This is a genomic window from Nocardia sp. NBC_01503 (genome assembly GCF_036327755.1).
Lineage (GTDB): Bacteria > Actinomycetota > Actinomycetes > Mycobacteriales > Mycobacteriaceae > Nocardia.
This window is the reverse complement of record NZ_CP109596.1, coordinates 1,254,665-1,485,350: the sequence shown is the minus strand read 5'-3', so window position 1 is coordinate 1,485,350 and position 230,686 is coordinate 1,254,665. Positions and strand designations below refer to the sequence as shown.

The following is a 230,686-nucleotide window of genomic DNA, read 5'->3' as shown; positions in this document are numbered from 1 at the left end:
CGAGCCGCGCCCGGAGGAACCGCACGATGGTCCCGACCAGGATCACATCCCATTCACTCTTGGTGATGAGCACCCCGCCGCGCCGGTCCAGGTGCATGACGACCGCCCCGCATCGCTGACCCCGCACCTGCAAGATCGCTTCAACGAAATGAAGTCGCTGGCCACGGAGATCGCGAAGTCGCTGGGCGAACCCGCGCGCTACAGCGAATTGCCCGGCCTGCGAGACGATTTCGTGAAGGTACTGGATCAGACCGGTTTCTTCGATCACTCGGCGCTGCCGACTTCCTGGCGCCTGCTCACCGAGCACGACCCCGTTTTCCGGGACTACCTCGAAAAATGGGGAAACGACCTCATCAAGCTCGACCCCGAGCCGCAGACACCCAACCACCAGGAACCGTCGTCGGCCCACCCCTCCGCCGAGAATCCGCAGCACCCGAACAGCTCTCATCCGCAAGAGGATGCAGCCCACCCGGCCCACGACAACGCCAATCCTGCCGCCGAACCGCACCCCTTCCCCGCCAAGGAAACCGAGGCCGGTGCCTCCTTCCACCCCGACGACCCGGCAGTCGCAGACCTGGCCTCCCGAATCGCCAAGGACCCCAACCACTTCACCGCGGACGTCCACATCACCGAAGACGGCCACGCCCGCATAGGCGACCGCACCTACACCCCCGAGGAATTCGGAAACCTCCTCCGCCAAACCACCTGGGACGGCCGCACCCCCATCCGCCTCATAGGCTGCGACGCCGCCACCAACGGCTTCGCTGCCCGCCTCGCCCACCACCTCGGCACAGACGTCCTGGCCCCCACCAAACCAGCCTGGTCCGATCACCAGGGCCGCGTCTACACCAGCACCGCCGAAACTCACCCCGACGGCACCCGCCGCCCGCGCATCCCACCGGATGGAACGTGGGAAACCTTCCACCCCGACGGCACCAGAACCAAAGCGACAGAGGACGGTTTCGCGCCAGGTACCCGTGACGAGGACAAGCACATCCTCGATCCGGGTGACGCTCGGGACCGTGCTGAAGCTCATCTGCCCGAAACGCCCGAACGAATGGACGATTTTCGGGAACTTCGTGATGAGAACCGAGCCAAGCGGATCGAAGGGTTCGAGGCAGTTCAAGACATCACCCACCGCAATCCATCTGTTGATGGGGTGCGTCGTCCGTCGGATCGAACACTGACGACGGCTCGATACCGCTCCGATAGCACCCGCGCACCGAATGACTTCTTCAACTTCAGCGGTGTGACTCATGACTGGAACCCGGCGTCGGAAGCCCCGGCTCGGCCTCCGAAGGGGCAGCGGGTATTCGAGACGTCCCATGCGAGCGCCTTCGATCCAAAAACTGGCCGACTCAGCAGGGGTGAAGGATCCGATCGTGCGAACGATTCCGAACCGAAGTTGTTCGAAGATGTCGTGAGACATCAGTTGGCCGAGCATTCTGGTTTGTCGCGAGAGGTTGTGGACGACGTCCTGGCCGAGTCGATCCAGGAAGCAGATAGCAGCGCCAGAGCTGAGTACGCCGAGGTGAGAGACGCTTGGAAGAAGATCAACCAACTACTCATCGAGGACAATAAACAGGCGGCCAGAGAGGCTGCGCAGAGCGGAACGCCCTTCACTCCCCGCACAATCCGCGATTCCACGGTTCACGAGTTGGTAAACGACACTGGATTGTCGTGGGATGTCGTGGAACGGGTGATCGAGGACTCACATGAGGTGCACAAATCTGTCATGCCGGACATGCAGCCTGGAAGGGAGGCTCAAGAGCTGCGAACGAGAGCACGCATCGACCTGGCGATTGAGGAGCTCAATCGGAGGGCCGGTGCGGAAGCCGCTGAGAATGGGACGCCTTGCACTCCCTTCTCGTTGGCGGATGTCGCAGGTGACCTTCGGATGATGATCGATCTACCGTCCGCGCGGCGATCCGATATCCCGGAGGAGTTTCAGATCTGCGATTCGTGTATGAACCTCATTGACGTCTACCAGCGACTGTTCCCCAACATGCGCGTGGAGGCTCTCAACCTAGCCTTGGAAAGGTTGTATCCACTATGACTCGACCACAGGACGCAGCACACGAGCAGATTCGGAATATCTTCGAGGAGGCGATGGCGCAGGGGCTGAAGCGCGATTCTGTCAAAGGCGCATCGGACGATGAGATTACCCGGTTTGCGGCTGAGCAGAGGGTCACGAACGTACCCGCAGCGATCCGCGAGGTCTTTCGGCTCATCGGAGCTCGGCCTGGCTTGTGGTTCGACGGCACCGACTTTGGAGTCAATAGCGGTATTGATGCCGCAGTGAAGAGTCACCTCGCAACGAGAGAGCTTGTAGCGGTGGACGATGGAATTCGTGATGTGGCAGGGATGTTGGTGCTGTCGGCACATCAGGGATACGTCTATCAAGTTATCGACGGGGCCGACTTGGATAGCGACGATCCCCCGATCTGGGAGATCATGGACGGTGCTTTGACTCGTAGGTGGCCATCGACATCTGCGTGGTTTTCTGACATGGAACCTCTGGTCGAGAGCCTGAGGCGGGACCTGGAACGGTACGAGCGGAATGGTTGGGACCTTCCGCGCTGGTCGGAAAATATACTGCCGCGGACGGCGAAAAGTCCCCCTTCGCAGCACCCGCGAGAACGTGTTCGCGACATCATCGAACGTGTGTTTGTGGCCGGCCTGCGACGTGACTCAGTTGTCGGTGCATCGGAGAATGAGATCGACCGGTTCGCGGTCGGGCAGGCAGTTGAAAACGTGCCTGCGGCCGTACGTGAAGTCCTCTTGCTGATTGGGTCTGAACCGGGATTCTGGTTCTATCCAATGAGTTTCGGTGTCCATAGCGTTGACGGTGAGGTCAAATCCGGGCTTGTTACAGCTCTCCGGGAGATGCCCCATGATATACGTGACCCCGATGGTGCGCTGGTGCTCTCCGCGTACCCCGGGAATACTTACTATGCGATTGACGGCACGGACCTTCTCCTGGATGACCCAGCGGTCTGGGAAATTGGCGTCGCCGGGAAAACCAGACGGGTTCGCAAAGCCTGGGGCAGCGTGACCGGCTGGCTCGACGCAATGGCTCCTAATATTCCGAGAGCGAGACGAACCCTGGCAAGAACTCAGGAACAGGGCGGGCAGCTTCCGGCCTGGGCCGAGTGCATCGAACCGCAGCGCCAAAGTGGCTGATTACGGATGCATCGAATGCGTTGACCTCGTCGAGTAAATACCTATCGAAGACCATAGAACCAAGCGAGGCTGGAAGCGACCATGAGTCGAGATCAATCGCAAGAACGCTACGACGTTTGGACGCGACGGCAGGTTGCATACCTGCCAATCATGTTGGACGGCAACCTTGTTGGTTACCTCTGGGGTGGTCAGACGGGATCGGCGGCGGGGTCCTTCGCCCGCGCGGGGTCCGGCATCAGCCCCGTGAAGTTCTCGATTTTCTGGTCCGGCAAGCTGGAGGAGACCTATCAGCTTGGTCTGAAACCTGTTGAGGCCATCAGCTATTGGATCGGGAAGCCCGAAGATTCTCTGTGCGGTGGGATTCCGGCCGATGCCGTGCTCGGGGAGGCGCGGACTATTCAGGAGTTGGCGTTGCGGCTGAACCCGAATTCGCCGCTGGGGGAGGGGCCTTGGGTGCAGGACGGGGAGTATCCGAGCGGTGCGCCCGCGGATCGCTCCGAGGGTTGGGGCCCATTGGTCTCGGTTCCGACCCCGACGTATCCCGACGAAACAGCTTCGCCGGTTACCTACCTCCCGATCACGTGTGACGGTGAGGTGCGGGGCTACCTGTGGGTTTCGACGACTGATAACGCCGCCGGATACCTCCAGCGAACCGCCGCAGGCCGTGACGGAATGATCGCGAGCGGTCTTTGGCGCTCGCGTCTAGTTGATGCGTACGAGGCGCAAGTGCCGACCCCCGACCTCCTCGGCCATATCCGCGCGCAGCCCGAATCCAGCCCCAAGCTCTTCGGGATAATCGCCGACACGACTGCGGAACAGCACGCCGCCAGCCTCGCTGACCTTCGGCAGCTCGCCGAGGGCCACTGATCCTGCAGTCGGAATCGGATTGATGGACAACCACTTTCGTGTCTTCGTCTGCGGAGCGCTGCATATCGCGACTATTGCTGACTTTCCGACGGTTAAGGAACTGTCCCGAGGTCGCGGCGTATGAGGGCCGGGTAGAGCCGCCATCGCTCCCGGATGACTTCTAGCCGTACGAGGGGGTAACGACGATGAACTTCATGACGGACCTGGCCGAGCCACTGATCATGCGCGGTCTGGTAGCGGCAGAAGCTCTGCGAGGGTGCGGCGAGGAGGAAATCGTCGCGCTGATGAACGCGCAGGGGGTCACGGAGCTACCGCTGGCGTATCGGGAGTTCTTGGGATGCGCGGGCAGAGACCCGTACTGGCTCAGCCGCAACGACGAATGGGACTATGACTGGGTCGTGGAGGCCAAGGACCTTGCTCGCGAGATCGTGGTCGACGACTATGAGCGCGACTTCGAGCCCTTCGAGAATTCCTTTATCTTCCTGACTCATCACGGCTACATGTTCTATTACTTCCGCCCGGAGGATCTGGCAGCGCCGGACCCGAATTTCTGGATCTATCTGGGCGACAAGCCCGTTCGAGACAGCGGCCTTTCGTTTACGCAGTGGCTTCGCGGCTTGGCAGACTACCTGCCCACTGCGATCGAGCTGCGGCGAGAGGTGTCGGTGATTGAGAATCGGCAGAAGGACGACAGATGACAGAGGCATCTTCTCGGGCTATCGAGATTATTCAGGAGATTGTCGATACTCTGTCCGGTGCTCACCGTGACAATCTCCCGATGAATCTTGCTTTCAGGAAGATTGGACGCTTCGGCTCCGCCACCTCGTCCATCACGTTGGATGGCCGTCTCGAGGCGGTGTATCTGGCGGACAGCGTCTATCAGCTCCTGCTGGAGCTGAAGGAGGTGATGGCTCGACCGGGTGCTGGTACATGGATCAACTTCGAATTGCATATCTCACGTGACCTGAAGGCGGAGACGCGGTTCGGCTACAGCTCCGAAGTAGATTGGCCCGGTTCATGGCCCGCAGTGGAGGACTATCTCCTGGAACTGGATCGCTATCCGCGGGACTCGGAGAAGATCCCGGAATGGTGGACGGAGATAGTCAATAACCCACAGCCCCAGTGGGAACCGTCCGCAGAGTTCGTCGCGGAGATGGATAGACGATTCGGGAGGGGCCTGCCGACAGGTGAGTGGCAGCCGACGGTGAGGCATCCACGACAGCGTGATCGAAGCGCCGGGAACCGGGCAGTAGGTCAGTTCTCGACGGCCGGGGCGCGTGTCAGCGAACGTGTCAGTTCGGCGTCAGCTCGCTGTCAGCGTGCCCCGACAAAGTGTGTTCATCGAGCAAAACGATCCGAACCGGGTCGAAGCCAACAGCTTTCGAAGGAGCACGTCATGTCGATCAACCTCACCGCCCAGGACACCGCCACCCTGCGCACCGCCGCCTACGGCGCGGTTTCCCTCTACTCCGCCGCCAGTTCGAAGCCGCACAAGGTTTCCGCCACCGGCACCGTGGCGCTGTTGTCGGCGACCGGACCGGTGGGGCATGCCCTGTCGGCCAAGGCCCGTGACATCAAGCTGACGGGTAAGAATGTCGCCGAGTTGGCTGATCAGGTTCTTCCTGCATTGAGTGCCGCGGTTACCCTGCTCGCTGAGCAGGATCCGGCCGAGGCCGAGAACTTCCGCAGCACCGTTCTGGTCGCGATCGACACTGCCGCGGTGGAGGCCGATCAGTCCAGCCCTGCCGCTGCTGAGATGACCCGCAAGATCAGCGTGGCCCTGCACATCGCGTAATCGAGTGTGGTCAGACATCGGCCGCTCGTTCCCTGTCTATGGAACGAGCGGTCGATGCTATTTATCCGGCGAATTCGAAAATGGCTGGGCGCCCGATCTCATGACGATTACAAGATCGCGCCGTGCGGCTCCAGCAAGATCCTGTTTGTCCTGGTTATGTTATTAGCTGCGCCGATGACGGCGGAAGCCAATGGATGAAGATCAGTCACCGAATCGAGGAGTCTTGATGCCTTTCAGCCCCGTTCGAGCCGCCACTCTGATCGCCGCCAGCGTTATCACGACCGCTGGTCTCGCCATTCTCTCTCCCGTGGCGCAGGCGGCTCCCGGCGGCGGACAACCGGCGGGGCTGGACCTGGCCTACGAGTGCGACACCCTCAATGCAGTCGCGGTCGACGGAAAACCGAAGCATTACAAGCTGACCGGCTCGGGGAACTGCGAGGTGCACCGGCAGCTCCCGGAGAAGGGGACGGTCACGGCCGAGGGGCTCGACATCGGGCCCAAGAAGGGGGAGGCCTTCTGGACGTGCAAGGGGGCCGAGGTGTCGATCCCGGACAAGATCGCGTCGTCCGACTGTGTGGTCGGAGTGCCTCGCTGACGAGTAGCCGCAGTGATCCGCCAGGTAGGGCGGCGGCCTATCGCTGACGGACCGTGCACGTGCGACGGGCGGAAACCTGAGTTACTTACTGGTGCAGGCAATTTCGGATGAGAAGTTTCATTTTCGACGCCCGTGCTTGTGTGACCGTTCCCTATTGCGGGCGCCTCGATCGAGCGGCCCGCTCGGCGAGCATTCGGTCTGTTTCCGCGCGCCAGTGCTCGGCATTGCTACCATCCAGCTGCCCTGCGAATGCACGACGCGCAGCCTGCACGAGCTCCTCGGAGGCATTCGGGTGCGCCCGGGCAATCTCTGTCAACGCGGTCCGGGTGGGGCTGTCTAGGCCGGTCTCGGACCGTACACCGTGTCCTTCGAGAACCCGCGCCAACATACTCTCGAAGTTCAGCTCCAGCTGTTCCTTGCTGGGACGGCCATGCCGCATGTCCGTCTCCTTCTACGAGTTATCCCCGGGTTCCCTCGTGAGGGGGAACGGGTTCAGGTTGTCGTCGAATCCGGGCACGTTACTCATTTTGTCTCGGAGGCTGTCCGGGGCGTAGTCGTCGGAGCTACCAAGGCTGTCGAGATGATCCCACCTGAACTTGGCGAGGCGTTCTCGTTCCTCCGGCGACTTGGCGGCTTGTTCGGCCTCGGATTCGGCTCGAATACGTGCGAACACCTCAGGGTCCCAACCAGCCGGAGTCTGATCCGCGTTCCCCATCACGCTCCCCTCGACTTGATGACTTCCGGCTCATCCTATCGGCCGACCGCCTCAGGGCCACATCATCGCCCGTGCCCCCAGGGTGGGCGGTATATGAAATGCTGGGAGTCGGTTCAACTGAGAAGGGGGATGCGCGTGCGCGGTCGTCGAACCGAGGAGCAGTTGCGGGACAGCTTCGATTACATGCTGTCGCGCATCCTGTCGGGCGCTGGCTTCCTCAGCGGGTCGGGATTGGATGAGGAAACGATGAACGCTTTGGACGCGATTGTTCGTGCCCGCCCGGACGTCACCGACGAACTTGTCGAGGCTGCTCGCCGCGCATTCGCAGGGCAGTTGGACGGCAGTAATGCAGCGGGCTGGCGAGCGGAGAGGGATCGTGTGCTGGCCGAGCGTGAAGAGCGGTCGAAGCGCTCGCTGTAAAGGATATGTCCTGTGGCCTCTCGATAGGGTGGGTGTGGGAACGATCCGTTCGAACGACACGTTGACGTGAGAGGTGCTGTGGGGTGGCTGAACTGGGCAGCGAATGGATTCACCGACGGGCGGCCTTACTCGAGGAAGGCACTCGTCTCAGCGAGTTGTATCGTGCAGTCGGGTACACCGAAGAGGGCAAAGCAGCGATTTATCGGGTGATCGAACTGCGCAAGCAGTATGCGGAACTCATGCCTGGTATGCCGGTGTCACGATGCCCTTTCACGCGCGAAGCGGTGAGTTGGCCGATGGACACCGTCGATTTGGACGGCTGGTTCTGGGAATGGGACAAGCCCAGCCGCCGCCGTGTATCGAAGGTTCCACCGACCTGGTTGGCAATGGGCGGTGCCATGCGACTGTCGGAGCCCGTGACCCCGGCGCCTTTCGACTGTATGCCCGGACCTGGTGTGCCGTACGTGGTTCCGCGTCTGCTGGACCTTGCCGATACCCGCGCAGTCATCGCCGAGGTCCCCGTCGGCCGCCACACGGGTTGGGCCATAACATATTTCACCACCCGTCGACCAGATGGGCTTGCACTGGAAGACCTTTGGGGCGGAAAGACGTACGACCTCTACGATTCGCAGGGCAATTGGCGAGCCTGGAGCGAGTTTCCGCAGTCTCACATCGACTACAGCTTCGATCTTCGACCATGGCTCGAGTCCGGCAAATTGTCCTGGATCGCCCCCGGCGACGACTCGGCCGTGCTACGAGAAGGTGTGGCCGACTGTCCTTACATCGACCTCGAGGGCGATCGTCAAATGCAATTGATCTACGACGGCAACATAACCCGGTGGTAGATCCCAGCCGCGTCGAACGGTTGGCAAGCCCGGTGGTCAGTGGTTGTGGCGGCTGTCGGTTTCGGGGAGCACGCTACGGATGAGGGTGGCGACGTCACGGAGCCAGGCTTCCGCCGCGGCGTCGGAAGTGTCGTCGTCGAGTACCCAGTTACCATCGGCAGCGACCATCCACGACAGAGTGCCCGGCGGTTGGGTAGCGGCAAGCATCGCTTCGATAGCTTCTGCTTTGCGCTGTACTGTCTCTCGGTTCATCTGCGCCGTTTGGGCCAGATCCTCACGCAGTTCGTCCAAGCTGTCGCAATCGGCCACATAGCTACGCAGAAACTCGCGAACCTGATCGATCACGGGGGGCGGTGGCAGGTCTATCCGTGCGCGCAGCTGATCAGGAATCTCCATAGTGATCAGGGTAATCCTGCCGGGAACGCGGTGATGACCATGAACGTCGGCGGGCTGCCTGGAACCAGCTTCAGGCGCACGGTGGCATAACTGGTCTGAGCGTAATGCGCCGACCGTTGGCCAGCGCCGTACATACCTTCGTTGTAGAACCCTTCTCCGGTCCGGTGGCCCGCATCGAAGGTGGCCGAATGCTCGCCCGTAAGGGCGATATCGGTGCGGATGCTCTCCCAGTTGGCCTCGAGGTAATCATTGATCGTGCGGTTCATCGTTGACATATCCGACCAGCGATACGACCAGTTCTCGGGGCGGCCCCACGGCGGGTCGCCGTAGATCCGGCCCTCGATGGTCCGGTCGCCGGGTGGGGCATCGCCTCGGTTCAGCGGCACATCCGAGCTATGTCGTTCGACGGAGTGTGCGCCACTGGCTGCGTACGCCGCGTCGTTCTCGCTGATGTTCACCCGGGGCGGGTCCTCGCCCAGAGCGTTGTAGATGTCGATGATGTGGCGTAACTCGGCATCCGATGGCGTACTTCTATCCCTAGCGCTGTCGGGATCGATGCTGGGCTTGTCCTCCGGGTGAGTTCCCGGAGCGAATCCATCCTGACTGGCTTTGGTTTGTGTGCCGTCGGGATGGACGACTCTCCATTCGCCGTCGGGTGGGATCCGGGGGCGTCGATTGCCGTTGGAATCGAGTTCGGAGGTGCTCGTGTAGACCCTGCCTTGGCGGTCGGTCCAGGCGGGTTTCGTCGGGGCCAGGACGTCGGTGTCGAGATGGAAAGCGAGGCGGGCAGCTACTTCGTTGCTGGCGGCATCGCACCCGATCAAGCGGATTGGGGTGCTGCCGTCGTACCCGAGTTGGCGGAGGAGGCCGCCGAATTCCTCGGGAGTGTAGGTACGGTCACCGACGCGGATGTTGCCGTCTTCTGTGATGTGGACGTCGACGGTGACGTAGTCGGGGTCATTGGTGACCCGGCGGGCCAGTTCGGCGAGTTCAGGATCGTTGGGGTGGAAAGAGAGGCCGGCGTCGGTTCTTTCGGCGTTATGTTGTGGGGCCTCCGGCGCGGCTGGGGCGTCTGCCAGTTCGGAACGCTGTGGTTCGTCCCCATGTGGACGCTGCTTCTCGGCGGGGCCCGAATTCTCCTCGGTCGGCCGGTGATTCGGGTCGGTCCTCGAGACCTCCTTCAGCTGGCGGCCGAGTTCTGTTGCCGCTTCGGGGGATTCGGCTAGCGGAGGCCTTGTTTCGGTGGTCGGACGATCCTCCAGGGCGCGGAGGATGTCCGCCGGATGGGTGCCGTCTACGATTGCTGCTTCGACTTTCTGGCGGAGCGTTGCCAGTTGATGTTCAGGTCCGTCGATGCGGGCGAGGATCGGCTCGAATTCTCCTCCACGATCGATGAACAGCATCGGTTCGCGCCGACCCTCGACAATGAGGTCGATCGGCGTCTTGAACCCTTTGTTCACCAAAGCTCGGTAGGTGTCGGCGGCGAAATCGGGATGGTTCGTCAGTTCGTCGACGGAGTCACGCAGGCGCGCGATATCGGAGTCCAGTTGTTGGCGGCGGTCCGCTCCGTGACGTGCGCGGTCGTCAGTAGTGGCATCCGGATGTGATTCGTCGACATGGTTCCGGGTGACCTCATTGAGCGCTCGGAGCTGTTCCGCGTGCAGCATGTCCAGCTTGCCGTTGACATGCCACGGGATCATTTCCCGGTCGACGCCCGTGACATTCTTCTCGGCCCATTCGAGCAATGGTTGGTCGTGCGGACGGAACTGCACCAACGGTTCTCGGTCGTTGGGTGGAGCGTCGTGCTGATGCTTGTTGACGATGTCTTCGAAGTTGCGTGTTCTCTGGAATTCGCTGGCCGGTTCCCAGTACACGTGCGGGCCGTGCTGGATGCCGGCATCGAGTTGAACCAGTGCTTCTTCGTGGAATCTGAGTTCGTCTGCGGTGAGCCGAGTTCCATCGGCATGGCGGATATCGAACAGATCATGGTCACCGGTAATCGGTTGATACTTGCCTTTGAACAGACCCTCGACAATCCCGTCATCGGTGACTCTGTATCGCGCCCCGAGCCTCTGCATATGGTCCCGGTAGGCCTCGAAGTCTTTGTCTCGCTTCGCGAGCCGATCCCGCAGTTGCTCCATCCGCTCCGGGGAAACGGTGCCCTCCTCGGGAAGTTTCAGCCTTCCCGGTTCGAACCGCCCGACCAGCCCCTTGGCCCACTCCGGCGCACCCAGATCGACATCGTCCTGGTTGATGGTCTTGTCCTTGACGTCCATCGGTTTCGGCATCGCACCTTCTTGTAGATGCGGGACCGAATCGACATTCGTTGGACGGACCTCGATCAGTAGATCGTGGACCTCTGTGTACTCCTTGACTATCCGCTGGTTCTTCTCCGGAATTCCGTGTTCTTGCTGGATTTCCTGCGAGGTGAGCGGCATAGGCTCCGGCCGCGCTTCGGACTCATGCGTTGACTCCCGGGGATCGTCATTGTCGATCGTGGCGCGTTCGACCTGGTGATCCTCGGTCGGTCGTGGTTGTTCTTCGTCATTTCGAATCGGCGTTTCATCGGGGTGATCCGATGGGTTTGTATGGGGCTCGATGTGAGCCTCGGCGCGATCCTCCACGGGAGGCAACAGATGGTCGCGGTTCTGCACGACATACTGTGCGAGCGTGGAATCGTGGTCGTTGAACAACTGCCACGCGGTGACCTCGGCCTCTGGGTCCCGCAAGCCGAGCGTGTCGAAGAGTTCGCCGAATTTCGCTCGCAGTCCTGGTAATTCGGGTGCGCGTGCAGGATCGTGATAGGCCACGAAGACATCGTTGATCTCGGTCCGGACCTGTTCGAAACGATCCTTCAGATGCTGTGTCAGCGTCGGCGGCCGATCCGGGTCGACGTGGGGAGCAACATCCGGGTGGGCTTGTTCGGAATCCGGCAGGTTGAGCGAGAAGCCTTTGTGGGGCTCCTCGACCGGTTCCAGGGGGAAGGGCTCGTCCAGAATCGAGTCATGCAGGGTTGCTGGGGAAGCTGAAACTTCATCTTCCGACAGTCTTGTCGACTCGGTGACTTCTTCCCAAGTTATGTGAAGCGTTCCGTCGGCGCCCATCTCGCGGTCCAGCACACGGAACTGCCTCCCGTCCGGGATGAGAACCTCCGCTTCGCCACGCCTTTCCGGAGGCCGGAGGAACGAGATGTCTTTCCCGGTGGCCGACACGATGGTCAGCTTCACGTTCGGGTTCCACTTGAACTTGGTTTTCGAGGTCGATACGAAACCGGGGTCCTCGACTATCGCGCCTTGGCGGTTTTCGTACCAGAACTTCTCCAAATCCTTGGGCGAGAGCGTGATCGATCGTTTTACCGGGCCGACATGGTCGGGGAGTTTGTCCAGACCGGAGCGAATGAGATCGATTGTCTCCGGCGAAACAGCGCGCAGGTCTTCACCGAATCGCAAGTGGCGGTTGATCTCGTTGTAGTGAGGTCCCGCGTATTCGTCCAGGGCAAGGCGCTCGGCTTGTGGCAGTTGATCGCAGGCATCTTTGGCGGCTTGCTCTGTTGGTGTCAACCCCGGCTCGTCAGGTCGGTGACCGGGTTCGTCCGATACGGGATGGTGCCCGTCGGGCTCAGAGTGTGTTGGTACGCGGCTGGGAGTTTCTTCGGCTGAGGGAAGGAAGCTACGACCGTTGTCCACGACGTATTTGGCCAGCGCGGGGTCGTGTTCATGGAAAAGTTGCCACATGGGGGTGGCGGTATCGGGGTCCCGCAGGCGGAGTTCGTCGTATCGCTCGGCGAATTTCTGGTGGAGGTTCGCGAGCTCGTCAGCTCGAGTTGGATCGGCGGATGCACGAACGATTTCAGTGGCCTGCTCACGCAGGCTCTCGAAGCTGCCGCGGAGCTCCGGCGTCAGTTCTGTTGGGACAGTGGTGCGGTCCGGGAAAGCTTCCGGTTTCGAGGAGTCCGCCACTGGCTCACGGCCCGAGCGATCGGGATGTATGTTGGCGTTGTCCAGGAGGTGCTGATAGAGCACCTTGGCTGGTTCGCTGGCGGCTTCGCCGTTGATCTGGACATCGGCGAATGCCTCTGCCACTGCCTCCGGGGCATCGAATTTGCCGTGGTCGAAGCTGTAGCCGCTGAGCTGGTCGAGCCACTGCTCATACGCAGCCTTGTCCATACCGCCGCGGGTGGACTCGTAGTAGTTGTCCAGTGCGTCCAAAGCGGTCTCGGTGGCACGTAGCTGCCCCTCGACGTCGAGAACATGGCCGAACTCATGGACGAGCGACGAATAGATCGGGCGGTCGGTCGAACCCGGCACGAAATGGCCGTCCGCCACGAGTTCGGAGCTCTCACGGGCCATTACTTCGGGATTGAGGGCGGACGTCTCGTTCAGAATCAACGCTTCGGTGTGGACCCGGCCATCTGGGGAACGGTTCCAAGCGGTTGCGGCGTGATAGTCGTCCTGAAGCCGTTCGATGGAGATCTTGGGCAGCGTGACGCCCGGGTACTGGGACAGCATGTCATCGACGGCGCGGGCGAACTCACGCACAACCTCCGGATGCAGTTCCGGATTGTCGAAACCGTCCACCTCAATTCCCCAGCGACCGTGTACCTCGTCGGCGATCTCACGGGCGTTCATCGCCGACCAGCCATCGTCGAGGTCCGGCGCCCAGCCCCCTTCCACTGGATGAGGTTGTACCGGAAGGGTTTCAGCAGGGTGAGGCTCGGTAGGTTCTGGTTCGGGAGAACGTGATTTGCGCGGTTTGAGTGAGGGCTTGTCCGGATGCTGCTCGTTCTTCGGCGATACCCCGTCCGGTAGCCCCTTCTGCGTCGCCTCCCAGAACCGTTCGCTTACATTGCGTTTCAGTTCGGTATTGAGCGCCGCTTCCGCAGGGGCCATTTCGCGGTGCTCGTCCTTGGCCAACGCCTTGAAGTCGCGTTGCACCTCGTACAACCCGTGTTCGTAGTTCGCGACGGCGTCGATGTGGCTGAGGTGCAGTCGTAGTTCGGCGATGTGGCCGTTCTCCAGTTGGACTTTCATCTGCAGGTCGCGATAACCCGACGCCTGGGGTTGGTCGAAGCGGTCCTCGAATTCGACGATTCGGATCCGTGGATCGTTCTCGATCATCTCCAGGGCGCGGTAAGCGTCGGAGACGTGATCGAAGACGATCTTCGCGCCAACCAGATCCGTCAATCGGGAGACGTCGCCGTCATAACCCCGGATCTTGTCCCATGCCCGGGTCTCGTCCTTCGGCTGCTCCCGCCAGCCTGGTTTGCCCTCAGTCTCCGTCGCGATATCCCTGACGACGTTATTGAGCGCGTCTTGTGAGGGTCGCCAGACGTCGTACTGCTTCTGCAGGAATTCACGCTGATATTCAGGGTCGTCGACCCTGTTGTAATCGAATTCGGGTTGTCTGCGCGCGGACTCGGGGACATCGCTCGTCGCCTCCCGGATCTCGCGTGACATCGCTCGATCTTCCGGCGTCAGCGGCGTTGGCTCGATGTGAACCGGTTCTGCCAGAACTGATTCCGGTCCGCGCTCCGTGACCGCGTCAACAGCATCCCGCAGGACTGGCAGACCGTCTGGGTGGGTGAGCAGCGATGCCAGCGTTTTCGGGCGCTCTAGAAGTGAATGTTCCAAGTACTGGTTGTTGCGGAGCAACTCGGCCAGTTCCGGATGCTGAGGCAACAGGTCCCGGATGACAGTGCTCACTGGGGTGTCGACTGCGTCGACCGTTGTAGTGATGCCCAATTCGTCGGCGCGGTCCAGGGCCGCCATGACGTGAGGGTTGTTCAGATAATGGTCGACACCGGGTGCGGGCGATCCGTCATGCATGACCGGTTCGGGCGCCGACGCGGCGGGTGAATCGTGCGGTTTGCCCTGCGGTTCGAACGGGCTGGGGCTCGAGGACTTTCGGAAGCGCGGGTCGTGAACGGTGTCGTTGGGGAGATGCTCGAAACCGTCCGGAAAGCTGCCATGATCGCGGGCGCTGTCGAGAAGGTGCCAGTAAAGGACCTTGGCGGGCTCGGTGGCGGCTTCGCCGTGATACTCAACTTCGAGGAAGGCCTCGGCCAGAGCCTCGCTCGGTTCGAAGGTGCCGTTTTCCTCGAAGCTGTAGCCGCTGAGTTGATCCAGCCAATCTTTGAAGGCATCTGGATCCAATTCACCACGGGTGGATTCGAAATGGTCGGCCAACGCGTCATAGGCGGTTCGTTCGGCGTGCTCCTGCCCTTCGTTATCGAGGACGTGGCCGAATTCGTGTACCAGTGATGAATGGATCGGACGGTCGGCCGACCCCGGCACCAGGTGACCGTCGGCCTCGTCCTCGGCGATCTCGCGGATCATCCGGTCGATGTCGAGCGCGTAGCGCTCGTTCAGAATCACCTTCTCGGTGTACATACGACCCGAGGACGTAAAGCCCGGATCGGTTGCGGCGTAGACATCTGGTTCGTTGATCGGCTCGATCGCAACACCGCCCAGATCCACATCCGGGTAGCGAGTCAGCATGTCGTCGATGGCGCGGGCGAATTCGCGCGCCACCTCCGGATCGAGATGGGGATTGTCGAATCCCGACACGTCGATACCCCAGCGGTTCGCCAGTTCATCCGCGACCTGCTGACTGTCCAGGCGCGACCATTCGTCATCGGGTCGAGGCGACCAATCATGTTCGGACGGAACCGTTTCCGACGGGTCTGCCGCAGGTGTATGTGGATCATCCGGGAGACTGGGTTTCGGCTCTTCGTGGGCACGGGCCCCTGATCCGTCAGATGCACGGGGCTTTGATCCCCCGGAGGTCGAGGAGCGCGTGACGTCTGCAGCCCGCGGGGTACCTGCACCCGGTTTGGTGGATCCCGGATGTGTCGCGGGCTCGCCCAGCGTTGGCGTGAGGACGGGTGCGGGTAGGACATCGGCTTGGGCGGGGGAATCCTCGCCGAGATGTGTGTCGGGAACCGTGCCGTTGTTGTCTGGTTGCAGGTCGTCCGTGTGCTCGCGATCGTGCCGAACTGCTTCCACCGCAGGCTCTTTCGGCTCCCGGAGGTGCGCTGGGCCCTGCTGCTCGACTTCGGGGTGCAGCGCCTGGGTTGTCGAAGTGTCCGGCCGAGCCCTCTCGGTCGTGGATTCGAGCCGCGATCGGTCCGGGGTGGCTGGCTTGTTGGCGGGGTCGGTTCGATCCTCTGTTCGTCCCGGCGGCGTCTGCTCCTGTCCTGTTGCGGGCTCCGTTGTGGCAGAACGTGTTTGGGTATCGGCAGTAACCTCGGTAGGCCGGATCTCTCGGCCAACCGGCGCGGGCCTGTCCTGGGTGCCTGAGACAATATTGCCGCGATGGTCCGACGTGATCGCCGCCGCGCGAGCAGGAGCCTCGCCTGCTGGCTGCGCGGGTGCATTGGTGCGTGGAGCGGCTGGTTCCGCGGACTTGGGGGAGTTATCGCCTAGTTTCGCGCCCGCGTCGCTTGGGCGGACAGTGCTATCTCCGGCGGCAGGCGCGTTCGCTCTGACTTCGTTGCGCGGAGTGTCCCCAGAGGGAGCGGCACGTCCGCCATTGGCAGTGTCGACGGGTTGCCGGTTCAAAGGCTGATCAGTGTGTACGGACGTTTGAAGTTCCTGCTGCACAACGTGATTGGGCTGACCGCCCGCGACCTTGACATCCGCCGGCGAGGTGTGGCTGCTGCTGCCATCGGGGCCGTTCTTGGTGGCAGCAGCTACGTCGCTGTGTGCGGCGTCGCCGCGGCCACTGTGCAAGCCGTGGTTGGCGCCGCCGCCAGCGCCCATGGCCAGGCCACCGATCAGCAACTGCGAATGGAAGGTCTTGTCGACCTTGCTCCAGTCGCCGTGGCTGTTGTACAGCTGGGTGCCCAGCCCCGCTCCGTACATGCCGACAGCGCCGATACCGCCACCGATGCCACCGGCGATGGTTCCACCAAGGCGCGAGTTCAGTCGGGTGTCCTTCAAGGCGTTGCCCACGATTCCGTGGAATGGCGCACCGACGAGGCCACCCGCACCCCACTGCAGGCTGGTCTGAAACGTTTGCTTCAAGTCGAAGCCATCGTCGCGATGACCATTCATGATTTGGATGGCTTGTGTCCCGGCATCGAGTCCGGCACCCATCACACCGGTAACAATGCCAGCGCCGACGGCCTTGACAGCCGCCTGCGTGGCTCGAGTGGCCAGCGGTTGAACAGCCTTCTCGGCAAGCGGTGCGATCTCTCGTTCAAGGACTGGCACGGCGATTTCGCGAACCAACGGCTTTGCAAGCGCCTGCAGTCCCGCGCGTTCGCTGATCGCGGCGATCCTCGCCATCGCCGCCTTGCTGAAGGTGGCCAGAGACGCTCGTGCAGTAGCGAGAACACCCGGTATGAGTGCCTCGCCAAAGAGGGTGATGCTCAGCTGAACGATGGTGTAAAGCGTCAGGAGGGCGAAGACCTCTGACTGGATCTTCGTATATTCGATCTCTGTTGCGGTGGAGCGACTGTCGTGGCCGAGTTGGGTCAGGCTCTCCACAAGTTTTTGGATGGAGTGGTCTTGGCCGTCGAAGAGCGTTGCGAACTCTTGGGTTATCGCGGTGGCGCCTTCTCCGAGGTAGTACTGGGGCACCTGATCAGTGGCGGATCTGAGCTCCGGCTCGAGCTTTTCGAGTTCGGCAGCGGCCAACTTCCACGTGTCGCCCAGGTCGAACAGCGCATCCTGGTCACCCTTGGGATACACCGCAAAGAAGTTGAGTGCCGACATCAACCCATTTGGAAGATGATCCCCGGCCCATGTCCACCCGGACACAAATTATCCGATGATTCGGCGATCACGCTGCCAGGGCGTTTGCGGAACCAAGTCTCGAACTGACTGCGCGACCGGATTCATCGGCCTCCCCCTCCTGCAGTTGATTGCAAAAGCCCGGACTCCCAACCGGATTCGACAAACGTATACGCAACCCTACCCAGAGTGTCTCTACCGGTCCAATTTTCGGCCTGACCGGGCCTATCGACTGCCTCCGACCCAGGAGTAGCCGAAGGTTGGTTCGTCACCCGCGTCGCGCCGAGCAAATTCCTCTTCCCATACCTGGAAGGTCGTGCGGTAGAGGGCGGCGATCATACTTCGCTCCTCAGGACTGATTCGCCGTCGTTCCTGCTCGGCGTGTTCGAACATCTCCTTGATTTGCGCGTAGAGATCGAATACCGGGCCTGATCCGCGGAGGTACAGACTGCGCGCTTCTTCGGTCGCTTTGACGAACTGTTCCTCGTTCAGCGCGGAGAAGTCCAGATCGGTACCAGATCTCAGCACCGCGTCCATGTCCTCGTCCGATGCGGGTTCGAAAGCGCCCGTTCGAACATTCAGCTTCTGCCCGATCAGCTTGCCGTGCTCAGGCTCTTCGAGACGAATCGTGCCGTTGCGGAACCGAAAATAGGATGGCGACTCTTTGAGCCAATGCATGTGCCTGCCTTTCGGTATTCCGCTTAGTCGTGGTCCGGGCACATCATTCCATCGGCGTGCCTGGATTGACCACTCACCTGGCGCCGATCACCATTCGGTGGCAGCGATGTTGGATCGCCGGCGGGCTTGCGGGTCGTGCTCGAATTCCTCGACGTTGTCGAACTGCGGTGCCGTATCGATGTCAGCGGCCTTCCGTTCGGCAGCGTCGGGTGGCGCCATGGAGACTTCGGGCGGAGTGGGCACCATGGCCTGGATATCAGGCATAACGGGGAAGAATTCGGACAGCGACGGAACGCGAGCCTGTTCGGACTGTAGCGCGGCCAGGATCTCCTGCGACTTCTGCTGTACCTGCGCGGCAGCCTCCTGGGTGGCCTGGGTGACAGCGGCAGCGATCTCGGAGAACAGGAGATCACCTATGTCATCGGAGAATTCGGTCTTGATCACGACACCGTCGGCATTGACGGTGATCGTGACGCGTCGCCCGCCGGCATGCGCGGTCGCGGTGAGTCGGGCGCGTTCCTGTTGTGCCCGTGCAACGGACGCGAAGCTGCCCTCGACCAATTCGACCAGCTCAGCCAGCTGTGCCTTCGCAACCTCATTCGTCACAGCTGTCTCCCCGCACGGTGCAAGCCCGGCCCTACCCGAGCGCCTGTTCTTCCTGGCTACGAATCAGAAGCGGCTGGTGTTGGTGTCTTCCACGTTTTCGAACGATCTGGCACCATCGCGCAGTCCCTTCGAATACTTCTGGAGCAGGGCTGTTTTCGAAGCGAGGGTGTCCTGTAAGGCGGGATTGCGGGCGTTGTAGCCGCTGTTGCCGTCGGCGAATTTGTCACCGTACTCATCGTGCCCCCAGCAGCCATTATGAGCGTCTGCCGCAGCCTTTACCGTGTTCAGAATGCTGGTGATCGTGGCAGACACATCGTCGAGCCTGTCTGCTACGGACCGCATACCAGCGACTTCGACCTGTACTTTTGTCGCCACGTTGACCCCCGCTGTAGTCCTTCGGTAACTGCCGCCGATCATATACGCGGAGGAGTTGCGCACGCCAACGCAAAGGTGCGTCGAACGCATTGCTCTGCTGCCTATTTGGCGATCCCTGCCAGCATCAACTGATAGTAGCCAGCGTCCAGATCGAACTTATCACCGGCCAGAGATCGAGCCAGTAGCGCACGCGTCACGCTGCCGGTCTCAGCCGCCGCTACCAGGGCGGTGATCCATGAGGACGAACTCCCCTCGATCAGCTGTGCGAGCACGTCGAATACTGTATCGCTGCTCCAGATGCCGGGGAGCGCAGGACTTAGTTCGGCGGTGACCGGCGATTCACCGCAAAGCCATGCCTCACCGTCCCACCAATAGCAAAATGACAGCAATCCGTTCGCTGCACGGGGATTCAGCACGGGATCAGCAACCCAGTCGGGCGCGCCACGATACAGCTGCGGCATGGTGGCGCCGTCGTTGTAGGTGGCGTCGAGTCTCAGATCGCTCCATAAACCGCCCGAAAGGACCGCTCGTCCATGCGGTAGCAGATGCAGTGTGGACCCGCTGCGGGTCGATCCCTCGAACCAGCCGAGCGCAGTTGTGGTCCGGGGACCCAATGGCGAATCCGCGGCCACGAAGGCGGCGGCGATCACGGCCCAGCGGGCCCACAGCAAGGGCAGTGCGGGCAGATCGGTCTCAACCCGTGGCGTGAATGGGCCATCACCCGCCTCGGCATGTGCGGCAATGCCGGGCGTACGGGTCTGTCGGCCACCGTGGCCGACGTATGCGGCCAACCACATCGGTAGCCTTTTGCGCGGATAAGTCCGAAGATCCGCGAGATACGCCTGCGGGGGAAATAGTTGCTGGTCGGGGAAAGGCTCTGCCCCGTAGTCATATTCGATCTGTGTCGAACCCGCCCTGGTCGCGATCGCGAGAAACCGCCACCACGGACCATCGGCCGACTCGGCCGACCGATGACGAAGCTCTCGCAACAGCTCCACCATGCGCATTGACAGCCGTGCCGGCGCTGCACGCTTCGAGTCCGACACGATCACCTGTGCGGTCTCGTCGCTGACTGTCATGGCGACGGCCACATCCAGTCGATCCCATCCATCTGGCAGCTGCGCAAGAAGTTCGTCGGTGACCTGTTGGATCAGCCGATCCTGCTCTGCCGACCGATCCGACCTCGCCGGTCGACCCGGAACCAGGCCGATTCCCTCCGCAGCGGTGTTTCGCTCCAACCGAAATCCCACATCCGGCGATTCCTCCGTCGAATTATCCTGGCTCACACTGTCCCCGGTCTCCGAACCAATAGAGCTTCCAGCCTGTCCGAACCTAGCTCGATTGACCAATTGATAGGAAGTGCTCATGACTATTTGATCAACCGCGAGCTGGCTACGAAGCATGGACGCGCCGGCCGGTTGCATACCTGCCGATCACACTCGGAGACGCTCTTGCTGGTTACCTCAGGGTGCGAAGACGAGATCGGCAGCGGGGTCCTTCCGCGCGGAGTCCGGCATCAGCCCGGTGAGGTTTTCGATCTTCTGGTCCAGCAAGCTGGAAGAGATGTATCAACGTGGTCTGAAACCTGTTGAGGCGATTAGCTATTGGGTGGGAAAGCCTGAGGACGCTGAGTTCGGTGGGATTCCTGCCGGTGCTGAGCTCGGGGATGCGCGGGACTATTCAGGACTTGGCGTTGGCTGAATCCGGATGTGCCGCTGGGGGAGGGTCCCTGGATGCAAGATGGGGAGTGCCCGAGCGGTGCGCCCGCGGATCGCTCAGAGGGATGGGGTGCGCTGGATGCGGTTCCGACTTCGCCGTATCCCGAAGAAGCCACCTCTCCGGTCACCTTCCTTTCGGTCAGGTGTGACGGCGTTGTGATGGGCTACCTTCAGCGCCTCGCCGACAACGCCTGATACCAGCGACCTGCTGCGGGAGAGGCTGGAGCGCCCCGATGGCATTCATGGACAATCTGACCAAGCCGCTGGTTAATGCGCGGCCTGGTAGCGGCAGATGCTTGGAGGGGTGCAGCGAGGCGGAAATCGTCGCGCTGATGAGTGCGCAGGGGCCACAGAGCTAATGCAGTCGTATCGAGAGTTCTGGGATACGGGGCAGAGATCCCAACTGGCTCAGTCGGAACGACGTTTTCCGAGGTTCTGACCGATTGGTTCAAGACCTTCGTCGGCCTGGAGGGGCTGGCGGAGAGTCAATTCATCTGCGTCCTACCGACCAGGACCTACGCACACGCAGGCAACGTCAGCGAGTTCACGCTCCTACATTTCGATCAAGCCCAGACCGTCGGCCATATCGAGTACCCCACCGGCGCTCTCTACCTGCAGGAATACGCGTGGCAGTGTACGAGATGCTGGCCGGCCAGCTCCGTTCGGCGGCTCTGTCGAAAAGTGGATCCACCGAACTGATTCGGAGTCGCTCGGCCGAGTGGAAATGAGGAGTCGACACATGATCATGAGTGGCCCAAGTCCAGCTACAGCGGAAGCAATGGTGGCCAGTGTGTCGAGGTTCTCCTCGACAGCGACCGGATCGGTGTTCCCGACTCGAGGAACTGCGGTTTGGAGTTGTGGTTCTCCGGCGATCAATGGGACTTGCTTCCTCGCCAGCGATATCTGGCATTCATGACGACCGCCACCTATAAGGCGAGTCGGTTGGGTGTGATCTCGAACCCGAACGCCGACCTGCCGTAACTGGTGCGCGTGTGGGCAGTCCGGCCGTCGTGTGAAACTGGGCTCGACTGGTTCTGGTAGCGAGCGCGGGTTAGGGTCGAGCGAGTGTCTGAACGAGAGGGGGGTTCGTGCAGCGACCATCTGACCAGTGTGTGCCGCACCCAGAGCCGGTCTCGCCGAATCAGCCGACGCAGCAACCGGGTTCGAGTGCACCGATTGAATGTAGCTATTTGGCGGATTCGGGGACAGTGCCGCGGCTGAGCCGGGCGATGGAGTTGGCACGATGGCGGTCGCCGAGGGCTTGGGCGATTGTGGCCGCTATACCACTGGTGATCATGGCTCGGCACATCTTCGATTTGGTGAGCAGGGAAAGCCGTTCGGGTTCGGGGCTCTCCGGGGTAGTCGGTGTGTATCTCGTGCTACTGGTGCTGGCCGTTGTCGTCGTTGTGTTGGCCACGGGAGTTCGCTTGTTGCGGCGGAATCCGTTGGTTGCCTCTTATGCTGCTGCGGGGACTCGATTGTGGGTGCGGTATGGCAGCAACGCGATGGAAGTGCCACCGGCGACGGGGTACACGGTGGTGCCCTACAGCCAGATCAAGGACTTGGCGTTTATCGGCGGCGTAGCCTTCATCCGACCGAATGGCGGACCCGGTTTCGTATTGCCACGCGAACTGGTTCCTGAGTCGGGTCTTGTACTCATTCAGGCTGCTCATCCTCCGCGAAGCTCGCTGGTTCAACCCAGTGGCGCAAAATCCGCACCGGTGCCCCGTGACATGCGCGGACAAATAGTTCTTGTGACGTGTGCGGCTGTCGTTGTACTGGTCGTCTTCGCCGTTATTGCCGTGATCGATATGAAACCTGCAGGTAGCGAACATGGTTCGGTTCCAGCGACCGCAGCCGACGTACGCACCACGATCGCGGTCGGGTCTGAGCCGTACGGCTCTCTCGCTCTCGACTCGGATGCGAAGTCTCTGTATGTGGCAACACCTGGGGCAGAACAGAACTCGCCGGGCTCAGTGTTCGTGGTGGATATCGCCACCAACAGGGTGGCCGCCACAATCCCGCTGACCATGAACCCGAAATCCATTGCCGTCGACCCAGGTACCCACTCCGCCTACGTTTTGGGATCGGCCGGCGCGGATACCCAAGGCGGCGTCTTCACCGTAATCGATTGCTCTACCAACACGGTTACCGGCACCATTCCGTTAACTGGATCGATGCCCGCCGGGCTCCCCGCGATGGGTATCGCGATCGGCACCGACAAGCGCACAGCCTTCATAGTCAATCAGAGCAAGTCCATCGAATTAGTCGACCTCGCAACGAACAAGCAGATCAACTCTATCCCGCTACCCCTCGCGGCCACCTCCATCACGTTGGATCCCGCCGCTCGCAAATTGTTCGTTGTGGACACGGAGGGGATGATCGCGGTGATCGACCCCGTGGCGATGGCTGTCGTAGGAACTATTGACGGTCGGGGTCACGAAATCAGCTCGATAGCAGTTGATCCCGGGGCGAACATCCTGTACATCTCCAGTGGTCGGGAGGGAGCTATCAAGGTGGTTGACACCATAGCCCGAGTGGTCACCGCCACCCTGACTGTCCCGAATCCCGAGGCGCTGGCGGTAGATCCGACCACACACAACATCTATGCCTATACAAGCGGCGAGATTTCGGTGCTGCAGCGATGATGACTACTGGTCCAGTCAAAATTGCGAGAAGTCCGCTCAGCCTTCTGCGTGGTACGGTCGGGCCGTAGTGACGCCGGGGTGGGAACCGAGCGGTTGCAGAACCGTACAGTGAAATACAAATCGCTCGTGACGATTGCGGGCTAGATGATGAAAAAGCTACATTCGGGGAGCCGATTCAGTTGGGTGAAGACGCCAAGTCCTATTTGGACCTTGCCAATAAAGGAAAAGCCGGGCTACTCCGCTTTACTCCGGCAGTTGCGATTTCGGGGGTGAATTCATGTAATACTCTGCTCGGCCATTTACTGGATGTGCATTTCGGTATCGAGCAGAATATTGTTAATCTGACACCTTTTTCGGGACCGCCAGATCAGTTTCTTTCTGGAACGCTTCTGGCTCAGGAGTTCAATGATCTCGGCGGGAAAATTCGAGATAAACTCAAAGAGCATATTGACACGGTTACTGATATGGCGGAAACTTTTCGGGCCGCAGGCAAGGCTAAGGCAGAGGTCGAGCAGCAGTCGGCAGATGCTTTCAATAACCTGACTATTACTGATAAGCCAGGTGGTTCTTCAGTTGCTTATCCGGATCTGTCCACGATTGGTCCGCCCAAGAAGGATCCCGCGTCAACACCGGCGGGTCCGGGGACAAGTTCGACCGATTCGCATGCTGTGTCATGTGAAAACGCCGCTAGTAAGTCATGGGCGGACCTGTACCACCTGCGGACGAAGATAAATGCAGTCGGTCCAGCGCAAGCGGGCACCCATTGGACTTGGATGGCTGACGAGCTGAGTGCTGCATTTGGTGTATTCCGAAATGAAATTCACGGATTGCGAGGCGAATGGGAGGGGGAGTCTCATGAGGTCGCGCAGGCATCGATCAGTAAGTATGCCGATAATGTTGATCAGCAGCTTATTCCAATAATGAAGACGGTTGGGACAAATCTGACGAATTTGTCCGGCTGGTTGCTGGCGACTCGCGAAGCCATGCCCGATGTCGAATTTGACCTCGACATCGAGGGAGTCAAGATGGAGGGCGGGAAACTGGTGGTCGAGTTCGGCGACCAGAATAAGCAACGTGAGCATCTTCAAAAATATCAGGATGCGTTCAATAGGACATATGCGGTTGGCCTAAAAGAATACAACTCCTCTCTGGTGTCCGATTTTCCTTCCCCTGTCGGCCTGTTTGCGGCCGTGCAAGTGCCTCCGTCGGATCCTCCAAGCAGGGCCGGTAATCCAGCGTCACCCTCGACCGTCAATGCTGGCAGTCCGCAGACGCCGACGGCTACGGATCAGCCTGTGGTGCCGACTCAAACTGATCCAACTAAAAATAACCAAAATCCGAATAACAATGATCCGTCTAAAACGACGACCACCGATCAAACTTCACAAGTTACTTCGTTGATCTCGACGCTTGCGCAGCAAGGTACCGCGCTGGTGGAGTCGTTGGCCTCCACTGGTTCGTCTCTGATTCAGTCGCTTCAGAAGAGCACGACTGCGACCGATACCACGACCGCGGATCAACTGAAGCAGCAGCTTGCTGCTCTAACGAATCTGCAAACGGTCCCAACTGATCCCGGCTCGCCCGGTGGGTCGCCGAAATCGCCGGGTGGCGGAATCCCAACCTCCGCAGTACCCAAGGAGAACACCCCACAGAGCAAGCTGTTCCCACGCTCGACCGTTTCCGCGAAAGAGACCGATGAAACTGTGTCTAGTTCGCGTGCAGGGGTGGCAGCCGGTGCCAGTGCGACTGGCACCGGGACGACCGGCTCGACCGGCTCCGGCATGCCAATGGGTTCGGGCGCCCAGGCAGGTAGCCAGGGGGCAGGGAAGGAACATAAGCGGCCCGAATTCTTAAGGTCCGGAGGCAATCTCGACGAGGTGTTCGAAGAGCTTCCCGCAGCGGTACTGCCGGTGGCGGAGAAATGACACGTATCTGGCAGCTCGGAGACTTAGAGTTCGTAGTGCTGTGGGAACAGCTCAATAGTGACTACCTACCTTTCCCCTTCTCCTTCATGAGTAGGACGCCGCTATACGACGACTTCCTGCGCGAGAAGCGAGAGACAGCTGAGCGGGTCCGTACCAGGCTGAGTGGATCGTTCGACAGTGTTTTGGAATCTGTGGCGCAGCCGGATATTCGAATCATTGTCGATGCTTGGGACGGCCGAGATCCGCAGCGATCGGACGGTCGAATCAGAATTATGGCGACTCGCAAGGGGAGTCAAGGATTCCTCGTTACACAGCTGCCCGGTGAAACCTACATGCACAGTGGTGGATTCACTGTTGCAGAATGCGATCCATTGCGGCTGGCAGATGAGATCGTATCGGCATTGCCGGTTTCGAAGCCAGGTGACCACGCTGAAATTCCACTATCGCCACCAAGCGAGAAGCAAGACGACATCGACTATGAGTACGGTCGCTCACGTATTGGTGCGGGTCCCGAAGATCCGGTTGCTGACCGTTCAAGGAAGTTCTTGCACATCAGACCGACTCTTATCGGCACCATCGACGTAATCCAAGGATCGTCGGTATTCGGTCCGCGCGGGGTCACCAGACATCGGATGGAGTGGCGCGATCTGCAGGATTCGGGAAGATACGTGATCGGGCATGCAGCGCCGTGGAAGGCGGTTGCCGCAGACGAGAAGCGGTTCATCGGCATGATCAATGCTCGTATCGCCGAGGTGATTCGGGTGATCAAGGAGGAACGTCGATAAGAGGCAGCGCAGCGAAGCGCGTGCTGCCGCCGAACCGCCCGCCGCCCAGGCTATTTGGCCACCAAAGCCATGACCTTGTCCGCTGACCCCGGCTTCTTGCACTCCTCACGCACCCAGATCAGCGTCGGAAATGGCCCCGCACCACCGAGTTCCGGCTTCTCCTTGGTCAACTGCTGCATGAGCGCGATGCCCGTGTCATCGTCGGTGTCCTGGATGAAGAAGTCGTGGCAGGTCATTGTGGCGACGTTCTTGAAGCTTGCGGCGGTCGACGGGGCGACCTCCAGGGCGACTCCGATCGCCTGGGTCTCCTTGCCATTTCCCTTGCAGTTCATCTCTGCCCAGCTGATGCCGATGTCATCGCTGCCGAAGTTCTTCCAGTTCGGGTTCTCGGCAATGACCTGCCGGAGCAATGCCTGCTTGTCGGCGTTGCTCTTGGCCAGGAGAGCCGCGCATGTCGTTTTCGAGGCCTGGCCCAGTCCGGCGGCGCGATCCGGTGTTGTCATCGCGGCGCTGGAGTTGCTGTTCGTCGACGCGGTCGTCGCCGTGCCGGAGGTCGTGGAACCGCAGGCGGTCAGTGTCGCGATTGCGACAAAAGCCCCACAGGCTGCAAGAACAGAACGCTTCACTGTTGATCTCCCCACATCGAATTCCCCGTCGTACAGCCGTTTTTCGGGCCCCGACCGCAGCTGATCATGCCAGGACGCGGCGCGGGGAGCCGAGTTGAATGTCGGTGGAGATCGAAAACGTCGTATGGTATCTATACGATCACGAACTGGGAGGGAGTTCTGCATGACCGAGGCGGGGGCCGCGGGTGCTGAAGCGGCGGGGCCGGGGTGGGCCTCGGTCGCCATTGCGAATCCGTACGGGTCGATCAAGATGCGCGTGACCGAGCAGGGGATTCCCGTCGCTGTGAAGGTGGATGCGGCTGAGCTGCATCGGGATCCGACGCAGTTGGCGGCGGAGATGCTCCGGTTGTGTCAGCGCGCCGCGGCCCGGGCCGGTCTCGCCAAGCGCAAGCAGTTGGAGGAGGCCGGGATGAGTGCCGCGGGACTCGCGCACACCGGGCTGCCCACCGAGGCTGATGTCGCTCGGCAGGAGATTGTCGAGGAGCAGGACTACGATACTGAGCCGCAGAGTTGGCTTCGGACTGTGTGAGGAGGGGGACGCGTGGTCGGGTCTATGGATGAGCTCGAGGAACGGGTTCGTCGGCAGCTGTATCGGTTTCAGGATCTGGCGGAGCAGATGGCCGCTGTTCGGGGGCGCGAGACCTCCGAGGACGGCGCCGTGATGGCCGAGGTCGATGGGAACGGGGCGCTGCAGAATCTTCAGTTCAGCCACGCTGTTTCGCGGATGACACCGGACGAGTTCGAGCGGGTGGTGGTGACGACGTCGGCAGCGGCGGCGCGCGCGGCGTTCGAGCGACGGGCCGAGATAGTAAACCGATTCAACGAGGAGATGGCCGGGTAGACCGGTCCGTTAACGCAATCTTGAGCCAGAATTTGCGTTTTACTATCTGGCACAAGCAATTTCGTACTTGTACTGTCATTCAAGATCGATGTACCTGGGAGGGACCACCGATGACTGCCAATTACGTGAAGGCGGATTTCGAACCAATCTTGGCCTATGGCACTCAGCATGCGGGGATCGCGGCGCAGGTTGCGGGGGCGGCCGCGGCCGACTCGGTCAGCGCGCTCGCCTCGGCGGTGCCGATGTTCGGATTGATCGGCCAGGATTTCCTGCTGGCTTTCGCGGGGGCGCAGGGGTCGTACCTGTCGTCGGCGGCGGAAATCGCTGCCGTGCACGCGGAGACCGCGGTCAGTGCGGCGTCGGCCGTCGCGACCTACTCGACCACTGAGCTGGCTTCGGCGACGACCTTCCTCAGCAACCTGTGACCGAATCCGTCGGTGTAGTGACCACGACACCAAGCCCTACCGTGCTGGACGTCATTCGTACCAGTCCGGTCGGGGCGATGGTGGATACACCGGTGTCCGATGTGATCAGTGGACTGGGATTGCCGCAGCTGCCGCAACTTCCGGCGATCACATTGCCGGATCTGTCCGGGTTTCAGATGCCGACGTTGCCAACGATCGATCCGACGACGCTGATTCAGCCCGCGATCAGTCTGCTGTCCTCGATGGGCAGCGGTGCCGCGAGTATGGGCACCGAGCTGATCTCGATCTTCTCCTCGGTCAGCAAGGCGCTCAGCTCCGCGGTCAGTACGAGCTCGGCGGCGTCCGCCGCGGTCTCGAACAGCTGGCAGGGAGACGCGGCGAACTCCGCGCAGGTCCGGAGCAACGAGGTCGATTCGGTCAACCCGACGGTCAACGCGCAGGGCCAGCAGCTGAAGGTGATCCTGCTCAACGCCGAAGCGACCGTCGCGGAAGGGTATGCGGAGCTCTCCGCTCTCATCGCGCGATTCACCGCGGAGGTGATGGCGGGTATCGCCTTCCTGGTCACTCCGGCCGGGCTGCCCGCGTTGATCGCCATGGCTACGGACGCGCTGTCCGAGGCCGGGGTCATCACCGCCAAAACCCGTGCCCAACTTACCGTTCACACCGCCGAGGTGGCGGCGGCCGGAATCAAGATCCCGGTCCCCGGTGCGCCCAATGTCGCCGATGTGGCGTCGCTGGCGAACCAGGTCACCCAGGCCGTGCAGCCGTTCCTGAGCGTCGGCGGCACCGCCGTGCAGAAGGTTGTCGAAAAGGGCAGCGAGGTGGTGTCCGCCGGATCGACCGCGGCGAGCAGTATCGGCTCCGCCGGTCAATCCGTGGTCAGCGCGCTGACCACGAACACCAGCAAAGACACCACCACGACGAACAAAGACACGACCACCACCAACCAGGACACCACGACCACCGACGGCAAACCGGTCGACACCACCACGCTGAAGACCGACGACACCACCACCGGTGGCGGCGGAATTCCCGCGGGCATGCCGATCGGCTCCGGACTCAACAGCAGTCCGCTCAGCCCGTACTCCGGCAAGATGTCCGCCGGCGAGGGCCTGGGTTCCGGTTCACCGGTCTCACGCGTCAACAGCAATAACAACGAAACCCAAACCCGTTCCACCACAAGCATGCCCGGTGGCATGGGTACCGGCGCGGGCCTGGCCAACAAAGGCGAGACCGAATCGACCGGTGAGCGCACCGCGCTGGTCACCGGCGCACACGGCGACGAAGTGGTCGGCGTCATCGAAGGCGTATCGATTCCGGTGGTCGGCGCGGTCGAACCCGTCGACGAACCACCGGACAAAGCGCTCACGCTCTGAAAACGCAGGGGTAACAGGAGGATTGGCATGAGCACCAACGATTTCGAAGGCGTGCGTTTCGATGCGTCGAGCGCACTGCAGGCCGCCACACAGCTGGACGCGCTTGCCGATCGCCTCGCGAACGGTATGAGCGTCGAACAGGCGAAGCTGGAGATCGCCCCCGCCGGGGCCGATGAGGTCTCCGTGCGCGCCTCCCAGACGCTGAACTCGGTCGCCGCCTCGTTCCAGACCTCCGGTACCTCCGGGGTGGACGAGGTCCGCAAGCTGGCCGCCGCGCTGCGCGCGCAGGTCGGCCAGTTCGGACAGGTCGAGGAGCAGAGCGTCCTCGGCTTCGCGGTCTGAGGAGCGCCGTAGCCGATGCTGGAACCGACGATTCCCGGCTTCACGGGCCAGATCTGGGAAGCCAGACCGCCCGAGCAGCTGGCGCGCGATCTGGTGACGGGGGTGGGCGCGGTACCCGCCGCCGAAGCCGGGCTCGCGTGGGCGCGCCTGAGCGCCGGATTCGCCGCGGCCGCCATCGACTACGAGCGCATTCTCGAAAACCTCGACAGCGCATGGGAATCGGCGGGCAGTAAGCAGTTCATCGAACGCATTCGCGCCCTACGGGATTGGTTCGCGACCTCCGCCGCGGAGGCGGCGAAGAATTCCGCGCAGGCCGAATCCCATGCCGCCGCATACGAAATCGCGCGACTTGCCATGCCGGACGCCGACGATGTGGAGAAGCTCAAGCACCTGCGCGAAATGCTCGAACAGCTCGGTACCGCCATCGGCGCGCCCATGTTGGCCAAGCTCGCGCAGACCGACACCGACTCCGACACGGTGAAAGCCGTTGCGGCGCGGGTCATGCGCACTTACGAGGGTGCGACGGAGACCCTGGCGACCCCGTGGGAGCACGCGGCTCCGCCGGAGATCACCGCGGGTATGACCACGACCCAGAACGTGCCGCAGGCGGATCCGGAGACGGTCACCCCGGAGCTGCCGAGCATGCCCGGTATTCCGCTGGGGGCGCTGAACATTCCGCCCGTCATTACCGCGTTCCAGCCTCGCGCGGTGGCCGAGGTCAACGCCAACACCACACAAAAGGTTGTGGTGCAGCCGGTTACGGTGCAGCAGAGCGGCTCGGTGCCGATGTCTCCCGGCGCGGTGTCGCCGCAGGGGCAGGACGAGGGCGAGCACCACACCCGCTCCGGACTGGCGGTGCCGACCGGTGATGAAGAGCTCGGCCTCACCTCGGGTATGCAGGTCGCCCCGGCGGTGCTCGGCGGACTCGATCCCAATGCGCAGCAGCGTGTTCCCGATATCGCATTCAACGCGGGCAGCACCGGCTCGGAGAACGCGAACCCCGCGCCCGCGCCCGCTCCGACGGCGGAGGCATCGTCATGACGACCCTCACCAATGACAGTGTGATCGCACTCGCCGCCGAGCTCGGCGTACAGACCCTGCCGCTGGTGCTCTCCGTTGGCCCGCAACAGGATTCATACACCGAATGGAATCTGGGCCAGGAGCTCGCCCGCGCCGAGCTGCGCACCGCCCGGATCCTGGACAGCCGTGGAGACGTCGACCCTGACACCGCCACAGCGCTTTTCGTACTCGCCCAACCGGATTGTGAACTGGCCGCACGCATCTACACCGCCGACGGCCAGGTGCGAGTCTGTCTCGCCCGCCGCGCCGAGAACACCGTGGTGGCAATCCGTCGCGGCGACAGCCTGGACATCCGATCGATCTGGACGGACGGCCGAGGCGATTCGCTCGCGCGCCCGATACTCGACGCCCTCGGAGCGTTCCCGCCCGCGGAGGTAGCGAGCTTCAGCGCGCTGTCCACGGATCTGAGCGAACGCTTCGACAACGCAACAACTTCCGAGGACTTCGCGAGTGCGGTGTACAGCCTCGGCGTCGCCGATACCGACGCCACGGTGTACGGCCTCGCGCTCTCATCCACCCATGCCTACGCCGAAGTGGTGGCTTATGCCTACGCAGACGGCGTGACTGATCGATCGCCGGGGGCCGTCGTGGTGTATGACACCGCGCGGGGTCGCATTGTGGCCGCACCCGGGATCGCTCCGGATCAGCAGGTCTGGTCCACGTTGACACCGGGCACCGATCACCGTGTCGCGCAGGCGATCTCGGGTCTGGTCGAATCGTTGCCCGGGGGAAGGTGGCTGTCGTAATCCTCATGTGACCAGGCAGCTGATCCACTCCGAACGGGTGATGCGGAACCGCATTGTCCAAGCGTTTCATCGAACACACCGAAGAGGGAAACATCATGAGCGGCAATAGCGTTCAGTCAGAACACGATGTAGCCAGCAAGGCGCAGGGCCACATGGCCGACGTCGTCGCCTCCGTCAAGGCGATCCTGGCCAAGGTCACCGCCTCCGTCGACTCCTCGCGTTCCGGCTTCAAGGGCGTCGCTGCGGTGGCGTTCAACCAGGCCGCCGACGCCTGGGATGGGGAGAACAAGCGCCTCAACGACATCCTGAACTCCATCGAGCAGCAGGTTGGCACCGGTGTCGCGTCGTTCCGGCACTTGGACGCCGAGAACGAGGCTGGCTTCAAGACCCTCACCAACCTCTGATCGATCCATCAAGTTTCACCCGAATACCAGCTTTGGAGGACTGACATATGTCTGATGAAATGCTTTATGACCAGGCGACAATCACCACCCTGGTCGCCGACCTCAAGGAACAGTTCGGTCAGCTGACCATGGCCGGCCAGGACATGGAAGACGCGGCCAACAAGCTCGAGGCTGCGTGGGCGAACAACAGCGCGCTGGCCGGATTCCAGGGAGTGCACTCCAACTGGAAGAACGAGTACGCGGACTCGCTGCACACCCTCAACCAGGTCGCCATCGCGGTCGAGAACGCGATGCAGTCCGCCCTCGGCGCCGACAAGAAGATCGGCGACGGCTTCGGCGGTATCTGAGACCATCACGGTTTCTCCCAACAGCGCACCCCGCTGTCACGGCGGGGTGCGCTGTCGGGTGCCGGTCTCGGTAGTGTCCCGCATGTAGTTCTTGTTCCGACGGAGGTTCAGTGCCAGCCCAGTTGACCACTCGGGCCCAGGTCAATGGGTACCGGTTCCTGCTGCGTCGTCTCGACCACGCATTGATTCGCCGCGATGTACGCATGCTGCACGACCCCATGCGTGCACAGTTCCGGTCCCTGTTGTCCGGCGCGATTCTGGCGCTGCTCGTGGTCGCGGGTTGCACGATCATGGCCTTCATTCGGCCGCAGGGCTCGATCGGTGACGCGAACATCGTCGTGGGTAAGGACAGCGGCGCACTGTATGTCGTGGTGCGGGACAAGAACGACAAGACTAAGATGACGCTGCATCCGGCGCTGAATCTTGCTTCGGCTCGGTTGATTTCGGGTACCGCCGAATCTCCGAAGTCGGTGAAGGACGCCAAGCTGAACACCGTGCCGCGTGGTCCAATTCTCGGTATTCCAGGCGCCCCGGCGGCCCTGCCAGGGTCCAGTCAGGGTGATGGGTCCCAGTGGACGATCTGCGACACCGTGCAGTTGTCTGCCAGCGGCGGCGCAGCCTCGGCCACCGGGTCGAAGACAACCGTGATCGCGGGCGGCCTCGAATTGAATGCGCGGATCAAACAGGCCGACGCGGGTACCGCTCTATTGGTTCACAGCACGGACAAGTCCACCAAGACGGATAAGAATTACTTGATCTACGACGGCAAACGCGCCGAAGTGGACACCACGAACACCGTCATGGCGCGTTCGTTGAATCTCGCGGGGCAGCGGGCCAGGCCGATCACCACCGGTTTGGTGGGTGCGGCAATCGAAGTGCCGCCGCTGGTTTCGCCGACGATTCCACATGCGGGCGATCCCGGTCCGGGACGTCTCAATGGAATCCCGGTGGGCGGGGTCATCCGGGTCGCCTCACCGGGTAACTCGGCGAAATCCGAGCTGTATGTTGTGTTGTCCGAAGGTGTGCAACGTATTTCGGAGTTCACCGCCCAGGTAATCCGCAATACGAACTCGCAGGGTATGGACGACATCCGATCTGTGACTCCCGACCTGCTGGACGGGATTCTTCCCCCGGTGCATGTGCTACCCGTCGATGACTTCCCTGCAGTGGCACCGAAAATCATTACTGCGGAGGACAATCCGGTCGCCTGCATTACGTGGATGAAGTCCAAGGCCACCGATGTGAAGGACGCGGACGTCACCGAAGGCCCCAGCGACCGAGCCGCGACCTCACTACTTGTAGGTACACGTCTGCCGCTCGCGGATTCGGCGTCCCCGGTGACCATCTCGGGTGCCAATGGCAGCGCCGACGGCATCGACGAGGTGTACATCCCGCCGAGCACTGGCGAATTGGTGCGGACCACTGGAATGGAACCGGGTAGTCGTCGCCGCGACAGCCTCTTCTATGTCGCGGACAATGGAATCAGCTACGGATTACCTGATCTGACCACGGCCCAGGTGCTCGGTCTCGGCGGTACGCCCCGCCTGGCGCCGTGGGCGATTGTCGGCCAACTCGTTCCGGGTCCAATGCTCAGTACCACAGACGCTTTGACCAGCTACGATTCTCTGCCGACTCTCAGTAAATGAACCGGTGTGCAGCACTTTCCGGCCATGCACGCACCAGCTTGCCGCAACTGTGACGCATTGCATCGCGAATGGCTCTGCCGCACAGCCGATGTTAGATTGTCGCCGACCGTGCGGTCTGACCGCTGGGTTCGTCAGCTGAGTTCGGAATGCTCACGGGGGAGTCGTGGGCAAAGGGGGGTGTATGGGGTTCCGATTGAGTCGGCTCGCCGTCCTGGCTTCGGCTATGACGATCGTGGTTACGGCGGTGGCCTGCGGAAGTGACAGTCAGGCAGCGGATCACGACCAGACGCTCGATGTCGGTTCCTACTCGACCCAGCGGGCGGACAGCGCTTTCGACGATCAACCCAGCCGTGCGCGTGGCATCTTGGTGGAGTCACTTCGCCTGGGCGAGCGCATCGTATTCGGAAGCGATGTGGCACCGGAGTTCCAGGCTGGGCACGGCGGCAACGTCATCGCGACTGCCGGCGGTATCCGGAACAGCGACGGAGTCTTCGCACCGCCTCTTGCGCCGCACCATCCTCTGGCCGCCTATATCGCGGCTTCGGCGGAGACGCCGTATATAAGCGAATACCACAAGGGTTACACCCTTTCCGTGGCGCTCGTCGCCTTCCCCGATGAGCAGAGCGCCGCGGCTGCGGCGGTCGATATGAACCAGAACGACTTTGCGGCGAACGCCAAGAATCAGGCGGTCGGTATTCCCGATTACCCAGCAGCTCAGAGCCATTGGCGCCCCGGGGTGCCGAACCTGGGAAGCTGGTTGGCATGGAAGTCGGTCCTCATCGCGGTGTACGTGGAGGCACCCCAGGCGAACCTCGATCAGCTCACAGGTTTCGTTGCCCGCACCTACGAGCAACAGATACCCAAACTGGACGGGTACGTGCCCACCCCAGCCGACCAGCAGCCTATGTTGAAACTGGACCGGGACAAGCTGCTCAGTCGCCTCGTCTCAACCGGTAGTCAGGTCCTCGACCCCCGGCAATTCGCGGTGTACAGCCCGCGCGGGTATGCCGTGCTGGGCACCAGTCCGGCTGCCGACGCGCGGGACTATGACTCCAAGGGTGTCAAGGCCATCGCGGTGTCGGACAACAAGTATCTGTATCAGATGCGCGACGCCGATGCGGCACGCGATTTCACGGCCCATCTGACCGATGTGCCCACCGTGTCGAAATACATACCGATGCGTGGGGTTGCAGGTGCTCCGAGTATTGCGTGTTTCAAAGCTACGCAGCCGAATCCGACTGTTGCCGGCGCACGCCAGTTTCGCTGCCTGATTCCCTACGAACGGTTTGTCGCCGAGGTATTCAGCGATCAAGAGAGCGATGTGCGGCAGTTGGCCGCAGCTCAATATGCCGTGCTGAAAGGCAGCAAATGATCGCGTTCGAATCAGGCTGCCGGAGTGTGAGCTATGCGGGAGGGGACATATGAAGGGGCTGGGTTCCCAGGATCCGCGGCAGCTTGGACGCAACCGTATGGTGGCGGTGATCGGCCAGGGCGGTATGGGCCGGGTGCTGCTCGGAGAGTCGCCGACCGGAAAGCTGTTGGCAGTCAAGCAGATTCACCGACACCTTGCGGGCGACCCCGAGTTCCGTGCGAGATTTCAACGTGAGGTCGCGGCCAGCCGCCAAGTGGCCGGCGCGTACACCGCCGCAGTGGTCGACTGTGACACCGAATCCGAGAGTCCATGGCTGGCGAGCGAATACATCCCCGGCCCGTCGCTGAAAACGGTTGTGGAGGAGACCGGGCCGCTGTCGCTCGGTGGCTTGCGACTGCTGGCGGCGGGCCTGGCATCCGCGCTGATCGAGATTCATCGCACCGGCCTGATCCATCGAGATCTCAAGCCCGCCAACGTTCTCCTGGCTCCTGATGGACCGCGAGTCATCGACTTCGGTATCGCTCGTGGTACCGAGGGCGATTCGAAACTCACCGCTACCGGGTCGGTGATCGGTTCACCGGCATTCATGTCGCCTGAGCAGGCGCAGGGGCATCAACTCGCCCCAGCGGCCGACGTGTTCTCGGTTGGCGCGATCTTGGCCATGGCCGCATCCGGTGAGAGTCCGTTCGCTGGCACCGCCACACCGCAGGTGCTCTACAACGTCATCTACTCAGCGCCCGAAACCGCTCGAGTCCCGTCTCCGTTACGCGATCTTGTCGAGCGTTGCCTGGCGAAGGATCCTGAGCAACGTCCTACTCCTGAGCAAATACTCGATGCCGTTGGGCAAATCGAAGCCGAGCCGGTGTGGTCGGGTGCGGTCAGGGACGCGATCGCGGAGCATCGTTCCGACTCGGACTGGTGGGTGGAGACAACCGCGAAACACGCGCGATACGAGGCGCAGCTAGCCGGGCTACGAAGTATTCGTCGGCGCAATATTCGTATCCTCGCGGCAGCAGTCGGTTGTCTCGTGCTGTTCGTCGCCGCTGCGTTCGGGGCACACGATTGGGCGCTGCAGCAAGGGCAGGCCGCACCCGCCACCGATATGCCGGTGATTATGGGAGGAGAGCAGTGGCGGCAGTTGGATCTCTGCGCGCTGCTGGACAAGTCGGTGAACGGACCGATCGCGAAGCGAGATGGAGATTACGAAGCCGGTCACGCCGATGCTTGTTCGACCACCTTCAAGGATTCAGCGGGGACCTCGCGAGTAATCACCTTGACGATGGGCGGGTCGGTCTCGGAAACGCTTGACACCTGGACACCCAGCGGAGCTGTGACCGGATGGATGCCAATATACGGCAAGAATGTCTTCTGCGATCGGCGAGTTATCACACAGGATCATCCCGCTGTAGTAGTCGAGGTATCGATATCAGGTAAGAGCGACGGATGTGGTCTATCCGATCAGGTGATGACCGCGATTGTCACCCGGCTCGCGGCGAACCCGCCGCAACTGCAACTACCGGCGAACTCGATTCTCCGGCTGGATCCTTGTGCCTTGATGCAGAAGTCACTGATTTCAGAGGTGGTCGGGGCCGGTTCGGAGCGCACCGGCTACCCCTACCGATGCACACTCGCCGGTGTCGATGCCACACTCGACATGTCCTTCACCGAGACCGCGCGCCCGGATAAGGTCGGGGGCAGTACCCTGGCACAGCCGGTGCAGATTGACGGAGCGACGGTCTACCTCGAAGACAACGACGCGGCCTATCATTCCTGCTCACTGAAGTACTTGGCTCGTCCCACCCGCCAGGATCTGGCGGAGGTCGTATATATCTATGTCAACGATGAGAACGATCTCCCCGGTGCCTGCGACCGAGCCAAACGAGTGTTCTCGACTGTGCTGTCCCAGTTGCCGAAATGACGATTCGTCCACTCGCCCCGGGCGATCCGCAGCAAATCGGCCGATACCGAATCCTCGGTATTCTCGGTGCAGGTGGAATGGGCAGAGTTCTGCTGGGAGCCGGACCTGACGGTCGGCTGGTAGCGGTGAAGCAGGTCCACGCACACCTCCTCGACGAAATCGAGTATCGCGCCCGATTCCGACGGGAAGTGGCCGCATCCACCCGTGTCTCGGGTGCTTTCACCGCCCCCGTGATCGATTTCGACGTCGACTCGGCGACACCATGGTTGGCTTCGGTCTTCGTGGTCGGGATACCGCTGGATACGGCCGTCGAGCGGTACGGGCCCTTGCCACCTGCGGCCGTGCGAATGCTCGCGGCCGGACTGGCGTCGGCATTGCAGGCTATTCATCAGGCCGCCCTGATTCATCGAGATCTCAAGCCCGCCAACGTCCTACTGGCCACTGACGGCCCGCGGGTAATCGATTTCGGCATCGCGCAGGCGGCGGAGAATCCGGCCGGACTGACCGAAACCGGTTCGGTGCTGGGGTCTCCCGCCTACATGTCACCGGAACAAGCACTGTCAGGGCCGCTTTCGCCTGCGAGCGATATCTTCTCACTCGGGTCGCTGCTGGTAATGGCGGCAACCGGGCAGAGTCCGTTCGCGTCGCAAACTCTTGCGTACACGTTGTTCAACATTGTGCACGTCGAGCCTGATCTCACGCGGGTGCCCCCGGAACTCCAGGATCTGATCGCGCCTTGTCTGCGTAAGGATGCGGCCGCACGTCCGACGCCGGCCCAGATGTTGGACTATTTGGGTCATCCCACCGAACACGGGCGACCGTGGCCGGAGCCTGTGCACAACGATATCGACCGGTTGGGTACGGAACTTGCCGCGCTGGCGGCGAATCCGGAAGCGACGACCGTATTGCCCGGCGCTCGTCGCGGTCTACGTAGCGGCGACCGAGCCGCCGGGGTCGAGGCCAGGCCCGCGCGGACCGGGAGGCGTCTACTGCCGGTCCTGCTCGCAGTGCTGCTCGTGTTGGCGGTGACAGCGGGCGCAGCGTGGACCAGATGGGGCAATTCTGAACACTCGCAGGCCGCACCACTCCCGTTGTCGCTCACCGAGATGCGCGAAGCGGATTCCTGCGCATGGCTCCGTACAGCACTGGGGACTTCACTGCCTGCCGAAGTGGCGGCAGGGTGGCCGACGAATGTGCCGGAATGGTCGTTCCGTCCGAACTCGGCATGGGGTTGCCTTGCGATGGCGTCCAAAGACCACGCATTCGACTTCAATCCGGCCGCATACCTCTTCGGCTTCGCGCCGAAGGGTCCGGTCATCGATGGCCGGCCGGTGGTCGGGCGGGACAACACCACATCGTGCGATCGTGCACTACAGCCGGATGAAGCCCATCCGACCTGGGGCGTCACAGTCTCTGCGTGGAATGAGGATGAGTGTGGCCTAGCGGAGTACGTACTGACCCGGTTGGCGCAGGTGTCTGCTGTGCCTCGTATGGCCGATGCAGATCGTTCTCTGGCGCGGCTGGATCCGTGCGCACTGGTCGACCGTGACGCCCTCACGTCTTTGATCGGAACTCTTCCGGTAGCTCCCAAAGAGGCTTCGGCCCATTCCTGCGTTTGGGAGGGGTCCGCCGAGGTGGCGGTGAACTTGAGGCAGACCACGCCGCCGGACACGCCCGATCCGCAGATCGACCTGGGCAACGGTCGGGTGCTGCTGGCACCCAAGAGCAATGTGGCGGCTATCTGCACAAGGGAATACCCGTACCGCGACGCGGGGAACCAGCAGGAGCAGGTGGAGGTCAAGGTGCACGGCAATGATGACAATGACGCGCACTGTGCCGCAGCCGAATCCATAGCCAGGTCAGTGGTGGACAAGTTGCCGAAGTAGCTGGTGGTCGCACCCGCCTCAGCTTGATCGACGCCTACCGAACTGGTCAGATATGTCCGAATCTATAGTGCTTGGGTATCCCGTTGGGTGACTCCTCGGTGCCCGGCAATGGGTTTCGGCGCAGTACGCTTTTCTCGTGAAGGCCAGATAGACGCGATTATGAAGTTGCACAGGGTGTTTCGGTGCGGGGTGCTGGGGTTGACCGCTGTGTTGGGGGCGGTGGGGTGCGGGGAGGTATTGGCTGGTACGCCGGTTGCGGGGGAGGTTGATATTCGGGGGCTTGATGTGGGGGCCTACTCCGTGGATCCGGTGGATTTCCGGCGGGTGGCGGTGGGGGATGACGGGGTGGGGATGGAGTTGGCGATTGTGCGGTTGGCGGGAGCCGTGCCTACCGGGGCGGAGATTGAGCCGCGGTTGGGGAATGAGTTGGTGGGGAAGGCTATTCGGGGGAGTGGGGATGTGGATTCGCTGCTTCGGCCGATTGTCGAGCGCAATGGGATGATGTTCGGGTTCGGGATGGCTGCCACTGCCGTGCCGGATACGACCCGGGTGCGGGTTACCGTTTTGCAGTTTCCCGAGGCCGCGGCGGCTCGGACCGCCGCGATAGAGGCGGAGGCGGCGGGGTTCGGTTCCGCGCCGAAGGTTAGTTCGCCGGTGACGCTCGATTGGTATCCGGATGCGAAAGCGCATTGGCGGCAGGATGTTCCGGCACTGGACGCGGCCTTGGCGCGGGGGAACTATTTGATCGTTGTGAATGTCGCGCGACCGGAGCCGAATCTCACCGTGTTGCAGGAGCTCACCAAGCGGGCCATCGCGGCGCAATTGCCGCTACTGGACAAGCTGCCGCCGGTTTCGGTGCGGGATATGCGGCAGCAGGGGTACGACCCGCAGGATATGTTGCGGCGGTCGCTGCATGCGGGGGAGGACCTGGCGCCGAGCTTCGATCAGGAGGCGGTGTTCAACGCACGGGGGTACCGGCATGTGGCCGCGGATGCGGCGCTGTGGGGGCACCTGATCGAACTCGGTGGAATCGATGCTGTGGCGAGGATTTCCGCGGGTGGGCTGGTGGCGCGGGCGCGGGATGACAAGGCCGCGAGCGCCGTTCTGAACGAGCTACGGGCCGGGGTGAAGCAGTCCGATCCGCCGCCGGGTGTGCCGGAGGCATTCTGTGTCGAAACGGCGTCGGCCGCTGATCATTTCACCTGCACGGTGCGGTCGGGCCGCTACGTCGCGCAGGTGGCCAGCGCTCAGCTGCGGGATGCGCACCAGCGTGCGGCGGCGCAGTTCGCGGTATTGGTCAACAGCGCCTGGATGTAGCGGTGTGGATCCCGGCCGAAAGCATGCCGGGATGACGAGGGCTTTCGCGCCGATACGCGGTAGGCCGGCCGATACGCGGTGGGTCAGCGGGTTGCGCCGATGTAGTGCTGTTCGGTCGGCGTGGTGACCAGCTGCGCGGTGGTTCGGGTGGCCGGGGTGTGCACGGTGACGGTGTGCGGGGCGTTGGGGTGCTGCACGATCGTCACGTCGGCGTCGGGCTGGTAGTGCCGCGGTAGGTGCTCGTGCAGGGTGACCACGGTGGCCGAACCCGGTGGGGTGGTGGAGGGCACGCCGTCGAAGACGATGACCGTGGCCGCCGGATGCGGGGTGCGGGCGGTCATGGTGCTGTTGCGGGAGCTGTGCGTCACGGACGAGGCCAGTGAGAGCGCGTGTGCCGCACCGACATTGTTGACCATGCGCTGCCAAGCTCCGGGGCGCGCGGTGTGCACCACCGCGCCCGCGCCGAGGGCGATGGCGCGCAGGATGACCTGCTGGGCCAGGTGCAGATCCGAGATGATGTCGATGCGCCGCGAACCGTCACCGATGAGCGGTACCGCCACGCCACTGCCGGAGGCGTCCGCGCCGATCAGCTGACCGCAGCCCGCCGTCGGCACCGTGATATCGGCGAGCGCGCTCACCGGACCGCGGTGGGCGGCCGAGCGCAGCTCCTGCGCGCCGAACGCCAAAGTGTCGGTAAGCGCCCACAATTGGCGCTGGGGGAGCGGGCGGAGGCCGTCCACCGGGGCCTCGTCCACGGCCTGCGGAGTGTCGTAGCGGACGCGGGCGTCCACTTCGATGAACTCGTCCTTGCGGTCGCTGTCCGAGCTGGCGGCCGCGGCGGGGCGCAGGCGCACGGTGACCGTGGTCGCCAGGCTGCGGACCGACCAGACCGCCGCCAGGCCGTCGGCGGTGAACAGGCTCGGGTCGATCTGGAAGCTGGTGAGGTGAACGCCGTTGTGTTCGAGGGAGTTCGGGGTTTCGACGAACTCTTCGAGGGGGATACCGCGGGTCAATTCGCGGGTGGCGGCGGTCATTTCGGCGGTGGTCAGCACCGAGGCGGTAATGCCCCGCGCCGCAAGTCGATTCGCGACCCGGCGGGTGGCGACGATTGCCGCGCGCAGTGCGCCCTCGGGCCCGCCGCCGCGATTCTGTACGGCCTTGGAGTTGGCCAGCGGGTTCAATCGCAGCACCAGCCACACCGTGCGATGCGCGATGGCCGGTAGCGGGCCGAGGATCTCGTCGTACAGCCGTCCCAGCGGGGCGATACTCGCCGCGTATCCGGACAGTACGGCTTCGGTTCCGGCGGTGCGGGTTCCGGTGCTGATCACATCGGCCGAATCCAGTTCGACATCGTATTGCCGCAGGCACGAGGCGATTTCGGCCAACGGCAGCACCTGATCGGTGCTCAGCGATCCGCGCCGCAGCAGGGTCAACGTGTCCGGCGGGGTGTCGATGCGCAGCATGGTGGTGAGCAGCGTTCCGTCCCAGCGCAATCCGTAGCTGCCACCATCGGGCAGCGGGACGTCGAACTGCTTGGACTCCTCCACCGGGCGGCGACGCGCCTGCCGCCAGCGGTACGCCACCCAGCGGCCCAGCCGCATACCGATCGCCTTGCCGCCGACCGGCGCCAGACCGATGAGTACGGGCACTAGACCCGCCAAAAGCACTGCCCACCAAGGGGTTTTGAAAGCGACCGCCACCAGCGAGGCCACCACGCCGACCAACCCGACCGGGATGACCAGTCGCAGCGGCAGCACTCGGAACAGCCACAGATCGTCCGACCGCAGTTCCGCGTCGTTCACAGCGCCCAATCCCCGTTCACAGCACCAGCCAACTCGTTCACAGCCAAGCCCCCTCCGTGCGTAGACAAGCTAGTCGGCCGCTGACGACAGACCCAGCGAGCTCAGCAGCGTCTGCAGTGCCGCCTTCATATCCGGCGCCTCGATGCGCATGAGCACCGATTCGTCGATTTCGCTCAGATCGATGGATTCGTCATTGGCGAGCCGGAATTCGCGCTCCTCCTCGGCCGCCTCGATCAGGTTGCGGATGAAACGACCGTTACCGGCCACATCCACACCGCGGCGCGGTTGCCCGCTCTGATCGGTGCTCTCCAGGTGGTAAAGCTTCTGGCAAGTCATGACCAGCTGCTCCATCGCGCCGTCCGAGAGCTCCGAATCACGTTTGTGCGCGATGACCTGCCCGATCTCACCGAGCTCGGGCGCGGTGTAGGACGGGAATTGCAGGCGCTTGGCGAAGCGCGAGGCCAGACCGTCGTTGGCGGCCAGGAAGCGGTCGATCTCGCCGTCGTATCCGGCGATGATCACCACCAGGCGATCGCGATCGTTCTCCATGCGCGCCAGCAGTGTGTCCACCGCCTCGCGGCCGAAGGCGTCACCGCCCGAAAGACCTTGCTGGATAAGGGTGTACGCCTCATCGATGAACAGCACGCCGTCCATGGCGGTATCGATGAGCTTCTCGGTCTTGATGGCCGTCGAGCCCAGATGCTGGCCGACGAAGTCCGAGCGCTTGGTCTCCACGACCTTCTCGGTCTTGAGAATGCCCAGGCCGCAATAGATTTTGGCGACCACGCGCGCGATGGTGGTCTTACCGGTTCCGGGCGGGCCGGTGAAGGCCAGGTGCTGACCGCGCGCCGAACTCGAAAGCCCCTTCTCCGCACGGATTTTCGCCAGCTGGGCACTCGACTGCAATTTGGCGACCTGCGTCTTGACGGCGGTCAGGCCGATCTGCTTGTCCAGCTCCGCGCGCGCCTCGGCCAGGATCACCTTGGCGCGATCCTCGTTCTCGGCCTGCCGCTTCTCCTCCAGCGACGGCGCGGACGCCGGATCCCACTTGTCGGTGCGCGCCTCGATCACCTCCTTGGAGGTGACGGTGATGCGGTACGTCCGATCGCGCATGGCGGCGGTATTGGCGTCGAAATCCGGTGCCTGTGAATACACCTTCTCGAACAGCGCCTGCGCCTCATCGGCCTCGCCGGTCTCGCGCAGGCACAGGCCGCGGCAGAACATGGCGGCGGTGCGGGCGGCCGGAATCGGGCCCGCCTCGGCCTGTTCCATACGCCGGATCGCCTCACCGAACAGACCCAGCTGCGCGCAGGCTGTGCCCACCATCACATGTGCGCCAGCGGCCAGATAGGGATCTTCCCAGCCTTCGGAGCCCGCGAGCACGGTCATCACATCGGACCAGCGCTGGGTGTTGTAGTGCAGGATGCCGCGCACGTATTTGCTGACCCGGCCGTCGATTTCGAAGTCGGGTTCATTGGCGCGCGCCCGGCGATGCTGATCGAGTTCGTTGAGTACCGTCTCGGCCTCGTCGAACTGCTTGTCCGCGATCAGATGCGCGGCGTACGCGAGCCAGATTTCGGTGAAACTGGCCAGCGGGTAATCGATGTAGAGACCCGGCAGGAAACGTCCAGCAAGCACCCGGGGCGGTAGCCCCAACCGCCGCTGTTCCCGTCCCAGCGAGATGGTGCTGCACTTGTACAGGTTGTGCAGAACGTCCTTGGTTACCTCACCGGCTACCGCCCGGCCGAGCCAGGCGTCGCACATGGTGGGATCCCACTCGGTCGCGCGCTGAAAGGCCAGCTTCGCGTACTCGAGGTCCTTGTTGGACTCCTGTCCGTCGATGCTCAACCCCAGAGAGAGCACCCCCGCGTCGAAGGCGCGTTGTGCCTGGCGAGTGTCGATCATCCTAGTCGAACCCCGAATTCGTTGAACCTGGTTAGGCTTTCGTTCACAGTCCCCACCCGACCATGCGGATCGCACAGTTGCGGACAGTCGGATACATTATGGTTAACCGCCCTGGGCGGGCAACTGTTACGAGGGTGAGGGAGCAGTTCAGCAAGTGACCGCACAGTCGATCAGCGGCTTGGGCGCCGCTGAACCCGAATTGTGCCGAGTGTCCGTCATCGGGGGGAACACCCAGCTCGACGTCGGTCTACCGGCAAACGCACCGATCGCCGCCTTCATCGGCGATCTGGTCAGACTTATCGAATCTCGCGATCCGGATCCACTGGGCGGCGAAGAGGGGGGAACGCCGCTCCAGCCCCAGCATTGGACGCTGGCCAAGCTCGGCCGGGATATGATCGCGCCCAGCCAGACGCTCAATGACGCCGAGATCTACGACGGTGAACTGCTGGTCCTGCGGGCCGTCGCCGCCAAGGAAGCACCCGCGCTCTTCGACGATGTGATCGACGCGGTCTCGCGGCTCACCTCCGAGGAGTTCCGCGGCTGGTCGCCCGCCTCGGCGCGTTGGACCGGACTCGGCGCGGCCATTGTCGCGACGCTGTTCGCACTGCTGCTCGGCGCCGTATCGCGCGGTGCCGGAGACCAATTCGTCGCACCGGCCATGCTGCTCGGCGGCGCCGTCGCGGCGCTGGTGGCGGCCGTGATCGCCGAGCGCAAATACGCGGACGAGTTGACCGCGACCGTACTCACACTGCTGTTGTTGCTGCTCACCTTCGGTGGTGCGGCGCTGGCGGTGCCGCACGCGCTGGGCGCTCCACACGTACTGCTCGGTGCCAGTGCGACTCTGCTGGTCGCGGTGATCGGCTTCCGGCTGATCCGCACGGGTGCGGCCATCGTCTCCGCGGCCGTCACGCTCTCGATCTTCCTCGGCGGCGCTGCCGCGGTCCGCATGGGCTGGGACACCGCCATGCCGAAACTCGCTGCCGGAGTGCTGGTCGCGTCGATTCTGCTGCTCTCCGCGGTACCGCGACTGGCCGCCATGCTCGCCCGGCTTCCGGTCCCGCCGGTGCCGACCGCCGGTGCCGCCATCGATCCGGCCGATCATGAACCCCGGCCGACCATCGAGGGTATCGGCGCCATCGGCGCGACCGTCCTGCCCTCGGCGCACGGGCTCGGACTGCGCGCCCGCGTCGCCAATCAGTTCCAGACCGGCATGGTCGTCGGCGCGGCGCTCGGCGCGGCCTTCGGGGCGGTCGCAGCGGCCGATCCACTGGGATCCCCGCGCTGGCAGGGCATCGCGCTGGCCATCGTGGTCTCGATCATTCTGTGCCTGCGCGGGCGGGCCTTCGCCGACCTCACCCAGGCCACCGTCCTGATCGCCGGTGGCGGACTGACTTTCGTGACTCTGCTGGTGCTGCTGGCCCTGGCGGATGACGGTATGCCGCTGGTCTCGGCCGGACTGCTGCTCGCCTTCGCGGCGGCCGCCATCGTCTTCGGCGTGATCGGCCCGCACATCGAGGTGACTCCGGTGACCCGGCGCTTCAACGAGATCTTCGAATACGGTCTGATCGTATCGATCGTCCCGCTGGTGCTATGGCTCGCCGACGTCTACTCGATGGCGCGCAACATATGAGATCGCCGGGGGGCGGCTGGGCACGGATCGTCTGTGCCACAGCTGTTCTCGGTGCTGCGCTGCTGAGCCCGCCGGGGGTCGCGTCCGCCGAACTCACGCCGCCGAAGATCGACGACGGTGCGCTGGCGCAGGCGCAGGCGCTCAGCGGTAAGGCCGCGCCGCCCGATGTCACCGAGAAGCAGCACTTCTGCGCCGAGCTCTCGCTGACCGGCTCCGCCCAGAAGGACGAACCGCTCGCCCAGCGCGTGCTGAATCTGCCTGCCGCATGGCAATTCAGTAAGGGGGAGGGGGTCAAGGTCGCGGTGATCGACACCGGCGTGACCCGCCATCCGCGACTCGGTCCGGTCGAGGCGGGCGGCGATTACGTCTCCGCCGACAGTGACGGGACGGTCGACTGCGATGGGCACGGCACGCTGGTCGCCGGAATCATCGCCGCACGGCCGAGTCCGGATGACGCCTTCGTCGGGGTCGCGCCGGAGGCGGAGATTCTCTCCATCCGGCAGAACAGCGAAATGTACAAGGCCAAGGATCAGAACAACGGCGATCAGCCGGGCAAGGTGACCAGCGGCGGGTACGGCAATGTGCTCACCCTCGCCGCATCGGTGGTGCGCGCGGTGGATATGGGCGCGAAGGTCGTCAATCTCTCGCTCGCGGCCTGCTCCAGTCCGGGGGATTCCTCGGACGCGGCCATGGGCGCCGCCGCCAAGTACGCCTACGACCATGATGTCGTGGTGGTCGCCGCGGCCGGAAATGTGGACTCCGCCATCGGATGTGGCACCCAGAATGACGGAACCGGTTGGAGCGAGGTGAAAACCGTGTCCAGTCCGGCCTGGTTCAGCCCGTATGTGCTGAGCGTCGCCTCGGTCAACTCCGATGGCAATCCGTCGGATTTCTCGCTGCACGGCCCGTGGGTCGGGGTGGCCGCGATCGGGACCAAGATCACCTCACTGGATAGCAAGCCCGGCGGTACCGGACTGGTCAACACCAGCGGATACAACGACAAGAACGAAGCGCAGCCCATCAACGGCACCAGCTTCGCCGCGCCCTATGTCTCCGGACTGGCCGCGCTGTTGCGCGCGAGATTCCCGGATATGTCCGCGCAGGAGATCATGGACCGGATCACCCGCACCGCGCACGCGCCCGGTCCCGGCACCGGCCGTGACGACCGCATCGGCTACGGACTCATCGATCCGCTCGCGGCGCTCACCGCACAGTTGCCCGCGCAGCCGGTCGGCGTCGGCGCGGATACGCCGCACGCCTTCCCCGCCCCCGAAAAGCCCGCCGGGCCCGACGCTTTGCCGCGTCTGGTCGCCATCATCGGGTCCATCGTCTGTCTCGCCGCGCTGGGAATCGGTCTCGCACTGTCGATTCCATTCCGGCGCGCTCGCCGCGACGACGAGCTGCCCGACCTCGATTCGTAACGACCGGAGAAACACTCATGGCTACCGAAGGTTTCGTACGTCGTCCGCGCATCGCGCCGCCCCGCGCGCCCGGTGGTGAGATGGCGCTCACGCCGCCACCGGAGATCCCGCGCGCGGTCCCGGGCAACCTGCTCAGCAAGCTGATGCCGGTGGTCATGGTGGTCGCCATGATCGGCATGATCGCCATGATGGCGATGATGGGGCGGTCCATCCTGACCAACCCCATGATGATGATGTTCCCGATGATGATGATCATGTCGATGGCGGGCATGTTCATGGGGCAGCGCGGCGGCAACAAGAGCGCCGGTGAACTCAATGAGGAACGCAAGGACTACTTCCGCTATCTCGACCAGACCCGGCGTGAGGTGCGGCGCACCGCGCTGAAGCAGCTGGAGACCCTGGTCTGGAGTCATCCCGAGCCCGCCGATCTGCACTCGGTCGTCGGCACCCGGCGCATGTGGGAGCGCCGGCCCAATGACCCGGACTTCGGGCATGTGCGGGTCGGGATCGGAACCCACCGGCTCGCAGCCAAACTCGCGCGACCCGAGACCGGGCCGCTGGAGGACTTGGAGCCGGTGTCGACGGTGGCGCTGCGGCGGTTCGTGCGTACGCACTCGGTGGTGCATCAGCTGCCGACCGCGGTGTCATTGCGGGCCTTCCCGGCGATCAATGTCGAGGGACCGGTCGAGGATGCGCGGAAGCTGGTGTGGGGCATGCTCATCGAGCTGTGCGCCTTCCACGGGCCCGACCATGTGGCCGTCGCCATCGTCTGCGCCGACCCGGACGCACCGGCCTGGGCGTGGGCGAAATGGCTTCCACAGCTACAGCATCCGAGCCAGCGCGACGGTATGGGCGCGGCGCGCATGATCTACACCTCGCTCGGCGAGTTCGAGACCGCGCTCGCGGACGATCTGCTCGAGCGCGGTCGCTTCATGCGCAATCCGCAACCGACCCAGGGGCGACTGCACTTCGTCGTCATTGTCGACGACGGATATGTGAGCGGTAGTGAGCGGCTGATCAGCGAATCGGGTTTGGACGCGGTTACCGTCATCGACCTGAGCGCCGCGGAGAACAGCCTCGCGGCTCGGCGTGGTCTGCAGCTGGTGGCCTCCGGTGGCGATGTCTTCGCCAAGAGCGCCGCGGGCACCGAGAAGTTCGCCACCGCCGATGTGGTGACACTCGCGGAGGCCGAGGCGTTCTCGCGCAGCCTCGCTCGCTTCCGGGTCGCGACCGCGGCGCAGATCGTCAGCCTCGGCGACAATACGAGCACCGCGGACCCGGGCCTGATGGCGCTGCTCAAGATTCCGGACGCGGCGCAGATCGATCCGGCCAAGGTGTGGCGGCCGCGCTACGGTCGCGAACGACTGCGGGTGCCGATCGGCATCACCCCCGACGGCACGCCCGTCGAGATCGATATCAAGGAATCCGCCGAGAACGGTATGGGACCGCACGGGCTGTGCATCGGCGCCACCGGTTCGGGTAAGTCGGAATTCCTTCGGACGCTGCTGCTTTCGATGGTGGCCACGCACTCGCCCGATCAGCTGAACCTGGTGCTGGTCGACTTCAAGGGTGGTGCGACCTTCCTCGGTATGGATCCGCTGCCGCATGTCGCGGCGGTCATCACCAACCTGGAAGAGGAGCTCTCGCTCGTCGACCGTATGCGCGACGCGCTCGCCGGCGAGATGAACCGGCGACAGGAATTGCTGCGCACCGCGGGCAATTTCGCCAATGTGACGGATTACGAGAAGGCGCGCGCCGCCGGTGTGCCGCTGGATCCGTTGCCCGCGCTGTTCGTGGTCATCGACGAGTTCTCCGAATTGCTCTCGCAGAAACCGGATTTCGCGGATTTGTTCGTCATGATCGGCCGACTCGGCCGATCACTGCATGTGCATCTGCTGCTCGCCTCGCAGCGCCTGGAAGAGAACAAGATGCGCGGGCTGGACTCGCACCTGTCCTATCGGATCGGACTGCGTACGTTCTCCGCCAATGAATCTCGCGCCGTGCTCGGTATCACCGACGCCTACCACCTGCCGGGTGTCCCCGGCTCCGGTTACCTCAAGAGCGACGCCTCGGACCCGCTGCGGTTCAACGCCACCTATGTGTCCGGACCGTATGTCGCGCCGCGGGCCACCCGGCAGTTGGACGGCCGGGCGGTCGCCGAGGCCCCGCCGCGCGAATTCACCGCCGGGCCGGTGGAGATGCTCGCGCTGCCCGAGCCGGAGAATCCGCTCGACCCGCTCGATCTGCTGCCGCCGCCCCCGCCCGCCGACGAGGGCATTCCCGATACGCTGCTCCAGGTCGTGGTGAAACGCCTTACCGGACACGGCCGTCCGGCACACGAGGTGTGGTTGCCGCCGCTCGAGGAGTCGCCGACGGTCGATATGCTGCTGCCCGATCCCGAGTGGAGCTCGCCCGTCAACCGGCACGGACAGCTGTGGATGCCGATCGGCATCATCGACAAGCCGTACGAGCAGCGGCGCGATGTGCTCACCATCAGTTTGGCTGGCGCACAAGGCAATGTGGCGGTCGTCGGCGGCAAGCTGGCCGGTAAATCCACCGCGCTGCGCACCATCATCATGTCCGCCGCGGCGACCCATACGCCCGAGCAGTTGCAGTTCTACTGCATCGACCTCGGTGGCGGCAGCCTCGGCAGTATGTCCGGGCTACCGCATGTGGGCTCGGTCGCCAGCAAGCTCGACGTGGATCGATTGCGGCGCACCATCGCCGAGCTCATCACCCTGCTGCAGCAGCGCGAGGAGCGGTTCGCGGCGCTGGGCATCGAATCCATGGCCGAGTTCCGGCGGCGCAAGCATGCTGCGCTCACATCTGGTGCGATGGATGATCCGATTCTGCAGGACAAGTTCGGTGACGTATTCCTGGTCATCGACGGCTGGCAGGTCTTCCGCGAGGACTTCGACACCCTGGAGCCCCAGGTCGGAGCCCTTGCCGCACAGGGCCTTTCGTACGGCATCCACGTGATTCTGAGTGCCAACCGGTGGGCCGAGATCCGGCCCGCCATGAAGGATATGATCGGCACCCGCATCGAGCTGCGCCTCGGTGACCCGTCGGACTCGGAGATGGGCCGCCGGGTCGCGGTCAACGTACCGGTCAACCAGCCCGGCCGCGGCCTCACCGCCGACCCGCTGCACCTGCTGATCGCGTTGCCGCGCTTGGACTCCGATACCGATCCGGCCACCCTGCCCGAGGGCGTCGGCGCGGCCAAGGAGCAGATGACCGCGCTGTACGGCGACCGCCGCGCACCCGATGTTCGTATGCTGCCCTTGAACATTCCGCGCGATCAGGTGCTTCGACTGGCACACGCGCACGGTATCCAGCCCAGTGCCACCAAGATCGTCGTCGGTATCGGCGAGGCCGAATTGGCGCCGCTGGTACTGGATTTCGCGGCCGATCCGCACCTGATGATCTTCGCCGATGTGGAGTGCGGTAAGACCACCGCGCTGCGCAATATCATCCACGGCATCGCGGAGAACTCCAATGCCGAACAGGCCCGTGTCATCCTCATCGACTACCGCCGCACCCTGCTGGGCGCGCTGGAAGGCGATCAGCTGGCCGGATATTCGACCTCCTCGCAGACCTGCGGACCGATGATCCAGGAGGTCGTCAACTACCTCTCCAAGCGCATCCCCGGCTCCGACATCACCCCGCAGCAGCTGCGCGAACGCAGCTGGTGGAGCGGTCCGGAGATCTACATCGTCATCGACGACTACGATATGGTCGCCACCGGCGGCATGATGAATCCCCTTGCACCCCTTGTCGAATACCTCCCGCAGGCGCGCGATATCGGTATGCACGTCATCGTCACCCGCCGCATGGGCGGCGTCTCTCGAGCCCTCTACGACGGCGTCCTGGGCGCCATGAAGAATATGTCGGTGGACGCCCTGCTCATGTCCGGACCGCGCGATGAAGGCAAACTCATCGGCGATATCCGCCCGATGAAGCTGCCTCCGGGCCGAGGCATCCTCGCCTCCCGCAGCCGAGGCCAGGAGATGATTCAAATAGCCGACCTGCCAGGACTGTAATTGCCCGGCGGTCAGGCGCTGCGGCTCGACCTCTCGGGTGCGGGAGGAAACGCGATGCTGGTCGGTGGCGCGGACGCCGACCAGTACACCGCGCTGCGCGATCTGATCACCGCGATCACGGCCGTGCACACGCCCGAACAGGCGCAGTTCTACTGCCTCGACTTCGGACGCCGCCTGGCCGAGCTCGCCGTACTGCCGCATGTGGGCTCGATCGCGCACGGGCGGGACGATGAACGGGTGCGCCGCATAGTCTTCGAACTCGCCGCGCTACTGCGCCGGCGCCGGGAGAACTTCGCCCGGTTGGGTATCCGGGATATCGCCGAATTCCGGGAGTGGCAGCACAACGTCCGAACGGCGGGTGCGATCGGTGATCCGGTGCTGCGCGACGGGTTCGGTGATGTCTTCCTCGTGGTGGACCACTGGCTGGTGCTGACCGAGGAGCACAGCGAACTCGAGCACATCGTCAATGAGCTGGCGGGGGAGGGGCTTTCGTATGGCATCCACCTCATCCTGACGGCCTCCAAATGGTCCCAGGTCCGCCCCTCGCTACGGGAGTCGATCCGGACCCGGATCGATCTGTGGCCGGAGGATCCCGCCGCTCGGGGCATCCGTCGGCCTGTCACGGTCGAGCCGCTGCTCGCCGCTGTCGTATCGCATGCGGGCAGTGACTATCGCGCACCCGAAATTCCGGTGCTGCCAACCGATCTCACCCGAGAGCAGGTGCTGGTACAGGCCGCGGCGGCCGGTATCGAGCAGGGCCCCACCCGGGTCGTGCTCGGAGTCTCTGAATTCGAATTGCAGCCGTGGACAATGGATTTCGACGAAGACCCGCATTTGATGGTGTTCGGTGAGAGGGAGTGCGGGAAGACCACACTGCTGCGCAGTCTGATTCGCGGCATCACCGAGAGCTCCACACCGCGCCGGGCACGCATCCTCGCCATCGACCCCTGCCGGACCCTGCTGGGTGCCGTCCCGGATGATTATCTGGCCGGATACGCGACCGTGCACGAATCCAGCGTGACCCTGGTCCAGGATCTGGCCGACCATCTGGCCGAGCGCCTGCCCGACCCCGATCTCACCCCGCGACAGATTCGGGAACGGGACTGGTGGACCGGCCCGGAGATCTATCTACTCGTCGACGACTATGAGCGAGTAACCCGCGCGGGCTCCGCGAACCCGCTCACCCCGCTCATCGAGTTGCTGTCGCAGGCAGAGCATCTCGGGTTCCACCTGATCCTCGCCCGCCCCGTATCCGGCGCATACCTCGCCTTCGACGCCGACCCCGTGCTGGCGGACCTGCGCGCCCAGGGCGCGGCCGCCCTGCTCATGTCCGGCTCCCGCGACGAAGGCCGATTCATCGCGGGTGTCCGTCCCAGATTCCTGCCGCCGGGGCGCGGCAGTCTCATCACTCGCACCGGCGGTCCGGACCTGATTCAGGTGGCTGCCTAGCCCGCGTGCAGTCGCGGGGCCGCGAGGGGGAGGGGATCGGGGAGTCCGCGGGTGGAAACCCAGCTGGCGGTGGGACGTTCGAAGAGCGCACCCGACGGGCCGGTGGCCTCGGGGCCGGCGAAGCGGGCCTGGCGGAAGCCGGCCCGGACGTAGTAGTTGTGCAGGCCCTCGTTGGTGGTCCAGGCGTCGAGCCGGACCCAGTCCCGATTGCTTTGGGCGGCAAGGTGTGCCGCGTGTTCGAGGAGGGCGTGGCCGATGCGGTGACCGGCGAAGCGGAGGTCCACGATCATGTAGTGGACGATGACCGCTTCGGCGATCTCGCCGGGGGACCACAGGCCGTCATCGGCGCGGTCGTTCACGGTGATGGTTCCGGCGGGCTCACCATCGATCTCGGCCATCCACGTTTCGCCGTTGTCGATGGCGCGGGCCACCGATCGGACGAAGGTCTCGATGGGCAGGCCACGTCCGGCCCGGGTCCACTGATCGCTACCGCGGGCTGCGAGCCAGCTGGTGCGTTGGAGCCGGAACCGGGTGATGGTTCCTATGTCGGTGGGCCGGGCCGGGCGTAGATGCGGGGTCATGGCGAGCCGGGTAGCAGCGAGCTCTCGAAGGAGTGTGAGTTGGCGGGAGGCGGTGGGGCGCCGAGTGTTTTGCGAATGATGTCCGTACCTGGGTCGTCGCCCAACTCGTAAGCCAGGCGGTTGCGGGCCGCCGTGGAACGATGGCGGGTAACGCGTGTGATGCGTTCGTGGTTCGCGCCTATGCGCAGGTGATCCAGCAGGATGGTGCCTGGACCGACGCCGAGCACGGCGGCCTCCTCAGCGGTGGCCGGGCGCGCGACGACGGTATCCCGATGCGCGGTTTCGGCGAAACCACGCTCGGCGAGTCGGCGTGTCGTACCCTCCGGGATGTCATACGGATGGTCGATTCCGGTGGCCTCGGCGAGATCGCGCGGATAGAAGCTCACCTCCCACGACCACGGCTCGTTGTCCAGATACTGCATGACCGTGCGGGACACCACCCACGAATCCCGTTGCACCCCAAGCCAATGCGCGACTTCCGGACTGGCCGGTTCCATCCGTGCGCTGAACTGCTTGGACGGCTCACGACCCGCGGCCCGCGCGATCTCCACGAAGATATCGTTCACCGCACGCGGACGGTCGGGCCGAATATGGTTGGTGACAACCGATTCCAGCACCTCCTGGCTGCGCACTATCGTGCCCCTGGAAGTTGCTGTGTACACCAAATTTTCGGCAACCAGGAGCTGAATCGCGTTGCGAGCGGTGGTGATCGAGACCTGCATCTGGTCCGCCAGCTCGTTATGGCTGGGTAGTCGATCGCCCGGCCTCCACTTGCCAGCGCGGATCTCCTCGCGGAGGAGGTCTGCGATCCGTTGGTATCTCGGACCGTCCGCCATCTCGCTCCTCGGTTGTTGCTTCAAGGCCCCGAAGTCTACTCCGGGTGCCGAATCGCCGTGTAAGGCTTGACAGGCACATTCTGAGGTTTATTGTAATGAACGTCCTGAATGCGGTGTTGTTCGACGATGAACGCGAGGCAACGTGGCAGGTTCGGAGACATCAAATACGGTCGTTGTGGCTTTGCCCGACATGTCCGATCAGTACGCGGACATGGACGCGCATGCCCTGACGCACGGCCTATTGCCGACCTCCGACCTACTTTTGCGCGCCTGCCGCGGTCACCGTGTGATCGGCGGACCCCTGCTGTGGTTCGCCCATGATCTCGCGGTGCTGCACGAGCGGCGCATAGTGGGCCGTGGCGGTACCGGGGCCGAGACCGACCCCACCGCCATAATCGAAAACAAGCGTCGCCGAATCGAATTGGTGATGGCCATTGACGACTGGATCGTGCGGTCGGTTCCCCAGCATCGCCTGGGCGCGACCCTGCACACCGAAACCGTCGGGTCGGTCATCGATCGGTTGGCGGAGGCGTCCGTCCGCGCGCACCACGCGCTGATGACCCTCGACGCCAATGACGAGATGCTGCACGGCGCTTGGCACCATCTAGCCGAATTGTCCGATGCCTACGACGATCTCGTGCGAGATGTGCTCGCCGGGCGGCGGCGACTGCCGGCCTGGTAGGCGCGCACCGGTGGTCCGGGCCCGAGGGCGGCCCGGACCGCATCCGGTGGCTTAATTCGACTGGGGCAGTTCGGCTATGAGGGCGACCGGTATCGATCGCGCTGTGCCGCCGTGGGCTTCGCGCTGCCCCTGCGCGCCGGGCAGTCGTGCTGTCAGACCAGACTGCGCTGCGCCACGATCGCGGCGGCTACCCGCTGGCCCATCCGGACCGCGCCGTCCACGTGCTGGAAGCCGTGGCCCGCCAGATCCGAACAGGCGAAGTGCATCGGACCGACCGGATCGCGGTGATCGTGGCCGTAGCGGGTCATACCGCCGAGGTCGAAGCTGACGCCGTACGCGCCGCGCGTCCATTCCTCGGTGCCCCAGTCGGATTCGTAGTAGACCACCGGGTCGGCGGCCTCCGGACCGAGGTAGCGGACCAGGCAGTCCAGGGCGGCCCGCTTGCGCTCATCCGGGCCCATCGCGAAGTAGGCATCGGCCTGCTCGTGGGCGATGAAGCCGACCATCGCGCCGTTGTCCACACCGTGATTGGTGTTGTCGTAGACCTCCGAGACCATGTCGGTATCGCTGAAACCGGTTCCGGACAGGCCCTTTTCACGCCAGAACGGGGTCTCGTACACCGCGTGCACCTTGACCACGAAACCGAAGGACATGTGCTGGTACATCTGATGGCGGCGGCGCGGCAGCGGCGGATCGAAGCTGATGCCCGCGTACAGGTTCGGCGGTACGGCCAGCACCACACGACCCGCGCGCACCTCGAGATCGCCATCGGCGAGGACGGTCACGCCCGCATCGGACCACTGGATCTTGCGCACCGGCGCGTTCAGGTGCACATCGGCACCCAGCGAGGCGGCCAGGCGCTGCGAAACCTGTTGCATACCACCGATAACGCGCTTGTCGAGCATGAAGGTATCGGTGGCGAGCGCGGTGTAGGAGCCCTGCGCGGCGGCCATATGCAGCGCCTGCAGGGTGGAGAAGGTGTGCGCTGGCTTGGTCAGCATGGCGCCCGCGACGAAGAACGAGACGGTCTCACGCGCGTACTCGTTATCGGACTGGCGCTCCAGCCAGATGCTGAATGGAATCGAATCCAGTTCCGCCGCTTGCGGATGCGTCCAGGGGGCCTCCGCGCCGACCTCGGCCGCGAGCGTATCCAGCAGCGCGATGAGGCGGTCGATCTCGGCGGCGGTCTCGGCGGGGGCGGGGAAGACATCACCGGTGAACTGCTGCCGGGTGCCGTCCGCGGCCAGGTATACCGATTCGCCGTCGCGGTAGCGGGAGAAGGTCGACAGTCCGAGCTCTTCGACCAGCGCGAGCGCGGCCGTGTGGTGCGGGGACAGCCACTGGCCGCCGACCTCGATCATGGCCCCGTCGAACTCGCCGGTCCAGGTGCGGCCGCCGACCCGATCACGGGCCTCCAGCACCGCCACCGACAGGCCGGACTTGCGCAGTTCCGCGGCGGCGGTCAGGCCGGACGGTCCAGCACCCACGATCACGACGTCACGAGTGATGACAGCCACGAGAGCTCCTTACCGATAATTCGGAAATCTTCGGATAACCCGAAGGTTGCTATTTCAGTATGTGCGCGCGGTCACGATCATGCTCGCGCCTATTCGGTGAACCGGCCCGCCCCTCATTCGCCGGATCGGCGTGTACGGGCCGGATCATGCCCATGACCTGTACGCAGGTCAGCGAGCCGGAAGCGGCTCGTGCTGGGTAATGCAGTGGATACCGCCGCCGCGCGCGAAGATCTCCCGCGCGTCGACCGTCACAATGCTGCGGCCGGGATACACCCGGGCCATGATCTCGGCGGCCTCGGCATCGTTGGCATCGTCGAAGCCGCAGAGAATGACCGCGTTATCGCAGACGTAGTGATTGATGTAGCTGAAGTCCACGAAACCCTCCTCATCCCGCAGCGTGCGCGGAGCGGGCACCGGAACAACATCGAAAGGCTCTCCGGTGCAGGAGATTTCGGTCTCGAACTGCTTCATGAGTGCGCGGCTCAGCTCGTAATCGGGATGCTCCGGATCGCGCTGATCATGCACCAGCACCACACCCGGTGACGGCAGCGCGGCCACGATATCGGCATGCCCGCGGGTGCCGAAACGCTGCGAATCCCGCCACAACCCGCGTGGTAGCCAGATCGCGGTATCGATACCGATGGTGCGGCGCAGTTCGGCCTCGACCTCGGACTTGGTCAGTCCCGGATTGCGGAACGGATCCAATTGCACGGTCTCGGTGAGGATGACCGTGCCCGCACCATCGACCTGGATGCCGCCGCCCTCGTTCACCAGCGGTGAATCGATCACCGGCACCCCGGCCGCCTCGGCGACCACCCGGCCGATCTTGCTGTCGCTATCCCAGCGGGCCCAATCCTGTTGGCCCCAACCATTGAAAACCCAGTCCACCGCGGCGACCGAGCCGTCGGCGGCGCGCACGAAGGTCGGTCCGATATCGCGCATCCAGGCGTCATCCAGCGGTGCTTCGAGGATATCGACGGCACCGGACAGGATGCGCTTGGCATCGCGGACGTCGGCCGGGTCGACCACCATGGTCACCGGTTCGAATTCGGCCACCGCGTGCGCCACCGCGGTCCACGCCGCCCGCGCCTCATTGGTCGCGTCCTGGGTCGCGGTGATCTCCGAACCGGCGGGCGGGAACGCCATCCAGGTGCGGCGATGCGGCACATGCTCGGCGGGCATCCGCCACCCCGTCATCCCGGCATGCTTTTGGCCGGGATCCACAGCCGCTCCGTCGCCGACACTCATCACGCCCGCCCGAACGGATGCTCGCGATCGACCGGTTCGGTCAACCGGCCGTAGGTATCCGGGCGACGTGTCGCCAGGAACGGGAAGAGCGTCAGCCAATCCTTGCGCTGATCCAGATCCAGATCCGCCACCAGCACCGCCGACTCGTCACGCGGAGCCCGCACCAGCACCCGGCCGTACGGATCGGAGATGAAAGACGAACCGTAGAAGGTGATTTCGCCTTCATTGCCGTACCGGTTGGGCACGATCATGAAGGTGCCCGCGGTGATTCCATTGCCGACGATCACGTGCTGCCACAGCGGCTGGGTGTCGAACTCCGGATGGCCGGGCTCGGAACCGATGGCGGTCGGATAGACGATCATGTCGGCCCCGGCGAGCGAGTACATCCGCGCGACCTCCGGGAACCATTCGTCCCAGCAGGTCGGCATACCGATGCGCACATCACCGAGATCGGCGTGACCGTGCGGCCGGTACGCCTCCTCGGTGGCCGGGCCCGCCCGGAAGTAGGTGTCCTCGTAATAGCCCTCGGTCACCGGGATGTGCAATTTGCGGGTACGGCCGACCAGTTCACCGGTGGGGGACACCAGGATCGCGGTATTGAAGCCCAGACCGTCGCCCTGATCGGCCTGCTCATACAGCGAGGCGTGCACGAAGACGCCGTGCTCGATCGCCGCCTTGGCCGCGAAGGTGAAGGTGGGCCCGGTGGCCGGATCCTCGGCCTCCGCACCGGGATTCGCGCCACCGCGCTCGAAGGCCGGGTACTTGCTGAAGGTCACCTCGGGCAGGAAGACCGCCTTCGCGCCCAGTTCGGCGGCGCGGGCGATGCCCTCGTTCACCTCGGCGCGCATGGCCTCGCCGTCGGCCTGCCAGCGATGCTGCACCAGCGCGACGCGCAGCGGCTCGCGCACCGGGGCATCGACCCGCGCGTGCGAGACGGGCGGCTCGAAACAGGTGATGACGTTCATGACTACTCCGGCTCTCGATTCTCGAAGTTGACTGGGGGAGTGCGGTATTCGCTACAGCGAGCTCAAATGCGGTGCCTCGGGCACCGGCATGGGATCACCGGAGATCGCCTTCGGCAGTGTCCGGCCGCGGAAGTACTCCGGCTGCCGCCAGCGCTGCACCAGCATCAGCACCGCGCCCAGCGCCAGAATCCCGAAGCCCAGATAGAACACCAGACCGATTCCGAAAATCGAAGCGCCACTGCCGACCTCGGGCTTGAGGCTCTCCCGCACCGAGATCACGAAGACCACCAGCAGCATGGCGCCGCCCAAGAGCGGGAACAGCAGTTTGAAGACGAAGTCGCGGGCCGAGGAGAACCAGTGCTCGCGGAAGTACCAGACCGCCGCGAAAGCCGTGATGCCGTAGTACCAGCAGATCATGATGCCCAGTGCGGCAATGGTATCGAGCAGCACATGCTCGGACAGCAGCGCGGTGATCGTGTAGAAGGCACCCGCTACGACGGCGGCGACGGCGGTGCTGAAACGCGGCACCTGATAGGTCGGATGCACCGTGGCGAACCGCTCGGGCAGTGCCTTGAAGGTGCCCATGGCGAGCATGGCGCGGGCGGCGGGCAGGAAGGTGGCCTGCAGGCTCGCGATGGCCGAGACCAGTACCGCCAGGAACAGCAGCAGCTCACCCGCACCGCCCATGACCGGCCTGGCCAGTGCGCCGAAGACATTGTTGGTGGTATCCGGGCTGCTCAGCCCGATACCGGTATCGCCGACTCCGGCGAACCACATGAGCGCCACGGCCAGCAGCAGATACGTGCACAGCACCGTCAGGATCGACAGCAATCCCGCGCGGCCCGGAGTGCGCTTGGGATCCTTGCACTCCTCGCCGAGCGTCAGCGCGGTATCCCAGCCCCAGTACATGAAGACCGAACCGATCAGACCGATCGCGAACGCGCCCAAGGTGAGTCCGGTGCAGGGATTGAACCAGTCGATATCGAAGCTCAGACCGGACGGGGCGTCACCGGTCATGGCCTTGGCCAATGCGATACCGGCGAACAGCAACAGCACCACCAGCTGGAAGCCGACCAGTACATACTGCGCGCGCTCACTCGAGCTGATCCCGCGACTGGCCGCCCATCCGGCCGCGGCCAGGAACGCCAGCGTGGTCACGATATTGATGAGCTTGCTATCGCCAAGCGTGGCAATGGATTCCGAATGCACCAGCCGCCCGACGAACAGATAGAAGAACTCCGCCCCCACCGCCGCGATATTGGCCAGCACGATGACAACGGCGATCACCGAACCCCAACCGGCCATCCAGCCGACATACGGGCCGAGCGAGCGGGCGGACCAGGTGAAAGAGGCTCCGCAGTCCGGGGTTTCGGCGCTGAATTCCCGATAGGCGTAGGCGGCCAGGAACATCGGAATGAACCCGGCGATCAACAGCGCGGGCGTCTTCAAGCCGACCGCGGCGACGATCAGGCCCATACTGGCGGTGGTGGTGTAGGCGGGTGCGATGGACGCGATACTCAGGATTGCGCCTGCGAAAGTGCCGACCTTGTTGGTGGCCAGGCCCTTACCGCTTGCGGCAATATGGGCACTGTCGCTGGCGGCACCGCCGGCGGCATCGTTGGTATCACGCGACGGCATTGTCGCCTCGGAAGCATTCTGCACGAGCATCCAAGCTCCTCGTACTGGGTCTGGCGGTACCGCGAAAGCACCCACCTCGCCGGTGGAGAACCGCTGTCCGGCGGCAGTGCCGGAGAGCGGGGTGGCACCGAATCCGGCACAGGGGCCGGGGTGCCGATGACGTCAACGGGTCAGCGCGACGTATTTGGTGTCGAGGTACTCGTGAATCCCTTCGGACCCACCCTCACTGCCCAGACCGGACTGCTTGACGCCGCCGAACGGGGCCGCCGGATCGGAGATGACACCGCGATTCACGCCGACCATGCCGGCATCCAGGGCGCTCGAAACACGCAGGGCGCGGTCCAGATCCGCGGTGTAGAAGTAAGCGGCCAGACCGTATTCGGTGTCATTGGCCGCGGCCACGACGTCCTCCTCGGTGTCGAAGCCGTAGATGGCGGCGACGGGTCCGAAGATCTCCTCGCGATGCATGCGGGCGGTACGCGGCACCTCGTCGAGCACGGTCGGCTGGAAGAACCAGCCCGGCCCGTCGATCGCCTTACCGCCGGTGCGGATGACGGCACCGGCCGCGACGGCGTCCTCCACCAGGGCGGCGACGCTATCGCGCTGACGCTCATTGATGAGCGGACCGGTGTCCACGCCCGGCTCGTGGCCGGGGCCGACGCGCAGTGCGCCGATCTTCTCGGCGAGGCGGGAGGCGAATTCCGCGCGGATCGAATTGTGCACGTAGATGCGGTTCGCCGCGGTGCACGCCTCACCGCCATTGCGCATCTTGGCCGCCATGGCACCGGCGAGCGCCTGCTCCAGATCGGCGTCCTCGAACACGATGAAGGGGGCATTGCCACCCAACTCCATGGAGGTGCGCAGCACATTGTCGGCGGCCTGGCGCAGCAGCAGCTTGCCCACGCGGGTCGACCCGGTGAAGGTGACCTTGCGCAGTCGCGGATCGGCGAGCAGCGGCGCGGTAATCGCGGCGGCATCGCTACCCGGGACCACTGAGAGCACGCCCTCGGGGAGACCGGCCTCGGCGAAAATCCGCGCCAGGGCCAGCATGGTGAGCGGGGTGTCCTCGGCGGGCTTCACAATGACCGTGCAGCCCGCGGCCAGCGCGGGGCCGATCTTGCGAGAACCCATGGCCAGCGGGAAGTTCCACGGTGTGATGGCCAGCACCGGGCCGACCGGCTGCTGGGTGACCAGAATGCGGCCGGTCCCGGCGGGGGAGTCGGTGTAGCGGCCGCCGATGCGCACCGCCTCCTCGCTGAACCAGCGCAGGAATTCGCCGCCGTAGGCGACCTCACCGCGGGCCTCGGCCAGGGTCTTGCCCATCTCCAAGGTCATCAGGAGAGCGATCTCCTCGGTGCGATCGATCAAGATCTCCCAGGCGCGGCGCAGAATCGCCGAGCGCTCACGCGGAGCGGTTGCGGCCCAGGTGGATTGGACGCGGCTGGCCGAGTCCAGGGCGCGCAGGGCATCCGCGCCGGTGCCGTCGGCGACCTCGGTGAGAACCTCACCGGTCGCCGGATTGCGCACTGCGAAGGTGGTTTCGGCGGGTTCGGATTTGCCGTCGATCCACACACCGGTGGGGATGAGGCCGCTGATCCGGTCGTACTCCAACATTGTTCTCCCTGACCGTTATTCAGCCGCGAGATCGCTGACGGCGGTGCAGAGCACCGTCAGCGCCTCGTCGAGTAGCTCATCGCTGATCACCAGCGGGGGCAGCAGGCGGATGACATTGCCGAAGGTGCCGCAGGTCAGGGTGATCACACCCTGCTCCAGGCAGCGCTTGGCAATGGCGGCCGTCAGCGCGGCATCGGGCTCGGTGGTGCCGGGGCGGACGAATTCGAGGGCCAGCATCGCGCCCCGGCCGCGGACATCACCGATGGCCGGAACACGCTGTGCCAGTTCATTGAAACGGGCCAGCGCGACCTCGCCGATATGGCGGGCGCGGGCGGGCAGGTCATGCTCGCGAATGGCGTCGATGGCGGCGAGCGCGGCGGCGCAGGCCACCGGATTGCCACCGTAGGTGCCGCCCAGACCGCCCGCGTGCACGGCGTCCAGGAGGTCGGCGCGGCCGGTGATGGCGCTCAGTGGCATACCGCCGGCGATCCCCTTGGCCATCGTGATGATGTCCGGGACAACGCCTTCGGCCTCGCAGGCGAACCAGTCGCCGGTGCGGGCGAAACCGGTCTGCACCTCATCGGCGATGAACACGACGCCATTGGCGCGCGCCCACTCGACCAGGGTCGGCAGGAATCCCGCGGCGGGAACGATGAATCCGCCCTCGCCCTGGATCGGCTCGATGATGATCGCCGCCACCGAATCCGCGCCGATCTGCTTCTCGATGCGCGAAATCGCCTCGCGGGCAGCGGCTACGCCGTCCAGGCCGCCGTCGCGGAACGGGTAGGACATGGGCATGCGGTACACCTCGGGCGCGAACGGGCCGAAATGCGCCTTGTACGGCATGGACTTCGCGGTCAGCGCCATGGTCAGGTTGGTGCGACCGTGGTACGCGTGATCGAAGGCGACCACCGCGCTGCGGTCGGTGGCCAGGCGCGCCACCTTGATGGCGTTCTCCACGGCCTCGGCGCCGGAGTTGAAGAGCACGCTGCGCTTCTCGTGATCGCCGGGGGTGAGCGCGGCCAGCTGCTCGCAGACCGCGATATACGCCTCGTACGGGGTCACCATGAAACAGGTGTGCGCGAAACGCTCAATCTGTTCCTGTACCGCCGCAACCACTTTCGGATGCGAGGCGCCGACATTGGTGACCGCGATACCGGCGGCCAGATCGATGAGGGAGTTACCGTCCACATCCACGATGACGCCGCCATCGGCGTCCGCGGCGTACACCGGCGCGGTCGAACCCACACCCGCGGCGACGGCGGCCTTGCGCCGCGCGGCCAGCTCCTGCGAGCGCGGGCCCGGCAGGGCGGTGTTCAGCACCCGCTGCTGCGGGAGCCGGTAGCTGATCTCGGTCATTGAGAATCCTTCTGCGGAAAAGGGTTTAGGGACGGTGCTCAGTCGTGCGCGCTCATGACGTGCTTGATGCGGGTGTAGTCCTCCACGCCGTACGCGGAGAGATCCTTGCCGTAGCCCGAACGCTTGAAACCACCGTGCGGCATCTCCGCCACCAGCGGGATATGGCAGTTCACCCACACCGCGCCGAAGTCCAGTGCGGCCGAAACACGCTGCACCACACCGTGATCGCGAGTCCACACACTCGAGGCCAGGCCGTAGTCGACATCATTGGCGAGCTGGATGGCCTGCGCCTCGTCGGTGAAGGACTGCACGGTGATCACCGGGCCGAAGGTCTCCTCCCGCACTATCGGATCGTCCTGGCGGACACCGGTGACAATGGTCGGCGCGAGATAGAAACCCTTGTCGCCCACTCGACTACCGCCGGTCGCGATGGTGGCGTGCGGTGGCAGCGCCGCGAGCTTGCCGGTCACCGACTCGAAGTGACGGACGTTGTTGAGCGGGCCGTACGCGGCCTCGGTATCGTCCGGCAGGCCGGGCCGCACGGTCTGGGCCTTCTTCACCAGGGCCGCGACCAGCTCATCGTGCACCGATTCGTGCACCAGCACGCGGGTGGCGGCGGTGCAGTCCTGACCGGCATTGAAGAACGCCGCATCACCGATGCGGTCGGCGGCGGTCGCCAGATCGGCATCACCGAAGACCACCACCGGGGCATTGCCACCCAGCTCCAGATGCGCCCGCTTGACCTGTTCGGCCGCCGCGGTCGCCACCGCGATGCCCGCGCGCACCGAACCGGTGATGGCCACCATGTCCAGGCGCGGATGGCTCACCAGGGCAGCGCCACTCGCGGCGGTACCGAGCACGACATTGAGGACACCGTCCGGGAGGATGCCCCGCGTCAGCTCCGCCAGCACGAGGGTGCTGCCCGGGGTGGTGTCACTCGGCTTGAGCACCACGGTGTTTCCGGTCGCCAGCGCCGGGCCGATCTTCCAGATGGCCATCATGAACGGGTAGTTCCAGGGGGTCACCTGACCGATGACGCCGACCGGTTCGCGGCGCACGTACGAGGTGAAACCCGTCATGTACTCGCCCGCCGACTTGCCCTCGAGCATGCGCGCCGCACCGGCGAAGAAGCGCAGGTGATCGGCTCCGGCGGCCACCTCCTCGGCGGCGACCAGATGCTTGGGCTGACCGGTATCGCGGCACTGCGCCTCGACGATCGCCTCGGAGTTGGCCTCGATGGCATCGGCCAGCCGCAACAGGGCGGCCTGACGCTGACTCGGGGTGCTCGCCTGCCATGCCGGGAACGCGCGGGCGGCGGCGGCGACGGCGGCCTCGATATCGGCCGGGCCGGAGATCGGGCTGCGGCCGGTGACCGATTCGTCCACCGGGCTGATCAGTTCGAACGACTCCGAGGCGGTCGCGGCTACGAACCGGCCGTCGATGTAGTTGCGAAGCATGTCAGTCATGTGTGCCCGATCTCGTTGGTGGGGAGTGCTGTGCTGTTGCCAGCCAGTGTGCTGTGCGACACACCCCCGCGTCACCCGCCGGATCGGCGTACGGGCAGAATCGGGTTTCGACAATCTGTCCAGTTTGCTATGGGAGCGCTGTGAACGCGGGAATTCCGGTTCGATGGGTACTGTCCCAACCCGAGCTCGGGCTCGTGCTCAAAGGGGGCGGTACGGGGCTGGGACGCTCCATCACGCTCTCCCTGACCTCCGAACTCACCGATGCCCAGCAGTGGCTCTCCGGCGGCGAGCTGGTGCTCACCACCGGGATGGGGTTGCCGCTCAGTCGCGCGGATCGACTGCGATACCTCGAAGACCTGGATCGGGCCGGGGTCGCCGGAGTTGGATTCGGGGTCGGGCTCTCGCACGAAACCGTGCCCGAGGATCTGGTCGAGACCGCCGATCGGCTGGGGCTGCCCCTGTTCGAGGTACCGCTGCCGACACCCTTCGGCGCGATCACCAAGAAGGTCATGCAGCGGCTCGCCGAACAGGAGTACGAGAAGGTGCTGCGCGCCTCCCGTGCCCAGCCGCGCATGACCCGCGCCGCCATTCAGGGGCCGCGCGCGGTGATCAAGGAGCTGTCCGCCGCGCTCTCGGCCACCGTGCTGGTGGTCGGTGCGGACGGGGCGGTCTCCGAGGCGCATCCGCGGCAGCCCGCCGCCGAGATCATCGAGCGGATCGGTGAATTCCTCGCCACCCGCGGTGATGGGGCCGGTAGTGGGGTGCTTCAGCTGCCATCCGGGCAATACATTGTGCTGCAAGCTATTACGGCGGGTCAGACCGTGCACGGGCACCTCACGGTGGTCACCGCGACCGCGCTCAGCTCGGTCGATCAGGTGCTGCTGGGGCATGCCAGTTCACTGCTCGCGCTCGACTTCGAGAAACCCGCGCGACTGCGAATCGCACAGAACCGGTTGAACTCCCAGGCCATGACCATGCTGCTGGAGGAACCCGGTGATCCCGACATCATGTGGCAGCACCTGGCCACGGCCGCCGATCGCACCGGGCGCATTCGCGCGCTCGTACTGTGGTGCGCCAACCCGGCCGATGCCACCCGGGCACTGGAAACCGTCGACACCCAGCTGCATCCGATGAACCGCCAGCTCTTCGCGCACCTGGCGGGGGACCGGGCAGCCATCCTGCTGCCGGGCTCGGATACCGATGAGACCGCCGAAAAACTCCTGGCCGGGATATCCGCCGAAGTACGCGCCACCATGCGGGCCGGACTCAGCGCCCCGCATCCGTTGCGCCGCTTCAATGCCGCCATCGAGCACGCCGAATTGGCCTCCTCCGCAGCACTACCCGGCGCGCGCCCACTCGAGCTGGCAGCTCTCGCGGGCCACGCCCTGCTGGCATTCCCCGAAGCCCAGCGCGTCCTGAGCGCGGTCTCCGAAGCCATGCTGCAACCACTGGTCGACTACGACGACCGGCACGGCACCGATCTGATCGCCTCGCTGCGCGCCTATCTCGAAGCGCACGGCCAATGGGAAACCGCCGCAACGGCACTCGGAGTCCACCGGCACACCCTGCGCAGCCGAATCGCCAAGATCGAATCCGTCCTCGGCGTGCAATTGGACCAAGCCCTGGTGCGTGCGGAACTCCTGCTGGCCGTCATCGCCCGCCGCTGAAACGACCGGCGGGCGATTACAGACCGCCGCCCGCCTTCGCGGCCGGTGATCCCGGACAAGAAGAGCGCCGGGATAACGGGGGATGTAGCACCCCCACCTCAGTAGCAGGCCACCTCGTGAATCGGAAGCAGGTCTCTGCCGCGTCCTTTCGGGCATGGCCCACCTCGTCGTCCCGGCGTGCGTTTGGCCGGGATCCACACACTCTGTGGCGCAACGGAATCGGGCGGAAGTCCGGTCGGGGTGTAATTCCGCGCTAGTGCTCTCCGGGGAGGGCGGCCGTGGCCAGTTCGGCGTTCACTACGCAGAGGCGGGCGATATCGACTGTGCCGGAGCGGCGCAGGCGGGCGACCAGTTCGACCAGGCGCAGGGCGGCGGGGGTGGATTTCCAGCCGATCACGTGCTCGCGGGCCGAATCGCCGGGGGACGCCTCGGCCAGGACGGCGGCCACCAGTGTGTGCCAACGCGATTGGAGTTCATCGGCCAGGACCGCGGCGGCGAGGGTTTCCCAGTGATCGGAGGTGCGGGTGGTGGCGAAAGTTGTTGCCAGCCAGTCCAGGCCGATCAGTTCGCCGAGTTCGCGATAGGTCTGGGCGACCAGGGGCACCGGCAGGTCGGTGCGGCGGGCCGTATCGCTCAGGGGCAGGGCCTGGGAGAGCAGGCGCAGGTTGGCCAGATCCCGGCCCGAGTGGCCGGCCGGGCGGGGCAGGACCGCGATCAATTCGCCGACAAGTGTTGCGTGGCGGTCGATCTCGGCGGACCAGGAATCGGCGGCGCGATGCGTCAGCAACCAGGCGGTGGCCTGCTCCACCGCATCCTGAATGCCCTTGAGCACACCCATGCGGACCTGTGGGGAGACGCCGGGCATGGCCAGCGCCTCACGCCACCAGCGGTCGACATCCAGGACCTCGTCGACCACGGTGCAGGCCAGCACGATCTGCGGGGTGCCCGCGCCGAGCCGCTCCTCCAGACGGTGGATCATGCCGGGGCCGACCCGGTTGATCACCTGGTTCGCCGCGGCCACCGCGACGATCTCCCGGGCCACCGGATGCTCGTGCAGCAGGCGGTCACCCAGCAGGGTGCGAATCTTCTCGGGGAAGTAGCCTGCCAGGGTTCCGGCGACGACCGGATCGGTGAGTGCGTCCGAGGCCAGCAGTTCCTCGCGGACAAGGTTTTTGGCCGTGGCGAGCAGTACCGCGATCTCCGGTCGCACCAGACCCTTGCCCGCGCGGCGGCGGGCCGCGAGCTCCGCCGTAGTGGGCAGGAATTCGGCGATGCGATCTAGATCGGTGGCCTGCTCCAGGTTTTCGATCAGGCGGCCGTGCCGGTCGATGAGGAACGGTGCGTGCGCCTCGGCCAGGCTGATGGCCAGCGCCTGCCGATCGCAGTCGGCGAGCACCGCGCGCGCCACGGCATCGGCATTGGCGGCGAGTAGCTCATTGCGCTCGACGACCGTCGAAAAGCCCTCCGCCACAGCGGCATCCAGGGCGATCTTGAGATTGACCTCGCGGTCGGAGGTGGCCACGCCCGCGGCATTGTCGATGAAGTCGGCGTTCACCTTGCCGCCCGCGACGGCGAACTCGATACGCGCCTGCTGGGTCAGGCCCAGATTGCCGCCCTCGCCGACCACACGGCAGCGCAGCTGATCGGCGGTGATGCGCACCTCGTCATTGGAGGGGTCCGCGACCTCGGAGTCGAGTTCGGTCCGCGCCCGGACGTAGGTGCCGATACCGCCGTTGAAGAGCAGGTCCACCTCGGCGCCCAACATGGCCCGAATCAGTTCGGGGGCGGGCAGTTCCGTGGCGGTGACGCCCAGGCGCTCGCGCACCTGCGGGGAGAGCGGCACCGACTTGGCGGTACGCGGCCAGACGCCGCCGCCCTCGGAGATGAGGGCGCGATCGTAATCGGCCCAGCTGCTGCGCTCCAGCGCGGCCAGACGGGTGCGTTCCTTATGCGAGAGCACCGGGTCCGGATCGGGATCCAGGAAGATATGCCGGTGATCGAAGGCGGCCACCAGGCGGATGCGATCGGTCTCCAACATGCCATTGCCGAAGACATCACCGGACATATCGCCGATACCGGAGACCGTGAAGGGCTGCACGTCCGGATCGATACCCAGTTCGGCGAAGTGCTGGCGAATCGAACGCCACGCACCACGCGCGGTAATGCCCAGCGCCTTGTGGTCGTAGCCGGTCGACCCGCCCGAGGCGAAGGCGTCACCCAGCCAGAAGCCGCGGGCCACCGCAATGGAATTCGCCAGATCCGAGAAGCGGGCGGTGCCCTTGTCGGCGGCCACCACCAGGTAGGAATCCGGGTCGTCGTAGACCACGGTGCGCGGCGGGGTCGTAATGACGCCCTCGGCGATATTGTCGGTGACATCCAGCAGGCCGCCGATGAACGCCGCATACGCGTACTCGACCGACTCCGGATCGGTGACGCCGCCGCGCACCACGAACGCGCCCTTCGCGCCCATGGGGACGATGACCGAATTCTTCACCGTCTGGGTCTTCATCAGACCCAGTACCTCGGTGCGGAAGTCATCCACGCGATCCGACCAGCGCAGGCCGCCGCGGGCGATCACGCCACTGCGCACATGACTGCCCTCGACGCGGGTCGAATGTACGAAGATCTCGCGATACGGGGTGATCGGGGCGGACAGGGAGAGCCGTGCCGGATCGATTTTGAACGCGGCGACCGCGCGGCCCGGCTGAAACCAGTTGGTGCGCAACACTGCCGAGCAGAATGTGTACAGGCCGCGCAGCAACTGATCCTCGGGCAGCGTGGTCGCGGCCTCCAGGCGGCGACGAACCTCCGCGTCGGCGGTATCGACCAGCTCGGTGCGATCGGTATGCGCCGGATCGAAGCGGGCATGGAACAGCTCCACGAACGCGCGCACGAAATCCGAATGCGCGGTGAGGATTTCGGCGATCGTCGGACCGCCTAGACGCAGACCCGCCTGTCGCAGATAGCGGCAGGCCGCGCGCACCAGCACCACATCGCGCCACGGCAGGGCGGCCGAGGCGGTCAAACCGGTGAAACCGTCGATCTCGAACTCACCCTCGGCGGCGGCTCCGAAGGCCTCGGCCAGCAGTCGCGCCATCGCCTCGGTGAGCTCGAAAGCGGTGGGGCGGAACGTGAATCGGTGTTCGGCCCGCACGCTATCGGAATCCACCTCATGGGTGGTGACGTGTAGACCCAGTGCGGAAAAGATCTCGATCAGCTCGGTCAGCGACGCCGTGGCGCCCTGCCAGACCAGCCTTGCGCCGGGCGGCTGCGAACCAGGATCGAATTCGAGCCGCGGCGCGGCCTCCATCCGATCCTCGTCCAGCATGCCGACGGCTGCTCCGAGATGCATCTGACTCAACTCCCTGCGCGTGACCTTATGGTGTCGCAGTTAATCTGCCGCAAAGAGACGCAGGACACAGTGGACGAACCGGAGCAGCGCGCGGTGCGTGCCGCGCCGTTTCGTCCATGCGGCGACCGGGACCAGGGCCGACGTCAGCCGCGATAGCGGCGGTGATCGGTGGCGAAATCGTCGGCCACGGTGGCCGCCAACTCCACATACGCGCGCTTGGTGTCCTTCTGCAGGCGGTTCAGATCTATCTCCGCACCCTCACCGAGATGCGAGTCGTACGGGATGATGTGCACCGCGCGGCAACGCGACAGGAAGTAGTCACGGAGCTGATTGATGCCGACGGTCGCCGCACCCGGGCGCGGCAGATTGATCACCACCACCGCGTTGCGGACCAGATGATCGTGCCCGTGCAGGGACAGCCAATCCAGCGTGGCCGCGGCACTGCGCGCACCGTCGATCGCCGACGACGAGATCAGCACCAGCGAATGCGCGAGATCGAGTACGCCCGCCATGGCCGAATGCATAAGTCCCGTACCGCAATCGGTCAGGATGATGTTGTAGAAGCGCTGCAGAATCCGCGCCACACTGCGGTACTCGTCCTCGCTGAAAGCCTCCGAGGCAGCTGGATCACGTTCGCTCGCAAGCACTTCCAGTCGGCTACCCGCCTGTGAGGTATGCCTGCGCACATCCGAATACCGCTGAATGCTCGGATCGAGCAGCAGATCCCGCACCGTCGAGCGCGTCTGCAACGGCACCCGCTGCGAGAGCGTCCCGAAGTCCGGATTCGCATCCACCGCGATCACCCGGTCCCCGCGAATCGACGAGAAGATCGACCCCAACCCCATGGTGGTCGTGGTCTTGCCGACCCCGCCCTTCAGCGACAACACCGCGATCCGGTAGTCACCGCGCACGGGCTGCCGAATCCGGGCCACCAACTCCTGCAGTCGCCGCTCCTCGGCCGACATCCCCGGATTGATCGCCCCGCCCGAAACATGGTGTACAGCTCGCCGCCACCCCGACCCCGGCGCCTTCTTGGCCCGCCGCAACGGCACATCATCCAGCGAAGGCAAGGGCTGCCCCTGCCGACCCACCCCGAACTGCAAAGGCGCGGAAGGCGGCACATACCCACCCGCCTGCCCCTGCCCGTAGGCGCCGGGCTGCTGCCCTGCCCCGTACCCGCCGGGCTGCTGACCCTGCCCATGCAAGTGAGGCTGCTGTCCTTCGCCATAAGGACCAGCCTGCTGCCCCGTCCCGTAAGGACCGGGCTGCTGGCCTTGACCAGGTACGCCGGGCTGCTGGCCTTGACCAGGTACGCCGGGCTGTTGGCCTTGACCAGGTACGCCGGGCTGTTGGCCTTGACCAGGTACGCCGGGCTGTTGGCCTTGACCGTCTACGGCGTGCTGCTGCCCCTGTTCCGGGCCGTTCGCATGTCCATGGCCGCTCGCCTGCGACTGCCCATCGGTACCGGGCTGCTGCCCGTATCCGCCGAGTGGGTAAGGCCCGGATCCCGGCTGAACACCCTGCGCCGCACCTGAATCAGCCCGCCCCGCACCAAGATCCGGCTGCCCCGCCGTTCGGGGATCGCCACCGGTGCTCCCGGTCTGCGGCGCGCCCCACGTCGGCTGCCCCGGTGTGTCAGCGGATGGTCCCCGATTCACTCCCGGAATCTGGTCAGCGACCGACCCTGGCCCACCCGTCTGTGTCCTGGCCGCATCCCAATTCGGCTGTCCCGCAGCATGACCCGGGTGGCCTGCCGTTCGGGGATCGGCATCGGTGCTTCCGGTCTGCGGCGTGCCCCACGTCGGCTGCCCCGGTGTGTCAGCGGATGGTCCCCGATTCACTCCCGGAATCTGGTCAGCGACCGACCCTGGCCCACCATTGCTCGTCGCGGCGGCAGGTGAAGCGCTCTCGCCCAGCTGCCCCGCCGGTCCGCCCGAACTCGCTGCGCCATTGCCGTTTTCGCCCAGCGCGGGATTCTGCTGCCAGGTGTTCGGCCCGGACATCAGTGGGTTGGGAGCCCAGTTGGCCCCCGGAACCCGGGTCGACCCCAACGGCGATCGAGCCGCTTCACCTTGCTGCGGCGCGGCCGAACCGTCCTGGTGGGGCGAGGACTGTCCACCCTGGTGGGGTGCGACCGAGTCGCCCTGCTCGGGTGCGGCCGGAGCGCCCTGCTGTGGCGAGGGTTGAGCGTTCTGGTGCGGGGCGCCGGGGGTGCCTTGGCTCGGCGGAACGGGAGCGTCATCGCGCGGTGTGGCGGGCGAACCCTGCTGGGGTGCGTACGGACTCTGGTTCCAAGCGGCCATTCCCGGACTGCCAGGTGCGGTGATCGGGAAGCTGCCGGTGTGCGCTCCCTGATGCCCGGGTCCATGCGGACCGGATGCGCCACCGTGCGGCGCGGGACCCTGGCCTGCCGGTGTGGATGCCTGTGGATTGGGCGCGGTGCCGTACTTCGCGGGTGCCGGTGCGCTCGGTGCTGACGCGGACCCCTGGGTCGCTGACGCGGAACCGCGCGGGTCGGACGCGGGGCCCTGCGGACCGTTCGCGGTGCCGTAGGGCGCGGGAGCGTGCGCGGCCGGACTCTGCGACGGCGGTGCCAGCCACTGACGGCCGTCGCTCGGCGGCGCGGCCGGAGGCGAGCCCTGCCCGCCGCGCGGCCCGTAGGGGCTGCCCTGGGAATTGAGCTGTGCGGGAACAGGTCCCGGCCGCTGTGGCAGCGGAACGTCAATCGCTCGATGGCGACCGGTATTGGTTCCCAGGTCGCCGTCCACCGGCAATTCCCCGGTCGTACCCGCCGCGCTGGGCTGCGCGGCCGAGGTCGAATCGGGAGTGCTGCCCGTCGGAGCTGGGGGAACGTCATTCACGGAGCCGAGGCTCGGATCGGGCAATCCGCCCGGCGCGGTATTGGGGGCCTGTGCGCCCGTCGCCGATCCTGCACCGGCGGAGGGGCTTTCACCCGTCGCGGGCGAAAGCGGTACGCGGACGGTCATCTCGACAGAGTCGTCCGAAGCGGCGCCCGCGGAACCGCCCGCTCCGGCATTCGAGTCAGCCTGCCCCGCAGGCGCACTCGCTGAAGCTCCGCGCGGTGGGGCGAGAATTTCGTCGACGGTCGTTCCGGGCAACGGGAACTCGGGCGGCACAGCGCCACCCGGACCGGACGCGTTCCCCTTGCCTTCCGGCCCCTGCGCCGGAGACGGCGGCAGATCGGGAACGCCCGGCGGCGGTGTCACCGAACCGGCGGCACCCGTGTCATTCTCCGCGGCCTGTCCGGGCGCATCCGGAAGCGCGGGCCGCCGCACCTTCGGCGATGAACCCTGCTGTGGTGCAAGTGGATTCGGCTGCGCCGACGCGGACTCACTCGGCGACGGCGGCAGTGGCGAGTGCAGGCGCGGGTCCCCGACCTGCCCCTGCGCACCCCGCGGCGGAGCGTCCGGCAGCGCCCGCGACTGCGGAGCCGCGCCAGCTGTGCTCTGCGGTGCGGTTTGTGGGCTCGACTGCGGCGGATCCGGCAGCCGCCTGGCCTCGGGCGACGCGTTCGGCGAATCCGGAAGCGGGCGCTGCGCAACAGGATCCGGCCGGACCTCCGGGGAGGGCGAATCCGGAATGTGTGGCTTCGGCGGCGCACTCGCGCCCGCTGCGGGCGGAACCGATGCGCTGTAGCGCGTCGTGGCGTCCTGGCCCTGCGCGGTGGGGTTCGGCTGTGGCGCATCGGGAATGGACGGAACGCCCGGCGGCGGCGTGAGCGGTCCGGAGGCTGGGGCCTGGGTGCGGGGCCCTGGCTGCGCTCCCTGCTGCATGTCTTCCAGCCGCACACCCTGCTGTGTGGGCTGCGCGCCTTGGGACGGTGCGCTGTAGCGCGTCGTCGCGTCTTGGCCCTGCGCGGTGGGGTTCGGCTGTGGCGCATCGGGAATGGACGGAACGCCCGGCGGCGGCGTGAGGGGTGCTGAGGTCGGCCCCTGGGTACGAGGGCTCGGTTGCGCTCCCTGCGCGCCTTGCGGCTGTGCGCCTCGAGTCGGGACGTTGGGGAGCGGTGTGTGGGGAGCCGGAGGCAGCGGCGTTGAGGGGCGCGGTTGCCCGAAGGACGGTTGGGGGGTGCCGCGGTGTGCGTCGGGGGCGGGCGGGTTGGTGAAACGTGCGGCGGCGGAGGGCTGTTCGCTACCCGTGCCGGGGGACGGGGGCAGGTCTGGGCGCGCGCGCAGGTCGCCGGTGGGCGCGGGGGACTGCGGAATTCGCGGCGCACCGGTGGTCGAGTGCGGACCCTGCTGAACCCCGGGGCCGGAGGGAGCTCGCTGCGCATCGGGAGTAGCGGGGGCTCGCTGCGCATCGGGAGTGGCTGGGCTCCGCTGCGCGTCGGGAGTCGACGGAGCTCGCTGGGCGTCGGGCGCTGCGGGGGCTCGCTGCGGGGCGGGAGCTCGCTGCGATTCCGGGGAAGGGAGTTCGGGGGTGATGGGGGGTGCGGGGACGTCGCCGGAGGTGGACCAGGGCTGGCGGGTGGGGGCGGGGTCCTGGTCCGGGGTGGCGTCTTTGCGGGATTTGCGGCGGCCGAAGAGGCGGCGGGGGGACTTTTCCTCGGGGATGAGGTCGTCGTGGGGGAGGTTCTCCACGGGGGCCTCGTAGCCGGATTGGGAGACGTCGCTCTCGGACAGCCATGGCGGGAGCATGGGGAGGCCGTCGTTGTTGCGGCTCACATCAACCCCCGTGTGCTTGAGCGGTCTGGTAGGACAGGCCGTAGTTTAGCGATCTTCCCCTGCGCCGCGCTCGGGCCTCGGAGAGCTCGCACCCACCCAGCTTGGCGGTTACGTACCCATCCGGTTCGACGGTAACCGTACCCATCCGGCGCGGCGGCGGATTCCCGCCCGGCCCGCGCATCCCCGGGCCGGAGCGTGTTCCAGCCCACTACGAACAGGGCGTATTTGGTCGCATCTGGGGAAACGGGTAAGCTTGGTCGGCGGTGCACCTACCTGCTGGCTGTGGCATGTCCACGGCTGCGTCAAGGAAGTATTGCACCGGGTCCACTGGAGTGCACCACTTAACTACAGAGACCGATTAAGACGTGATGAGCTCGAACCAACCAGGTTCAGCCTGAAACGGGATCGCGGAGGATATGGCGAAGAAGGAAGGGGCCATCGAGGTCGAGGGCCGGGTCATCGAACCATTGCCCAATGCGATGTTCCGGATTGAGCTGGAGAACGGTCATAAGGTTCTCGCGCACATCAGCGGCAAGATGCGGCAGCACTACATCCGTATTCTGCCCGAGGATCGCGTCGTCGTGGAGCTTTCGCCCTACGACTTGACCCGTGGTCGGATCGTCTACCGCTACAAGTGATTTCCCTCGGGGGACGCTAGATTTCCGGAGCCTCGTGCTCCGGGTCTTCCCCGGCCATTTCCGGCCGGGGAAAAACTGTGTTCACGGCCAGTGAGCACACGGAACCAGATTGGATCTGACGTGAAGGTCAACCCCAGCGTCAAGCCGATCTGCGAGAAGTGCAAGGTGATCCGCCGTCACGGTCGGGTCATGGTGATCTGCGAGAACCTGCGCCACAAGCAGCGTCAGGGCTGATCTCGGCCCAGTGCCGGATCGCCGGAGGCAACTCCGGTCGCTCACCAGCCAAGCACCGAACGCGATTCGGATTGGCAGAGACACAAGAAGTAACTCCCAGCGCCAGTCGCCGTTGTCGAGCCCTGTAGAGGGCGGATGGCGGCCTACCCCCGGTACGGAGGCCGGGGCCCCACTCGCGGGGACGGTCAGGGAGCAGACCTCCGCAACCATTAAGGAAATGCCACATGGCACGTCTTATGGGCGTTGATCTCCCGCGCGAAAAGCGCATGGAGATCGCGCTGACTTACATCTTCGGCATTGGTCGCACCCGCGCCAAGGAGATCCTGGAAGCCACCGGTGTCTCCGGTGACATCCGTTCCAAGGACCTCACCGATGAGCAGGTCACGGTTCTACGTGACTACATCGAAAGCTCCGCTCTGAAGGTGGAAGGCGACCTGCGCCGCGAGGTTCAGGCCGACATCCGTCGCAAGATCGAGATCGGCTGCTACCAGGGTCTGCGCCACCGTCGTGGCCTGCCTGTGCGTGGCCAGCGGACCAAGACCAACGCCCGCACGCGCAAGGGTCCGAAGAAGACCGTCGCCGGCAAGAAGAAGTAGGGATAGCGCATGCCTCCGAAGAGCCGGACCTCGGGTCCGAAGAAGACTCAGAAGTCGCGTCGCCGGGATAAGAAGAACGTCCCGCACGGCCACGCGCACATCAAGAGCACGTTCAACAACACCATCGTGTCGATCACCGACCCGGCCGGAAACGTCATCTCTTGGGCGTCCTCGGGCCACGTCGGCTTCAAGGGTTCGCGTAAGTCGACCCCGTTCGCCGCGCAGCTTGCCGCCGAGAACGCTGCCCGCAAGGCGCAGGAGCACGGCGTCAAGAAGGTCGACGTGTTCGTGAAGGGCCCGGGTTCGGGCCGCGAGACCGCGATCCGTTCGCTCCAGGCCGCGGGCCTGGAGGTCGGCACGATCTCCGATGTCACCCCGCAGCCGCACAACGGCTGCCGTCCGCCCAAGCGGCGTCGCGTCTAAGCGGGAAGGAAAAGGTAGAGAATCATGGCTCGCTATACAGGCCCCATCACCCGCAAGTCGCGTCGTCTCCGTGTTGACCTCGTTGGAGGCGACCAGGCGTTCGAGCGTCGTCCTTACCCGCCCGGCCAGCACGGCCGCGCGCGGATCAAGGAATCCGAGTACCTCATGCAGCTGCAGGAGAAGCAGAAGGCTCGCTTCTCGTACGGCGTCATGGAGAAGCAGTTCCGCCGCTACTACGAAGAGGCGAACCGCCAGAAGGGTAAGACCGGCGACAACCTGCTGCGTCTGCTCGAGACCCGTCTGGACAACGTCGTGTACCGCGCCGGTCTGGCCCGTACCCGTCGTCAGGCTCGTCAGCTCGTCAGCCACGGCCACCTCGTGGTCAACGGCGTGAAGGTCGACGTCCCCAGCTACCAGGTTTCCCAGTACGACATCATCGATGTCAAGGAGAAGTCGCTGGGCACCCTGCCTTTCCAGGTTGCGCGCGAAACCGTTGGTGACCGCCCGGTTCCGGGTTGGCTCCAGGTCGTTCCCGGCCGTCTTCGCATTCTGGTGCACCAGCTCCCCGAGCGTGCGCAGATCGATGTTCCGCTGCAGGAACAGCTGATCGTCGAGTTCTACTCGAAGTAATAGGGGCGCTAACGCGCCGCTGGTGGATGACCACAACGTGGGGGCTTCGCCCCCACACCCCCGGCAGGGGGGATCGGGGGCCTAGCCCTCGAAAACCCCCAAAGGTGTTGTGGTACTTCACATTTTCCAGTCGTGAGCGTCAAATAGCGGACGCTCGAAGGAGGAGAAATCCATGCTGATTTCACAGCGACCGACACTGACCGAAGAGGTTGTGTCCGAGAACCGGTCGCGGTTCACCATCGAACCGCTGGAGCCGGGTTTCGGTTACACCCTCGGTAACTCGCTGCGCCGCACGCTGCTGTCCTCGATCCCGGGGGCCGCCGTTACGAGCATTCGTATCGACGGCGTGCTGCACGAGTTCACCACGGTTCCGGGCGTGAAGGAAGATGTCACCGACATCATCCTGAACCTCAAGGGCCTGGTTGTCTCGTCCGAAGAGGACGAGCCGGTCACCATGTACGTCCGCAAGCAGGGCCCGGGCACCGTCACCGGTGGGGATATCGTTCCCCCGGCCGGCGTGACCGTGCACAACCCGGACATGCACATCGCGACCCTGAACGACAAGGGCAAGCTGGAGATCGAGCTCGTTGTCGAGCGCGGTCGCGGCTACGTTCCTGCCGTGCAGAACAAGGCGTCGGGTGCGGAAATCGGCCGGATCCCGGTGGATTCGATCTACTCGCCGGTTCTGAAGGTGACCTACAAGGTCGAGGCGACTCGTGTCGAGCAGCGCACCGACTTCGACCGGCTCATCCTGGATGTCGAGACCAAGAACTCGATCTCCGCTCGGGATGCGCTGGCGTCGGCGGGTAAGACCCTGGTCGAACTGTTCGGTCTCGCTCGCGAGCTGAACGTCGAGGCCGAGGGCATCGAGATCGGCCCGAGCCCGGCCGAGGCGGACCACATCGCCTCGTTCGGTCTGCCGATCGAGGACCTCGATCTGACCGTGCGGTCGTACAACTGCCTCAAGCGCGAGGGAGTGCACACCGTCGGCGAGCTGGTCGCCCGCACCGAATCGGATCTGCTGGATATCCGTAACTTCGGCCAGAAGTCCATCGACGAGGTCAAGGTCAAGCTGCATTCGCTTGGTCTGTCCCTCAAGGACTCCCCGGCCTCCTTCGATCCGTCCTCCGTCGTCGGTTACGACGCGGCGAGCGGCACCTGGAGCGACAGCGGTTCGTTCAGCGACACCGACAGCGGCGAGCAGGACTACGCCGAGACCGAACAGCTTTAGGCCGGATGGGGCGGGCGCCCCGACGGTCTTAGACACAGGAGATTCCAATGCCCAAGCCCAAGAAGGGTGCTCGCTTCGGCGGGTCGGCGTCGCACCAGAAGGCGATCTTCGCCAACCTGGCGACGGCGCTCTTCGAGCACGGTCGCATCACGACCACCGAGTCCAAGGCCAAGGCGCTGCGCCCCTACGCCGAGAAGCTTGTCACCAAGGCGAAGGCCGGCACCCTTGCCGACCGTCGCGAGGTGATGAAGGTGATCCGCTCCAAGGACGTCGTGCACTCCCTGTTCGCGGAGATCGGCCCGTCGTTCGAGGGTCGTGAGGGTGGCTACACCCGCATCATCAAGACCATCCCCCGCAAGGGTGACAACGCTCCGATGGCGATCATCGAGCTGGTCCGCGAGAAGACCGTGACCAACGAGGCCGATCGTGCCCGTCGTGTCGCCGCTTCGCAGAAGGCCACCGAGGCTCCGGCCGAGGAGACCAAGGTCGAAGAGGCCGAGGTCGTCGCCGAGGCTCCGGCCGAGGCCGCTGCCGAGGAGAAGAAGGAAGACTAGTCTTCCCGACTCATTCCATGAGGAAGCCCGCCGTCCCCTCCGGGTCGGCGGGCTTCCTTCATGTTAACCAGGAGATCGCTGTGACCGTGGACGATCAGGCGCCGGAGCCGATTTCGGTTCGGGTACGGCTCGACATCAGCTATGACGGCACCGACTTCACCGGCTGGGCCCGCCAGCCCGGGCTGCGCACCGTGCAGGGCGTACTGGAGGAGGCGCTGAGCAAGGTGCGGCGCGAGCCCATCGCGCTGACCGTGGCCGGGCGCACCGACGCCGGTGTGCACGCGCAGGGCCAGGTCGCGCACTTCGATACGCACGGTGAGGTGGACGCGCCGCGGCTGGTGCACCGGCTGGCACGGTTCCTGCCGAAAGATGTGCGGGTCAAGGATGTTCGGCTCGCTCCGCCGGAGTTCGATGCCCGCTTCTCCGCCATTCGAAGGCATTACGCGTATCGCCTGACCACCGCCCCGTACGGCGCCGAGCCGTTGCAGGCCCGGCATATCGTGCCGTGTCGCCCGGGGGTGGATTTGGAGGCCATGGCGGCCGCATCCCGAAAGCTGTTGGGACTGCATGATTTCGCGGCCTTCTGTCGCCGTCGCGAAGGCGCGACCACCATTCGGGAGCTGCAGCGTTTCGACTGGGAGCGCGAGGGGGAGCTGCTCACCGCGTATGTCTCCGCGGACGCCTTCTGCTGGTCCATGGTGCGCAGTCTGGTCGGTGCGGTGCTCTCGGTCGGCGAGGGTCGCCGGACGCCGGAGTGGGTCGGCGCTTTGCTGAACGAACGGGAGCGCGCCAGTGCGGTGACGGTCGCCCCGGCGCATGGTTTGAGTCTTATCGCGGTGGACTATCCGGACGATTCGGACTTGGCCGCACGCAATGCGGAGACTCGCGAAATGCGCACTGTGCCCGATTCTTCCGGTTGCTGCGGCGATTGAGCCCTATCTCGTTCGAATTCTCCTATCGCGGAGCATGATTGGAGAATTCGCCGGATTTCGAGGAACCGGGGGACTGATCGATGCGTATCGGCATCGATTCCGGATCTCACCGTGAATCCTCAACTCCGCCGTGAGGATTCGTTCTGCAAGTTGCATGTCGACCGGGTGACGGTCCCTGCCGGCGCGGCGCAGTGGATCAGACACACCGGCGAAATCGGACGTTCGGTCCGAAAGTTGGAATATGTGAAGGGATTTCGACTTTCACTCCGCCCAAGAGTGCGACAATCGGCCAATGAGCGGCGGCTTGGAACCCGCAGTGGTGGAGGTGCGGTCCATGCCCGAGGTCACCGAACAGGAGACCTTCGAGCAGTGGGAGGCCGCGGTGGCGCAGGCATATGTGCCACTGGTGGTGACGCCGGTGCGATCCGGCGACTTTCGGGCCCGAATAGTGCAGTCCCGGTTCGACGATATGGATGTCTCGACCGTCACCGCGAGCGGTCAGCACATCACCCGCATCCCCCGGCTGATCCACGAACCGGAGGAACCGATCCTGTTCGCCACCGTGACCACACACGGGCGCGGCTGGTTGTCCCAGGACGGTCGCGTCGGTGAGATGGCCGACGGCGGTCTCATGCTCTACGTGAGTTCGCGGCCCTTCACCGCGCACTTCGATCAGAACTGGGGCGTGGTGGCGGTGCAGGTGCCGCTGTCGCAGGTGGTGGGTGCCTCCGGGGTCGCCTCGGATCGGTTGCCGACGGCGGTGCGCTTTCCGCCGGAGGGTGCGGCCGGAATCGTGGGCCGATTCTTCTGCGGGCTGGCGCAATTGCAGTACACCGCGCCGGAGCAGGCGGCGGTGCTGGCCCGGCACGGCACCGGTTTGCTGGCCTCGGTGGTGCAGTTGGCGGCGGGCCATGTGCCGCATGAGGAACCGGGGCAGGTGCTCACCAAACAGCAGGCGCTGGCATACATCCAGCAGCATTACGCCGATCCCGGACTCACGGTGGATCGGGTGGCCGCGGCCTGCGCGGTCTCGCGGCGCACGCTGTATCGCCTGTTCGAGGATGGTGAGGACGGGCTGGCGGTGCTGCTGCGGCGCATGCGGATCGAGCGCGCGCTCGCACTGATCCGGACAGATCCGACCAGGCCGCTGCTCTCCATCGCGCGGGCCGCCGGATTCGTCTCCGAACGGCAGTTCTATCGGGCCTTCAAACGCGAAATCGGAATGACACCGGGCGAATTCCGCACCGTACACGCATGATTCGCTATGCGGTTCGCGAATCGTGTCCCCCGGCCCGGCGCATCGTGCGCGCGGTGGTGTCAAACCCGCCTGACGTCAATAGTCAGTGAGTTGGCACGGCAGGGCAGTCACACCGTGGCAACCCGTGTGAATACTGGTGGGGCGCTGGGTTCGCGCCGCTCACGGCTTCGGCACGGTCGTCGATGAAGCCGATGTGCCTGGTCGAGTGATGCGGGCACGCCGTCCGGTCGTTGTCGAGCCGCCGACGACCGGACCGGCGTACTGCCCGGAATTATCTGGTAACTGGTCCGTTTCGCCGGGTTCAAACAGGTTCAATACATGTTTGCTGGAGTCCGGGGGATGGGATGATGCTGGAGTGGGAAACGCGGCAACCGCCAGCACCGAGGTCTGTTCGAGCTCGGATACTTCGGCGCGCCAGGCGTTCGAGCAGTGGGAGGCCATCGTCTCCGACGCCGTGCTGCCCTCATCCATCGAGCCGCTGGCCTCCGGTCACTGGCATGGAAAAGTGAGCACCACGCAGTTCGATCGCTCCAGTTTCACCCTCATGTCCGCCAGCGCGCAGCGCGTTATGCGCACCCGGCGGCAGATCGAACAGGCCAGCGCCGAGTTCCTGCTGGTGAATATTGTTGTGGAGGGCTCGAACTGGACCGAGCAGAACGGCCGGGTGGCCGATAGCCCCGCCGGTTCCATCGTCTTCTTCGACAGCGCCCGTCCGCTGGACAGTCGCACCACCGATAACGCGGTCTCGGCCATCGTGCGCGCACCCATGCACCTGGTGCTCGAGCACGCCGGTCTGGTGCGCGATGAACTGCCACTCGCCACGCCGATGCCCACCACCGGTGCGCTCGGCGTGGTGGCCAGCTTCTTCCGCGGTCTGGCCGAGTTGCCGCCCGATGAGACCACCCAGGCCGCAACGGTTCTGGATTCGGAGATCGCGGGCATGCTCTCCTCCGCGGTGCTGCTGGCCACCGGGCGCAGCTCACCCGCCCCCTCGGATTCGCTGTATACGCGTCAGCAGGTGCTGGCCTATCTTCGTAAGCGCTATACCGATCCGGAGCTCACGGTGGACGAGGTGGCACATGCCTGCCTGGTCTCGCGACGCACGCTGTATCGCCTCTGTGAGGGCTTCGGCGGCCCGGCGGCGCTGGTTCGCCGGATGCGGGTGGAGCATGCCCGGCGACTGCTGCGCGCCGATATGAACCGTCCACTGGCCGCGGTGGCGGCGGCCTCCGGATTCGCCACCGACCGGCACTTCTATCGCGCCTTCCGCGATGAGACCGGGCAGACGCCCGGCCAATTCCGCGCCAAATTGGACCCAGGCACACCGCGTCGGTAGCTCGGCACGGGATGTCGCTGCACCCGGCAGCCGTTCGGCGAAGGGTGATGGCACAGATCATCCCGATTGTGTCGAAGGGAGCCGAGGTGCCGACGAAGGTGCGGGTAGCAGCCGTCCAAGCCGAACCGCGGTGGCTGGATCTGCGTGCGGGCGTCCAGCAGGCAATCGAGCTCATCGAGGCGGCGGCCGCCGGCGGCGCGCAGCTGGTCGCGTTCCCGGAGACCTTCCTGCCCGGTTATCCGTGGTGGCTGTGGCTGGATTCGGTGAGCTGGGGGCAGGGCTTCTTCGCGCGCTACCGCACCAACTCATTGACCGTGGGGCGCACCGAGTTTCGGCGGATCGCCGATGCCGCGCGCCGGCATCGCATCCATGTGGTGCTCGGCTTCAGCGAGCGCTGTGGGAGTTCGCTGTACATGTCGCAGTGCCTCATCGACGATCGGGGTGTCCTGGCGGGGGTGCGGCGCAAGCCGGAGCTGACCCCGTTGGAGCACAGGATCTTTCGCGCCGGTGAGATCACCGAACCGTATGTCTTCCGCACCGATATCGGCCGCATCGGCGTTCAAGGCGGCTCCGAGCAACTGCATCTGCCCGCGCGCCGGGAGCTGGAGCGCACCGGTGCACAGGTGCATATCGTTTCCTGGCCCGGATTCATCATCGCCCGGGATGTGGATTGGGGTGTGCGCGTGAACAATGCGGCCACGCTCTGGTACGCGGTGGTCGGTAATCTGAATGTGATCGCGGCCTGTTCGGTGATGGATGTGGCGGGTAGTGAGAGTCGGCGTGGCGGTGTGGAACCGGCCAAACAGCTGGTGCGCGGCCCCGGTGGACATTCGCGCATTTACGCGCCGGGTGGTGCGGAGTTGGCGAGTCCGCTGCCCGGGCACGAACAGGGAATCCTGTACGCGGACTTGGAGTTGGACCTGAGTTGCGAGTCCGCTGCTTAGCGCTTTCTCCGAGCAGAGGTGGCGCGTTCCGTCAATCCAGGGCCGCAGTGATTTTCGGCTATTGGCCGTGCGTTGGTGAATCTGACACACTGCCCGGTATTCGGTCGGGTAGAGGCCGTCGATGGTTGTCGAGGGATGGGGAGTGGAGCGGTTCGAGGAAGTCAATCGGGTCGAGGTGCGATCCGGATCGGAAGCGACGGCGATGGAGGCTTTCGAGCGCTGGGAAGCGCATGTGAGTGCGGCCTATGTGCCACTTGCGGTTTCACCGACGCCGAGTGGGCTGTTTCGCGGCCATATCGAGCATGCGCGATATGGCGACATGGATCTCACGGTGGTCGGTTCGACACCACAACAGATCCATCGCACCGGCCGGTTGATTGCGCGTACCGAGGACGAGTTCCTTCTCGCAAGCATTCCGCTTTCCGGTAGTGCGCGACTGCGTCAGGACGATCGAGTAGCGGAAGTCGCGCCCGGCGGGATCGTGTTCTACGACACTTCGCGGCCATACGAGTGGGAATTCGGCGAGGAGTGGGAGCAGGTCGTTCTGCAGGTTCCGCTGAGCAAGCTACGCGAGCGCTACGGCATCATCGACTCGGAAGTGCCTACCGCGAAACACTTTTCGAGTGAAAGCGCGCCCGGTGTGGTCGCGCAATTCTTCCGAGGTGTTGCGGGATTACGTCGCAATGATCCCGGTGGTGCGGCGCTGCTGGCCGAACCCGGGATGGATCTGCTGGCAGCGGCGGTGGTGGCGGCCTCGGGCGGGGTGCCGCGGGACCAGTCCGCCGATGCGTTGAATCGGCAGCGGGTGTTGAGCTTCATGCGTGACAACTGCGCGGATCCGGACCTCGGAGTTGATCGAATCGCCGAAGGTTGCCGAATGTCTCGGCGTACGCTCTATCGGGTGTTCAGCGAGTTCGAGGGGGGTCCGGGAGCGGTGTTGCGGCGCATGCGAATCGAACGTTCCTGCGAGTTGTTGCGCACCGCACCGCAGTTGCCGCTGTCCGCGGTTGCGAAGGCCTCGGGTTTCCTCACCGAGCGCAGCTTCTATCGTTCCTTCCGCACGGAAATGGGCACGACGCCCGGCGCATTCCGTACATTGCCTTGAACTGTTTATTGCTATAAACACCGCAGTGGCATGAACAGTCCGTAAAGCGGCACACTCGGCCATGGTGTGCGCTGTTGTCATTGGCAAGAGTCGAATTCCATGAGGGAAATGGGATGAGGCGAACGGTGCGAGTGGCGGCGATCCAGGCCGAGCCGAAATGGCTTCGGTTATCGGAGGGAGCCGAGCAGGTTGTCGAACTGATCGGTCACGCCGCCGCCGCGGGGGCTCGCCTGGTCGCATTCCCCGAGACCTTTCTACCTGGATTTCCCTGGTGGCGCTGGGTTGATTCCAATCAGTGGAACGCGGAATACTCCACCCGCTGCCGGGAGAATTCGATGACCCGCGATGGCGCCGAAATGCGCCGAATCACCGCCGCCGCAAGGGATCACGGGGTGCAAGTGGTTCTCGGCTTCGGGGAACGGCAGGATCGCCGAATCTATATGGCACAGGCCGTAATCGACGAGAATGGCGACATCGTCTCGGTGCGCCGCAAGGCCGGGCTGAACAGTATCGAACGCAAGGTATTCGCCTCCGGCACGCCGAATCTCCCGACCGTGCAGCACGGTGTCATCGGCAAGGTGGGTGCGCTGTCCGGGCAGGAGAATCAGCGTCCGCTGCTCACCCGGGCATTGCGCGCCGATGAGGAGCAGATTCATATCGCGGCGTGGCCGGGTCATCCGGAAGGTGATGTACCGGGACCGGATTCGGCACCCACCGTCAGTCGTATGTACGCCCTGGAGGCGCACGCGTATGTGGTGGCGCCGTGCGCGGTGGTCGGCTCCGCGGCCTGGGATCGGCGCGCGCCGCAGACCCGGCGCAGCACCGGTCAGGCGCGCATCTACGGTGCGAGCGGTACGGATATCGTCACGCCGCTCACCGAGGGCGTGGAGGGCATTCTGTACGCCGATCTGGAGGTCGGTTCGGTGGCTCCGGACCGGCGCGAGGTGGATCTGGCACCGCGGCATCGGGCGCGGCGGGGGCAGCAGGCCGCGCGGACCGCACCGCCGCGGCGGCTGGGCGCGGACCGCTGGGCGGTGCCTCTCATTCGCGGAACGGGTCCGGACGGAATGGCCGCCTGCTGAAGGGCGTGGGTGCGATCCGGCATCGGGGTCTGCGGCACCAGAGCGGGAGGATGTCCCACCCTTATGGTGCGGGTACCATAACCCTATGGGCTTGAAGAAGACGACGGTTATGGTCGACGAGGCGGACCTCGCGTTGGTGAAGTTGGCCGCCGCGCGCGAAGGGCGACCGGAGTCCGAGTATTTTCGGGAAGCTTTTCATCTGGCCGCGATGCGCACTCGTCGATGGGATGAGGCGTTGGATATCCCTGTTCTCGACTACGGGCATGCGGTGACGGCGGATGAGATCGACAGCGCTGTGCGAGAAGCGATCGCCGACACCGAATCTGATGCTGGATGATCGTGATTGGCGACACCTCGGGTCTGGTCGCCGCTTTCAACTCCGCGGATCCCGAGCATGTCGGTGCGCGCGCCGCGCTGCAGCAGGCTGCACTGATCATCGTCTCACCACTCGTTTTGCTGGAAGTCGAGCACATCACCACCCGAAATATCAATCGTCAAGCCGCTTACGCGGTCAACGATTGGTTGCTGGCGCACGAGCGCACCGGACGCATCGAGGTACCTGTGGTCTCGGCCGATCTGTTGCGGATCGCTCGCAAGGTGCAGAACAAGTACCTGGCTCTGTGTCTGGATCTCACCGACGCCACTAATGTCTCGTTGGCCGAACGGTACGAAACCGTGGAGGTGTTGACGCTCGACCGGCGCGATTTTCGCGCAGTCGCTCCACTCACCGGTCAAACCGCGTTCCGCCTATTGCCCGATGATCTCTAGCCGGTGTGGCGCCCAGCCTCTCCATGCCGGGATGATGAAGGCGACCTCATGGTGCGGGTCGGCGGATGTGGTACGCCGGATGCGGCTCGATCATGCGCGAAACCTGCTGTGTGCGCCCGGTTTCCGCTCACCGGCGACGATCGCCGGGGTGTCCGGGTTCGCCGATGAGCGGAATTTCTACCGGGTCTTCCGGCAGGAGATGGGTATGACCCTGGAGTTCTGGGCCGAGTCGGTGTAGCTCAGGAGCGGACCAGGCGCGCGATGGCGTCGGTGGCTTCCTTGATCTTGGCCTCGGCCTCGGGGCCGCCCGCGATGGCGGCATCGACGACACAGTGGCTGATGTGATCCTCGAGCAGGCCCATGGCGACCGCCTGTAGGGCCTTGGTCATGGCCGAGACCTGGGTGAGGATATCGATGCAGTACTTCTCCTCCTCGACCATGCGCTGCAGGCCGCGGGATTGGCCTTCGATACGGCGCAGGCGCTTGAGGTAGTCGTCCTTGGCGGTGATGTAGCCGTGCGAGGCGTGATCGTGGCAGGACTCATCGGTCCCGGTCACGGCGGCGGATTCGGTTGTGGCGGTCTGTTCGCTGGTCACCGACGATTTCCTCACTCCCGGCATCAATACCCCCCTAGGGTACATGTTCCGGTCCGGTGGCACCACTCGCGCACGCATACGCGAGAATCTGGGCCATGAGTTCGGATCCTCGGGCCACGCTGGCCATTATCGGCGGCAGCGGGTTCTACGACTTCTTCGGTGACGATGCCACCACGGTGGAGCTCGAGACGCCCTACGGTGCTCCGAGCGCGCCCATCACGATCGGACAGGTCCAGGGGCGATCGGTCGCCTTCCTGCCCCGGCACGGGCGTAAGCACGAGTACTCGCCGCACACCGTGCCCTATCGCGCCAATATGTGGGCGCTGCGCAGCCTCGGTGTGCGCCGGATCTTCGGACCCTGTGCGGTCGGCAGCCTGCGCGCCGACTGGGGGCCGGGCACCGTGGCCGTACCGGACCAGCTGGTGGATCGCACCTCCGGGCGCGAGCAGACCTTCTATGACGCCGGCGGCGTGCACGTCTCCTTCGCCGATCCGTACTGCGGTGAGCTGCGTAGCGCCGCCATCGCGGCGGCGGGCACCGAACTGCCGATGCGGGATCACGGCACCATGGTCGTGGTGCAGGGGCCGCGCTTCTCCACCCGCGCGGAGAGCCAGTGGTTCGCCGGGCTCGGCTGGGAGCTGGTCAATATGACCGGGCATCCAGAGGCCGTCCTCGCCCGGGAGCTCGAAATGTGCTACTCCGCAATCGCTCTCGTCACCGACCTGGACGCGGGTGTCGAGTCCGGACACGGTGTCAGCGCGGTCGACGTCTTCGCCGAATTCGAGCGCAATCTGGTGCCGTTCAAGGCGCTCGTCGGTCGCGCCATCGCCAATGTCGAGGGTGAGGACACCTGCGATGTCTGCCGCGTGCTGACCGGTACCGGCGTGCAGCTGCCCTTCGAACTGCCGTAGTCGGCTGCCGCATCCGGCGTCGGGCGTTCAGTCCCCGAGCCGCGCGGCTATGGCGAAGCCCCAGCTCACCGGCCCGGTCCGCATCCGCGGCCCGGGCCGCACCCTTGCCGCCGGGCGCACCCCCGGCGGCCGTCGCCTAGGCTGGAAGCCATGAGCGAAGGCGGACCGCAGGCCGACCGGACGCGAGTTCTGCTGACCGGGGCGGCAGGCTATATCGGCTCCCATGTGTATCGCGCGCTACTGGCCGCCGGGCACGAGGTGATCGCCGTCGACAATCTTCTGGACTCGGTCCACGGCATCAATCCGACTGCCCCCGAAGGCGTTTCCCGCGTCGATATTCGCAATCCCGAAGCGCTCGAGCCGCTGCTGCGCGGTGTGGACGTGGTTTGCCACCTGGCCGCCGCGGTTCCCGTGCCGGACCTGCCGGGCACCACTCCGGGCCGGTGGGTGCCGCCGCGACCGGTATCCGGCCGGGCCGATAAACCGGACGGACCGGACCGGCCGGATGCCGCCAGGGAGCCGGATGCGATGACGGAAGCGGGGGATGGCGATCGGCCGGCCGGATACGGTGCCTTGCGCGCCGCGGGCGGTGTGGAACCCTGTGGGTGCGTACAGACTTCGGCTGGACGGCGCGAGGATGTCGGGCATGGGGCCGGGCCCTGTGTACGCGGACCGGCCGATGGTGGACGGGAATCGGCGCGGTCCGGGCCCCTGGAGATGCAGCGGGCGGCGGTGTACGCCACGCACAATGACGCCGGGACCGCGGTGTTGCTGGCGGCCATGGAGCGGGCGGGCGTACGGCGGCTGGTACTGGCCTCCTCGGTCGCGGTGTACGGCGAGGGCCGGTATCGGGCGGGACGGCAGGGACCGTTCTTTCCGGGATTGCGGCGGCGGGCGGACCTGGATCGGGGACTGTTCGATCATCGCGCACCGCGCACCGGGGACCTGCTGACCTGGGAATCACTCGGCGAGGACGCGCCGCTGCGACCCCGGAGCGCTTATGCGGCAAGCAAAGTCGCGCAGGAGCATTACGCGCTCGCCTGGGTGGCCAGCACCGGATCGGCGGCGACCGTGTTGCGATACCACCATGTCTACGGTGCCCCGGTCGACGACGGGCGCACAGTGCGATCGGCGGAAGCCGGTGTGGTGTCGCGCTTCCGGGCCGATCTGCTGGCCGGGCGACCGCCCCGGGTGTTCGAAGACGGCGGGCAAGTAAGGGATTTCGTGCATGTGCGCGATGTCGCCGCGGCCACGGTGGCCGCGGTGCAGCGGCGGCTCGCCGGATTCGTACCGCTGAATATCGCCTCGGGGCAGCCGCTCACGCTGTGGGAGGTGGCCGCCATAATGGCCAAGGCGCTGGACGGGCCCACGCCGGTGGTGACCGGGCAGTACCGGATCACCGATATCCGGCATCTGGTCGCGAATCCCGAACGTGCCAGGCACGCACTGGAATTCAGCGCGCGTACCGGTCCGGGAGCGGGACTGTCCGGCTACGCCACTACATCGGCTGGGCGCTAGTGCCCTGGAGGGTTCATGCGGAACCCACCCGTCGGTTCGGCGCGCTTTCGGTCGGAGAGCATTCGATTGGCATAGGTACGCCGGTGTGCGTCGCGGCCGAGCACATGCCGGGATGACGGGGTGTGGTGCGCGGGTGGCGGGGATGTGGCGCGGCCTTTCCGGAATCGTGGTGGACGCGGCTTAGGCTCGGCGGGTGAGCACTCCACTGCGGCTAGAGGTAATCGTTGCCAGTGTGCGCCCGGAGCGGTTCGCACCGGTGGTCGCGGACTGGTTTCTGCGGGCGGCGCGGGCGGACGGGCAATTCGAGGTGGGCGTCATCGATCTGATCGATACGCCGCTGCCGTTGGATCTGGGTGTGACGCCGGAGTCGCGGGCCTACTGCGAAAGGATCGCCGCCGCAGACGCTTTCGCGGTGGTGACCTCGGAGTACAACCACGGATATCCGGCCTCGCTGAAGACCGCGCTCGATACCGCGAAGCGGGAGTGGCGGGCCAAGCCGATCGGATTCGTGAGTTATGGCGGGTTGTCGGGCGGGCTGCGTGCCGTCGAGCAACTCCGCCAAGTCGTGGCCGAAATCCATATGGTTTCCATTCGGGAGACCGTGAGCTTCCATGAAGCCAAGCGGAAATTCGATGCCGCCGGGGAGACTCGGGACGGCGCGGCGATCGACGCGGCGGCGCGCCTACTGCGCCAACTCGGCTGGTGGGGAAGGACTTTGCGCGATGCCCGCGCGACGGACCCCTACCCCGGCTGACCGCGTGGTCGCGGCGTGCGGCGGTAGCCCGGCAGCCCGGTCGGCCGCGTAGTCGCGACACGGCCACCGAACCGGCCGACCGCGTATGACCGATGAGGAGGGGGCCGGTCCAGCCGCGCTGACCCGGCACACGGCCGCTGAACCGGCCGACCGCGTACGGCCGATCGGCTCGGTCAGCCGGGCTGACCGGCCATGGCGGTGGCGGCGCGGGGCTGGCCGATGTAGGTGGATTCGCGGGGGATGGAGACCAGGTTCAACTCGACGTGGGTGGTGCCGGTGCGCAGGGTGACGCGATTGCCCGCCGCGCTCGGTTGCACGATGGACAGGTCAGGTCGCGCGCCGGGCCAGCCCAGCGGGTCACCGGCCAGGTAGATGGTGGTGATTCCGGCATGTGGGGCGGGTGCGAGGACGCCGTCCACCAGTACCGCGGTGAACCCGGAGTCCGATTCGTGGGTATCGGCGGCCAGGGTCAGTCGCTCCGGGTTGCCGATGGTGGTGATGAGCTGCTCCCACACCTGCGGGCGTTCGGTGCGCAGCAGCACGCGTTCGCCCACCGCCAGTGCGCGGAATACCAGCTGCTGTGCCAAATACAGTTCACCGGCGACGTAAACGCTCGAAATGCCCTGTCCCACCACGCGGACGGCGACGCCATTGCCCTCATCATCGGAGCCGACCAGCTGTCCGCAGCCCGCCGAAGGCAATTCGACGGCGGTGATATCGGCGATCGCACGCTCCTCGGTGGGGATGGTGTCGTCCATTCCCGGTGCCGCGAGCGGCAATTGCGCGAGCAGGCCCTCGCGGTGCCGTCCGTTCATGGAGATCATGTGTGGCTGCAGTTGATCCTCGGGCAGTTCCCGGGCCGTGAGCCGCCAGGCCGCACCGATATGCACCGTCTCCGCCGAGCTGCCCGGTCGCAGCCGCACCGCCACGGTGGTGCCGCGCGAGGCCGGAACCCACAGGCGCGCAAGCTGTTCGGAGTCGAGTCGGCTGGGCGGTACCGCCGCTCCGATATTGACGCTGTTGCCGAGTTCGGCGTAGCGCCAGTGCTGGGTGAGTTCGCGTGGGTCGACCCCGGCGGTGATTTGCAGTGTCGCCTTGGTGATTTCGGGTGCGGTGAGAATTCGCGCCGCGCAACCGGCGTCCTCCAGGGTGCGCAGGACGCGCTGGGTGGCGATGGTGACCGCCCGGCACGCGCCGTGCAGTCCGCCGCCGCGCCGATCGGCGGCATCCGGGCAGCGCAGCGGATCGAAGGCGATGGCCAGCCAGACCGTGCGGTGCGCCGTGGCGGGCAGTGGGCCGATCAGGGATTCGTAGATGGCCCCGGCGGGTGTACCGGAGCGGCTGCGGTGACCGTGCGAGACGATATCGATACCGGCGAGCAGAATATCGTGCTGGCCAAGGCTTTTCGCGAGTTCGGGCAGTGGCAGCAGATGTGCCGATTGTACGGTGCTGCGGCCGAGCCGGGTGAGTCCGCCCCTGGGTGGGAGTACCTCGACCACGGCGACCACGCGGCTGCCGTCGCGGAAGAGTCCGAGGGAGCGGCCATCGGGCGCGTGGAAGTCGATGAGGTCGGCTACGGGTCGGGGGCGGCGGGCGCGGAAGCGCATTCGGGTGCCGATCCACTCGGAAACTGGTCGTTTGCCAATTGGCAACAAAAAGACCAGTCCGAATGCTATGGCCACACCCAGCGCCACCCGGAACGGCACTCCGCACACCACCGCGACGAACAGTGCGACCACCGCGGCCGACTGCGCGACCAGCAGGTTCGGTATGCCCGTTCGGGCCATCGTCTGCCCCCAATTGCCGGACCCGGCGGTGCGAAATTCGTGGCCGAGTGCGAATGCGGATTCCCGGGAACTGTACTGTGTGCGGCGAACGCAATCACTGGTCGGGGGAGTTTTATGCCTTCAAAACCGACGACGCGATGGCAGGTCAGCGGCTATCGCTTCCTGGTTCGCCGCATGGAACACGCCCTGGTCCGCAGGGACGTGCGAATGCTGCACGACCCGATGCGCTCGCAGTCCCGGGCATTCAGCGTCGGACTCATCCTGGCGTGTGTCGCACTGGCGGGTTGCGGGGTGCTTGCTCTACTGCGACCGCAGGACAAGATCGGGTCGAACAAGATCCTCATCGGCAAGGACACCGGGGCCGTCTACGTGGTCATCGACAATGTGGTGCATCCGGCGCTGAATCTGTCCTCGGCGCGGCTGGCGGCGGGGGAGGCGGCCAAACCGGCGACGGTGAAGGAGTCCGAGCTCGGCAAGAAGCCGCGCGGACAGCTCATCGGCATTCCGGGCGCACCCGCCACCCTGAACTTCGAATCCGCGAGCAATGGCCGCGGTTGGACCGTCTGCGATGTGCTGGCCAATGACGGCAGCCGGACACTCACCACGTCGGTGCTCGCCGGTGACCCGGAGCTGGGGGAGAAGGCCGCGGCGCTGGAGTCCGGGAAGGCGCTGCTGGTGCAGGGGCGCGACCACACCTATCTGATCTACGACAATCACCGCGCGCAGGTGGATATGAACGATCGCGCGGTGGTGGACGCCCTCGATATTCGCGGGCATACCCCGCGGCCCATCAGCGAGGGCCTGCTCGACGCGATTCCCGAGGTGCTGCCGATCGTGCCCCCGCAGATCGCGAATGCCGGTGCCGCGCCGAACTATTCGATCGGTGACCATCGGATCGCGGATGTGGTGCAGGTGCGCACCGACAGCCGGAACTATGTGGTGCTGGCCGATGGATTACAGCCGGTGTCGCCGTTGACGGCCGATATCGTGCGCAATGCGTATCGGTCCACGGCCGCCGATGATCACATCGCGCAGGCGGATCGCACCGGCGCACCGGTCTCCTCGGCGCTGCCGGTCTCGGACTATCCCGATAAGGCGCCCGGCATTGTGGAGGGCAAGGATCAACCCGTCGACTGCCTGGCCTGGCAGCCGGTCGGCGCCGCCGACAAGGCGGACGGCAGCAAGCATGCGGACCTGACGGTGCTCACCGGCCACGCCGTGCCGATCCCGGATCGTGCCCGGCTGGTGCCGCTCGCCCAGGCCGATGGCAATGGGCCGGAAGTGGATTCGTATTACATGAAGCCCGGTGCGGGCGCGTATGTACAGACCACCGGGCTGGAGCCGGACAGTCAGCGGCGGGACAGCCTGTTCTTCATCTCCGATTACGGTGTGCGCTACGGCATCAGGGATCTCGAGGCCGCGAAAGCGCTCGGTATGGACCCGGAGTCGGTTCGACCCGAACCTGCGCCCTGGCCGATCGTCGGACTGCTGGCCGCCGGGCCGACGCTGAGTCGGGAGGCGGCCATGGTGGCGCATGACGGGGTCGCACCCGATCCGAATCCGGCGGGGGAACCGGTCAAATCGCAGAACTGAGTTGGTGTGTGGATCCCGGCCACAAGCATGCCGGGATGACGGGGAAGTCAGTCGTCGGAGTGCATTCCGAACCTGCGGCGCAGGGGGAATGACGCCAGGAAGCCCAAAACCAGGAGTAGACCGACGATTCCGGTGCCGATGAGCGCCACATCGCGGGCGGTGTTGTCGGGCGCTTCGGGCTCGGCGGGGAGCGGGAGTTGCTTATCCCTGGCGGCGCTGGGTTGTTTGGGCGGGAGATCCTTGGGCACCTCGGCGGTGAGGGCGGCGACGGGATCGACAGCGCCGTAACCGATATAGGGATTCCAACCCTCGCCGGGCGCGTGCGCGGTGGCCTCGATGCGCTCGATGACCTCGTGGGCGGGCATATCCGGGAAGCGTGAACGCAGCAGTGCCGCAACGCCGGAGACGTACGGCGCCGCGAAACTCGTTCCGCTGTACCGGTTCACCTGACCCTGATTGGTGAATTTCGCCGTGGTGAGCCCCGGTCCGCGCGGATCCAGGGAGATGACATCCTCACCCGGTGCGGCCACACCGACCCACGGCCCGGGAACCGTGAATTTGGACGGCTGGCCGAAGGCGTCGATGGAGCCCACCGAGAGTACGTACTCGTCCCACCAGGCCGGGGCCACATACGAGGTGATGCGGTTCCAGAGATCGGCGTTCGGATGCAGCGGGTCGATACCGGGATTGCTCGCCTTACAGGTGTCGGTATTGCCCGCCGAGGTGACTATGACGACGTCCTTCTCCACCGCCGCGTACCGCACCGCCGCGCCGAGCATGCCCATCTCGGTGCTCTCGGGTTCCTTTGTGGGACAGGCCACCAGGGAGATATTGATGACGCGCGCCCCGGCATCGGCGGCGCGCCGGATGGCCGAGGCGAGTGCGGAGATCTTGCCGTAGCCGTCCGGGAAATCGTCCGGGCCTTTGTCTCGGCTCGCACCCTCGACCTGATAGAGGGCGCTGGTCTGTCGGATGGTCATGATCCGCGCCTCCGGGGCGACACCCGCGAAGCCCTGGCCCGGTTCCTGTTCCGCGGCAATGAGTCCGGCGACGATCGTGCCGTGCGCATCGCAGTCCTCGGTGCCGCCACCGGAATTGGCGACGTAGTCCCCGCCGGGAATGAGGCCGGGCAGGCGGGGATGCGGCGAAACGCCCGTGTCGATGACCGCCACCAATTGTCCTGCGCCGCGGGAGAATCGCCAGGCGTGCTCCAGGTCCAGGGCACGCTGGGTCGGTGGAATCGTCGGGCCGTCCCCGCCCGCCTGGGTACTGACGCACGGGGAGTTGGCGGGATGCTCGGTCTTGCTCGGCGGGGCCGCGGGTCCACCCGGCGGCAACAGTCCGGGATTGATGGCGGGTGGCCGATCCGCCCGTGCCGCACCGGGTTCCACGCCCGGGCCGAATGACGCCAGCGCGGCCAAGGCGCTGCCCGCGGCGATGACACGCAGACCCTTGGCCCGGAAACCGTTGGTGGTCACCGCGCTATCCGTGCCCGCCGTATGATATCGCCGGGGCTGCCGAACTGTCCGGTGCGTGTACGACCGTCATGCTTCACAATCCGCGGACCAGTGAGTAGAGGTCCGTCACCCAGAATGCCAGCGGTACCACGGCGGCCACGAAAGCGTATTCGAGGAGTTCGACCGCCCGGCGCATAGGCGGGGTGGCCTGCTGGCGCGGGACGATGATGCCCAGCACCAGCGCCGACACCAACAGCACCAGGGCCGCGCCGAAGATGGTGAGCGGCTGGCTGATCAGGAATGCCGCGCCGCCCAGCAGGATCAGCAGGATGGCTGAACCACCGGCGATGAGCACCACGGCCTGCTCGGCGCCCGCGTAGGTGCGGCTGCGGAACATGAGTACGGCCGCGCAGACCAGGGCGAGGGCCAGACCGGGCCAGTACACGCTGTCGGCGTTCGGATCGGTCGCGGCGAGCGCGCCCGCGACCACCACGAGCGTGGTGGCGGCGACCAAGCCGGCCAGATATTCGCGTGCCCGTTCGGATTTGGTGCGCAGCGCGTCCAGGCTCGGCAGGGCGCGGTGGTCGTCCGGATCGTCCTCGGTGGGGTCGATCGGGGTACCCGGTGCGGGCACCGGCGGCAGCGGCAGTTTGGCCAGCAGCATGGAAAGCCTTGGGGCCAGTGACAATCCGGCCAGGCCGAGCGCGGCCGCGCCCGCGCCGATGGCCTTGGTCGGCAGGTGCGTGAGCAGCCCCACCAGGGTCGCCGGGATGAGATACACCGAGAGGGTGGTCGCGCCGATGAACAGTCCCGGGCCGACACCGCTCACCCGCCAGGCGAGAATGGCTGTCGCACCGGCCAATACGGCTCCGAGTAGCAGATTGGCCCAGCCGTGGTGATCGGGCACGAACAGCATGCCCGCGCTGAACGCGGCGGGTAAAGAACAGCCGCCGAGCACGAGAGCGCTCGCGGTATCGCCGTATATGCGGCCGAGCACCATGCTCGCCACCACCAGCAGTAGCGCCACGAAGAGCGCGACGGTGCCACTCACCCAGCCGGGCACCGCATCCGGTGCGGCCAGCAGACCGAGACAGCCGGTCAGCATGGTCAGCACCGCGAGCACCGAACCGGTCAGGCGCGCGGTACGGGGCGTCCAGCCGCGGAAGTGGTCGGCGTCGGCAATGGCGACGTTGTACATGATGTCGTCGAAGAGCGGGGTGGGCGCGGTGTGCTCGGCGCTCTCCAGCATGAGCAGCTCACCATCGCGCACACCCTGTTCGGCCAGGCTCAGCGAATTGGAGAGCGGCGGCTGCCCGATCCGGGCCAGCACCCACTCGTGTGCTTCGAACTGTTCGCCGTCATTGTCGAAGTCATTGGCGAGGCTGTGCTGGGCGACCATATCGACCACGCTGGGAATGACCAGGGCGACCGGCACATCCAGTGGAATGGCCATATCGACCTGGGTGTGCTTGGCGAGCAGGGTGACGCGGGCCAGATCCGGCGCGCGGACCAGTCCGCGAGCGTCGTCGATATGTGTCACGCTGGCGCCCCCAAACGGTTCGGTGCGATACCCGGTCCGCATAAATGCTGACCAGACTGTACGGCATCGAGGTCGCTGGCCGTACACTGAGCCCGCAATCCTGACCTTCGATGGGGGCCTCAGCACGCGATGAGCACCGTCCGTTTCCAGCGCCGTCCACGCCGGGAGATTCCGCGCTCACCGGGCGGCGAGGTGACGCTGCAGCCGCCGCCGGAGATTCCACGCAACATTCCAGCGAACCTTTTCGGCAAGCTCATGCCGGTGGTCATGGGCGTCGGCATGCTGGGCATGGTCGCGCTCATGTTCACCTCGGGCAGCGGTATCGCCAGCAATCCGATGAGCCTGATGTTCCCGATGATGATGGTCTTCTCCATGATCGGGATGTACGCGGGTCAAGGTGGTAAAGGGCAGAAGGCCGCCGAGGCGAACGAGGATCGTAAGGACTATCTGCGCTACCTGGATCAGGTGCGCCGCGATGTCGAGGAGACCGCCGGGCAGCAGCGGGCCGCGGTCGAGTGGAGTCATCCCGAACCCGGGCTCATCTGGATGCTCGCGGGTACCACTCGCATGTGGGAGCGACGCCCCGGCGACAAGGATTTCTGCCATGCCCGCATCGGCCTCGGCAGTCAGCGCCTGGCCACCCGGCTGGTGGCCCCGGAGACCGGTCCGGTGGAGGAGCTGGAGCCGATAGCTGCGGTATCGCTGAGGCGCTTCGTCAGGACCCATTCGACGGTCCCGGACCTGCCCACCGCGCTCGCCGTGAAGGGCTTCGCCAGCGTGCAGCTCACCGGGGACCGGGCACAGGCCCGCGAGATGACGCGGGCAATGCTACTGCAGCTGGCCATGTTCCACGGCCCGGATCAGGTACTTATAGCGGTCGTCTGTGGACCCGACACCGCTCGCGAATGGGAATGGGCGAAATGGCTGCCGCACACCCAGCATCCGGATTCCCAGGACGGCGTCGGCAGCGAGCGCATGGTGTACGGATCGATTCGAGAGGCGCACGCCGGACTGGCTCCGCTGCTCCACAACCGGGTGCGGTATTCGCGCAATCAGCCGCCGAATCCGAATCTGGTGCAGATCGTGCTGGTGGTTGACGGCGGACTGCTGGAATCCGAGGAAGATCCCCTGCGGGAGAACGGATTCGAAGGCGTCACCGTGGTCGACCTGAGCGGCTACGCGCCGCGATTGGCCGCCTCGCGCGGGATTCAGATGCTGGTGGAGAACGGTGAGTGCGCCGGGCGCGGGCCGTCCGGGGTCATGGAGCGGTTCGCGGTCATCGATCGGATCACCGCGCGCGAGGCCGAACAGGCGGCGCGACGGCTCGCACCGTACCGGGCCGCGGTACAGCGGGCCGGGGAATCGAGTGGTGAAGAGGGCGAGGTCATTTCGAGCTGGTCGCAGCTGCTCGGACTCGGCGATATCGGCACCTTCAATCCCGAGAGCGCCTGGCAGCCGCGGTACGGGCGCGAACGCCTGCGGGTGCCGTTCGGTGTCGGCGCGGACGGGCTGCCGGTGGTGCTCGACATCAAGGAGGCCGCCGAGGGCGGTATGGGGCCGCACGGACTGTGTATCGGTGCGACCGGCTCGGGTAAATCGGAGTTCCTTCGGACCCTGGTGCTTTCGCTCATTGCCACGCACTCGCCGGATCAGCTCAATTTCGTGCTGGTGGACTTCAAGGGTGGTGCGACCTTCCTCGGATTGGAGGGAGTCGCGCATGTGGCGGCCATTATCACCAACCTGGAGGAAGAGGCCGATCTCGTCGAGCGTATGCGCGACGCGCTCGCCGGTGAGATGAACCGCAGACAGGAAGTACTGCGCGCGGCGGGCAATTTCGCCAATGTCTCCGAGTACGAGAAGGCGCGCGCGGCGGGGGCGGATCTCGATCCCATGCCCGCGCTCTTCGTGGTGCTGGACGAATTCTCCGAATTGCTCTCCCAGCACCCGGATTTCGCTGAACTCTTCACCATGATCGGGCGGCTGGGACGGTCACTGCATGTGCATCTGCTGCTGGCGTCACAGCGGTTGGAGGAGGGGCGGCTCAAGGGGCTGGAGAGCCATCTCTCCTATCGGATCGGATTGAAAACGTTCTCCGCCAATGAATCCCGGCAGGTCTTGGGTGTTCCGGACGCCTACAACCTGCCCGGTAATCCGGGTGGCGGATACCTCAAGTCCGACTCCGGGGAGATCGTGCGCTTCCAATCCGCGTACGTATCCGGGCCGTATGTCGGTGTCGGGTCGCACCGGGAACTCGCCGAGGACGCCGTCGACGGCGATATCGATGTCATCGCACGACCTTTCACCGCCACCCATGTGGATTTCCGTGCGCAGGACCGGATTCCGCTGCCGGTGCAGCTCGGCGAGGTGGAGCAGCCGCCGGAGGCCGACCAGGTCTCCAATCTGCAGATGCTGGTGTCCCGGGTGCGCGAGCACGGGCGTGCGGCGCACGAAATCTGGCTGCCGCCACTGGATGACGCGCCCACGCTGGATCAGCTGGTACCGCGCTCGGTGCTCACGGGGGATTGGAATCCCATTGCCACCCTGCGCGCGCCCATCGGCATTGTGGACCGACCCTATGACCAGCGGCGCGATCCGATGGTCGTGGACCTGTCCGGATCGCGCGGCAATGTCGCGGTGGTCGGCGGTCCGCAGTCGGGCAAATCGACGGCCTTGCGGTCGCTGGTCATGGGAATGTCGTTGACGCACACCGCCGAACAGGCGCAGTTCTATCTGCTCGACTTCGGTGGCGGCACGCTCGTCGGCCTGGAAGGGCTGCCGCACGTCGGCACCGTCGCCAGCCGGATGGAGGGGGACAAGGTACGGCGCACGGTCGCCGAAATGGTGACCATCGTGCGGCAGCGGGAGGCGCGATTCCGGCAACTCGGCATCGAATCCATGGCTGAATTCCGGAGATTGCGATCCCTGGAGCCGGGGACCGGCTCGGCCGCGCAGGGGGCACAGGAGGATCCGTTCGGGGACGCCTTCCTGGTGATCGACGGGTACGGCACCTTCCGGCAGGAGTTCGAGGCCCTGGAGCAGACGGTCATGAACCTTGCGGTGCAAGGACTTTCGTACGGTGTGCACGTGGTGATCTCGCTGGCGCGCTGGCCGGAGGCGCGGCCCGCGCTCAAGGACCAGATCGGTACGCGGATCGAACTGCGGCTCGGTGACCCGATGGACTCGGATCTGGGGCGTAAGTTCGCGGCACTGGTTCCGCAGGGGCGGCCCGGTCGCGGTATGACCGCGGATCTGCTGCATATGCTCACCGCGCTGCCGCGCGCGGACGGTGACCCGAATCCGACGACACTGGGAATCGGTGTGGCACATGCTGTTTCAGAGATCTCCGAGCGGACGCCCGGACGCCACGCACCGCGCGTGCGCATGCTGCCCGAGCGGCTGCCGCGGGAAGAACTGCTCGCGCTGGCGGGGGCCGAATCGGTCGATCCGAGTCAGCCCACGCTGCGGTTCCCGATCGGTATCAACGAATCCGAGCTGGCCCCGGTGTATCTGGACTTCGCGACCAGCCCGCACTTCGTGGTCATCGGTGATTCGGAGAGCGGTAAGACCACGCTGCTGCGCTCGATGGTCCAGTCGATCTGCGCGAACAACACCCCTGATCAGGCTCGCATCATCATGGGCGACTATCGGCGCACCATGCTCGGCACCGTTCCGGACGGGTATCTGGCCGGATACGGTTCCACCGCACCGCAATTCACCCGGCAGATGAGCGACCTCGCAGCCTACGTCACCCAGCGCATGCCCGGCCCGGATGTCACGCCCCAGCAGCTGCGGGACCGCTCCTGGTGGAAGGGGCCCGAGCTGTACGTCATCGTCGACGATTACGACCTGGTCGCCACCGCCAGCGGCAATCCCCTGCACGCACTCGTCGATCACCTCGCGCACGCCCGCGACCTCGGATTCCATCTGATCATCGCGAGGCGCTCCGGTGGTGCGGGCCGGGCGCTCTACGAGGCCACGATGAACCGCATGAAGGAACTCAACTCGGCGGCGCTGATCATGAGTGCCAGCCGCGAGGAGGGCATCCTCTTCGGCAACACCCGGCCGTCGCTCATGCCTCCGGGCCGCGGTACCTACGTCACACGCTCCGGCGAGGACCTCATCCAATTGGGTTGGCTGCCACCCGCCTGAGGTGTGTATCCCGGCCGAAAGCTTGCCGGGACGACGGGGGACTGTCCCGGGCCGACGCCCTCGGACGGACGGGCGGCCACGTCCCCAACCCCTATTCCGCAAAGCGCTCCCCGGCAATACTGCCGGGGAGCGCCTTGGGTTTGTTCTGGTGAACTCGACTCAGAACAGGCCCGCGAGGGCGATGTCCTTGGCCTGGAGTTCGGCATTGCCGGTGCGGACCAGGGTGCCCGCACCCGAGAGGGTGGTATTGAGCTGGGCCACGTGGGTGTTCCACATGCGCTGCATATCGGCGAAGGCCTCGTTGGTCGAGCCCTTCCAATTGTTGGTGACGAACTCCTCCACGCTGCGGTGGAAGGCTTCGAGCTGGTCGCGAATGTGCTCGGCACGGCGGATGACGGAGTTGGCGCCGTCGGCGACGCCTTCGAAGTGGGCGGAGATGACCTGGCCGTTGGCTGCTGCCATTGTGGTGTCCTTTGTCGTCAGGAGAGGGTGAGGGCCGGACCGGGCGCTAGACCGGGGGCAGATCGAGGCTGGAGACCTGCGCGTTGATCTGCGACTTGTAGTCCTGGTCGTGGTCTTCGTACTGCGAGCCGACCTTGATCAGATTCTCGGCGGTCTGCATCAACTTGTCGTTGAGCTTGTCGGCCTGGAAGTAGTACCGCTCCATGAAGGCGTTGAAGGCGTCCCGCGCCCCACCCTGCCAGTTCGAGCCGACCGTCATATTGTCCTCATCGCGCTTGAGATCGGCGATGGCGTGCATGAGCATGTCGTGGGTCTTCTTGAACTCCTGGGCCTTGGCCTGGATGAGCTCATTACTGGCTTCGAATGCACCGGCCACGGTGCCTCCTTTCGAGTATGTACAGCACACTGCGCGGGCTGGGAGACCTCTACAACCTGATTAGACGGAAGTCACGACCCGGCGGTTCCACCCCTGTTACAGCAATTCGCCAGCACACTACCCAAGGATTGGTCTCTCTGACCAGTGCGTACGTCACACGGGGGTTACCAAGTGCTGTTCGCCAATAATGCGTACTGGGCGTTCGCCCGCTGATGTACATCGCTCAACTGGTCGCCCTCCACGGTCGCCATGTACCGGCCGTATGTCACCGCGCACCGGTAGCGCTTCGTGGAGTAATCGTCCTTTATGGGACTTTCTCCGCATTTGGCATTCGGCAGTGCCGTAGGCGCGTCCGCCGCATCGGGATAGGTCTGGTCGAGAATCACCCCGGCGAGTGCGATCGCCGCCCGCTCATCGCGGGTGCGATAGAGCATCGACCTGTTCGACATATCCATGCTGAGGGCGAAACGGTCCATACCGTTGTCCTTCATGATGCGCGTCCAATGTCCCTGATCCGCTATCTGATTCAGGAATCCGCGCGTTTCGGAGACGAACTGACTGCTGATATCCGGCATTCCGATGCCATTGGGGTTCAAGGTGCGCCGCATCATGCCGTCCGGGTCGTACGGCAGCCGCAGCGCGCCCTCCTTGCTCAACGGCGGCAACCCGTCCAGTAGGGCCAGCTGGACGTCGTACACCCGCTCGCTGAGCGCGGTCAGCTGCGCGGTATCGGGGCTGTTCACACCCACCATCAGGTTGACCACGTAGCTGCCGTGTGCCAGCGTGGAACCCATGGTGGGCACGTCCGGCCGCCAATGCGCGTGTGCCGCCGGGTATTTCGTGAGGGTGAGGGGTTGATTGACATCGGCGGCGAAAGCGAAATCCGCCGCGTCCAATTCCGCCGCCGCCTTGGTGGCCGCCGCCCCATCGGGGAACTGGATGACGGTCAGCGCGGTGAAGGTGATGTTCTCGGGGATCTTTCCGTTCTTACCGCGCGGCTTCTCCGCGTTACTGGCGGAGACGCCGAACAGCATGCCATTCGCATCCAATACCGGTAGCGCGGTTTTGGCGAGATTGGTGCCGCCATCGGAATGCAGGAAGGCCTTCATCCCGGTGCCATAACCCAGCTTCGCATCGATCTCCGGGCCGGTCGCCACATGATCGGCGAGTCGCATGGCCGCCAGATTCAGTCCCATTCCCAGATCCGGGTAATAGGTGTAGCGCTCTTCGAGCGGGGCCGTGGAGTATTTGCCGACATCCAGTGTCCGCACGTCGATTTCAGCCGGTTGTGCGGTGCCACCGATACCGGATCCGCAACCGGCCGCCGTGAATAGGGCGAGCAGCAGCGCGGCTCCGCGAATTCCCCTGGTACGCATTACCGTTACCCCCGTTTCAGTGCGCATTGACCAGAATGGCGTATTGCGCGGCAATCCGCTGCTGTGCGTCCAATAATTGATTCGCCGACACCTCGGCAGCGAAGCGGCCGTAGGAGACGTAGCAGTAGTGGCTGATCGCGCCGAAGGCAGGTCCGGTGTATTTGCGGCACTTGGCATTCGGCAGATTGGGTGGCGAGGCCACCGGCCGGAACAGGCGCGAGGTCGCGCTGTGCGCCTCGACGATCTTGGCGGCTCCGGCCGCATCACGGGCCCGGTAGATGTAATTGCCCTTCCATGCCACCCGGTCCACGCCCGCCTCGTCGAAGAGCTTTTCCTCGTCCGCGCCCTGTACGACCTGGAGTCCGCCGTGCCGGTCGTAGACGCCCGGTATCCCTGCCTGCGCCGAGTCGGCGAGCACGGTGGGCAGTGCGCGGGCCAGGACGCCGTCCGGGTCCACCGGGATATCCATCAGCTTGTCCTGGGGTGTGGCCGGGAATTTCGCGATGGCGGGCGGTATGACATCCAGGCTGCGCTGCACGCGGGTGACCAGTTTCGGCAGATCCCGTTCCTTGATCTCGCCCATGACGCTGTCGTATACGTAGGTGAGAATCACGAATCTGCCGGTGGCGTACCAGGATCGGAGCGGGCCGCCGTCCTTCGGCTCGGCTAGTGCGTAGGCCGCCGGATACTTGTCGATCGGCACCCGTTGCGCGCCGGGCGTGCTGTCGAAGTCGGCTTGACCGAGCGCGGGTGCGGCCGCCGCCGCGGACTGCTCATCGGTGAAGAGCAGGACCAGATTCTCCAACTCGTAGGCGAGACTGATCTTTTCGTCGGATTTACCGCTGGTGACGAAGCCGCTCATGAATCCCGGTGCGGCCGCCCGCAATACGGCCGGATCGGTGTCGAGCCGATTGTGTATGGCGGCCGATCCGAAATCGATGAAGGTGCGGACGGTTACGCTCATCGTCTGCGCGGGATACTTCACCTCCGGATCGACCTCCGACGGCAGCGGTATGTAGCCGGCCAGCCGCAGCGCCTCCATCAACTTCGCGTGTTCGATACTGACCGGCTTGTCGTAGAACTTGGGCTGGGTGGTCTGATTGCCCACATCGAGGCTGGCCAGATCCACCACTGGATCGGCCGGTGCGGTCGCGGAATCCGATCCGCACGCGGCGGTCAGTGCGACCGCCACCGTCAGCGCGGCGGTTAGCGCCGTGCGGCATAGCCTTCCCATATTTCCCCTCCCCAGCCCGTCTCCGGGCTCTCCTTACTTGATTCGGTTGTGCAGCACCGGAACCAATTTGTTCAGCAGAATCTGTTCCGATTCCGGCGACCAATCGCGCATGGCGGCGACCGCTGCCGGATCGTCCAGCGGTATCACGATGGCGCGCGAGCTGGTGATCGGACCGGGCAGTCCCAGTAGGCCACCGCCCCCGGCCTTCTCATCACTGCGGACCGCGACGATATAGGAATCGTCGGTAACCGTCAGGTCGCTGTAGCCGTACGCCGGGCGTGGTGAGGGCTCGTCGCCCTTGGGCTGGTACTGCACGTTGTAGACGAAGCCGAGTGCCTCGATGAACTTCGCCTGTTCGGTTCCGGCGAGATAGATGGAGTACTTGCTGGAGACCGATTGCTGGTTGGCGACATCGACCAGGGTGATGGTCTTGCCCTCGAAGGCCGGATTATCGCCGCGTGCCTCGGGGATCGACGGCGGGCCGTTGTTCGCGGTGCTGGTGACGGCGGCAGCGGTCGGTGTGGAAGGCGTGTCGGAGTGGTTGCCGCGCAGGACCGCGGCGCTGATACCGACCGCCAGCGCCACCACGACACCCGCCGCTGCCAACCCGAGATAGCGGCCCCGGTGGCGCCTATCACCCCCGTTCGGATCGGAAGAGGTTGTGCGACTTGTTATCTCACCCGCGGCACCGAGTATGGCGGGCGAGGCGACCTGAAGCGGGTAGGTCGGCGAGGTGGTGGTGGACACCGGATTGAATCCGGGCGTCAGCGCATTGGCCGCCGCATCGGTGAATTCCCTTGAGCTGCCGTAGCGTTCGGCCGGGTTCTTGGCCAGGCCGCGCGCGAAGACGTGATCCAGCGCCACGGGTAGCTGCGGATTCACCTCCGTCGCACGCGGTGGCGGTTCGTGCAGATGCCCCATCATGACCAGCGCGGGTTGTGTTCCCGGATAGGGGTTTCGGCCGGTCACCAGCTTGAAGAAGGAGCACGCCAGGCTGTAGATATCGGCGCGATGATCGAGCGGCTCACCGGAGAGCTGCTCGGGTGGGGCGTAGGCGATGGTGGCGACGAAACTGCCGGTCTGGGTGAGTTCGGTGGTGTCGTCGGTGGATTTGGCGACACCGAAATCGGCCAGCAGCGCGCGCTCGTCCTCACCGTCGGCGCTGGAGAGCAGGAAATTCGCGGGTTTGATATCGCGGTGCAGCAGGCCTTTTCGATGCGCGTAGTCCAGGCCGCGCCCGACCTGGGTGACAATGCTCAGTGCGCGCAGCGGATTCATGGCCGCGGGATCGTTCTTCAGCTCGGCGGAGGCGTCGGTACCGGGCACGTACTGCATGGCGATCCACAGCTGACCGTTCTCCTCGCCGCGATTGTGCACCGCGACGATATTCGGATGATCGAGTCCGGCAACCAGATTCGCCTCGCGTTCGAAGCGCCGACGGAACTCCTGATCGCGGGACAGATCCGCGGAGAGCACCTTGAGCGCGTCCATACGCGGCAGGCTCGGATGCTTGGCGAGGTAGACCGTGCCCATTCCGCCGGAGCCCAGGACCCGCTCGATCCGGTAGCCGCCGACGATGGTGCCCGGACTCATCGCCATGGCTGGATCTCCCCCTGATCTTGGTGCACTACTGCAAGCGGAGCTTACTTGCGCGCGTCGCTCGAGCGCGCGGTCGGCTACAGGCTGTTGGCCAGCAGGGCGTACTGTGCCGCCGCCTTCTGTCGCACATCGGGCTCGTCATCGCTGCTCACGATGCCGATATAGCGCTTGTACGTCACATAGCAGCGGTTCTTGAACTCGCTGCTGCTATCGCCCTTGCTGTTCAGTTGGACGCATTTCGCACCGGGCACGTCATTGGGGGCGGGAACGCTGTCGTAGTGGTCGGTCTCATCGGCGAGCAGGGCGGTCATGAGCGATTGCGCGCCCGCGTCGTCGCGGGTGCGAATCAGCCAGGCCGAGCCGACGGTGGCCAGGGCGTCCGCACCGCTGTCGGTGACGGCCTGGCTGACCTTGGCCTCGTTATTGGCATTGTGGATGATCTTGGTGCCGCCGTAGACGGCGAACTCCTTGGGATCGGGGGCGCCCGAGCCGCGCTCTTTGATCACCGCGCGCGCCAGCAGATTGTTCGGATCCACCTTGAGCGCGGTCAGATTGGCTTCGGGGGTGGGGGTGAACTTGTCCAGCAGCGGCACCTGCGCGTCGAAGGATTTGCGCACCCAATCCAGCAGATCCTTCTCCTCGGCCTTGGGGCGCTCGATGAAGAGTGAGATCACGTACTGCTTATACGGCAGGAACGCGCCGATGGTCGGAACCCCCGGCCGCCAATGGATATAGGCGTTCGGGTACTGGCCGAGCGTGAGCTTCTTGTTCAGATCCGGGGCCACCCCGAAGTCGGCGTCCTCGAGTTCGCGCGCGGCGGTCGCGGCGGTCTTGTCATCGGCGAAGCGCAGCACCATATCGGTGACGCTGGTGGCCCCGGTCTGATTGGGGCCGTCCGCCCGGTCCGCGCCGCTGGCGGCGAAGGCGGTGATCAGATGATTGCGGTCCAGCACCGACTGCGAGGTCGCGGCCAGGCCGATCTTGGTGGCGTCCGCGTTATCGGTGGTGGCCCGCCCGCCGCCGCCGTAGATCAGGGTGGAGTCGATCTTGACACTCGGCACCACGGCCTCCGACATCCGGAAGCCTTCCAGCAGTGCGCCATTGGTGCCCGCGCCCTGCGAATAGGTGTGCCGGTCGACCGGATAGCCGCCCACCTCCAGCTTGCGGACATCGAGCTCACCGGGGGTCGCGGTGCCGCTGACACTGCAGGCGGTCAGTAGCAGGGCGGTGAGCGAAACACATGCGGCGAAGAGTGGTCTACGTGAATTCCGAACCATGTCAGGTCCTCGTTCCTCCCGTACGGTGCATCCAAAGTAACCGACCGCACGCGCCCCCGGGCGGGGTCGAAGATCGCCGGACCCGGTGCGATGCCGTCAACCGCTCATCGCGAGATGGCGGCCCGGACGCAACGCGGAGCGGCAACGTAACCTGGTCGGTGTGCTGAACATCCCGCGCCGCGCGTACACCGGGGGCCGGTTCCATTGATGGATCGGCAGGTCGAGGTTGTCGCGGGCCCGCACGTGGTCATTCGGGCGGCGGGAGCGGTAATCCTGGTCGCACATCGCGAACGCGGAGCGTTGAACGCGGATGCGCGCGCCGCCGTCGCGGGGCGGGCGCTCGCCGACCTGGTCCTGGAGACCACCGAACAGGCGCCCGACGGACCGGGGCGGCTCATCGCCCGCCAGGCCACCCGCTGGCTCATGAAAGAGGCCGAGCGCATCTCGCCCGGCGTACCGATCGAATTCGGCATCCTCTCCGCCGCCGATACCGGCGGCGTCGCCATCTTCCTGCACGGTTCGGTCACCGCGGTGCTGTCGGGCCGGACCGTCGAGTACTACCGCGGCAGTGACGCCGCCTTCACCGTGGACCGCGTCGCGGCCCATCCGGAGGTCGCCGCGGCCTTGTTCGCCGAGGACGCGAAGCGGCGCGTACCCGAGCTACCCGAGCGCGGAATCGGCTCCCTCGCATCGGGAATCGCGCTGGCGGGCGGTGCGATCGTCTGGTTCGAGGGCGAACCGGCGCACACCTGGGTGCCGCGTCGGTTCACCCCGGGCGCGTGGACGCCGCAGCTCGATGACGATCAGCCGACCCAGGCCGAGGTACCCCCGCCGACCGCGGCCTTCGATCCGGAGCCGGAACGAATTCCACTGGACCCCAACCTGACTCCCACCCGCACCTCCAACCGGATACCCGTCGGGCTGGACCTCGATTTCGATTCGGCGTCCGAATCCGACTCCGCCACGGCCGGTTACGACCCGCAGCGGGAATCGCACTCGACCGGGCCGGGTTACGGGTCGCCGGTCGGGCCCGGTCCGGGGGACGGCGCGGATGGTTACGACCCGCATCACGCGCCGACCGAGATGGGCGGGACCAATCCCGCGCCGAAGCCGGATCCGAGTCTGCAGCGGCGGTTGGAGGCGACGGCGAAGGCGACCGCGCTCACCTTCAAGGTGCTCGGATTCAAGTGCGCGCGTGCGCATCCCAGTGATCCGCGGTCGGCGTTCTGTTCGGTATGCGGGATGCCGGTGGATCAGACCCAGCAGGTCGCCGAGGTGATTCGGCCACCGTTGGGAATGCTGATTCTCGACGACGGGATGACGTACATGCTGGCCGCCGACGCGGTCGTGGGGCGTGATCCGGAGCAGTCCGAGGCGGCGCGAGCGGGGCTGGTGCCGTTGAAGATCGACGATTCCTCCGGTGGCATGTCGCGGGCGCACGCGGAGATCCGGCTGATCAATTGGGATGTCACCGTGGTGGATCGGGGCTCGACCAACGGCACCCGGGTGCGGCTGCCGGGATATCGGGATTGGGTTCGGCTGCAAGCGAATCAGCCGATGATCCTGATCCCGGGTGCGGAGATCATGCTGGGTAACCGGGTACTGCGCTTGGAGCCGGTCGCGCCGCCGCCGTTCGGGTAGCGGGGTGTGGATCCCGGCCACAAGCATGCCGGGATGACGAAGGCCACGCCGGGATGACGAAGGGCTGCTCAGGAATACCGGGAGGTGCAGGTGTTCTGGTTGCCCAGGACGCCCGCGCGGAAGGCGTCCACCCGGGAGAACCCGCTGGGGACGGTTTTACCGTCGGTATCGCTGGCGGCGAGGCCGTCGGTGAGCAGGCCCGAGACGGCTTCATCGAGGTCACCGGGGGAGAGGCTGATATTGCCGTTGGCCTTGGATCGATTGGGGTCGGCCAGTTTTCCGGTGATCACACCGGCCAGGCAGGCGGCGCGCAGACCGGTCTTCGCGCCCTTGAGGGCTTGTCCGGCGCTCTGCTGGACGGCCAGCGCATAGCGCGAGATGAATACCACGTAGGCGGTGAAGTCGCCGGTTACCTTGACCGGCAACCCATCCTGTTCGTCGGTGTTGGGTACGCCGCGGTCGTGCAGGGCGGGCAGATCGGTGCCGATGGTGTTGTCGGACGGGCAGTAGGTGACCGGTTCGGTGTCCTTACTATTGGCGCAGTTCAGTTTCGCGCCGTCGAAGCTGTACTTGGGCTCCTTCTTGATCGGCATGATGTCGGCCATCGCCTTGGCGAGTTCGTCGAGATTGCTCCGGTCCACATCGGATTGGCCATTGGTGCTGTCATTGCCGAAGGACTGCGGCAGATTTCCGCGCCGCCGGTCGATCTCCTTGGTGTCGATACCCTTGCAGCCCTTACCGCCGTCGGTGAAGCCGATCTGCACCGCGGTGACGCGCTCGAACGCCGATCCGTGCACGCTGCCCGGATCGCTGGGATTGTCGTCACGAATGGCTACGGTCGCGGCCAGCACGGCGTTCAATCCATCGGAGGTATTGATGGTGAAATGCTTCGACTTGCCCTCTGCCACATTGCGAATGAACGCCCCGGCGAAGCAGTCGGCCTGCTGCTCCTTGACCAGGGTCGGGGTCTTGCGGCTGACGATATTGGCCATGGTCTGAATGGCGTGCCCGTATTCATGGGCGAGCACCATGACCACCGCCATCTTGCCGAAGGTCTCCTGCACGGTCGGCAGCAGCACGGTGCGATCCCAGCCGATGGATCCGTCGAGGCTGCAGTAGGCGGCATTGACCAGCCGGTAGGTGGACTCCTCGCAGAACTGCACCGCTTGTGAGCGCGGCGATTTCGCACTCCAGGACAGGAATTTGTCGACCGGTTCGAACGCGCCGTCGAACTCGTGCGGATACTCGGCCTGCCAATAGCTCTGGATGTCCTCGATGGCGTTGAGGACGAGCTTGTCGATCTCCCCGCCGTCGGAGTTCGAGGCGGTGAGCGTGGAATCCGGTGCGCCCGTGCGCGGCCCGTTGGGGCCGCTGGTGGTGGGTAGTCCGGCGACCTTGAACGGATCGTCGTAGATCGAGACCGCGCGCCCGGGCACATCCCGGGTACAGCCGCTCAACAGCACCGCGAGGAGAGTGAGAACGGCCAAGGCCACCGTCGCCCGGCGTGCGCGCATCCCCACGTCTACTCCCTCACCTGCGGGCCGTTTCCTCCCCGGAACCGGGCTCCGCGGGTATCGCACCCGCTCCGAGCCTCACGCATATTATCCGCCGAACGGCCTGTTCGTTGTTCGGGTTACTCGGGCCCGGAATCGGTTGCGATCCGGCCGGAGCACCGGATTCGCGCTGTTGATCCGGGCCGACACAGACCGGTCGGTCTTGGTCGGCTTACTCCTGCGGCTCTGAGCGGCGCAGACGGTAGTATCCGGGCCATGTCTTCACCGGGGGCGCAGCAGATCACCGTGCGTCATGAAGGAACCGATCGGGTCTTCGACGCGAGCCAGCAGATCACCATGGGGCGGGCGCCGGAGGTCACGCTGTTCGTCGACAGCCCCCTGGTCTCGCGGGTACATGCCACGCTGGCGTGGCGGGGTAACGGGTGGGTGCTCGCCGACAACGGCAGTACCAATGGGGTTTTCGTGGACGCGCGGCGACTGAGCCAGCCGATCCCGATCGACCGGCCCATGCAGGTGCGCCTGGGCGATGCCATCACCGGGCCACTGCTGCATCTGATTCCGCGCGTGGGCATGCAGCAGATGCCGCCGTCGGTACCGCCGCAGCAGCGCCGGATGCCGCCGCAGAACTTCCAGCAGCCGCCGAATCAGCAGCCGAGCCCGCAGCAGAATCGGCCGCCGACACCGGCGCAGCAGCCGGTGCAGCGTCCGCCCGCGCAGGGGCAGCAGCCGATCAATTACGTGCGGCCGCCGCGCTCGGGACAGCAACCCGTGCAGGGCAATCCGTCGCACGGCATTCCTTCCCAGGCGATGCCTTCGCAGGGGATGCCGTCGCAGGGCGTTCCCGCGCACGCCCAACCGCCCAAGTCCGCGCAGCCGCCGCGCTCGTCGCAGCCGCAGTCCCAGGGCATGCCCGCGCACGCGCAGCAGTCGGCACCGCAACCGGTGCAGTCGTCCATGCCGCTGCATCCGGATGTCCCCGACAACATCAATATGACCGCCAAGGCCAGCGTCGCCGCCGCACCCCCCGTGCGCGCCCGCTCCGCCTCCGGCCCGGCCGCGCGCGCCGACCGGATTCCGCAGGGCGGCTTGCATATCGGTCGTACCAGCGATAACCAGATCGTCGTCAACGATCCATTGGCCTCGCGCCGCCATGCCCGCCTGCTCTCCGATCGCGGCAATCTCGCCATCGAGGATCTGGGCTCGGCCAACGGCACCTTCGTCAACGGCCGCCGGGAACAGCGCGCGGTACTGCGCGACCGCGACATCATCACCATCGGCAATGTCGACTTCGAGGTGCAGCAGGGCACGCTGGTGCGTCGCGAGCGCCCGGCCGCCGAACAGGGCCTGCATGTGCACGGCGTCGGCTTCACCGTCGAGGGCAACAAGCAACTGCTCGTCGATGTGAATATGGCCGCCGGACGCGGCACGCTCACCGCGCTCATCGGACCCTCGGGCGCCGGTAAGTCGACACTGTCGAAACTCATTGCGGGAACGACACAACCGTCCGCGGGTGTGGTCACCTTCGAGGGGCGCGGCCTGCACGCCGAGTACGAGGCGCTGCGCTCCCGCATCGGCATGGTGCCGCAGGACGATGTGCTGCACCGGCAGCTCACCGTCAAACAGGCGCTCGGATTCGCCGCGCAACTGCGCCTGCCCCCCGACACCAGCAAGGCGGATCGGCAGCGCGTCATCGACGGTGTGCTGGCGGAGCTTTCGCTCACCCAGCACGCGGACACCCGGGTGGATCGACTCTCCGGCGGTCAGCGCAAGCGCGCCTCGGTGGCCATGGAGCTGCTCACCGGTCCGTCGTTGCTGATCCTGGACGAGCCCACCTCCGGTCTCGATCCGGCGCTGGACCGACAGGTCATGACCATGCTGCGCGAGCTCGCCGATGCCGGGCGCACCGTCATCGTCGTCACACATTCGGTTGCCTGCCTTGACATGTGCGATCAGGTGCTACTGCTCGCACCCGGTGGCAAGACCGCCTTCGCCGGACACCCCGGCAGTGTGCGCGACTTCCTCGGCACCAGCGACTGGGCGGAGATCTTCACCCGCGTCGCCGCCGACCCGGACCGCGCCTTCGCCAATTTCCGCTCCCGCCAAGCCTTTGCGCCGCCGCCCCAGGCCGTACAACCGGTGGAGAAGGCCAAGCCGCCGAAATCCAGTCCGCTCAAACAGTTCTCGACGCTCTCGCGCAGACAGCTGCGGGTGATCCTGGCCGATCGCGGATATCTGGCCTTCCTGCTGATACTCCCGTTCGTGCTGGGCGGGCTCTCCCTGGTGGTGCCGGGTAAGAACGGCTTCCAGAAGGGCGGCTTCACCCAGATGCCGGACGGGTCGTTCGTCATGACCGGCGGCAGCGAGGCACAACAGCTGCTGGTGGTGCTGATCCTCGGCGCCTGCTTCATGGGATCCACGCTCACCGTGCGTGATCTGGTCGGCGAGCGCGCCATCTACTATCGCGAGCGCGCGGTCGGATTGCGCTCCGGCGCCTACCTGATGTCCAAGGTGGTGGTGTTCAGCATTGCCGCGCTGCTGCAGGCGGGCGTCATGATGGGCATCGTGCTCGCGGGTAAGAAGCGGCCCGGACCGGGCGCGGTGCTCTCCGCGGGCAGTGCCGAGCTGTACATCGACATCGCGCTGACCGCGGTCACCTGTGTGGTCGTCGGCCTGCTGCTCTCCACCCTCGCCAAATCCAACGAGCAGGTGATGCCGCTGCTGGTGGTCATCATCATGTGCCAGCTGGTGATGGCGGGCGGCATGATCCCGGTCACCGGCCGTGTTGTGCTGGAACAGGTTTCGTGGCTGTTCCCGGCCCGCTGGGGTTACGCCGCCGGCGCCTCGACGGTGAATATCCGGGAACTGTTCCCGAGTGCGCAGGCGGACGCGCTGTGGAAGCACGCCGCGAATATCTGGTACCTCGACGCCGGCATGCTGCTGGTGCTCACCGTGGTGTTGTCGCTGCTCACCTGGTCGCGACTGCGCCTGAAGAAGTCCGCGTCATGACCGAAAGCGTCATGACCGGCCGAAAGAGCGCCGAGTGAACGGGGAGTCGCGCGCTTCCTCCGGCGAACAGGCACACTGATGGCTGTGACAGCTCGAGTTGGGGCAGTGCATCTCGGCTGGGACGTGGTGTCCGTGGCCGCCGGTGGCGGCGGCGCGTCGATCCGTCCCGTCCAGGTCGAAGGCACCTACACACCGCCCGCATATCTCCTCGCGGACGCGTCCGGTCGGTTGCACACCGCGGGCGTGGACCGGCGACCCGACGTCGGCATCGCCATCTCCGATGTGCGTGACATCCTGGGCCACCCGCAGATCGTGGTGGCGGGCGCGACCTGGCCCGCCGACCTGGTCTTCCGGGCGCGTATGCACAATCCGCTGGCCTCGGTCACCGAACATCTGGGCGGGCCGCCCGATGTGCTGGCCGTACCGTTCCCGGACGAATGGCCCGACCCCAAGGTCGACGAGTTCATCCGGCTGGTCGAACAGCTCGGCGTGGTCGCCGAGGCGCTGCCGGAATCGGTGGCGCTCTCCGGATACATCCGGGCGCTCGGACTGGTGCGCTCGCCGGGCCGCGGACCCGCGGTCGGAGCCACCGGCGTCTACTCCGACGGACGCGACTGCCTGGTCGTGGCCGTACACGGGGATGACGAGGAGCCCACCGAATCGGTGAGCGTTCCCATCACCGCCGAGGCGCTGCACTCCGCGCGCGCCGCCGACAATGTGGTGATCGAGGTGATGGCCGCCGCCCGCGGCATCAACGCCGACACCTCCACCGTGCTGCTGGCCGGGAACGTCTGCTTCAACGACGCACTGCGACTGGCCTTCCAGAACCATCTCGGACATCGCTTCCACGTCGCCGACCATCCGATGCACGCGCTGGTGCTCGGGGCAACGCACCTGCTGGTCAACGACAGCGAGCTGAGTGCCGAGGCGATGGCCGCGCGCTCGGAAACCCAAATCCCGCAACCGGGTTCGGCCATGCCCCGGCATGCCGAACACGGTGGACGGGGCGGACCCTCGACGGGGGAGCACCCTAGGCACGGGCAGCAGGCCGGGGCACCGGCGCAGCCCGGTACGCCCCCGCAGCCCGGCACACCCGCGAAGTCCGGCATCCCCGCGGCCGAACCACCCGTCGATGGTGTGGAAGCGCGGCCGGTCGATCAGGGTCCGCGAAAGGTTGTGCAGCCGAGTGACTCCGGTCCGGCGCGCACCGAATCCGCACGCCCGGCAGGACCTTCCACCGGACCGCTACCGCAGACCGGTGTGAAGCCGCCGACGAGTCCGCTGCCCGCATCGGGCACCCTGCCCTCGGCCAATCCGGTCCCGGCCGCCGCGCAGGGCGCACAGCCCGGCGCGGATGCCGGTGAGACGCGGCGGATCACGGCCGAGGACGCGGCGCGGATTCCGACCGCCTCGCGCGGCGGACTGCCGCCGGGTCTGGCCGGTGTCGGCGGTCGATTCACCCGGCCGCCGGGCACCCCCGCCGATGATCAGATGACCTCGGTCATGGGCCGCGGACCGCAGCCCGGCCAGGAGGGCCACGGCCAGCCCGGGCAGCAATGGCCGTCCGGCTCCGGAAATCAGCCGAATCCGGCTGCCGGACAACCGTATCCAGCTGGTGGTCAGCAGTATTCGACCGGGCAGCAGCAATACCCGGGCGGGCAACAGCCCGCGACCGGTGGCCAGCAGTCCGGTGGACAGGCGAATCCGAGTGCGGCTCAGCCGAATCCGCCGGTGGTGCAGTACGGCCCGGGTTACGGTCCGCAGGGCCAGTCCGGTTACGGTCAGCAGGGTGCGCCGCAGCAGGGTTACGGCCAGTCCGGACAGGGCAATTACGGCCAGCAGGGCAGCGGATACGGGCCGGGCGGATACGGCGGGCAGGGTGCGAACTTTGCCGGTCCTTCCGGAAACGCTCCTGGTCAGGCCGGTGCGATGTACGGTGGGTCGATGCCGCAGAGTGGGTCGCGTCAGTCGAATCCGCAGATGCCGGAAGATAGTGCCGGTCAGTCTGATTCGGAATCGGGCGAGGGTGAGCACAAGCGCAAGAACAAGCTGTGGAACAAGATGAAGGGCAAGCGTTTCGGCGCCCCCATCATCATCGGCATGGCCGCGCTCGGCGCGATGGGTATGCACTCCGACAGTGAGCCCATCGACCTGTCCGCGCTGACGACCAACCTCACCGTCGGCGATGTGCTCGACACCCATCTGATCGATCAGGTGTGTGCCATCACCCCCTCGGCCTCCATCACCCCCCGGCCGGGCGTCTCCGGCATCGACGATCCCCAACACCTGGATTGCCTGACCCTGGGCATCGACACCCTCCGCTACACCGTCCCCGGACCGGTCCGCGGCGGAGACCCCGGCCCGCCCGTGCAGATCTGACATCCATTCAGGCGCCCGAAGGGTCCTGAAGGTCGCGGCCCGTCCCGCTCCTGGACTGAGCGGAGGGAGGGCAGAAGCGGGACTTCCGGGGCCGCGACCCCGCCCGGCGCGCAGCGGCGGGCAGAAGGTACAGTGGCTCGTTGGCGTTCGGTACAGCCGGGTTTGTCCTGGCTGTCACACGGGTCCCGGGTCTCCACCAGCCGCCGGGGTCACTCGACCGAACACCTGGCTGGCACCACATACGACAGACAGGGAACGACTGTGCCTACGTACAGCCCGAAGGCGGGTGACGTGACCCGTAAGTGGTACGTCATCGACGCCACTGACGTAGTGCTCGGCCGTCTCTCCGTCGCAGCTGCCAACCTGCTGCGCGGTAAGACCAAGCCGACCTACGCTCCGCACGTCGATGGTGGCGACTTCGTCATCATCATCAACGCTGACAAGGTTGCCATCTCCGGCAACAAGCGTGAGAACAAGTTCATCCACACCCACTCCGGGCACCCGGGCGGTCTCAAGTCCCGCTCCGTCGGCCAGATCATGGACACCCGCCCCGACCGTCTGGTCGAGAAGGCTGTCAAGGGCATGATCCCGAAGAACAAGCTGGGTAACAGCATCGGCGGCAAGCTGAAGGTCTACGCAGGCCCGAACCACCCGCACGCCGCTCAGCAGCCCATTCCCTTCGAGATCAAGCAGGTTGCCCAGTGACCGCTCCTGAGGAATTCAACGACGACGAATTCGTCGTGGAAGACACCACCGTCGAGGTTGTCGAGGAGGGTGACGGCTACGAGGCCGAGTACACCTCCGAGGAGACCTTCGCCCCGGTGCTGATCGACCGTCCGATCCAGACCGTCGGCCGCCGCAAGGAGGCCGTGGTCCGCGTGCGCATGGTGCCGGGTACCGGCAACTTCGTGCTCAACGGTCGCACCATCGAGAACTACTTCCCGAACAAGGTGCACCAGCAGCTCGTCAAGTCGCCGCTGGTGACCGTCGAGCGTGTCGAGTCCTTCGACATCTACGCCCGCCTCGTCGGCGGCGGCCCGTCCGGTCAGGCCGGCGCGCTGCGCCTGGCGATCGCCCGCGCCCTGATCGAGGTCACCCCGGAGGATCGCCCCGCCCTCAAGCGTGCCGGCTTCCTGACTCGTGACCCGCGTGCCACCGAGCGTAAGAAGTACGGCCTCAAGAAGGCCCGTAAGGCGCCTCAGTACTCGAAGCGCTGATTTTTGCGCCGTCGAGCTTGCGCCGTGCCCGCCCCTTTTCCGGGTCGGGCACGGTACGGTTTACACGGCAACCTGTACGAGAGCAGGCCCCCCGCAACGGTTTTCGGATCGCTGGGGTGCCTGCTCTCGTGCTGTATCTACCGACCAGGGGTGAGGTAATGGGACGTTTGTTCGGCACCGACGGAGTCCGCGGGCTCGCCAATGACTCGCTGAGTCCGGAACTGGCGCTTGCCGTTTCCGCCGCCGCGGCGCAGGTTTTGAGCCGAGGCAAGAAGCGCGCTTTGGCTGTCGTCGGACGTGACCCACGCGCGAGCGGCGAAATGCTGGAAGCGGCCGTCACCGCCGGGCTGACCGCCGCGGGCGTGGACGTGCTCTCGGTCGGCGTACTGCCCACCCCCGCCGTCGCCTATCTGACCGGCGTCTACGACGCGTGCCTGGGCGTGATGATCTCCGCCTCGCACAACCCCATGCCCGATAACGGCATCAAGATCTTCGCGGCCGGTGGCCACAAACTCGACGACGCCATCGAGGACCGCATCGAAGCCCTCATCGCCGCGGGCGGGTACAACCGTCCGACCGGCGGCGCCATCGGACGCGTGCTCGGCAAGCCCGGCCAGCTCTTCGGCGCGACCGATCAGTACAGCCTGGAAGGCACCCACGAACGCTATGTGGAGCACCTGGTCGAGGCCACCGGGCGCGATCTGAGCGGACTCACCGTGGTGGTCGACTGCGCGCACGGCGCGGCCTCCGAGGTCGGACCCGCCGCACTGCGCGAGGCCGGTGCGACCGTTATCGCCATCAATGCCGACCCTGACGGCTTGAACATCAATGACGGTTGCGGCTCAACGCATTTGGAGCAGATTCAGCGCGCCGTTCGCGAACACGGCGGCGATCTCGGGCTGGCCCTGGACGGCGACGCGGACCGCTGCCTGGCCGTCGATGCCGAGGGCAATGTGGTCGACGGTGACGCCATCATGGCGGTGATCGCGCTCGCCATGCGCGACTCCGGTGAGCTCGCCGAGAACACTCTCGTCGCGACCGTCATGAGCAATCTCGGCCTGCACATCGCCATGCGCGATGCCGGAATCGCCATGCGCACCACCGCCGTCGGCGACCGCTACGTGCTGGAGGAGTTGCGTCGCAGCGGCCTCAACCTGGGCGGCGAACAATCCGGCCATGTCGTGCTGCCGCGGTTCGGCACCACCGGTGACGGCGTCCTCACCGGGTTGAAGCTGATGGCCCGCATGGCCGAAACCGGCCGCACCCTGGCCGATCTCGCCGCCGTGGTGCAGACCGTCCCGCAGGTGCTCATCAACGTGCACGTCTCCGACAAGGCCGCAGTGGCAGTCGCCCCCGAGGTCCTGGACGCCGTGGCCGAAGGCGAACGCCTCCTCGGCGATACCGGCCGAATCCTGCTCCGCCCCAGCGGCACCGAACAATTGGTGCGCGTCATGGTGGAGGCCACCGACTCCGGCCAGGCCCAGCGGCTGGCCGAAGACCTCGCGAAGCTGGTCTCCGCGGTCTGAGCCTTCCCGGGCTACTCCTCGGTGAGGTTGCCCGCCTCGAGGTGCCAGCGGCGGGTGGCTCGCACATTGTCGAGCATGCGGCGGTCGTGGGTTACCAGCAGGACTGTGCCGGTGAAGGATTCGACCGCCTGCTCCAGCTGTTCGATGGCGGCCAGGTCGAGATGGTTGGTGGGCTCGTCGAGCACCAGCAGGTTGACGCCTCGGGCCTGGAGCAGGGCCAGGGCCGCGCGGGTGCGCTCGCCCGGTGAGAGAGTGTCGTTGGGGCGCAGCACATGTGGGCCGCGCAGACCGAATTTGGCGAGCAGGGTGCGGACCTCGGCCTCGGGCCAATCCGGAATCTCCGCGCTGAAAGTGTCGGCGAGGGTGCCGGTTCCGCGGAACAGGCCGCGCGCCTGATCGACCTCGCCGATCGCGACGCCGGAGCCGAGGGCGGCGGATCCGGTGTCCGGCTGGGCCTTTCCGAGCAGCAGGGACAGCAGGGTGGATTTACCCGCGCCGTTGGCCCCGGTCAGGACTATGCGGTCACCGTAGTCGACCTGCACGGTGATCGGACCGAGGGTGAATTCGCCGCGCGTGACAGCAGCATTCGAGAGGGTCGCCACCACCGAACCGCTGCGGGGCGCGGCGGCGATGACCATGCGCAGTTCCCACTCCTTGCGCGGCTCCTCCACCGCATCGAGGCGTTCGATGCGCCGCACGGTCTGCTTGACCTTCGACGCCTGCTTCTCGGTAGCCTCGGCACGGGCTTTGCGGCCCATCTTGTCCGAGTCCTGTTTGCTCTTGCGGCGGGCGTTGCGGACGCCGTGCTCCATCCAATTGCGTTGCATGCCCGCGCGCGCCTCGAGTCCGGCCTTGGTGTCGGCGAACTCGTCATAGGCTTCGCGCGCGTGCCGGCGGGCGATCTCGCGCTCCTCCAGATACGACTCGTAACCGCCGTCGTAACTGCCCACCTGCTGCTGCGCCAGATCCAGCTCGACAATGCGATTCACGGTGCGCGCCAAGAACTCTCGATCATGGCTGATCACCATGAGCGGTTCGCGGACGCCGGTGACGAACTGTTCGAGGCGGTCCAGGCCGTTCAGATCGAGGTCGTTGGTCGGCTCGTCCAGCAGCAGAATGTCGAAGCGGGACAACAGCACCGAGGCCAGACCGGCACGGGCCGCCTGACCGCCGGAGAGCACGGTCATGAGGGTCTCCAGACCGTGCGGGAGGCTCTCGGTCAGACCGAGATCGGCCGAGACCTCCTCGGCGCGCTGCTCCAGATCCGCGCCGCCGAGTGCGAGCCAGCGCTCCAGGGCGGGGGAGAACTCGTCGTCGCCACCCTCGGCGAGGCGTTCGGCGGCCGCGTCCATGACGCGCTGGGCCGCACCGACACCGGTGCGGCGGCGCAGGAACTCCAGCACCGTCTCGCCTTCGACGCGCTCCGGCTCCTGCGCGAGATAGCCGACGGTGGCATCGGGCGGGCTGAGCGTGATCTCGCCTTCCGGGGCGTTCCCGTCGGCGAGCATGCGCAGCAGGGTGGACTTTCCTGCGCCGTTCACCCCGACCAGGCCGATCACATCGCCGGGGGCCAGCACGAGATCGAGGTCTTCGAAGAGGGTGCGTTCGCCGTGTCCGGCGGCGAGTCCGCGCGCATGCAGAGTGGTGCTCACCTGCGCGATTCTGCCCTGTTCGGGGTTACACCCTGACCCCGCCCCTACCGAAGTTCAGGGTCGGAATGGGTCGGGGGACCGATGTGCGATGCGGCTCGAGTACGGAAACTGGAGCTATGACTACACCGACCACCAAGCGTCTCACCCGTTCCAGCCAGGACAAGTGGATTGCCGGAGTCTGCGGCGGGCTCGCCGAATACTTCGGTATCAGTGCCGGACTCGTCCGGTTCCTGTTCGTACTCTCCTGCCTGCTGCCGGGGCCGCAGTTCGTGCTGTACCTGATTCTGTGGGTGGTGATTCCGAAGCGTTGACGGTGGGTGCGCTCTCGGCGAGTTGTCCACAGTTGAGAGTTATCCACAATCGGTATGAACGTGCTGCGTGGCCGATGCGCGGATGACAGGATGGTAGCTACGTCATCGCGGAGGAGCGCATATGGTCACATCGGGTGGTCTGCCGGGACTTGATCTGCCGAATCTCGACTCGCACACCGAACTCGGTGCGCTCGGGGCCATCGAGCTACAACACCCCACCCAGGACATCGACGGCGACGGCCTACTCGACACCGTGACCACCAGCGGCGATAACACCATGCACGTGTGGACGGATCTGGATCACGACGGTTACGCCGACCATGTCACCGTCGTGGACAGCGGGGGCGACTACTCCGCCTGGGAATTCCACCACCATCCGGACGGGTCCACCGAGTGGATTCGCACAGACGAAGGCCGCCTGGGCAAATAGCCGAACCGGGGGGTTCGACGAGGGGGATCGATGCCTGGATTCGACGTGCTCGGCGTAGACCTCGACGCCCTGCACAACACCATCGGCACACTGCGCACCTGCGCCGACGCACTGCGGCAGCAATCCCACCGCATTACCGAGCACCCCTTCGGAGCCGGTAGTGCGGGCCGCGACTACTCGGCGCAAGGCGCGGCCGTCCAGGCGGGCCTGGAGCGCATCGCCTCCTGCCTGCACAACTGGAGCATCGCCACCGCGGCCACCGCCGACGTATTCGCCCACGCCGCAACCGAATACGAACGCCTCGACCGTGAACACGCCGACCGGCTCACGGCGGTGCACCCATGACCTTCGACTCCGCGGGCAAATCGATAGACCAGATCCTGGATTACGGCGCGGCCGGACTGGAGTACTGGGAACACTTCCTGCCCCTGTACGTCAAGGCATTCAGCGTGCACCGCGATATCGACCTCACCGCCCTGCAAGCCGCCTACGACGAGCAGCGCGGTACCGATCTGGCCGGACTCGCCACCGCCCGCACGGAATTGGCGTCAGCCCTCGACGAAGCCGAGTCGCAGTGGACCGCCCTGCACGCGGCGGCCCAATCCCTCCCCGGCATCTGGACCGGCGGCACCGGCGGCGAAGCCCAATCCCTGCTCATCACCCAATTGCGCCGCGCCAGAGAAGATCTCGACATGGCCCGCACCGCCGCCACCGCACTCGCCGACTTGATCGACCCCCTGCACGCCGCGGCCGTCACCAAGGCCGAACAAACCCTGGCCCTGATCGAGAAAATCCCGGGCGGCGCAAGAGAACTCACCATCGACGGCAAGTCTCCAGCCGAGGTGGAAGCCCTCCTCGGCCAAGACGTGGAAGCAGGGCGCGACCACCCCGCCTCCTGGCTCACCACCACCTTCGAACCCGAGATCGAACACGCCCTGGACACCTTCGAGGCCACCTGCGAAACCGCCGACGCCGCCTTCGAATCCCAGTACGCCACCGCGACAAAAGCCCTCGCCCAAATCCTCGACCTGCCCTACCCGCGCCCCGTGGAGCTTTCCCTCCCCAGCTTCACAACCGACCCCACCCCCGGTTCGGAATCGGTTCCCGCACAGCCGCATCGCGACAACACCCCGCCCGGCCCCGACTCGGGTGGTCCCGACTCGGGTGGATCCACAGTTTCCGCACCTTCGATCCGTGAATCTGTCCCGTCCCGGACTCAACCCCAAGTGGTGCCCGAAGCCAACCTGGATTCCGCGCCGGTCTCCTCGACGCGACCTCAACAATCGTTCACCGCGCCATCCGACAGCACCTCGCAACCCCAATCTGTCCCCGCTACTTCATCCGATGTGGTCGCACCGAGCCCGCCACCCGCCACCCCAACCGATCCCACCGCCGCAAGCGACCCCGCGACCGCCAGCGATCTGACCGCGGCGACAGCTCCGACCGGCCAAGCCCCCCAATCCGATTCGACCACCAGCCCCCTCTCCGCCTTGGCCGACCTCCTCAAATCCCTCCTCTCCAGCCTCGACCTCTCCAGCCTCGACCTCTCCGGTCTGACCGACCTGCTGCACCCCTCAACCGATCCGGCTGAACCCGACGACCCGGATACTTCGGCCGACCCCGCCCACCCCCACTCGGACGCGCCCACCGACAAGGGCACATCAGCGCAACCCACTCCACCACAACCGGATACCGACCCCGGAGAAACGACACCACCAGGGTGCTCAACCCCGCCGGGCGCGAATAGTGAAGTCCCACAAAATGGATGCCCGCCCGCTCCGAGTGGTGACTCGCCGTCGCCTGATCCCGGCACCCCGCTACCCGCGAGTCAGTGCGCGCCCCAACCGCCGCAATGCCCAGCGCCGCCCGATGCCAACCCGGCTCCGCCGGGAAATGGCCGAGCCCCGCAAGGGGAATGCCTCCCCGCACCCGACGGTGCCGCAACCGATCCGGTCCCCGGTGGCGAAGTCCCCGTACCCACCGACGGTGCGACCTCGCCGACCCCTGACGGCACTGCCCTGCCACCCGATAGTGCTGGTCTTCCAGCCGATGGGACCGGTCCACCACCCGACGGCAACGGCCCAACGCCCGGTGGTGATCAGATCTCACCGGGCAAGGACGACCCACCGCTGGTGGAAGGTCCTGCGCCGGAGGCCAATCCGCCACTCGACAACCATGGCGACGCCGCCGTCGAAATCCCCGACTCCGGGGTCGAAATCCCGGACCCTCCGCCGAATGCGGTCGAATGACCGCCGACCCGGCGCGCCTCGGCGACTACTTCCGAAGTGCCTGGACCAGTTGGAGGATAGGGAGTTTCTGAGGTTCGGCGGGTTCTTCCTCGATGGCCTCGGGGTCGACTATTTCGGTGTGGGGGATGAGGGCTTCGGGGTCGGCGAAGGGTTTGTACTTCTTGTCGCCGAGGAGGGTGTAGTTGAGGAAGCCGACCAGGAGGGCTCGGGTGAGGCGTTCGGTTTTGGGTTCATGCTTGCCCGCGCCGAGAGCGGCCAGGGCGCGGCGGCCCTCGACCATGCCGTTGTGCGTGGCCTTGTCCACCGCGCGCAGGGTGGCCGGGCCACCCCAGGCGGCGGCCAGGGGAATGGCATTGGAGCTGACCGAATCGAGGTCGGCGGCACCGGCCAGGATCAGTGCGGGGGTGTCGATTCCGGGGGCCAGAGCCTCACCGGATGGAGCGGTGGGAGAGGGATAGAGGGCGGCGACGGCCGCCACCTCACGCTGCGAGGCGGCGATGATCGCCGCACCCGCGCCCATGCCGTGCCCGGCCAGCGCCAGCCTGTCCGGGTGCACGCTGATATCGCCCGAACCCAGCCGCACCCCGGTGCAGATATCCAGGGTGGTTACCAGATCCGTCGCGAGGTTCAGATGCGAAGGGATCGGCCCGCGTTCGGTATCCGGCGCCGCCGCCACATAGCCCCATGAGGCCACATGCTCGAGCAGTCGCCGGTAGTTCGCCGCACCGGCCAGCCAGCCATGACCGAACGCCACCGCGGGTAGGTTCAGCCCCTTCTCGGGCGTGTAGACCACGCCCGGCTGCCCGGCTATGCCGAGGTTGCCGCGCAGCACCGAATGCGGGCCGCGGGCGGTCAAACTGCTCAGGAGCGATTTCACAGACGCCGACACGACAGTGAACTTATCCGATCGCCGCGTGCTTGGGGCGTTTCGCCCGGTCCCGCGCGCATCCGGATTCGCAGACCGCTCCGGTCTCGGTAGGCTGGTGCCCCATGTGCGGAATCGTGGGGTACGTCGGGTACAGGGATGCCCTCGGCGTGGTGGTTGACGCGTTGCGCCGCATGGAATATCGCGGCTACGACTCCGCCGGAGTCGCCATTCTCGACGGTAAGGGCGGGCTCGCCGTCGAACGAAAAGCGGGACGCCTCGCCAATCTGGAGGCCGAACTCGCCGTCACCGGAGTCGGCCGATGCGTCGGCACCACCGGTATGGGCCACACCCGCTGGGCCACGCACGGCGCGCCCACCGACCGCAACGCGCACCCGCATCGGGATGCGAGCGAACGGGTCGCGGTGGTGCACAACGGCATCATCGAGAACTTCGCGCCGCTGCGCCGCGAACTCGAGGACGCCGGAGTCGAACTCGGCAGCGATACCGACACCGAGGTCACCGTGCACCTGGTGGCGCGGGCCTACGCCGAAGGCGCGACCGCCGGAGACTTCATCGCCTCCGCACTCGCCGTGGTGCGCCGCCTCGAAGGCGCGTTCACCCTGGTCTTCGCGCACGCCGACCACCCCGGCACCATCATCGCCGCACGCCGCAATACCCCGCTCGTGATCGGCGTCGGTCAGGGCGAGATGTTCATCGCCTCCGATGTTACCGCCTTCATCGAACACACCCGGGAAGCCGTTGAGCTCGGCCAGGATCAGGCCGTCGTCATCACCACCGATACCTACGCGGTCACCGATTTCGACGGCAATACCGAAGGAGTGCGGACCCGCCCCTTCACCATCGACTGGGATCTGGCCGCCGCCGAGAAGGGCGGCCACGACTACTTCATGCTCAAGGAGATCGAGGAGCAGCCCGCCGGAGTCGCCGACACGCTGATCGGACACTTCCTCGACGGCCGCATCGTCCTGGACGAACAGCGCCTCACCGATCAGGAACTGCGCGAATTCGACAAGGTGTTCGTGGTCGCCTGCGGCAGTTCGTATCACGCGGGGCTACTCGCCAAATACGCCATCGAACACTGGACCCGGCTGCCCGTCGAGGTCGAACTGGCCAGCGAATTCCGTTACCGCGACCCGGTTCTGGACCGCTCCACCCTGGTCGTGGCCATCTCGCAGTCCGGTGAAACCGCCGACACGCTCGAAGCGGTGCGGCACGCCAAGGATCAGAAGGCGCGCGTCCTGGCCATCTGCAATACCAATGGCGCGCAGATTCCCCGTGAATCCGATGCCGTGCTCTACACCCGCACCGGACCGGAGATCGGCGTCGCCTCCACCAAGGCGTTCCTGGCGCAGATCACCGCCAACTACCTGGTCGGTCTGGCGCTCGCGCAGGCCCGCGGCACCAAATATCCGGACGAGGTCGCGCGGGAGTTCGCCGAACTCGAGGGCATGCCGAAACTCGTTTCCCGCGTACTGGAGTCGGGTGATCAGGTGCGTGCGCTCGCCCGCGAACTCGCGCACGTCTCCACTGTGCTGTTCCTGGGCCGGCATGTCGGTTACCCCGTCGCCCTCGAAGGCGCTTTGAAGCTCAAGGAATTGGCGTACATCCACGCCGAGGGCTTCGCGGCGGGCGAACTCAAACACGGTCCGATCGCGCTCATCGAAGAGGGTCTCCCGGTCTTCGTGGTCATGCCCTCCCCGAAGAGCCGCGCCATCCTGCACTCGAAGCTGCTCAGCAATATCCGCGAAATCCAGGCCCGCGGCGCCCGCACCATCGTGATCGCCGAGGAGGGTGACGACACCGTCCGCCCCTTCGCCGACCATCTCATCGAAATCCCCGCCGCCCCAACCCTTTTCCAGCCCCTGCTGGCAACTGTCCCGCTGCAGATCTTCGCCGCCGAAGTAGCCCAGGCCCGCGGCTACGACGTCGACAAACCGCGCAACCTCGCCAAGTCCGTCACCGTCGAGTAGCGCGCTACCCGATCGCCCGGGCGGGTTTCACTCGACGGTGACCGTGCCCTTCATATCCGGGTGCAGCGGGCACAGGTAGCGATAGGTGCCCGGGGTGGTGAAGGTGAAGCTCCACTCGCCCTTGTGGATGATCGGGCTGTTGATGCCGAGCGCGATATCGCCGATGCCCTGCACCGCGTGCGGGGCCTTGTCGGAGAACTTCCAGGTGACCTTGTCGCCCGCTTTGACGGTGATGGCGGCCGGGGAGAACTTCATATCCGCGACATCGACGGTCACATCGGCGGGCTGGCGCGGACCGGACGGCACGGCGGCCGAGCTGGAGGCGGCGACGGTGGTGGTGGGTGCGGCCGTTTCGGCGGAATCCGAACCGCATCCGCCGGTGACCAGAGCCCCCGCGACAACGGTCACGAGCAGCAGGGCACGGGCGGACGAGTGGCGGCGGATAGGCATGGCAGCCAGCGTAACCCCCACCATTTGCGCGCAATTCGCAGGTGGTCACCCGCCCGGAATCCAGGCCGTCCCCGCGGGCGTCAGGTGGAGATCCACACCCGGCGCACCGCAACCTCGCTCGGTGGATCCCGCCCGAAAGCGTGCCGGGATGACGAAGGCGGCGATTTCACGGTGGGCCGCGCGGGCGTCCGGTGCTCGCGACCGCGGGGCGTAGTCTGCATTGGTCGTAGACAGGTGGGGTGCGGCTCCTCGGAAGAACCTTCGAAAACTCGCTGTCGCGGGAGGCGAACGATGCACGATTCGGCATTGCGCGGGTACTACTCGGCCGATGAGGTGCGCGCGGCGGAGGCCGAGCTGTTCACCCGTGTTCCGGAGGGAATGCCCATGCGGCGGGCGGCTTTCGGGCTGGCCGAGGTGGTGGTGCGGGAACTGCGTGAACGCACCGGGGGCGTGGCCGGGCGGGCGGTGACGCTGCTGGTCGGGTCCGGGGACAATGGTGGCGACGCGCTGTGGGCCGGATCGTTGCTGCGGCGGCGGGGTGTGGCGGTGGATGCCGTGCTGTTCTCGCCCGACCGGGCGCATCCGGCCGGACTCGCGGCCCTGCGTAAGACGGGCGGACGCGTCCACACCGATGCGTCCGGTGCGCATGCGCGCCGCGCGCTGACCGGTGCGCCGGTGCCGGGGGACACCGCTGGTGAGCTGGTGCGCGCAGAGACCGCCGGTGGGCCCAGGCGCGGAGGTGCCGCCGGTGCGCGTGTCCGCGCCGGAGCGGGACCCGACCTCGTCGTCGACGGGATCGTCGGCATCTCCGGGCGGGGACCGCTACGGCCCCAAGCCGCGAAACTCGTTGCCGAGGTGCGGGTTCCGATCATCGCGGTCGATCTTCCCAGCGGTGTGGATCCGGACACCGGAGCGGTGACCGGTCCGGCGGTGCGAGCCGCTGTCACCGTGACCTTCGGTGCGCACAAGCCGGTGCACGCGCTGGCCGCACCCTACTGCGGGCGAATCGAATTGGTGCCCATCGGGTTACGGCTGCCCGAGCCGAATCTCGCTGCGCTGGAGGTGGAGTCGATCGGTGCCGGATGGCCGGTCCCGCATGCGACCGACGACAAGTACACCCAGGGTGTCACCGGGGTCTGCGCGGGGAGCGCCACCTATCCGGGCGCGGCGATTCTCTGCACCGGGGGTGCGGTGGCCGCCACCTCCGGCATGGTTCGCTACACCGGGACCGGTGCGGCACAGGTGCTCGAGCACTTCCCGGAAATCATTGCGTCCCCGACGATTTCGGAGACCGGACGGGTGCAATCCTGGGTGTTCGGCCCGGGTGCGGGCACCGACTCCGGGGCCCACGACCGTCTTGCCCAAATTCTCGCCACCGATCTTCCCGTCGTCGTGGACGCGGACGGTCTCACGCTCCTGGCGGCAGACCCCGGCCTGCTCACCGGGCGCACGGCCCCGACCGTCCTCACCCCGCACGCCGGTGAATTCGCCCGCCTGACCGGAGCCGATCCGGCCCCCGATCGTGTTGCCGCCGTACGTAAACTCGCCGATTCCTGGCAGGTGACCGTCCTGTTGAAGGGCCGCGCCACGCTCATCGCCACCCCCGGCCGCCCGGTGCTGGTGAACGAGGCGGGCGGCTCCTGGGCCGCCACCGCGGGCTCGGGCGACGTCCTCTCCGGCATTCTCGCCGCCCTGCTGGCGGCGGGCCGGGATCCGGCCTGGTCGGCCGCCGCCGCGGCCCGCGTACACGCCCTGGCCGCCAACCTGGCCGCACACGCGAGTTCCGCTGCGGGCGCACCCATCTCGGCCACACCCCTGCAACAGCACATTCGCGCGGCCATCGGCACCCTGCGCGAACTCTCCACCCGCTGACCGGACCCCTGGATCATCCGGCTGTACGCGCCCAGCTCGAACAATGCCGGTGCTACCGGCCGGAGTGCGCACGGCGAGCGGGGGTCGCAGCTGATCCCCGGTTCCGTGTTGATCGCGGGCCGCATCCGCGACCCGGACGACCGCGGGCTCACTCGGCATTACCAACCGCGGCGTGCAGGGCGGCCCGGCCCGCCGCGACAATCGGATGCTCCGCGGCCCCACGGCGGTACGCCAGGCGGGTGCGTCGCCGAGTAGGCAACGGGGTCAACGTGACTCCCTCCGGCACCGACAGCGCGCCCAGATCGGGGACGAGCGCCACACCTTGACCGGCGGCGACCAGGGCGAGCACCGCGCCGAAATCATCCGCGTGATGGCGGATGCGCGGTGAGAATCCGGCCGCTCGGCAGGCGCGCACGGTCATGGTGTGGCAGAGCGTGCCCGGGGTGCCTGCGATCCACGGCGAATCGCGTTGTACCGCAAGAGGTTCGGGATCGGGGGCGGATGAGTCTGTCGCGGCGGGAACGCCGGACGCGTGCGCGACCGTGGTCGCCGGGACCGGGGCGGCCAGGTGGATCGTCTCGGTCAGCAGCGGTTCGCTGTCGAGTCCGGGTTCGGGATCCATCGGGACGTAGTCGTACTCCTGTACCAGGGCGATATCGAGGGTCTCGGCGCGCAGTGCGGCGGGCGCGGCTGCTGGATCCAGTTCTGTCACAAGCAGTTCCAGGTGCGGGTGGGCGCGACTGAGGCTGACCAGGGCGGGCGAGAGGATGGTGCGCACCGCCGTCGGGAAGGCGCCGATGCGCAGCGCGCCGGTGAGTTCGTTTCGCGCCGTGGCCAATTCGGCGGTCGCGTGGGTGAGGGTCGCCAGCATGGTCTCGGTGTGCTCGACCAGGCGCAGCGCCGCCGGGGTGAGGGTGACGCTGCGGCCGGTGCGCTCCAGCAGCGGTACGCCGGTCTCCCGCTCCAGTGCGGTGAGCTGCTGTGACACGGCGGAGGGCGTGTACGACAGCGCCTCGGCGACGGCCGCGATCGTCCTACGGTGTGCGAGCTCCCGAAGCAGGCGCAGACGGCGCAGATCCAGCATCAGCCCAGCTTATGCTTGCCCGAAGAAACATGAAATAGACGTGACGGTCCACATCGACCACGCTGAAGCCATGACACTCACAGGGTTGTTCGTCCCGCTGATCACCCCGTTCACCGCGACCGGCGATATCGCCGCCACGGCACTGGAGGGCCTCGCGCACGAGGTCCTCGATGCGGGCGCGACCGGTTTGGTCGCCCTCGGTACCACCGGTGAACCGGACATGCTCAGCGCGGATGAGCGCCGCCGCGTCGTGGATATCTGCGCGCAGGTCTGCGCCGAACGCCGGGCTCCGCTGATCGCCGCCGCCGGATCGAATGTCACCGCCGCCTCGGTGCGAGCACTCGCCGAACTCGATCCGCGCGTCACGGCCGCGCTCACGGTCGTGCCGTACTACCTGCGCCCCTCCGAAGCCGGTGTCGTCGAACACTTCCGGCAGCTCGCCGCCGCCAGCCCGGTCCCACTGGTGGTCTATCACATCCCGTATCGCACCGGCCGCCCGCTCGGAGCCGAAACCCTGTGTCGCATAGCCGAATTGCCGAATGTCGCGGGCTTCAAATACACCGCGGGCGGTATCGACGACGAGACGATCGCCTTCATGAGCCGCGCCGCCGCGGACACCGCGGTGCTGGCCGGTGACGACCTCCACGCCGCGCCACTGCTCGCCCTCGGCGCCACCGGAGCCATTCTGGCCTGCGCGAATATCGCGCCCGCCGCCTACGCCGAACTCATCGCCGCCTGGCGGACCGGACCCATCGACCGCGCCCGCCGGATCGGCAACACCCTGGCTCCGCTCGCCTCGGCTCTGTTCGCCGAACCCAATCCGACTGTTCTCAAGGGTGTGCTGGCCGCGCAGGGCCGCATCCCCACCCCGGATGTCCGTCTTCCGCTGCTCCCGGCAAACGAGTCATCGGTCACCGCGGCACTGGCCGCACTCGAGGCAACCTACGCCCCACACCTCGCCTGACCCGGGTGTGACCGCTGTCGCGTGGCCGGAGATGGCAGGATCGGGGGCGTGAACAACCCCGATCCGCAGGTGGAGACCGTCGTCGACCTCGAGGCCATCGCCCACAACGTGCGCATTCTGGTCGAGCACGCCGGTGACGCGGCGGTCATGGTGGTCGTGAAGGCGGACGGGTACAACCACGGCGCGGTCGAGGTCGCAAAGGCCGCTCTCGCGGCGGGTGCGCGCGAACTCGGCGTCACCACCGTCGAGGAGGCGGTGAAGCTGCGCAGGGCAGGCATCACCGCGCCGATTCTGTGCTGGCTCAACACCTCCGACACCGATTACGTCCGCGCCATCGCCGCCGATATCGAGATCGCGGTCTCCTCGGTGGCGCATCTCGAGGCGGTGGCGCGGGCCGCGCGCGAGCTGAATCGAATGGCGATCCTCACGCTCAAGGTCGATACCGGGCTCAATCGCAACGGCGTCTCACAGACCGAATACCCGCGGGTGCTGAGCCTGCTGCGGGAACTCGTGGCGGCGGGAACCGTCCGCTTCCGCGCCATCTTCTCGCATCTCGCACAGGCGGATGCACCGCATCACCCCTCCATCGATCTGCAGCGCGACCGCTTCCTGGAGTGCGTTGCCGAGGCGAAAGAGCAGGGGCTGCAACCGGAATTGGTCCACCTGTCCAACTCCGCCGCCGCCCTCACCCGCCCGGACCTGGCCTTCGATATGGTCCGCCCCGGCATCGCCGTCTACGGACTCTCCCCGATCCCGGAGATCTCCGACTTCGGCCTGCGCCCGGCCATGACCTTCCGCGCCCGCGTCGCCCTGGTGAAACAGGTCGCCGCCGGTGAAGGCGTCTCCTACGGGCACGAGTGGATCGCCCCACACGACACCACCGTCGCCCTCATCCCCGCCGGATACGCCGACGGAGTGCCGCGCGTCCTCGGCGGCCGCTTCGATGTCTGGCTCGGCGGCGCCCGCAGACCCAATAGAGGCCGCATCTGCATGGATCAACTGGTGGTCGACCTCGGCGACAATGCCGCCGGAGTACGCGAAGGCGATACCGCCATCCTCTTCGGCGGCGCGCCCGGCGCCCCGCATCCGCAGGAGTGGGCCGACACCGCCGGCACCATCCACTACGAAATCGTCTGTGCCCCACGCGGTCGCGTCGTCCGCACCCATATCGGCGGTGCCCGATGAGCGCGCACGGTATGCGCACGCTGCCCACCGTCGAGGACACCGAGGCCCTCGGCCGCGAACTCGCCGCTCAGCTGCAACCCGGTGATCTGGTCATCCTGGACGGTCCGCTGGGTGCGGGCAAAACCGCGCTCACCCGCGGAATCGCGGCCGGTCTCGGCGTCGAGGGCCGGGTCAGCTCACCGACCTTCATCATCGCCCGCCAGCATCGCGCGGGCAGTGACCCGAGCTCCATCGCGCTCGTGCACGTCGACGCCTACCGCCTCGGCGGCGACCTCGACGAACTCGACGCCCTCGACCTCGACACCGATCTGCACGATGCGGTGGTCGTCGTCGAATGGGGTCTCGGTGTTGTCGAACACCTCGCCGACCGCCACCTGCGCGTGCTGCTGCGCCGCGAATTCGACTCCGACATCCGCACCGCCGAATGGGAGTGGGTGTCGGCCAACTAGGGCACGGGTACACACGGGGTCGAGTGGCCGCGACCACCCGGTATCGTTAGGGCAATCATGCTTGTATTGGCTGTCGACACCTCGACCCCTGCCGTGACGGCGGGACTGGTGGAACTGGAACCGGCGGACGAGGGGAAAACCGCACCTCGCATCACCACGCTCACCTCCAAGGTGACCGTGGACGCACGCGCGCACAATGAGGTGCTGACCCCGCAGATCCTGGCCTGCCTCGCCGAATCCGGCCGCACCAGAGCCGAGATCGACGCCGTGGTCACCGGAATCGGTCCCGGACCGTTCACCGGACTGCGCGTCGGCATGGCCACCGCCGCCGCCTTCGGTGACGCGCTCGGTGTGCCCGTGTACGGCGTATGCAGCCTCGACGCCATCGCCGCCGATACCGAGAGCTACCTGAAAACCCCGGCCGAACCGGTCGAACTGCTCGTCGTCACCGATGCCCGCCGCCGCGAGGTGTACTGGGCGCGCTACCGCGCCGAGGGCCGGATCGAAGGCCCCGAGGTGAGCAAGCCCGCCGACCTCGACCCGGGCTCGGCGACCGTCATCGCCGGATCCGCCTCGCACGTCGACTACTTCGACCTGCCGGTCCTGCCGGTCGAAACACCGTCGCCGTCCGGTCTGGTGCGCATCGCCGCCCGCGACATGCTCGCCGGCGTCACCCCCGAACCGCTGGTCCCGCTCTATCTGCGCCGCCCCGACGCGGTCGAACGCAGCTATGCGCAGGTGGGCCGATGACCATCCGCATCGAACCGATGCGGCCCGCCGATGCCGTGCGCTGCGCCGAACTCGAACAGGTGCTCTTCCCGGAGGACGACCCCTGGCATGAGGTGTCGTTCCTCTCCGAATTGGCCGCCTCCCACAATCGGTACATCACCGCGCGCGACGAGAACGGCCGCATGATGGGCTACGCCGGAATCGCCCTGCTGGGCACCGACGATCAGCCCGAAGCCGAGATCCACACCATCGGCGTCGACCCGGAGCTGCATCGCGGCGGCGTCGGCACCCACCTGCTGATCGCCATGCTCGCCGAGGCCGGACGCCGCGGCGGACCCGTCTTCCTCGAGGTCCGCACCGACAACACCCCCGCCATCGCCATGTACGAGAAGCACGGCTTCCACATCATCGGCCTGCGGAAGAACTACTACCAGCCCAGCGGAGCGGACGCGTACACCATGCGCAAGCCCGCCATGGCCGGGTACACCCAGGACGCCGGGTTCCCGGAGGACACAGAGGTCTTGTCATGATCGTCATGGGTATCGAAAGCTCCTGCGACGAAACGGGAGTCGGCATCGTGCGCCGATTGCCCGACGGCAGTTGCGAATTGCTCGCCGACGAGGTCGCCTCCAGCGTCGACCAGCATGCGCGATTCGGTGGCGTGGTACCCGAAATCGCTTCGCGCGCACACCTCGAGGCGATCGTGCCCGCCATGCGCCGGGCCCTGGCCGCCGCCGATATCGAGAAGCCGGATGCGCTCGCCGTCACCATCGGACCCGGACTCGCGGGCGCGCTGCTGGTCGGCGTGGCGGCGGCGAAAGCCTATGCGGCAGCGTGGGATATCCCGTTCTACGCGCTCAACCACCTGGGCGGACACGTCGCCGTCGACACCCTCGAACACGGGCCGATGCCGCCGGCGGTGGCGCTGCTGGTCTCCGGCGGACATACGCATCTGCTGCAGGTCACCGATCTGTCCCGGCCGATCGTCGAACTCGGCAGCACCGTCGACGACGCCGCGGGTGAAGCCTTCGACAAGGTGGCACGCCTGCTCGGCCTCGGCTATCCCGGCGGACCGGTGCTCGATGCCATTGCCGCCGAAGGCGATCCGCACGCCATCGCGTTCCCACGCGGTATGACCGGACCCCGCGACCCGCGCTACGACTTCTCCTTCTCCGGGCTGAAGACCGCGGTGGCCCGCTATGTCGAGGCCGCCCAGCGGGACGGGCGCGAACTCCCCATCCCTGATATCGCCGCCTCCTTCCAGGAAGCGGTCGCAGACGTGCTCACCATGAAGGCCGTCCGCGCCGTACAGGACATCGGTTCGGACACCCTGGTGCTGGGTGGCGGCGCGACCGCCAACTCGCGAATCCGCTCCATGGCGCAAGAGCGTTGCGCCGCGGCCGGAATCACCCTGCGCGTCCCCAAACCCCGCCTCTGCACCGATAACGGCGTCATGATCGCCACCCTCGGCGCGCATGTGATCGCGGGCGGCGCGACCCCTTCCGCCCTCACCGTTGCCACCGATCCGGGCCTGCCCGTCTCCACCAGCCAACTCTGACCGACCACCGGCCCCCGCCCATCCCGGCGCAGTACCTCTCGTCATCCCGGCGCGCTTTTGGCCGGGATCCACACCGGCAGAGGTAGAACCCGACCGAAAACCTGTCGGGATGACGGGGTGCGGGCCGGGGCGCATGCCGCTCAACCGTGCATCCACCATGGCCACGGCGCGGTTGACAGCACCGACAGTGCCAGGCTGGCCGCCGCCGTCAATCCGAGCAGCGCGTTCTTGATTCGCATGCACACTCCCGTCACTCCGGGGCCGATCCCCGCAGCGACGCTATCGGTGCCCGAATTCGGCCTCCAGCCAATGCTTCCCGCGCCCCGAGAAACCGGGGGACCCGGAACATGACTCAGCCGTCCGGAGCGTCATCGCTGCGATGGCGGCTGTTTCGGAGCGCGGCTGACTAATCGGTGGGGCGGACCAGCGTCGTGGTGGTGCCACTCGATGAGCCGGAGTTGTTGCGGGGCAGCCCCGGAGTGCTGGAGCCGGGCGGAGTGGAGCCCGGGGTGCTCGGTTCGATGGGGTCGGTGGGCGGCAGGGTGGTACCCAGCAGCGGACCCAGCAGGCGAGGCAGATCGGACGGGAACGGAATCTGCGGTAGGCCCGGATCGGGCCGCAGCGGCGGCTGGTTGATCGTGGTCAACGGCGTCGACGGCGCGCCGCTGGGCGCAGTGCCCTGCTGACCCGCGGACGGGGTGGTGGCGGGTGTGCTGTGGTGCGAGGGGTTCTGGTTGATCGTGGTGTTCGCACCGGAGGTGGGGCCGCTCGGCGGCGTGGTGGGGACGACCGGCTGCTGTGTGCCGGTGGTGGGCGGCGAATAGTTGGTGCCCTGTGGTTCGGGGACGAGCTCCTTGACGCCGTAGCCGATGATCAACCCGACCACGACGATCGCCCCGGCGAGCGTGCCCGCCAGCTTGGTGAAGGTGCCGATCGGCGCCTCGGATCCCCGGCTGATCACCGGGAAGGCGGTCGGAGCGGCCGAATCCGCCACCAGCGCCGCGCCTTTGGCGATCGCCGCCTCCGGCTCCGGCACGGTCAGCACCGGCACATCGAGCTGACGCTCCAGCGTGGCCAGCACCGCGGGCGTATTCGCGCCCCCGCCGATGACCGCGACCACCTCCGGGAACTTCGGCGCGCGCGCGAAGACGGCGCGCGCGAAGACCGCCAGCTCCCGCAGGAGATCCGAGACCAACTCGTCGAAGTCCACCCGGGTGAGCTTGATCGGCTGCCCGGCCACATGGTCGATGGTCACCGCGGGCGCGATGGAGAGATGTTCCTTGGCCGCGCGCGAACGATTGAGCAGCATGCCCCGATTCGGGCGGGTGCCGCGCCGGGCCAGATGGCAGTCCAGCAGATGCTGCAGGATCAGTTCGTCGACGGCATTACCGCTCACCGTCGCGGTGCGCTCGGAGCGCAGTACGGTGTCGTCGGCGTGATCGGCCACGGTGACCGTGGTACCGGTGGCTCCGAGATCGAGCACCGCCACCGTCTGGTAGCGATCCAGCAGTCCGGTATGTCGCAGAAAGGCCAGTGCCGCCGTGCTTTCCGGAATGAGCCGCACATCGCGGCGTTGCCGGCCGATGGCGGAGCGGATGATCTGGGCCTGTTCCCGATCCCGGTAGGCGACCGCGATGTCACCGGGTGGTCCCGGTGCCGAATCATGGTGTGCGGCGGCCGCGATCGCTGCCGGATGCATGCCGAGGGGATGCACGGTATCGCGGGAGATCTGGGTGGTCATCAACTCGATGGAGGAGGCCACCAGATCGCCGAGATCGCTATGGGCGGTATCCGCGGTGACGACTCGATAGTCGAAGTTCTGTAGACCGTTCGGGGTGGTGGCGACCGTCGCCGAGCACACCACCTCACTCCCGGCGGAGATGCCGAGGGATGTTCGCATGTTCACCTCCCTTCGAGCGGATGGTCCTGGTACAGACGACCATCTCGAACGGACTCTGGAACCGTCGTGTGATTGACGGACGATTCCGAGCTACGGATCCGGCGGGGCCCTTGTCCGATGGGGCGTCGGGACCAGCCAGCGATCACTTGCGGTAAGGCTCTCGTCTCAGCTCTGTGCGGAGTGCTCCCGCGCAGTGGGGTGAAGCAACGGTGGAACTGGAAGCAACTGTGTAACTGTTCGACCCGTGACGTGACGCGCTTGATGCGGCCTGCCACGCAGCCGTCGTCAATGGTGTCACAATCCGTTATCCGAACGTTACAGATTTTCGTATTTCTTTGGAAGCCCTCAGATTCATCGGCCGTTCCTCTCGGCGTGTCGTATTACCGCAGGGTCGCGGCCCGGCCCGCTTCTGGACTGAGTGGAGCGGGGGAGCGCAGCGGAGGAGCGGAGGGAGGGAAGAAGCGGGATTGCAGGGCCGCGACCCCGCCGGAGCGAAGCGGAGGCAATTTGGCACCTCCCCACCTTGAGCGCTGGCACTCCCGTGTATAGAGTGCTAGGTGGCACTGGGTCATGGTCCCGGCACCCGCGACGACGGGGCTTGTGCGCAGCGTCAGCAACGTGACCGAAACCGTGAGCTCGGGGAACCGCCCCGGGCGCGAAGACCCCTGAAAGTGGAGGGCTCAACGTGGCGAGCGTGAACATCAAGCCGCTCGAGGACAAGATCCTCGTCCAGGCCAACGAGGCCGAGACGACGACCGCCTCCGGCCTGGTCATCCCCGACACGGCGAAGGAGAAGCCCCAGGAGGGCACCGTCATCGCCGTCGGCCCCGGCCGCTGGGACGAAGATGGCGAGAAGCGGATTCCGCTGGACGTCAAGGAAGGCGACGTCGTCATCTACAGCAAGTACGGCGGCACCGAGATCAAGTACGCCGGTGGCGAATACCTGATCCTGTCGGCGCGCGACCTGCTGGCAGTCGTCACCAAGTAGAACGACTCTCCGGGACCCTTCGAGGGGCTCCGCCCTTCGAAACCTCGGACACTCCGCCCCGCGTCGTCGCTTGCAGAAGCCTTCGGCCGGGGCGGAATGCGTTCACTCCCAACCCACTTCAGGAGCAGGTACACACATGCCAAAGCAGATCGAGTTCGACGAGAAGGCTCGCCGGGCTATGGAACGCGGCGTCGACAAGCTCGCCGACGCCGTCAAGGTCACCCTGGGCCCGCGCGGCCGGCACGTGGTGCTGGCCAAGTCGTTCGGCGGCCCGACCGTCACCAATGACGGCGTGACCATCGCCCGCGATATCGATCTCGAGGACCCGTTCGAGAACCTCGGCGCGCAGCTCGTCAAGAGCGTCGCCACCAAGACCAACGATGTCGCCGGTGACGGCACCACCACCGCCACCGTGCTGGCCCAGGCGCTCATCAAGGGCGGCCTGAAGAACATCGCCGCGGGCGCGAACCCGATGACCCTGGGCAAGGGCATGAACAAGGCGGCCGACGCGGTCACCGCCGCCCTGCAGGCCATGGCCACCCCGGTCGACGGCGAGAAGGCCATCGCCCAGGTCGCCACCGTCTCCTCGCGCGATGAGGAGATCGGCGCGCTGGTCGGCAAGGCGCTCACCACCGTCGGCAAGGACGGCGTGGTCACCATCGAGGAGTCGTCCAGCACCCAGACCGAGCTGGCGATCACCGAGGGCGTGCAGTTCGACAAGGGCTACCAGTCCCCGTACTTCGTCACCGATCCGGAGACTCAGCAGGCCGTCCTCGAGGATGCGCTGATCCTGCTGAACCGCGAGAAGATCAGCTCCCTGCCGGACCTGCTGCCGCTGCTCGAGAAGATCGCCGAGTCGAACAAGCCGGTCCTGATCATCGCCGAGGACATCGAGGGCGAGGCGCTCTCCACCCTGGTGGTCAACGCGATCCGCAAGACCCTCAAGGCCGTTGCCGTGAAGGCCCCGTTCTTCGGTGACCGTCGCAAGGCGTTCCTGGACGATCTGGCCATCGTCACCGGCGGCACCGTGATCAACCCGGATCTGGGCATCACGCTGCGCGAGGCGGGCCTCGAGGTGCTGGGCAAGGCCCGTCGCGTCGTGGTCACCAAGGACGAGACCACCATCGTCGAGGGCGCCGGCACCGCCGATGCCATCGCGGCGCGGGTTTCGCAGCTGCGCAAGGAGATCGAGAACACCGACTCCGACTGGGATCGCGAGAAGCTGGAAGAGCGGCTGGCCAAGCTGGCCGGTGGCGTCGCGGTGATCAAGGTCGGCGCGGCCACCGAGACCGAGCTCAAGGAGCGCAAGTACCGCGTCGAGGACGCGGTGTCCTCCGCCAAGGCCGCGGTCGCCGAGGGCATCGTCCCCGGCGGCGGCACCGCCCTGGTGCAGGCCGCGGCGCAGCTGGCCGATCTGAAGGCGTCCCTCTCGGGCGATGAGGCGGTCGGCGTCGAGGTCGTGCGCGCGGCCCTGCTGGCCCCGCTGTTCTGGATCGCCAGCAATGCCGGCGTCGACGGCGCGGTCGTGGTCTCCAAGGTCACCGATGGCAAGGACGGCTTCAACGCCGCCACCCTGACCTACGGCGACCTGGTCTCCGAGGGTGTCATCGATCCGGTCAAGGTGACCCGTTCCGCGGTCGAGAACGCCATCTCGGTCGCCCGCATGGTCCTCACCACCGAGTCCGCCATCGTGGAGAAGCCGGTCGAAGAGGCCGAGCACAGCCACCACGGCCACTCGCACTGAAAGTGACCGTCGCCCAGCGCGATTGAGCCACTGACGTAACAAGGCCCCCGGACATGAATTGTGTCCGGGGGCCTTGGCATAGCCCCTCCACTCCGCGCACGAAGTGCTGCGGCGCAGGAAATCGCAGGAAATACGCTGCGCGGCCCGCGATTCGCGGGCGGCACGGATCGCGTGTCGCCGGTCCGAATGCGCCAGGGGCGTGCTCGCGCCAATCGGGTCGCTCGCGGCGGCAGTGTGGTGTTTCAGCGCCGAGGCGATTGGTCCGGGGGCGGTGCCGCCGCGCAGGACGCGCGGTCGCGCTGGGGCGGGTGCGACGCCATGGGCCCCGGACTGGGGAGTCCGGGGCCCATGGGAGTCGGTGCGCGGCAGGACTCGTCGGCCGGGTATGGACCGGTCGGGCGTCCTGCTCGGGGGAGCCGAGGGGGCTAGTCGCGGATCGCGCGGGGACGGCCGTTGCCGGGGTACAGCGCGTTGCGATTGTGGTGAATTGCGGTGGGTGGCGCCTGGTCTGCTGCTACGGCTGCGAGAAGGCGGTCGCGGAGTGCGGGCGGGGGCGGTGTGGCCGCCACGGTCGCCAGCAGGGCGAGGGCCTCTCGGGTGTGCTGCACTTCCTGGGTGAAGTCCGCGCGCAGTACCGGATCGTCGGTATCCAATATTTCCCGCACCGCGCGCTGATCTTCGTCGCCGATCGATCCCAGCGCGACAGTGTGCGCGAGATCGATCTGGCTTTCGTTCATCTCACGTCACTCCCAAACTTTTCTTGAGTCGTGTCAGTCCGTCCCGGATACGGGACTTAACGGTAGGTAACCCTACGCCGAGATAGGCTGCGACCTCGGCATATGTACGTCCGCCGAAGTAGGCGAGCGAGATGGCTTCGCGTTGGGTCTCGGTCAGAGTCGCCAGACCCGCCAGCACCGCCTGCTGTTCGAGCCGTCGACCCACTTCTTCGGTGACTTCATCGAATTCGTTACCGAGGGTGCTGGTTCCATAGGCGACCTCGCGCTGCGCATGCGCCTGTTCGGCACGTACGCGATCCACCGCGCGGCGATGAGCCAGTGTCATGAGCCAGGTGACAGCGGAGCCCTTGGCCGGATCGAAATTGGCCGCGGTGCGCCAGATTTGGAGGTACACCTCCTGGGTGGTCTCCTCCGCGTAACCAGGATCGTGTAGCACCCGTAGAACCAGGCCGAAGACCCGAGCGCAGGTGCGGTCGTAGAGCTCGGCGAATGCCGGCTCGTCGGACTGCCCGCAGCGTTGGAGAAGTGCGGCTAGTTCGAGGCTTTCGGCTGCGCGTGCCGTCATCGCAGAGTCGGCCGGTGTGGCCGTGCGAGCGTTCCTGGAACTCTGGAACGAGTCGCCCTCTGCGGCCGGCGGCCGCGCTGTCACAACGCTCCGTTCTGTGTCATCGGCCACGAGGGTAGCCGGTCGCTATAACCTCCTCTCGGGTGGGGGTATCGGCTAAAGCGACTGTCGCGCAGCGGTTTTCCGTTTTGTACCGACTCGCCCAAACCTGTCTTCTTGCACGACACGCTGTGACACGCCGGAGCTTGTAGGAATCGCCGAAGCATTGCCAGTCTCAACCGACTCCCGCCGCGGCAGTGGCCGGTTGTTTGCTAGGCATTCGGCGCGCCGCGCCGCGCGGATGGGAAGTTTTCTGAAGTCACACCGGTCGTGGTCAGCGGTAACGAGGTGGTGCGCCTCGCCCGCACCGCTGGTACTCAGCTGTCACAGGAGTGCTCACACGGCCGCCGCAGCCGTGTGCGCGGAAGCGTCGCCGAATATTCAGGCGACCGCCCGGCGGCGGTTCCGGCGGGCGTGCATCTCACGCTCGGTCTCGGACATTCCACCCCAGATGCCATAGGGCTCGCTGACCTTCAGCGCGTGCGAACGGCACTGCAGCAGGACGGGGCAGGCACGGCAGACTTCCTTGGCGCGCATCTCGCGCTGGGCTCGCGCCCGGCCGCGTTCGCCATCCGGATGGAAGAACACCGATGAATCCTGTCCGCGGCAGGATCCGCGCATTTGCCAGTCCCATACATCGGCGTTCGGACCAGGGAGGTGGGTCGGCATGGGCATGGTGAACTCCTCTTGGTGCGAGCTCGTCGGCATTGTCGAGCGGTGCTGGTGAGCAAACAGTGGGCCGCATCACCGGGTTCCGGCGATCGCAGTCCGAAGGCTCCGTAATTTCACACGGCGCCGACGGCGGCGATGTCGTACGTTAGGTCGGAGAATGAATTCGAGTCAATAGTCCGTTCCATCCCGATTCAAATACCAGCGCATTAGAGAATTAACATCTTTGCTATTTACAAAGTGGGCCGCCTGAGGTGATACTGATCGGTTGCCCAGCAGTGATCGAGTGCTGCGATAGCCGATCCGACTTGTTGAAATGCCTGGTAGGGCACACTTTTCGAGCGAGAATCCGAGCAATCCCGGCTATGCCTGCATCGCGATCAGCGTGATCTCAACCATTGCGCTCGCCGTCGTGAGTGGGCCTCAGATGGCCGGATCGAGGCGCTCAGGTTAATAACGCGAAACGCCATACGAATTCCTTACGGGCGTGCTAGGCGATAGCGAGCACAGATTTACCGAGTGGAAACACAAAGACATTGGCGAATGCTGAAAGGTTGCTGCATTTCTATGCTATGGCGGCCGACATCCACCCCGGCGGCACTGGTTACAGTGCGGCGGTGCCTGTGCTCGAAGTGAACTCACTCCTGGTCGATACCGCCTTCGGCGCCACCCCCGGCCGCGCTGCTACCGGATTGCCCGCCGCGCGCACCGCCACCGAGAGTTGGCTGCGCGCAGTCTCACTCAGCGGTATCGGGCATTACGCCGCCGCGCGGGTCGAGCTACGCCACGCCCGCGTGTCGGCCACCGATCCGGTACTGCGCTCACTCACGCACAGCCTCGAGGGCTCACTGCTGCGCCAGCTGGGCTGGCATGCCCGCGCCGCCGTCGCCGACGGCCGTGCCGCCGCCCTGGTGCTGCCCGCCACCCCCGCCTCCGGGCGTGCCGCGGGCATCCCGGAAGTGACGCGGATCACCACGGACTCGAATATCGCTCGCGCCGAGGCGGTTTGCGACGCGTTGACGGGCCTGGCCGCCGACGCTCTCGGCACCGCGCGCCCGGAGCTTGCCGCCAGGCTGCTGAACCGTTGCCGCAACCATCTCGAACAGCATCTGGCCGATCCGGAAACCGTTTGGCGACAGCGCATTCGCCTGCACTGGGTGTCTGCCGAGACCGCGCTGTGTGCTCCCGGGGCCGGTTTGATCTTCGCGCCCGAACCCAACGGTCCTGTTCCAGGCGCCGCCGTCACCTCGTCGACGGCCACGGATCCGGCCCTCGCACATGCCGAGACCGCCCTCGCGCTGGCGGAGAACTCACCCTCGAAACGGCATCTGGTCAAATCCCGGCTATTGGTCGCGGCCGCCAGTGCCGCGCACGGTGACCTGGACAGATCCCGTGCGCTCGCAGCCGAAGTGGCCGCCGAGACAGCCGAATTCGAGCTGCTGCCGCTGCGCTGGGCCTGCGCCATGCTGCGCTCGGGGATCGATCCCGAATCCGGCGGTGCGGCCGAGGCGTTCGAGTGTGAACGTTTGCTGGCTTGTCGCGGAGGGCGATTGCGTTCGGCGAGCGACACTCTCGGGCAGCCCTGAGTGGTCTCGGGGAGGTCCCTGAGTCCTCCCCGAGACTGACCCCGTAACGGCTGGCTTGAATGAGCCAGCCGCTATTGTTGGACCGTTCCGCCCCTCCGCGGAAGCACCGGCCTTCCAGCCACGGTGCCACTCGTAACGCCAGGAACAGCTCTGACGATGAACAACACGGGTGAGGAGTTGGACCCAGCCGTCGTCGCTGCCGCCGCGCAGGGCGACCGGTCTGCTCTAGCCCAGGTACTCGAGAGCATCCGCCCCCTTGTGGTGCGGTATTGCCGTGCGCGTATCGGGTCGGCCGAACGCGGCCAACTCTCCGCGGACGACGTCGCGCAGGAGGTTTGTCTGGCCGTCATGACAGCTCTGCCGCGTTATCAGGATCAGGGCAGACCGTTCATGGCTTTCGTGTACGGCATCGCCTCCCACAAAGTCGCCGACGCTCATCGCAACGCCGCCCGTAACAAAGCGGATGCCATGGCCGAAGTACCGGATGTCATATCCACCGACCAGGGGCCGGAACAGCGGGCTCTCGAATCGGAGACGAGCCGGCAGATGAATTCTCTGCTGGCCACGCTTCCGGAGAAGCATCGAGAGATCCTCATCCTGCGCTTGGTCATGGGTTTGTCAGCCGAAGAAACCGCAGTCGCCGTGGGCAGTACGGCGGGTGCTATACGAGTCGCCCAGCATCGGGCACTCGCGAAACTCAAGTCTCAAGTGGCGAGGGCAGGTGAAATGTATGGCTAGGGATGGCGAGCGCGGTCGGGGCGACTGGAAGCGGCTTGGATCGCAAGACAGCGGTCCCTACGCCGAGGCGTCCGGTGACACCGGGCCGGTGGACATTGCGGCGGTTCGTCGCGACGACGCGCTGATCGATGCCATCTCCGGCGACGGTCCCGTGCAGACGGGCACCACGGAGGAGTATCAGCTCGCGGCGTTGCTCGCGAACTGGCGCGCCGAGATTCTGGACGAGCCGATGCCGGCCGGTCCGGATCTGGACACCATCGTCGCCGCGGTCAATCAGGAGATCGGTGCCCGGCAGGCGCAGATCGGCGCGCAGGCGAGTGGGCGACTACGGCTACTGCGCCCCATCATGGGGTCCGCGGCCGCGCTGGCGTTGATCTTCGGCGGCCTGACGGCGTTCTCGTACAACGCGAACCCCGGTGATCCGCTGTGGCGGGTCAAGGAGGTCGTGTTCAGCGAGCAGGCGCAGAGCACGGTGGTCTCGCGTGCCGACAGTGACATGGCCCAGGCTCAGGAGCTCATCAATCAGGGGCGTCCGGAGCAGGCCAAGGCATTGCTGGAGCGCGCCTCGGCGAATGTCAGCCAGGTCAACGACAACGACAAGAAGGACGATCTGCAGGATCGCTGGCAGCAGGTGCTGACCTCGCTGGCGAAGGTCGCTCCCGGGCTCGCCACGTCGTTGATGCCGACGCCGCCGGTGCAGGTTCCGGTCACGAGTCAAGTGCCGGTGACAACCCTTCCGGGTGCCACGCTGCCGCCGACCACCGTGCCGGGAACCAGTGGCGGTGACAGCACCGTGCCGACCTACGATCCGCGCGGTCTGGACTCCACTCAGCCGGGGACCGGGCCGACCACGCTGCCCAATACCCAGCCGGGCACCGTGCCGCCGACCCAGCCCGCCACGGGTGAACCGTCACAGCCGCAGACGGTGCCGCCGACCGCCGGGCCGACCACCATCGCGGAGCCCCCGACCGGGGCTCCGCCGGCCACCGTTCCGCCGGTAACCCAACCGCCGGTGGAGAACCACCCCGGCACGGTGGTGCCGACGGCGAATCCGGTTGTCCCGACGCTGGTTCCGACCATCCCGTCGGTGCCGCTGCCTGGAGCGCCCAGGTGATGACGGGGAGCTGCCGAGTGAGCCGGAAAGAGCTACAGGCATAAATAAACGGCCGACCCCGCTGGTGTCGGCTTTTTCGTACCCGCTGTGAGTTTGTACCGAAAAAGGGCCCGCGTTCTCGGAACGCGGGCCCGCTTTCGGTTCTAGATGTCGAACCCGTCGAAACCGTCGCCGTGCAGCGCCTCGTTCATCGAGGCATCGGCATAGCCGCGACAGTAATCCCAGGTGACGTACGCCTCGGGGGTCGGGTCGTAGGCGGGCTCATGGGGGCGCACCGTGCCATCCACCAGTAGCTGGAGGAGGTTGGCGCGCAACATATCCCAATCGTGGTAGTGGTCCTGTCGGCAGTCCTCGCAGCTGACCACGAGTCCGCGGATACCGCGGTGGGCCAGCAACGCCTCATATACCGCGAGGTCGGCGAGATCCTCCTCGACCGCTAGGCGCTCGTGAGGATCCAGCGGTTCCCCCGGCTCGATGGCATCGAGCGCGGCCGACGGGTCGGAGGGATCTCCGGCGAATGGATCCGGCGGCAAGCCAGGTGGTAGATGGTCACGCACAGTCCCACGGTACGCAGAAAGAGGGTGCTTGCGCCAGCGCTGTTGAGTATTTGCCCTCACTTTGCGGTCCGGCCGAGGAGTGGCATACGACACATGACCAAAAAGCCCGACTTCGCGCCCACCCCATTCCCGGACCGAGCGGACCGGGAGAGCGCGGTGGACGTGCGCAGTGCGAAAGAAGCGGGCCACAGAGCCATGAACCGCCGAAACCCAGCCGAGGCATATCAACCGCCGTCGTTCGCGGCCCGCCCCCGTTTCTGGACCGAGCGGAGCGGGGGAGCGCAGCGGAGGAGCGGAGGGAGGGAAGAACCGGGGTCACAGGGCCGCGAACCGCCGGAGCGCAGCGGAGGCGGGAAAGACACCGACCGCCGGAGCGCGGCGGAGGCAAATTAAACAGAGCTTGGCAGCCGGATACCATGGTTGACCAAAGGCCGGGTGGTGAACGCCGGCATTGTCATTCATCCAGTCGTCCGCCGGGATCCGGGTCGGGGGACTGTGCCGAGCTCCAGGAGGGGTCGATCCGATGAGCAGTCCCGTTACGGGCGAACGAAACGCCGGCCGCCCTCATACGGGTGGCGACGATCCGAACAAGATCGCAATGCTCGGCCTCACCTTCGATGATGTGCTGCTGTTGCCTGCCGCCTCGGATCTGATTCCGAGTGCGGTCGACACCTCCAGCCGTCTCACGCGGGATATCTCACTGCGCACGCCGCTGGTGAGCTCCGCCATGGATACCGTCACCGAGGCGCGGATGGCCATCGCCATGGCGCGCGCGGGCGGTATGGGTGTGCTGCACCGCAACCTGTCGGTGGAGGCGCAGGCCGCGCAGGCCGAGACCGTCAAGCGGTCCGAGGCGGGCATGGTGACCGATCCGGTGACCTGTCGGCCGACCGATACGCTCGGCGAGGTCGACGCCATGTGCGCGCGCTACCGCATCTCCGGTCTTCCGGTGGTGGATGAGGCGGGCCAGCTGGTCGGCATCATCACCAATCGCGATATGCGCTTCGAGGTGGATCAGAACCGCCCGGTCGCCGAGATCATGACCAAGGCCCCGCTGATCACCGCGCAGGAGGGTGTCACCGCCGAGGCCGCGCTGGGTCTGCTGCGCCGCCACAAGGTGGAGAAGCTGCCCATCGTGGACGGCAATGGCAAGCTGCGCGGGCTGATCACCGTCAAGGACTTCGTCAAGACCGAGCAGTACCCGAACGCCACCAAGGACCGTGACGGCCGCCTGCTGGTGGGTGCCGCGGTCGGTGTCGGTGAGGATGCCTGGGCGCGCGCCATGACCCTGGCCGATGTGGGCGTCGATGTGCTCGTGGTGGATACCGCGCACGGGCATCAGGCGGGCGTGCTGCAGATGGTCGCCAAGGTCAAGGCCGAGGTCGGCGATCGCGTGCAGATCATCGGCGGCAATGTCGCGACTCGCGCCGGTGCGCTGGCGCTGGTCGAGGCGGGCGTGGACGCGGTCAAGGTCGGTGTCGGCCCGGGCTCCATCTGCACCACCCGTGTGGTCGCGGGTGTCGGTGCGCCGCAGATCACCGCGATTCTCGAGGCGACCGCCGCGTGCCGGCCGCACGGTGTGCCGGTCATCGCCGACGGCGGTGTGCAGTACTCCGGCGATATCGCCAAGGCGATCGCCGCGGGCGCGTCGACCGTCATGCTGGGTTCGCTGCTGGCGGGTACCGCCGAATCCCCGGGCGATCTGATCCTGGTGGGCGGCAAGCAGTTCAAGAGCTACCGCGGTATGGGTTCGCTCGGCGCCATGCAGAGTCGCGGTGAGGCCAAGTCGTACTCCAAGGACCGCTACTTCCAGGACGATGTGCTGTCGGAGAAGAAGCTGGTGCCCGAGGGCATCGAGGGCCGGGTGCCGTTCCGCGGTCCGCTGGACCAGGTGATCCACCAGCTGGTGGGTGGCGTCCGCGCGGCCATGGGTTACACCGGCGCGCAGACCATTCCGGATCTGCAGGCGGCGCAGTTCGTGCAGATCACGGCGGCGGGCCTGAAGGAGTCGCACCCGCACGACATCACCATGACCGTCGAAGCCCCGAACTACACAACCCGCGCCTGAGATCCCTTCGCGGCCCGCGCTTTCGGTGCGGGCCGCGAACCATGCCGCCACCCGGGCGGCGCTTCAGGCCACAGAGAGGATTGAACTGTCATGCGCGATATGGTCGAGATCGGCATGGGCCGGACCGCCCGTCGCACCTATGAGCTGGACGATATCGATATCGTGCCGTCCCGGCGGACGCGGTCGTCCAAGCAGGTGTCCGTGGCATGGCAGCTCGACGCCTACCGCTTCGAGATCCCCTTCCTGGCGCATCCGACCGATGCGCTGGTGTCGCCGCGCTTCGCCATCGAGCTCGGCAAGGCCGGTGGGCTCGGTGTGATCAACGGTGAGGGGCTGTGGGCTCGGCACGCCGATGTCGAGGCCAAGATCCAGCAGCTCGCCGAGGTGGCCGAGAAGGAGGGCACCGAGGCCGCGGTGCAGCTGCTGCAGCAGTTGCACGCCGCGCCGATGCAGCCCGAACTGCTCGCCGCCGCGGTGGCCGAGGTGCGTGCCGCCGGTGTGACCACCGCGGTGCGGGTCAGCCCGCAGAACGCGCGGGCGCTGACCCCGAGCCTGGTGCAGGCCGGAATCGACCTGCTTGTGGTGCACGGCACCATCATCTCCGCCGAGCATGTCGGCAGTGCTATCTCGAGCGACCCGCAAGCGATCGCGAGCGATGGTGAACCGCTGAACCTCAAGACCTTCATCGCCGAATTGGATGTGCCCGTGGTGGCCGGTGGCGTGAGCGATCACCGCACCGCACTGCATCTGATGCGCACCGGTGCCGCCGGTGTGATCGTCGGGTACGGCTCGCTGCAGGGCGCGACCACCACCAATGAGGTGCTGGGCATTCGGGTTCCGATGGCCACCGCCATCGCCGATGCCGCCGCCGCGCGCCGCGATTACCTGGATGAGACCGGTGGCCGGTACGTGCATGTCATCGCCGACGGCGAGACGTTGACCTCCGGTCATATCGCCAAGGCCATCGCCTGCGGTGCGGACGCGGTCATGCTCGGCGTGCCGCTGTCCCTCGCGCAGGAGGCTCCGGGTGCGGGTTGGTACTGGCCGTCCGCCGCCGCGCACCCCTCGGTGCCGCGTGGCGCGGTGCTGCCGTACGCCATCGACGACGAGCGCGTGCCGCTCGCCCAGGTTCTCGACGGCCCGTCCAATGATCCGTACGGTTCGCTGAATCTCGTTGGCGGCCTTCGCCGTGCGATGGCCAAGACCGGTTACTCGGATCTCAAGGAGTTCCAGAAGGTCGGCCTCAACATTCGTGCTTGAGCAGCCGCGCCGCTGAGGAGCTTTCGAAGCAATGGCTTCACCTCGCATCCCGCGAGGTGAAGCCATTCGTCATCCCGGCGCGTTTTCGGCCGGGATCCACTGAAACTCGTTGGAGCACGGCCGATGTGGATCCCAGCCGAATGCATGCCGGGATCACGAGGGTTGTCAGCCGGGATATCGGGTCGCCGCGCGCACCGAATTCTGTTTCTACCGTTCGGGTTTGCGCAGGGCCGGGAACTCTCCGGTGCGGACGCGCGGGGAGGTGACCGCGCGGGGGAGGACGTTTTCGCGGAGGAAGTCCTGGATCGCGGTGTTCACCGAGACCGGGTGGGTCATGCTGACGGTTTGGCGGGCGCCCTCGATTTCGAGGTAGCGGGCGTCGGGGAGGCGGTCGGCCAGTTCGCGGGCGTGCGCGCGTGGGACACCGGAGCGGGTGGGGTGGATAACCAAAGTGGGGCAGGTGATTTCGGCTAGTCGGTCGAGGAGGCAGTCGCGGCTCAGCAATGCGCCCGCGGCGACCTCGGTGGCGTGCGCGTCGCGGGTGAGCCAGCGCCGGATCCAGACCGACCTATGCCATTCGTCCTCGCCGATGAGGGAGTGCGCGAGATGAACGGCGAGTGCGGGGCGGACCGCGTCCTCATGCCATTTATCCAGGAAGCGACGGGCATTGCCGAGTTCGGCGCCGGTGGGCTCATGCGCCTCGGTGCTGATCAGGACCAGGGCCGAGACGCGTTCGGGGGCAAGTAGCGCGGTGCGCAGCGCGATGAAGCCGCCCTGCGAAATCCCGCCCAGCACAGCCTTTTCCACGCCTAGCTGATCCAGCACGGTGAGCGCGTCGCGGGCGCAGGTCCAGTACGTGAACGGCAGCCCCTCATCGCGAGTGTCGCCGTGTCCGCGGGCATCCCATGTGACCAACCGGAACTCCGGTGTCAACGCCGCCTTTTGCGACGTGAACATTGTTCTGTCCATGAGGAATTCGTGCCCCAGTAGCAGTACCGGCCCCTCGCCCCCGCTGTCCTCGTAGTGGATCTCGGCATCGATCGCACGGGCGAATGGCACGAGGTACACGATAGCCAGAACCTCTGACAGATTCCGCCTCTCCGTGAATTTCGCACACGGCTCAGGTGCCGTTGACGGTTGGGGGCGCGTGGTGCGGTTGGGAAGAGCCTCCCGCATCGGTGGGGCTCCCACCCGCTGTGTGGTCTGTGTCGCTCTTTAGACTGTTTCGGTGGCAGATACCCAGCGACCAGTCCTTGTTGTCGACTTCGGTGCGCAGTACGCGCAGTTGATCGCGCGCCGGGTGCGCGAGGCGAGCGTGTACTCCGAGGTGGTGCCGCATACCGCCACTGTCGAGGAGATCGCCGAGCGCAAGCCGCTCGCCGTGATTCTCTCGGGCGGGCCGTCCAGTGTGTACGCCGAGGGGGCGCCGCAGCTGGACCCGCGACTCTTCGATCTGGACATTCCGGTGTTCGGTATCTGCTACGGCTTCCAGGCCATGGCGCAGGCGCTCGGTGGCACGGTCGCGCACACCGGGACTCGGGAGTACGGGCGCACCGAGTTGAGTGTGGACGGCGGTGTACTGCACGGCGGTCTGCCGACTCGGCAGCCGGTGTGGATGAGCCACGGTGACGCGGTCACCGATGCCCCCGCCGGGTTCGAGGTGACCGGTACCTCCGCGGGTGCGCCGGTCGCGGCCTTCGAGAATCTGGAGCGTCGCCTGGCCGGTGTCCAGTACCACCCGGAGGTGCTGCACTCGCCGCACGGCCAGCAGATTCTGAGCCGCTTCCTGCACGAGATCGCCGGTATCCCGGCGGCGTGGACGGCCTCCAATATCGCCGACGCGCTGGTCAAGCAGGTGCGCGAGCAGGTCGGTGACGGGCATGCCATCTGCGGTCTCTCCGGTGGTGTCGACTCCGCGGTCGCGGCCGCGCTGGTGCAGCGCGCCATCGGCGACAAGCTGACCTGCGTCTTCGTCGATCACGGTCTGCTGCGCGCGGGTGAGCGCGAGCAGGTGCAGCGTGATTTCGTCGCCGCGACCGGGGCCAAGCTGGTCACCGTCGACGCGGTGGACAAGTTCCTGGGTGAGCTGAAGGGCGTCACCGATCCGGAGGAGAAACGCAAGATCATCGGCCGGGAGTTCATCCGGTCGTTCGAGGACGCGGTCTCCGAGGTGGTGAAAGCGGAAGGCGAGACTGCGCCCGATGGGCGCTCCGCAGGCTCCGCGCCGAAGGTGGAGTACCTCGTGCAGGGCACGCTGTACCCCGATGTGGTCGAATCCGGCGGCGGCACCGGCACCGCGAATATCAAGAGCCATCACAATGTCGGCGGCCTGCCGGACGATCTCGAGTTCGATCTGGTCGAGCCACTGCGCCTGCTGTTCAAGGACGAGGTCCGCGCGGTCGGCCGCGAACTCGGCCTGCCCGAGGAGATCGTTGCCCGCCAGCCCTTCCCGGGCCCGGGTCTGGCCATCCGCATCATCGGTGAGGTGACGCGGGATCGCCTGGACCTGCTGCGTCAGGCCGATGCCATTGCGCGCGAAGAACTTACGGCAGCCGGTCTGGACAAGCAGATCTGGCAGTGCCCGGTCGTGCTGCTCGCGGATGTGCGCAGTGTCGGCGTGCAGGGTGACGGCCGCACCTACGGTCATCCGATCGTGCTGCGACCGGTCTCCAGCGAGGACGCCATGACCGCCGACTGGACCCGCCTCCCCTACGAGGCCCTGGAGCGCATCTCCACCCGCATCACCAATGAGGTGGCGGAGGTCAACCGCGTGGTTCTGGACGTGACGAGCAAGCCGCCGGGCACCATCGAATGGGAGTGAGCTGTGCCGCCTCCCCGGGACTTCGGCGCGCGGCTCGGGTGCCGTTGACGGCTGGGGACGCGTAGGAGCGTTTGGTCGCCGAAGCTATTTCGGGGGTACCCGGGGAGTTACCCGGCCCTTACGAATTCAGTTATCACCGGGGATACGAAGGCCCCCCCGCCTTTCGGCGGGGGGGCCTTCGGCCTTTCGGGAGGGCAGTCCCGGAAGGCGGGTGCGCTGCTCCGGCGAGGTGGGGCAGCGCAGGGACTAGTCTCTCTTCTTCCTGGGGGACAGAACAAGCACGATTCCGACAACAATCGCGGCGATCACGACGATCCAGCCGAGGGACAGGCCCTCGGAGACCGGCCAGGAGCTGGGGCCGATGAAGGCCCAGATGCTCACGCCCAGGCCGAGCAGGCCCGCCAGCAGCAGCGAGAACGAGGGACGACGATTCTTCTGCTCAGCCACGCTGCACCTCCGCATTACCCATCTGCACATCGACGGTCAGATTCAGGACCGGACCCGTTGCCGGACCGGACATTCCGCTCACACAATTCGAATCACCCAGGCGCACCGTGCAGGTGGTGTGCACCCGCAGATTCGGCGGCAGGATCACCCGGGCATCGCCCATGCGGACAGATACCGTGGTGGCGTGATCCTCGGTGAGTGCCAGTTTGCTCAGGTCGAGGGTCGCCGAGCCCATGGAGACGTGGTATTCGGGCAGTAGTTCGGTGCCCGCCGCGGCGCTCCAGGTGCGGTCACCCATCGCGCCCTGATCGAATTGGATCGGGCCGATGAGCGAGGACAGGATGACGAATCCGGCCAGCGGGGCGAGCAGCACCATGAGGCCGTAGCCGCGGCGCAGGAACGCGCCGATGATCAGGCCGAGGGCGAGCACCGCCAGCGCGGCCGCGCCGATCCGGCTCGGGGTCATCCACTCCACGCCCGCCGCTGCCGCCGAACCGGCCGCCGCCGCGGCCAGCAGGGAGAGGCCGATGACGACCGGTGTGAGCCGGGAGCGCGGCTTGCGCTCGGGGGTCTGTACCACCGGAGTCACCTGCGCCGGAACGGGTTCGGGCAGATCCCAGGCCAGCGGTGCCACCGCGAACGGATCCCAGCCGGGAGGCGTCGGGCCGAAATCGGGGGAGATCGGCGCGGGACCGTAGGCGAAGGAGGGGCGTTCGCTCATTGCCGGAATACGGTGCAGGGCGGACTCTTCGCGCTCCGCGGGCATGGCATCGGGGGTCTTCTCCACCACGGCGCCGTTGCTCGCTGGGGTATCGGACTGTTCCGAGTCCGATACCGGTGCCTTCGGTGCCGGGTTCTTGTGCAGTACCACGGTGCCGGTGTCGGAGACCGCATCGGTCGGCGGAGTCTGCTGTGCCGCAGTGTCTTCGGTGCCGACGGCGGCGTTCTGTTTGCGCAGCACGACGGTCTCGGCCTCGTTCGCGATCGGGTCGGCCTCCGGAACGGGCTGGGTGGCAAGGACTTCCGTGGGAGCCTCGGCGGCCTGCTGCTGGTTCGGGTCCGGTACATAGCTGTCGGGGAGTTTGGTGTACGGCCCGTAGCCTTCGAAAGGTGCTGTGGTGCCCGGGTATCCGGTCCAGAATGGCGAGTTGGCGCCGGGGAAGCCGCCGAGTGCGGCCTCGCCCGGCTGCTCCAGATAGCCGATCGGCGGTTCGGGTTGGCGCTGATGCAGCAACCACCAGCCGGCCAGCATGAGTCCGAAGCTCACCACACCGGATCCGCCGAGTCCGACGCCGACGGGGCCCATGGTGCTCACGGCGATCCCCAATGCCACCAGCAGCACAATGGTCTTGGACGAGGTCTGCGAGCTCTGGCCCTTGCCGAACAGCGATTCGGCCGCCGAGGACTGGTCACCGGCCTGGTTGAGCAGCAGCCAGCCGAGCAGGTAGAGCACGATGCCCGCCCCGCCGAAGAGCGCCGAGACCACGAACGCGACGCGGATCAGCACCGGGTCCACGTTGTAGCGGCGGCCGAATCCGGCGGCGACGCCCGCGATCGGGCCGTGCTGGGGCAGTCGCAGCGGGCGGGTCTGCCACATATCCTGAATTTGTTCCGCGAACCCGGCACGCCCGGTGCCCCTGGACCAGTCGCTCGTTCTCGTCATGACTCCATCGTGGTTGCGAGCCGGGTCCGGGCGCATCGGGGAAGACCCTGAATGTGCACCTGAACTTGCCTGTCAGGGACGGGAAATGGGCAGAGCGTGATCAGGTCGCCGTAGACCGCGCCGCTACCGCTGTCACCGTCGGAGTTGGCGGTGCTGATGGTGTAGGGCCGCAGGCTGAACTGCCCACCGCAGCCGCGACTCGCCACGCGAGCCGGCCATGATCATTGAGCGGCGATCTCCACGGCTGTTGCGGGGTGGCGGTGAATCGGCTGTGCGGGCGGTCAGTCGCAGGGCGGTCGATAGGGCAGCTGTGGCAGGTAGCGTTGCCAGAGTTCGGGGGTCCAGAGTTTGCCGGTGATCGCGCACACGCGGTCGACGGCGGTTTGTTCGGTCAAGTCCCACAGGCGGATCGCGCCACCCTCGCCGACGCCGATGAGGTGGTGGTCGTTCGGCGGGAAGGCCAGGGTCCAGGGAATGGATCCGGGTTCGATGAGCGGTGCGCCGATCCGGCGCGGGTGTGCGCGGTCGGCGAACTCCCAGAGTTGGACCGAGCCGTCGGCGCTCGAGGTGGCCATGGTGCGCCCGTCGCTGCTGAAGACCAGCGAGATCAGCATTTGTGAGTGCGCCGCGATGGGTTCGCCGAGCGCGGTGATTCGGGTCGGATCGCTGAGGTCCCACAGGCGGATCGTCTGCTGGGTGATGGTGATCATGGTGCGCTGGTCGGGGGAGAAGCGGATGCTCCGCAGGAACTGGTCACCGGCGGTCCGCAGTGGTTCGCCTTGTTTGCGTGGGTGGTCCGGATCGGTGATGTCCCAGCGGGTCACGGCCAGGTCCAACTTGGTGGCCCCACCCAGCTGTTGCTCCGTGATCAGGGTTTTGCCGTCGGCGCCGAAGTAGACGTCGGTGGCCGCGGCCGATTCCAGATCCAGTGCCGTGCCGAAGGCCCTCGGGCGGGTGTGGTCGGACAGGTCCCAGAGCCGGACCTTGTCATCACTGCCGACGGTGGCCAGGGTCCGCCAGTCGGGGCTGAACCGGAACGATTGTGTTTGATCGCCCGGTACCTGCCACTGCGTCCGCACCGTGATGTGCGCCGGATCGGACAGGTCCAGAAACCGCAGTGGTGCGGTGCGGTTCGGGTCGATGAGCAGCAGGGTGCGTCCGTCGGGGGACAGGTCGGTGCCGTATAGGCCGGGCGGCGATCGATATTCTCCGATTTGCTTGGGCGCGTTGTGGTCCCGTGTATCCCAGACGATGATGCGGCCGTCGCTGGACTGGGTCGTCATGCGGTCGCCACCGGCATCGAAGTGTGGCGTGGACATATCCGCGGCGTGCCCGCTGAGTACCGAGGGTGGCAGCGACCAGGTCAGGATTTCACCACCGACCCCGGCGGCCAGCAGGTTTCGCCCATCGGCGGTGAAGGCGAACCCCAATGGTTGACCGGTGCAGGGGTATTCGGTCTCGCGCACACGGCAGATGGCGTTGCTCACCGAGAGTTCACCCGTAATCAGCGCCGGGACTTCGGGTTCGGTGACATTCCACAGCGAGATTTCCTTCAGGCCGGAGATCGCCAGGGTGCGCCCGTCCGGGCTGTAGGCCAGGGCGGCGATGCCGGTGCTGTCGGTGGCGATCGGCATACCGGCCTGCCGCGGTTTCGCGGGGTCGGCGATATTCCAGAGCTGGACGAAGCCCTTGCTGCCCAGCGAGGTCGAGTCCCCGCCGTAGGTGGCGACGGCCAGGGTGCGGCCGTCGGGGCTGAAAACCGGGTCGCTGATGGCGATTTCGCCCGGCTCGAGTCGATCGACGATGACCCGCGTCGTCATATCGTCGCCGAGGCTCAGTAGTTCGATGGCTTCGGTGAACGAATTGCCGTCGGTATCCCGTCCGACGGCCAGCATGCGCCCGTCCGGGCTGACGGCGAGGTGCGGGGTCGGCGGATTCGCCGCCGGGCTGTGGAATTCGTAGGACGGACCCGATATCGGGGTCGCGGGATCGTTCAGATTCCAGAGCGCCAGGTGTTGCGGGGTGACCAGGACGAGGGCGCGGCCCGCGCCGCCCGCGAATCGTATATCCACCACGTCCTTATCCGGTGGCGGCAGCACCGAGAGCTGGCGTGGGACAGCGGGATCGCGCATATCCCAGATCCGGATCTGCCGATCCTGTTCGGTGGCCAGCAGCGCGCCGTCCGGGCTGACGGCAATGAAATCGGCATTGTCGAGCGGCTGGCCCAGCGGCAGCGGATGGTGCGGGTCGGTGATATCCCATCGGCGCACCCCGCCTGCCCAGCTGAGCGTGGTGAGTACCTTGCCGGACCGATATCGCAACTGCCAGATACCGTCCCGATGCCCCGGATTCGAGGTGACCAGCGGCATGTCCTGGGTGCGCAGCAGCCGCGTGCGGACCTCCTCGTCATTCGGGCGCAGTTGGCGCGCGACCAGATACAGCTGTGCGGCCAGGGATGGATCCGAACTCCGCAGGCGATCGGCCTCGGCCAGTACGGCGGCGAAGGTCTTGTCCTCGCGCTGTTGGCCGACCAGGCGGGTCTGGGTGTAGGCGGCGAAGCCCAGGACCAGCAGGGCGACCCCGAGCACTGCGAGAATGGCCTTGGTGCGCGAGGACCGCCGACGGGTGCGAGTGCGAGCGGCGCTCGCGGCGGCCAGGAACTCCCCGGCCAGCGGGCCGACCGGCGGCGGATCCACATGTTCGAGGGCGTTCCGCAGTCGGGTGCCGCGATAGAGCAGCGAGGAATCGCGTTCCTGCGCGGCCCATTCCGCCGCATCGGTCTCGATACGCTGGCGGACCAGGTAGCCGACGCGGTCCTCGTCTATCCAGGTGCGCAGGCGGGGCCAAGCGGTCAGGACGATTTCGTGGGTGAGAGTGACCGCGTCCGCGTCGAGGGTGATGAGGCGGGTGCGGGACAGCAATTCCAATGCGGCCGTGGCGTCTTCGGGATGCACCGCACGGCGGAGCAGGTCCGTGCGCTGGGCGGTGCGGCGGGTGTCGCGGGAGTCCTGGGCGACGGTGACCAGGCCGAGCAGGATTTCCCGGGCCGCGGTCTGCTGCGCCGAAGTCAGTTCGTTCCAGGCGTATTCGGCGGTTTCGGCGACCGAGCCGACCACGCCGCCCGCCCGGCGGTAACCGGTAATGGTGAGGCGGCGGCCCTCGCGATGCTGCCAGGTGGCGGCCATGACGTGCGAGAGCAGCGGAAGTGCGCCCGGATCGTAGCTCTGGCGGCCGTGATGGTCGCCGGCACCGCATAATTCGTTGCTCACCAGATCTTCGAGGCCGGGTTCGAGATCCAGGCCCACCGCGCGGGCCGGGCCCGAGATCGCCTGCGCCAGTTCGTCCATGCGCATCGGGCCGAGTAGGTAGCTGCGCTGTTCCAGAGTCTGCTGGAGGATCGGGTAGTTGAGGCAGTGCGCGTAGAAGTCCGCGCGCACGGCGATCACCACCGCGATCGGATCGTCCGCGCGGGTGGCGCAGCCGTGCAGGGCCTCGAGGAAGTTCTCGCGCTCGCGTTCGCTGCCGCAGGTGGTGAACACCTCCTCGAACTGGTCGATGATCAGCAGTCGGCGCGGGCCCTCGGCGCGCGGGGCGAGGGCCGATTCGATTCGCTCGGTAATGGTGGGCGATTCGGCTTGCCCGGCGGACGATCCGGTGTGTGCGGTGGGTGATTCCACTTGGGTGGTGGATGTTCGGGCGGGGGTTGCGGCCGGTTCGGCTTCCGGATCGGTGAGCGCCTCGGTCAGTGCGGTGAGCGGATGTGCGCCGGGGGTGAGAGCTGTTGTCTCCCAGTCGGTGAGGGCCGGTGTCAGGCCCGCCGCCAGTAGTGAGGATTTACCCGCGCCGGAGGCTCCGACCAGCGAGACGGGGCCGGTGGCCTCGCGAATCAGGTCGGCGAGTTCGGTGGTGGCGCGGGTGCGTCCGAAGAACAGGTCGCTGTTACCGCTGCCGTAGGAGATCAGTCCCGGGTAGGGACAGGCGGATTCGGTGTCGGTCTCCGGGTTCCAGGTGGTGGCGGCATGCCAAAGTTTCTGCCACTCGCGGGGTTCCGCGGTTTCGCGGGGGAGCGGGGTGCCCGCCTTGCGGGCCAGGTCGATGAGGGTGAGTACCACCGGGAGCAGGGATTCGAAGCGGGCCGGGACATTTCGACCCGCTTTCCAATCGCTGATGCGCTGGGCGGACGCGCCGCCCGGGCGGGTGCCCTGGGCGGCGCGCATACGGGTTTCGGCGGCGGTGGCCACCCGGCGCAGGGTCGGATTGCCGGCCGCCTCATAGAGTTCGGTGAAGCGCTGGGTGAAAAGCGCTCGTGGGGAACGGTTCTGCGCAACCGCTGCGCCGTTGCCCACGCCCACACCGGTATTCGATCTCTCCCCGCCCACAGCTGGCCAATGTAGCCGGGTGAACTTCACAGCACCACCGCATCGCCCATGACCCAGTCCGCGGCGTCGACCTCGGGCGAGGTGGCCTCGATAATGGTGTACGCCTGCACGGTCAGCGGTCCGCCGCAGCCCTCGACGGTGAGCTTGTAGTCACGGTTGACGATGTAGCCGGTGCCGCCGGCGGGAATCTGCTTCTCGCCGAGTTTCACATCGGTGATGGTGCCGGGCGCGATGGTCATATCGAAGCCGATGCTGCCGCCGATCGTCGGGGTGATGTCGGCGTCGGCGTGCGGTGTGACGCCGAGGGTGTCCGCGCTGACGCCGACCGAGACCGAGGCGTCCGCGCCGACGGAGCCCTCCACGGAGAACTGCACATCCAGGTCGACGGCGCAGGCGAAGAAGTATCCGGTGCGGATCTTTCCGCCGCCGCCCTCGATCCGGCCGTAGGAGGTGTTGTCCAGGTACACCTCCCGACTGGTCGGCATTCCGTTCAGGGGTGCGACCGGCCGGGCCGCATTGTCCTGATGTCCGACGGTGATCGTCATACCGTTCGGTGCCACGGTGGTCTTCTCGTGTGGTGCCAGTGCTCCGGCGTGCGCGTCCCCCGCGCCGAAGACGAGTCCGGCCGCGGTGAGTGCGGCGGCGATGGCGGCCTTGGTGATCATGCTGGTTCCTCCCCGAAACCGGATGCGTCGCTGCGATAGCGATCGCGACGCCGGATCTGTCGATCGATCCGGCGGGCCGTATCGGCCCTGTTCAAAAGGTATGAACGGGAAGGGGTTCGATCGGAGGGGGTTTCCGGTTCCGGTCTGGTGAAACGACAGGTGAGAGGGTGTTTCGCCGATTCTCCGGTCCGGTCGGCCGGAGCGCGGGCGCGGATCGGCCGGTTGTCCGGTCCGGACGGGGTCGGGACCGGAGTCGCCGGCGTGGTCGCCGCTGCGTTCCGATAGTCGCCCAGTTCAGCCCAGCTTTCCCGGCCGGACCGGACAAACCGTCGTCTCAGGGCCGGAATCGGGGTGTTTCCTGATGTCGCATGTCAGAGGCGCGTGCCAGTATCGAAGGCATGTATCCGGCCGCACCCCTGTTCGACCCTGCCCGCGGGGCGTTCGATCCCGCGCGCGGGTCCCTCGACGCGGGCGGTGGCACGCAGCCGCCGAAACTGGTGCGGCGTACCGGTGGCCGGGTGGTCGGCGGTGTGGCGGGCGGGGTCGCCGATCATCTCGGTATCGATGTGCTCAAGGTGCGCATCGCGTTCGTGCTGCTGTCCGGTCTGCTCGGGGCGGGGGTGGTCGCCTACGGCATGCTGTGGATCTTCACGCCCGGCGGGGCGGACGAGGTGCGGCCGTCCTCCTCGGAGCGGCGGCAGGCGGTCGGCCTGGTGCTGCTGGGTTTGGCGCTCTCCGTTGGTATGTCGTGGTTGTTCAGCGGGACCGCCGCGCATGTGATCGGCCCGATCATCGTGGTCGCCATCGGCGCGGCGCTGGTGTGGCGCGAATTCGACGCGGACGGACCGAGATCGGGCATCGGACTACCCGCGCGCCCGTCGGTGGTCACCTGGGCGCGCATTGTCGGCGGTGCCACGCTGATCGTGGTCGGGCTGGGCGTGGTGGTGCTGGCGCGGGTCAACTGGAGCTCGATGGGTTCGGCGCTGCTGGCGGTGGCGGTGACGCTGATCGGGGCCGGACTGCTCACGGTGCCGCTGTGGCTGCGTATGGTGCGGGCGCTCAATGATGAACGGGCGGCGCGTATTCGCAATGACGAGCGCGAGGAGATCGCCTCGCATCTGCACGATTCGGTGCTGCAGACCCTCGCCCTGATCCAGCGGCAGGCGGAGGATCCGCACGAGGTGGTGCGGTTGGCGCGCAGTCAGGAGCGTGAGCTGCGCAAGTGGTTGTTCGACGACGCCGGACCGGCCGAGTCGAGTCTGGCCGCGGCGCTGCGCACCATCGCCGGTGAGGTGGAGGATCAGCACGGGGTGAAGGTGACGCCGGTGACGGTCGGCGATGTCTCCATGGATGTGGACGACAGCGGAATCGGCCTGCCCAAGGAGCATTTCACCGCGGTGCTGGGTGCGTCGCGGGAGGCGCTGGTGAATGCGGCCAAACATGCCGAGGTGCCCGCCATCGATCTGTTCGCCGAGGTGGAACCGCATCAGGTGAGTGTGTTCGTGCGCGATCGCGGTAAGGGTTTCGATGTGAACGCGGTGGAATCCGATCGTCAGGGTCTGACGCGCTCCATTCGCGCCCGCATCGAGCGGCGCGGCGGCAAGGTGGAGATCCTGTCCACCCCGGGGCGCGGGACCGAGGTGCGAATCATCATGCCGCGCAAGGATGGTGCGGACGAGCGCATAGTGGTGCAGCAGGAGAATCACGAAGGTGACGGAGCTACCGCCGAATGAGGAGATGTTGTTGAGCGTCCGGGTCTTTCTGGTCGATGATCACGCGGTGTTCCGGTCCGGGGTGCGGGCCGAGTTGAGTCGCGAATCGGATATGGAGGTGGTCGGCGAGGCCGGTGGGGTGGCCGAGGCCATTGCCGGAATCAAGGCCACCACACCGGATGTGGTGCTGCTCGATGTGCATATGCCCGACGGGGGTGGCGTGGCGGTGCTCCAGGGCATCGAGACGGGGCCGGTGTGCTTGGCGCTCAGCGTCTCCGATGCCGCCGAGGATGTGATCGCGGTGATTCGCGCGGGTGCGCGCGGCTATGTCACCAAGACCATCTCGGGACCCGAGCTGGCGGACGGCATTCGCCGGGTATCGGGCGGTGATGCCGTATTCAGCCCGCGCCTGGCCGGCTTCGTGCTCGACTCGTTCACCGGTAAGTCCCCGGTCCCCGAACCGCCCCTGGATCCCGAACTCGATTCGCTGACCCCGCGTGAGCTCGAGGTGCTGCGCCTGCTCGCGCGCGGCTACACCTACCGAGAGATCGCCGAGAACCTCTTCATCTCGGTGAAGACGGTGGAGACCCACGCCTCGAACGTGCTGCGAAAGACCCAGCAGTCCAACCGAAACGCCCTGACTCGCTGGGCCCATCGCCGCCGAATCGACTGAGCAGCGTAAGGCGACAACTGATTTCATGCGGTCCGGTAACTCGCCGGGTACGTCCGAAATCGGTTCGGCGTCCCACCGCTACTACGCGTTCCCGACGGTTGACGGCACCTGGCTGTGCGCCGAAGTCTCGGGGAGGCGGCTAGAGCGCTACGAGTATCACGATGATGATCAGTAGGCCGATGAGCAGGCCGATCGCCACGGCGAGCGGTCCGGCGTTGGGGCCGAGTTTGGCGAAGTCGAACGAGGTGGACTTCGACTTCGGTTGCGGCGCAGCGGCCGCCGCGGCATTGTTGCGCTGCGGCCGGGGCAGCGGGCTGGAGTTCGGGCTGCGCAGTCCGGCGGCGGAGTTGCGTGCCGCCCAGGCCGGAATGGTGCCGTCATCGGTGCGGACGGGCGCGCCGAGAATATAGGGCGCGGTACCGGGACCGAATGCGGCGGTGAGGATTTCATTGCGCGCCTCGACCATGGTGGGCCGGCGCTGCGGTGCGGGCTCCATCATGTGCAGCAGCACGCTGGTGAGCGGTCCGCTGCGCTGCGGCGGAATGATCTGCGCCATGGCGGCGCGCTCCACGATCACATCGCTGTCCTCGTGGAAGCCGTAGGGCGGCTGGCCTTCGATGGCGGTGTACAGCGTTGCGCCGAGCGAGAATACGTCGCTGGCGGCGCTGGGCTGGGTGCCGCGCGCGACCTCCGGCGGCAGGTAGGCGGGGGTACCGGTGATGACGTCGCCGGGATCGTCGGAGGCGTCGCCCGCACCGCTGGAGATACCGAAGTCGCTGAGCTTGACCATGCCGACCTCGTCCCCGCGATCGGCGACGAGAATATTGCCGGGCTTGATATCGCGGTGCACGATGCCGGCCGAGTGCGCGGTGGCGAGCGCGTCGGCGACCTGCGCGCCGATCTGCGCGACCTCGATGGGCGGGAGCGCGTTGGCCAGCGAAAGTGCCTTGGCCACACTGCGAGAGGGCAGATACTCCATGACCAGCCAGGGTTCACCGGCCTCGAGCACCACGTCGTAGACGGCGATGGCGTGCTCATGCGAGAGCTTGGCCGCGACCCGGCCCTCGTGCATGATGCGCTGACGCACCTCGCGCGCCTCGTCCTCGCTGAGTCCGGCGGTGGTGAGCACCTGTTTGATGGCGACATCCCGGTGCAGCAGGCGGTCGGTGGCCAGCCATACCGCACCCATGCCACCGCCACCGAGCTTGGATTGCAGGCGGTAGCGACCGGCCACGAGGTAATCGGGGCCGACGATGGGACGGGCGCGTTCGGTCACGGGTGCAGGGTAGCGGAAAACCATCCTGACTGGCCTGCTTCGAAGCTCGAGGTTTGCGCCACTGTCTCTTGACGCGCGCCGACACTCGAGTTCTACTGTGCATGAATCGAACATATATTCGATTATGATAGGTAGCTGGATCGGTGCTGTCTCGTCGGGCTCGGACATCGGTTGGGAGAGGTGGTCGATAGATGGGTGCGGCGGAGGCGAAACAGGCGCAGCTCGCGGAGTTGCGGCGGCGGATGGCGGCGATTCCGGCGCGCGGTGCGGAGACGGCCGCGCGCAGACCCGCGGCGGTGGGGGCGCCGCCCTCGCCGCGCCCCCTGGTGACAGGTGCGCCACCGGGGGTGCGGGAGCGGTCGGACGGTGCGTTGCGCGGGCTTGGGGAAGACACGCGAGCGCTCACCGAATCGCTGCGGCGGGAGGCGCTGCCGGTGCCCCCGGTCCTCGAAAACCTTTTGCCCGAAGGCGGTTTGGCGAAGGGTTCGGTGGTGCTGTACAGCGGCGCGCACTCATTGCTCTCGGGTTTGCTGGCCTCGGTGACGGGTTCCGGCGGGTATGCCGCGGTGGTGGGTATGCCCCGGCTCGGCTTGCTGGCCGCGGCGGAGATGGGGGCTCGATTGGATCGATTGGCGGTCGTCGCCGACCCCGGTTCCGACCCACTGGAGGTTGCCTCAGTTTTGCTGGATGGTCTGGATTTGGTTGTGCTGGGCCTGAATGGGGCTGCGGTGCCCATGTCACGCACCCGGGTGCTCACCGCGAAGGCGCGTAGTAAGGGCGCCACGCTGGTGGTGACCGGTGGTTCCTGGGCGGGTCCGGTGCTGCGGATCGATACCGAGGTCACCGGGTACTCCGGGTTGGGCCGCGGGTGCGGCCGGTTGCGCACCGTCCTGCTGAATGTCTCGGTGCGCAGTCGCTCCGCGCAGCCGCGCACCGGGCATCTCACGCTCTGCCCGAGCAATGGCCGGGTCGAGTGGGTGGCTACGAATCAGGCCGTGGCCGCGAATCACGGTGCGGCCGAACCGCTCACCGCCGCCCACCATGCCGTTTCCTGACCGTCCGCTGTGAAGACGCGGCGGGTATTGGCGCTGTGGTGCCTGGACTGGCCCGCCATGGCCGCGGCCGCCGAGGCGGGTGCGCCGGTGACACGGCCGGTGGCGGTGCTCTCGGCGAATCGGGTGGTGGCGTGTTCGGCGACGGCGCGGGCGGAGGGGATCCGGCGCGGGCTGACCAAGCGGGAGGCGCAGGGGCGCTGCCCGGAATTGCTGGTGGCGCAGGAGGATCCGGATCGGGACGCACGACTCTTCGAACCGGTGGTGGCGGCCGTGGACGCGACGGTGCCCGGGGTGGAGGTGCTGCGCCCCGGACTGCTGGTGCTGTCCGCGCGCGGTGCGGCGCGGTTCTTCGGATCGGAGGAGCTCGCCGCCGAGCGACTGGTGGACGCGGTAGCGGCGGTCGGCGTGGAATGCCAGATCGGTATCGCCGACGAGTTGTCCACCGCCGTGCTGGCGGCCCGCCGCGCGGCCATTGTCCCGCCCGGTAGGGGCGCGGAATTCCTTGCGCCGCTGCCGGTCTCGGAACTGTCGGTGGAGCCCGCGCTGGCTCCACCGCAGCGAGCCGAGCTGGTGGACCTGCTGCACCGCCTGGGGTTGCGGCGTATCGGTGACTTCGCCGCCCTGACCTCGGCGGAGGTCTCCTCCCGCTTCGGCTCGGATGCCATTGCCGCGCACCGCTGTTCCCGCGCCGAACCCGAGCGTCCGCCGTCGGCGCAGACCCCCGCTCCCGATCTCACCGTCGAATACCGTTGCGACCCACCGATAGAGCGGGTGGACGCGGCGGCCTTCGCCGGTCGTCTGCTCGCCACCCGACTGCACGAGGCCCTGGCCGCGGCATCGGTGGCCTGCACCCGCCTGGAGATTCACGCGGAAACCGAATCCGGCGAACACTTCTCGCGTATCTGGCGCTGCGCCGAACCCCTCACCCCCGACAGCACCGCCGACCGGGTGCGCTGGCAACTCGACGGCTGGCTCACCCGCCGTTCCCTGGACCGCGCCCGTCGTGCGCGACGGGATACCACCGGCGCACCGGATGTTCCGGAGTGGGATGACGCCCCGAACGATCCGATCACCGTGCTGCGACTGGAGCCGATCGAGGTGGTCTCGGCCGGTGCGCTGCAGCTGGGCCTGTGGGGCGGCGTCGGTGCGGACGAGGAGCGCGCCCGCCGCGCGCTGGTCCGGGTCCAGGGCCTGCTCGGCGGTGATGCCGTACGGCTCGGCGTACTCAGCGGTGGTCGCGGTCCCGCCGAGCGCGTCACCCTGGTCCCGCTCGGTGAGGAGCCGGTCCCCGCCGCCGATCCGGCCCGGCCCTGGCCGGGCCGTCTCCCCGAACCCGCCCCCACCGTGGTGTGGGCCTCCCGCCCGGAGGTCCGCCTGGAGGCCGCCGACGGCACCCCGGTCTGGGTCACCGACCGCGGCCTCTTCACCGCCGATCCGGCCAACCTGCACTGGGGTCGCCGCTCCTGGACCCTCATCGGCTGGGCGGGACCGTGGCCCCTGGACGACCGCTGGTGGACCCACCAGCAGGGCTTCGCCGCTCGCGCCCAGGTACTGCTCGATACCGATCACCGCGCCCTGCTCCTACTCGGCTACGACCGCACCTGGCACGTCGAGGGCCTCTACGAGTGATCCCCTACCGCGCCCGCGCCCGGTAGGCGGCGTCGATGGCGCCGCCCAGCACCAGCGGCCTGTCCGTGGCTGCTGGGTGCGGCGGTGGCCGGGACACCGGTACCCGATGGCGGACGAAGCTCCTGTCCCGCCGGGGACGCCTGTCCTCGGTAACCCTGTCACCCCGGCATGTTCCCGGCCGGAATCCGCACCTGTAGCGCCGCAACATGTCTCGATGAATCGCAGGTCGGAGGCGTGCCGGGGTGACGAGGTAGTGGGGCGGTCCGGCTGCCGGAGGTCTCGGGCGCGCGGTTATGGCGATGCGCACAACCTGCGGCGGGGGCCGGGGTGGGTCCGTACGCTGGTTGATCGTGGAGTTGACGGTTGCGCGCGAGGCGTTCGGGGACGTGCTGATCGCCTACCGGGATTCCGGGGCGGAGGCTGCCACGGATGCCGTGCCGGTGCTGCTGGTGCACGGTATGGGCGGGGACGGGCATACCTGGGATCGGTTCGCGGCGCGGCTGGTGCGGCACGGGCGCCGGGTGATCATCCCGGATCTGCGGGGGCATGGGCGCAGCGCGCATACCGATTCGTACCGCTTTCCCGAGTTCGGGGCGGATGTGGTGCGACTGTGTGATCGGCTCGGACTGGATCGGGTGGATCTGATCGGGCATTCGCTGGGCGGCTATGCGGTGTCCTGGGCGGCGATGGAGCGACCGGAGCTGGTGCGCCGCTTGGTGATCGAGGAACAGCCGCTACCGCTGCGCTCGGGGGATGAGCAGGTGACCTTCACCCGGCGGCTGCCGTCGGTGCCGGAGCTGTGGCATGCCACCAGCAGTCTGCTGCGGCATCCGCGGGCGGTGCTGGCCTTCGATCGGTCCATGACCGGTATCGCGCTGGAGCAGTTCCGCAAACCGTATCCGGAGTGGTGGGAGGGGCTGGCCGATATTTCCGCGCCGACGCTGTTCCTGCGCGGTGGGCCGGGCGGGATGGTGGATCCGGTCAAGCTGGAGTCGATGGCGGCCGCCGTACCGGAGTGTACGGTGCGGGCGTTCGGCTGCGGGCACAGTATTCACCGCGATCGGTATCACGAGTTCGAGGCCGCGGTGCTGCCGTTCCTGGGGCACTGACGACATCTTCCGAGCAATCGGACATATTGCGTTTTCCGGGCACCGAACACCGGCGGTTCGGGCGGAATCTACAGTTAGACGGTGTCCGCACTCGAGCGTCCTACCCTGTTCTTCACCGATGAGCAGTCGTTTCGGGACTGGCTGGCGGCCAATCACGCCGCCGTGGACGGTATTTGGTTGAAATTTGCCAAGAAGGGCTCCGGCTACCTCGCGCTGGAACACTCCGCCGCACTGCGTCAGGCGCTGTGCTTCGGCTGGATCGACGGACAGGCGCGGCCGCTGGACGAGGAGTTCTATCTCGTCGGATTCACCCCGCGCCGCCGTCGCAGCCCCTGGTCACAGCGCAATCAGGGCTTGGTCGCCGAACTGATCGAACAGGGCCTCATGCATCCGGCCGGGCAGGCCGAGATCGACCGCGCCAAGGCGGACGGCCGCTGGGAGAACGCCTCCGGTCGCGAGCTGCCGGAGGATTTCCTCGCCGCGCTGGCCCGGCATCCGGAGGCGGCGGCCTTCTTCGAAACCCTGCCCATGCAATCGCGGATCGCCGTCGGCTACCACCTGGGCAGCGCCGTCCGCCCGGAGACCCGGGCGCGCCGACTGGAGCAGTTGATTCGCAAACTCGCCGACGGACAGCCGCTATGACCTTCGAGGGCCTGTCGTGTTCGGCTGCCGCACTGGAGGTTCCGCTCCCCGGCAGCGCGACGCGGATCACCGGCTGGCTGTGCGTCGAACAACCCGGCGCGTGGGGACGCGATGTGATCGGCGATGAGGTGCTGGGTCCGGAGATCACCGCCGATCTGGCCGCCCGCACCAAGGCCGCGCAGGTGCGGCCGACGCTCATCCGGCGACCCGGGCGCAATGAATTCAACGGTGTGCGAACGGTTCTCATCGCCAGTTCACGACCACAAGGGTCCTGGTGCGAGCGCTTCGAGATCACCGATCTCAAAGAACTGCTGGACCTGGATCTGCATCTGTTGAACGGTCCCGCACCGGGAATCGGTGTGCGCGTGGATGATCCGCTGATCCTGGTGTGCGCGCACGGTAAACGCGACCAGTGCTGTGCGCTGCTCGGCCGCCCCATTGCCGCGACCCTGGCCGAGCGGTACCCCGATCGGGTGTGGGAGTGCTCGCACACCGGCGGGCACCGCTTCGCGCCCGCGGTGATCCAGCTGCCCTCCGGCCTGACCTACGGTCGCCTGCGGGCGGATTCGGCGCTGGCGATGGTCGCCGCCGCCGATCGGGGTGAGGTCTCGCTGACCGGTTTCCGCGGTCGCGGCTGTTATACCCCGGTCGAGCAGGTGGCGGAGGTCGCGGTCCGCCAGTTGATCAGCGATGAGATCTATACGGCAGCTGCCGTCCAACCGGCCGCCGGTGACTCCGACGCGGCGGTACGCGTGGACGATCTCACCGTCGAACCCACCGAAATCGACAGTGCCACCGCGAAAGAGCCCGCCACCTGCGCGGGCGCGGCCACCGTCACCCATCGTGACGGCCGCCGCTGGCTGGTCACCGCCCGCACCGTCGCCTACGCCCCGCGCCAGGCCAGCTGTGGGGCCGGGCCCAAACCCGCCACCGCCGTGGTCGCGGATCAGGTCCGGCCGCTGGACTGAGCGCTACCGCGGGGTGAGCGCGTCACGCAGTGCGGAATCCACCGGCGGGCGGGTTATGCCTTTCCTCCGCCAGCACACCGGTGTGGCGTCGGCCGCCGGGGCTCCGCCGAGCATTTCGGGGCTCGGCGGAGCGGATGTCCGTGATCACACCATGCCGGGGACTCCGGGCAGGCCGAAGGTGTGGTCACCGAACATGACGTAGGCGCGTTCGGCGTCATTGGTGGCGTGCACGCGGGCGGCGTGCGCGTCCCGCCAGAAGCGCTGCAGCGGAGTGCCTTTCACCAGTGCGGTGGCGCCCGAGGCGGCGAAGAGCTGATCGATGGCGCCGACCGAGCGCTGGGTGGCGCGGACCTGGTCGCGGCGGGCGGCCATGCGCAGATCCATCGGGATGTCCTGACCGGCCAGCACCAGTTCCCATTCGGCCTGCAGATTGCCCACGAGCTGACGCCAGGCGGCGTCGATATCGCTGGCGGCCTCGGCCACCCGCACCTTGATGAACGGGTCGTCCTTGGCGTTCTCACCGAGGAAGGCCGCGCGCACCCGCTTGCCCTGATGTTCGACGAACGCGGCGTACGCGCCCTGCGCCATACCCACCACGGGGGCGGAGATGGTGGTGGGCATGATGGTGCCCCATGGCATCCGGTACAGCGGTTCGGTATTGACTTTCGCACCGGGGGCAGCGAATTCGTTCATGACCAGGAACGACAGGAACCGGTGTTCGGGTACGAACACATCCTCCACCACGATGGTGTTGGAGCCGGTTCCGGACAAGCCGATCACATTCCAGGTCTCGTCGATGGTGTACTCGGCGCGCGGAATCAGGAAGGTGCCGAAGTCGGCCGGATTGCCGTCGATCATCACCAGACCGCCGACGAAGGCCCAGTCCGCGTGCGCGCTGCCGGAGGAGAAGGCCCAGGAGCCCTTGACGATATAGCCGCCCTCGACCTTGGTGCCCGACCCCATCGGCGCGTACGAGGAGCTGATCCGCACCTCGGTGTCCGCGCCCCAGACATCCTGCTGCGCCTGCTGATCGAAGAGCGCGAGATGCCAATTGTGCACGCCCACAATGCTGGCCACCCAGCCGGTGGAGGAGCAGGCGCTCGCGAGCAGGCGGACGCAGTCGTACAGGACCACGGGCTCGGCCGCGTACCCGCCCCATTGGATGGGTTGCATGAGCTTGAAGAATCCGGTGTCCTGCAGCGCCTTGATGCTGGCTTCGGAGACCTGGCCCTGATCCTCGGTCTCCTGCGCGCGTTCGCGCAGCTCCGGTAGCAGTGCCTGGATCTTCTCGACCACTTCGTGCGTCACGTGAGTTGCCCCCACCTTCGATTAAACAGAAACCAACGTGTTTTCGATCGTGACGTTAGCGTGTCCGTCGCATCTGCGCGCGCGGAAGTGTGCCGATGACAACGCCTTCCACGCTTCAGGGTCCGGAAGGCGTTGTCGGGGAATTGATTCGGAGTTTTCGGGTTGCCGTGGGTTTACCAGTGCGTGCCGGGCACCAGTCGCGCGGCACGGCGCAGTGCGGTCCGGGTTACGCGCAGTGCGGGCGGGGTCGAACGCTGATGGCGTTGTGGCACCACGATATCCACCGCCTCGGTCTCCGGCTCGACGACCGTTTCGCCCTTGGCCGCGGGCGAATCCGGGATGGCCCGGTAGTAGCGGTGCAGCACCCGCTCCTTGATGCCGGGCGCGATGAGGGTGCCGTATTCGGCGATGGTCCCCAGTGGTACATCGATGCGGCGCGGGCGTTCGCTGAGCGCGCGCACAATGGTCGCGGCCGCCCACTCCGGTGACTGGGTGGAGGCGCCCTGATCGCCGCTCGGCGTAATCATCGGGGTGCGCACCAGGGGCATGTGGATGGTGGTGAAAGTGATGTTGTCGGAGAACATTTCGGCCGCGGTCACCTCGGCGAACTTATCCAGTGCGGCCTTGCTCGCCAGGTAGGCGGCGAAGCGCGGCGTGGCGACCTGGACGCCCGCGCTGGAGATGTTCACGATGTGCCCGAACTTGCGCTCGCGCATCTGCGGCAGCAGGGCCAGGGTCATGCGCACCGCGCCGAAGTAGTTGACCGCCATGGTCCGTTCGAAATCGTGCATGCGATCGGTGGAGCGGTGCACGGCGCGGCGGATGGAGCGGCCGGCATTGTTGACCAGCATGTCGACATGGCCGTGCTGCGCCAGGATGAGCGTGATCACGGCGTCCACCGAATCGGCGTCGGTGACATCGCACTGGTAACCGTGCGCCTGGCCGCCCGCGGCCTTGATCTCGTCGACCACGGCGGCGAGCTCCTCGCCGCGGCGCGCGAGTAGGAGTACGACCGCGCCCTTGTCGGCGGCGGCCACGGCTGCCGAGCGGCCGATGCCGGAGGACGCGCCGGTAATGACAATGTGCTTGCCGGTCAGGTCGCGGCGGGCGCGCCGACGGGCCAGGTAACCCGAGGTATCGGTCATCACTGCTCCCTTGCAGATCGAAGTGTCTAGAACTTACTCCAAAGTAAGTTCCGGTGCCAGGAGTGGGCGGTGAATCCCCGTGCGCGCCGGGGGTGGCTTTTTATAGACCGTTCGGTCGGATCTCCTATACTGCCGAGAAAGATCGAATGTATGTTCGATTCACCGTGTCGATCGAGGTGAAGGAGGGGTCGTGGGCTGGCATAACGGTCCGCCTACCTGGGCGGAGCTGGAGCGCGTGCTCTCCGGCCGCCCCGACCCCGCCCGGCGCGTCGAGGGCGACGGCGGCGACAGTCCCGCCTGGTCCCGCAAACGTGAGAAGTACGAGGCCGGGGCTCTCGCCCGCGTCGAAGGCCCCACCGTCCCCTACGCGGAGCTGCACACCCACTCCGCCTACAGCTTCCTCGACGGCGCGAGTCCTCCCGAGGAGTTGGTCGAGGAGGCGGTCCGACTCGGACTCGAGGCGCTCGCCCTCACCGACCACGACGGCTTCTACGGCGTGGTGCGCTTCGCCGAAGCCGCCCGCGAATGGGGTATGCCCACCGTCTTCGGCGCGGAGCTCTCCCTCGGCACCGCCGCCCGCGCGAGTGCGCACCTGGCGCCGCGAGGCGTGCGGGGACGAGGCAGGCGCGGGGATTCCGACCCGGTCGCCGAGACGTTCGCCGAGGTTACGGGCCGAACCGGCGGCAGTGGTAAGAGCGGAGCCGTCGCGGGGCGGAGTGCAGGGGCCGGCGGTAGCCGAATCGGCAAGGGCGCGAGCGCTTTCGGTGAAGGCGCGTGGTTGGATTCCGCCCCGCGCACCGGTGCGCCGGATCCGGTCGGGCCGCATCTGCTCATCCTGGCACGCGGGCAGGAGGGGTATCGCCGGTTGTCGCGGGAGATGGCGGCGGCGCATATGGCGGCGGGGGAGAAGGGGATTCTGCGGTACGACCTGGATCGGCTGACCGCGGCGGCGGGCGGGCATTGGCATGTGCTCACCGGGTGCCGGAAAGGGACTGTGCGACAGGCGCTTACGCAGGGCGATGCGGCGGCCGAGGGTGCGCTGCGGGAATTGGTCGAGCGGTTCGGGCACGAACATGTGAGTGTGGAGCTGACCCACCATGGGATTCCGGAGGACGATGAGCGCAACACGCGGCTCATCGCGCTCGCGGATCGGCTCGGATTGCCGGTATTGGCAACCACCGGAGCACATTTCGCCGCACCACCGCAGCGGCGGCGGGCCATGGCCCTGGCCGCCGTTCGCGCGCGCTCCAGTCTGGACGAGATGGCGGGCTGGCTGCCGCCGACCGGTGGGGCGCATCTGCGCTCCGGGGCCGAGATGGCGCGATTGTTCGCCGCGCATCCGCGCGCGGTCGCCAATGCCGCCGCACTGGCCCGGGAGTGCGCCTTCGATCTGCGGTTGATCGCACCGCAGTTGCCGCCGTTCGATGTACCCGAAGGGTATGACGAGGACTCCTGGCTGCGCGAGCTCACCATGCGCGGCGCGGCGCGCCGCTACGGACCGCGCGCGGGTAATCCGAAGGCGTATCAGCAGCTCGACCATGAGCTGGAAGTGATTGCGCGGCTGAAGTTTCCGGGTTACTTCCTGGTGGTGCACGATATCGTCAGCTTCTGTCACACCAACGACATTCTGTGTCAGGGGCGGGGTTCGGCCGCGAATTCGGCGGTCTGCTACGCCATCGGCATCACTAATGTGGATCCGGTCGCGAACAAACTGCTGTTCGAGCGGTTCCTGTCGCCGGAGCGGGACGGCCCGCCCGATATCGATGTGGATATCGAATCGGATCGGCGGGAGGAGGCGATCCAGCACGTCTACACCAGGTACGGGCGCGAATACGCCGCGCAGGTCGCCAATGTGATCACCTACCGTGGCCGCTCCGCGGTGCGCGATGCCGCACGCGCACTGGGATTCTCACCCGGACAGCAGGACGCGTGGAGTAAACAGGTGAGCCGCTGGACCGGTGTCGCCGAGGAGGAGCACACCGATATACCGGCCGATGTGCTCGGGCTGGCCGGTGAATTGGAGGGCCTGCCGAGACATTTGGGTATCCACTCGGGTGGCATGGTGATCTGTGATCGGCCCATCGCCGATGTCTGTCCTACCGAATGGGCGCGTATGCCCGGCCGCAGCGTCCTGCAATGGGATAAAGACGACTGTGCCGCAGCGGGTTTGGTGAAGTTCGATCTGCTCGGGCTCGGCATGCTGTCCGCCCTGCACTACATGATCGATCTGGTGCGCGAGCACAAGGGTGAGGTCGTGGAGCTGCATCGCCTGGATCTGACCGAATCCGCGGTGTACGACATGTTGTGCCGCGCCGATTCGGTCGGCGTCTTCCAGGTCGAATCCCGCGCGCAGATGGCGACGCTGCCGCGATTGCGCCCGCGCAACTTCTACGACCTGGTGGTGGAGGTGGCGCTGATCCGCCCCGGACCCATTCAGGGCGGGTCGGTGCACCCCTATATCCGCCGCCGCAACGGCCGCGAAGCGGTCACCTATGACCATCCGGCACTGGAGAATTCGCTCGAACGCACCCTCGGCATTCCGCTGTTCCAGGAGCAGCTCATGCAGATGGCGGTGGATATCGCCGGTTTCACCGCCGCCGAGGCCGATCAGCTGCGCCGCGCCATGGGCTCCAAACGCTCCCCGGAGAAGATGGAGCGGCTGCGCGCCCGCTTCTACACCGGTATGCGTGAGCTGCACGGTATCACCGGTGAAATCGCCGACCGCATCTACGAGAAGGTGTACGCCTTCGCGAATTTCGGCTTCCCGGAGAGTCATTCGCAGAGTTTCGCGTCGCTGGTGTTCTACTCCTCCTGGTTCAAACTGCATCATCCGGCGGCGTTCTGCGCGGGGCTGCTGCGCGCCCAGCCGATGGGTTTCTACTCGCCGCAATCGCTGGTGGCCGATGCCCGGCGGCACGGGGTGGTGGTGCGCGGCCCGGATATCAATCACAGTCTGGCGGAGGCGACCCTGGAGGGGCGGGGCCTGCGCATCCGATTGGGGCTGGCCTCGGTGCGCGGTATCGGTACGGAGTTGGCCGAGCAGATCGTCACCGCCCGTGCCGCCGGTCCGTACACCTCCTTCCTGGATCTCACCGGCCGGGTGGAGTTGACTGTGCCGCAAGCGGAGTCACTCGCCACCGCGGGGGCGATCGGCAGTCTCGGCGGTACCCGCCGCGAGGCGCTGTGGGCGGCCGGAGCCGCTGCGGGCGAACGCCCCGACCGCCTCCCCGGTATGGGCGCGGCCGTGGACGCCCCCGCCCTGCCCGGTATGAGCGCCCTGGAATTGGCCGCCGCCGACGTCTGGGCCACCGGCGTCTCTCCCGGCAGCTACCCCACCGAATTCCTCCGCAACCGACTCGACGCCCTGGGCGTGATCCCCGCCGCCCACCTACTCGGAATCCGGGATGGCACAAGGGTTCTGGTGGGCGGCGCGGTCACTCATCGGCAACGTCCAGCCACCGCCGCGGGCGTAACCTTCCTCAACCTGGAAGATGAAACCGGCATGGTCAACGTCGTCTGCTCGGTGGGCCTCTGGGCCCGCTACCGCCGTCTCGCCCAATCCGCCCCCGCCCTGCTCATCCGAGGCCGAGTCCAGAACGCCGAAGGCGCGGTCACCGTCGTAGCCGACCACCTCCAGCGCATGAATCTCCGCATCGAGGGTCGCTCCCGCGACTTCCGTTGACCACGGGACAATTCACCCACACCGAATTCGAGAGGAGTCCGCCACATGCCCACCGTGGTCCGAGCCACCATCAAACCCAACAGCAAAAAGGGCCCCCTGGTGGAAACCCTCGAAGACGGCACCCTCCAGCTCTACGTCCGCGCCCCCGCCCAGGAGGGCAAAGCCAACAAGGCCGCCATAGCACTCCTGGCCACCCACCTCGGTGTCCCGAAGTCCTCGATCACCCTCACCGCCGGAGCCACCTCCCGCTTCAAACGCTTCGAGATCGACGACTGATTCGGTTCAGAATTCGAGCTCAGTCCAGGGGATGTGGATCGGGAACGGGAAATCGAACGCGATGCCCGCGGAGTCGGCCGGTGTCCACTCTCCGGTGATCAGGTAGTTCGTGGTCCGAAGCGGGTGAACCCCGTCGGGCAATGGCCCCGGCTCGGTCTCGAGACCGAAAACGCGCACCATCGCGATGGCGCTGGTTTCCGCGGCCAGAGTGACCTCCCAGTACCAGGGGATTCCAGCGCTCGCGTAGCGGCCTCGTTTGGCGTCCATATCGGATTGCTTATTCGAGGGCGAGAGGACTTCGCCGACCACGGAGGCATCGGTGGCGCGCACATCCTGGTAGGGGGATTCGAGGCAGCGGTGGACGAGGAAATCTGGCGTGAGAAAATCGGATTTACCGGTGGGATGCAGAAAGACGTTGGTCTCCGTCGTAGCGCGCCAACAGTTTTCGGGCTGGTGTATCGAGGCGTCACGTGCGCACTTGCGCAGTCCGCTCCACAGCAGATTCGTGAACGTTTGGTGTTCGGACGGTCCGCGCCGTAGCCAGACCACCCGTCCGTCCCACAACTCGATCTGTTCCGCGATCTCTTCCGGAAGTCGCCCGAGCTCCTCCCAGGTCATGTACTCGGGGAGCTCGGGTTGTGTATACGGAAGTGCCACGTCGTCAGGATAATTCGGCATACCCGCAGCCTCCGGGGCTTTTCGAAGCTAGGACGGTTTCATCCCCATTGTCGCGTGTCTCGGCCGTTGACACACGGTTCGAGCGGTCGCATGTCCCTACACCGCGCCCGGGAAGCCCTGTTGCCGCCAGGCTTCGTAGACGGCTACGGCGGCGGCGTTGGAGAGGTTCATGGAGCGGCGGCCGGGGAGCATGGGGATGCGGAGTTGTTCGGTGATCCGAGAGTCGGCCAAGACCTCATCCGGAAGGCCGGTGGGCTCGGGGCCGAAGAGCAGGACGTCGCCGTCGTGATACTCGATGTCGGTATTGCGGGTGGTGGCGGCGGCGGTGAAGGCGAAGACGCGCTCGGGTTTGATGGAATCCCATGCGGCGCTGAGATGCTCGTGCACCGTGACCGAGGCCAGGTCGTGGTAGTCCAACCCGGCTCTGCGTAGTTTGGGCTCGGATAGGTCGAAGCCGAGGGGTTCGATCAGGTGTAGCTCGCAGCCGGTTCCGGCGGCCAGGCGGATGGCATTGCCGGTATTGGGCGGGATGCGGGGGGAGAAGAACACCAAATGGAACACGCCCCTCAGCATTCCAGAGGATGACAACCGTACTGTTCGCAGCCCGGGTAGGCGGCGTGCCGGGTGGGCGCGCGGAATCGGCGGGCCGCAGCGCACCGGGGGCGGTTAAGCTCTGCTGCGTGAGTCCAGCCCATGCCGCCCCTTCGGGTCCCACCAGCCGGTTCGGTCAGTCTGTGCGTGACAATCTGCCGATGGTGCTGATCGGCGCCGTACTGGTGGTGGCGGTGGTGTTCCTGGCGTGGGATCGCTGGCGGCGCGGGACGTTCTTCTTCGGCGGCGCGGCGCTGCTGGCGGCGGCCTTCCGGATGCTGCTGCCCACGGAGAGGGTGGGCTTGCTGGCGGTGCGCAGCAAGCCCTTCGATGTGGGGTGGTTGACGGTGATGGGGAGCGTGATCATCGTGCTGGCGGCGACCATCAACAGCCTGGGCGTCACCTAGCCGATTCAGGCGGTGGTCAGGCGGCGTCCGAGTTCGCGGCGCAGGATCTCCTGGTCGGGTAGGCGGTGTAATACGCGCAGCACGGCGGGGCGAAGTTCGCGCTGTTCCTCATCGGAGAGCAACGCGACCAGATCGCGCAGATCCATGTCATCGAAGGCTGCTGTCATGCTGCATACCTTACGGCGGCGCACCGGAACAGTCACGGAATCGGCGTGTCGGTTACCGAGGTGTCATCGCCGTGAAACCGTCAGTGCGTCAAGATAATTCGTACGAAACAGGCAGGACTCATGGTGTGCCCGCGGTCATCGCGACCGCGGGCAGCCATACGAGGTTCAGCCGCGCGCCGCGCGCGCCAGCTCCATGGTCTCGGCCATGAGCTTGCTGACCGCTTCGGTCTCGGTCAGGAAGCCGTCATGCCCGTCTCGTGAGTGCACGATCTCCAGGCCCTTACAGCCGGGCAGCAGATCGGCCAGCTCCTGCTGATTGCGCAGCGGATACAGCCGATCGGAGTCCACGCCCCCGACCACGACCGGCACCGGAGTGCTGGCCAGCGCGGCCTCCACGCCGCCGCGCCCGCGGCCGACGTCGTACCGGTTCAGCGCCTCGGTGAGCAGCACGTAGGTGCCCGGATCGAAGCGTGAGATGAGCTTGTCGGCCTGATACTCCAGATAACTCTGCACCGCGTAACGCCCACCCTCCCAGGGGTTTTCGTCACCCTGAGCGTGGTTCTCGAAGCGGTGGTCGAGCTCGGCCTCGGCGCGGTAGGTCAGGTGCGCCATGCGGCGGGCCAGTCCCATGCCGGTCATCGGGGCGCGCCCGGTGCCGTAGTAGTTGCCGCCCTGCCAGTCCGGATCGGACTTGATGATGGCGATCTGCGTGGTCTGCTGGCCCAGCTGATCGGCGGTGGCGCGGGCGCTGGCGGCGAGTACGAGCGCGGCCCCGACCCGTTCGGGATAGCCGATCATCCACTCGAGCACCCGCATGCCGCCCATGGATCCGCCGACGATCGCGGCTAGTCGATCAATGCCGAGCCGATCGAAGAACTGCGCCTCCGCGGTCACCTGATCGCGAATGGTGTACTCGGGAAACCGTCCGCCCCAAGGCTTTCCATCCGGTGCCAGGGAGGACGGCCCGGTGCTGCCCTTACAGCCGCCGAGCACGTTCACCGCGATGACGCACCATTCGCGGGTGTCGACCGACTTACCCGGTCCGATGGTCCCGTCCCACCAGCCGGGGGAGTCGTGGTGCACATCGGCGGGGCCGACCACATGCGAGTCACCGGTCAGCGCATGCTCCACCAGCACCACATTGTCGGCGTTCGCCGATAGTTCGCCCCAACGCTGTACGGCCAGCGTCACATCGGGGATGACGGCGCCGCTCTCCAGCACCACATCCCCGATGGCAATGCTGCCGAGCGTCCCGTCCGGCGGCGGTAGTAGTGCCGCCGCCGTCGGAACGGTCGTGCCCGAGTCGGTGTTCGTGGTCAACTCGCGACCGCCGTCAGTCCGGCGCGCAGGTCGGCCAGGATGTCGTCGATACCCTCGATGCCCACGGCCAACCGCACCAGACCAGGGGTGACGCCGGAGGCGAGCTGCTCCTGCGGGGTCAGCTGGGAGTGGGTGGTGGAGGCCGGGTGGATCACGAGCGAACGCACATCCCCGATGTTAGCGACATGGCTGTGCAGCACCAGAGCGTCCACGAACTTCTTGCCCGCATCGACGCCGCCGGCCAGTTCGAAGGAGACGATCGCGCCGACGCCCTTGGGTGCCAGTTGTTTGCCGCGCTCGAACCACGGTGAATCGGAGAGTCCGGCGTAGTAGACCTTGTCGATGCCCGGCTGCTGGGTCAGGAACTCCGCCACGGCCTGGGCGTTGGACACGTGCCGCTCCACCCGCAGGCTCAGCGTCTCGATGCCCTGGGCGATCAGGAAGGCGTTGAACGGCGCGACCGCCGCACCCAGATCGCGCAGCAGCTGTACCCGTGCCTTGAGCGCGTACGCCGGTGCGCCGAGGGAGGCGAAGACCACACCGTGATAGCTGGGATCGGCGGTGGTGAAGCCCGGGAAGCGCGGCTTGCCGTCGGTGTCGGTGACGGTCCAGTCGAAGGTGCCGCCGTCCACGATCACCCCGGCGACGGCCGAACCGTGCCCGCCCAGGTACTTGGTGGCCGAGTGCACCACGATGTCCGCACCGTGCCGCAAAGGCTGGATCAGGTACGGCGTGGCGACGGTGTTGTCCACGATCAACGGCACACCCGCGGCATGCGCGACACCCGCGATACCCGGGATATCCAGAATGGAGCTGCTCGGATTGGCGACGGTCTCGCCGTAGAACGCCTTGGTATTGGGCCGCACGGCCGCTTCCCACTGCGCCAGATCATCCGGATCCTCCACGAAACTGACCTCGATACCCAGCTTGGGCAGCGAGTAGTGGAAGAGGTTGTAGGTGCCGCCGTACAGGTGCGGGCTGGAGACGATGTGATCGCCCGCCTCGGCGAGGTTCAGGATCGCGTAGGTCTCCGCGGCCTGTCCGGAGGCCAGCAGCAGTGCGGCCACACCACCCTCCAGGGCGGCGATGCGCTGCTCCACCACATCCTGGGTGGGGTTCATGATGCGGGTGTAGATATTGCCCGGTTCGGCGAGTCCGAAGAGCGCGGCGGCGTGATCGGTATCGCGGAAGGCGTACGAGGTGGTCTGGTAGATCGGCAGTGCGCGCGCGCCGGTGGCGGCGTCGGGGGCTTGGCCCGCATGAACCTGCCTGGTCTCGAAGGACCAGTTGGCGGGGTCGATGGACGCGGTCGAGTCACTCATGTCGTGCTCCAGAGACAAAGGTCGCCTATACGGCGGAGGTGGACGTTATCGGAAGGCGAATTGGCTTCGACAACAACACATCTCGGGTCCTCCTACAGTGCGCTTGCGCCCGGCCTTCGAGCGCCTGGTCCTCACCCGGAGCACCCCGCCGCTGCTGGAGGGTTGCCGATCAGCGAGCCGGGGCTTTGCGCTGATGCTCTTGACCTTGGCGGAGATTCTAACGGGGCGGCGCAACAGCCGTCGCGACGGGGAGGGCACAACTGCGTGTGAACTCGTCGAATGCGGCCACGACATTCGTGATCAGGTCTTGGGCCGAGGCCGGGGCGGAGCAGCCCGGCAGGGTGGCGTCGGATTCGCATTCCATGCCGATGCGCGCGATGGCGTGCCAGGTGGAGGCGATGACCTGAACCTGCATGGAGTTCGGGTCGGTCCGCAGGCGTTCGGCGAGCACGGCGGTCATGGCGCGGGTCTTGCTGTCCGCGGATTGCAGACTCTGCGCGCGGACCGTCGGACTGGTCTGGGTGACGCGCTGCATCTGCTGGAACCAGCGGAACGGCACCGGATTGTCGCTGTCGATGACCTGCTCGACGAAGGCTTTGAAGGCGTTCAGCAGCGACTGCAGTTCGTTGCCTGTAATCGGTTGTGCGCGTAGCTGTTCCGCCAGCGCGATGCCCACCTCTTCGATGGGGGCGATGACGATCGCCTCTTTGCTGTCGAAGTACCGGTTGATGGTGCGCGGTGAGACATCGGCCGCATCGGCGATCTGCTCCACGGTGGTGGCGTCGAAGCCCTGGGCATCGCAGAGTCGCAGCGCCACGTCGATGATGCGGGTGCGGGTCTGCTGCTTCTTGCGCTCACGCAGGCCGGGACGGTGGCGCTCCAGCAGATCGGCATGCATCGACGACTCGGACATGCCGTCATTGTATCGCCGCGCGGAGTGATTGTGACGTAAACAGCCAACTGTCTGATTACGACAGTTTTCTCTTGACGCCAAATGTCTGGGAGTGCCACGATGGACCAGGCTGTTCGAACCACTCCTGAGGAGACGGCATGACCACTGGGACGGCGACTCTCGCGCCCAACGAAACATCAAGTCCGGCAAGCGCTTCCAAGCGCTGGCTGGCGCTGGGCGTGATCGCCATGGCCCAGCTGATGGTGGTACTCGACGCCACCATCGTGACGATTTCCCTACCCTTCGCCCAGCAGGACCTGGGCATCAGCGACGGCAACCGGCAGTGGGTGCTGACCGCGTACACCCTCATCTTCGGCGGACTCCTCCTGCTCGGCGGACGTCTCGCCGACTATCTGGGCCGCCGCCGCATCTTCCTGATCGGCCTGATCGGTTTCGCCGCGGCCTCCGCGCTGGCCGGTCTGGCGCAGAACACCGCCGAACTCTTCGCGGGCCGCGGTCTCCAGGGCGCGTTCGGCGCGCTGCTGGCCCCCGCGGCGCTGTCGCTGGTGTCGGTCACCTTCACCGAGGCCAAGGAGCGGGCGCGCGCGTTCGGTGTCTTCGCGGGCGTCTCGGCGGGTGGCGCGGCCATCGGCCTGATCGTCGGCGGCGCGCTCACCGAGTACGCCAGCTGGCGCTGGTGCCTGCTGGTGAACACGCCGATCGCGCTGCTGGCGTTCGCGGGTGCGATGGCGTTCGTCATCAAGGACACCCCGGCCCCGCGTACGGGCGGTTACGACCTGCCCGGTGCGATCACCGCGACGCTCGGCTTGGTCTCGGTGGTCTACGGTTTCAGCCGCGCGGCCGACGACGGCTGGGGCGCGGCCTCCACGCTGTCGTTGCTCATCGTGGGTGTGGCCCTGCTGATCGCCTTCGTCGCCATCGAGCGGCGTTCGGCGAATCCGCTGCTGCCGCTGCGTATTCCGGGTGAGATCAACCGCGGTGGGTCCTTCCTGGTCGCGTTGATCACGCCGATCGCGATGTTCGCCATGTTCCTGAATCTGAGCTTCTACCTGCAGATCACGCTCGGGTACTCGGCGCTCAAGGCGGGCGCGGCCTTCCTGCCGTTCCCGTTGGGCATCGTCATCTCGGCCGGTATCGCGAGTGCGCTGCTGCCCAAGATCGGGCCGCGCCCGGTCATGTTGGTCGGTGCGCTGTTCGGTACCGGTGGTCTGCTCTACCTGGCACAGCTTTCGCTCGGGGACAGTTACGCCACGCATGTGCTGCCCGCGATCCTGCTCATCGCGCTCGGCATGGGCGGGTTGTTCGTGGCCATGCAGACCACCGCGCTGCATCAGGTCGACGACGCGGACTCCGGTGTCGCCAGTGCGCTGCTCAATGCCGCGCAGCAGGTCGGTGGTTCCATCGGCACCGCATTGCTGATGACCCTCTCGGTGCAGGCGACCGAGCGGTACGCCCGGAATCACCCGACCATCGACAGTGTGGTGGCGCGGGCCTCGATCCACGGATACGACATCGCGTTCTACGCGGGCGCGGGCTTCTTCCTGCTGACGATTCCGATTATCGCGTTCATGATTCGCGATAAGCCGGAGACGCTGCTGGAGGGCTCCGAGCACGTGCACGTCGGAGTCTGATTCGGTAGCGATTCGCGATTGATCCGCACCCCCGTCGTGCCATGCGCGGCGGGGGTGCTTCGTGCCGTGGGTCACTCGATGCCTACCGGTGGGTAACTAAAGGGTGGTATCCCGCACAGCGGGGGCTGCCCGCGCGGTGAGGTACATAGCAGCAGTACGCTCGTCTTGTTTGGCGCTCCATAACGCGCGGACCTGGTACCAGAGGTCCCGCCGAGAACGCCGGGCATATACGTTGTTTGTTGAACAGCCGGGGCCCGCGCTCACAAGCGCGCTCACCTGGCCGTGCAATGGGAGCACCACCTTCCTAGGAGGACACGAAGTCCATGTCCAAGATCAAGGTTGAAGGGACTGTCGTCGAACTCGATGGCGACGAGATGACCCGGATCATCTGGCAGTTCATCAAGGACAAGCTGATCAACCCGTACCTCGATGTGAACCTCGAGTACTACGACCTCGGCATCGAGTACCGCGACAAGACCGATGATCAGGTCACCATCGACGCCGCCAACGCCATCAAGAAGCACGGCGTGGGCGTCAAGTGCGCGACCATCACTCCGGACGAGGCCCGGGTGAAGGAATTCGACCTCAAGAAGATGTGGCGGTCGCCGAACGGCACCATCCGCAATATTCTGGGCGGCACCATTTTCCGCGCGCCGATCATCATCTCGAATGTTCCGCGACTGGTTCCGGGTTGGACCAAGCCGATCATCATCGGCCGGCACGCCTTCGGTGATCAGTACCGCGCCACCGATTTCAAGGTGCACCAGGCGGGTACCGTCACCCTGACCTTCACGCCGGAGGACGGCTCCGAGCCGATCCAGCACGAGGTCGTGCGCATGCCCGAAGACGGCGGCGTGATCATGGGTATGTACAACTTCCAGGATTCGATTCGCGACTTCGCGCGGGCCTCGCTGAATTACGGCCTGCAGCAGAACTACCCGGTGTACCTCTCCACGAAGAACACCATCCTCAAGGCGTACGACGGCATGTTCAAGGACACCTTCGAAGAGGTGTACCAGACCGAATTCAAGAAGGAATTCGATGCCGCCGGCCTGACTTACGAGCACCGCCTCATCGACGATATGGTCGCCTCCGCGCTCAAGTGGGAGGGCGGCTACGTCTGGGCCTGCAAGAACTACGACGGCGATGTGCAGTCCGACACCGTCGCGCAGGGCTTCGGCTCGCTCGGCCTGATGACCTCGGTCCTGCTCACCCCGGACGGCCGCACCTGTGAGGCCGAGGCCGCGCACGGCACGGTCACCCGGCACTACCGCCAGTACCAGCAGGGCAAGCCCACCTCCACCAACCCGATCGCCTCGATCTTCGCGTGGACCCGTGGCCTGGCGCATCGCGGCAAGCTGGACAACACCCCCGAGGTGATCGGCTTCGCCCAGGCACTCGAGGAAGTTGTCATCAAGACCGTCGAAGACGGCCAGATGACCAAGGACCTGGCCCTGCTGGTCGGCGGCGATCAGGGCTACCTCACCACCGAGGAGTTCCTCGGCGTCCTCGACGCCAACCTGGCGCGCACTCTGCGCTGATCAACTCTCGGGCGCTCAGGGGTCCCCCCTGAAACCCCAGGAGCACAAGGGCTCCCGCTGGTTTCGCACTGAAACCGCCAGGACCGACGGGCGTTTCGACGCCCGGGACGCTTCGGCGTCCGAACCGCGCTGATGCACCGTTAACAGCGCCGCAGCGGCGAACCGATGGCGGCCGGGACCGATCGTCCCGGCCGGGACCATCCCTTCGCCGCGTACATTCCGGGCACCTGTCCCGCCACTTCCGGCGGAGCGGGTGCCCGAACTGTTTCGTGCGGCGGCTATTCGCGCGGTTCTCGCCACAGTGGGAAGCCGAAGAGGGGTCCGGGAGGGGATGTCGTGGGTACCGGTGTCGTGCGCGGGGTGAGCTGATGGCTCCGCCCGAAGGAACAACCCTGGTCGTCGACCCGAACGTCTACTACAAAGCGGCCGAACACCTCGCCACGCTGGCCGGTGGTATCGGCACCGCAGTCACCCGGGACCTCGTCCCTGGACTGGCAGCGAGTTCGGGTATGGGCGGCAACTATTCGGCGGTAACAGGCTGGAATTCCGCCTACCACAAGAACTCTGGTGAGGTAAGGACGGCCGTCCTGGCCGTCACCGCCGCCCTGGCGCATTTCGGCGATATCCTCAACATCGCCGGGTATAACTGGGACACAGCCGAATACAACGCGAACACCAACCCGAACAAGGGTTCGCCACCGGCACATCCCGTCCTCGGGGCGGCGACTCCGCTGGGTGCGGCCGGGTTCCCCGAAATCCCGGATCCGAGTGGCGATAATGGTGCGGGCTTGACGATCGCTCCCGCCTGGGGGTTCGAGACGCCGTGGACAGGCGCGCCGAACGGTCACGCCGACGCCCTGGCCGCCGCTGCTGCCGCCTGGGACGCCTTCGCGTTCAGCACCGAGTTGCTGACTTCGCCGAGCGCGGTGCTCGACGTACGAATCTCCTTCACCGGCGTGCAAGCACCCGAGGTGCCCGATATCGAGGAAGCATTGAAGGCGCTGGAAGGCGCGGCTGACCAAGTCAGCAATGTCGCATGCGCGCTCGCCGCCAAGACCGGGCTGTACCACGACCATCTCGTCGAAGTGCGGCAGCAATTGATCGCGGCGGCTCCTGGCGCCTTCCCGGCGCATCCGGGTGCCAACATGATTCGAACGACAAATAACACCTCGGTCCGGATTTCCGTGGCGGCGACCCTCACCACCATCGACGTGTTGAACGCTCTCAGCACCTTCAACGCGACCGTTCAACACTCCACGTTGCTCGCGGACTTCACGAAGTCCGATTACGCGCTCAACGGCTTCACGGCCTCGGATGCGCTCAGTAATATCCCGAAGGTGCAGGCGTTGGCCGAGCTACCGCTACTTGTCGAATCTGGAAACCAGAATGACAACACCTCTCTCCACGGAGAATTGGACAACCTCGCGACCTGGCGGACACCGACGGCGACCTTGACCGCGGTGAATGTGGACGCGCTGAATCCATACGGTCCGCAGATGAAGAATTGGGCCATGCTAGCGGTGAAGTATGGCAATGAGGCGGGTGTCGATCCGCGCCTGGTGCTTGCCATGGCGCTGCAAGAAGGCGCGCCTCTCCGCTCGGGCTTGGAGAGCAAGTTCTATGACCAGCTGCAGGGTGGTCCGTCGGTCTATGAACCGCACTCCGGGGTTGGCAAATTGGCCGGTATAGGTTGGGACGAGGCACGTCTCAATGCCTCCAGGCTCGGTGTGGACAAGAATGGGGCCGGCAATTCCATCGGTTTGACCAATCAGAAGGAAGGCCCGTTCAACGAAGTGGCGGCCAAGTACAAGGATCAATTCAAGGGGCAGGAGTGGTCTGATTTGGTCGGCAACGACGATCTGGCGATGAAGGCGGCGGCGTACAACCTGAAGATGCTCAACGATGACGCCGCATCGCAGGCCACGGTCGAGGTACGTGCGAGCCAGCCACATGACCAGTTTCTCGGATCCGGCTACAACGCCGGCGGACTGGTCGGGCGTTCGCTGGATGTTGCCCTGGGAAACGGTGGGTTTCAGGAGCTCGAGATCGAGCACGGTCAGAGTACGGTAAATGTTGTCGCACTGGCGAATACAATCCTGTGTGGAAGCGGAGCGTATAGGTGATGATTCGCGGGGGCGGTCCGAGTCGCCGGTATCTCTGGGGGTGTGTTGCTCTCGTATCGCTGGTTGTCGTAGGTCTTGTGGGTTTTGGGTATCACAGTTTGAAAGTCACCCATCATGATCCGACCGAGGCCATGCGTATTGCCGAAGCCACGACCGTGGCAGGATTTGCCCGTATGGCGGTTGCCGATGTGTCCGGTGGTGACAGCGACCCCACTACCTACGCTGTGGCCTACTTCATCGGTCCTGCGCCGAAACCTGATCCGATCAAGGCCGTTGTGGTGCCGACGATTCACCTGAATACGGTTGCCCCGTCGGACGACCCACAACCGTGGGAGAAGCCGAAATACATCACGGTTGTCGCGTCGGGTAAGCGACCGGACGGATGCGCGGCATCGGTTTCGTATCTCACAGCGTCCGTACCGGAACCGCAGATATCGGAATCGCATCTCACGGCCGAGCAACTTGACGAGGTACGTGCGGGTTCGAAGATATTCATCAGACTGTCCGTCACCGGATGTGGTTCGTAATGAGGTCTGTGCGCAGCTACCTTCCACCGAGCATCGCGCTGTTGGTCGTGGCGGCTCTGCTGTAATGCGTATGTGCTTCGGCGGCGGCGCGTTTCATCTCTTCGATACCTTCTGAGACTTCTGCTGCTCCGGTCATCCACTTCTGGAAGGCTTCGGCTTGGGCGTCCGCGCCGGAGCCGTTCCAGTTCTGCTGGACCGAGTCGATCCGCTGCTGGAGGCCGGACATACTGTCGGTAAGGAATTTCACGAAGCCGGAGAGGCGATCGGTGATGCTCTCGAGCTCGGACAGATTCACCTGAAATGGCTGTGACTCGCTCATTCTCGGTCCTTCCGGTCAGTTCGGCGGCAGATTCAGCAGGGAACCGAAGCCACCTGCATTGCCTTGATCGACGTCCGCATATGCGGTGGCGGATACGCCCAGCAGTTCGGCCATGGCCTGCAAGGCTTGCAGGACTTCGGTTGCGCCGGTGCGGACTTCATCCCAGCCGTGCCGGTAGTGGCTGGCGGAGTTCCCTTTCCACGTGGTCAGCAGGTCGGTCACATCGGTGTCGAGCGACTTGACCTCGTTGATCAACTCCTCGGCCGTCAGTTGTACGAACTTGCCCGCGTCGGTGACATCGGCGGGCGCAACCTGGAATCCGTCTCCGGGCACCCCTGAGTTCACAGCCATGAATCCCCCTTATCGCCTGGTCAGATAGGCTCTGGCCAACCTACCGTAATCGATTGGTACGGAACGTTTCTTGGGCTGGGGGCTTGCCGATGAGTATGAATCCGGAACAGATCGCGGCGCGGAATGCACGTATCCAGAGTGCGATCGCGCAGGTTCGTGGCAGCGCGGAAACAACGGGTGGGGCGGTGGTTGTCGAAACCGATGTGAACGGCACCATCACCGATCTGCGAATCTCGCAGGCCGCGATGGCGGTGGATCCCGCCCGATTGGCCAAGGCCATCTCGCAGTGTCATGAGACCGCCAGGGACCGAGCTCAGACCGAGGCCACCAGGTTGTTCACCGAACTGCTGGAATCGCCTGAGCCGGCACCCCGAACGGCCGCACTCGGTTCGCACACCGCGCCCGGATCGGACGAGTGGGAGGAATCGACTCCGCTGCGCATCACGCGCTCGCTGTAGTGACCGCTGGGGGCACCCGGCCGAGCCGATCACGAAATGTTCACACCGCGCGCGGCAGCATGGTGCGCGTGTGAAGGAGGAGATGTGTCGGGTATCGGGAGTGATTTGCCGCGGGTGGTGCGGGGGCGGGTGCTCGTGCCGGGGGAGGAGGGGTTCGAGGGGGCTCGGCGCTCTGGTGCAGGTTCGTCATCTGGGTGGGGCATTGACGCGGCCGCCGTCGGATGCCGGTGCGGCGGGCGGCGTCCGGGAGCCGTATCTGCTGTCGATGCTCGGTCCGGCTCCGACTCCGGCGCATGCCGATGCCGTCGCCGAGCGGCAGACGGAGATTGTCGCGGCGCTGCACTCGCATGTGTCCGGGCGCAAGCCGCTGACCTATGTGGATGCCGGTGATTCGGCGGCCGACGCCTTCGCCCCGGACACCCTGGCGCGGCTGCGGTCGATCAAGCGGCGGTACGACCCATTGGGACGATTCGCGGGAGCTCCCCGGTTTTCGGCCTGAACCCCGGAGGAGAACGCGCGAGTGTGCACCCTCGGCGGCGTTCTGTCGTAATCTCCGCCACCCGGGCACCCGCGCCGAGCAGGTCGCGGGATGGGTGAGGGGGGTCACCGTGAAATGGGGATGGGGGAGTGGCGCGGCGGTGTTGCGCAATTCCATGGCGAACTCTGTACCGGGCGTGGATGTGGCCGTCGAGACACCCGACGAGGTGGGCTCGGTCGTCGCCGAGCGCGGGTGGCCGATCGCCGCGATCCTGGCCCTGGCATTGGGCGGGTTCGGGATCGGCACCACCGAGTTCGTCACCATGGGTTTGCTGCCGAATATCGCCGATGCTATGTCCGTCTCGGAACCTGTTGCCGGACATATCGTTTCGGCGTACGCATTGGGTGTGGTGGTGGGTGCGCCGGTGATCGCGGCCATGGCCGCGCGGGTGGGCCGCAAGCGGCTGCTGATCGCCCTGATGGTGGCCTTCACCGTGGGCAACGCGGCCACCGTGATCGCGCCGACCTTCGCCACCCTGACCGTCGCCCGCTTCCTCTCGGGTCTGCCGCACGGCGCCTACTTCGGTGTCGCCTCACTGGCGGCGGCCTCACTCGCCCCGGTCGGTCAGCGCGCGAAGGCGGTTGCCGCGGTTATGCTCGGATTGAGCGCCGCCAATGTTGTCGGCGTTCCCGCAGCCACCTGGCTCGGCCAGCATCTGGGCTGGCGGGATGCCTTCGTGGTGGTCGCGATTATCGGATTGGCCACGGTGGCCGCCATTTTCAAGTTCGTGCCGGAGTTGCACGGTATTCGCCTGACCGATCCCCGCACCGAGTTGGGCGCCCTGCGCCGCTCGCAGGTGCTGCTCACCCTGGTGGTCGGCGCGGTCGGCTTCGGCGGCATGTTCGCCGTGTACACCTACATCACCACCACCCTCACCGATGTCTCCGGAATGAGCGTCGGGCTGGTCCCGATCGTGCTCATGCTCTTCGGATTGGGCATGGTGGCGGGCAATATCATCGGCGGCGTACTCGCCGATCGCGGCGTGGATCGCGCCATCTTCGCGGCCCTGCTGGCCATGGTGGTCATCCTCGCCGCTTTCGTCGCGGCGGCCCACAATCCGTTCACCGCCGCCCTCGGCGCCTTCTTCATCGGCGCGTCGGGCGCGGCCCTCGGCCCGGGCTTGCAGACCCGCCTGATGGATGTGGCACATGACGCGCAAACCCTGGCCGCGGCCCTGAATCACGCTGCCCTGAATATCGCGAACGCCGCCGGTGCATGGCTGGGTGGCCTGGTCATTGCCGCGGGTCTCGGCTACACCGCGCCGGCCGTGGTGGGCGCGGGCCTGGCGGTGCTCGGCACCGTGCTCTTCACCGCGACCGTGGCAATTGCCCGCCGATCGCCCGCCCCGAGCGGGCAGTGAACATACACGAGTGTATGTAAGTGTAATATCCGATCCATGACCAGGTCCGATGTCTCGAAGCCGCAGCGCCGCACGCAGGAGCAGCGCAGCACCGAGACGCGGATACGGCTGCTGGACGCCACCATCGAGTGTCTCGTCGAATTCGGGTACGCCGGAACCACCACCCCGCGGGTCGCGGAGCTGGCCGGGGTGACCCGCGGCGCTCAGGTGCATCACTTCGGATCGAAGACGGATCTGGTGGTGGCGGCCATCAGTCATCTGGCGCAGCGCCGCACCGAGGCCGCCATGCGGGAGATCGCGCGGGTGCGGACCGGGGACGATCCGCTGGGCAGCACCCTCGAATTCATGTGGGAGCTGCATCAGGGACCGCTCTTCATCGCGGCCATCGAGCTGTGGGTGGCCAGTCGCACCGATCCGGTGCTGGCCACCGAGATGGAGAAGGTCGAGCCGTTCGTCAATAACGCGGTGTTGCTGGCGGTGGCGCAGTTGGTGCCGAATGAGCTGCACCGCAAGAGCGTTCGCGATTTCACCTACACCGCCATGGATACGCTGCGCGGCATCCTGGTCACCGATTTCATCTCCCCGGATCCGGCACGCGCGCATCGCCGCTGGCTGCGCGCCTCCGCGCAACTGCGCTTGGCGGCCGAATCGGCGGTACCGGATCTGCGTCTCGCCGACTGATTTCGGCGCCTTTCACCACCTCACCTGTATGTTCCGCGCCCGGCGCGTGAACTGCTGATCTTGTGCACCCTTCGTTTGATTCAGGCCGCCCTCTTGCCTACTTACATACAGCTTTGTATGTTTGTTTCCTACCGGCCCGGAGGCAGGGCGGCCTGATGTGAGGGAGTTCGATGGCGAACAAGGTCTACGTCGTCGGCGTCGGCATGACGAAGTTCGAGAAGCCGGGGCGACGCAAGAACGAAGACGGCAGCAACTGGGACTACCCGGATATGGCTCGCGAATCCGGTACCAAGGCGCTGGCCGACGCGGGTATCGACTACCGCGAGATCGAGCAGGCGTACGTCGGCTACGTGTACGGCGAATCCACCTCCGGTCAGCGCGCGGTCTACGAACTCGGTATGACCGGCATCCCGGTGGTGAATGTCAACAACAACTGCTCCACCGGTTCGACCGCGCTCTACCTTGCGGCGCAGGCGATTCGGGGCGGTCTCGCGGACTGCACGCTGGCGCTGGGGTTCGAGAAGATGCAGCCCGGTTCGCTCGGCTCCAGCTATGACGATCGCGAACAGCCGATGGCCAAACATGTGATGGCGCTCGCGGAGATCTCCGAGGTGCTGTTCCCGGTGGCCCCGTGGATGTTCGGTGCCGCCGGTCGCGAGCATATGACCAAGTACGGCACCACCATCGAGCACTTCGCCAAGATCGGCTACAAGAACCACAAGCATTCGGTGAACAATCCGTACGCGCAGTTCCAGGAGGAGTACTCGCTCGAGGACATCCTGGCCTCGCGGATGATCTACGACCCGCTCACCAAACTGCAGTGCTCGCCCACCTCGGACGGCTCCGGCGCGGCCATTCTGGCCAGTGAGGAGTTCGTGGAGCGGCACGATCTGGCGGCGCGGGCGGTGGAGATCGTCGGTCAGACCATGACCACCGATTTCCGGTCCACCTTCGACGGCAGCGCCAAGAACCTCATCGGCTACGACATGAATGTGCAAGCCGCGGAGAAGGTCTACGCACAGGCGGGCCTGGGTCCCGAGGACTTCCAGGTCATCGAATTGCACGACTGCTTCTCCGCCAATGAACTGCTGCTGTACGAGGCCCTGGGCCTGTGCGAGGAGGGGCAGGCCGGTCAGCTCATCGACGCGGGCCAGACCACCTACGGCGGCAAGTGGGTGGTGAACCCGTCCGGCGGGCTCATCTCCAAGGGGCATCCTTTGGGCGCAACGGGTTTGGCGCAGTGCAGTGAACTCACCTGGCAGCTGCGCGGCACCGCCGACAAGCGGCAGGTGGAGAACGTCACCGCCGCGCTGCAGCACAACATCGGCCTGGGCGGCGCGGCGGTCGTCACCGCCTATCAGCGCGCCGACCGCTGAATCCGGCAGTACCCGAACAACTTTCACCACAAGACTCGACGAGGAGTACCTCTCATGGGACATATCGAAGCCAGCAAGGACCTGACCGCCTCCCCCGACGCCCTGTGGGCCGTCGTCTCCGATCCGCAGACCTGGGACAAGTGGTTCTCCATCCATGAGCGCTGGATGGAGGAGCCGCCGGCCGTGCTGGCCCCGGGCTCCAAACTGGTCGCGAAGATCCTGATGCTCGGTATGGCGAACAAGATCGAATGGGTGGTGCAGAGCGTCGACACCCCGAATCGCCTGGTACTCGGCGGCACCGGAATGGCGGGCGTGAAGGTCGAGTTCGCGTTCGATATCACCCCCGAGGGCGCCGGCAGCAAGTTCTCCGTCTCCGGCGACTTCGAGGGCGCGCTCATCAAGGGCGCACTCGGCAAGGCGGTCGAGAAGGACGGCCTCAATCAGCTCGACAAGACGCTGACGGCGCTCGATGCGCTGGCTACGGCGGTAAGCCGGTGAGAGGGCAAGGCGAGATAACCGGCAGTACAGTCGAATTCGATCCGGCCGGGCTGAACACCTGGAGCGATGAGGAGCCCTTCGAGGTCACCGGTGAGCGGCTGGCCGAATACGCCGCCGCCACCAACGATCCCATCGAAGCGCATCTGAAAGGCGAAGTGGCGTCGCCGATCTTCGCCATCGTCCCGGTCTTCGAGGCGATGATGATGCCGGTGCTCGAGGTGGTGCCGATGGATATCTTCGGCCGAGTCGTACACGGCGAGCAGGACTTCCACTTCCACCGCCCGATCCGCCCCGGCGACAAGCTGGTCTCGCGGGCCAAGGCCATCGGCTACGAGGGCAAGGACAATGGCTCGACCATCACCATCCTCATCGAATGCCGGGCGCAGGACGGCGAACTCGTCAATGAGCAGTACCTGACGGCGTTCTTCCGAAATGTGAACGCGGGCCCCAAGGTCGGCGACGCCGCGCCCGCGCATCGCTTCGATCCGGCGCTGGCCGAACAGCCGCCGCTGGCCCGGGTGGCCGCACATGTGGATCTGGATCAGACCTTCCGGTACTCGCCCGCCTCCGGCGATCCGGTACCGCTGCACCTGGACGAGCAGGTCGCCAAGGACGCCGGATTGCCCGGCATCATCGCGCACGGCCTGTGCACCATGGCCATGTCCTCCTGGGGCGTGCTCACCGAGGTCGGCGGCTCCGATGTCGCCCGGCTGCGCCGCTTCGCGGTGCGCTTCTCCAAGATGGTCTTCCCCGGTGACGACCTGGAGACCCGCATCTGGCGCAGGAGCGCCGAAAACGGTGAGGCCAGCTACGCCTTCGAAACCGGGCGCGGCGGAGATCTGGTACTGACCGACGGCCTCGCCGTCATCGCGGACTGATGCCCCGGCGCGGTGCGCGGTGCGGGCCGTGCACCGCACCACCAACAGCTTCATATCGACGGCGCCGCATCGAACAGCGCCGGGAAGCAAGACTTTTCGACTCTGTAAGGGAGCAGGATATGGGTGCACTGGAAGGACGGGTCGCCGTCATCACCGGCGCCGGGCGCGGTATCGGCCGCGAGCACGCGCTGTTGTTCGCGCGGGAGGGCGCGGCGATCGTGGTGAACGATCTGGGCGGCAGCAATGCCGGTGAGGGCGCGGATGCCGGACCGGCGCAGGAGGTGGTGAACGAGATCGTCGCCGCAGGGGGGCGCGCGATCGCGAACACCGACAATGTGGCGAACTGGGATGGTGCGAAAGCTCTTGTCGAACAGGCCGTCTCGGAGTTCGGCAAGCTCGATGTGGTCGTCAACAACGCGGGCATTCTGAGGGACGCGTTCATCGCCGGAATGGATGAGGCGCAATGGGATTCGGTGATCGCCGTACATCTCAAGGGGCACGCGGCGGTGCTGCACCACGCCGCCGCGTACTGGAAGGACCAGTCCAAGGCCGGTAATCAGCCCAATGCCGCGGTGATCAATACCGCGTCCGCCTCGGGCACCACCGTGCCGAATGCCGGACAGGCGAACTACGGTGCGGCCAAGGCGGGGATTGCCGCGCTCACCCTGGTCGCGGCCGATGAGCTGGCCCGCTACGGTGTGCGCGTCAATGCCATTGCCCCCATCGCTCGTACCCGGCTGACGCTGGCCACCCCGGGTATGGGCGCCATGATGGCGGCCGAGGCCGAGGCGGTCGAGGAGGGCGGCTTCGACGCCTTCAGTCCGGCGAACATCTCCCCGCTGGTCGCCTACCTGGCCACCGAGAAGTGCCCGATCACCGGCAAGGTCTTCGCCGTACAGGGCGGGGCGATCTCCGAACTGGCGGGCTGGCACGACGTGAAGACCATCGAGACCGAAGGCCCCTGGCTGCTCGACGATATCGCCGACCAGCTGCCCTGATGCTGCGAAACCCTCTGGAGAACAACGATGTTCGAATGGTCCGAGACCGATGAACTGATCCGTGACGCGGTGCGGAGCTTCATCGACAAGGAGATCCGCCCGCATCTGGACGCCCTCGACAGCGGTGACATGCTGCCGTACCCGATCATCCGGAAACTGTTCACGCAGTTCGGAATCGATGCCGTGGGCGCGGAGGCGATCGCCAAACTCATTGCCAAGCAGCGTAAACGGGAAGAGGCGCTGGCGGCGGGTGAACCGCTGCCGGAGAGATCGGCCGGGAAGTCCGGCGGCGGTAGCCCGTTCGCCGGGCAGGAATCGATGATGGCCGTGCTCATCGCCGAACTCTCCGGAGTCTGTATGGGTTTGGTCACCGCCATGGGTGTGAGCATCGGTCTCGGCGCGACCACCATCATGTCGCGCGGCACGCTCGCCCAGCAGGAGCGCTGGCTCGCCGATATCGTGACCATGAAAAAGGTTGCGGCCTGGGCGATCACGGAACCCGACTCGGGCTCGGACGCCTTCGGCGGGATGAAGACCTATGTGCGGCGCGACGGCGAGGACTACATCCTCAACGGCCAGAAGACCTTCATCACCAATGGTCCGTTCGCCGATGTGGTCGTGGTCTACGCCAAGCTCGACGAGGGCGACGGCGCGGACAAGCGCGATCGCAAGGTGCTGACCTTCGTCCTGGACAAGGGCATGGAGGGTTTCGCGCAGGGCAAACCGTTCAAGAAGATGGGCCTGCACGCCTCACCTACCGGTGAACTCTTCTTCGACAATGTGCGGCTGTCCAAGGACCGGCTGCTCGGTGAGACCGAGGAGCACCGAGCCGGTGACGGACGCGAAAGCGCCCGAACGAGTTTCACCGCCGAGCGCATCGGCGTCGCGTTCATGGCGCTGGGCATCGTGAACGAATGCCACCGGCTCTGTCTGGATTACGCCAAGAACCGCAAACTGTGGGGCCAGGAGATCGGGCGGTTCCAGCTGGTGCAGTTGAAGCTGGCGAAGATGGAGATCGCTCGCATCAATATCCAGAATATGGTGTTCAGCGTGCTCGAACGCGGTCGTGCGGGTAAGCAGCCCTCGCTGGCGGAGGCTTCGGCCATGAAGCTGTACTGCTCCGAGACCGCCACCGAGGTGGCCATGGAGGCGGTGCAGCTCTTCGGCGGCAACGGCTACATGTCCGAGTACCACGTGGAGCAGCTGGCGCGAGATGCCAAGTCGCTCATGATCTACGCGGGCAGTAATGAAATCCAGGTCACCCATGTGGCAAAGGGACTGCTCGGGAGATGACCACCTCCGATCACAGCGTGGTGACGGAATCGGCGCGAGAGTACGCCGGGGTGCGGACTCGGGAACTGTCGGTCGCGGGCGATGGGCCGACAGTGGTGCTGCTGCACGGTTATTGCGATAGCGCCGATACCTGGCGGGGTGTGCTGACCCGGCTGGCGGCGGCCGGACGGCGTGCCATAGCGGTGGATCTGCCCGGCTTCGGCCTGGCCGATCCGCGCCGCTCCGGGCCGCTGACCCCGCAGTTCGACGCCTTCGCCGATGCGCTCATCGCGGCGCACGGTCCCGTGGTGCTGGTGGGCAATTCGCTCGGGGCCGCGACCTCGGTGCACGCGGCGGCACGGGATCGGGCCGGGCGCGTTCGCGCCCTCGTCACCCTGGACGAACCGCTGCTGGCGCGACACCTGGTGGCGCGTCTGGCGCGCCGTGGCGAGTACCGGCGGTTCTTCGATATCGCCGGTGCGCTGCCGGTACCGGATCGCCTGGTGCACCGGGTGGTTCGGGGCGGGGTGGCGAGATTTGTCTATGGGCCTGGATATCGCGCCGATCCCGATTTCGTCGCGACGGCCCTGCGGTCGGTACCGAATATGGCGGCGGCCGCGGCGCGCGGGCGTGATGCGATCCGCTATGCCCGCGAGCATCCGGCCGGGCACGGCGCGCTCACCATCTCCTGTCCGGTGCTGGTGGTGCACGGTGCGAAGGATCGCATCATCCCGGTGCGGGCGAGCCGAGAACTGCACGCCCTGCTTCCCGGCAGCGAATTCGTGGTGCTGCCCACCGCCGGACACTGCCCGCAACTGGACGAGCCGGACAATGTGACCCGCCTTGTTCTGGGCATTCTCGCGCGGTCGGGGGACTCTCGGGAGCACGCTGGATAGCACATCCCCGCTCGAGGGTGCAGGACACGTGGTGACGGTGACGTTATGAACGAAATGAGTTTGGCTACGGTAATTTCCGGCAAGGTGGTGGTGATCACCGGCGGCGCCCGGGGCATCGGGTTCGCGACCGCCCGCCGATTGCGCGAGCTGGGCGCACAGGTCGCCATCGGCGATGTGGACGAGGCCAAGGTGAAACAGGCGGGTGCGGACCTCGGGCTGGAGGTGTACGGCACACTCGACGTCACGGATCCGGACGGTTTCGCCGCCTTCCTCGACGAGGTGGAGCGGCGGTTGGGCCCGCTCGACGTGCTCGTCAACAATGCCGGGATCATGCCCGCCGGGGCGTTCGATCAGGAGCCGGATCACGTCACCCGCCGCATCCTCGACATCAACGTCTACGGTGTCGCGGTCGGCAGCAAACTGGCCGCGCAGCGAATGCTGGCGCGCGGCAAGGGGATTGTCGTCAATATCGCCTCATTGGCGGGGGAGGCGACCACACCCGGCCTGGCGACCTACTGCGCGAGCAAGGCGGCGGTGCTGGCCCTCACCGATACGCTGCGGCTCGAGTATCACGAGACCGGCGTGCAGTTCTGTTCGGTGCTGCCCACCTTCACCAATACCGAACTCATTTCGGGCACCCAGGGTGCCAAGGGCTTGAAGAACGCGGAACCGCAGGATATCGCCGAGGCCGTCGCCCGGCTCATCGCCGAGCCCCGGCGCCGGGTCGCGGTGACGCGTATCGCCGGTCTGCTGGTGGCCTCGCAGAAATTCATGCCGCGCCGGGCGAGTGAAGCCCTGGGTCGCCGATTCGGTTTGGACCACGTCTTTCTCGACGAGGTCGATCAGGAGGCCCGTCAAGCCTACGAAGACCGCGCCCGCGGCACCGACCATTGAAATCCGTGTGATCGAAATGAACGAAACGCAGAACACCGAGCGGCCCACCAGCCTGTGCGCCGCCTTCCAGGCCACCGCCGCACGCCATCCCGAGCGGATCGCATTGCGCGGGCCGGACGGTACGCCGAGCTTCACCTGGCGGCAGTACGCCGATCAGGTGCGCAAACTCGCTACCGGTCTGGCCGCACTCGGGGTGCGAGCCGGGGACACCGTGGGAATCATGCTCACCAATGTGCCGGAGTTCCATCTGGCCGATACCGCGGTGCTGCACACCGGCGCGACACCCTTCTCGATCTACAACACCTTTACCGCGGAACAGGTTTCGCACCTGTTCGCCAATGCGGGGAATCGGGTGGTCGTCACCGAGACCCAGTTCCTGGACAAACTGCGGGCGGCGAACATGTCCGGACAGGTGGAGTTGTTCATCTGTTTCGACGGTCCGGTCGAGGGCGGATACAGCCTGTCCGAAGTCGCGGAAATCCCAGCACCGGAATTCGATTTCGAAGCGTCCTGGCGCGCGGTCGAACCGAGTTCGCTGCTGACGATCGTCTACACCTCCGGCACCACCGGGCCGCCGAAGGGGGTGGAGTTGACCCACGCCAACCTGCTGGCCGAATTCTCGGCCATGGACCGGATTTTCGAGATCCAGCCCGAGGATCGGGTGGTCTCGTACCTGCCCGACGCGCATGTCGCCAACCGTGCGTTCTGCCATTACAACAACCTCATCGAGGGCGTGCAGGTCACCACGGTGGCCGACCCCAAACAGTTGGTCGCCACGCTGCCGAAGGTGCGCCCGACGCTGTTCCTCGGCGTGCCCGCCATCTGGTACAAGCTCAAGGCGGGCATCGAAAACATTGTGGCGCAGGAGAGTCCGGTCAAGCGGTCGTTGGTGCGGTGGGCGATCGGGGTCGGCACCGAGGTGGCCTGGCGCACCTCGGATAGCCGAAAGATCTCCCGCTCCCTGCGGCTGCGCCATCGGTTGGCCGAACGGCTGGTACTCGGCACCTTGCGCGCGAAGATGGGACTGGATCAGGTGCGCATCGCGGTCACCGGCGCATCGCCGATCGCGCCGGACGCCATGGCATTCATTCTGGGACTGGGCCTTACGGTATGCGAGGTCTGGGGACTGACCGAGACATCCGCGGCCGCCACCACCAACCGCCCGGACTTCCCCCGGATCGGCACCGTCGGCACCGCGCTACCCGGGACCGAGATCACCGTCGCGGCGGATGGTGAGCTGTTGGTGCGCGGCCCGATCATCATGCGCGGCTATCGAAACGATCCGGAGCGAACCGCGGAGGCCCTCGACGCCGATGGCTGGTTCCACTCGGGCGATATCGGCTCCATCGACCCCGACGGTTACGTCCGCATCGTCGACCGCAAGAAGGAGCTCATCATCAACGCGGCGGGCAAGAATATGTCGCCGTCGAATATCGAAGGCGCGGTACGGGTCAACTGCCCGCTGGTGGGCGCGGTCATCGCCATCGGCGACAACCGCAGCTATATCACCGCACTGTTCACCCTCGACCCGGACGCCTGCACCGCCTATGCCGAACAGCACGGACTGCCCGACGCCGCACCGGCGGTGCTGGCCGCCGATCCAGGGGTGCTCGAGGTCATCGACGCCGGTGTCAAGGCCGCCAATGAACGGCTCGCGCGCGTCGAGCAGATCAAGAAGTACACCGTGCTCCCGGTGACGTGGGATCCGGGCGGCGATGAGCTGACCCCGAAGATGTCGCTCAAGCGCAAGCCGATCGTCGAGAAGTACGCCGCCGAGATCGAGGCGCTCTACCTGTAGTGGCCGACTACGGCTTGTGGGCCATACCGCAGGCGATGAGCTGCTCCCACACCGTCAGCTCGTGCACGCTCGCACCGATTCGGGTCACCGCGCCCGATTCGGTTGTGGTGCGCCACAATCCGCACGCGACCAGACCCGGCTGTAGGACTTCGAGGTCGCCGAAGAGCGCGAGGATCTCCTCGTCGGTGCGCCAGCGGCCGCGCCCGAAGGTGGTCTGCAACATCTCCTCGGCGGCCTTGGTCTCGGCATTGTCGCCGGAACGGAAGTGCGAGATGTAGAAGACGCTGCCGGGTGCGGTCTCCTCGGCCCAGAAACGCACCACCTCGGCGGGATTCTCCTCGTCCTGGAGGTGATGCAGGGTGGCACTGAAGATCACGCCGATCGGCTGCTCGAAGTCGATGAGCCGCAGCACTTCCGGGTGCGTGCGAATATCCAGCGGATCGTGCAGATCCGCCTGGATCACCGTGGTGGTCTTCTCATCGGCGAGCAGTGCCCGCCCATGCGCCAGCACGATCGGATCATTGTCGATGTAGACCACCCGGGCATCGGGAATCCAGCGCTGCGCCACCTGATGCACATTGTCGGCGGTCGGCAGGCCGCTGCCCATATCGATGAACTGCCGGATGCCGAGCCGCGTCATCTCCTCCACCGCTCGCACCAGTGCGTGCCGGTTCGAGAAGGCGATGGCGACCGATCCGGGTAAGTCGTTCCGGAAGAAGTCGCCGACCTCCCGATCGACGGCATAGTTGTCCTGCCCGCCGAGCAGATAGTCGTAAACGCGCGCGATACTCGGTTTCGACGGATCCACCCCGAGGTCGTCGGCCATCTCGAAACACCCCTCTCTGAGGGACCCCTTTGTCCGGACTCCTGTCCTCAACCTTACGAGTTTTTCCGGTGGGCTGAACGGATTTCAGACCGCACGCAGCCGCGTCCGGCTCGCGTAGACGTGCTCGGCGATGAGCGTGGCAATCCGATCCGGGGCCTCCAACATGGGCACATGACCCACATCGTGCATGACGATACGATCCGCCGAATCAGGCAGCTCCCGCAGGAACCGCTTGGCGTACGCCCGATAGGGGATGATCCGGTCGTGCTCGCACATCAGCAGGCGCACAGGGGTTTTCAGCGTCGAGAGATCCTCGATATCCGGTGCGCGCAAGGCGCCCGCCAGCATGGGCAGCATGGCCCGGCAGTTCAATGCCGAGTTGATCGCAGCCTCGACGGCGCGGCGGGGTGCGGCAGCGCCGTTCTTGCTCAACACCATTGCCACCGCCTGGCGCACCGGCGCGCTGAACGCGATGGCGGCGGGCAGGCGTTTGCCGACCTCCACCACGGGCACCAGCGACAGGAACTTCAAACCCACCCGAACCTGCAGGACCGACGGGGTTTGCCAACCGCCCGCCGGAGCGATAGCGGTGAGTGTGCGGGCCCGGCCGCGGCGCGCCAGTTCGAAGCCGACCCAGCCGCCGAGCGAATTGCCCGCGATATGACAGGTGCGCCAGCCCAATTCGTCGAGCTGGTTCTCCACCCGGTCGGCAAGGGCGCTGACATCGAGGTACCAGCCGTCGAGATCGGGTCCGCCCCAATGCCCGGTGAAGGCCGGAGCGAACACCTCGCAATGACTGGACATCCGGTCCGCCACCTGCTCCCAGCAGTGCGGCGACATCATGAATCCGTGCAGCAGGAGCAGCGGATCACCCGAGCCGGTGTGAATCGCGCTCATGGGCGCGAGCGGTGCGGTGGGCTTGGCAGGGCCTGACGTCATCGTCATCACCCCTTCCTGGACCTCGATGTCCACGGAGAAGGTTGGATAGCGGCATTGTACGTTTGAGGGGTGCCCAAAATCCTCAGCACGGTAAACGTCAATGGAATACGCGCCGCGGCCCCCAAGGGCCTGCTCGCCTGGCTAGCGGTCACCGAGGCCGACATCATCTGCCTCCAGGAGACCCGAGCGACCGACGAGCAAACCTATAGCGTGCTGGCTCCCGCCCTGGATGCGGGCTGGTTCCTGTCCCATGCCGAACCGGGTATCAAAGGCCGCGCGGGCGTAGCCATCCTCTCCCGCCGCGAACCCGACGCCGTCCGCATCGGCGTAGGCGCCTTCGAAGGTGAAACCTGGACTCCCGTAACCGAATTCGCCGAACTCGGCCGCTACATCGAAGCCGACTTCGACGAACTCACCGTAGCCTCGGTCTACGTCCACACCGGCGAAGCCGACACCCCCATGCAAGACGAGAAGTACCGCTTCCTCGACGCCATCGGCACCCGCATGACGAGTATCGACCGCGACTTCGTCATCTCCGGCGACTGGAACATCGGCCACACCGAACTCGACATCAAAAACTGGAAGGGCAACGTAAAGAACTCCGGCTTCCTCCCGCAGGAGCGCGCCTGGATCTCCTCCATGCTCGCCGCCGGCTACTCCGACGTGGTCCGCGAACTGAATCCGGGTGTCCCCGGCCCCTACAGCTGGCACTCCTACCGAGGCCGCGCCTTCGACAATGATGCTGGTTGGCGCATAGACTACCAGCTCGCCCGAGGCGAAATCGCCACGCGCGCAAAGCAAGCCGTAGTCGAAAGGGCAGCAACCTATGCCGAACGCTGGTCCGACCACGCCCCCGTCACGGTGCAATACCGCTAACCCTATTCTCTGAACGCCTCATCACCGATCACGTTGTGCCTCTGCAGTTTTCGATGCTTGCAGAGGCGGAAATCCCCCGGTGCGGCTCTGCGGCGGGTTCAACGCGTCGGCAAGTTCCGTCGATGACAGTCCGAGCCGCCATGGGTACCTCTTCGCGGGGGCAACGGTGTGCAGCTCCGCGAACACGGTGACGCGATCGGAATTCCCTCCGACATGCCCAAGATCGGGAGTGATCACGCACGCGGAATCGACGCGTCGGACCGCGTTGTAAAGCGACTCCATATGTGCCGCATCGGAGTTGCCGAGTACCAGGATCTCGGCAACCCTCAGATTTAGTTCTTGGGCGCGCTGGCGTGCGTAGAACGTCGCCCAGTCGAGATCGGCTTTGCTCGTCAGCACGCCGCGGTTTACGTAAATGACTGCCTTGTCTCGCCTTTGACTGTTGCTCACGTCGGCCTCTGTCCGTCGTTGGTGAGGCGGTCCGGGACCGGGACGACTGCACCCGCCCTGGACGCCACTACCAGCGTCGATCAGATTGAAGGCCGTTCCTACCGCGTTTGCCGGACGTTTGGGACGTTTCAGCGCTACGTTCGTACTGTCCCGGAGTGGCTATGGAGGCGGCGTACGTTGAATGAAGCACTACGACAGGCGATGTCCAGAGCGGGCGTATCGGATCAAGCCCTTGCGGAAGCATGTGAAGTCGATGCCAAGACGGTCAACCGCTGGATCACTCACCCCACCCGGACGCCGCACGCCCGACATCGTTGGGCGGCATCGCAAGCACTCGGAGTAGAGGAGGCTGATTTGTGGCCTTCAGCCGTGCGTGTGAGCCTCAAGACAGGGGCTGACCGCGAAATGGTTCAAGTGTTCCCGTACCGCTCCGCCGCGCCGGCATCGTTGTGGCGCAGCCTAATTCATGGCGCACGCCGAGAATTGGTGTTCGCTGGATACACGAACTACTTCTTGTGGTTGGAACACGCGAACCTGGGCAACCTACTGAGCAAGAAGGCCGTCGGCGGTTGCCGTATCCGGTTCCTCATCGGAGATCCCGACTCATCGACCACACGCGAACGAGAGCAGGAGGAGGACGTACCTCTCACCCTGTCGACCCGAATAGCTGTCACGGTCGGAGAACTGCACAAGCTGCGCGGCCTGGACAACATACAAGCCCGCTATGAAACCGGGCACGTGAATATCTCGGTGTTCAGGTTTGACAACGACATGATCGTCACGCCGATTCTCGCCAGGAGGGTCGGTCACGATTCGCCGATGTTCCACGTCAGGCGTGAGCAGAACGACGGCATGTTCGACCGGTTTGCCGAGCACGTAGAAGAACTATGGTCCCGAGGCCGGGACATCTGGGAGAACCCACGCGATGCCTAGACGCGACTATGAAGACGATCCGAACGCACCCAAACCAAACAGCTTGGTCCCCGCGGCGTCCGTGGTTGTTGTCAATGACCTGGGACAAGTGTTGCTGCAACGCAGAGTTGACAACGGGATGTGGGCACTACCGGGCGGAAAAATGGAACTCGGCGAATCACTCGCCGGATGCGGTATCCGTGAGACCAAGGAAGAGACCGGGATCGACATCGAAGTCACCGGGATAGTCGGCACCTACACCAACCCTGGGCATGTCTTCGCCTACGACGACGGCGAAGTTCGGCAAGAGTTCTCTATATGCCTTCTCGGTAAGCCGACCGGCGGAGAACTCGCCGTATCCGACGAGTCTCACGAAGTGGCCTGGTTCGATCCGGACGAAGTCGATTCCTTGCCGATGGTCGACGCGATCCGCCGCCGAGTAGATGACTGGCGCTCGGGCTCGTACCCGGCAATTCGTTAGTGACCGACCGGAAGACGTTGTATTAGTGCAAGATTGAGTCGTACGAGTCGGCTGTCGAGGTGTCTCGAGCAGAGAGGGACTACTTCGGTGGACTTCCGTCCCACGATTGAGCTGCTTCGGGAAGCGCGACACGATGCGTTCCATCTGGAGGTGCGGGACCGGTACGGCGTACCCGGTGAGGATGAACCGTTTCAGCGGTTCCTGAACAATGAACCGTTCGACTACCGGGAGTGGTTCCGGGACTGGTCTCAGTTCGTCCAAACCCTCACCGGCAGTGGAGTATCCGTCAGCCGCCTCCGCGTAGTGACGGTGCCGCACAGCGAGTATCAGCGGTGGTCCCTCACTATCGCCCCGATGAACGTGGAGGCAGGGGAGGATGTGCGATACCTCCCTCGGCACGAGGCAGGGCGGTGCCACCGGATGACTTCTGGGTGATCGACGCCCGCGTGGTTGTGTTCAGCCTTGCTGATAGGGATGGACACTCGCCCGGCGGGGCAGCGGTCAGTACTGACCCCGAGTTGGTGGCCTACTGTCAGCGGACCAGAGAGCGCCTCTGGGCTCTGGCTACACCCCTGGCTGATTACGCACAGTGAAACGGGGACGAAGCGAACGACCGATCGCGGGTATGACGGCGGTGCGTGATGGTATCTGTTGGGGGTGAGGCGAATCGAGATGGTCGATGTTGGTTATCAGCTGGCCGCGAGTGTCTCGAATGGAGACGCCTCGGTGCCTGTGGTTTTCGTGAACGCCCTCGGTACAGCGCAGGATCAGTGGGATCAGGTGCTGCCCAGGCTTTACCGCCAGACCACTGTCACCTACGACCGCCCCGGAATCGGTATGAGCGATCCGCTGCCCTCGCATTTGGCTGGTCAGCCGCGAACATTCGGAGCGTTGGCCGATGAGTTGCGTGGTGTGCTCGACAAGCTTGGGATCGAATCGCCGCATGTGGTGGTCGGTCATTCCCTCGGGGCTCTGATCGCCATGGTGTATGCCGCGCGCTATGGGGCGTGTACGGCGGGGCTGGTGCTTGTGGATGGCACGACGCTCGAACATCTGAAGGGTGGCAGCTGGCCGACATATGAAGGGGGTCAGGATAATTCGGGGTCGTCGCGGTTGGATATCGCGGGATCGATCGCTGAGTTGGATGGGGCGGAGTGGGTGCCGGTGCCCGCTGCGGTGTTGGCGAGCGCGGTCGGGCGGTGGACACGGTTGACTCCCGATGATGCCGCTGAATATGCTCCGCTCACACTCGAGCAGCTCGATCGGCGGTGGCAGGACGGGCAGCGGGGGCTGGCCGAGACGTTGGATGCGCTGCTGGTGGTGGCCGACTGGGCGGATCATCACGTTGCCACCGACCAGCCCGAATTGGTCGCGGCATGTGTGAGCGCGGTTGTCGCCGCTGCCCGAAGTGGTGGACGCGCCAGCATCCCTCCCGCTCAATTGCGGTATGCGGGTGGATCATGCGCGGCGGCTCGGGTTGATCCGAACAGTTAGGGATCAGCTACCGGTCAGTCGTTGGGTGGGTGACGTAGATTCGTGAGCTATGACTGATAGCCGCGCTGCGCGCAGGGTGAGTAATGGGGTGCAGGGCCGGTGAACGTCTCCAGGAGAACCCGTGCCTGGCTTGTTCTGGGTGGGGCGTTGGTGCTGGTGCTGGCCGCGGTGTTGCTGTCACGCGGTGGTAGCACCACCACAAGCTCAAATCAGACCGTGGCGTCGACCATGGTCGGAAAGACCACTACCGCAGCGAAACCCGGGCCGCGTACTACCGCGCCCGGGGCGGTGGATCAGCAGGTTACGCAGGCTCCCGGGGTGCCGGCTCGGGCGTATAAGACGCTGGTGGAGATCGATGCGGGGCGGTGGCCGGGGTCGGCTAATGCGCCTGGGACGCATGGTGGGGATACCTGGATGAATCGGGGTGGGGATCTGCCTGCCAAGGATTCCAGTGGGAAGAAGATCAACTATCAGGAATGGGATGTCAATCCCAAGAAGGCTGGGCAGGGGCGGGACGCCGAGCGGATTATTACCGGGAGTGACGGGTCGGCGTACTACACCGGGGACCACTACAACACTTTTACGAGGATGCGCTGATGACCGAGGCTATGACGCTCTCGCAGTTCCTCTCCGTCGCAACCGTTTCCGCGGAAGCGGGTAAGGGCGCACCGCCGGTGTTGGGGGTGCTGCCCTTGGGAGCGGCCGAATTCTCCGGGGTGCGGGCGCAATTGCCGGACGATTACCTCTCTCGTGAGTTGCGAGGGCGCAAGATGCGTACGGTCGCAGAGGTTTTCGATGAGTTCGCGGCGGCGTTTCAGTTCCCGTACTACTTCGGGCAGAACAAGGATGCCTTCGACGAATGTCTGCGGGATCTGGATGATTTCGTCGGTCCCGCCGCGGGATACGTGGTGGTGGTTCGGAATGCGGCGCTGCTGCTGGCGGATCAGCCGGACGAGCGAGAATGGTTCGGGGAGGCCATGATCGATGCCGCCGCGCACTGGGCGGGTAAGGGCATCGCGTTGCGGGTGATCCTGCAGGATGCCGCGCCGGGCGGAATCGACGCGGTGGCACTGCGTTCGCAGCCAACTCACAGCTGATGGACAGGCGGGGTTAACCGGAGTTTCCCCGCCCCGCCATCTCCCCGAACACCTATGTGTGACAGGCGCTGACATGGTCACGCTACCGGGATCGCGGAACTTCGCGATCCGAACACTGGGAGGTCCCATGTCTGCCTCGGCTCGCCGACGCATCGTCCGGCGGACACGTGCCGCAGCCGCCTGCACCGCACTGCTGGCGCTCACCGCGACCGCGTGTTCCGGCTCCTCGGACGGCAATTCGGCCGCGGAGACCGCGACGCCGATCAAACATCTGGTGGTGATCTTCCAGGAGAACGTCTCCTTCGACCACTACTTCGGCACCTACCCCAAGGCCGCCAATACCGACGGCACCCAGTTCACCGCGCTGCCGAACACGCCGTCCGTGGACGGGCTCACCGCGGATCTGCTGACCAAGAACCCGAACAAGTTCCAGCCGCAGCGGCTCGGCGGTCCGGCCCAGCAGGTCACCTGCGATCAGGACCACGAGTACAAGGACGAGCAAGCCGCGTTCAACGGCGGCAAGATGGATCAGTTCGTCGAACACACCGAAGTGGCCGCCTGCAAACCGCCGACCTTCGGCGCGCCCGGCATGGTGATGGACTACTACGACGGCAATTCCGTTACGGCGCTGTGGAATTACGCGCAGCACTTCGCCATGAGCGACAACTCCTACAACACCACCTTCGGCCCGTCCGCGCCCGGCGCGATCAACCTGGTCTCCGGCCAGACTCACGGTGTCACAAAGGAATTCATGCCCGACGGCAAGCCGTTCACCGAGGGCGAGGTGCTCGACAACGCCGGCGGCGGTCAGGGCTCCATCATCGGCGATCCGCAGCCCTTCGGCGACGACTGCTCCAGCCGCGACCAGGTGCAACTCACCGGCACCAATATCGGTGACCTGCTGAACCAGAAGAACATCAGCTGGGGCTTCTTCCAGGGCGGCTTCAAACCGACCGAGACCAAGGACGGCAAGGCGATCTGCGGGACCACCCACAATGTCGGTGTGGCACTGGGCGGAACCGGCAAAACCGGTGACAAGGCCTTCGACACCAAGGGCGACTACATCCCGCATCACGAGCCCTTCCAGTACTACGCCTCCACCGCCAACCCGCATCATCTGCCGCCGAGTTCGGTCGAGAAGATCGGCCAGAGCGATCAGGCCAACCACCAGTACGATCTGAGCGACTTCTGGGCCGCCGCCGATGCCGACCACCTGCCCGCCGTCAGCTATCTGAAGGCCCCCGGCTACCAGGACGGTCACGCCGCCTACTCCGATCCCCTGGACGAGCAGCAGTTCCTGGTGGAGACCATCAACCACCTCCAGAAACTCCCCGACTGGAAGGACACCGCGGTAGTCATCGCCTACGACGACTCCGACGGCTGGTACGACCACAAGGCGGCCCCCGCGGGCCTGTCCTCCGCGTCGGCGGAGGACGCGCTCAACGGCCCCGGCGTCTGCGGTGATGCTGCCAAGCCCGCGACCTTCCAGGGTCGGTGCGGGTACGGCCCCCGCCTGCCGCTGCTGGTCGTATCCCCCTACGCCAAGCCGAATTTCGTGGATCACTCGGTGACCGACCAGTCGTCCATCCTGCGATTCATCGAGGACAACTGGAAGACCGGCCGAATCGGCAACGACTCCTACGATGCTCGCGCGGGTGCGCTGGACCCGATGTTCGACTTCAAGGCGAACCAGCCCACCCTGCTCCTGGACCCCAGGACCGGTGCCGAGAACTGATCTCCGCCTGATCGCGCCCCTGGTGAATTCGCCAGGGGCGCTGTGCGTTTCGGGCTAGGGTCGCAGGCGCGCGGCGAGGTCTTCGCCGAGTAGGACGAAGACGTCGGTGGTGTGGTCGATCAACTCGGCCCGAGTGAGGGGCAGGTCGCCCTGTCGCCAGGCGGTGAGGGTTTGGACCAGGCCGCCCACCAGATAGGTTGCACGGAAGCTGATTACGGGATCGGGATCGACTTCGGTGAGGCCGTAGAAGTCGATTCCCTCCGCGGCGACGAGATTGGCGAAGGCCCTGGTGGTATGGACTGTGCGGGTGCGCAGTTCGGGGGTGGCGGAGCTGACTATCAAGGCCACGTGGGCTTTTCGCGGGTCGTCGGTGAGGAGTTCGATACCCGCGGTAATGGCGGCGTGCGCCTTGGCCCGGGGCGTGTCCGGGGCCGTCTGGACGGCGGTGATCACCGCGGTGGCCAGCTCTTCGGAGACGGTGTCGAACAGCGCGGACAGTACGGCATCGCGGCTGTCGAAGTTCTCGTAGTAGTAGCGCTCGTTCAGGCCCGCGCCCGCGCACAGGGCGGAGACGGTGAGTTTGTCCAGCCCCTGGCTGCCGAGGATATCGAGGGCGGCGTCGAGCAGGGCGGTGCGGCGCTGGGCGCGGCGCTCCGCCGCGGAGATTCCGCCATAGGTCCGTTGCCCGGTCACGGGTTGATTCTCACACGGCGGCAATTCTGGTGGTAGCTCTTGCCAGAATTGTGATTCTGGGGGACGCTATTGCCAGATGACGTGGCGCGCGCCACACCGCCCCCAGGAGGCAACGATGCCTGCACAGTCCGGTTACTTCTCCGACGATTCGATGATCAGACGCGTCATGCGCAAGCGCGCGGTGGGTCTCACCTACGGACAGCGCGCCCTGGTGATCGGGGCCGTCCACCCACTGCTCTACGTCGGCACCGCGGAGAACACCCAGCATCGGACCACGCCGTACACGCGACTCGCCTTGACCGGCAAGCTCTTCGAAGCCGTCTCACTCGGCACCCGCGAGGAGGCCGACCGGGCCCGCACCTTCACCGCCAAGCGGCACGCCCCCGTCCAGGGCGCACTCCCCGAGGACGCGGGCACGCACAATCCCCGCGGCACCCGCTACTCCGCACACGATCCGCAGCTGATGTTCATGACCATGGCCTTCACCTTCGACTCCGCCGAGGTCATGCATGATCTGCTGGTCCGCAAACTCACCCCGGGCGAGCGCGAGGGCCTCTACCAGGACTACTGCCGCTGGGGTGAACTCTTCGGCATGCCGCGCGAGGCCGCGCCCGCCGATTACGCGGGCTTCCGCGACTACTTCGACGGCTACCTCGCCTCCGATGAACCCTTCCTGACCGAGGAAGCCAAACTCGTCGGCTCCTATCTCATGGGTCAGCGCATCGCCTACCCGATGCCCATACCGGTGCAACAGGCACTCGGCGGCTTCAACCTGCTCGTGCAGAGCAGCCTCCCGCCGCGCATCCGCGAAATGTACGGCCTGAACTGGGGCCTGCGCGAGGAGATCGCCTGCCGCGGCCTGGCCCAGGCGGTCCGCACCGCACATATCTCGCCGCCGCTCGCCCCGAAACTGCTGCGCGGTTCGCTGACCGGACCCAGCTATCCGCTGTACCGGCTCGCCACCCGCCGCGAACAGCGACTCATCGCCGCCGGACGCTCCAGCATGCCCGGCGTGGACCCGCTCTCGTACGCGGCGCGGGTGGGCTGACCCAGGCAAATAAACCCTTGAGCGGCGTGGGAAGATCGGAATATGTCGAGCCCTGAACCCACCGCCGAGCGCAAGCAACGGGTCCTGTCCGGGATCCAGCCCACCAGCGATTCGTTCCACTTCGGGAACTACCTTGGCGCGGTGCAGTATTGGGTGGGGTTGCAGGACGAATACGACGCCTTCTACTTCATCCCGGACCTGCACGCCATCACCGTGCCGCAGGATCCCAAGGAGCTGCGCAAGCGCACCAAGGTCTCCGCGGCACAGCTGCTGGCCGTCGGTGTCGATCCCAAGAAGTCGACCCTGTTCGTGCAGAGCCAGGTGCCCGAGCACGCCGAGCTGACCTGGGTGCTGAGCTGCCTCACCGGTTTCGGCGAGGCCAGCCGGATGACCCAGTTCAAGGACAAGTCGGTCAAGCAGGGTGCGGAGAACGCGACCGTCGGCCTGTTCACCTACCCGGTGCTCATGGCCGCCGACATCCTGCTCTACCGCCCGCAGCTGGTACCGGTCGGCGAGGATCAGCGCCAGCATCTGGAGCTGACTCGAAATCTGGCGCAGCGCTTCAACACTCGCTACAAGAAGACCTTCGTGGTGCCCGAGGCGCATATCGTCACCGGCACCGCCAAGATCTACGACCTGCAGGACCCGACCTCCAAGATGAGCAAGTCCGCCTCCTCCGATGCGGGCATTCTGAATCTGCTGGACGATCCCAAGGTTTCGGCCAAGAAGATCCGCTCGGCCGTCACCGATACCGAACGCGAGATCCGCTACGACCCGGAGACCAAGCCGGGCGTCAGCAATCTGCTGGTCATCCTCAGCTCGCTCACCCAGACCCCGATCGTCACCCTGGAACAGGATTACGCGGGCAAGGGCTACGGCGATCTGAAATCCGATACCGCCGACGCCCTGGTCGAATTCGTGACGCCGCTGCGCACCAAGGTCGACGAGTACATGTCGGACCAGGGCGAACTGGATCGCATCCTGGCCGCCGGTGCCGAACGGGCCCGCGAGGTGGCGAGCCAGACCCTCGCCCAGGTCTACGACCGCGTCGGATTCCTGCCGCGCCCCCGGTAGTCCAGCTGTGGCGAAGGTCGCGATTCGGCCGACGCGCAGCGCAGTTCCCGTGCGCACGCGCCGGGAGATGCGAGAGTGTATGCCTGACCAGGGCGAACATGTTTACTTCCGCGTGCGCGAGGTAGTTCGCCGGTAGAACGAAACGCGCGGGTGCGATACCGGACGGCCACCGCCGCCGGTCTCGCACCGCGCGCCGGGCGTTGCGGAGGTGGCGGTGTTCGGCAGGATCCAAGCGTGGATCGAGCGGGAGATCCAGAAGCGGCACTGGCTCGACCATATGGTGCGGGCCGCGGGGCGTTATCAACGCCAGCGTGGTGACTATTACGCGGCGGGCATTACGTATTTCACTGTGCTGTCGCTGTTTCCGCTGCTGATGGTGGGTTTCGCGGTCGCGGGTTTCGTGCTGTCCCGAAACCCCCAGCTGCTCACCGAACTTCAGGACAAGATCGTCGAGAACATTCCCGGCTCGGCGGGCGACCAGGTCAACGACCTGATCAATGAGGCGGTGCGCTCGCGCACCGGGGTCGGCTTGATCGGTCTGGCGGCGGGCGCGTACGCCGGACTCGGCTGGATCGGCAACCTGCGGGCCGCGCTCACCGAACAGTGGGACCAGCCGTACCAGGCGGGCAATTGGGCCAAATCCAAGCTCTCGGACCTGCTCGCGCTGCTCGGCTTGTTCCTGGCCATCGGTATCTCCCTCGGCCTGTCGGTACTGGCCTCCAGCGGACTGATCAGCACACTGCTGGCGCGCTGGCATGTCAGCGAATCATCGCTCATCACACTGCTGTTGACCCTGCTGTCGCTACTGTTGGCGATCGGCGCCAACTGGGCGGTCTTCGTCTGGATCATCGCGCGCATGCCCCGGCATCCGGTCACCTTCCGCAGCGCGGCGCGGGCGGCCCTGATCGCCGCGATCGTCTTCGAGGGGTTCAAACAACTCGCCTCGATCATTCTGCGGTCGGTGGTGAACGGACCGGCCGGCGTCACCTTCGGCCCGATCATCGGCCTGATGGTCTTCAGCTACTTCACCGCGCGAATCATTCTCTTCGCCACCGCCTGGGCCGCCACCGCGACCGAAAACGATGTGCCGGCGGATATTCCGCCACCGGCACCGGCCATTATCGAACCCCGGGGCGCGGGCCCCGGGATCACGGCCGGTGCGGCGGCGGCCCTGCTGGGTGCGGGAGCGCTTGCCGGAGCGGCGATTTCGGTGCTGCGCCGACGCTGAACCCCCGGCCGATCAGCGCCTGGGGCGGTTCATTCGACGCGCACCGGCCAGCAGCACCAGCACCAGAATGATGCCGCCGACAATCAGGGTGTTGCGCAGCCCGCGATGGTTCGAGCCGGAATCATCGGATGCCTCGGTGGCGGCCACCACCGGCGGACTCGCCACCACCACGGTCGAATCCACCGATTTGGCACTCACCTCCGGCAGGTTCCCCACACTCGCGCCCGAGGGCAGCGCGAAGGCGTAGTCCAGCAGTTTCGCCGCCTGCTCCCAGGGACGGAACGGCAGCACATCGGCCTTCAACAGCGTCACCGCCAGCCGATGGCCATTGCGCTGCGCACCCGCCACGAAGGTCTGCCTGGCATCGTCGGTGTAGCCGGTCTTACCGCCCAGCGCACCGTCGTATTCGAACAGCAGATGGTTGTCGTTGCCGATCGGATAGCCCGGATGATCCTTGTCATCGGTGTTCTTCGGATCGGCCGGATAGCCCGGGAAGTCCACCTGTTCGGTGTGGATCAACTCCGCGAAGAGCGGCAGCGTCATGGCATCGCGGAACATGAGGGACAGGTCGTACGCCGAAGTGCTCATCCCCGGACCATCCAATCCGGACGGTGTCGCGGCCCGAGTATCCAAGGCGCGCAACCGCTGTGCCATATCGTTCATTTTGGCCACGGCCGCCTCGTCGCCACCCAGCTGTGCCGAAATGGCATGCGCCGCATCATTTCCCGATGCCATGATGAGCGCCTGGAACAGCTGCCGATTGGTGTAGCGCCCACCCGGGCCGATACCGACCCGGGTGCCGTCGACATTCGCGTCCTCCTGGGTGCCGACCACCACCTTGTTCAAATCCAGTACGCGCAAGGCCACATCGGCCAGCAGCACCTTGATGGTGGAGGCGGGCCGATACCGGCCGTGTGGATCCTTGGCCGCGAGCACCTTGCCGGTATCCAGATCCGACACCACCCACGCCGTCGCCGAAATTCCCTCCGGCAGACCGGGTGCGCCCGCGGGCAGCACCACCCCGCAACTGCCCAGCCGGTCCCCGCCGATCGGCGGGTTGGGAATCGGCAGCGGCTTGGGTGCGGTCTCGCCCGGAGCGGGCACCTCGGAGGTGTCGATCGGCGCCGGGGGAGTGGTCTTATTCGGGCAATTGTCGGTGTTGGGCGTGGTGAACGGCGTCGGTGTGGTGGTGGTCGGCGGTTGCGCCATGGCATCGGGTAGCGGTGCGTACGACACCCCCGTGACCGCGGTTAGTCCGGCGGCCATGGCGGCGAGGACAGCGACGCGATACCGGGGATACCCGGCGGAACTGGGGTTATGGCGCGAATGCCTGCGGATGCTCATCGCCAACGAGCTTAAAGGCGCAACCTGGCAACGACGTTATTCGGCGGACTTGGCGACCGGGCAGCCGTGCGCGAGCGGGCCCAGCAGCTTGTTGTTGTCGTAGAAGTGCTCCAGCTCCAGAATGCGCAGATCGTCGCTGACCTTGGCGATGGTGATGCCGGTCATCTCGATCATTTCGCCGGTCGGCTGATGGCCCTTGTACGCACCGGTGTAGCGACCCCAGTGCCGCCATTTGAAGGTGACGGTCGGCGGCCCGGCCAGTACTTCGAGGACCTCCCAGAAGAATCCGCCCGGGAAGGCGGTGTGGAAGATGTCATGCGAGGACTCGAAGGTCTCCCCGCCGGGGTAGTAGGGGTTCTCGCCGATCAGGATGTTGTACGACCCGATCCGCGCGAACTCCTGCGCGTCCTGCCACTCTCCACCATTGACCCGCCCGCGGTAGTGCTCGGCCACCAGCGAGACCCATTTGGCCGGATCCTTCTTATGCGAGACCTCCATCTCGAAGACCTTCACCAGCTCTTCGACAATGTGCTCCAGTGAATCCGGCGCGTGTTGCGTGGTGCGCTCGGCGGGCATGACGGTGGCGCTGAGGTGGTAGTCGGGGGTTTCGCCGCGCCAGTCTTCCGGTGCGGCAGCGGCGATTACGGCATCGCGTCCTTGCAGGTGCAAGGGGGTTTCGATGGATTCAATTGTCTGGTCGGTCATTTCGAGCCTCATATCTCCAGACCCGTTGTGGGGCTGGCAAATCCAAACTGACCGGATGACGCTAACAGTCCGCCCGGTGCCTGTCGCGGCGGGAAACGATGACACGACAAGTTTTGACAGCAGCCTTCAAATGAGAGACTCTCTCATTATCTAGTTGGAATCAACTGATTGGAACTGTCATGAATGAGCCAGGAGTGCGCCGCTGGCTGGCACTGGGGGCGCTGGCGGTCGCCATGCTGACCATCGGCCTCGATGTCACCGTGCTGACCGTCGCGCTGCCCACCCTCGCCGTCGACCTGCACGCCGACACCGGCGCGCTGCAGTGGTTCAGTAGCGCGTACACCCTCGCCCTCGCCGCCGTCATGCTCCCCGCGGGCGCACTCGGCGACCGGTACGGGCGTAAGAGGATCCTGCTCGCCGCGCTACTGATATTCGGTGCGGCCTCGCTCGCCTGCGCCTTCGCCGCCTCCTCCGGGCAACTCATCGCCGCCCGCGTGGTGCTGGGAATCGCCGCCGCGGCCATGATGCCGCTGTCCATGTCGGTACTGCCCGGACTCTTCCCCGAGCCCGCGGAACGGCAACGCGCGCTGACTATTTGGATCACCTCCACCGCCATCGGACTGCCGCTGGGCCCCATCCTCGGCGGCTGGCTGCTGCAGCACTTCTGGTGGGGATCGGTATTCCTGATCAACGTCCCGATGGTCGTCATCGGCGCGATCGCCGTCGCCCTGCTCGTCCCGGAATCCAGCAGCGGCAGCATCTTCCGCATCGACCTGCCCGGTATCACGCTCTCCGCGACCGGAATGCTCGGCCTCACCTACGGTTTCATCCGGCTCGGCCAGGACGGCTGGGGCAATGGCCTGGGCTGGGCCGCCGTAGCGGCCGGGGTGGCGCTGCTGGGCGCCTTCATCGGATGGCAGCGCCGAGCCGAGCATCCGCTGGTGGATCTCGGACTCTTCAGCGCGCCCGGATTCCGTTGGGGCACCGTCTATATGGTCATCGTCAACTTCGCCATGTTCGGCCTGTTCTTCACCATGCCGCAGTACTTCCAATCCGTACTCGGCACCGACACCCTCGGCAGCGGACTGCGCCTGTTGCCGCTCATCGGCGGACTCCTGGTGGGCAGCCGCACCGTCGACAAACTGCTCCCCGCATTCGGCCTGCGCGTGGTGCTTACCCTCGGATTCGGTTTCCTCACAGCGGGACTCGGCATGGCCGCGCTCATCACCATGGACGCGTCCTACGGCTTCGCGGCCGCGGCACTGGTGCTGGTCGGCATCGGTATGGGCTTCATCATGCCCGCCTCCATGGGCCTGGCCATGAGCGATCTCAGCGCCGACCGCGCGGGCTCCGGATCGGCACTGCTGCAGGCGCTGCGACAGGCGGCGGGCACCATCGGCGTCGCCGTGCTCGGCACCGTGCTCTCCACCCAATATCGGTCCGGCCTGGGCGAGCTCAACCACGAACCCCTCTCCGACGGTGTCAACGCCGGGGTCGGTGCGGCCCGCGCGACGGGTGCGCCCGGCATGCTCGAGCAGGTGCGGACCGCCTTCCTGGACGGTATGAGCGCCATGATGTGGGTCTGCGCGGGCATCACCCTGGCGGCCACCGTCATGGCCGTACTCCTGACCCGATCGCAACCGGCCGCACCGGAGTCCGACTCCGATGCTGCACAATCGGTTCATGTCGGCTGAGTCCACCAACGCATTGCTTTCCGGAGAGCCCGCGGGCCGGGCCAGGCCCAGCCTGCGGGAACGGAAGAAGGAACGCACTCGGCGCACCATTCGCACCGAGGCGTTCCGCCTTTTCCGGGAACAGGGCTACACCGAGACCACGGTCGAGCAGATCGCGGAGGCCGCCGACGTCTCGCCGAGTACGTTCTTCCGTTACTTCCCCTCGAAAGAGGAGTTGGTGCTCGCCGACGACCTGGACCCGCCGATGATCCAGGCCATCGACCGCCAGCCACCGGGTAAGCCGATCCTGGCCGCCATCCGCGATGCCACCATTGATGCCTTCGGTGAGATCGACCCGGAGACCTTCGAATTCGAGCGGGAACGGGTGGCGCTGGTCTACTCCGTGCCCGAGCTGCGCGGCGCGGTGACCCGCGAATTCGAACGAAATATCGCCCTCATGTCCGGCATTGTCGCGCGCCGATTGGGGCGCGACGAAGAGGATTTCGAGGTGCGGGCACTGGTTGGCGCGCTCACCGGAGCCATGTTCGCGCTCATCGGACGCGAGCCGTTCAGCCAGCAGCAGATCGTACGGGTCATCGATTTCCTGGAATCCGGTATGCGGATCTAGACCGGCTGTCCCGTCAGCTCCGCCACCACCTCGTCATCCACGGTCGCGAAGAAATCGCCCACCACATCCTCGATCTCGGCGATCGACTCCGCACAGTACAGAATCGGCTGATAGTGCGTGATGTCGTAGACGGCGGTGCCCATCTCGCGAATATCCAAGGGCCGCAACCGCGCTTCGCGGAACTCCTCGATCTCCCCGAACGAGGAGAGCAGACCCGCTCCGTAACAACGGATTTCACCGTGCTCGCGGACAACGCCGAACTCCATCGAGAACCAGAACACATCGGCCAGGAACTTCAGTGCCCGATCGGTGGTGAGCCGGTTCACCGCCGCGCCGACCGTCTCGTAGATGGCGGCGAAGCGTGGACTCGCCAATTGATTGGCGTGGCCGAGGATTTCGTGCACGGCATCCGGTTCCGGGGTGTACAGCGGAGCCGAGTGATGGCGAATGTACTGGGTGGAGTGGAAGATTCGCTCCGAGAACGATCCGAAGAACTCGCGCAAGGGCACCAGCCCGGCCGCGGGTGCGTAACGGAACTCGGTGCGCGGGAACAGCTTCGAGGTCACCTCGTCGAGCTGCGGAATGTGATCTGTGGGCAGGTCCAGCCGTTCGGCCGCCTCGATGACCTCCGCGCTCGCGTACTGCTTGCGTTTGCGCGCCAATTCGGCGGATACGATCCGCCACACCTGCTGTTCCGCATCGGTGTAGTCGATCTGCGGTACCGGCCCGCCCGGCCGGTAATCCAGTGCCAGAGCGGCAATCGCATTACGGCGGGTCCGATACTCCGGATCATGCACGCCGGGATGCTCGTCACTCAGGTGCACCATCACATCACCGTCGGCACCCTGGGTGACCGGCGAGTACAGCTGAGCCTCGGTGAACATACCTCGATGCAATCACCGCGCTGTGATCCATACAACAAACGCCCGTCCAGCTGAGCAGATTGCACAGCTGAGGCCGCCTCCATTGCAGTGGAGGCGGCCTCGGTCGGTTGTCTTGCTGGCCTTCGCGATTAGCGCGGGGCGTTGGCCGGATCGATCAGGGTCGGGGTGCGGCCCTCGCGGTTGGCCCGGCGGGCGTCCTCGATGAACTCGCGGGTGAAGAGCGCCGACAGCACCGCGATACCGCCACGGTGGATGCGGAATTCACCGCTCTTGACGGTGCCGGTCAACCGGATCACGCGACCCGCGGCGCCGGCCTGCCGGGTGAAGTCCTTGACCCGGCCGCGCCCGATCCACTCCAGTTCGGACTGGTCGATGACCGCATCGTCCGGGACCAGCAGCTTGACCATGGCGTGGTCGAGATCGGCGTGCACCACGATCTCGTCATCGCCCTCGATGAGCGGTGAGCGCAGATCGATGACGACGCTGCCGTAGCGGGCCTTGACCTCGAAATGCTTCTCGGCGGTCCAGTCGCCCAGGCGCTTGGTGGTGCCGTGATCGGTGTGGATTCGGGTGGTGGTGTTCATGGTCGTGCCTTTCGGTTCCGGTGGAGCGGGTCGGGTTCGCCTGCTCCTCAATAGTGGCATGACAACTAGTTGCAAAGCAACTAGTTCGTGGAAATCTAGTTTTCCGGAACCCAGTAGGATGGCGGTATGACAGCATCGCCGCAGTTCAAACGCTCGCCCCTGGCGCTGGCGCTGCTCGGCATCCTGCATATGGAGCCGATGCACCCCTACGCCATCCAGCGCCGCATCAAGGACTGGGGCAAGGACAAAGTGGTGAACGTGGGCCAGCGGGCCGCGCTGTACAAGACCATCGCGCGCCTGCAGGAGGCCGGACTGGTGGCGGTCCGTGAGACCGGTCGCGATCAGCAGTATCCCGAGCGCACCGTCTACGAGATCACCGATGCGGGCCGCGCCGCCTTCCATGCCTGGCTCACCGAGATGGTCGCCCGGCCGCGCAACGAATTCCCCGAATTCCCCGCGGCCCTGTCGTTCCTGATGCTCCTCGGCCCGGATCAGGCCAGGATCGAGCTCGAACGCCGCGCGCAGGCCATCCGTGACCGCATCGCCGAAATCGACTCCGACGCAGCACAATCCGCGCAGATCGGCCTGCCTCGCATCGTCAGCCTGGAAGACGAATACCAGCGCGCCGTCGCCGAAGCCGAACTCCGTTGGCTACAAGGCGTTATCGCGGATCTCGAGGCGGGAACACTCACCTGGTCCTGGGAATCCCTGGCCGCCTTCGCCGCTCCCTGATTCCCGACATGAAAAAGCCGCCCGCATCGAAAGATGCGGACGGCCTTAGGTTCTGGCGGTCCGGGGTTTCAGGGGTTACCCCTGAGGGTCCCGGGAGTGGAGTATTCCTACCGCGCGAACAGCAGGGCGCGCTTGACTTCCTGGATCGCCTTGGTGACCTCGATGCCACGGGGACACGCGTCGGTGCAGTTGAAGGTGGTGCGGCAGCGCCACACACCCTCGACATCGTTGAGGATGTCCAGGCGCTCACGCGCGGCCTCGTCACGGCTGTCGAAGATGAAGCGGTGCGCGTTCACGATCGCGGCCGGGCCGAAGTAGCTGCCGTCACTCCAGTACACGGGGCAGGAGGTGGTGCAGCAGGCGCACAGGATGCACTTGGTGGTGTCATCGAAGCGCGCGCGGTCGTGCTGGGACTGGATGCGCTCGCGGGTGGGCTCGTTACCCGTGGTGATCAGGTACGGCTTCACCGCCTTGAACGCGTCGAAGAACGGCTCCATATCCACGACGAGGTCCTTCTCCACGGGCAGGCCGCGGATCGGTTCGACCGTCATGGTCAGCTCTTTGCCGTTCTTGGGCAGCATGTCCTTCATGAGGACCTTGCAGGCCAGCCGGTTCACGCCGTTGATGCGCATCGCGTCCGAACCACAGACGCCGTGCGCGCACGAGCGACGGAAGGTGAGCGTGCCGTCCAGGTAGGACTTGATGTAGAGCAGCACGTTCAGGAACCGGTCGGTCGGCAGCACCGGGACGCGGAACTCTTCCCAGTGGTTACCGAGATCGTTCTCCGGGTTGAAGCGCGCGATCTTGACCGTGATCATGGTCGAGCCGTTGGGCACGGGCGCAGGCTTCTGGGGAGCCGCCTTGTCGAGTGTGGCAGTCATCAGTACTTACGCTCCATCGGCTCGTAACGGGTCTGCACCACCGGCTTGTAGTCGAGACGGATATCGGAGATCAGCTCCGGGCCCGTCTTGTAGGCCATGGTGTGCCGCATGTAGTTGGTGTCGTCGCGGTCCGGGTAGTCCTCGCGAGCGTGGCCGCCGCGCGATTCCTTACGGTTCAGCGCACCCACCACGGTGACCTCGGCCAGCTCCAGCAGGAAGCCGAGCTCGACGGCCTCGAGCAGGTCGCTGTTGTAGCGCATGCCCTTGTCCTGCACGGTGATCCGGGTGTAGCGATCCTTGAAGCCGTGGATATCGGTGAGGACCTGCTTGAGGGTGTCCTCGGTGCGGAACACGCCCGCGTTGGCATCCATGGTGGCCTGCAGTTCGCCGCGGATGTCGGCGACGCGCTCGTTGCCGTGATCGGACAGGATCAGCGCCAGCCAGTCCTGCACCATCTGCGCCGGGTTCTCCGGCATCTCGACGAACTCGGTGCGCTGGGCGTACTCGGCGGCGGCGATACCGGCGCGGCGACCGAACACATTGATGTCCAGCAGCGAGTTGGTGCCGAGGCGGTTGGAGCCGTGCACCGAGACGCACGCGCACTCACCGGCGGCGTACAGGCCGGGCACCACATCGGTGTTGTTGCGCAGCACCTCACCGCGGATGCGGGTCGGGATGCCGCCCATGACGTAGTGGCAGGTCGGCATGACCGGCACCGGCTCCTTGACCGGGTCCACGCCCAGGTAGGTGCGGGCGAACTCGGTGATGTCGGGGAGCTTCTCCTCGAGCACGTCCTCGCCGAGGTGGGTCACGTCGATGAAGACGTAATCCTTGTTCGGGCCGCCGCCGCGACCCTCGGCCACTTCCAGGACCATCGAGCGGGCGACGATGTCACGCGGCGCGAGGTCCTTGATGGTGGGGGCGTAGCGCTCCATGAATCGTTCGCCCGACGCGTTACGCAGAATGCCGCCCTCGCCGCGGACCGCCTCGGAGATGAGGATGCCCAGACCCGCGAGGCCCGTCGGATGGAACTGGTGGAACTCCATGTCCTCCAGCGGAAGTCCCTTGCGGAACACGATCGCCATGCCGTCACCGGTGAGGGTGTGGGCATTGGAGGTGGTCTTGTACATACGACCCGAACCACCGGTGGCGAAGATGATCGACTTGGCGTGGAAGATGTGCAGCTGACCGGTGGCCAGCTCGTACGCCACCACGCCGGTCGCGATCGGGCCGCGCTCGGAATCGGTCATGACCAGGTCGAGCACGTAGAACTCGTTGTAGAACTCCACGTCGTGCTTGACGCAGTTCTGGTACAGCGTCTGCAGGATCATGTGCCCGGTGCGGTCGGCGGCGTAGCAGGCGCGGCGCACGGGGGCCTTGCCGTGGTCACGGGTGTGGCCACCGAAGCGGCGCTGGTCGATCTTGCCCTCGGGGGTCCGGTTGAACGGCAGACCCATCTTCTCGAGGTCCATCACCGCGTCGATGGCCTCCTTGGCCATGATCTCCGCGGCGTCCTGGTCGACCAGGTAGTCACCACCCTTGACGGTGTCGAAGGTGTGCCACTCCCAGTTGTCCTCTTCCACGTTCGCGAGCGCGGCGCACATACCGCCCTGCGCCGCGCCGGTGTGGCTGCGGGTCGGGTAGAGCTTGGTCAGGACAGCGGTGCGGACGCGGGGTCCGGACTCGATTGCCGCGCGCATACCCGCGCCACCGGCTCCGACGATGACGACGTCGTAGCGGTGCTCCTGAATAGGTCGAGATTCACCAGCATTGTTGATTCGTTCGCTGCGCTCACTCATTCGGAGTTGGCCTGTTCCTAACTGATGTTGGGGTCGAAGGTGAAGATCACGTATGTACCGGTCGCCATGACGAGAATCATGGAGACGACCAGCGCGGTCTTCAGCCAGAAGCGGGTGGAGTCCTTGCGCGCGTAATCGTCGATGACGGTCCGCAGACCGTTACCGCCGTGCAGCTGCGCCAGCCACAGCATGGTCAGATCCCAGATCTGCCAGAACGGCGAGGCCCAGCGACCCGCGACGAAGGCGAAGTTGAGCCGGTGCACGCCGCCGTCCAGCATCAGCATGATCGTCATATGGCCGATGACCAGGATGACGAGCAGCAGGCCGGAGAAGCGCATGAACAGCCACGCGTACTTCTCGAAGTTGTTGCCGCCCTGACGCCGCGGGGCGCGGGGCGCGTCCAGGCTGGCGGGGCGGTCGTAGGACTTACCGAGAACAGGTGCGGTCATGGTCAGTGGCTCAATTCGTCAGCAGGTAGAAGAGCTGGCGGCCGATGCCGGCGCCCGCAACGAGAATCCAGATCGTGAGCACGATCCAGAGCATCTGCCGCTGGTAGCGGGGTCCCTTGGACCAGAAGTCGACCAGGATGACGCGGATGCCGTTGAACGCGTGGAACAGCACGCAGACAACGAGACCCATCTCCATCAGGGCGACGACAGGGTTCTTGTAGGTCTCGATCGCCTGGTCATAGGTGTCCGGGCTGACGCGCACCAGGGCGGTATCCAGAACGTGGACGAACAGGAAGAAGAAGATCGTCACGCCGGTGATGCGGTGCAGAGCCCAGGACCACATGCCGGGGTCGCCTCGGTACAGAGTCCGCTTCGGCTTGGCCGGAGCTTCTAGCGTGGTCATAGAGTGCGGTGCCTCCAACGTCGTTGATGGACCCGGTCAGATCCGGCGCGGAGCCTTCGGACTGTCGATAACACCAGCTCACAGCCGGATTGACGTCCGGTGGCAGTGCTTGCAGGCCCGCTGTCGGGAACCTGAACCGATCTGTCTGAACTCTAATCCCAGGGGTGTGCCGGAACTAATTCGGCGTGCCGCTCGTTGGCCCTGAAAATGCTGAGTTAGGTTTGCCTTTCCTGATTTTCGAGGCCCTGTTCGGCGGCTTTCGGAGCGGTTCCGCCATGGTCGTGAGAGGATGGTCCGATATGTCGGAAATTGCCTGGAATGTGCTGCGCGGCAAAGCATTTGAAGTCATGCAAAACGCCTATGCGCCCTACTCCAGATTCCCCGTCGGGGCCGCTGCTCTCACCGCTGACGGTCGCGTGGTGAGCGGCTGCAATGTGGAAAATATCTCATACGGTTTGGGGCTCTGCGCCGAATGTGTACTGGTCGGTAACTTGATTTCGTCCGGTGGCGGGCGATTGCGGGCGGTCTCGGTCTGCGATTCCCGCGGCGAAATCCTGATGCCCTGCGGACGCTGCCGGCAGCTGCTCTACGAACACGGCGGGGCCGACGCCCTCATCGACCACAGGGGTGCGCCGATGCCACTGAGCGCACTCCTGCCCGACGCCTTCGGACCCGACGACCTGGAAGCCGGACAGCAGTAGCCCGCGAACTCGGTGCCGCCATGCCAGGGTTGAGGGCATGAGTGTGCATTCGGCGGTCTCGGTGATCACGACCAAGCGCGACGGCGGGGAACTCAGCGACGCGCAGATCGATTGGGTGGTGGACGCGTTCACCCGCGGGGAAGTCGCGGATGAACAGATGTCCGCGCTGGCCATGGCGATTCTGCTGCGCGGTATGACGCGGCGCGAGACCGCGCGCTGGACCGCCGCCATGCTCGACTCCGGAAAGCGGCTGGACTTCAGCGATCTGCCGCGGCCCACGGTCGACAAGCATTCGACCGGCGGCGTGGGGGACAAGCTCACTCTGCCGCTGTCGCCCCTGGTGGCGGCATGTGGCGCGGCCGTCCCACAGCTGTCCGGCCGCGGATTGGGCCATACCGGCGGCACTTTGGACAAACTCGAGGCGATTCCGGGCTGGCAGGCCGACATCTCGGTCGACCGCATGCGTGAGATCCTCGCCGATCCCGCCATCGGCGCGGTGGTCTGCGCCGCCGGAGCCGACCTCGCGCCCGCGGACAAACGCCTCTACGCACTGCGTGATGTGACCGGAACCGTCGAATCCATCCCTCTGATCGCCAGCTCCATCATGAGCAAGAAGATCGCCGAGGGCACCGGTGCGCTGGTCCTGGATGTGAAGGTGGGGCGCGGCGCGTTCCTGAAGCGCCTCGACCAGGCCCGCGAATTGGCCACCGCCATGGTCGAACTCGGCACCGATGCGGGCGTGCGAACCGTGGCGCTGCTCACGGCCATGGACACCCCACTCGGCCGTACCGCCGGAAACGCCCTGGAAGTGGCGGAATCGCTGGAGGTCCTGGCGGGCGGCGGCCCCGCCGATGTGGTCGAGCTGACCCTGACCCTGGCCCGGGAAATGCTGGTACTGGCCGGAATCGACGGCATCGACCCCGCCGACGCCCTCGCCGACGGCCGTGCCATGGACCACTGGCGAGCCATGATCGCCGCCCAGGGCGGCGACCCCGACGCACCCCTGCCCCGCGCCCGGCACACCGAAACCCTCGTCGCCCCGGCCTCGGGCACTCTCACCCGCCTCGACGCCCTCGATATCGGCATAGCCGCCTGGCAGTTGGGCGCGGGCCGTACCCGCCAAGGAGATTCGGTCCAGGCGGGCGCGGGCATCGAAATGCACGTGAAGCCCGGCGACCCCATCACCGCGGGCCACCCCCTCCTGACCCTGCACACCGACACCCCCGAAACCATCCCCACCGCTCTGGAGACCCTCCGCCCCGCCTTCACCATCGGTGATACCCCCGCGAACCCCACCCCCCTTGTCCTGGACCGCATCACCGCCTCGTGAAGCAGCTCGCCCACCGTTCGCATCGGGTTGCGCGCGGGGGGCCTCGGCGGCTGCACCCGCCACCGTGCACGGCCGCCGAGGTGCCGCGCGCATGGCCACCCCGGCATCGCGCGGGGCGCCCTGCCTTCGTATTGGCGGTTGCTCCGGGATCGTGCACAGCCCCTGTCATCCCGGCGTGTTCTCGGCCGGGATCCACACCGGTTGAGGCTCTCGTAATGGGCGCTTGACCTGCTACGGGGCGGTGGAACGTAGATCGGCCTAGCCTGGGATCCGTGAAGCATAGAAGCGATTTCCGATTACGAGCGTCGGTGGTGGCTTGTCTGGGCGCGATCGCGTGTACGGCAATACTTCCCGCTGTCGCCTCCGCCGAGCCGAGGATCAACAACACCCCTCCGCCCAGCACCACGCAGTCCGCCCCGTACCCGTACTACGTCAACTGTGAGCAGGTGCGCGCCCGGGGCAAGGCGCCGCTGCTGGCCGGGCAACCCGGGTATACGCGGCAGCTGGATCCGGACGGGAATGGCGTCGCCTGCGGGTACTGACTCCGCGATCGCGCCGCGCCGGTCTCGATCGTGCCGCGCCGCCGCGTGTTTCGTGAGCGGCATTCGAGTGACGAGCGCGTAAAACCCAGCAACGCGTGGGCAACGACACGCCTACGAGCGGGTGCACACAGGCGAACTCCCATGCCGCAGAACGCGAATGCGGCTACCGTTTCTACATGACTGGACCGACGCCCCTCACTCTCGCTTCGATCCGCCAGGCGCCGAAGGCGGTCCTGCACGATCACTTGGACGGCGGCCTGCGCCCGGCGACCGTACTGGAGCTGGCTCGCGACTGCGGTTACGACCAGTTACCCGCCGGTGACGCCGAAACCCTCGGCAATTGGTTCCGCGACGCGGCCGACAGCGGGTCGCTGGAACGCTATCTGGAGACCTTCGCGCACACCGTCGCCGTCATGCAGACCCCGGAGGGCCTGCGGCGGGTGGCCCGCGAATGCGCCGAAGACCTCGCCGCCGACGGTGTCGTCTACGCCGAGGTGCGCTTCGCACCCGAACAGCACCTCGAGAACGGGCTGACCCTGGACGAGGTGGTCGAGTACACCATCGAGGGTTTCCGCGAGGGCGAGGCGCTGGCCGCCGTGGCCGGAACCCCGATTCGGGTGGTCTGCCTGCTCACCGCCATGCGGCATGCCGCGCGCTCGCGGGAGATCGCCGAACTCACCGTGCGCTGGCGCGATCGCGGTGTCGGCGGCTTCGATATCGCGGGCGCGGAGGCCGGATACCCTCCCACCCGGCATCTGGACGCGTTCGAGTACATGCGAGCCAATAACGCGCACTTCACGATTCACGCGGGCGAGGCGTTCGGGCTGCCGTCCATCCATGAGGCCCTTGCCTTCTGCGGTTGCGATCGGCTCGGGCACGGGGTGCGCATCACCGACGACATCACCGATTCGGCGGACGGCCCCACATTGGGTCTGGTCGCGAATTACGTGCGGGACATGCGAATTCCGCTCGAACTGTGTCCGTCGTCGAATGTACAGACCGGTGCGGTGCCCTCACTGGACAAGCATCCCTTCGATCTGCTTGCGCGCCTTCGCTTCCGGGTTACCGTCAATACCGACAACCGGTTGATGAGCGATACCAGTATGAGCGAGGAGATGTACAAACTCGCCCAGACCTTCGGCTACGGCTGGAGCGATCTCGAGCGCTTCACCATCAATGCCATGAAGTCGGCGTTCATCCCGTTCCCGGAGCGGTTGCGCATTATCGACGAGGTCATCAAGCCGGGCTACGCGGTACTGCTGGGCTGAATACCCGTCATCCCGGCGCTGAAATACCCCGTCATCCCGGCGTGCTTCTTGGCCGGGATCCACTGCGGCAAAGTGGATCCCGGCCAAAAGCGTGCCGGGATGACGAGGGGGTCTATCCGTTCTACGCCTTACTCAGGCGGCTTTCGAAAGTCTCTTCCAGTGCGCGCCAGGCATCGGCCTCGGCCTTGAACGGCGGGTTCGGGGCCATCCGGCTCGGGTCCGGGTTCAGCAGGTACGAGACGTACCAGCCGAGCGGCGACGAGACGGCCAGGGCGGTCTCGACATTGTCCTCTTCGGCGTAATCGGCTGCGTCGGTGAACAATTCGACCGCCAGGTCGAGCTGATCGGTATCCACCGCCTGCGGTCCCTCGGCCAGATCGTCGGCCAGGCCGGGCAGTACGTACACGTTCTCCTCGTCCACCTCGACCTCCAGCCCACCGTCGATCGCGGCGGTCTGGATCTCGCCGTAGGTGCTCACCCGTGCGAGATCGTGCTCATGATCGTCGGCGAGGTAGCGGGCCAGTGCGCGCTCGGAGCCGAAGACCGTGATGGACCCGTCCTTGCCGAGGAAGATCGGCTCATCGTCCACATAGCAGCGCAGCGTGAACCAGGTGCCCTCGGAGGTGACGATCTTGACCGGGTCGATACCGACCTCATGCCAGAACGACAGCTCCTCGTCTTCGTCCTCGTCTTCCGCGTTGAGGTCGACCGGCTCGATATCCTCATCGGTATCGGCGGCATCCTCGGCGTCGACGATGTTCTCCTCCGCCGCAAGCAGTTCCGCCTCGGCGACCGCCACCGCGTCCGCGTCGACCTCCGGGATCTCCACCACCGAGTCGATGGCGTCGAGCACCGCGTCCCAATCCTTGTTGATGGCCGCGCCGATGGAGTCCCACAGCTCCTCGCCCTCCTTGCCGGCGAAGGTGCTCACCCCGGTGGCCAGGGCGCCCAGCACCGGATGCGAACCGAAGAACTTGTTGACGACATCGAGCTCGCAGACGTCACCGATATTGCGGACCATCTCGAGGGTCTCCTCGAGTTCGGAGATTATCTCCGGATCCGGATCGTCGGCGGCGAGCTCGGGCACGCCGACCAGATCGAAGACGAACTGCTCCTCCGGCTCCAGTTCGGCGGCCGACAGACCAGCGATGATCTTCCACGCGGGGTGGTCGACGAGATCGTTCTCGGCATTGGTTCGGATGAAAGCGGCCAGCTCCGCTACGGAGTCGAAACCGTAGAGGTCCTCCTCGTGGCCGAGGAATGCCTGCCACTCATCATCGCCGTCGCGCCAGCGCGGTGCCCACAGGGTGACGAGATCGCCTTTGGTCAGGCCGAGCGCGATCGGGACGATGTCTCCAGAAGCCATGACCGGAAGCCTATCTAGTGGTCGCCCTGGGCACTATCCGGGTCGCCCCCAACATTTCCCGGGGCGAGGGACTCGTTCAATCCGGCAAGGACTTCGGCGCGTTGCGCGGTGGCGCGCGCGGCGGCTTCGCGGGACGCCCAGAGGATCAATTGGGCGACTTCCGCGGGCGGGCGGGTGGTCACCGATTCGGCCAACCAGAGTCCGGTGAGCGCGCCGTCGCCGTCCACTTCGGCGCTGACCGAACGGTCCGCACTGGTGAATCTGCCGCGCACTCCGCGCAGTCCGGCGAGGGCGGTTTCGAGCGCTTCCAACTGGTTGGTGACGCCGTTGACCAGCGCGTCCATTTCGGCGCTCATGCGTTGCGCATCCAATTCGTCGGACCGGTATCGGCATCGTCGAGACGGTCGAGGGCGTCGACGGCCGCCTGGCGGGTGGGCAGGCCGAGCCGATCCAGGGCCTCCTCCGGGACCCCGGCCTCGGCGAGTAGTTCGCGGCGGCGGGACTTCGCGGCAATGGCCGAGCGTTTGGTCAGGCGCAGGATTTCGTCCGCCAGAGCCTGTGCGCCGTAACGGTATTCACCGCGCTCGAAGCGGATCTGCACCGGCATGCCCTGATCGGTGGCGTGCACGGTGACGGTGCCCGCGCGATTGGCACTGGCCGCCACGGTCAGGTTCGGAATCTCCTGCCCGCTCATGCTGACTCCATTGAGCATGAGCGGGGGCCCCGCGTGGTTACGCGAGCAAGCGCGGGAAGCCGGAGCCGCGCCTCCGGACCCTGCCCGCTCATGTGGTGGGCCTGTAGAAGCCGAGGAAACGCATTCCCATGTTCTCCGTTCGAATCGGACCCGTCTGTACGGGATCGCCCGCCTCCACCAATTGACCGTTGCCGATCACCATCGCCACATGCCCGTCCCACACCGCCAGATCTCCGGGCATCAAGTCCCCTGGACCGATCTGGGTATGCCCATAGCCCTGTTCCTGCGCCAGGCGCGGCAGCGAAACACCCGCCTGCCCGTAGGCCCACTGCGTCAACCCGCTGCAATCCAGACCGGCACCCGGGGTGGTGCCGCCCCACACGTATGGCGTCCCGACCGCACTCAAGGCATTGCGCACCGCATCGGCGGCCCGCTGGTTCGGGGCCTCCACGGTACTGCCGTCGGGGAGCGTCAGCTTCACCCCGGTACCCGTTGCCCGGGTATCGGAGGAGCCGCGATGTATGCGATCGCCGCTGGTGGGCGGCGAATCACCCACGGACGCGGCTGTTGTGGACAACCCGCTCAGCATCGAGGCCCCGGATTCGAGGGCCTTGCCGCCGGAGGAGAAGGCCGGCGACGCCACCTGCTGCCCAGCACTGCCCGTCGCGACGCTCGCGGGCGCGACCGCCGATCCTTTCGCGACGGGTTCGACCCCCGCCGCACTCGTCACCTCGGGTGCGACCAGCGCCGGTGCCGGAGTCTTCGGCGGCGTGGCCAACTCGCTCATAGCGGTGGTCTCCGCCGCCAGTTCGGCCCGCACCCGCTGCACCACCCGCAGCGCCCGCCCGACATGGTCGATGGCGGTCCCCACGAGCAGTGCCAGTGCGGACGGAGTGAACCCCGCGGCCGCGATGGCATCCACCTTCGCCAGAAACGACCGCAGAATCTCCGCCACCTCCCGTTGCCCGGCGGCCACCTCCGTTCCGACTCGATCGACCACCGCGGCCATCGCTTCACCTCGATCGGACACCGTGGCAGACCCCGCCTGTACCTGTAACGCCTTGTCCATGGCGGCATCGCCACCCCGGCCGTTCCAGCTGCTGTACATCCCGTTGATCCCGGTCCGGCCGGTTTCCCGAGCGCCGTCCACCACGCCGGACGACTCTCGCAGCGCCTGCGCCGCCGCACCTGTCGTACCGGTCCCGAAGCTCGCGAGCAGCTGAATGATCGGCTCGGCCAGTGCCTCCAATCCGAGTCCGGCGGTCATATTCGCGACTCCTCGCCGGTTGCGCACAGCGCGGCGGCGTACGCGGCATCGGTCGTGGTGTAGCTCGCCTCGGCGCCGGTGGTGGCCGCGCCGAGGCTGGTCAGGACGGTCGCGAGGGTGCCGAGGGCCGCGAGGTGAGTGGTGTGGGCGGCGCGGTAGGCGGTGAGGAAGTCGGCACCGATGGGGCCGAGGGCGGGGGCGAGTAGGAGGGGGTCGGCGGCCGCGATGCGGGTGGTGGCCGTGGCGAGGGTCGCGGCCATGGTGGTGGCCGTGCTCGCATAGCGGGTGAGGCCGTCTGGATCGATCGTGATCCGATGCATGGATGCCCCCATCGTGCCGGTCGCTGGCTGATTACGTCCTGCAAGAGATTGGACGCCGGGGGCGGGGGATCGGTTCCGGTGCCGGGCGATTTCGGGCGGCGATAACCTCGAATCGCTGTGCTGACCTATCGTTTTCCTATGCGCACTGACATCGTGGACCACCCGCTCGCTGCCGCTTTGCTGACGACCATGCGCGATGCGCGCACAACGAATCCGACATTTCGGGCGGCGCTGCGTGATCTCACCGGTCTGCTGGTCTACGAGGCCATGCGCGACGCCCCCGTCACCCGCTTCCCCATCGCGACCCCCGTCGCCGCCGCCGAAGGCACCTGTCTCTCCTCGCCCCCACTGCTGGTCCCGGTGCTGCGCGCCGGACTCGGCATGGTCGAGACCGCCGAGAACCTGATCCCGGATGCCCGCATCGGCTTCGTCGGTGTCGCCCGCGACGAGGAGACCCACCAGCCCACCCCGTATATGGAGTCCCTCCCCGAGGACCTGTCCACCACCCCGGTCATCGTGCTCGACCCGATGCTCGCCACCGGCGGCTCCATGGTCTTCACCCTCGACCTGCTCGCCACCCGCAATGCCCGCGACATCACCGTCATCTGCGTCGTCGCCGCCCCCGAAGGCATTGCCGCCCTGGAGAAGTCGGGCCACCCCATCCGGCTGGTCACCGCCTCCATCGACCGCGGCCTCAACTCCGACGCCTATATCGTCCCCGGCCTCGGCGATGCCGGAGACCGCCAATTCGGCCCCCGCTGAACCGAATTCGACCGATCGATCCGGGGATCACTTCGGTACGAACAGCTCCAGATGTCCGCATGCCGTGCAGCGAAACGCATGAATCGCGAATCGCGCTCTGCCCTTGCGTTTCGCGTTTCCGAGCGAGCCCAGCTCCAGCGGTCCCTCCGTCCATCGGGTGTACCCGACGGTGGCGTTCTCATCGATGAAGCCGGGCTCCAGATCTGTACTTCCGCAGTGTGTGCAATGTCCTTCGAGCGGGGACCGCGATTCGGGCGCCTCGCTCACAGTTTTTCGCAAAAGGCGCGGATATCGGAGAGTTGGTTCGCGGCAGCGGCTTTGGCGGCAGGAAGATCGGTGACCGTGCCCACCGGCTGTACCACCTCCACGTAGCATTTGAGCTTGGGTTCGGTGCCGGATGGGCGGATCACCACGCGCAGCGATTCACCCTCGAAAACCAGTGCGTCCGTGCGCATCTGCCCGCGCAGCTGCGACATATCGGTGCAGGTCACCTTTTCTCCGGCGATCTCCGCCGGTGGTGTGGCCCGCAATCGCTCGACCACGGCAGCCGCCTCTGCCACATCGGCCAGGCGCAGTGATATCTGCTCGCCCGCGTGTACGCCGAACTCGACGGCGAAATCGTCGAGGACGTCGAACACCGTGCGCCCCTGGGCCTTCAGCCGCGCGGCCATATCGGCGGCGATCACGGCCGCGGAGATACCGTCCTTGTCGCGAACGGTGGTCGGGTCCACGCAGTGCCCGATCGCCTCTTCGTAGGCGTACGCCAGACCGTCGCCCGCGCGCGCCAACCACTTGAACCCCGTGAGGGTTTCGGCATAGCGCGCACCACGCGCCGGTGCGAGCTTGCTCAACAGTCGTGACGACACGATGGTGGTCGCGACCAGCGAATTCGGTGCGGCAGTGCGCAATACGTAATCGCCGAGCAGTACTCCGGTCTCATCGCCCCGCAGCATCCGCCAGCCGTTCGGGCCGCGCGCGCCCACAGCGCATCGATCGGCGTCCGGATCCAGCGCGATGGCGATATCCGCGTCCAGCCGATCGGCCAAGTCCAGCAGTAGATCCGAGGCTCCGGGCTCCTCGGGATTCGGGAACGAGACGGTCGGGAAATCCGGATCGGGCGCGAATTGTTCCGCCACCACCAGCACTTCGCCGAATCCGGCTGCCCGCAGCGCGGTGGTCGCGAGCTCGCCGCCCACCCCGTGCATGGCGGTCAGCGCGATCCGGATATCGGCCCGCGGCACCGGGATCCGCTCCTGCTCGGCTCGTGCGGAGGTCGTCGCGGCCGCTTCGGCACCGGCGGTCAAGTCCGGTGCGGCGACCGGACTCTCCGTGGCCGCATCCGCCGTGGCCGCGGCGATCGGATCTGCTGGACTCGTAGCCGTGGCCGGCGACCTGTCCGTATCGATGGAGGTCACCTGCTTCGCAGTGGCGATCGGGCCACCGATGATCGAGGGGAGCTCGGCTACGCGGGCCAGATAGCGGCGGACGATCTCCACGCCCATGTCCTCCACCGTCGCGGTGTCGGGCAGGCCGAGAATGCCCGGGCCGGGGGCGGTCCTCGCGGGGTCGGTGCGGGGGATCTTGCCCGCGACGGCATCGATGTACTTCTCGATCTCGGCGTCCGCGGGCGGGACGAGCTGGGAGCCGCCGTCGAGGTAGAGCTTGTAGCCATTGTCGGTGGCGGGATTGTGCGAGGCGGTGATCTGAACTCCCGCAACGGCTCCCAACGCCCGCACGGCATAGGCCACGATGGGCGTGGGCAGCGGGCGGGGGAGCGGCAGGACCGAGAAACCGGCGGCGGCGAAGACTTCCTCGGTGGCGGCGGCGAATTCCGCGGACCCGTGCCGGGCGTCGCGGCCGACGATCACCAATCCGCCACCGAGACAGCGGTTCCGAAGCCAGTCGGCGATGCCCGCGCTCGCCCGCGCGACCGTCTCGACGTTCATGCCGTCGGGACCGTCCTGTAGCGGACCGCGTAGGCCAGCCGTGCCGAATCGCAGCATGTGCGTCTCCTATGGTCGGGTATCGGCGTTCGATTACCCGCTGATGCCGTGTTCAGACAGGTCGGTATGGAGACCTGTCCTGCCATTCCGGCGCGCTTCAGGCCGGAGTTCGCACCGTCGGCCCATGTGCTGCCGGGATGGATGCCGGCCGAAAACATGCCGGGATGACGAGGGCCCTTGCCGGGATCACGAAGGACCCGTGTGGGACCAGCGGGTTCCGGCGCGCGTTTCCGGTATTACAGGCGTTCCAGTACTCCGCGCAGCAGTTTGCCCAATCGCGGTGCGGCGGCGTGCCCTTCGGCGAGGACCTCCGCGTGCGAGAGGTGTGCGCCGGTGACGCCCGCGGCCAGGTTGGTGACCAGGGAGATACCCAGCACCTTGGCTCCGCCCTCGCGGGCGGCGATGGCCTCCAGCACGGTGGACATGCCGACCAGGTCCGCGCCGATGGTGCGCAGCCAGCGGATCTCGGCGGGGGTCTCGTACTGCGGTCCGGTCAGGCCCGCGTACACACCCTCGGTCAGGCTGGGGTCGACTTCCCTTGCCAGGGAACGCAATTCGGGATCCCAGGCATCAACCATATCG

Annotated in this window: 197 protein-coding genes, 3 pseudogenes and 1 riboswitch (2 of these 201 cut by a window edge); of the genes and pseudogenes, 125 read left to right on the top strand and 75 right to left on the bottom strand. The window is 66.0% G+C overall.

The annotated features are described in order from the left end of the window. The 8 genes from OHB26_RS06900 to OHB26_RS06865 form a co-directional block, all read left to right on the top strand. Positions 1-2,056, top strand: the end of a protein-coding gene (locus tag OHB26_RS06900; RefSeq protein ID WP_330183387.1) for an alpha/beta hydrolase. The gene continues 5,888 nt to the left of window position 1, outside the view; only the last 2,056 of its 7,944 coding nucleotides appear in the window; its start codon lies off the left edge, out of view; its stop codon occupies positions 2,054-2,056. Next, on the top strand, positions 2,053-3,183 hold the full coding sequence (locus tag OHB26_RS06895; RefSeq protein ID WP_330183386.1) for a hypothetical protein: 1,131 nt from the start codon (positions 2,053-2,055) through the stop codon (positions 3,181-3,183). Before OHB26_RS06900 ends, OHB26_RS06895 begins: the two co-directional genes overlap by 4 nt. An 81-nt stretch (positions 3,184-3,264) precedes the next feature. Next, positions 3,265-4,050 (top strand): hypothetical protein, encoded by a 786-nt coding sequence (locus OHB26_RS06890; RefSeq protein WP_330183385.1) that lies wholly within the window; start codon positions 3,265-3,267, stop codon positions 4,048-4,050. 194 nt (positions 4,051-4,244) lie between these two features. Beyond that, positions 4,245-4,748, top strand: coding sequence for an SMI1/KNR4 family protein (locus tag OHB26_RS06885; RefSeq protein WP_330183384.1), 504 nt, complete (start codon positions 4,245-4,247; stop codon positions 4,746-4,748). Next, entirely contained in the window at positions 4,745-5,845 is a 1,101-nt protein-coding gene (locus tag OHB26_RS06880) for a hypothetical protein (RefSeq protein WP_330183383.1), read from the top strand. The genes OHB26_RS06885 and OHB26_RS06880 overlap by 4 nt, the downstream gene beginning before the upstream one ends. A gap of 226 nt (positions 5,846-6,071) precedes the next feature. Beyond that, positions 6,072-6,440: a hypothetical protein gene (locus OHB26_RS06875; protein ID WP_330183382.1), complete on the top strand. Its 369-nt coding sequence runs from the start codon at positions 6,072-6,074 to the stop codon at positions 6,438-6,440. An 808-nt stretch (positions 6,441-7,248) separates the two neighbouring features. Next, positions 7,249-7,575, top strand: a complete 327-nt coding sequence (locus tag OHB26_RS06870) for a hypothetical protein (protein WP_330183381.1) — start codon at positions 7,249-7,251, stop codon at positions 7,573-7,575. A gap of 83 nt (positions 7,576-7,658) precedes the next feature. Further along, positions 7,659-8,420, top strand: coding sequence for a hypothetical protein (locus tag OHB26_RS06865; protein WP_330183380.1), 762 nt, complete (start codon positions 7,659-7,661; stop codon positions 8,418-8,420). A 36-nt stretch (positions 8,421-8,456) separates the two neighbouring features. Here the strand turns inward: OHB26_RS06865 and OHB26_RS06860 are convergent, their stop codons facing one another. The 6 genes from OHB26_RS06860 to OHB26_RS06835 form a co-directional block, all read right to left on the bottom strand. Continuing rightward, positions 8,457-8,816 carry a hypothetical protein gene (locus tag OHB26_RS06860; RefSeq protein WP_330183379.1) on the bottom strand — a complete coding sequence of 120 codons (360 nt, stop codon included), beginning with the start codon at positions 8,814-8,816 and terminating at the stop codon, positions 8,457-8,459. A 5-nt stretch (positions 8,817-8,821) separates the two neighbouring features. After that, the gene (locus OHB26_RS06855; protein ID WP_330183378.1) at positions 8,822-17,533 is read right to left on the bottom strand and encodes a WXG100-like domain-containing protein; all 8,712 of its coding nucleotides are present in this window, start codon (positions 17,531-17,533) and stop codon (positions 8,822-8,824) included. Positions 17,534-17,776: 243 nt separating this feature from the next. Continuing rightward, positions 17,777-18,229, bottom strand: coding sequence for a hypothetical protein (locus OHB26_RS06850; RefSeq protein WP_330183377.1), 453 nt, complete (start codon positions 18,227-18,229; stop codon positions 17,777-17,779). Between the two features lie 87 nt (positions 18,230-18,316). Next, positions 18,317-18,835 carry a YbaB/EbfC family nucleoid-associated protein gene (locus tag OHB26_RS06845; RefSeq protein ID WP_330183376.1) on the bottom strand — a complete coding sequence of 173 codons (519 nt, stop codon included), beginning with the start codon at positions 18,833-18,835 and terminating at the stop codon, positions 18,317-18,319. 63 nt (positions 18,836-18,898) lie between these two features. Beyond that, a complete protein-coding gene (locus OHB26_RS06840) occupies positions 18,899-19,147 on the bottom strand; it encodes a hypothetical protein (RefSeq protein ID WP_330183375.1) in 249 nt (82 codons plus the stop codon). 164 nt (positions 19,148-19,311) lie between these two features. Further along, on the bottom strand, positions 19,312-20,577 hold the full coding sequence (locus OHB26_RS06835) for a hypothetical protein (protein WP_330183374.1): 1,266 nt from the start codon (positions 20,575-20,577) through the stop codon (positions 19,312-19,314). A gap of 1,110 nt (positions 20,578-21,687) precedes the next feature. On the opposite strand from OHB26_RS06835, the pseudogene OHB26_RS06830 reads away from it, so the two are divergent. The 4 genes and pseudogenes from OHB26_RS06830 to OHB26_RS06815 form a co-directional block, all read left to right on the top strand. Continuing rightward, positions 21,688-21,909, top strand: a pseudogene (locus OHB26_RS06830) (DUF397 domain-containing protein); the annotation flags it as partial. A gap of 314 nt (positions 21,910-22,223) precedes the next feature. Further along, positions 22,224-23,576, top strand: coding sequence for a YncE family protein (locus tag OHB26_RS06825; RefSeq protein WP_330183373.1), 1,353 nt, complete (start codon positions 22,224-22,226; stop codon positions 23,574-23,576). A gap of 179 nt (positions 23,577-23,755) precedes the next feature. Next, the gene (locus tag OHB26_RS06820) at positions 23,756-25,501 is read left to right on the top strand and encodes a hypothetical protein (protein ID WP_330183372.1); all 1,746 of its coding nucleotides are present in this window, start codon (positions 23,756-23,758) and stop codon (positions 25,499-25,501) included. Continuing rightward, positions 25,498-26,286 carry an ESX secretion-associated protein EspG gene (locus tag OHB26_RS06815; RefSeq protein ID WP_330183371.1) on the top strand — a complete coding sequence of 263 codons (789 nt, stop codon included), beginning with the start codon at positions 25,498-25,500 and terminating at the stop codon, positions 26,284-26,286. Before OHB26_RS06820 ends, OHB26_RS06815 begins: the two co-directional genes overlap by 4 nt. 50 nt (positions 26,287-26,336) lie before the next feature. Here OHB26_RS06815 and OHB26_RS06810 read toward each other — a convergent pair whose 3' ends face one another. After that, on the bottom strand, positions 26,337-26,912 hold the full coding sequence (locus tag OHB26_RS06810; protein WP_330183370.1) for a hypothetical protein: 576 nt from the start codon (positions 26,910-26,912) through the stop codon (positions 26,337-26,339). A gap of 163 nt (positions 26,913-27,075) precedes the next feature. Between OHB26_RS06810 and OHB26_RS06805 the strand changes: the two genes are divergently transcribed. The 14 genes from OHB26_RS06805 to OHB26_RS06740 all read left to right on the top strand — a co-directional run bounded on the left by OHB26_RS06805 (position 27,076) and on the right by OHB26_RS06740 (position 40,612). Next, entirely contained in the window at positions 27,076-27,441 is a 366-nt protein-coding gene (locus OHB26_RS06805; RefSeq protein ID WP_330183369.1) for a hypothetical protein, read from the top strand. Positions 27,442-27,465: 24 nt separating this feature from the next. Further along, on the top strand, positions 27,466-27,753 hold the full coding sequence (locus tag OHB26_RS06800; RefSeq protein WP_330183368.1) for a YbaB/EbfC family nucleoid-associated protein: 288 nt from the start codon (positions 27,466-27,468) through the stop codon (positions 27,751-27,753). A gap of 110 nt (positions 27,754-27,863) precedes the next feature. Beyond that, on the top strand, positions 27,864-28,178 hold the full coding sequence (locus OHB26_RS06795) for a type VII secretion target (protein WP_330183367.1): 315 nt from the start codon (positions 27,864-27,866) through the stop codon (positions 28,176-28,178). A gap of 77 nt (positions 28,179-28,255) precedes the next feature. Continuing rightward, entirely contained in the window at positions 28,256-29,554 is a 1,299-nt protein-coding gene (locus OHB26_RS06790; RefSeq protein WP_330183366.1) for a hypothetical protein, read from the top strand. 27 nt (positions 29,555-29,581) lie between these two features. Then, positions 29,582-29,896: a PE family protein gene (locus OHB26_RS06785; RefSeq protein ID WP_330183365.1), complete on the top strand. Its 315-nt coding sequence runs from the start codon at positions 29,582-29,584 to the stop codon at positions 29,894-29,896. Between the two features lie 15 nt (positions 29,897-29,911). Further along, positions 29,912-30,937 (top strand): PPE domain-containing protein, encoded by a 1,026-nt coding sequence (locus OHB26_RS06780; RefSeq protein WP_330183364.1) that lies wholly within the window; start codon positions 29,912-29,914, stop codon positions 30,935-30,937. Then, a complete protein-coding gene (locus OHB26_RS06775; RefSeq protein ID WP_330183363.1) occupies positions 30,934-31,722 on the top strand; it encodes an ESX secretion-associated protein EspG in 789 nt (262 codons plus the stop codon). The genes OHB26_RS06780 and OHB26_RS06775 overlap by 4 nt, the downstream gene beginning before the upstream one ends. Before the next feature lie 53 nt (positions 31,723-31,775). Next, the gene (locus tag OHB26_RS06770) at positions 31,776-32,126 is read left to right on the top strand and encodes a WXG100 family type VII secretion target (RefSeq protein WP_330183362.1); all 351 of its coding nucleotides are present in this window, start codon (positions 31,776-31,778) and stop codon (positions 32,124-32,126) included. Positions 32,127-32,173: 47 nt separating this feature from the next. Further along, a complete protein-coding gene (locus tag OHB26_RS06765) occupies positions 32,174-32,473 on the top strand; it encodes a hypothetical protein (RefSeq protein WP_330183361.1) in 300 nt (99 codons plus the stop codon). 110 nt (positions 32,474-32,583) lie between these two features. Next, positions 32,584-34,119, top strand: a complete 1,536-nt coding sequence (gene eccB / locus OHB26_RS06760; RefSeq protein ID WP_330183360.1) for a type VII secretion protein EccB — start codon at positions 32,584-32,586, stop codon at positions 34,117-34,119. 223 nt (positions 34,120-34,342) lie between these two features. Beyond that, positions 34,343-35,491, top strand: a complete 1,149-nt coding sequence (locus OHB26_RS06755; RefSeq protein WP_330183359.1) for a DUF7373 family lipoprotein — start codon at positions 34,343-34,345, stop codon at positions 35,489-35,491. Between the two features lie 49 nt (positions 35,492-35,540). Further along, a complete protein-coding gene (locus tag OHB26_RS06750) occupies positions 35,541-37,409 on the top strand; it encodes a serine/threonine-protein kinase (RefSeq protein ID WP_330183358.1) in 1,869 nt (622 codons plus the stop codon). Then, the gene (locus OHB26_RS06745; protein ID WP_330183357.1) at positions 37,406-39,295 is read left to right on the top strand and encodes a serine/threonine-protein kinase; all 1,890 of its coding nucleotides are present in this window, start codon (positions 37,406-37,408) and stop codon (positions 39,293-39,295) included. Before OHB26_RS06750 ends, OHB26_RS06745 begins: the two co-directional genes overlap by 4 nt. Positions 39,296-39,403: 108 nt before the next feature. Beyond that, positions 39,404-40,612, top strand: a complete 1,209-nt coding sequence (locus tag OHB26_RS06740; protein ID WP_442942870.1) for a DUF7373 family lipoprotein — start codon at positions 39,404-39,406, stop codon at positions 40,610-40,612. An 83-nt stretch (positions 40,613-40,695) separates the two neighbouring features. On the opposite strand, the gene eccE (OHB26_RS06735) is transcribed toward OHB26_RS06740, so the two are convergent. Together eccE (OHB26_RS06735) and eccA are read right to left on the bottom strand one after the other, a co-directional pair. Then, positions 40,696-42,414, bottom strand: a complete 1,719-nt coding sequence (eccE, locus tag OHB26_RS06735) for a type VII secretion protein EccE (protein ID WP_330183355.1) — start codon at positions 42,412-42,414, stop codon at positions 40,696-40,698. Positions 42,415-42,483: 69 nt separating this feature from the next. Further along, a complete protein-coding gene (gene eccA, locus OHB26_RS06730) occupies positions 42,484-44,319 on the bottom strand; it encodes a type VII secretion AAA-ATPase EccA (protein ID WP_330183354.1) in 1,836 nt (611 codons plus the stop codon). 154 nt (positions 44,320-44,473) lie between these two features. Here eccA and eccD (OHB26_RS06725) point away from each other — a divergent pair, with 154 nt between their 5' ends. Genes eccD (OHB26_RS06725) through OHB26_RS06710 form a run of 4 tightly spaced genes read left to right on the top strand, consistent with a single transcriptional unit; the run spans position 44,474 to position 52,859 of the window. Further along, on the top strand, positions 44,474-45,949 hold the full coding sequence (gene eccD, locus OHB26_RS06725; RefSeq protein WP_330183353.1) for a type VII secretion integral membrane protein EccD: 1,476 nt from the start codon (positions 44,474-44,476) through the stop codon (positions 45,947-45,949). Beyond that, positions 45,946-47,370 carry a type VII secretion-associated serine protease mycosin gene (gene mycP, locus OHB26_RS06720; RefSeq protein WP_330183352.1) on the top strand — a complete coding sequence of 475 codons (1,425 nt, stop codon included), beginning with the start codon at positions 45,946-45,948 and terminating at the stop codon, positions 47,368-47,370. The genes eccD (OHB26_RS06725) and mycP (OHB26_RS06720) overlap by 4 nt, the downstream gene beginning before the upstream one ends. Before the next feature lie 17 nt (positions 47,371-47,387). Further along, complete coding sequence (eccCa, locus tag OHB26_RS06715; protein ID WP_330183351.1) at positions 47,388-51,410, top strand: type VII secretion protein EccCa; 4,023 nt, start codon at positions 47,388-47,390, stop codon at positions 51,408-51,410. Then, positions 51,411-52,859 (top strand): FtsK/SpoIIIE domain-containing protein, encoded by a 1,449-nt coding sequence (locus tag OHB26_RS06710; protein WP_330183350.1) that lies wholly within the window; start codon positions 51,411-51,413, stop codon positions 52,857-52,859. Here OHB26_RS06710 and OHB26_RS06705 read toward each other — a convergent pair. Both OHB26_RS06705 and OHB26_RS06700 read right to left on the bottom strand, forming a co-directional pair. After that, entirely contained in the window at positions 52,856-53,440 is a 585-nt protein-coding gene (locus tag OHB26_RS06705) for a GNAT family N-acetyltransferase (protein ID WP_330183349.1), read from the bottom strand. The genes OHB26_RS06710 and OHB26_RS06705 overlap by 4 nt on opposite strands. Then, a complete protein-coding gene (locus OHB26_RS06700) occupies positions 53,437-54,276 on the bottom strand; it encodes a GntR family transcriptional regulator (protein ID WP_330183348.1) in 840 nt (279 codons plus the stop codon). The genes OHB26_RS06705 and OHB26_RS06700 overlap by 4 nt, the downstream gene beginning before the upstream one ends. A gap of 175 nt (positions 54,277-54,451) precedes the next feature. Between OHB26_RS06700 and OHB26_RS06695 the strand changes: the two genes are divergently transcribed. Further along, entirely contained in the window at positions 54,452-54,958 is a 507-nt protein-coding gene (locus tag OHB26_RS06695; protein ID WP_330183347.1) for a DUF4254 domain-containing protein, read from the top strand. Between the two features lie 152 nt (positions 54,959-55,110). Here the strand turns inward: OHB26_RS06695 and OHB26_RS06690 are convergent, their stop codons facing one another. The 7 genes from OHB26_RS06690 to OHB26_RS06660 form a co-directional block, all read right to left on the bottom strand. Next, a complete protein-coding gene (locus OHB26_RS06690) occupies positions 55,111-56,475 on the bottom strand; it encodes a flavin monoamine oxidase family protein (RefSeq protein WP_330183346.1) in 1,365 nt (454 codons plus the stop codon). A gap of 168 nt (positions 56,476-56,643) precedes the next feature. After that, positions 56,644-57,672 (bottom strand): agmatine deiminase family protein, encoded by a 1,029-nt coding sequence (locus OHB26_RS06685; RefSeq protein WP_330185526.1) that lies wholly within the window; start codon positions 57,670-57,672, stop codon positions 56,644-56,646. A 50-nt stretch (positions 57,673-57,722) separates the two neighbouring features. Beyond that, positions 57,723-58,688, bottom strand: a complete 966-nt coding sequence (locus OHB26_RS06680; RefSeq protein WP_330183345.1) for a nitrilase-related carbon-nitrogen hydrolase — start codon at positions 58,686-58,688, stop codon at positions 57,723-57,725. A 51-nt stretch (positions 58,689-58,739) separates the two neighbouring features. Further along, positions 58,740-60,356, bottom strand: a complete 1,617-nt coding sequence (locus OHB26_RS06675) for an APC family permease (protein ID WP_442942869.1) — start codon at positions 60,354-60,356, stop codon at positions 58,740-58,742. A 132-nt stretch (positions 60,357-60,488) separates the two neighbouring features. Continuing rightward, positions 60,489-61,940, bottom strand: a complete 1,452-nt coding sequence (locus tag OHB26_RS06670; protein WP_330183344.1) for an NAD-dependent succinate-semialdehyde dehydrogenase — start codon at positions 61,938-61,940, stop codon at positions 60,489-60,491. A gap of 15 nt (positions 61,941-61,955) precedes the next feature. Continuing rightward, entirely contained in the window at positions 61,956-63,299 is a 1,344-nt protein-coding gene (gene gabT / locus OHB26_RS06665) for a 4-aminobutyrate--2-oxoglutarate transaminase (RefSeq protein WP_330183343.1), read from the bottom strand. A 38-nt stretch (positions 63,300-63,337) separates the two neighbouring features. Continuing rightward, a complete protein-coding gene (locus OHB26_RS06660) occupies positions 63,338-64,765 on the bottom strand; it encodes an aminobutyraldehyde dehydrogenase (RefSeq protein WP_330183342.1) in 1,428 nt (475 codons plus the stop codon). Between the two features lie 140 nt (positions 64,766-64,905). Here OHB26_RS06660 and OHB26_RS06655 point away from each other — a divergent pair, with 140 nt between their 5' ends. Next, positions 64,906-66,432: a PucR family transcriptional regulator gene (locus OHB26_RS06655; protein WP_330183341.1), complete on the top strand. Its 1,527-nt coding sequence runs from the start codon at positions 64,906-64,908 to the stop codon at positions 66,430-66,432. Between the two features lie 253 nt (positions 66,433-66,685). On the opposite strand, the gene OHB26_RS06650 is transcribed toward OHB26_RS06655, so the two are convergent. Both OHB26_RS06650 and OHB26_RS06645 read right to left on the bottom strand, forming a co-directional pair. Further along, the gene (locus OHB26_RS06650) at positions 66,686-69,784 is read right to left on the bottom strand and encodes an NAD-glutamate dehydrogenase domain-containing protein (protein WP_330183340.1); all 3,099 of its coding nucleotides are present in this window, start codon (positions 69,782-69,784) and stop codon (positions 66,686-66,688) included. A 143-nt stretch (positions 69,785-69,927) separates the two neighbouring features. Then, positions 69,928-71,076 (bottom strand): annotated as a pseudogene (locus tag OHB26_RS06645) (MinD/ParA family ATP-binding protein); the annotation flags it as partial. Between OHB26_RS06645 and OHB26_RS06640 the strand changes: the two are divergent. From OHB26_RS06640 to OHB26_RS06560, 17 genes are all read left to right on the top strand, one after another. Then, positions 70,984-71,319 (top strand): hypothetical protein, encoded by a 336-nt coding sequence (locus tag OHB26_RS06640; RefSeq protein ID WP_330183339.1) that lies wholly within the window; start codon positions 70,984-70,986, stop codon positions 71,317-71,319. The pseudogene OHB26_RS06645 and the gene OHB26_RS06640 overlap by 93 nt on opposite strands. A gap of 3,566 nt (positions 71,320-74,885) precedes the next feature. Next, positions 74,886-75,107 (top strand): translation initiation factor IF-1, encoded by a 222-nt coding sequence (infA, locus tag OHB26_RS06635; protein WP_040804562.1) that lies wholly within the window; start codon positions 74,886-74,888, stop codon positions 75,105-75,107. A gap of 120 nt (positions 75,108-75,227) precedes the next feature. Continuing rightward, positions 75,228-75,341, top strand: coding sequence for a 50S ribosomal protein L36 (gene rpmJ / locus OHB26_RS06630; RefSeq protein ID WP_067561702.1), 114 nt, complete (start codon positions 75,228-75,230; stop codon positions 75,339-75,341). Positions 75,342-75,565: 224 nt separating this feature from the next. Next, the gene (rpsM, locus tag OHB26_RS06625) at positions 75,566-75,937 is read left to right on the top strand and encodes a 30S ribosomal protein S13 (protein ID WP_067561705.1); all 372 of its coding nucleotides are present in this window, start codon (positions 75,566-75,568) and stop codon (positions 75,935-75,937) included. Between the two features lie 9 nt (positions 75,938-75,946). Beyond that, the gene (gene rpsK / locus OHB26_RS06620) at positions 75,947-76,360 is read left to right on the top strand and encodes a 30S ribosomal protein S11 (protein ID WP_067561707.1); all 414 of its coding nucleotides are present in this window, start codon (positions 75,947-75,949) and stop codon (positions 76,358-76,360) included. Between the two features lie 24 nt (positions 76,361-76,384). Further along, a complete protein-coding gene (gene rpsD, locus OHB26_RS06615; RefSeq protein ID WP_067561710.1) occupies positions 76,385-76,990 on the top strand; it encodes a 30S ribosomal protein S4 in 606 nt (201 codons plus the stop codon). A gap of 172 nt (positions 76,991-77,162) precedes the next feature. After that, entirely contained in the window at positions 77,163-78,221 is a 1,059-nt protein-coding gene (locus OHB26_RS06610) for a DNA-directed RNA polymerase subunit alpha (protein ID WP_067561714.1), read from the top strand. Positions 78,222-78,268: 47 nt separating this feature from the next. After that, positions 78,269-78,775 (top strand): 50S ribosomal protein L17, encoded by a 507-nt coding sequence (rplQ, locus tag OHB26_RS06605; protein ID WP_330183338.1) that lies wholly within the window; start codon positions 78,269-78,271, stop codon positions 78,773-78,775. A gap of 80 nt (positions 78,776-78,855) precedes the next feature. Beyond that, on the top strand, positions 78,856-79,707 hold the full coding sequence (gene truA, locus OHB26_RS06600; RefSeq protein WP_330183337.1) for a tRNA pseudouridine(38-40) synthase TruA: 852 nt from the start codon (positions 78,856-78,858) through the stop codon (positions 79,705-79,707). 292 nt (positions 79,708-79,999) lie between these two features. Further along, entirely contained in the window at positions 80,000-80,965 is a 966-nt protein-coding gene (locus tag OHB26_RS06595; RefSeq protein ID WP_330183336.1) for a helix-turn-helix domain-containing protein, read from the top strand. Positions 80,966-81,320: 355 nt separating this feature from the next. Then, a complete protein-coding gene (locus OHB26_RS06590) occupies positions 81,321-82,301 on the top strand; it encodes a helix-turn-helix transcriptional regulator (protein ID WP_330183335.1) in 981 nt (326 codons plus the stop codon). A 68-nt stretch (positions 82,302-82,369) separates the two neighbouring features. Next, complete coding sequence (locus tag OHB26_RS06585) at positions 82,370-83,245, top strand: nitrilase-related carbon-nitrogen hydrolase (protein ID WP_330183334.1); 876 nt, start codon at positions 82,370-82,372, stop codon at positions 83,243-83,245. Between the two features lie 121 nt (positions 83,246-83,366). Beyond that, positions 83,367-84,350, top strand: a complete 984-nt coding sequence (locus OHB26_RS06580) for an AraC family transcriptional regulator (RefSeq protein WP_330183333.1) — start codon at positions 83,367-83,369, stop codon at positions 84,348-84,350. A gap of 113 nt (positions 84,351-84,463) precedes the next feature. After that, positions 84,464-85,432 (top strand): nitrilase-related carbon-nitrogen hydrolase, encoded by a 969-nt coding sequence (locus OHB26_RS06575; RefSeq protein ID WP_330183332.1) that lies wholly within the window; start codon positions 84,464-84,466, stop codon positions 85,430-85,432. 85 nt (positions 85,433-85,517) lie between these two features. Further along, positions 85,518-85,769, top strand: coding sequence for a CopG family transcriptional regulator (locus tag OHB26_RS06570; protein ID WP_330183331.1), 252 nt, complete (start codon positions 85,518-85,520; stop codon positions 85,767-85,769). Further along, positions 85,766-86,200: a type II toxin-antitoxin system VapC family toxin gene (locus tag OHB26_RS06565; protein WP_330183330.1), complete on the top strand. Its 435-nt coding sequence runs from the start codon at positions 85,766-85,768 to the stop codon at positions 86,198-86,200. Before OHB26_RS06570 ends, OHB26_RS06565 begins: the two co-directional genes overlap by 4 nt. Beyond that, positions 86,190-86,438: a helix-turn-helix domain-containing protein gene (locus OHB26_RS06560; RefSeq protein ID WP_330183329.1), complete on the top strand. Its 249-nt coding sequence runs from the start codon at positions 86,190-86,192 to the stop codon at positions 86,436-86,438. Before OHB26_RS06565 ends, OHB26_RS06560 begins: the two co-directional genes overlap by 11 nt. 1 nt (position 86,439) lies before the next feature. Here the strand turns inward: OHB26_RS06560 and OHB26_RS06555 are convergent, their stop codons facing one another. Further along, positions 86,440-86,757 (bottom strand): metal-sensitive transcriptional regulator, encoded by a 318-nt coding sequence (locus OHB26_RS06555; RefSeq protein WP_330185524.1) that lies wholly within the window; start codon positions 86,755-86,757, stop codon positions 86,440-86,442. Positions 86,758-86,891: 134 nt separating this feature from the next. Here OHB26_RS06555 and OHB26_RS06550 point away from each other — a divergent pair, with 134 nt between their 5' ends. The 3 genes from OHB26_RS06550 (at position 86,892) to OHB26_RS06540 (ending at position 89,979) form a co-directional block, all read left to right on the top strand. Beyond that, entirely contained in the window at positions 86,892-87,707 is an 816-nt protein-coding gene (locus OHB26_RS06550) for an S-methyl-5'-thioadenosine phosphorylase (RefSeq protein ID WP_330183328.1), read from the top strand. Between the two features lie 150 nt (positions 87,708-87,857). Then, positions 87,858-89,225 (top strand): NAD-dependent epimerase/dehydratase family protein, encoded by a 1,368-nt coding sequence (locus tag OHB26_RS06545; RefSeq protein WP_330183327.1) that lies wholly within the window; start codon positions 87,858-87,860, stop codon positions 89,223-89,225. A 193-nt stretch (positions 89,226-89,418) separates the two neighbouring features. Next, positions 89,419-89,979 (top strand): NADPH-dependent FMN reductase, encoded by a 561-nt coding sequence (locus OHB26_RS06540; protein WP_330183326.1) that lies wholly within the window; start codon positions 89,419-89,421, stop codon positions 89,977-89,979. Between the two features lie 173 nt (positions 89,980-90,152). On the opposite strand, the gene eccE (OHB26_RS06535) is transcribed toward OHB26_RS06540, so the two are convergent. Continuing rightward, positions 90,153-91,766, bottom strand: coding sequence for a type VII secretion protein EccE (gene eccE, locus OHB26_RS06535; protein WP_330183325.1), 1,614 nt, complete (start codon positions 91,764-91,766; stop codon positions 90,153-90,155). 114 nt (positions 91,767-91,880) lie between these two features. Here eccE (OHB26_RS06535) and eccB (OHB26_RS06530) point away from each other — a divergent pair, with 114 nt between their 5' ends. Beyond that, entirely contained in the window at positions 91,881-93,359 is a 1,479-nt protein-coding gene (gene eccB / locus OHB26_RS06530; protein ID WP_330183324.1) for a type VII secretion protein EccB, read from the top strand. 47 nt (positions 93,360-93,406) lie between these two features. Here eccB (OHB26_RS06530) and mycP (OHB26_RS06525) read toward each other — a convergent pair whose 3' ends face one another. Both mycP (OHB26_RS06525) and eccD (OHB26_RS06520) read right to left on the bottom strand, forming a co-directional pair. Next, the gene (mycP, locus tag OHB26_RS06525) at positions 93,407-94,837 is read right to left on the bottom strand and encodes a type VII secretion-associated serine protease mycosin (protein ID WP_330183323.1); all 1,431 of its coding nucleotides are present in this window, start codon (positions 94,835-94,837) and stop codon (positions 93,407-93,409) included. A gap of 73 nt (positions 94,838-94,910) precedes the next feature. Continuing rightward, positions 94,911-96,398, bottom strand: coding sequence for a type VII secretion integral membrane protein EccD (gene eccD, locus OHB26_RS06520; protein ID WP_442942868.1), 1,488 nt, complete (start codon positions 96,396-96,398; stop codon positions 94,911-94,913). A gap of 87 nt (positions 96,399-96,485) precedes the next feature. Here eccD (OHB26_RS06520) and eccCa (OHB26_RS06515) point away from each other — a divergent pair, with 87 nt between their 5' ends. After that, positions 96,486-100,505, top strand: coding sequence for a type VII secretion protein EccCa (gene eccCa / locus OHB26_RS06515; protein WP_330183321.1), 4,020 nt, complete (start codon positions 96,486-96,488; stop codon positions 100,503-100,505). Between the two features lie 159 nt (positions 100,506-100,664). Here the strand turns inward: eccCa (OHB26_RS06515) and OHB26_RS06510 are convergent, their stop codons facing one another. The 6 genes from OHB26_RS06510 to OHB26_RS06485 form a co-directional block, all read right to left on the bottom strand. Continuing rightward, positions 100,665-100,967, bottom strand: coding sequence for a WXG100 family type VII secretion target (locus OHB26_RS06510; protein WP_330183320.1), 303 nt, complete (start codon positions 100,965-100,967; stop codon positions 100,665-100,667). Positions 100,968-101,013: 46 nt separating this feature from the next. Next, a complete protein-coding gene (locus OHB26_RS06505) occupies positions 101,014-101,343 on the bottom strand; it encodes a WXG100 family type VII secretion target (protein WP_330183319.1) in 330 nt (109 codons plus the stop codon). A 164-nt stretch (positions 101,344-101,507) separates the two neighbouring features. Next, a complete protein-coding gene (locus OHB26_RS06500) occupies positions 101,508-102,719 on the bottom strand; it encodes a DUF7373 family lipoprotein (protein WP_330183318.1) in 1,212 nt (403 codons plus the stop codon). Between the two features lie 16 nt (positions 102,720-102,735). Continuing rightward, positions 102,736-103,953, bottom strand: coding sequence for a DUF7373 family lipoprotein (locus OHB26_RS06495; RefSeq protein WP_330183317.1), 1,218 nt, complete (start codon positions 103,951-103,953; stop codon positions 102,736-102,738). 33 nt (positions 103,954-103,986) lie between these two features. Then, positions 103,987-105,552: a serine/threonine-protein kinase gene (locus tag OHB26_RS06490; RefSeq protein WP_330183316.1), complete on the bottom strand. Its 1,566-nt coding sequence runs from the start codon at positions 105,550-105,552 to the stop codon at positions 103,987-103,989. A gap of 77 nt (positions 105,553-105,629) precedes the next feature. Beyond that, positions 105,630-106,829 (bottom strand): DUF7373 family lipoprotein, encoded by a 1,200-nt coding sequence (locus OHB26_RS06485; RefSeq protein ID WP_330183315.1) that lies wholly within the window; start codon positions 106,827-106,829, stop codon positions 105,630-105,632. A gap of 207 nt (positions 106,830-107,036) precedes the next feature. Between OHB26_RS06485 and OHB26_RS06480 the strand changes: the two genes are divergently transcribed. Continuing rightward, positions 107,037-108,470, top strand: a complete 1,434-nt coding sequence (locus OHB26_RS06480) for an FHA domain-containing protein (protein ID WP_330183314.1) — start codon at positions 107,037-107,039, stop codon at positions 108,468-108,470. Positions 108,471-108,538: 68 nt separating this feature from the next. On the opposite strand, the gene OHB26_RS06475 is transcribed toward OHB26_RS06480, so the two are convergent. After that, the gene (locus tag OHB26_RS06475) at positions 108,539-109,984 is read right to left on the bottom strand and encodes a metallopeptidase (protein WP_330183313.1); all 1,446 of its coding nucleotides are present in this window, start codon (positions 109,982-109,984) and stop codon (positions 108,539-108,541) included. A 255-nt stretch (positions 109,985-110,239) separates the two neighbouring features. On the opposite strand from OHB26_RS06475, the gene OHB26_RS06470 reads away from it, so the two are divergent. The 5 genes from OHB26_RS06470 to glmM all read left to right on the top strand — a co-directional run bounded on the left by OHB26_RS06470 (position 110,240) and on the right by glmM (position 118,112). Next, the gene (locus OHB26_RS06470; protein WP_330183312.1) at positions 110,240-112,990 is read left to right on the top strand and encodes an FHA domain-containing protein; all 2,751 of its coding nucleotides are present in this window, start codon (positions 110,240-110,242) and stop codon (positions 112,988-112,990) included. An 84-nt stretch (positions 112,991-113,074) separates the two neighbouring features. Beyond that, a complete protein-coding gene (locus tag OHB26_RS06465) occupies positions 113,075-115,369 on the top strand; it encodes a hypothetical protein (protein WP_330183311.1) in 2,295 nt (764 codons plus the stop codon). Positions 115,370-115,630: 261 nt separating this feature from the next. Next, positions 115,631-116,074: a 50S ribosomal protein L13 gene (gene rplM, locus OHB26_RS06460; RefSeq protein ID WP_330183310.1), complete on the top strand. Its 444-nt coding sequence runs from the start codon at positions 115,631-115,633 to the stop codon at positions 116,072-116,074. Beyond that, positions 116,071-116,586 carry a 30S ribosomal protein S9 gene (gene rpsI, locus OHB26_RS06455; protein WP_330183309.1) on the top strand — a complete coding sequence of 172 codons (516 nt, stop codon included), beginning with the start codon at positions 116,071-116,073 and terminating at the stop codon, positions 116,584-116,586. Before rplM ends, rpsI begins: the two co-directional genes overlap by 4 nt. Before the next feature lie 158 nt (positions 116,587-116,744). Continuing rightward, positions 116,745-118,112 carry a phosphoglucosamine mutase gene (gene glmM / locus OHB26_RS06450; RefSeq protein ID WP_330183308.1) on the top strand — a complete coding sequence of 456 codons (1,368 nt, stop codon included), beginning with the start codon at positions 116,745-116,747 and terminating at the stop codon, positions 118,110-118,112. An 11-nt stretch (positions 118,113-118,123) separates the two neighbouring features. Here the strand turns inward: glmM and OHB26_RS06445 are convergent, their stop codons facing one another. Then, entirely contained in the window at positions 118,124-119,764 is a 1,641-nt protein-coding gene (locus OHB26_RS06445) for an ABC-F family ATP-binding cassette domain-containing protein (RefSeq protein WP_330183307.1), read from the bottom strand. A gap of 116 nt (positions 119,765-119,880) precedes the next feature. Here OHB26_RS06445 and OHB26_RS06440 point away from each other — a divergent pair, with 116 nt between their 5' ends. The 4 genes from OHB26_RS06440 to OHB26_RS06425 all read left to right on the top strand — a co-directional run bounded on the left by OHB26_RS06440 (position 119,881) and on the right by OHB26_RS06425 (position 122,754). Continuing rightward, positions 119,881-120,075 (top strand): PspC domain-containing protein, encoded by a 195-nt coding sequence (locus OHB26_RS06440; protein ID WP_330183306.1) that lies wholly within the window; start codon positions 119,881-119,883, stop codon positions 120,073-120,075. 121 nt (positions 120,076-120,196) lie between these two features. Continuing rightward, the gene (locus tag OHB26_RS06435; RefSeq protein WP_330183305.1) at positions 120,197-120,505 is read left to right on the top strand and encodes a DUF6802 family protein; all 309 of its coding nucleotides are present in this window, start codon (positions 120,197-120,199) and stop codon (positions 120,503-120,505) included. A gap of 30 nt (positions 120,506-120,535) precedes the next feature. Continuing rightward, positions 120,536-120,850 (top strand): hypothetical protein, encoded by a 315-nt coding sequence (locus OHB26_RS06430; protein WP_330183304.1) that lies wholly within the window; start codon positions 120,536-120,538, stop codon positions 120,848-120,850. Continuing rightward, positions 120,847-122,754: a hypothetical protein gene (locus tag OHB26_RS06425; protein ID WP_330183303.1), complete on the top strand. Its 1,908-nt coding sequence runs from the start codon at positions 120,847-120,849 to the stop codon at positions 122,752-122,754. The genes OHB26_RS06430 and OHB26_RS06425 overlap by 4 nt, the downstream gene beginning before the upstream one ends. Positions 122,755-122,779: 25 nt before the next feature. Here OHB26_RS06425 and OHB26_RS06420 read toward each other — a convergent pair whose 3' ends face one another. Next, positions 122,780-123,643, bottom strand: coding sequence for a dienelactone hydrolase family protein (locus OHB26_RS06420; protein WP_330183302.1), 864 nt, complete (start codon positions 123,641-123,643; stop codon positions 122,780-122,782). A gap of 101 nt (positions 123,644-123,744) precedes the next feature. Here OHB26_RS06420 and glmS point away from each other — a divergent pair, with 101 nt between their 5' ends. Beyond that, complete coding sequence (gene glmS, locus OHB26_RS06415) at positions 123,745-125,613, top strand: glutamine--fructose-6-phosphate transaminase (isomerizing) (RefSeq protein ID WP_330183301.1); 1,869 nt, start codon at positions 123,745-123,747, stop codon at positions 125,611-125,613. Positions 125,614-125,640: 27 nt separating this feature from the next. Here glmS and OHB26_RS06410 read toward each other — a convergent pair whose 3' ends face one another. Continuing rightward, positions 125,641-126,063: a cupredoxin domain-containing protein gene (locus OHB26_RS06410; RefSeq protein WP_330183300.1), complete on the bottom strand. Its 423-nt coding sequence runs from the start codon at positions 126,061-126,063 to the stop codon at positions 125,641-125,643. Positions 126,064-126,354: 291 nt separating this feature from the next. Here OHB26_RS06410 and OHB26_RS06405 point away from each other — a divergent pair, with 291 nt between their 5' ends. After that, complete coding sequence (locus OHB26_RS06405) at positions 126,355-127,935, top strand: NAD(P)H-hydrate dehydratase (RefSeq protein WP_330183299.1); 1,581 nt, start codon at positions 126,355-126,357, stop codon at positions 127,933-127,935. Positions 127,936-128,083: 148 nt separating this feature from the next. Here OHB26_RS06405 and OHB26_RS06400 read toward each other — a convergent pair whose 3' ends face one another. Then, positions 128,084-129,019: a LysR family transcriptional regulator gene (locus tag OHB26_RS06400; RefSeq protein WP_330183298.1), complete on the bottom strand. Its 936-nt coding sequence runs from the start codon at positions 129,017-129,019 to the stop codon at positions 128,084-128,086. Positions 129,020-129,089: 70 nt separating this feature from the next. Between OHB26_RS06400 and dapA the strand changes: the two genes are divergently transcribed. Genes dapA through tsaD form a run of 6 tightly spaced genes read left to right on the top strand, consistent with a single transcriptional unit; the run spans position 129,090 to position 133,904 of the window. Further along, positions 129,090-129,983, top strand: a complete 894-nt coding sequence (gene dapA / locus OHB26_RS06395) for a 4-hydroxy-tetrahydrodipicolinate synthase (protein WP_330183297.1) — start codon at positions 129,090-129,092, stop codon at positions 129,981-129,983. A gap of 48 nt (positions 129,984-130,031) precedes the next feature. Beyond that, positions 130,032-131,168, top strand: a complete 1,137-nt coding sequence (gene alr / locus OHB26_RS06390) for an alanine racemase (protein WP_330183296.1) — start codon at positions 130,032-130,034, stop codon at positions 131,166-131,168. After that, the gene (gene tsaE / locus OHB26_RS06385; RefSeq protein ID WP_330183295.1) at positions 131,165-131,617 is read left to right on the top strand and encodes a tRNA (adenosine(37)-N6)-threonylcarbamoyltransferase complex ATPase subunit type 1 TsaE; all 453 of its coding nucleotides are present in this window, start codon (positions 131,165-131,167) and stop codon (positions 131,615-131,617) included. The genes alr and tsaE overlap by 4 nt, the downstream gene beginning before the upstream one ends. 57 nt (positions 131,618-131,674) lie before the next feature. Further along, entirely contained in the window at positions 131,675-132,367 is a 693-nt protein-coding gene (tsaB, locus tag OHB26_RS06380) for a tRNA (adenosine(37)-N6)-threonylcarbamoyltransferase complex dimerization subunit type 1 TsaB (protein ID WP_330183294.1), read from the top strand. Next, positions 132,364-132,876 (top strand): ribosomal protein S18-alanine N-acetyltransferase, encoded by a 513-nt coding sequence (rimI, locus tag OHB26_RS06375; protein WP_330183293.1) that lies wholly within the window; start codon positions 132,364-132,366, stop codon positions 132,874-132,876. The genes tsaB and rimI overlap by 4 nt, the downstream gene beginning before the upstream one ends. After that, positions 132,873-133,904, top strand: coding sequence for a tRNA (adenosine(37)-N6)-threonylcarbamoyltransferase complex transferase subunit TsaD (gene tsaD, locus OHB26_RS06370; RefSeq protein ID WP_330183292.1), 1,032 nt, complete (start codon positions 132,873-132,875; stop codon positions 133,902-133,904). The genes rimI and tsaD overlap by 4 nt, the downstream gene beginning before the upstream one ends. Positions 133,905-134,310: 406 nt before the next feature. Here the strand turns inward: tsaD and OHB26_RS06365 are convergent, their stop codons facing one another. Then, positions 134,311-135,804, bottom strand: coding sequence for an Hsp70 family protein (locus tag OHB26_RS06365; protein WP_330183291.1), 1,494 nt, complete (start codon positions 135,802-135,804; stop codon positions 134,311-134,313). A 685-nt stretch (positions 135,805-136,489) separates the two neighbouring features. Between OHB26_RS06365 and groES the strand changes: the two genes are divergently transcribed. Both groES and groL read left to right on the top strand, forming a co-directional pair. Continuing rightward, positions 136,490-136,792 carry a co-chaperone GroES gene (gene groES, locus OHB26_RS06360; RefSeq protein ID WP_067561862.1) on the top strand — a complete coding sequence of 101 codons (303 nt, stop codon included), beginning with the start codon at positions 136,490-136,492 and terminating at the stop codon, positions 136,790-136,792. Between the two features lie 136 nt (positions 136,793-136,928). Beyond that, positions 136,929-138,536, top strand: coding sequence for a chaperonin GroEL (groL, locus tag OHB26_RS06355; protein WP_330183290.1), 1,608 nt, complete (start codon positions 136,929-136,931; stop codon positions 138,534-138,536). A 425-nt stretch (positions 138,537-138,961) separates the two neighbouring features. On the opposite strand, the gene OHB26_RS06350 is transcribed toward groL, so the two are convergent. From OHB26_RS06350 to OHB26_RS06340, 3 genes are all read right to left on the bottom strand, one after another. Beyond that, complete coding sequence (locus OHB26_RS06350) at positions 138,962-139,273, bottom strand: RskA family anti-sigma factor (RefSeq protein WP_245676933.1); 312 nt, start codon at positions 139,271-139,273, stop codon at positions 138,962-138,964. A gap of 1 nt (position 139,274) precedes the next feature. Then, positions 139,275-139,838, bottom strand: coding sequence for a sigma-70 family RNA polymerase sigma factor (locus tag OHB26_RS06345; RefSeq protein WP_330183289.1), 564 nt, complete (start codon positions 139,836-139,838; stop codon positions 139,275-139,277). Between the two features lie 480 nt (positions 139,839-140,318). Continuing rightward, a complete protein-coding gene (locus OHB26_RS06340; RefSeq protein ID WP_153805677.1) occupies positions 140,319-140,612 on the bottom strand; it encodes a WhiB family transcriptional regulator in 294 nt (97 codons plus the stop codon). Positions 140,613-141,223: 611 nt separating this feature from the next. Here OHB26_RS06340 and OHB26_RS06335 point away from each other — a divergent pair. From OHB26_RS06335 to OHB26_RS06325, 3 genes are all read left to right on the top strand, one after another. Further along, positions 141,224-142,192, top strand: a complete 969-nt coding sequence (locus OHB26_RS06335; protein ID WP_330183288.1) for a hypothetical protein — start codon at positions 141,224-141,226, stop codon at positions 142,190-142,192. Between the two features lie 156 nt (positions 142,193-142,348). Further along, complete coding sequence (locus OHB26_RS06330; protein WP_067561873.1) at positions 142,349-142,930, top strand: sigma-70 family RNA polymerase sigma factor; 582 nt, start codon at positions 142,349-142,351, stop codon at positions 142,928-142,930. Further along, positions 142,923-144,044 (top strand): anti-sigma-D factor RsdA, encoded by a 1,122-nt coding sequence (locus OHB26_RS06325; RefSeq protein ID WP_330183287.1) that lies wholly within the window; start codon positions 142,923-142,925, stop codon positions 144,042-144,044. Before OHB26_RS06330 ends, OHB26_RS06325 begins: the two co-directional genes overlap by 8 nt. 143 nt (positions 144,045-144,187) lie before the next feature. Here OHB26_RS06325 and OHB26_RS06320 read toward each other — a convergent pair whose 3' ends face one another. After that, positions 144,188-144,601 carry a DUF5319 domain-containing protein gene (locus tag OHB26_RS06320; protein ID WP_067561879.1) on the bottom strand — a complete coding sequence of 138 codons (414 nt, stop codon included), beginning with the start codon at positions 144,599-144,601 and terminating at the stop codon, positions 144,188-144,190. A gap of 523 nt (positions 144,602-145,124) precedes the next feature. Between OHB26_RS06320 and guaB the strand changes: the two genes are divergently transcribed. Then, the gene (guaB, locus tag OHB26_RS06315) at positions 145,125-146,669 is read left to right on the top strand and encodes an IMP dehydrogenase (RefSeq protein WP_330183286.1); all 1,545 of its coding nucleotides are present in this window, start codon (positions 145,125-145,127) and stop codon (positions 146,667-146,669) included. A 90-nt stretch (positions 146,670-146,759) separates the two neighbouring features. Next, a complete protein-coding gene (locus OHB26_RS06310; protein WP_330183285.1) occupies positions 146,760-147,929 on the top strand; it encodes a GuaB3 family IMP dehydrogenase-related protein in 1,170 nt (389 codons plus the stop codon). A 207-nt stretch (positions 147,930-148,136) separates the two neighbouring features. Here the strand turns inward: OHB26_RS06310 and OHB26_RS06305 are convergent, their stop codons facing one another. Further along, on the bottom strand, positions 148,137-148,988 hold the full coding sequence (locus OHB26_RS06305; protein WP_330183284.1) for an alpha/beta fold hydrolase: 852 nt from the start codon (positions 148,986-148,988) through the stop codon (positions 148,137-148,139). Positions 148,989-149,157: 169 nt separating this feature from the next. On the opposite strand from OHB26_RS06305, the gene guaA reads away from it, so the two are divergent. Continuing rightward, positions 149,158-150,750, top strand: coding sequence for a glutamine-hydrolyzing GMP synthase (guaA, locus tag OHB26_RS06300; RefSeq protein ID WP_330183283.1), 1,593 nt, complete (start codon positions 149,158-149,160; stop codon positions 150,748-150,750). Positions 150,751-150,996: 246 nt separating this feature from the next. Here guaA and OHB26_RS06295 read toward each other — a convergent pair whose 3' ends face one another. From OHB26_RS06295 to OHB26_RS06280, 4 genes are all read right to left on the bottom strand, one after another. Next, positions 150,997-151,197 (bottom strand): hypothetical protein, encoded by a 201-nt coding sequence (locus OHB26_RS06295; RefSeq protein WP_330183282.1) that lies wholly within the window; start codon positions 151,195-151,197, stop codon positions 150,997-150,999. Beyond that, positions 151,190-152,860, bottom strand: coding sequence for a PspC domain-containing protein (locus OHB26_RS06290; protein ID WP_330183281.1), 1,671 nt, complete (start codon positions 152,858-152,860; stop codon positions 151,190-151,192). Before OHB26_RS06290 ends, OHB26_RS06295 begins: the two co-directional genes overlap by 8 nt. Before the next feature lie 281 nt (positions 152,861-153,141). Next, entirely contained in the window at positions 153,142-157,239 is a 4,098-nt protein-coding gene (locus OHB26_RS06285) for an nSTAND1 domain-containing NTPase (protein ID WP_330183280.1), read from the bottom strand. Positions 157,240-157,265: 26 nt separating this feature from the next. After that, on the bottom strand, positions 157,266-157,904 hold the full coding sequence (locus OHB26_RS06280; protein ID WP_330183279.1) for an MspA family porin: 639 nt from the start codon (positions 157,902-157,904) through the stop codon (positions 157,266-157,268). Between the two features lie 368 nt (positions 157,905-158,272). Between OHB26_RS06280 and OHB26_RS06275 the strand changes: the two genes are divergently transcribed. Continuing rightward, positions 158,273-159,637: an ATP-binding protein gene (locus tag OHB26_RS06275; protein WP_330183278.1), complete on the top strand. Its 1,365-nt coding sequence runs from the start codon at positions 158,273-158,275 to the stop codon at positions 159,635-159,637. A gap of 4 nt (positions 159,638-159,641) precedes the next feature. Then, positions 159,642-160,289 (top strand): response regulator transcription factor, encoded by a 648-nt coding sequence (locus tag OHB26_RS06270; protein WP_330185523.1) that lies wholly within the window; start codon positions 159,642-159,644, stop codon positions 160,287-160,289. Between the two features lie 139 nt (positions 160,290-160,428). Here OHB26_RS06270 and OHB26_RS06265 read toward each other — a convergent pair whose 3' ends face one another. After that, positions 160,429-161,565, bottom strand: coding sequence for a serine/threonine-protein kinase (locus tag OHB26_RS06265; protein WP_442942867.1), 1,137 nt, complete (start codon positions 161,563-161,565; stop codon positions 160,429-160,431). A gap of 191 nt (positions 161,566-161,756) precedes the next feature. Between OHB26_RS06265 and OHB26_RS06260 the strand changes: the two genes are divergently transcribed. From OHB26_RS06260 to OHB26_RS06240, 5 genes are all read left to right on the top strand, one after another. Next, positions 161,757-162,620, top strand: coding sequence for a hypothetical protein (locus OHB26_RS06260; RefSeq protein WP_330183276.1), 864 nt, complete (start codon positions 161,757-161,759; stop codon positions 162,618-162,620). Between the two features lie 57 nt (positions 162,621-162,677). After that, entirely contained in the window at positions 162,678-164,249 is a 1,572-nt protein-coding gene (locus tag OHB26_RS06255; RefSeq protein WP_330185522.1) for a DNA polymerase Y family protein, read from the top strand. 350 nt (positions 164,250-164,599) lie between these two features. Next, entirely contained in the window at positions 164,600-165,358 is a 759-nt protein-coding gene (locus OHB26_RS06250) for an alpha/beta fold hydrolase (RefSeq protein WP_330183275.1), read from the top strand. 81 nt (positions 165,359-165,439) lie between these two features. Then, positions 165,440-166,000, top strand: a complete 561-nt coding sequence (locus OHB26_RS06245) for a YdeI/OmpD-associated family protein (RefSeq protein WP_330183274.1) — start codon at positions 165,440-165,442, stop codon at positions 165,998-166,000. Next, a complete protein-coding gene (locus OHB26_RS06240) occupies positions 165,997-166,968 on the top strand; it encodes a sucrase ferredoxin (RefSeq protein WP_330183273.1) in 972 nt (323 codons plus the stop codon). Before OHB26_RS06245 ends, OHB26_RS06240 begins: the two co-directional genes overlap by 4 nt. 144 nt (positions 166,969-167,112) lie before the next feature. Here the strand turns inward: OHB26_RS06240 and hsaA are convergent, their stop codons facing one another. Beyond that, a complete protein-coding gene (gene hsaA / locus OHB26_RS06235) occupies positions 167,113-168,276 on the bottom strand; it encodes a 3-hydroxy-9,10-secoandrosta-1,3,5(10)-triene-9,17-dione monooxygenase oxygenase subunit (protein ID WP_330183272.1) in 1,164 nt (387 codons plus the stop codon). A gap of 173 nt (positions 168,277-168,449) precedes the next feature. Beyond that, complete coding sequence (locus OHB26_RS06230; RefSeq protein WP_330183271.1) at positions 168,450-169,421, bottom strand: SDR family NAD(P)-dependent oxidoreductase; 972 nt, start codon at positions 169,419-169,421, stop codon at positions 168,450-168,452. Between the two features lie 190 nt (positions 169,422-169,611). Between OHB26_RS06230 and OHB26_RS06225 the strand changes: the two genes are divergently transcribed. Further along, positions 169,612-173,103 carry an error-prone DNA polymerase gene (locus tag OHB26_RS06225; protein WP_330183270.1) on the top strand — a complete coding sequence of 1,164 codons (3,492 nt, stop codon included), beginning with the start codon at positions 169,612-169,614 and terminating at the stop codon, positions 173,101-173,103. A 45-nt stretch (positions 173,104-173,148) separates the two neighbouring features. Continuing rightward, complete coding sequence (locus tag OHB26_RS06220; RefSeq protein WP_330183269.1) at positions 173,149-173,379, top strand: DUF167 domain-containing protein; 231 nt, start codon at positions 173,149-173,151, stop codon at positions 173,377-173,379. Between the two features lie 6 nt (positions 173,380-173,385). Here the strand turns inward: OHB26_RS06220 and OHB26_RS06215 are convergent, their stop codons facing one another. Together OHB26_RS06215 and OHB26_RS06210 are read right to left on the bottom strand one after the other, a co-directional pair. After that, positions 173,386-173,997, bottom strand: a complete 612-nt coding sequence (locus tag OHB26_RS06215; RefSeq protein ID WP_330185521.1) for a Uma2 family endonuclease — start codon at positions 173,995-173,997, stop codon at positions 173,386-173,388. A 156-nt stretch (positions 173,998-174,153) separates the two neighbouring features. Beyond that, entirely contained in the window at positions 174,154-174,630 is a 477-nt protein-coding gene (locus OHB26_RS06210; protein ID WP_442942866.1) for a tRNA (cytidine(34)-2'-O)-methyltransferase, read from the bottom strand. A 179-nt stretch (positions 174,631-174,809) separates the two neighbouring features. On the opposite strand from OHB26_RS06210, the gene OHB26_RS06205 reads away from it, so the two are divergent. Next, the gene (locus OHB26_RS06205) at positions 174,810-175,055 is read left to right on the top strand and encodes a DUF3017 domain-containing protein (protein WP_330185520.1); all 246 of its coding nucleotides are present in this window, start codon (positions 174,810-174,812) and stop codon (positions 175,053-175,055) included. Between the two features lie 5 nt (positions 175,056-175,060). Here OHB26_RS06205 and OHB26_RS06200 read toward each other — a convergent pair whose 3' ends face one another. From OHB26_RS06200 to OHB26_RS06185, 4 genes are all read right to left on the bottom strand, one after another. Beyond that, positions 175,061-175,222 (bottom strand): hypothetical protein, encoded by a 162-nt coding sequence (locus OHB26_RS06200; protein ID WP_169812511.1) that lies wholly within the window; start codon positions 175,220-175,222, stop codon positions 175,061-175,063. Positions 175,223-175,387: 165 nt separating this feature from the next. Then, positions 175,388-176,542: a homoserine O-acetyltransferase MetX gene (metX, locus tag OHB26_RS06195; RefSeq protein WP_330183267.1), complete on the bottom strand. Its 1,155-nt coding sequence runs from the start codon at positions 176,540-176,542 to the stop codon at positions 175,388-175,390. After that, positions 176,539-177,864, bottom strand: a complete 1,326-nt coding sequence (locus OHB26_RS06190; RefSeq protein WP_330183266.1) for a bifunctional o-acetylhomoserine/o-acetylserine sulfhydrylase — start codon at positions 177,862-177,864, stop codon at positions 176,539-176,541. The genes metX and OHB26_RS06190 overlap by 4 nt, the downstream gene beginning before the upstream one ends. A gap of 94 nt (positions 177,865-177,958) precedes the next feature. Then, a riboswitch (SAM riboswitch) is annotated at positions 177,959-178,069 on the bottom strand. A gap of 12 nt (positions 178,070-178,081) precedes the next feature. Further along, positions 178,082-178,777, bottom strand: coding sequence for a TetR/AcrR family transcriptional regulator (locus OHB26_RS06185; RefSeq protein ID WP_330183265.1), 696 nt, complete (start codon positions 178,775-178,777; stop codon positions 178,082-178,084). A gap of 137 nt (positions 178,778-178,914) precedes the next feature. Here OHB26_RS06185 and OHB26_RS06180 point away from each other — a divergent pair, with 137 nt between their 5' ends. From OHB26_RS06180 to OHB26_RS06165, 4 genes are all read left to right on the top strand, one after another. Next, the gene (locus tag OHB26_RS06180) at positions 178,915-180,408 is read left to right on the top strand and encodes an MFS transporter (protein ID WP_330183264.1); all 1,494 of its coding nucleotides are present in this window, start codon (positions 178,915-178,917) and stop codon (positions 180,406-180,408) included. 323 nt (positions 180,409-180,731) lie between these two features. Continuing rightward, on the top strand, positions 180,732-181,949 hold the full coding sequence (locus OHB26_RS06175; protein ID WP_330183263.1) for an NADP-dependent isocitrate dehydrogenase: 1,218 nt from the start codon (positions 180,732-180,734) through the stop codon (positions 181,947-181,949). 368 nt (positions 181,950-182,317) lie between these two features. Then, positions 182,318-184,072: a hypothetical protein gene (locus tag OHB26_RS06170; protein WP_330183262.1), complete on the top strand. Its 1,755-nt coding sequence runs from the start codon at positions 182,318-182,320 to the stop codon at positions 184,070-184,072. 98 nt (positions 184,073-184,170) lie between these two features. Further along, positions 184,171-184,599 carry a hypothetical protein gene (locus tag OHB26_RS06165; RefSeq protein ID WP_330183261.1) on the top strand — a complete coding sequence of 143 codons (429 nt, stop codon included), beginning with the start codon at positions 184,171-184,173 and terminating at the stop codon, positions 184,597-184,599. A 16-nt stretch (positions 184,600-184,615) separates the two neighbouring features. Here OHB26_RS06165 and OHB26_RS06160 read toward each other — a convergent pair whose 3' ends face one another. Together OHB26_RS06160 and OHB26_RS06155 are read right to left on the bottom strand one after the other, a co-directional pair. Further along, positions 184,616-184,918 carry a WXG100 family type VII secretion target gene (locus OHB26_RS06160; RefSeq protein WP_330183260.1) on the bottom strand — a complete coding sequence of 101 codons (303 nt, stop codon included), beginning with the start codon at positions 184,916-184,918 and terminating at the stop codon, positions 184,616-184,618. 15 nt (positions 184,919-184,933) lie between these two features. Then, positions 184,934-185,269 carry a WXG100 family type VII secretion target gene (locus OHB26_RS06155; protein ID WP_330183259.1) on the bottom strand — a complete coding sequence of 112 codons (336 nt, stop codon included), beginning with the start codon at positions 185,267-185,269 and terminating at the stop codon, positions 184,934-184,936. 89 nt (positions 185,270-185,358) lie between these two features. Between OHB26_RS06155 and OHB26_RS06150 the strand changes: the two genes are divergently transcribed. The 12 genes from OHB26_RS06150 to OHB26_RS06095 all read left to right on the top strand — a co-directional run bounded on the left by OHB26_RS06150 (position 185,359) and on the right by OHB26_RS06095 (position 196,916). Continuing rightward, positions 185,359-185,727: a YbaB/EbfC family nucleoid-associated protein gene (locus tag OHB26_RS06150; RefSeq protein WP_330183258.1), complete on the top strand. Its 369-nt coding sequence runs from the start codon at positions 185,359-185,361 to the stop codon at positions 185,725-185,727. A gap of 175 nt (positions 185,728-185,902) precedes the next feature. Further along, positions 185,903-186,226 carry a hypothetical protein gene (locus OHB26_RS06145; protein WP_330183257.1) on the top strand — a complete coding sequence of 108 codons (324 nt, stop codon included), beginning with the start codon at positions 185,903-185,905 and terminating at the stop codon, positions 186,224-186,226. Between the two features lie 154 nt (positions 186,227-186,380). Next, on the top strand, positions 186,381-187,625 hold the full coding sequence (locus OHB26_RS06140) for an MFS transporter (protein WP_330183256.1): 1,245 nt from the start codon (positions 186,381-186,383) through the stop codon (positions 187,623-187,625). 36 nt (positions 187,626-187,661) lie between these two features. After that, positions 187,662-188,306, top strand: a complete 645-nt coding sequence (locus OHB26_RS06135; protein WP_330183255.1) for a TetR/AcrR family transcriptional regulator — start codon at positions 187,662-187,664, stop codon at positions 188,304-188,306. A 170-nt stretch (positions 188,307-188,476) separates the two neighbouring features. Further along, on the top strand, positions 188,477-189,682 hold the full coding sequence (locus OHB26_RS06130; RefSeq protein WP_330183254.1) for a lipid-transfer protein: 1,206 nt from the start codon (positions 188,477-188,479) through the stop codon (positions 189,680-189,682). Positions 189,683-189,736: 54 nt separating this feature from the next. Next, a complete protein-coding gene (locus tag OHB26_RS06125; protein WP_330183253.1) occupies positions 189,737-190,180 on the top strand; it encodes a type II toxin-antitoxin system Rv0910 family toxin in 444 nt (147 codons plus the stop codon). 14 nt (positions 190,181-190,194) lie between these two features. Further along, positions 190,195-191,058, top strand: a complete 864-nt coding sequence (locus tag OHB26_RS06120) for a MaoC/PaaZ C-terminal domain-containing protein (RefSeq protein ID WP_442942986.1) — start codon at positions 190,195-190,197, stop codon at positions 191,056-191,058. Positions 191,059-191,177: 119 nt separating this feature from the next. Then, a complete protein-coding gene (locus tag OHB26_RS06115; protein ID WP_330183251.1) occupies positions 191,178-192,056 on the top strand; it encodes an SDR family oxidoreductase in 879 nt (292 codons plus the stop codon). A gap of 27 nt (positions 192,057-192,083) precedes the next feature. Next, positions 192,084-193,349: an acyl-CoA dehydrogenase family protein gene (locus tag OHB26_RS06110; protein ID WP_330183250.1), complete on the top strand. Its 1,266-nt coding sequence runs from the start codon at positions 192,084-192,086 to the stop codon at positions 193,347-193,349. Next, positions 193,346-194,224 (top strand): alpha/beta fold hydrolase, encoded by an 879-nt coding sequence (locus tag OHB26_RS06105; protein WP_330183249.1) that lies wholly within the window; start codon positions 193,346-193,348, stop codon positions 194,222-194,224. The genes OHB26_RS06110 and OHB26_RS06105 overlap by 4 nt, the downstream gene beginning before the upstream one ends. A 54-nt stretch (positions 194,225-194,278) precedes the next feature. Beyond that, entirely contained in the window at positions 194,279-195,118 is an 840-nt protein-coding gene (locus OHB26_RS06100) for an SDR family oxidoreductase (RefSeq protein ID WP_330185519.1), read from the top strand. Positions 195,119-195,134: 16 nt separating this feature from the next. Next, a complete protein-coding gene (locus tag OHB26_RS06095) occupies positions 195,135-196,916 on the top strand; it encodes an AMP-dependent synthetase/ligase (RefSeq protein WP_330183248.1) in 1,782 nt (593 codons plus the stop codon). Positions 196,917-196,923: 7 nt separating this feature from the next. Here OHB26_RS06095 and OHB26_RS06090 read toward each other — a convergent pair whose 3' ends face one another. Both OHB26_RS06090 and OHB26_RS06085 read right to left on the bottom strand, forming a co-directional pair. Then, complete coding sequence (locus OHB26_RS06090) at positions 196,924-197,742, bottom strand: SAM-dependent methyltransferase (RefSeq protein WP_330183247.1); 819 nt, start codon at positions 197,740-197,742, stop codon at positions 196,924-196,926. Positions 197,743-197,826: 84 nt separating this feature from the next. Beyond that, on the bottom strand, positions 197,827-198,681 hold the full coding sequence (locus OHB26_RS06085) for an alpha/beta fold hydrolase (RefSeq protein ID WP_330183246.1): 855 nt from the start codon (positions 198,679-198,681) through the stop codon (positions 197,827-197,829). A gap of 69 nt (positions 198,682-198,750) precedes the next feature. Here OHB26_RS06085 and OHB26_RS06080 point away from each other — a divergent pair, with 69 nt between their 5' ends. After that, positions 198,751-199,557, top strand: a complete 807-nt coding sequence (locus tag OHB26_RS06080; RefSeq protein WP_330183245.1) for an exodeoxyribonuclease III — start codon at positions 198,751-198,753, stop codon at positions 199,555-199,557. 21 nt (positions 199,558-199,578) lie between these two features. On the opposite strand, the gene OHB26_RS06075 is transcribed toward OHB26_RS06080, so the two are convergent. Next, the gene (locus tag OHB26_RS06075) at positions 199,579-200,007 is read right to left on the bottom strand and encodes a hypothetical protein (RefSeq protein ID WP_330183244.1); all 429 of its coding nucleotides are present in this window, start codon (positions 200,005-200,007) and stop codon (positions 199,579-199,581) included. Between the two features lie 177 nt (positions 200,008-200,184). Between OHB26_RS06075 and OHB26_RS06070 the strand changes: the two genes are divergently transcribed. From OHB26_RS06070 to OHB26_RS06035, 7 genes and pseudogenes are all read left to right on the top strand, one after another. Then, positions 200,185-200,940 (top strand): hypothetical protein, encoded by a 756-nt coding sequence (locus OHB26_RS06070; protein ID WP_330183243.1) that lies wholly within the window; start codon positions 200,185-200,187, stop codon positions 200,938-200,940. Beyond that, positions 200,933-201,400: an NUDIX hydrolase gene (locus OHB26_RS06065; RefSeq protein ID WP_330183242.1), complete on the top strand. Its 468-nt coding sequence runs from the start codon at positions 200,933-200,935 to the stop codon at positions 201,398-201,400. The genes OHB26_RS06070 and OHB26_RS06065 overlap by 8 nt, the downstream gene beginning before the upstream one ends. 87 nt (positions 201,401-201,487) lie before the next feature. After that, positions 201,488-201,993: pseudogene (locus OHB26_RS06060) on the top strand (DUF6879 family protein). Positions 201,994-202,072: 79 nt separating this feature from the next. Next, positions 202,073-202,894 (top strand): alpha/beta fold hydrolase, encoded by an 822-nt coding sequence (locus OHB26_RS06050; RefSeq protein WP_330183239.1) that lies wholly within the window; start codon positions 202,073-202,075, stop codon positions 202,892-202,894. A gap of 228 nt (positions 202,895-203,122) precedes the next feature. Further along, positions 203,123-203,491 carry a ribonuclease domain-containing protein gene (locus OHB26_RS06045; RefSeq protein WP_330185518.1) on the top strand — a complete coding sequence of 123 codons (369 nt, stop codon included), beginning with the start codon at positions 203,123-203,125 and terminating at the stop codon, positions 203,489-203,491. Continuing rightward, positions 203,491-203,991, top strand: coding sequence for a barstar family protein (locus tag OHB26_RS06040; protein ID WP_330183238.1), 501 nt, complete (start codon positions 203,491-203,493; stop codon positions 203,989-203,991). Before OHB26_RS06045 ends, OHB26_RS06040 begins: the two co-directional genes overlap by 1 nt. Before the next feature lie 127 nt (positions 203,992-204,118). Further along, entirely contained in the window at positions 204,119-205,726 is a 1,608-nt protein-coding gene (locus OHB26_RS06035) for a phospholipase C (protein WP_330183237.1), read from the top strand. A 54-nt stretch (positions 205,727-205,780) separates the two neighbouring features. Here OHB26_RS06035 and OHB26_RS06030 read toward each other — a convergent pair whose 3' ends face one another. After that, positions 205,781-206,419 (bottom strand): TetR/AcrR family transcriptional regulator, encoded by a 639-nt coding sequence (locus OHB26_RS06030; RefSeq protein WP_330183236.1) that lies wholly within the window; start codon positions 206,417-206,419, stop codon positions 205,781-205,783. A gap of 115 nt (positions 206,420-206,534) precedes the next feature. Here OHB26_RS06030 and OHB26_RS06025 point away from each other — a divergent pair, with 115 nt between their 5' ends. The 3 genes from OHB26_RS06025 to yhjD all read left to right on the top strand — a co-directional run bounded on the left by OHB26_RS06025 (position 206,535) and on the right by yhjD (position 209,769). After that, positions 206,535-207,467, top strand: a complete 933-nt coding sequence (locus tag OHB26_RS06025) for an oxygenase MpaB family protein (RefSeq protein ID WP_330183235.1) — start codon at positions 206,535-206,537, stop codon at positions 207,465-207,467. 42 nt (positions 207,468-207,509) lie between these two features. Further along, positions 207,510-208,541 carry a tryptophan--tRNA ligase gene (gene trpS / locus OHB26_RS06020; RefSeq protein WP_330183234.1) on the top strand — a complete coding sequence of 344 codons (1,032 nt, stop codon included), beginning with the start codon at positions 207,510-207,512 and terminating at the stop codon, positions 208,539-208,541. A 208-nt stretch (positions 208,542-208,749) separates the two neighbouring features. Then, positions 208,750-209,769 carry an inner membrane protein YhjD gene (gene yhjD, locus OHB26_RS06015; protein ID WP_442942865.1) on the top strand — a complete coding sequence of 340 codons (1,020 nt, stop codon included), beginning with the start codon at positions 208,750-208,752 and terminating at the stop codon, positions 209,767-209,769. A gap of 12 nt (positions 209,770-209,781) precedes the next feature. Here yhjD and OHB26_RS06010 read toward each other — a convergent pair whose 3' ends face one another. Together OHB26_RS06010 and OHB26_RS06005 are read right to left on the bottom strand one after the other, a co-directional pair. Further along, positions 209,782-211,113: a D-alanyl-D-alanine carboxypeptidase family protein gene (locus OHB26_RS06010; RefSeq protein WP_442942864.1), complete on the bottom strand. Its 1,332-nt coding sequence runs from the start codon at positions 211,111-211,113 to the stop codon at positions 209,782-209,784. Between the two features lie 36 nt (positions 211,114-211,149). After that, on the bottom strand, positions 211,150-211,818 hold the full coding sequence (locus tag OHB26_RS06005) for an ester cyclase (RefSeq protein WP_330183232.1): 669 nt from the start codon (positions 211,816-211,818) through the stop codon (positions 211,150-211,152). A gap of 179 nt (positions 211,819-211,997) precedes the next feature. Here OHB26_RS06005 and OHB26_RS06000 point away from each other — a divergent pair, with 179 nt between their 5' ends. Together OHB26_RS06000 and OHB26_RS05995 are read left to right on the top strand one after the other, a co-directional pair. Next, positions 211,998-213,512 (top strand): MFS transporter, encoded by a 1,515-nt coding sequence (locus tag OHB26_RS06000; RefSeq protein ID WP_330183231.1) that lies wholly within the window; start codon positions 211,998-212,000, stop codon positions 213,510-213,512. After that, complete coding sequence (locus OHB26_RS05995) at positions 213,502-214,119, top strand: acyl-CoA-like ligand-binding transcription factor (RefSeq protein ID WP_330183230.1); 618 nt, start codon at positions 213,502-213,504, stop codon at positions 214,117-214,119. The genes OHB26_RS06000 and OHB26_RS05995 overlap by 11 nt, the downstream gene beginning before the upstream one ends. Here the strand turns inward: OHB26_RS05995 and OHB26_RS05990 are convergent. Continuing rightward, entirely contained in the window at positions 214,116-215,003 is an 888-nt protein-coding gene (locus tag OHB26_RS05990; protein WP_330183229.1) for a phenylalanine 4-monooxygenase, read from the bottom strand. The genes OHB26_RS05995 and OHB26_RS05990 overlap by 4 nt on opposite strands. Before the next feature lie 128 nt (positions 215,004-215,131). Then, positions 215,132-215,587, bottom strand: coding sequence for a hypothetical protein (locus OHB26_RS05985; protein ID WP_330183228.1), 456 nt, complete (start codon positions 215,585-215,587; stop codon positions 215,132-215,134). Between the two features lie 126 nt (positions 215,588-215,713). Here OHB26_RS05985 and OHB26_RS05980 point away from each other — a divergent pair, with 126 nt between their 5' ends. Next, a complete protein-coding gene (locus OHB26_RS05980) occupies positions 215,714-216,319 on the top strand; it encodes a PadR family transcriptional regulator (protein WP_330183227.1) in 606 nt (201 codons plus the stop codon). Between the two features lie 107 nt (positions 216,320-216,426). Here the strand turns inward: OHB26_RS05980 and OHB26_RS05975 are convergent, their stop codons facing one another. The 4 genes from OHB26_RS05975 to sdhC all read right to left on the bottom strand — a co-directional run bounded on the left by OHB26_RS05975 (position 216,427) and on the right by sdhC (position 219,851). After that, positions 216,427-217,200 carry a succinate dehydrogenase iron-sulfur subunit gene (locus OHB26_RS05975; RefSeq protein ID WP_330183226.1) on the bottom strand — a complete coding sequence of 258 codons (774 nt, stop codon included), beginning with the start codon at positions 217,198-217,200 and terminating at the stop codon, positions 216,427-216,429. Beyond that, positions 217,200-218,951 carry a succinate dehydrogenase flavoprotein subunit gene (gene sdhA / locus OHB26_RS05970; RefSeq protein ID WP_330185516.1) on the bottom strand — a complete coding sequence of 584 codons (1,752 nt, stop codon included), beginning with the start codon at positions 218,949-218,951 and terminating at the stop codon, positions 217,200-217,202. Before sdhA ends, OHB26_RS05975 begins: the two co-directional genes overlap by 1 nt. A gap of 65 nt (positions 218,952-219,016) precedes the next feature. Further along, the gene (locus tag OHB26_RS05965) at positions 219,017-219,448 is read right to left on the bottom strand and encodes a succinate dehydrogenase hydrophobic membrane anchor subunit (protein ID WP_330183225.1); all 432 of its coding nucleotides are present in this window, start codon (positions 219,446-219,448) and stop codon (positions 219,017-219,019) included. A gap of 10 nt (positions 219,449-219,458) precedes the next feature. Beyond that, positions 219,459-219,851: a succinate dehydrogenase, cytochrome b556 subunit gene (gene sdhC / locus OHB26_RS05960; RefSeq protein ID WP_330183224.1), complete on the bottom strand. Its 393-nt coding sequence runs from the start codon at positions 219,849-219,851 to the stop codon at positions 219,459-219,461. Positions 219,852-220,150: 299 nt separating this feature from the next. On the opposite strand from sdhC, the gene OHB26_RS05955 reads away from it, so the two are divergent. The 4 genes from OHB26_RS05955 (at position 220,151) to OHB26_RS05940 (ending at position 223,692) form a co-directional block, all read left to right on the top strand. Further along, positions 220,151-220,552 (top strand): cytidine deaminase, encoded by a 402-nt coding sequence (locus tag OHB26_RS05955; protein ID WP_330183223.1) that lies wholly within the window; start codon positions 220,151-220,153, stop codon positions 220,550-220,552. 37 nt (positions 220,553-220,589) lie between these two features. Continuing rightward, positions 220,590-221,882, top strand: a complete 1,293-nt coding sequence (locus OHB26_RS05950) for a thymidine phosphorylase (RefSeq protein WP_442942863.1) — start codon at positions 220,590-220,592, stop codon at positions 221,880-221,882. 272 nt (positions 221,883-222,154) lie between these two features. Beyond that, on the top strand, positions 222,155-222,424 hold the full coding sequence (locus tag OHB26_RS05945) for an excalibur calcium-binding domain-containing protein (protein ID WP_330183222.1): 270 nt from the start codon (positions 222,155-222,157) through the stop codon (positions 222,422-222,424). A 176-nt stretch (positions 222,425-222,600) separates the two neighbouring features. Then, positions 222,601-223,692: an adenosine deaminase gene (locus OHB26_RS05940; protein WP_330183221.1), complete on the top strand. Its 1,092-nt coding sequence runs from the start codon at positions 222,601-222,603 to the stop codon at positions 223,690-223,692. Between the two features lie 121 nt (positions 223,693-223,813). Here the strand turns inward: OHB26_RS05940 and OHB26_RS05935 are convergent, their stop codons facing one another. The 5 genes from OHB26_RS05935 to OHB26_RS05915 all read right to left on the bottom strand — a co-directional run bounded on the left by OHB26_RS05935 (position 223,814) and on the right by OHB26_RS05915 (position 227,339). Next, the gene (locus OHB26_RS05935) at positions 223,814-225,058 is read right to left on the bottom strand and encodes a primosomal protein (protein ID WP_330183220.1); all 1,245 of its coding nucleotides are present in this window, start codon (positions 225,056-225,058) and stop codon (positions 223,814-223,816) included. Positions 225,059-225,072: 14 nt separating this feature from the next. Beyond that, positions 225,073-225,414 (bottom strand): YbaB/EbfC family nucleoid-associated protein, encoded by a 342-nt coding sequence (locus OHB26_RS05930; RefSeq protein WP_330183219.1) that lies wholly within the window; start codon positions 225,412-225,414, stop codon positions 225,073-225,075. Beyond that, positions 225,411-225,752, bottom strand: a complete 342-nt coding sequence (locus OHB26_RS05925) for a hypothetical protein (protein WP_330183218.1) — start codon at positions 225,750-225,752, stop codon at positions 225,411-225,413. Before OHB26_RS05925 ends, OHB26_RS05930 begins: the two co-directional genes overlap by 4 nt. An 88-nt stretch (positions 225,753-225,840) precedes the next feature. Further along, entirely contained in the window at positions 225,841-227,019 is a 1,179-nt protein-coding gene (locus OHB26_RS05920) for a C40 family peptidase (RefSeq protein WP_330183217.1), read from the bottom strand. Further along, positions 227,016-227,339, bottom strand: coding sequence for a type VII secretion target (locus OHB26_RS05915; RefSeq protein WP_330183216.1), 324 nt, complete (start codon positions 227,337-227,339; stop codon positions 227,016-227,018). The genes OHB26_RS05920 and OHB26_RS05915 overlap by 4 nt, the downstream gene beginning before the upstream one ends. A gap of 138 nt (positions 227,340-227,477) precedes the next feature. On the opposite strand from OHB26_RS05915, the gene upp reads away from it, so the two are divergent. Then, on the top strand, positions 227,478-228,101 hold the full coding sequence (gene upp / locus OHB26_RS05910; protein ID WP_330183215.1) for a uracil phosphoribosyltransferase: 624 nt from the start codon (positions 227,478-227,480) through the stop codon (positions 228,099-228,101). Positions 228,102-228,364: 263 nt separating this feature from the next. Here the strand turns inward: upp and OHB26_RS05905 are convergent, their stop codons facing one another. Next, positions 228,365-230,104 carry a phospho-sugar mutase gene (locus OHB26_RS05905; protein WP_330183214.1) on the bottom strand — a complete coding sequence of 580 codons (1,740 nt, stop codon included), beginning with the start codon at positions 230,102-230,104 and terminating at the stop codon, positions 228,365-228,367. Positions 230,105-230,340: 236 nt separating this feature from the next. Continuing rightward, positions 230,341-230,686: the final stretch of a purine-nucleoside phosphorylase gene (locus OHB26_RS05900; RefSeq protein WP_330183213.1), read on the bottom strand. It continues 434 nt past the right edge of the window; only the last 346 of its 780 coding nucleotides appear in the window; its start codon lies beyond the right edge, outside the window; it ends in the stop codon at positions 230,341-230,343.

What these genes read in the sequence shown, in the direction of transcription:
- OHB26_RS06895 (WP_330183386.1), top strand. Translation starts at nt 2,053, where the DNA reads ATGACTCGACCACAGGACGCAGCACACGAGCAGATTCGGAATATCTTC.
- OHB26_RS06890 (WP_330183385.1), top strand. Translation starts at nt 3,265, where the DNA reads ATGAGTCGAGATCAATCGCAAGAACGCTACGACGTTTGGACGCGACGG.
- OHB26_RS06885 (WP_330183384.1), top strand. Translation starts at nt 4,245, where the DNA reads ATGACGGACCTGGCCGAGCCACTGATCATGCGCGGTCTGGTAGCGGCA.
- OHB26_RS06880 (WP_330183383.1), top strand. Translation starts at nt 4,745, where the DNA reads ATGACAGAGGCATCTTCTCGGGCTATCGAGATTATTCAGGAGATTGTC.
- OHB26_RS06875 (WP_330183382.1), top strand. Translation starts at nt 6,072, where the DNA reads ATGCCTTTCAGCCCCGTTCGAGCCGCCACTCTGATCGCCGCCAGCGTT.
- OHB26_RS06870 (WP_330183381.1), top strand. Translation starts at nt 7,249, where the DNA reads ATGAAATGCTGGGAGTCGGTTCAACTGAGAAGGGGGATGCGCGTGCGC.
- OHB26_RS06860 (WP_330183379.1), bottom strand. Translation starts at nt 8,816, where the DNA reads ATGGAGATTCCTGATCAGCTGCGCGCACGGATAGACCTGCCACCGCCC.
- OHB26_RS06855 (WP_330183378.1), bottom strand. Translation starts at nt 17,533, where the DNA reads ATGTCGGCACTCAACTTCTTTGCGGTGTATCCCAAGGGTGACCAGGAT.
- OHB26_RS06850 (WP_330183377.1), bottom strand. Translation starts at nt 18,229, where the DNA reads ATGCATTGGCTCAAAGAGTCGCCATCCTATTTTCGGTTCCGCAACGGC.
- OHB26_RS06835 (WP_330183374.1), bottom strand. Translation starts at nt 20,577, where the DNA reads ATGAGCACTTCCTATCAATTGGTCAATCGAGCTAGGTTCGGACAGGCT.
- OHB26_RS06825 (WP_330183373.1), top strand. Translation starts at nt 22,224, where the DNA reads ATGGCTCGGCACATCTTCGATTTGGTGAGCAGGGAAAGCCGTTCGGGT.
- OHB26_RS06815 (WP_330183371.1), top strand. Translation starts at nt 25,498, where the DNA reads ATGACACGTATCTGGCAGCTCGGAGACTTAGAGTTCGTAGTGCTGTGG.
- OHB26_RS06805 (WP_330183369.1), top strand. Translation starts at nt 27,076, where the DNA reads ATGACCGAGGCGGGGGCCGCGGGTGCTGAAGCGGCGGGGCCGGGGTGG.
- OHB26_RS06800 (WP_330183368.1), top strand. Translation starts at nt 27,466, where the DNA reads ATGGATGAGCTCGAGGAACGGGTTCGTCGGCAGCTGTATCGGTTTCAG.
- OHB26_RS06795 (WP_330183367.1), top strand. Translation starts at nt 27,864, where the DNA reads ATGACTGCCAATTACGTGAAGGCGGATTTCGAACCAATCTTGGCCTAT.
- OHB26_RS06790 (WP_330183366.1), top strand. Translation starts at nt 28,256, where the DNA reads ATGGTGGATACACCGGTGTCCGATGTGATCAGTGGACTGGGATTGCCG.
- OHB26_RS06785 (WP_330183365.1), top strand. Translation starts at nt 29,582, where the DNA reads ATGAGCACCAACGATTTCGAAGGCGTGCGTTTCGATGCGTCGAGCGCA.
- OHB26_RS06780 (WP_330183364.1), top strand. Translation starts at nt 29,912, where the DNA reads ATGCTGGAACCGACGATTCCCGGCTTCACGGGCCAGATCTGGGAAGCC.
- OHB26_RS06775 (WP_330183363.1), top strand. Translation starts at nt 30,934, where the DNA reads ATGACGACCCTCACCAATGACAGTGTGATCGCACTCGCCGCCGAGCTC.
- OHB26_RS06765 (WP_330183361.1), top strand. Translation starts at nt 32,174, where the DNA reads ATGTCTGATGAAATGCTTTATGACCAGGCGACAATCACCACCCTGGTC.
- OHB26_RS06755 (WP_330183359.1), top strand. Translation starts at nt 34,343, where the DNA reads ATGACGATCGTGGTTACGGCGGTGGCCTGCGGAAGTGACAGTCAGGCA.
- OHB26_RS06750 (WP_330183358.1), top strand. Translation starts at nt 35,541, where the DNA reads ATGAAGGGGCTGGGTTCCCAGGATCCGCGGCAGCTTGGACGCAACCGT.
- OHB26_RS06745 (WP_330183357.1), top strand. Translation starts at nt 37,406, where the DNA reads ATGACGATTCGTCCACTCGCCCCGGGCGATCCGCAGCAAATCGGCCGA.
- OHB26_RS06740 (WP_442942870.1), top strand. Translation starts at nt 39,404, where the DNA reads ATGGGTTTCGGCGCAGTACGCTTTTCTCGTGAAGGCCAGATAGACGCG.
- eccA (WP_330183354.1), bottom strand. Translation starts at nt 44,319, where the DNA reads ATGATCGACACTCGCCAGGCACAACGCGCCTTCGACGCGGGGGTGCTC.
- mycP (WP_330183352.1), top strand. Translation starts at nt 45,946, where the DNA reads ATGAGATCGCCGGGGGGCGGCTGGGCACGGATCGTCTGTGCCACAGCT.
- eccCa (WP_330183351.1), top strand. Translation starts at nt 47,388, where the DNA reads ATGGCTACCGAAGGTTTCGTACGTCGTCCGCGCATCGCGCCGCCCCGC.
- OHB26_RS06705 (WP_330183349.1), bottom strand. Translation starts at nt 53,440, where the DNA reads ATGACCCCGCATCTACGCCCGGCCCGGCCCACCGACATAGGAACCATC.
- OHB26_RS06700 (WP_330183348.1), bottom strand. Translation starts at nt 54,276, where the DNA reads ATGGCGGACGGTCCGAGATACCAACGGATCGCAGACCTCCTCCGCGAG.
- OHB26_RS06685 (WP_330185526.1), bottom strand. Translation starts at nt 57,672, where the DNA reads ATGACGGGGTGGCGGATGCCCGCCGAGCATGTGCCGCATCGCCGCACC.
- OHB26_RS06680 (WP_330183345.1), bottom strand. Translation starts at nt 58,688, where the DNA reads ATGAACGTCATCACCTGTTTCGAGCCGCCCGTCTCGCACGCGCGGGTC.
- OHB26_RS06675 (WP_442942869.1), bottom strand. Translation starts at nt 60,356, where the DNA reads ATGCTCGTGCAGAATGCTTCCGAGGCGACAATGCCGTCGCGTGATACC.
- OHB26_RS06670 (WP_330183344.1), bottom strand. Translation starts at nt 61,940, where the DNA reads ATGTTGGAGTACGACCGGATCAGCGGCCTCATCCCCACCGGTGTGTGG.
- gabT (WP_330183343.1), bottom strand. Translation starts at nt 63,299, where the DNA reads ATGACCGAGATCAGCTACCGGCTCCCGCAGCAGCGGGTGCTGAACACC.
- OHB26_RS06660 (WP_330183342.1), bottom strand. Translation starts at nt 64,765, where the DNA reads ATGACTGACATGCTTCGCAACTACATCGACGGCCGGTTCGTAGCCGCG.
- OHB26_RS06650 (WP_330183340.1), bottom strand. Translation starts at nt 69,784, where the DNA reads ATGCATCTCGGAGCAGCCGTCGGCATGCTGGACGAGGATCGGATGGAG.
- OHB26_RS06640 (WP_330183339.1), top strand. Translation starts at nt 70,984, where the DNA reads ATGCAAGTGAGGCTGCTGTCCTTCGCCATAAGGACCAGCCTGCTGCCC.
- infA (WP_040804562.1), top strand. Translation starts at nt 74,886, where the DNA reads ATGGCGAAGAAGGAAGGGGCCATCGAGGTCGAGGGCCGGGTCATCGAA.
- rpsM (WP_067561705.1), top strand. Translation starts at nt 75,566, where the DNA reads ATGGCACGTCTTATGGGCGTTGATCTCCCGCGCGAAAAGCGCATGGAG.
- rpsK (WP_067561707.1), top strand. Translation starts at nt 75,947, where the DNA reads ATGCCTCCGAAGAGCCGGACCTCGGGTCCGAAGAAGACTCAGAAGTCG.
- rpsD (WP_067561710.1), top strand. Translation starts at nt 76,385, where the DNA reads ATGGCTCGCTATACAGGCCCCATCACCCGCAAGTCGCGTCGTCTCCGT.
- OHB26_RS06610 (WP_067561714.1), top strand. Translation starts at nt 77,163, where the DNA reads ATGCTGATTTCACAGCGACCGACACTGACCGAAGAGGTTGTGTCCGAG.
- rplQ (WP_330183338.1), top strand. Translation starts at nt 78,269, where the DNA reads ATGCCCAAGCCCAAGAAGGGTGCTCGCTTCGGCGGGTCGGCGTCGCAC.
- OHB26_RS06595 (WP_330183336.1), top strand. Translation starts at nt 80,000, where the DNA reads ATGAGCGGCGGCTTGGAACCCGCAGTGGTGGAGGTGCGGTCCATGCCC.
- OHB26_RS06580 (WP_330183333.1), top strand. Translation starts at nt 83,367, where the DNA reads ATGGTTGTCGAGGGATGGGGAGTGGAGCGGTTCGAGGAAGTCAATCGG.
- OHB26_RS06575 (WP_330183332.1), top strand. Translation starts at nt 84,464, where the DNA reads ATGAGGCGAACGGTGCGAGTGGCGGCGATCCAGGCCGAGCCGAAATGG.
- OHB26_RS06570 (WP_330183331.1), top strand. Translation starts at nt 85,518, where the DNA reads ATGGGCTTGAAGAAGACGACGGTTATGGTCGACGAGGCGGACCTCGCG.
- OHB26_RS06565 (WP_330183330.1), top strand. Translation starts at nt 85,766, where the DNA reads ATGATCGTGATTGGCGACACCTCGGGTCTGGTCGCCGCTTTCAACTCC.
- OHB26_RS06560 (WP_330183329.1), top strand. Translation starts at nt 86,190, where the DNA reads ATGATCTCTAGCCGGTGTGGCGCCCAGCCTCTCCATGCCGGGATGATG.
- OHB26_RS06550 (WP_330183328.1), top strand. Translation starts at nt 86,892, where the DNA reads ATGAGTTCGGATCCTCGGGCCACGCTGGCCATTATCGGCGGCAGCGGG.
- OHB26_RS06545 (WP_330183327.1), top strand. Translation starts at nt 87,858, where the DNA reads ATGAGCGAAGGCGGACCGCAGGCCGACCGGACGCGAGTTCTGCTGACC.
- eccE (WP_330183325.1), bottom strand. Translation starts at nt 91,766, where the DNA reads ATGGCCCGAACGGGCATACCGAACCTGCTGGTCGCGCAGTCGGCCGCG.
- eccB (WP_330183324.1), top strand. Translation starts at nt 91,881, where the DNA reads ATGCCTTCAAAACCGACGACGCGATGGCAGGTCAGCGGCTATCGCTTC.
- eccD (WP_442942868.1), bottom strand. Translation starts at nt 96,398, where the DNA reads ATGCGGACCGGGTATCGCACCGAACCGTTTGGGGGCGCCAGCGTGACA.
- eccCa (WP_330183321.1), top strand. Translation starts at nt 96,486, where the DNA reads ATGAGCACCGTCCGTTTCCAGCGCCGTCCACGCCGGGAGATTCCGCGC.
- OHB26_RS06510 (WP_330183320.1), bottom strand. Translation starts at nt 100,967, where the DNA reads ATGGCAGCAGCCAACGGCCAGGTCATCTCCGCCCACTTCGAAGGCGTC.
- OHB26_RS06500 (WP_330183318.1), bottom strand. Translation starts at nt 102,719, where the DNA reads ATGCGTACCAGGGGAATTCGCGGAGCCGCGCTGCTGCTCGCCCTATTC.
- OHB26_RS06495 (WP_330183317.1), bottom strand. Translation starts at nt 103,953, where the DNA reads ATGGGAAGGCTATGCCGCACGGCGCTAACCGCCGCGCTGACGGTGGCG.
- OHB26_RS06490 (WP_330183316.1), bottom strand. Translation starts at nt 105,552, where the DNA reads ATGGCGATGAGTCCGGGCACCATCGTCGGCGGCTACCGGATCGAGCGG.
- OHB26_RS06485 (WP_330183315.1), bottom strand. Translation starts at nt 106,829, where the DNA reads ATGGTTCGGAATTCACGTAGACCACTCTTCGCCGCATGTGTTTCGCTC.
- OHB26_RS06480 (WP_330183314.1), top strand. Translation starts at nt 107,037, where the DNA reads ATGGATCGGCAGGTCGAGGTTGTCGCGGGCCCGCACGTGGTCATTCGG.
- OHB26_RS06475 (WP_330183313.1), bottom strand. Translation starts at nt 109,984, where the DNA reads ATGCGCGCACGCCGGGCGACGGTGGCCTTGGCCGTTCTCACTCTCCTC.
- OHB26_RS06470 (WP_330183312.1), top strand. Translation starts at nt 110,240, where the DNA reads ATGTCTTCACCGGGGGCGCAGCAGATCACCGTGCGTCATGAAGGAACC.
- glmM (WP_330183308.1), top strand. Translation starts at nt 116,745, where the DNA reads ATGGGACGTTTGTTCGGCACCGACGGAGTCCGCGGGCTCGCCAATGAC.
- OHB26_RS06440 (WP_330183306.1), top strand. Translation starts at nt 119,881, where the DNA reads ATGACTACACCGACCACCAAGCGTCTCACCCGTTCCAGCCAGGACAAG.
- OHB26_RS06435 (WP_330183305.1), top strand. Translation starts at nt 120,197, where the DNA reads ATGGTCACATCGGGTGGTCTGCCGGGACTTGATCTGCCGAATCTCGAC.
- OHB26_RS06430 (WP_330183304.1), top strand. Translation starts at nt 120,536, where the DNA reads ATGCCTGGATTCGACGTGCTCGGCGTAGACCTCGACGCCCTGCACAAC.
- OHB26_RS06425 (WP_330183303.1), top strand. Translation starts at nt 120,847, where the DNA reads ATGACCTTCGACTCCGCGGGCAAATCGATAGACCAGATCCTGGATTAC.
- glmS (WP_330183301.1), top strand. Translation starts at nt 123,745, where the DNA reads ATGTGCGGAATCGTGGGGTACGTCGGGTACAGGGATGCCCTCGGCGTG.
- OHB26_RS06410 (WP_330183300.1), bottom strand. Translation starts at nt 126,063, where the DNA reads ATGCCTATCCGCCGCCACTCGTCCGCCCGTGCCCTGCTGCTCGTGACC.
- OHB26_RS06405 (WP_330183299.1), top strand. Translation starts at nt 126,355, where the DNA reads ATGCACGATTCGGCATTGCGCGGGTACTACTCGGCCGATGAGGTGCGC.
- OHB26_RS06400 (WP_330183298.1), bottom strand. Translation starts at nt 129,019, where the DNA reads ATGCTGGATCTGCGCCGTCTGCGCCTGCTTCGGGAGCTCGCACACCGT.
- dapA (WP_330183297.1), top strand. Translation starts at nt 129,090, where the DNA reads ATGACACTCACAGGGTTGTTCGTCCCGCTGATCACCCCGTTCACCGCG.
- tsaE (WP_330183295.1), top strand. Translation starts at nt 131,165, where the DNA reads ATGAGCGCGCACGGTATGCGCACGCTGCCCACCGTCGAGGACACCGAG.
- tsaB (WP_330183294.1), top strand. Translation starts at nt 131,675, where the DNA reads ATGCTTGTATTGGCTGTCGACACCTCGACCCCTGCCGTGACGGCGGGA.
- rimI (WP_330183293.1), top strand. Translation starts at nt 132,364, where the DNA reads ATGACCATCCGCATCGAACCGATGCGGCCCGCCGATGCCGTGCGCTGC.
- tsaD (WP_330183292.1), top strand. Translation starts at nt 132,873, where the DNA reads ATGATCGTCATGGGTATCGAAAGCTCCTGCGACGAAACGGGAGTCGGC.
- OHB26_RS06365 (WP_330183291.1), bottom strand. Translation starts at nt 135,804, where the DNA reads ATGCGAACATCCCTCGGCATCTCCGCCGGGAGTGAGGTGGTGTGCTCG.
- groL (WP_330183290.1), top strand. Translation starts at nt 136,929, where the DNA reads ATGCCAAAGCAGATCGAGTTCGACGAGAAGGCTCGCCGGGCTATGGAA.
- OHB26_RS06350 (WP_245676933.1), bottom strand. Translation starts at nt 139,273, where the DNA reads ATGAACGAAAGCCAGATCGATCTCGCGCACACTGTCGCGCTGGGATCG.
- OHB26_RS06345 (WP_330183289.1), bottom strand. Translation starts at nt 139,838, where the DNA reads ATGACGGCACGCGCAGCCGAAAGCCTCGAACTAGCCGCACTTCTCCAA.
- OHB26_RS06340 (WP_153805677.1), bottom strand. Translation starts at nt 140,612, where the DNA reads ATGCCCATGCCGACCCACCTCCCTGGTCCGAACGCCGATGTATGGGAC.
- OHB26_RS06330 (WP_067561873.1), top strand. Translation starts at nt 142,349, where the DNA reads ATGAACAACACGGGTGAGGAGTTGGACCCAGCCGTCGTCGCTGCCGCC.
- OHB26_RS06325 (WP_330183287.1), top strand. Translation starts at nt 142,923, where the DNA reads ATGGCTAGGGATGGCGAGCGCGGTCGGGGCGACTGGAAGCGGCTTGGA.
- guaB (WP_330183286.1), top strand. Translation starts at nt 145,125, where the DNA reads ATGAGCAGTCCCGTTACGGGCGAACGAAACGCCGGCCGCCCTCATACG.
- OHB26_RS06310 (WP_330183285.1), top strand. Translation starts at nt 146,760, where the DNA reads ATGCGCGATATGGTCGAGATCGGCATGGGCCGGACCGCCCGTCGCACC.
- OHB26_RS06290 (WP_330183281.1), bottom strand. Translation starts at nt 152,860, where the DNA reads ATGACGAGAACGAGCGACTGGTCCAGGGGCACCGGGCGTGCCGGGTTC.
- OHB26_RS06280 (WP_330183279.1), bottom strand. Translation starts at nt 157,904, where the DNA reads ATGATCACCAAGGCCGCCATCGCCGCCGCACTCACCGCGGCCGGACTC.
- OHB26_RS06275 (WP_330183278.1), top strand. Translation starts at nt 158,273, where the DNA reads ATGTCAGAGGCGCGTGCCAGTATCGAAGGCATGTATCCGGCCGCACCC.
- OHB26_RS06270 (WP_330185523.1), top strand. Translation starts at nt 159,642, where the DNA reads ATGTTGTTGAGCGTCCGGGTCTTTCTGGTCGATGATCACGCGGTGTTC.
- OHB26_RS06260 (WP_330183276.1), top strand. Translation starts at nt 161,757, where the DNA reads ATGGGTGCGGCGGAGGCGAAACAGGCGCAGCTCGCGGAGTTGCGGCGG.
- OHB26_RS06255 (WP_330185522.1), top strand. Translation starts at nt 162,678, where the DNA reads ATGGCCGCGGCCGCCGAGGCGGGTGCGCCGGTGACACGGCCGGTGGCG.
- OHB26_RS06240 (WP_330183273.1), top strand. Translation starts at nt 165,997, where the DNA reads ATGACCTTCGAGGGCCTGTCGTGTTCGGCTGCCGCACTGGAGGTTCCG.
- OHB26_RS06230 (WP_330183271.1), bottom strand. Translation starts at nt 169,421, where the DNA reads ATGACCGATACCTCGGGTTACCTGGCCCGTCGGCGCGCCCGCCGCGAC.
- OHB26_RS06220 (WP_330183269.1), top strand. Translation starts at nt 173,149, where the DNA reads ATGCCCACCGTGGTCCGAGCCACCATCAAACCCAACAGCAAAAAGGGC.
- OHB26_RS06215 (WP_330185521.1), bottom strand. Translation starts at nt 173,997, where the DNA reads ATGACCTGGGAGGAGCTCGGGCGACTTCCGGAAGAGATCGCGGAACAG.
- OHB26_RS06210 (WP_442942866.1), bottom strand. Translation starts at nt 174,630, where the DNA reads ATGCTGAGGGGCGTGTTCCATTTGGTGTTCTTCTCCCCCCGCATCCCG.
- OHB26_RS06205 (WP_330185520.1), top strand. Translation starts at nt 174,810, where the DNA reads ATGGTGCTGATCGGCGCCGTACTGGTGGTGGCGGTGGTGTTCCTGGCG.
- OHB26_RS06200 (WP_169812511.1), bottom strand. Translation starts at nt 175,222, where the DNA reads ATGACAGCAGCCTTCGATGACATGGATCTGCGCGATCTGGTCGCGTTG.
- OHB26_RS06190 (WP_330183266.1), bottom strand. Translation starts at nt 177,864, where the DNA reads ATGAGTGACTCGACCGCGTCCATCGACCCCGCCAACTGGTCCTTCGAG.
- OHB26_RS06185 (WP_330183265.1), bottom strand. Translation starts at nt 178,777, where the DNA reads ATGTCCGAGTCGTCGATGCATGCCGATCTGCTGGAGCGCCACCGTCCC.
- OHB26_RS06180 (WP_330183264.1), top strand. Translation starts at nt 178,915, where the DNA reads ATGACCACTGGGACGGCGACTCTCGCGCCCAACGAAACATCAAGTCCG.
- OHB26_RS06175 (WP_330183263.1), top strand. Translation starts at nt 180,732, where the DNA reads ATGTCCAAGATCAAGGTTGAAGGGACTGTCGTCGAACTCGATGGCGAC.
- OHB26_RS06170 (WP_330183262.1), top strand. Translation starts at nt 182,318, where the DNA reads ATGGCTCCGCCCGAAGGAACAACCCTGGTCGTCGACCCGAACGTCTAC.
- OHB26_RS06160 (WP_330183260.1), bottom strand. Translation starts at nt 184,918, where the DNA reads ATGAGCGAGTCACAGCCATTTCAGGTGAATCTGTCCGAGCTCGAGAGC.
- OHB26_RS06155 (WP_330183259.1), bottom strand. Translation starts at nt 185,269, where the DNA reads ATGGCTGTGAACTCAGGGGTGCCCGGAGACGGATTCCAGGTTGCGCCC.
- OHB26_RS06150 (WP_330183258.1), top strand. Translation starts at nt 185,359, where the DNA reads ATGAGTATGAATCCGGAACAGATCGCGGCGCGGAATGCACGTATCCAG.
- OHB26_RS06140 (WP_330183256.1), top strand. Translation starts at nt 186,381, where the DNA reads ATGGCGAACTCTGTACCGGGCGTGGATGTGGCCGTCGAGACACCCGAC.
- OHB26_RS06135 (WP_330183255.1), top strand. Translation starts at nt 187,662, where the DNA reads ATGACCAGGTCCGATGTCTCGAAGCCGCAGCGCCGCACGCAGGAGCAG.
- OHB26_RS06130 (WP_330183254.1), top strand. Translation starts at nt 188,477, where the DNA reads ATGGCGAACAAGGTCTACGTCGTCGGCGTCGGCATGACGAAGTTCGAG.
- OHB26_RS06125 (WP_330183253.1), top strand. Translation starts at nt 189,737, where the DNA reads ATGGGACATATCGAAGCCAGCAAGGACCTGACCGCCTCCCCCGACGCC.
- OHB26_RS06115 (WP_330183251.1), top strand. Translation starts at nt 191,178, where the DNA reads ATGGGTGCACTGGAAGGACGGGTCGCCGTCATCACCGGCGCCGGGCGC.
- OHB26_RS06110 (WP_330183250.1), top strand. Translation starts at nt 192,084, where the DNA reads ATGTTCGAATGGTCCGAGACCGATGAACTGATCCGTGACGCGGTGCGG.
- OHB26_RS06105 (WP_330183249.1), top strand. Translation starts at nt 193,346, where the DNA reads ATGACCACCTCCGATCACAGCGTGGTGACGGAATCGGCGCGAGAGTAC.
- OHB26_RS06100 (WP_330185519.1), top strand. Translation starts at nt 194,279, where the DNA reads ATGAGTTTGGCTACGGTAATTTCCGGCAAGGTGGTGGTGATCACCGGC.
- OHB26_RS06095 (WP_330183248.1), top strand. Translation starts at nt 195,135, where the DNA reads ATGAACGAAACGCAGAACACCGAGCGGCCCACCAGCCTGTGCGCCGCC.
- OHB26_RS06090 (WP_330183247.1), bottom strand. Translation starts at nt 197,742, where the DNA reads ATGGCCGACGACCTCGGGGTGGATCCGTCGAAACCGAGTATCGCGCGC.
- OHB26_RS06085 (WP_330183246.1), bottom strand. Translation starts at nt 198,681, where the DNA reads ATGACGTCAGGCCCTGCCAAGCCCACCGCACCGCTCGCGCCCATGAGC.
- OHB26_RS06065 (WP_330183242.1), top strand. Translation starts at nt 200,933, where the DNA reads ATGCCTAGACGCGACTATGAAGACGATCCGAACGCACCCAAACCAAAC.
- OHB26_RS06050 (WP_330183239.1), top strand. Translation starts at nt 202,073, where the DNA reads ATGGTCGATGTTGGTTATCAGCTGGCCGCGAGTGTCTCGAATGGAGAC.
- OHB26_RS06045 (WP_330185518.1), top strand. Translation starts at nt 203,123, where the DNA reads ATGGTCGGAAAGACCACTACCGCAGCGAAACCCGGGCCGCGTACTACC.
- OHB26_RS06040 (WP_330183238.1), top strand. Translation starts at nt 203,491, where the DNA reads ATGACCGAGGCTATGACGCTCTCGCAGTTCCTCTCCGTCGCAACCGTT.
- OHB26_RS06035 (WP_330183237.1), top strand. Translation starts at nt 204,119, where the DNA reads ATGTCTGCCTCGGCTCGCCGACGCATCGTCCGGCGGACACGTGCCGCA.
- OHB26_RS06025 (WP_330183235.1), top strand. Translation starts at nt 206,535, where the DNA reads ATGCCTGCACAGTCCGGTTACTTCTCCGACGATTCGATGATCAGACGC.
- trpS (WP_330183234.1), top strand. Translation starts at nt 207,510, where the DNA reads ATGTCGAGCCCTGAACCCACCGCCGAGCGCAAGCAACGGGTCCTGTCC.
- OHB26_RS06010 (WP_442942864.1), bottom strand. Translation starts at nt 211,113, where the DNA reads ATGAGCATCCGCAGGCATTCGCGCCATAACCCCAGTTCCGCCGGGTAT.
- OHB26_RS06005 (WP_330183232.1), bottom strand. Translation starts at nt 211,818, where the DNA reads ATGACCGACCAGACAATTGAATCCATCGAAACCCCCTTGCACCTGCAA.
- OHB26_RS06000 (WP_330183231.1), top strand. Translation starts at nt 211,998, where the DNA reads ATGAATGAGCCAGGAGTGCGCCGCTGGCTGGCACTGGGGGCGCTGGCG.
- OHB26_RS05995 (WP_330183230.1), top strand. Translation starts at nt 213,502, where the DNA reads ATGTCGGCTGAGTCCACCAACGCATTGCTTTCCGGAGAGCCCGCGGGC.
- OHB26_RS05990 (WP_330183229.1), bottom strand. Translation starts at nt 215,003, where the DNA reads ATGTTCACCGAGGCTCAGCTGTACTCGCCGGTCACCCAGGGTGCCGAC.
- OHB26_RS05985 (WP_330183228.1), bottom strand. Translation starts at nt 215,587, where the DNA reads ATGAACACCACCACCCGAATCCACACCGATCACGGCACCACCAAGCGC.
- OHB26_RS05980 (WP_330183227.1), top strand. Translation starts at nt 215,714, where the DNA reads ATGACAGCATCGCCGCAGTTCAAACGCTCGCCCCTGGCGCTGGCGCTG.
- OHB26_RS05975 (WP_330183226.1), bottom strand. Translation starts at nt 217,200, where the DNA reads ATGACTGCCACACTCGACAAGGCGGCTCCCCAGAAGCCTGCGCCCGTG.
- OHB26_RS05965 (WP_330183225.1), bottom strand. Translation starts at nt 219,448, where the DNA reads ATGACCGCACCTGTTCTCGGTAAGTCCTACGACCGCCCCGCCAGCCTG.
- sdhC (WP_330183224.1), bottom strand. Translation starts at nt 219,851, where the DNA reads ATGACCACGCTAGAAGCTCCGGCCAAGCCGAAGCGGACTCTGTACCGA.
- OHB26_RS05955 (WP_330183223.1), top strand. Translation starts at nt 220,151, where the DNA reads ATGTCGGAAATTGCCTGGAATGTGCTGCGCGGCAAAGCATTTGAAGTC.
- OHB26_RS05950 (WP_442942863.1), top strand. Translation starts at nt 220,590, where the DNA reads ATGAGTGTGCATTCGGCGGTCTCGGTGATCACGACCAAGCGCGACGGC.
- OHB26_RS05940 (WP_330183221.1), top strand. Translation starts at nt 222,601, where the DNA reads ATGACTGGACCGACGCCCCTCACTCTCGCTTCGATCCGCCAGGCGCCG.
- OHB26_RS05935 (WP_330183220.1), bottom strand. Translation starts at nt 225,058, where the DNA reads ATGGCTTCTGGAGACATCGTCCCGATCGCGCTCGGCCTGACCAAAGGC.
- OHB26_RS05930 (WP_330183219.1), bottom strand. Translation starts at nt 225,414, where the DNA reads ATGAGCGCCGAAATGGACGCGCTGGTCAACGGCGTCACCAACCAGTTG.
- OHB26_RS05925 (WP_330183218.1), bottom strand. Translation starts at nt 225,752, where the DNA reads ATGAGCGGGCAGGAGATTCCGAACCTGACCGTGGCGGCCAGTGCCAAT.
- OHB26_RS05920 (WP_330183217.1), bottom strand. Translation starts at nt 227,019, where the DNA reads ATGACCGCCGGACTCGGATTGGAGGCACTGGCCGAGCCGATCATTCAG.
- OHB26_RS05915 (WP_330183216.1), bottom strand. Translation starts at nt 227,339, where the DNA reads ATGCATCGGATCACGATCGATCCAGACGGCCTCACCCGCTATGCGAGC.
- upp (WP_330183215.1), top strand. Translation starts at nt 227,478, where the DNA reads ATGCGCACTGACATCGTGGACCACCCGCTCGCTGCCGCTTTGCTGACG.
- OHB26_RS05905 (WP_330183214.1), bottom strand. Translation starts at nt 230,104, where the DNA reads ATGCTGCGATTCGGCACGGCTGGCCTACGCGGTCCGCTACAGGACGGT.